Origin of the sequence: Pseudarthrobacter sp. NPDC092424, from assembly GCF_044754925.1 — a bacterium.
Classification (GTDB): domain Bacteria; phylum Actinomycetota; class Actinomycetes; order Actinomycetales; family Micrococcaceae; genus Arthrobacter.
The window spans coordinates 35,555-255,886 of the sequence record NZ_JBIVQC010000005.1; the positions used below are offsets into that span (position 1 = coordinate 35,555).

Sequence of the window (220,332 nt, forward strand, 5' to 3'; positions counted from 1 at the left end):
CAAGCTCGGCCAGGGAACCCGGCGGGCGTGGGCCGACGCCACCCGCACCCTAACCTCGCAAGCTCGGCCAGGGAACCCGGCGGGCGTGGGCCGACGCCACCCGCACCCTAACCTCGCAAGCTCGGCCAGGGAACCCGGCGGGCGTGGGCCGACGTAGCTATCGTTTTCAGCGGCCCAGCAGCGCGCCGCGTTCCAGCTCCATCTGTTCCCGCAGGGCATGGACCACGGCGGCCACGGCCGGGCGCCGTAGCGAATCCCGCCGCAGTACCATCCAATACGGCAGCAGCTCGCCGATCCGGTCCGGCAGCAGGCGGACCAGGTCCCCGTGCCGGTCGCCCATGAAGCACGGCAGGAACCCCACGCCCGCGCCTGCCCGGGTCGCCTCCACGTGGACGAACACGTTGGTGGAGGTCAGGGCGTCGCGCATCGCCGGGACCAGGCGCCGCGGGGCGTCGAGGTCGTCCACCTGCAGCATCGAGTCCACGAAATAGACCAGCGGATGCGCCTGGAGCTCGGCCACGGTGGCCGGCGTTCCGTGTTCGGCCAGGTAGGCGCGCGAGGCGTACATGCCCAGCCGGTAGTCGCCCAGCCGGACGGCCTCGGCGCGGTGCACCTGCGGCTCGCCTACCACCACCTCGATGTCCAGTCCCGACCGCTGCTGCAGCGCCCTGCGCGTCATGGTGATGATTTCCACGGTCAGGCCGGGGTGCTCGCGCCGCAGCGCGGCCACTGCAGGTGCCGCGATATAGGCGCTGAAGCCGTCCGTCGCGGTCATGCGCACGACGCCCGTAATCGGGTCGGGCGCCTTGCCCGCCGGTCCCAGCGTGCCCATCACCGTCTCCACCTGCTCCGCGGCCCGGACCGCCCGGGCGCCCAGCTCGGTCAGCTCCCACCCGCCGGCCGCCTTCGCCAGGACCCGCCCGCCGAGCGCTTTCTCAAGCGCGGCGATCCTGCGCGACACCGTGGTGTGGTTCAAACCCAAGGTTTGCGCCGCCGTCGTAAATTTTGCCGAGCGGGCCACCGCGAGCAGCACCAGGAGATCATCCGGATTGACGTTCATATCTGCAATTCTGCACACAACTCGTGCCTCTTTGGCCATTGAAGCTCCGTGCTTGTGCAGCAATACTCAGGGAAAGCGGTCAGTAGCGCAGGTCACACGCCCGCGCGCTGGGAAGGAACGGATGGGCATGGAAAACACTTTGAACGGCCGCAAGGCGCTGGTAACCGGCGGTGCCGGCGGAATCGGTGCCGCCTGCGTGCGGGAGCTCGCCGCCCGGGGAGCCAAAGTGGTGGTGGCGGATATGGATGCCGCCGGAGCCGAGGCACTCGCGGACGAGGTGGGCGGCACCGCGTGGGCCGTGGACCTGATGGATGTGGATGCGCTGACCACCCTGAACCTGGACTGCGACATCCTGGTCAACAACGCCGGAATCCAGCGCATCAGCCCTATCGAGGAATTCGATCCCGCCGATTTCCGCCGGCTCGTCACCCTGATGCTCGAGGCCCCGTTCCTGCTCATCCGGGCGGCCCTGCCGGCCATGTACGCCAATGGGTACGGCCGGATCATCAACATTTCCTCCGTGCACGGCATCCGCGCCTCTCCTTTCAAGAGCGCCTACGTTTCTGCCAAGCACGGCCTGGAGGGGCTGAGCAAGGTGACCGCGCTGGAAGGCGGCGACCACGGCGTGACCTCCAACTGCATCAACCCCGGCTACGTCCGCACGCCGCTCGTGGAGAAGCAGTTGGCCGACCAGGCGGAGGTGCACGGCATCCCCGAGTCCGAAGTGCTGGCCAAGGTGATGCTCACCGAGGCGGCCATCAAGCGGCTGGTGGAGCCGGAAGAGGTTGCTTCGCTGGTGGGCTGGCTCGCCTCGGACCAGGCCGCGATGGTCACCGGTGCCAGCTACACGATGGACGGCGGCTGGTCGGCCCGCTGAGGTTCACCGCCGCTAGTCCAGCGTTTTGAGCTGCCGGTGGTCGTAGAAATACAGGCCGTGCGGAGTTTTCACGCCCACCGCCCTGCCCTGGCGGGAAACCACCACGCCCTCACGCCTGCCGTTGAAAGGGTCGTCCCCCACCACGGCGTCGCCGATCCGGTAGGGGGACCGCGGGCCCGGATGTTTTTGCACCCTGCCCCATGCCCGGGCCACCGCGGTGGCGAGGCTGATGGGACGGCCCAATGGGGACGGGTCCTCGACATAGCCCTTGACCATGCGTACCAACTCCTGGGGCGGCGGGCAGCCGCGTCCTCGCGGTGCTGATGGCCGGAACGCTCCAGCAGAGGAGGGCCCTCCTATCCCGGCCGGCACCGTACCCCCAACGTTAGCCGCAGTTCACATTTGTCACACCCGTAACAGGTACTCGGTTTTTTGTCGGCCCGCTACTGGCCGCTCCGCACTGTCAGCGGGCGCCGTTGATGATTTCTTCGGCGTTGTCGAAGGCCCAGCCCACCAGGGGAACGAGCAGTGCGGTGAGGTCGTAGCCCTTGGCGGTGAGGCTGTAGTCCACGCGTGGCGGAATGACCGGCTGGGCATGCCTGCTCACCAGGCCGTCGCGTTCGAGCGTCCTGAGCGTCTGGGCGAGCATCTTTTCGCTGATGCCCTCCGCCCGCCGCCGCAATTCGCTCCACCGCTGTTCACCTTCGGAAAGGGAGAGCAGGATCAGCACACCCCACTTGCTGGTGATGTGGTCCAGCAGCGTCCGGCTGGGGCACCCGGCCGGGAAGACGCCGTCGGCAAAGGACGCGGGGAGGGCAGAAGGGCGCGCGGGTGCTTCCATGCCTCCAGCTTACCGTCGGGTTAGTACCTTACCTGAAAGTGCGTACTCTCTTTTGGGAAGTAATCGGGCGCCCGGCCGGTTGTGTCCTTTTGACAATCCTGTACGTCCTGAAAGGAACCACCATGAGCATCGTCGTCACCGGCGCCACCGGCCAGCTTGGCCAACACGTAATCGAGGCCCTGCTGGAGCGCAACGTTCCGGCCGCGGAAATCGTCGCCGCAGGCCGTGCCACGGAGAAGCTGGCGGCCTTTGCGGCCCGGGGCGTCCAGGTGCGGTCCATGGACTATTCCGACGCCGGATCGGTCGCCGGCGCGCTCCGGGGCGCCACCCGGGTCCTCCTCATTTCCGGCAGCGAGGTGGGCCGGCGGGTGGAACAGCACCGCACCGTGATTGAGGCGGCCAAGGCGGAGGGCGTGCAGCTCCTGGCCTACACGAGCATCGCGAATGCGGAGACCACGGGCATGAAGCTCGCGGGCGAACACCAGGCCACCGAGGCCATGCTTCGCGAGTCCGGCCTGCCCTTCACCCTGCTGCGGAACGGGTGGTACCTCGAAAATTACACAGACCAGCTCGCAGGGGCCGTCGCGCAGGGTGCCCTTGCCGGCAGCGCGGGCGACGGCAAGGTCAGTGCCGCCTCCCGGGCCGACTATGCCCAGGCGGCCGCGGCGGTCCTTACCGCCGAGGGCCAGGCCGGCAAGGTATATGAGCTGGGCGGCGATGAGCCCTTCACCATGGCCGAGCTCGCCGCGGAAATCAGCGCAGCAACCGGTCAGGACATCACCTACACCAACCTTCCGGCAGGGGATTATGCCGGACTCCTCTCCGGAGCGGGCGTGCCGGAGGCCTTCGCCGCGATCCTGGCAGATTCGGACCTTGGCATCGCCCGGGGCGACCTCGTGGTCAGCAGCGGCGATCTCCGCCGGCTCATTGGGCGCCCGACGACGTCGCTCACCGACGCGATAAGGTCCGCCGCAGCTTCCGCATAAGCGCCAGGCCCAACCGGCCGGCGCGCCGGTCACCCGCCCCACCCCCACCCCGGACTTTCCCCGGTAGGGGTGGGCTTAGGCGGGTCTGGTATTTCAGACAGCTGTTGCGCCCAAGCGGCCTGGATCTCCACGCTCCGCAGTGCATGCTGGAGTACGGGATACCGGACACGAGGGATGAAGAGGGCAGAAACCATGGGCACCGAAGCCGCCGCCGCGCAGACAGCGGTCAAAACCGCGTCCAAGGTCCCCGCCGCGGAAAACACCCTCCGGATCCTGAAGCTGCTGGCATCGCGCCGGGGTCCCATGGCGGCGTCGCAGATTGCCTCCACTCTCGGGCTGCCCCGCTCCAGCGTCTACCACCTGCTCGGCGTCATGGAGGCCAACGGCTTCGTGCTGCACCTGCACGAGGAACAGCGGTACGGCCTGGGGATCGGCGCGTTCGAACTCAGTTCCGCCTACTCCCGGCAGGAACCGCTTTCCAGGCTGGGCCGGCCGCTCCTGGCCTCACTGGTGGACGCGCTGGGGGAGAGCGCACACCTCGCGGTCCTGCACGGCCGGGACGTGCTCTACATTGTTGAGGAGCGCGCCAAGAACCGGCCGTCCCTGGTGACCGACGTCGGCGTGCGGCTTCCCAGCCACCTCACCGCCAGCGGCAGGGCCATCCTTGCGGCGCTTCCCAAGTCGCAGGTCCGCGCCCTGTACCCCAATGCCGCGGCCTTCTCCGCCCGCCACGAGGTGGAGGGCGCCATCATGAAATACTCCGCGCTGTCCTCGCACCTGGACCAGGTCCGCCAGCGCGGGTACGCCACAGAACATGGCGAGGTCACCCCCGGCTTCGGCTCCATCGCTGCGGCGGTCACTGACCACACCGGCTGGCCCACCGCCGCCATCGCCGTGACGTTCCTGGAAGACAAGCTGCCCCAGCCGGAATGGCCGGCCCTGGCAGCCCGGATCCAGAAGGCCGCGGACGAGCTTTCCCTGCGCCTGCACGGACGTCCCGCGCATTAGTCCGGCCTGCAACCCGCGCGCGTCTGGAATTCCGGACAGTACCACCTGAAAACCCCTGCTGCAGGCCGCACTTTGGGGCTTTAGTAGATACAGAACTTCTTCCACGCGGCGCTGCCGAGCAACGCGTCAATATCTACCCGAACCACAAAGGAGCCATCATGGCACCCGCCGATTTCACCACCGGTGCCCGCCCGGTCAAAGCAGCCCGCGGCACCGGGCTTACCGCCAAGTCCTGGCAGACCGAAGCGCCGCTGCGCATGCTGATGAACAACCTGGACCCGGAGGTCGCCGAGCGTCCGGATGACCTGGTGGTCTACGGCGGCACCGGCCGTGCTGTCCGTTCCTGGGCCGCGTTCGACGCCATCACCCGGACCCTGGAAACCATGGAACAGGACGAAACCCTGCTGGTCCAGTCCGGCAAGCCTGTGGGCGTCTTCCGCACCAACGAGTGGGCCCCGCGCGTGCTCCTGGCCAACTCGAACCTCGTCGGTGACTGGGCCAACTGGCCCGAATTCCGAAGGCTCGAAGCCGAGGGCCTGATGATGTACGGCCAGATGACCGCCGGGTCCTGGATCTACATCGGCACGCAGGGAATCCTGCAGGGAACCTTCGAGACCTTCGCCGCGATTGCCCGCAAGCTCACCGGGGACGAGAACGGCACCCTCGCCGGCACCCTCACCCTCACCGGCGGCTGCGGCGGCATGGGCGGCGCCCAGCCGCTGGCCGTCACGCTGAACGAAGGCGCGTGCCTGATTGTCGACGTCGACGAGACCCGGCTGCGCCGCCGCGCCGGCAAGCGCTACCTCGACGAAGTGGAAACCGACCTCGACGCCGCCATCGCCAAGGTGCTCAAGGCCAAGGAAGAGCGCCGCGGCTGGTCCGTCGGCTATGTGGGCAATGCCGCCGAGGTCTTCCCCGAGATCCTCCGCCGCCACCGGGCCGGCGAACTGACCGTCGATATCGTCACCGACCAGACCTCCGCCCACGACCCGCTGAGCTACCTGCCCGAGGGCATTTCCGTGGCCGAGTGGCACCGCGAGGCCGAGGCGGATCCGGAAGGCTTCACCAAGAAGGCCCAGGCCTCGATGGCCCGGCACGTCCAGGCCATGGTGGAGTTCCAGGATGCCGGCGCCGAGGTCTTCGACTACGGCAACTCGATCCGCGACGAGGCCCGGAAGGGCGGCTATGAACGCGCCTTCGAGTTCCCCGGCTTCGTCCCGGCGTACATCCGTCCGCTGTTCTGCGAGGGCCTGGGCCCGTTCCGCTGGGTGGCGCTGTCCGGTGATCCCGAGGACATCGCCGTCACGGACAAGGCCATCAAGGAGCTGTTCCCCGAGAACAAGCACCTGCACCGCTGGATTGACGCCGCCGGAGAGCGCGTTGAGTTCGAAGGCCTCCCCGCCCGCATCTGCTGGCTGGGCTACGGCGAGCGCGCCAAGGCAGGACTGCTGTTCAACCAGCTGGTCAAGGAAGGCAAGGTCAAGGCCCCCATCGTGATCGGCCGCGACCACCTCGATTCCGGCTCCGTTGCCTCCCCGTACCGTGAAACCGAGGCCATGGCCGACGGCTCCGACGCGATCGCCGACTGGCCACTGCTGAACGCGCTGCTGAACACCGCATCCGGTGCCACCTGGGTGTCCCTGCACCACGGTGGCGGCGTCGGCATCGGCCGCTCAATCCACGCCGGACAGGTCTCCGTGGCCGACGGCACCGACCTCGCTGCCCGGAAGCTCGAACGGCTCCTCACCAACGACCCCGGCATGGGCGTCATCCGGCACGCAGACGCCGGCTACGACCGCGCCCTCGAGGTCGCCAGGGAACGCGGCGTCCGCATCCCAATGTCGGAAACCCGCTAACCGAGCCCCAATTCCACATCGGTTGCTCCGTAGGTGCCGTTATGAGTTCCCAAAAGGGCACTTACGGAGCAACCGACGAGATGTAAGTAGGAACCACGATGACCATCACCACCCACGAACCGCTGACCGTCACGCTCGGCTCCAGCGGCGTCACGCCCGAGGATGTGCTCGCCGTCGCGCGCCACAACGCCAAGGTGGCCATTGCCCCTGAGGCCCTCGACGCCGTCGCCAAAGTCCGCGCGCACATCGACAGCCTCGCCGCCAGCGACACCCCCGCCTACGGCATCTCCACCGGCTTCGGCGCCCTCGCCAACCGGCACATCCCCAGCGAACTGCGCACCCAGCTGCAGAAGAGCCTGATCCGCAGCCACGCCGCAGGGATGGGGCCGGCGGTGGAACGCGAGGTGGTGCGCGGCATCATGTTCCTGCGGGCCAAGACGCTCGCATCGGGCCGTACCGGTGTCCGTCCCGTGGTCCTGCAGACCATGGTGGACGTGCTCAACGCCGGTATCACCCCGGTGGTCCGGGAGTTCGGGTCGCTCGGCTGCTCCGGTGACCTCGCCCCGCTCTCGCACTGCGCCCTGGTGCTGATGGGCGAAGGCGAAGCGGAAGGGCCCGACGGCGTTACCTACGGTGCGCGGGGAGAGCGGACGGTCGCTGAGCTGCTTGCAGCGCACGGGATCGAGCCTGTCATCCTCGCGGAGAAGGAAGGTCTCGCGCTGGTCAACGGGACCGAGGGCATGCTGGGCATGCTGCTGATGGCCATCGCTGACCTGCGCAAACTGCTGACGACGGCGGACATCACCGCGGCGCTCAGCGTGGAGGCCCTGCTGGGCACCGACCAGGTGTTCCTGCCGGAGCTGCACGCAGCCCTGCGCCCGCACCCGGGCCAGGCCGCATCAGCGGAGAACATGCTTCGCGTGCTGTCCGGATCGCCCATCGTCGCCTCGCACCGGGTGGGTGACTCAAAGGTCCAGGACGCCTACTCGCTCCGCTGCGCGCCGCAGGTCGCCGGTGCGGTCAGGGACACCCTGGACCACGCAGCCCTCGTGGCTTCCCGCGAGCTGGACGCCGCCATCGATAACCCGGTGGTGCTCCCGGACGGCCGGGTCAGCTCCAACGGCAACTTCCACGGGGCACCCGTGGCGTACGTGCTGGACTTCCTGGCTATTGCCGTGGCGGACCTGAGCTCCATTGCCGAACGGCGTACGGACCGCATGCTGGATCCGGCGCGCTCCCACGGACTCCCGGCCTTCCTGGCATCGGACCCGGGCGTGGATTCGGGGCTGATGATTGCGCAGTACACCCAGGCCGGGCTCGTCTCGGACAACAAGCGGCTGGCCGTGCCGGCATCGGTGGACTCCATTCCGAGCTCCGCCATGCAGGAGGACCATGTGTCCATGGGCTGGCACGCCGCCAGGAAGCTGCGGAAGGCGGTGCAGAACCTGCGCCGGGTCCTGGCCATCGAACTGGTGACGTCCGCACGCGCCCTGGACATCCGCACCCAGCTCTCCGGCGGTGTCCTCACCCCGGGTCCTGCGGGCGCCGCCGTCGTGGCGGCTCTGCGGAACGTGGTGGAAGGACCCGGCACGGACCGGTTCCTTTCCCCGGAACTGGAAGCGGCCGACCTGTTGGTTGGCTCCGGCGAGGTGCTCCGGGCGGCCGAATCCGCCGTCGGAAGCCTCGCCTGAGAACGAAGGATCTTCGGTTCTCCACGGCTCCTGTCCAAAGGGCGGAATTAACACCGCGTTGGTCATTCGGCGGCCTGGAATTGTAGTAGAACTGAAGGTGTAGTGAAAGTCACATCAAAGAAGCTGTGGCACGGACGTATACAAAGGGGTAGAAGTTCAAATGAAAGCACGTGGGGCAGTCCTGTCGAGGCGCCATGCCCACTCCGCCACGGTATCCGACTGGAAGACCTTCCAGCCCGGGGACCGCGTCGAGATCATCAAGCATGCGCATGTGGTGGCAGCCGGGGAGGTGGAGGAGGTCTCGCAGAGCGGAAACGTGCTGTGGCTCGTCCCTGCCGGTCCGGCTGAAAAGCAGCTCTTCCTTAAATCTGACGGCGTGCAGGTGCGCCGCAGCTAGCAAAACCCCTTGAAACCCAAAATCCCCGTCAGCTGCAGCAGCGGACGGGGATTTTGTGTTCGGCCGGGGACGCAGACCGGTGGCAGCCAGTCAGGCCTTCACGGCCAGCACCGGGCAGTCGGCTTCGAGGAGGATCCGCTGGGAGACACTGCCCAGGATCAGTTTCCCCACGGGGGTCCGGCGGCGCAGCCCGATCACGATGAGCTGCGCGTCATGTTCCTCCGCGGCGTCCAGGACCTCGGCGGCGGCATCGTGGCCGCGCACCGGCTGCCGGATGACATGGTCCACGCCCTGGATGGCCAGCCGGTCCTCGATGGACTGGATCTCCGGCTCCTGTGCGTAGCGGTTGTCCACCAGGGCGTCTCCCTTGGAGGAATTGATCACCAGGAGGGTGGCGCTGTTCCTCTTGGCTTCTGCGATGGCCTGGGTGAGGGCGGCTTCGCCTTCCGGGGTCGGGACGTATCCCACCACGATGGTCATGATGTCTCCTTTGGTGTGGGGTGGGGTTGCTTAGTCGCTGTAGTCAGCTGCGCCGGAATTGGCGGGCACCAGGGATTCCTTCGCCGGCCGCTTCCGCCGTACCAGCCGGAAGAGCAGCGGCCAGAGCAGAATGAGCCCCACGAGGATATAAACCACGACGGCGATCGGCTCACTGAACAGCCCTGCCGGGTCTCCGGCGCTGAGCTGGAGGGTCTTCCGCAGCTGCCCTTCGATGCGCGGGCCAAGGATGACGCCCAGGACCAGCGGCAGGACCGGCAGGCCGAACCGCCGCATCATGAAGCCCAGCGCGCCGAGCAGCAGGAGGATCACCAGGTCGAACGCCTGCAGGTTCACTGAGTAGGCGCCCAAGGTGGCGAAGAACAGGATGCCCGCGTAAAGGTAGGGCCGGGGCAGCTGCAGGAGCTTGGCCCACAGCGGCGCCATGGGAAGGTTGATCAGCAGGAGCAGCAGGTTGCCGATGAAGAGGCTGGCGATGAGCGCCCACACAAGCGGTCCCTGGCTGGAGAACAGCTGGGGTCCGGGCTGGATGCCGTAGGTGGTGAACGCGGCAAGCATGACGGCGGCCGTCGCATTGGTGGGCAGGCCCAGGGCCAGCATGGGGGTCAGTGTTCCGGCGGCTGCGGCGTTGTTGGCCGCTTCCGGACCGGCCACGCCTTCGATGGCGCCCTTGCCAAACTCCTCGGGATGCTTGCTCAGCCGCTTCTCGGTCACGTAGGACAGGAATGTGGGGATCTCCGCGCCGCCGGCCGGCAGGGCGCCGAAGGGGAAGCCGAAGGCGGTACCGCGCAGCCACGGCTTCCACGACCGGCCCCAGTCCTTCCTGCCCATCCAGGGCCGGCCTACGGGAATGACATGGAGGGGCGTGCGGCGCAGGTGCGCTGCCACCCAGAGGGCTTCGCCCACCGCGAAGATGGCCACGGCCACCACCACGATGTCCAGCCCGTCGGCCAGCAGGGGCTGGCCGAACGTGAGGCGCCGCTGGCCGGTGACCGAGTCCATTCCCACCAGGCCGATGGCAAGGCCCAGCGACAGGGACGCGAAACCGCGGAGCCGCGAGTTCCCCAGCACGGCGGTGACGGCGAGAAGTGCCAGGATCATGATCGCGAAGTAACTGGGGGCGCCCAGGCTCACGGCGAACTTGACCACCACGGGCGCGAACACGGCAAGAAGCGCCGTGCCGATGGTGCCGGCGACGAACGAGCCGATGGCCGCCGTCGCCAGCGCCTGTGCCGCACGGCCTGCCTTGGCCATCTTGTTGCCCTCAATGGCGGTGACGACGGAGGATGATTCGCCCGGCGTGTTCAGCAGGATCGAGGTGGTGGAACCGCCGTACATGCCGCCGTAGTAGATGCCGGCGAACATGATGAACGCGCTGGTGGGTTCCAGTGCGTACGTCACCGGGAGCAGGAGCGCAACGGTCATGGCGGGGCCAAGCCCCGGAAGGACGCCGACGGCGGTTCCGAGGATTACGCCGATCATCGCGTACAGGAGGTTCATGGGGGTCAGGGCGGTGGCGAAGCCGTCCATCAGGGAGGACCAGATGTCCATTAGAGGACTCCTTCCAGGAGTCCGGCCGGGAGCGCGATGCCCAGGCCGAGGTAGAAGCCGTAGAAGGTCAGGAGCGACAGTGCCAGGGAGATGAGCCCGTCGCGGACGTAGCGGCGGCTCCCCAGGGCCAGCACGCTGCCCCAGAACAGCACGGTTCCGGAAATCACCCAGCCGGCCCAGTCGATCATCAGGATGTTAAGGATGAACGCGCCGGCCAGCGGCAGAACGGTCTTCCAGTCCGCTGGGTGGGTAAGGTCCACGTCCTCACCGCCTTCAGCCTCGCCCTGGCCGCCGCGGAGGACGTTGATGGCCAGGAGGACGGCGCACGCGACCAGCATGCCGGCCACGATGAAGGGAACGGTCTTGGGCCCCACCGGGTCAGACTGGGAGTACGGGGCGACCAGTCCGTTTGCGTCCAGGAAGACCAGGACGCCGGCAGCGCCGAGCAGGAGGGCTACCCCCAGCTCGGCGCGGCCTTTAAGGCTGGCAGCCAAAGAGCTCACGCCAGGCCCAGTTTCGTCAGGACGTCCTCCACCCGCTGGTCCTGCTCGGAGAGGAAGGTCTCGAACTCGTCGCCGGTGATGAAGGCATCAGTCCAGCTGTGGGTCTTCAGGGTTTCCTTCCATGCCTCCGTGCCGTGCATCTTCTCCAGGGCGGCGATCAGGGACGCCTTGTCCTCCTCGCTGATGCCCGGAGGGGCCACGACGCCACGCCAGTTGGTGAACACCAGATCGATGTTGGATTCCTTCAGCGTGGGGGCGTCAACGCCTTCCAGCCGCTCTTCGCCGCTGGTGGCAAGGACGCGGACTTCGCCGGACTTGATCTGCTGCAGGTACTCGCCCGCGCCGGAAGCGGCGAACCCGAGCTTGTTGCCGAGGATTGCGGGCAGGAGGTCTCCGCCGCCGTCGTAGGACACAAAGTTGACCTTGGTGGCGTCGATGCCCACAGCGCCGGCCAGCTGCATGGGCAGCAGGTGGTCCGGGCCGCCGGGGGAGGAGCCGCCGCCAACGGAGATGGAGCCGGGATCGGCCTTCCAGGCCTTCACCAGGTCATCGATGGTCTTGAACGGCGAATCCTTGCCGACCATGATGGCGCCGGGCTCTTCGATGAGGCGGGCCAGCGGGGTGGTCTCGGTCAGCTTGGATTCGGACTTGTTGGTGTAGCTTGCGCCCACCACGCCCAGGCCCATGAGCATGGCAAGGTCGCCGTTGCCCTTCTCGTTGACCACACGGGCCAGGCCAACGGTGCCGCCGGCGCCGGCGAGGTTGAAGACCTCGGTGTTGGTTGCGATCTTCTCGTCGTCGAGGACCTTCGCGGCTGCCCGGGCGGTGGTGTCGTAACCGCCTCCGGGGGTGTTGGGAACCATGATCTGAAGCTTGGTGATCGGCCCGGCTGCGCCGGTACTTTCCGAACCCGAGGTCTTGCCGGTGGCACCGCAGCCGGTAGCCATCAGGGCGATGCCGGCGGCGACGGCGGCAACTCTCAATGCGCGGATCTGGCGCATGGTATTTCCTCTTCTCGTAAAACTGGTCAGCACTGCTGAACGGGTATGTCCGATGCTAGGTTCGGCCGTGATGCCGGTCACTCTTGTGTACGCAGAGAAACTTAAGTTCATTGCGTTCACGCAGGACGGCGCCTGCGGGGGCCGCGCGGCAGCCCTGCGGTATAGTTCCGGTACCCGCGCCGGAGGCCGGGGAACCTGTGATCCACCCTAAGGAAACCAACACCAGTGACTCGACGAAGAGGAATGTCCCTGGCGGGACAGTACCTGGTGCTGCAGCTGCTGATCGTCCTCGCCGTGCTGGTGGGCGTGGTGGCCATCTCCCTGGCCCAGTCCGCCGCCACCTTTGAACGCGTGGAGGGGCGCCGGGCGCTTTCCGCCGCGGAAGCGCTGGGCAACAACCCGACGGTCCGTGCGCTGTTGCCCGATGCCGAACCGCGCACCGGGTCGGCGCTGCCGGCCGTGGCGGAGTCCGTCCGGACAGTCTCCGGGTCCGCGCAGGTGACGCTCGCACGCGTGGACCGCACCGTCGTCGCGTCTTCCGATCCGAACCTGCTGGGGCGCCAGCTGGAGCTTGGCCCCAGCCGCGTCATGGAAGGCCGGGCCTGGACCGGAGTGGTGGGCGGGACCCGCACCGACATCCTCTCCGCGCACGTGCCTGTGCTCAACGACGCCGGAGAGATGATCGGCATCGCCTCCATCAGCCGAAATTTTCCCACCGTCCTGGAGCGGCTGGGCGGGGCTGTTCCCAACCTCCTCACCTACCTGGGCGTGGCCAGCGTTCTCGGCGTTGCGGGCTCGCTGCTGCTGTCGCGGCGGGTCAAGCGGCAGACGCTGGGCATGGAACCGAGCGAGATCACGGGCCTGGTGGAAAACCGCGAAGCCATGCTTCGCGGCCTGAAGGAAGGCGTGGTGGCGCTGGACCTGAACGAACGCATCACGGTGGCCAACGACAGCGCCCGTGACCTGCTCGGCCTGCCGGCGGACTGCGTGGGAAAGAACCTGGGCTCGCTTCCGGTGGACCCGGCCCTGAAGACGGTCCTCACCCGCGACCAGCCGGACCCGGACCGGCTTGTCCTGGTGGGGGAGCGGCTGGTGGTGCTGAACCGGGTGCCGATCAGTTCGCGCGGCCGGCAGATAGGCTCGGTTACCACGCTGCGTGACCGGACGGAGCTGTCCTCCCTGGAGCAGGAGCTCGGGGCCACCCGCACCGCGACGGACACGCTCAGGGCCCAGGCGCATGAGTTCGCCAACCAGCTGCACGTGATCTCCGGGCTGATCCAGATCGGAGACTACGAGTCGGTGGTCCAGTTCGTCAACGGCGCCACGGTGGACCGCACCAGGCTCAATGACGAGGTCACCAGCCGGATCCAGGATCCCGCCCTGGCCGCCCTGCTGATTGCCAAGTCCAGCCTCGCCACGGAGCGGGGGGTCCAGCTGCAGCTCCTCCCGGACTCCCTGCTGCGCCCGGTCAGCGATGAGCTGTCCCGGGACCTCGCCACAGTGGTGGGCAACCTGGTGGACAACGCGTTCGACGCCGTCACGGGACTTCCGCAGGCTGCCGTCAGGGTGCTGGTGGCGGACAACGGGAAGCAGGTGACCGTGACAGTGCGGGACACCGGACCGGGCGTGCCGGCCGGAGCGGAGGAGGACATCTTCCGGCAGGGGTTCACCACCAAGGATTCCGGGCGCGACGGCGGCCGCGGCTTTGGCCTGGCCCTGTCCCGGGTGGTGTGCCGGCGTTCCGGCGGGGACCTGACCGTGGCCAACGACAACGGGGCGGTATTCACTGCCCGTTTCACCAGGAAGACAGCAGGATGATCAAGGTACTGATCGTTGACGACGATTTCATGGTGGCCAAGGTGCATGCCGGCTTCATCCAGCGGACCCCGGGGTTCACGGTGGTGGGAGCCGCGCACACCGGGGCCCAGGCCATAGCCGAGACGGGACGGCTGCGCCCGGACCTGGTGCTGCTGGACATCCACCTGCCGGACATCAACGGACTGGACCTCATGCACCGGCTTCGGGAGGTCGCCCCGGAGCTGGACGTGCTGGTGATCAGCGCCGCCCGTGAGGTGGAGACAGTGCGGAAAGCCCTGCGCGGCGGCATCGTCCATTACCTGATCAAGCCGTTCTCACAGGCGGACCTGCAGGAGCGGCTGGAGCATTACCGCAGCGCCTACCATGGCCTGGATTCGGCCAAGGATGTCGCGGAGCAGTCCGATGTTAACCGCGTTTTCGGCCTGGACCGCGTCCTGGGGCTGGACCGGCCGCAGCGGCCGCTGCCGAAGGGCTGCAGCGCGGAAACCCTGAAGCTGGTGGAGTCGGCACTGGCCGGCGCCGCCGGGGACCTGTCAGCGGCCGAGGTCGCCGAGCAACTGGGAACGTCCCGGGTGAGCGCCCGCCGCTACCTCGAATACCTGTATGACGAGGGGGCGCTGGAGGTGCGGCTGAAATATGGGGTGGGCCGCCCGGAGCGCCGCTACGTGGTCAAGGGACGCTAACCGGGGTCAAGGGGCAGCGACCGGGCACCCGTCATCAGCACCCCCGCGGTCAGCGCAGCAGTGTGTTCAGCAGCCGCGCGGCCACCCTGGCGGTCCGGCCGTCGATGTCGAATTCCGGGTTCAGCTCTGCCACGTCCAGGTGCAGCAGCTTGCCGCTCGCAGCCACCTGCCGGCACACCGCGCTGATCACCGGCAGCGGCACGCCGTAGGCGGCTGGTGCGCTGACGCCGGGCGCCACCGGCGCGGGCAGCACGTCCAGGTCGATGGTCAGGTACAGCACGTCGATGTCCGCCAGGAAGCCGGCCACAAAGGCCTCGGTGCGCTCCGCGGTGCAGTCCTCGTCCAGGAGGTACTGCACGCCGAGTTCGCCTGCCGTGTCGAAGAGTGCGCGGGTGTTGTTGGGTTCGGAGATCCCGACGACGGCGTACCGGAAATCGCGGCCGGCGGCGGCTTCGGCGCGGGCCATCTGGAGGAACGGAGTGCCGGAGCTTGCGACCGGTTCGTCGCGCAGGTCGAAGTGCGCGTCAAGGTTCAGGACGCCCAGCCGCCGGCCGCCCTTGACATCGGCCGAGGCGGCGACGCCGAGGTAGCTGGCATACGCGGTTTCGTGGCCGCCGCCGAGCACCACGGTGAGGTGGCCGGCGTCGAGCATGGCAGCGACGGCGCGGCCCGCGCGCTCCTGGCCGTCCTCCAGGGACCCGTCGGTGACGGCGACGTCGCCGGCGTCGGACACGGTCCTGCCCAGGTGGAAGGCGAGGGGGCCCAATGCCGCTCGGATCGCGGCCGGCGCAGCTGCCGCACCCTGCCGGCCCTTGTTCCGCCGCACGCCCTCATCGCTCGAGAAGCCCAGCAGGGCAGCCGGCCTGCTGGCCTGTGCCGCAGCGGATTCCGCCGGTCCGGAGTATGGCTGCACCGCCTGCCACCAGCGGCGGTGGGCGGCAGCGTCGCCGTCGTTCCTTCCGGTCCATGGCTGGGGCGGGGTGTCGACGGCAGGGCTCACGGCTGGCATGGTCCAAGCTCATCAAACGGGCCCGGCAAAAACCAGCAGCGCCGCGGCCGGCCTGTCCGGAATCCAAGAACCTCAGGGCTTGCCATGGCACGGGCTATGGTGGAGCAACCCGACGCCGGAGGACGCCCCCGTGTTTGAAGCCCCCAGTATTGTCTTTGCCGCAGCAGGCCTGGCCGTGTTTATCGCCGCAGTACTGCCCAAGTTGCTGCGCAACATGCCGTTTTCCATGCCGATGGTGTTCCTGGGCGCCGGGATGGCGGCGTTCGCCCTGATTCCTTCGCTGCCCGATCCCGATCCGCTGGCCCACCAGGACTTCGTGGTGCACCTCTCCGAAGTGTGCGTCATCATTTCCCTGATGGGTGCCGGCCTTGCCCTGGACCGGCCCTTGGGACGGAAACGCTGGGCCACCACATGGCGCCTGTTGGGTGTGGCGATGCCGCTGTGCATCATTGCCCTCACCCTGATGGGCCTGTGGTTCCTGGGCCTGGGCCTGGGCGCCGCCCTGCTGGTTGCCGCCAGCCTGGCCCCCACAGACCCCGTCCTCGCTTCCGAAGTCCAGGTGGGGGAGCCGGCGGATGAGGAGGAAGGCTCGGACAAGGAGGACGAGGTCCGGTTCGGACTGACCTCCGAGGCCGGCCTGAACGACGGCCTGGCTTTCCCGTTCGTCTACCTGGCCATTGCAATCAGCATCGTGGGGTCGTCACCGGCGGCATGGTTCCCGCAGTGGTTCGGTGTGGACGTGCTTTGGCGGCTGGCCATCGGGCTGCTGCTGGGATTCCTCACCGGAAGGCTGCTGGCAAGGATGTTCTTCTCCGCCAGGAAGGAGAGCCTCCGGCTGTCCAACCATTCGGAAGGGTTCGTTGCGCTGGCAGCCACGTTCCTGGCCTACGGGCTGGCTGAAATGGTGGAGGGGTACGGCTTCATTGCGGTGTTCGTCTGTGCAGTCACCGTCAGGGCCGCCGAGCACACGCACGGCTACCACCGGGTGCTGCACTCCTACGTGGAGCAGCTGGAGCGGCTGATGACGGTAGTGATCCTGGTCCTGCTGGGCGGAGCTATCGCACGCGGGATGCTGGCCGGGATCGGCTGGACTGAACTGCTGGTGGCCTTTGCGTTCCTGCTGCTGGTGCGCCCGCTGGCCGGCTGGCTGGGACTGCTCGGCGGCAAGACAGGGCCGCGGGAACGGATTGCGCTGTCCTTCTTCGGCATCCGCGGCATCGGCTCGCTTTACTACCTCTCCTATGCGTTGGGCAAAGGGGAGTTCGGCGGCCAGGAGGAGTGGCTGTGGTCATTCGTGGGGCTGGTGGTGGCACTGTCGATCGTGATCCACGGCGCCACCACCTCGCCCCTGATGAACCGGCTGGACCGGCTGCGGGCCAAGAAGGCCCGCGCGGTCGCCGGGGATGAGGGTCTAGCGCCCAACACCCCGGTCTAACCGGCCGCCGGGCTACATGCCCAGGGCGGCCTCGATGGGACCCACGGCAAAGAACAGCAGGAAGGCGCCGGCAACGGCCCACATCAGCGGGTGGATGTCCTTGGCGCGGCCCTGCACCGTGCGGATCAGCACGTAGGCGATGAAGCCTGCGCCGAGTCCATTGGCGATGGAGTAGGTGAACGGCATCAGCGTGAACGTCAGGAACGCCGGGATGGCGATGCCCCAGTCCTGCCAGTCGATCTTGCCCACCTGGGACACCATCATGAAGCCCACCACCACCAAGGCCGGGGCTACGGCCTCGAACGGCACCAGGTTGATCAGCGGGGTGAAGAACATGGCCACGAGGAACAGCACGCCGGTGACGATCGAGGCCACGCCGGTGCGGGCACCTTCGCCAATGCCGGCGCCGGCTTCCACGTAAATCTGGTTGGAGGAAATGGAGGCCCCGCCGCCGGCGATCGCACCCAGGGCGTCCACCTGGAGCACCCGGTCCACGTTGGGGATGTTGCCGTGCTCGTCCACGGTCCCGGCCTCGTTGGCCAGGCCCACCATGGTGCCCATGGCGTCGAAGAAGATGCTGAGCAGGATCACGAACGCCAGCAGGGTGGCGGCCACGAAGCCCAGGTGCTCAAACGCGCCGAACGGGTTGGCCTTGCCAATTAGCGACAGGTCCGGAGCGGCCCATCCGCTGAACGCGGGGGCCACCAGGGACCAGCCCTCGGGGTTGTAGGTCTTGCCGTCGAAGCTGGGACCGATCTTCAGCGTTAGTTCCAGGATCACGGAGATCACGGTGGAGGTGATGATGCCGATCAGGATGGCGCCCTTGACCTTGCGCACCACCAGGGCGATGGTGAGGACCAGGCCGAACACGAACACAGCGGTGGGCCAGCCCAGCAGCTTTCCGTCAAAGCCCAGCCCGACAGGGACGGTGGTGCCGGCAACGTCGGGGATGCGGCGGACGAACCCGGCGTTCACCAGGCCGATCAGCGCGATGAACAGGCCGATGCCCACCACGATCGCCGTCTTGAGCCCGTCCGGCACGGCCTTGAATACGGCGGTCCGGAACCCGGTGAGGACCAGGATCAGCATGGTCACGCCGGAGAGCACCACCAGGCCCATCATGTCAGGCCAGGTCAGTCCGGGATTGGTGGCCACGGTGACGGCTACAAAGGCGTTGACGCCCAGCCCTGTGGCCAGCGCGAACGGGTGTTTGGCCCACGCCCCCATCAGGATGGTCAGGATGCCCGCCACGAAGGCGGTGACGGCGGCAACGGCGGTGAAGCCCAGCGTGTTTCCGGCAGAGTCCGGGCCGGACAGGATTAGCGGGTTCAGTACCACTATGTAGCTCATGGCGAAGAAGGTGGCGAAACCGCCGCGGATCTCGCGGGAGAGGTTGGAGCCGCGTTCCGTGATCATGAAATACCGGTCCAGGGCAGAGCCTTGCTTAAGCATTAGTCCTCCGGGGAATTGTGTGGGGATACCAGAATCCTAAGGGCGCAGCGGCCGGGCGCCCCGCAAATGCGCCTAGTCTGTTAGGAAGCCAACACAGTCTGTTGGAACGCCGATACAGAAGGTACACGCCACCTATGGGTTCTTTCCGCCGCCGCCTGCCGGGCTTCCTGCTCGGCCTGGCCGTCTTCGCCGCCGCAACGCTGGGCCTGGCAGGGCCTGCGGCCGCGCACGACGCCGCCGAGTCCACCAGCCCCGCGCAGGGCGCCGCAGTGGCAGCTCCGCCGGCCGGGGTGTCGGTGACGTTCAGCCAAAAACCGCTGGGCATCGGCGCCTCCTTCTCCGTCAGGGACGCCTCAGGCGCCGAATGGGCTGACGGTCCGGTGGAGATCGTGGACAACGTGGCCACGCAGAAGCTGAGGGATGGCGGGCCGGCCGGTGAATACACCGTGGCGTGGCGGGTGGTCAGTTCGGATTCGCATCCCATCGAGGGAACGTTCAGCTTCACCGCTGCCGCCGCGGCACCGTCCGGAAGTACCGCACCGTCCGGAAGTACGACGGCGGCCGCTTCGGTCCCCGCCATCAGCACACCGCAGCCGGGGGTCACTTCAGAGCCTGAACCTGCCGGCGACGGGCAGCCGTTCCAGTGGAGCATCGTCATCTTCGCCGCGGTGGCCGTAGGGCTCCTGGCCACCCTCGCGTTCCTGGCCAGGCGCCGCCTTGGAGCCGGCGGCGAGGACGGATAGCCGTTTCCCTAGCAGGGCAGCATGGCCAGGCTGGCCGTTGCCGGATAAGCGTCGCTGCCCGGGTTGACCAGGGCGGAGATGGCCTGCCCCACCGTCTTGGCCTGGCGGAGGACCTCCTTCGGTGACGGAGTGATGAGCTCGCCCACTCCCACCAGGTGGATGCCCAGGGCCCTCATGGCGGCAGCCGGGTTGGGCCCCGCGCTGATGTCCAGTTCGCTCACCATCCGCCGGAGCTGGCTTTGAGCGCAGCGGGTCAGCACCACATGCGGCGTCAACAGGATGCCCGCAGAGGTGTGCACCTCCCATCCGGCAGTTCCGGCGCCCGGCGCGGCCGCTGCCCGGGCAAGCTGTACGGCCCGGATGCTGCGGATATCCACGTGGTGGCTGGACGCGTAGTTGCGCAGGTGCCGCAGGATCTCGTTGCGCTCGCGAAGGTTCCCCGAATCCGGCGCATCGCAACGCTGCTGGGAGCCCGAGACAGGGTGCCGGGCCGCGCTGTGCGGGTCCAGTCCGTCCACCACGATGGTGGCCACGCCGCGGCGGCGGAGTTCTGCCGCCACGGCAAGGCCGGGGAGGCCCGCGCCAACAATCACGGTGGTGGTCTGTTCGGTACCGGCATCCGCAGGCGTGCTTGACACTACAGGTTCGCTCCTTCGACGATTCGGCAGGTGCCGGCTTGCCGGCGCGCGTTCCGTCACCCCAAAGTCCGGCCGCAGCACGTTGTCCGGAAGCCCGGAAACACGGTGTGGACGGGCGCCCGGATCAACAATGTCCAGAAGACTACAGAACATTTTGCATGCTGGATAGTCCCCTCTCAGAAAAGATCTTTCCGCAGGTGAATGCCTCGGCGGCGGGTGGCCGCGGTGCTGCTGACGGCCGCGGCAGCCCCGTTCCGCCGCGGCTTGCTATGCCCCCGGGGACGGAGAATAGTGGGACGTGGAAGCAGTTCCGCCCCAAGCAGCCGGGGAGCGTTGTCCGGTGCGCGGGAGAGGGGCCGGTTTCTGGCAGAATAGCCGCAACATCAGGCACAGCAAGGAGGCGGCCATGGGCGCAGGAGAAATGCAGCCGGACCCCCGGTGGGAGGACGTCGCCGTTCCCGTAGCTCCGCGGGGTGTCGTGGTCGGTGTGGACGGCTCCGAACATGGCCAGTGCGCCTTGGTATGGGCCGCCCGCGAAGCCCGGCGCCGCCGTCGTCCGCTGCACATCGTCACTGCCTATTCCGTTCCCATCTTCGCCGCGTCCGGCCTGGACGGCGGTTACGCCACCGTTGACGACTCGGTGATCCGCGAAGGCGCCGAGGCCATCGTCCGGCAGGCCGCGGAGAAAGTCTCCGGTTATGACATCGACGTCACGTCGTCCGTGGAAAACGGCGACGCGTCAGGGGTCCTGCTGGAGATGTCCGAAACCGCGGAGCTGCTGGTTTTCGGCACACGGGGCCGTGGCGGGTTCGTGGGTCGGCTTCTTGGCTCCGTAAGCAGCGCCCTGCCGGCGCACGCGAAGTGCCCCACGGTCACGGTGCCGCTGATCTGTTCGGACCGGCTGGGTGAAACCACCGAGGACCGCCGCATCCGAGCCGAGCAGGCCAAGGCAGGCCACCAGCTGGTGGAGAACGTCGTAGTGGCGGGCGTGGACGGTTCGGAGCAGGCGCGCGTTGCCCTGCTTGAGGCCGCGGAGCAGGCTGAACGGCTCGGCGCATCGCTGCGGGTGGTCTGTGCCGTTCCGCAGTACAGCGGGTCGCTGGCCTGGGTGCCTGCCCCCATGGACCGCAAGGCCCTGTTCGATGACATTCAGGTCACACTGGACGCCGGGATGGCGTGGCTGCGCAGCCACTTCCCCAACCTCCGCATTGAGGGGCAGCTGAGGGACGGATCACCCGTGGAGGTGCTGGTCGAAGCCAGCAGGCATGTCGAGCTGGTGGTGCTGGGTACCCGCGGGCGCGGCGGCTTCACCGGGATGCTCCTGGGTTCGACGTCGGACGGCGTCCTGCACCACGCAAAAGGCCCAGTAATGGTGGTTCCGGACCGGGAGGATCCGCGCCTGGCGGACCGCACGCGGTTCGGTCCCGTGCTGGGCAACGACTGACGTCAGGCGTGCTGGTCTGATTCGTGCTCGGAATGGCTGGCCGGCTCCAGCTGGAACGTGCAGTGGTCCGTATCGAAGTGGGTGCCCAGGCACACGGCCAGCTTGTCCAGCAATTGGTCTGCGCCACGGGCGTTGAGCACCCCGTCCTCCACCACCACGTGCGCGGAGAAGACCGGGACGCCTGAGGTGATGGTCCAGATGTGGATGTCGTGCACGTCCGTGACACCGTCCACGGAGAGGATATGCTCGCGGATCATCTGCACTTCCACGCCCCTGGGGCTGGCTTCGAGCAGCACATCCACCACGTCGCGCAACAGGTGCCAGGCGCGGGGCAGGATCATCCCCGCGATCAGCACGGAGGCGATCGTGTCTGCCGCATGGAACCCGGTGAGCATGATGACCACGGCAGCAGCGACGACCGCCAGCGAGCCCAGGAGGTCGCCCAACACCTCCAGGTAGGCTCCGCGGACGTTCAGGCTTTCCCGGTGGGGCCCGCGCAGGATCAGCAGCGAGGCGATGTTGGCGGCTGCGCCCAGGATGCCTGCGAAAAGCATGATGTCCGTCTGGACTTCCGGCGCGGAACCGACGCGGCGGACGGCTTCGGTGAAGATCACCACGGAAATCGTGATCAGAACCAGGGCGTTGGCCAGCGCTGCCAGGACTTCGGCGCGCTGGTAGCCGTACGTGCGCTGGTCGCTGGCCGGCCGACCCGCGATCCACGCAGCGAACAGCGCGATGGTCACACCTGCGGCGTCGGAGAGCATGTGGCCTGCATCGGCCAGCAGGGACAGGGAACCGGACAGGGCGGCGCCGACTGCCTGGACCAGGACCACCGCGAGCGTGATCGCCAGGACGGCCAACAGCCGCTTCCGGTGCCGGCCGGTGGCGGTCAATCCGGGTGTGTGGCCGTGGTCGCGTCCCATGCCTACAGGCTAGCCCCAGCCCAGCTCGTGCAGCCGTTCGTCGTCGATGCCAAAGTGGTGGGCAACTTCGTGGACCACGGTCACGGCCACCTCGTGGATGACTTCTTCCCGGGAGTCGCAGATGTCCAGGATGGCCTCCCGGTAAATGGTGATCCGGTCCGGCAACGACCCTGCACCCCACCAGGAGTCACGTTCGGTCAGCGGAACCCCCTCGTAGAGCCCCAGCAGCACGGTCTCCGGGTCCTCGTCCGCGTGCGGCACGTAGCGGTCCTCGATAAAGACGGCCACGTTGTCCATCGTGCGGGCAAGCCGGGGCGGAATGGAGTCCAGGGCATCGCTGACGGCCGCTTCGAAATCATCCGCCGACATGCTGAACCCGGCGTTGCGGCCGGGCTCCCACGGTTCGTGCGGACCGCCGGGAACGCTGGGCAGACCGGGAGGCAGGCTTGTTGGCATACCCCGACTCTAGCGCCGTACGGCAATTCCGCTCCGACGGCGGGTCAGCGCCACCCCCACCAGGCACACGGCGCCGCCCACCAGCGCCCACACACCTGGAACTTCGGCCAGCAGGAGCCACGAAATCAGAATGGTGGTTCCGGGTACCAGATAGGTGGTTGCGGCCAGTTTGCCGGCGTCCACCAGGGAGAGGGCGTACGCCCAGGTGGTGAACGCGATGGCGGTGGGGAAGATGCCCAGGTACACCAGCCCTCCGGTGGCCGCCGGCGGAGCGGCCGCCACCTCCGCCACCAGTTGTCCGGCGAACGGCAGGCAGCACAGCGCGCCCACCAGGATGCCAAACCACGTGGCCTGCGCCGCCGGGCACTTCCGCAGCACCGGTTTCTGGACGATCACGCTGACGGCGGCGAGCACGGCGGCAAGGAGGCAGAGCGCTACACCCGCCACGTCCGCCGTCGCGCTTTCCCCGTCAGCGGCCGGCCGCGTTGAGCCCAGCGCGATCACCGCGACCCCCGCGAACGCCACGGTGCTGCCGATCAGCAGCCAGCGGGGGAAGCCTTCCTTGAGGAAGATGCCCGCCATGATGGCTACCAGGATGGGATTGACGTTGATCAGGAGGGCGCTGGTGCCGGCGTCCAGGACGTGTTCGGCAGCGTTCAGCGCCACGTTGTACCCGCCGAACCACATCACGCCGTACGCCAGGATGGGCAGCCACTCCCGCCCTTGCGGCAGCAGGCGGCTCTTGAGCAGTTGGGGCACCACCAGTACAGCGAGTACGACGGCGGCAATCGCGAGCCTGCCCAGCGTGAGGGAGCCGGGGGAAAAGTGCGGGCCCACAGCACGGATACCCACGAAAGCGGAGGCCCAAAGCACCACGGTCACCACCATCGCGGCGACGCCGAGGGCTTTGGCGCGGGCGGGCGGGGAAAAGGCAGCGGCGGGGCGGGCAGCATGCGTGATCGGGGGCATGAAGCCAATCTAGCTGTGGCCGGGGACATCGGTCTGGCGAAAATCGGCCATGTCACGGCAAGTTCCTGCCAAAGTGCCGTTGCGGACGGTTTGCTGCCGCAGGGCGGCCTCAGCGCTTGGTGGCGGTCCACTCCAGGAGGCGGTCAACCGGCCACGTGGTCACGATCCGTTCGGCCGGCACACCGTTCCGTTCGGCCCGTTCCGCCCCGTACTGGAGGAAGCCCAGCTGGCCGGGCGCGTGGGCGTCGCTGTCGATCGAGAACAGGCAACCGGCCTCGAGGGCCAGCTGGATCAGCGGATCCGGCGGATCCTGGCGTTCCGGCCGGGAATTGATCTCCACCGCCACGTTGTGTTCGGCGCAGGCGGCGAACACCTCCCGGGCGTCAAAGTCCGACGGCGGGCGAGTGCCCCGGGAACCTTCCACGAGGCGGCCCGTGCAGTGGCCCAGCACGTTGGTATGCGGGGCGCGGATGCCGCCCAGCATCCGCCGGGTCATGGTTTTGCTGTCCGCCCGGAGCTTGGAATGGACGCTGGCCACCACGACGTCCAGCCGGTCCAGCAGCGCAGGGTCCTGGTCCAGTTCACCGGATTCCAGGATGTCCACCTCGATGCCGCTCAGCAGCCTTGGCCCGGCGCCGCCGCCACGGTTGAGTTCCGCCACCACGTCCAGCTGTTCCTTGAGCCGTTCGGCGGACAGTCCGTTGGCGATGGTCAGGTTGGGCGAGTGGTCCGTCAGCGCCACGTATTCCCGTCCCAGCACCCCGGCGGCGGCGAGCATGAGCTCGATCGGGGATCCGCCGTCGGACCATTCACTGTGGCTGTGCAGGTCGCCCCGCAGCTGACGGGCCAGCTCCGTGCCCCCGCCGGCCAGGGGCTTTGCGCCCTTTTCCCGCAGGTCCGCCAGGTATTCCGGGACTTCGCCCTCCACGGCCTGCCGGATCACCTGGAAAGTCCGGTCCCCGATCCCCTTCATGGATTTCAGCCGGCCGGACACCGCCCGCGCGCGGACTTCTTCCTGTGGCAGCGTGCCGATCACCGCGGCCGCCTTGCGGAAAGCCTGGACCTTGAAGGTGGCGGCGCGTCCGCGCTCCAGCCAGAAAGCAATCTCGTTGAGCGCAGCAACGGCATCCATGAGTCCATCTTCACCCGCAAACGGCGCATGCGGACGGCATTTGCTCCCGATTTTGGTTAATGCGCGCCAAGGCCCTATAGTTTTAGAGTCCAGTTCGGAGAAACGCGAAGGACAAAGACGGAAAGCCCCGGCTGGAAGCCTTTTTCTTTGTTCCGGACAGGTTCTGGCCCCCATCGTCTAGCGGCCTAGGACACCGCCCTTTCACGGCGGCGGCACGGGTTCGAATCCCGTTGGGGGTACGCAAGGAACTGGTCAGGCAGGCTAAAAAAGTCTGGTAGGCTGGAAGCCTTGAAAAACGCGGTAGAGATACCGCAAAGCAAGAAACGCAAGGCCCTGTAGCGCAGTTGGTTAGCGCGCCGCCCTGTCACGGCGGAGGTCGCGGGTTCAAGTCCCGTCAGGGTCGCTCTGATTGTTGGAAGCAATTCCGGCCATCACGGTGACTAGTCACCTAGGCTCTGTAGCTCAGTTGGTAGAGCGTTCGACTGAAAATCGAAAGGTCACCGGATCGACGCCGGTCGGAGCCACCACTGGGAAGCACCAGTTCTTCGGAACTGGTGCTTTTCTTCGTTTAAGCCGGGATGTCGAATCCCGTGGTTCGCCTGACCCCGGCGGTGGCGGAGGGATAGGGTGGAACCAACAGAAGGGGAGTGCCTGATGGAATACCAGAACCCACAACCCGCGACCGGGGACATCCGTGAAGCTGCCGCGCCGCTGCCGCAGCAGATACCCGGCCTGGGCCGGACCGTTATTTCTGAAGCCGCTGTAGCAAAAGTCGCGGGCATCGCCGCACGCTCGGTGCCGGGCGTCCATTCACTGGGCTCGGGCCCCTCCCGCGCGCTGGGCGCCATCCGGGATGCGGTGGGCAGTTCCGACCACGCGGCCGGCGTCAACGCCGAGGTCGGCGAAACACAGGTGGCCGTGGACATTGAGCTGGTGGCCAGTTACGGCACGCCACTGCATTCGCTTGCGGACCATGTGCGGGCCGCCGTCTACCGGGCGGTGGAGGAACTGGTGGGCCTTCAGGTCATCGAGGTGAACGTGGAAATTACGGATGTCTATGTGCCGCCGCCGGTCAAACCGGTCACTGCGGCATCAGGAGAGCGGGAGGCGCTGCTGTGAACCTCACCATTGCGGGCGCGGCCATCGGGGCCTTCGTCGCGTTCATGTCGTTGGAATTCGGGCTGTGGGGCTTCCTGGTGTCGCTCCTCTTCATGGCCATCGGTGCGCTGCTGGGTCGCGCCGCCGAGGGGAAGCTGGACCTCCGCGGCGTCGTGGACGCAATCATCGGCCGCCGCTCATCGTCATGACGGCACCTGCGCCCCTCGCGCCGGCGCAGCGGCTGAGCGGCCACAACCGGATCAGCACGCAGGCGCTGACAAGCCTTGCCCGTACGGCCGCCGCCTTGGCGCTGGGGGTGGACGCGCATGACGTCCGGGTCCAATGGACGGACGACGACGGCCTGCTGGCGCTGTCCCTCGTCTCGCCTATCGGGGTCCCGCCTTTGCGGTCCGTCGCCCGGGACCCGGGGCGGGTCGCGGCTTTCGGCGGCTCCATCCGGGACCGTGCCGTGGCGGCAAAAGCGCAGATCATGTCCACCGTCACCGAGCTCAGCGGGGCGCAGCTGAGCAGGGTGGACATCAGGATCAGCGGGGCAAGGATCAGCGAAGGAGGTCGGGTGCAGTGAACGGCGAAGCAGCCCGCGGCAAGGCGTCCGGCCCGGACATGGGAAGGATAATCCACCGGGAAACCCGCTCTTCACGTGCAGTGGCGGCAACGGCCGCTGCCCTCCTGGTGCTGGTCGTTGCCGGATACGGGCTGCTGGAAGCCGGGGTGCATGCCATCGGGCAGCCGGCATGGCTGGTAGATCCACGCGTCGCGGGGGACCGGTTGGTGCGGCTCCCGGCCGGCGTTCCCGTGGGGCTATTGGCTGCCCTTGGCGCTGTCCTTGCCATGCTGGGACTGCTTTTCTTCCTGACCGGAATCCTCCCGGGACGGCGGGCCCGGCATGTCCTGCGCGGAGCCGGGTCAGGGCCCGCCGTCGTGGTTGACGACGAAGTGATCGCCTCGGCCCTTGCGCGGCGGGCCCGGTTGGCTGCCAACGTAACCCCGGACCAGGTAATGGTGGTGGTGTCGCAGCGGCAGGTGCTGGTCAATGTCCGTCCCACCTCAGGGGTTCCGGTCGACCAGGAGGCGGTGCTTGCCGCGGTGCAGGACGAGCTGGACCAAATGGGGCTTGAACCTGCGCCGGCAGCCCGCATCAATGTGGCAGCCTCGGGGGTGATCGGGGCATGAACAGCACGCCAAGCATCCTCAACCGGATCCTGGTGTCCGTCATTGGCCTGAAGCTGCTGGCGATCGGCGTCCTGCTGATCCTGCTGGCCTACGTCCCCGGCGTGGCCGCCTGGTGGCACGGCTGGTCCGCCGGGGTCCGGACGGCAGTGGAAAGTGCCTTCGACTCAACCAGGTTCCCGGGCGGGGGCGAAAGCTGGCTGTGGATCCTCGTGGTGGCCGGCCTGCTGGTGGCCATCGGGCTCATGGTGGCATGGATCGCCCAGCAAGGTAAGGGCCGTGCCAACCTGCTGGCGGAAGAATACGATCCCGGTGAGGTTCCCGGCGACGTACGGATCGGCGCCGGGGTAGCGGAGCAGGCGCTCAAACACGCATTGGCAGGCCGGCCGGACCTGGCCGGTGCCGCGGTGACAGCGTATGACGTCAAGGGTTCTCCGGCGCTGAAGGTCCGGCTCCTGCCGCGTCAGGGGGTGGCCCCGCACCTGCTCGCTGCTGAGGTGACCGAACTCGTGGCCGCCCTGGACGAGGTTGCGGGAACCAGCACGCCGGTGCTCATCCACATCGGCGCCGGCGCGCGGACGCGGTTCGGCCGGGCCGAACGCGTCCGCTGACGCGGCACGATGGTTCAGTTCTTAACGAGGTACCTCAGCTCTTGACGAGGTATACGGTGCAGTCCACGGGGACCTCCTGCATGCCGGTCCACTCGGAATCAGGTTCGAGTCCGCTGGACAGCGCCACCGTGTAGCCCTCCGGGACGGGCGCGGAGGCGAATCCCGTATTGCCGATGACCATGACGTCCCCATTGTGGAAGGCCAGGACACCGCTTTCGGGGGCGTGGCTGTCTGCCCAGGCGAAGCTCCCCCGTCCGAGCCGCCGTTCAGCGCGGAACGCCAGGGCAGCTCGGTACAGCTCCAGCGTGGAACCGGGATCGCCGTCCTGCTGGTCCGCGGCGTGCGGGCCGAAACTCTCGGGCTGCGGAAGCCATGGCGCCGCCGCGGTCAGGGAGTGGCTCCCGGAGAATCCGTAGCCGGGCTGTTCCGCTGCCCAGGGCAGCGGAACACGGCAGCCGTCCCGGCCGGTTTCGGCGCCCCGTGTCCGGAAGAAGGTCGGGTCCTGCCGTGCTTCGGCCGGGAGCGTGGTGTATTCGGGCAGGCCAAGCTCTTCGCCCTGGTACAGGTAGGCCGAACCCGGAAGTGCAAGCGAGATCAGTGTGGCCGCCCGCGCCCGGGCCAGGCCCAGCGCGGCGTCAGGCTGTTCGTCGGTGGCCGCGATGCCCTTGGGGAACGTGGTGGGGTCCTTGAGGCCGAAACGGGTGGAGTGCCGGACGGTGTCGTGGTTGCTGAGCACCCAGGTGCAGGGGGCACCTACGGAGGCGGCCGCCGCCAGGGAGGCATCGATGGATTCCGACATCCGCTCTGCGTCCCAGCCGGCCAGCAGGAAATCGAAATTGAATGCCTGCTGCATCTCGTCCTGGCGGACGTAGCGGGCCAGCCGTTCGGCGGGTTCCACCCAGGCCTCGGCCACCATCATGCGGTCGCTGCCGTACTCTTCCAGCACGCGGTGCCAGTCCCGGTAGATGTCATGGACGCCGTCCTGGTCGAAGAACGGTGACGGTGGGTACGTGGGGGAGACGGCACGGTGGGGCTCTTCTTGGTCGGTGTGCGCGCCGGGCGCATCCCCCGGCTGCATGGGTTCGCGGTGCACCTCGGTGCCCTCGACCATCGCGGCAGCACCCTCCCAGTCCGGCAGGCCGGCCTCCTTGACCATCCCGTGGGCCACATCCACCCGGAAGCCGTCCACGCCGCGGTCCAGCCAGAAGCGGAGCACTGACCGCATTTCCTCCTGGACCTCGGGGTTCTCCCAGTTCAGGTCGGGCTGCTTGGTATCGAAGAGGTGGAGGTACCACTCTCCGGGCGATCCGTCCGCCTCGGTAATCCGCGTCCACGCGGGGCCGCCGAAAATCGATTTCCAGTTGTTCGGTGCGCGGTTTCCGTCACCGGAGCCCGCGACCTCGTCCTTGCCCGGCCGGAACATGTAGCGGTTCCTTTGCCGGGATCCGGGCGGGGACGCCAGCGCTTCCTGGAACCAGACGTGCTCGTCCGAGGTGTGGTTGGGAACCAGGTCCACGATGACCTTCAGACCACGCTGGTGGGCGTCCGCCAGCATCGCATCGAAGTCCTCAAGGGTGCCGAACAGTGGGTCCACCTGCCGATAGTCCGCCACGTCGTACCCGGCGTCTGCCTGCGGCGACTTGTAGAAGGGCGAGAGCCAGATGGCGTCCACGCCGAGCTTCGCCAGATACGGAAGACGTTCGACGACGCCACGCAGGTCCCCCATGCCGTCACCGTTTCCGTCGGCAAAGGAACGGGGGTAGATCTGATAGACCACCGCATCCGCCCACCATTCCGTGGGGGTGGGTCCGGAGCTGTGGACGGGAGGGTTGGACATTTCGTTCCTCTCGGATAACTTTTTGATGTAAACGCTTGCATAACCTGCGGCAACCTTACTAGTGTGACTGTCACCACATCAACCTGCCTAGCAAGCGCACTGTCGACTTACTTGTCACTCAGCGAGGAGCTTCAAGCCAATGAAAACCCCTAAATTCCTACTGCCGGCGGCTACAGCCGGAATCCTGGCCCTCACGCTTTCAGCCTGTGGCGGCGGTGGAGGCGGCGGAACCACGGGCGGTGGAGGCGGTGACGCCGAAGCCAACCTCGACGGCCGCGGTCCCATCACGTACGTGCAGGGCAAGGACAACAGCAACGTGGTCCGCCCGCTGATCGAAAAGTGGAACAAGGCGCACCCGGACGAGAAGGTCACCTTCAAGGAACAGACTGACGAGGCGGACCAGCAGCACGACGACCTGGTGCAGAACTACCAGGCCAAGAACCCCAACTACGACGTTGCCAGCGTCGACGTTGTATGGACCGCGGAGTTTGCGGCCAAGGGCTGGCTGCAGCCACTGAAGGATAAGATGGCCGTCGACACCAACGGCATGCTTGAGCCCACGATTGAAGCGGGTTCCTACAACGGCACCCTCTACGCGGCGCCGGTCTCTTCCGATGGCGCCATCCTGTATTACCGCAAGGACTTGGTCCCCAACGCTCCAAAGACCTGGGACGAAATGATGGAGATGTGCTCCATCGCCGAGAAGAACAAGATGGCCTGCTACTCCGGTCAGTTCAAGCAGTATGAAGGCCTGACGGTGAACGCCTCCGAAGCGATCAACTCCGCCGGCGGTTCCGTCCTGAATGACGAAGGCAAGCCGAACCTGAACACCCCTGAGGCCAAGGAAGGCATGGAGAACCTGGTTGAGGCCTTCAAGAACGGCAACATTCCGGCCGAGGCCATTACGTACCAGGAAGAGGAAAGCCGCCGTGCGTTCCAGGAGGGCAAGCTGCTGTTCCTGCGCAACTGGCCCTACGTCTACAACCTGGCCACCACTGAGGGTTCCTCGAAGGTGAAGGATGTGCTGGGTATGACGGCCCTTCCGGGCAAGGACGGTCCGGGCGCTTCCAGCCTGGGCGGCCACAGCGCAGCCATCAGCGTGTACTCCAAGCACAAGGCAACTGCCCTCGACTTCGTGAAGTTCCTGGTTGAAGAAGAGCAGCAGAAGTTCTTCGCTACCCAGGGTTCGCTCGCTCCTGTTCTGGGCTCGCTGTACGAGGATGAGGAACTTGTCTCCAAGCTCCCGTTCCTGCCGGTCCTGAAGACCTCGATCGAGAACGCAGTTCCGCGTCCCGTGACCCCGTTCTACCCTGCAGTTACCAAGGCGATCCAGGAGAACTCCTACGCCGCGCTGAAGGGTGAGAAGTCTGCTGAGCAGGCCCTGGCCGACATGCAGAAGTCCATCGAATCCGCCACCGCAGGATCGTAGCCTGAAGATGGCAACCGAATTGGGCCCGACGCCGGCGACCAAGCCGGCGTCGGGCGCGCCCCCCGTCCATCACGGCCCCAAGGGTGTAGGCGAGGATAATAAGATCCTCAGCCAGGGCAAGTGGGCCTCCTGGCTCCTCGCCCCCACCATCATCGCGCTGGCCATCGTCATCGTCTACCCGATCATCAGTGCCATCGTCATGTCCTTCCAGAAGGATGCGGGCCTGGATCCGGCCACAGGCCTGTTCACCGCCGGCGGCCCCGCCGGCATACAGAACTATGTGAACTGGCTTGGCCAGCAGTGTGCCGCACCCGGCGGCGGCACCATCGCCTGCCCCCCCGGTACGCTGGGCGGGCAGTTCTGGACCGCCACCGGCACCACGTTCTTCTTCACGGTGGTCACGGTAGCCCTGGAAACGGTGCTCGGTTTTTGGATGGCCATGATCATGGCCCGTACGTTCAAGGGCCGCAGCCTGGTCCGGGCCGCCGTCCTGGTTCCGTGGGCCATTCCCACGGCCGTGACCGCCCAGCTCTGGCTGTTCATGTTCGACTTCAACGGCATCATCAACAAACTGTTCAACGCCTCCATCTTGTGGACAGGCAGCGAGTGGCCCGCGAAGTGGGCCGTGATCATCGCAGACACCTGGAAGACCACGCCCTTCATGGCGCTGCTGATCCTGGCAGGACTGCAGATGATTCCGGCAGAGGTCTACGAGGCCGCCAAGGTTGACGGCGCCAGCTCCTGGCAGCGCTTCAAGCTGATCACGCTCCCCCTGGTGAAGCCGGCACTCATGGTGGCCGTCCTGTTCAGGACGCTGGACGCCCTGCGCATGTTCGACCTTCCATACATCCTCACCGGCGGCGCGAACAACACCACAACGCTGTCCATCCTGGTGATCAACCAGATCAGGCAAGGGTTCAACTCGGCCGCTGCACTGTCCACCATCACGTTCCTCATCATCTTCCTGGTCGCGTTCATTTTCGTCCGCTTCCTGGGTGCGAACGTCGTGGAACAAAGCGGTGCCACCGGTAAGGGGAAGAAATGACAACCTCAACTGCCTCCGCCGAGCTGCGGGCCGAGCAGGACAAGGGCCGCAAGGTCGCCCAGAACCGCGAAAAGTGGGCACAGGCGCGGACCTATATCAGTGCCGCCGTCATCCTTATCTGGTGCCTGGCACCGGCTTACTGGATGGTGGTCACCGCGTTCCGGGAAGTCGGATTCACCTACGACACCACGCCCTGGCCCACGCACGTCACCCTGGACAACTTCCTCACCGCCTTCGATACCTCGTTCGGCAACAGGTTTGGCCAGGCGCTGCTTAACAGCATCATCATCGGTGTCACCGTCACCGTGATCTCGCTGGTGATCGGTGTCTTCGCTGCCTACGCCCTGGCCCGCCTGAATTTCCGGTTCAAGTACCTGGTGCTGGGCTTCATCCTGGGAGCGTCCATGTTCCCCGGCGTTGCCCTGATCACCCCGCTGTTCCAGCTGTTCACCAACATTGGCTGGATGGGCACCTACCAGGCGCTGATCATTCCGAACATCTCGTTCGTGCTGCCGCTGACCGTCTACACCCTGACCTCCTTCTTCCGGGAAATGCCCTGGGAGCTGGAGGAGTCGGCCCGCGTGGACGGCTGCACGCAGGGGCAGGCGTTCCGGAGGGTCATCATGCCGCTGGCGGCTCCGGCGATCTTCACCACGGCGATCCTCGCGTTCATCTCCTCCTGGAATGAATTCCTGATCGCCAGCCAGCTGTCCAATGAGGCCACCCAGCCCGTGACGGTCGCTATTGCGAACTTTGCCGGAGCCCAGCCCCAGCAGATTCCTTATACGGCGATCATGGCCGCAGGCACCATCGTCACCATTCCCTTGGTGATCCTGGTCCTGGTGTTCCAGCGCAAGATTGTGGCCGGCCTGACGGCCGGTGCGGTCAAGTGACGGACGGCGCCTCCCGCTCCCGGCCTTCCGGCGGGGCGGGAGGCCGCAGCCGGTTGGTCCGGTCGGGCGAAGATTTTGACATAATTATCGGGTTCCTGGGCTTCTGGGCTTTGATTCTGCTGGTGGTCACCGTGTGGATGGAGATCACCGGCCAGCCCGCGCTGTGGTGGGCCCTGGGCCTGCTGGCAATTCTCCTGGCCATGTATGGAATGCTCCGGCTCCGGCGGAAGCTCCCTGCCCGCCGGTAGCAGCGTTTCCAGCGGGGCAGCGATGCCTTCGCGGGACAGGATCTTTGGCGTTGGGGGGTCAGTCGGGCGGTTGCCCGCGCCTGCAGGGAGTTATCGAGGGGAATCGTGGCACGAATGTCAGAGCGGTCGCAGCGAGGTGGCCACGCGGGGATCAGCATCGAGGACGTGGCCGCCGCCGCGGGGGTTTCCACCGCTACGGTGTCCCGGGCAGTCCGCGGGCTCCCCAGGGTTTCGCCCGCGACGCGCGAGAAGATCCTCGAAATCGCCGCAAACCTCGGCTATGTGGCTTCTTCCTCCGCATCCGGCCTCGCCACGGGGCGGACCCGCACCATCGGCGTGCTGGCACCGTTCGTGAGCCGCTGGTTCTTCTCCAAGGCCATCGAAGGCGCAGACCGCGAGCTGCATGCCCGGCAATACAACCTCTCGCTGTTCAACCTGGGCGGCCACGGCAGCAACAGGGAACGCCTCTTCAGCAAGACCATGGTTTACAAGCAGATCGATGCCCTGCTGGTGCTGTGTATGGCGCTGACTCCGGAAGAGCTGGACCACCTGCAGAAAATCGACATCCCCCTGGTGGTGGTGGGCGGCCACGTGGAGGAATGCGCGTACATCGGCATCGATGACTACGCCGCGGCATCCACTGCGGTCCGCCACCTCATCGACCTGGGCCATCGGGACATCGCCCTGCTGCACGGCGACGATGAGACGGACCTGAACTTCGACGTTCCCCGGGTCCGAATCCTGGCGTTCAAGGACGTCATGACGGCGGCGAACCTGCCCACCCGGCCGGAATGGGATGAGTGGGGCGACTTCACGGTCAAGAGCGGCCAGGAAGCGTTCCGCCGGCTCTGGGCACTCCCCGGCGCCAAGCCCACCGCCGTCTTCTGCGCGTCCGATGAAATGGCGATGGGCGTGATCTTCGAGGCGGCGCGGATGGGCGTCAAGGTGCCGGAACAGCTCTCCGTGGTGGGCATCGACAACCACGACTTCGCCGAACCGATGGGCCTGACCACCGTGGGCCAGCGGCCGGACGAGCAGGCCGAGCTCGCCACCAAGATGCTCCTGGATGAGCTGGACGGGGCCGCAGGCTCCGTCCGCTCCGCCGTCGCTCCGCACCAGCTCATAGTCCGGACCACCACGGCCCCGCCACAGGCCTGACGCGGAGCGATGGTCCACGGCTGCGGCCGTCAGGACGCGCGGGCAAGCTGCCTGATGGGAATCCAGCGGGAGGCCAGCCGGCGGTAAGCCGCCGCGGCGCCGGTCATGTCGCCCTCGGCCAGGCACTCGATCCCCAGCCGGATATCCATGGGCGACTCGTCCGGATAGACCTTGTCCGCCACCGCGCCGTAATCCAGTTCCACCATCGATTCGACGTGGAACTGCTCCAGCCATTCGGTCAACTGCGCCAGGTCATCCAGCATGTCCAGGTCCGGTGCGGCCAGTGCCAGGTTGGCCACCGCATAGCGTGCGCGCTCCAGGGCATCGGTGATGGGTGCCCACACCCGGACGGTGACGATCCGGCCGGCGGCTTCCACCACGTCCTTGTGGTCCGATTCCATGAAAAGCGAAAACCAGCTGAAGGGGATGCCCCAGGTTGAGGCGCGGGTGTGGACTCGGATGGATCCATCCCTGGCCTTGACCGCATCGATCCGCTCCTGGTGCCGGTCGCGCTGCGCTTCCGGAATGAGGAGCTCGGCGAGGGGACCGTGGATGCCCTCCATCAGGGCGTTGGCCGCCAGGCCGGCGCGCAGCACCAGCTGGCTGGGACAGTACAGCAGCACTTCGCCGGCGGCAGCACCGCCGTCGTCCGCGTCCTTGCCCGGAGCCGGGACCGAGGTGACGCGCACCAGGTCCGTGCGCCCCGTGGGGAAGGGATCCCCGCCGGAGCGGGTGATGCGCCCCAGGGAGGCGAGCAGCTCGGCATTTTCGACGGCGGCCCGCGAAGCGGCGCGTTCGCCTGCCGCCCGGATGGCTTCCCGCTGCTCCTCGGGGAAGGCCTCCAAGGGCTCGTAGACCCGGAGGGCGGAGGAGAACGGCAGGCCTGCCTGGCCCCGGTAGAGGTTTCCGGTCATCGCGGCGTCCTCCTTCGTTGAGTCCGGGGCGCTGCCATCAGTCTGCCAGTTCCACCAGGACCGGCGCGTGGTCCGAGGCGCCCTTGCCCTTGCGCTCCTCGCGGTCGATCGACGCGCCGGTGACCCGTGCCGCGAGGGCGGGCGAGGCCAGGACGAAGTCAATGCGCATGCCCTGGCGCTTGGGGAACCGGAGCTGCGTGTAGTCCCAGTAGGTGTAGACGCCGGGTCCGGGAGTATAAGGACGGACTACGTCGGTGAAGCCGGCCGATTCGAATGCGTGGAAGGCTGCGCGCTCCGGCGGGCTGACGTGCGTGTAGCGGTTCCGAACAAAGAGGTCGATGTCCCACACGTCCTCGTCGAACGGGGCGATGTTCCAGTCGCCCATGAGCGCGACCTGGGCCTGCGGGTCCGCTTCGACCAGGCCCTGGGCGTGGGTTTTGAGGCTCTCCAGCCACTTGAGCTTGTAGGGCATGTGCTCGTCATCGAGCGAGCGGCCGTTGGGGATGTACAGGCTCCACACCCGGACGCCGCCGCAGGTCGCGGCCATGGCGCGTGCTTCCTGCACGGGATCCTTGCCGGCCTTACCAAAGGACGGCTGGTCCAGGAAGGTCCGCTCCACGTCTTCCAGGCCCACCCGGGATGCGATCGCGACGCCGTTCCACTGGTTCACGCCGAAGTGCGCGACCTCATAGCCCATCCGTTCGAACAGTTCCCACGGAAAGTTCTCGTCCTTGCACTTGGTTTCCTGGATGGCCAGGACATCGCAGTCGCTGCGCTGCAGCCAGGCCTCGACGCGGTCGGCACGGGCACGGAGCGAGTTCACATTCCAGGTAGCTATCTTCACAGTCCTAACTTACCGAACTTGCCTTGGGGCCGGGCCCGGCTGCCCAAAATGCCGCTCTGGAATTTAGTAGGAAGTCCGAGTATATTCAGGAAGGAGAGATGATGTGGGTCACATGCCGCCCATTCGGCCGCGCAACCCCACCGGTGCAAAGGAGCAATCCATCATGGTTCGGGAGCTTTCCCATTACGTTGGCGGGCAGCATGTTGAGGGCACGTCCGGCCGGTTCGCCGACGTCTACGATCCGTGCGCCGGCCAGGTCCAGGCGCGCGTCCCCCTGGCCTCGGCCGATGAGGTCCGGAACGTGGTGGCCACCGCGGAAAAGGCCCAGGAGGAGTGGGCGGCCATGAATCCACAGCGCCGCGGCCGCATCCTGCTGAAGTTCGTCGACCTGGTCAACCGGGACCTGGACGAACTCGCGGCCCTGTTGTCCTCGGAGCACGGCAAGACCCTCCCGGACGCCCGCGGTGACATCCAGCGGGGCATCGAAGTGGTGGAGTTCGCCGCGGGAGCTCCGCACCTTCTTAAGGGTGAGTTCTCGGACAGCGCCGGCGCCGGGATCGACGTGCATTCAATGCGCCAACCGCTGGGCGTGGTTGCCGGCATCACGCCGTTCAACTTCCCGGCCATGATTCCGCTGTGGAAGGCCGGCCCCGCGCTGGCCGCCGGAAACTCCTTCATCCTCAAGCCCTCGGAGCGCGACCCCTCCGTGCCTCTGCGCCTTGCGGAGCTCTTCACCGAGGCGGGACTGCCGGACGGCGTGTTCAATGTGGTCAACGGCGACAAGGAAGCTGTGGACGCCCTGCTGGAAGATCCGCGGGTCCAGGCCGTGGGCTTTGTCGGTTCCACGCCCATCGCCCAGTACATCTACGCCACCGCGGCGGCCCACGGCAAGCGGGCCCAGTGCTTCGGCGGCGCCAAGAACCACATGGTGATCATGCCGGACGCAGACCTGGACATGGCGGCCGACGCGCTCATCGGTGCCGGTTACGGTTCCGCCGGCGAGCGCTGCATGGCCATCTCCGTAGCGGTGCCGGTGGGCAAAGCCACCGGGGACGCCCTGGTTGCCAGGCTCCGGGAGCGCATCGCCGGGCTGAAGGTGGGCCACAGCCTGGACAAGGACTCGGATTTCGGTCCGGTGGTGGCGGCATCCGCCAAGGAGCGGATCGAAGGCTATATCCAGTCCGGCGTGGACGCCGGCGCCACCTTGGTGGCGGACGGCCGGGGCCTCACGGTGGACGGCTGCGAAGGCGGGTTCTGGGTGGGCCCCACGCTCTTCGACAACGTCACCAAGGACATGGATATCTATAAGGAAGAGATCTTCGGCCCGGTGCTCAGCGTGCTCCGCGCCGAAGACTACGACGAAGCCCTGCGCCTGTGCAGCGAGCACGAGTTCGGCAACGGCGTGGCCATCTTCACGCGCGACGGCGACTCCGCCCGCGACTTCGCCAGCCGCGTCCAGGTGGGAATGGTGGGCATCAACGTCCCCATCCCGGTTCCGATCGCCTACTACACCTTCGGCGGGTGGAAGGCATCCGGCTTTGGCGACCTGAACCAGCACGGCGCTGACGCCTTCCGCTTCTACACCAAGACCAAGACGGTCACCACCCGGTGGCCCTCCGGCATCCGCACCGGGGCCAGTTTCACCATGCCGGAAGGCAGCTGATGGCGGGCATGGAGGCCTTGGAGCCGGAGCCTGCGGAAGTACTCTTCGAGCGGCGCGGGCGGCTGGGTGTCATCACCCTCAACCGGCCCCGCGCCGTGAATGCGCTCACGGCCAACATGGCGGCGGCGATGCTGGACCAGCTCACCGCATGGGCGGATGACGACGGCGTTGCCGCCGTCCTGGTGCAGGGTGCCGGCGGCCGCGGCCTGTGCGCAGGCGGCGACATTGTGGCCATCTACCGCGATATTCCCGACGGCGGCGGAGCCACTGCGGATTTCTGGGCGGTGGAATACCGGCTTAACGCCCTTATCGCGTCCTACCCCAAGCCCTACGTGGCGTTCATGGACGGGCTGGTGCTGGGCGGCGGGGTGGGAATCTCGGCGCACGGATCCGTCCGTGTGGTCACCGAGCGCACACGGACCGGCATGCCGGAAACCACCATTGGATTCGCGCCCGACGTCGGCGGAACCCTTCTGCTGTCCCGGTCGCCGGGGGAGACGGGCACCCACGCCGCCCTCACCGGCGAACACCTCAGCGGAGCGGACGCGGTGTACCTGGGGCTCGCTGACCACTTCGTGCCCTCGGGCCGGATGGCGGCCCTCGCCGCGGCGCTGGAAACCGAGGAGCCGGGAACCGCCGTCGAACGCTTTGCGGACGCCGCGCCGCCCTCGGTGCTGGCCGCCCGGAGGGAATGGATTGACGCCTGCTACTCCAGCGACGATGCGGAGGAAATCGTGGGCCGCCTGCACCTGGCCGGCGGTGAAGCCGGGGACGCCGCACGCACCATCCAAACCAAGTCGCCCACCGCGGTGAAGGTCACGCTCGCTTCGCTGCGGCGCGCACGGGACCTCAGCCTGGAGGAAACCCTGGAACAGGAATACCGCGTAGGGCTGCGGTTCCTGGCCGGACACGATTTCCGCGAGGGGATCCGTGCCCAGGTGGTGGACAAGGACCGCAACCCGCACTGGCGTCCCGCCAGCCTGGCGGAGGTGGGCCCTGGGGATGTTGCGGCATTCTTTGCCCCGCTGGGCGAGCGGGAACTGAAACTGGCAAAGGAGCAGGACCATGTCTGAGGCACGTGCGGAGGCCGGCGGAACAGCGACCGTCGGGACGATTGCATTCCTGGGCCTGGGCCACATGGGTGGGCCGATGGCCATCAACCTGGTTAGGGCCGGGCATACCGTGGCCGGGTTCGACGTGGTGCCGCAAGCCCTCGAAACGGCCCGGGCGCACGGCGTTGCCACGGCGGAAACGGCTGCTGAAGCGGTGGCGGATGCCGGCGTCGTGCTCACCATGCTGCCCAGTGGCAGGCATGTGCTGGACGCCTACCGCGGCACCGGGGGCGGGCCCGGACTGCTGGAAGCGGCCCCGGCCGGCACCTTGTTCCTGGACTGTTCCACCATCAACGTGGACGAGGCGCGGGAAGCGGCGGAGCTGGCCGTTGCGGCTGGCCACCGTTCCGTGGACGCGCCCGTATCCGGAGGCGTGGTGGGTGCGGAGGCAGGCACCCTGACCTTCATGGTGGGTGCGCTGGCCGATGACTTCGAGTACGTGCGGCCACTGTTGGAAGTGATGGGCAAGCGCGTGGTGCACTGCGGCGGGCACGGTGCCGGACAGGCTGCCAAGATCTGCAACAACCTGATCCTTGGTGTTTCCATGATCGCCGTCAGCGAGGCCTTCGTGCTGGGCGAGAAACTGGGGCTGACGCATCAGGCGCTGTTCGACGTCGCGTCCGCGGCTTCCGGGCAGTGCTGGGCGCTGACTACGAACTGCCCGGTGCCGGGGCCCGTTCCCACCAGCCCGGCCAACCGCGACTACCAGCCGGGCTTCGCCGGCGCCCTGATGGCCAAGGACCTCAACCTCGCCCTCAACGCCCTGCGCAGTACCGGGGTGGCGGGGCGGATGGGACCGCTGGCCGCGGAAATCTACGATACGTTTGCGGCGGAAGGCGGGGCCGGGCAGGACTTCTCCGCCATCATCAACGACATCCGGGACAGGTCCGCTGCGGCCGCCGGCCAAACCTCAGACCACCTGCCCGCGGCGCAGGATGATGGGAGCCCTGAATGACGGAATACCGGAACATCGTGGTGGAACAGCGCGGCCGGGTGGGGCTGGTAACCCTGAACCGGCCGCAGGCGCTGAACGCGCTGAACCACGCCACCATGGAAGAACTCGTGGCCGCAGTGACCGCCATGGACGCCGACCCCGGCCTTGGCGCGGTGGTGATCACCGGCTCCGCCAAGGCCTTCGCGGCCGGTGCGGACATCAAGGAGATGGCCTCGCAGGGGTACATGGACATGTACCGGGCGGACTGGTTCCGGGGCTGGGAGGACTTCACCCGGCTGCGGATTCCCACCGTCGCGGCGGTCTCCGGCTTCGCACTGGGCGGCGGCTGTGAACTGGCCATGATGTGCGACCTCCTGATCGCCGGGGACAACGCCAAGTTCGGCCAGCCGGAAATCAACCTGGGCGTGCTTCCGGGCATGGGCGGCTCCCAGCGGCTCACGCGTGCCGTGGGCAAAGCCAAAGCGATGGACCTGATTCTCACCGGCCGCTTCATCGGGGCCGAGGAAGCTGAACGCTGCGGCCTGGTGTCCCGGGTGGTCCCCGCCGAGGATGTGGTGGAGGAAGCCCTGAACGCAGCCGAAACCATTGCAGCGAAATCCAAGCCGGTGGCCATGGCCGCCAAAGAAGCAGTCAACGCGGCCTTTGAGACCGGACTGGCGCAAGGCGTGCTGTTCGAGCGGCGCCTCTTCCATTCACTTTTCGCCACCGAAGACCAGAAGGAAGGCATGGCCGCGTTCATGGAAAAGCGGCAGCCGGACTTCAGGCACCGGTAGGGCGGAGCTGCGGCAAGGCGTCGGGCCTACTCGCTGAAGTCACCGGCGTTACGGCGGAACGTGCCGAGGATGCGGATCAGTTGGTCCACGTCCCGGTCCCCGAAGCCGGACTGGGCGAACACGTCGGCGTTGAGCGCCGCCGTCGCGCTTTTAGCCAGCCTGCGGCCTTCGGTGGTGAGCTCGATCAGGGTGGTGCGGCCGTCCGTGGGGTGCGGCGAACGGTGCACCAGCCCCGCCTGCTCCAGGCGGTCGACGGCGTTGGTCACCGATGTGGGATGCACCTGCAGGAGCGCGCTCGCCTTGTTCATGGGCAGTGCGCCGCTGCGGGCGAAGCTCAGCAGCGCCAGGAGTTCATAGCGGGCGAACGTCAGCCCGAAGGGCTTCAGCACCGCCTCGATGCGTGCCAGCAGGATCTGCTGGGTACGCATGATCGCGGTGATGGCGGCCATCGGTGCCGCGACGTCGGACCAGCCGTGCCGCTCCCAGTTCAGCCGGGCGTCCGCGATCGGGTCACGCGGCAGCGGCGTGGCCATGGCACCTCCAGCGGGTCGTCCTGCAATCCATGGGCATCAGCCTAGCTTTTCAGTGCGGGGAAGTCGGCTCAGAGCACCGGACGCTGCCCTTGCCAAGCGGACTTCCTCAGTGGCGGTCATGGTGCACCTTTCGCCGGATGGCCGGAGCACCTAGTGATACACATCACTGTGCAATATACTAGGACATCCAAGGGTTTGGAAGCTCCGGCCGGTCCGGAACAGTCTCACGAAAGGGATGGGCGCCTGTGCGGCCACACGCAGTAGGACCATCAGCAGTTCAGCCGCAGCCGGCACCGCCGTTTCCGGACGCGGATCTCATGCACATAGTGGAGCTGCTGCCCCAGGCGGAACAGGGCCGGTATCACGAGGTCCGCGATTTCCTGCAGAGCCGGATCCGCGCTGCATCCATCGACTACTGGAACCGCGAGGAGTTTCCCTTCGGCCTGGTGTCGGAACTGGGGAAGTACGGGCTGGGCGGCCTGCAGACCGACGGCACCTCAACGCTCTTCAAGGGGCTCATGTATACCGAGGTGGCCAGGGCCGACGTGTCGCTGTCCGCGCTGGTGGGGATCCATAACGAACTCATCGTGGGGATGATCCACCAGTTGGGGTCGGAGGAGCAAAAGACCCGCTGGCTGCCCGGACTCACTGCCCTGCAGCAGATCGGTGCGTTCGCGCTGACCGAGCCGGACCACGGCTCGGATATCGCCGGCGGCCTGGCCACGACCGCCCGGCGCGACGGCGCAGAGTGGGTTCTCAGCGGGGCCAAGCGCTGGATCGGCGCCGGAACCATCGCGGACTTCGCCCTGGTGTGGGCCAGGGACGCCGCGGACCAGCAGATCAAGGGCTTCATCGTGGAGACTGACCGGCCGGGCTACAGCGCCACCAAGATCGCCAATAAGATCGGCCTGCGGATCATGCAAAACGCGGACATCGTGCTGGACGAGGTCCGCATCCCGGCGGGCAACCTCCTGCCGGGGGCAACGGACTTTTCCCGCGCCAACGAGCTGCTGCGGGATTCCCGCGCCTGGGTGGGCTGGCAGGCCGCGGGCATTCAGTTGGCCGCCTTTGACGTGGCACGGTCCTATGCCCTGCAGCGGAAGCAGTTCGGCAAGGAACTCGCCCGGTTCCAGCTCATCCAGCAGCAGCTCGCCGAGATCCTGGGCAACGCCACGGCCTCCCTCGCGCTGATGGTCCAGCTCGCGCAGATCCAGGCTGACGGCAGGCTGGAGATGGCGCAGGCCGCCATGGCCAAGGCCACCACCACCCGGCTGGCCCGCGCCTCCGTGGCGATGGGCCGGTCCCTGATGGGCGGAAATGGCATAAGCACGGACTATGAGATGGGCAAACTCTTCGGCGACGCCGAGATCCTCTACACCTACGAGGGCACCTATGAGATCAATTCGCTCATCGTGGCCAGGGCCGTGACCGGGAAGTCCGCTTTCGTGTAGACCGGTTGCGCGCCTGTGCCACCAGGCGGCTGAAGGCGTAAACGAACATGGCCTCGGTGACCAGCATCAGGCAAACCAGCAGCCAGTGCCCCTGTGCAGCGAAGACGATGCCGCCGGTCACCGCCAGGACGGTACCTAGCGCCAGGGCGTAGACCGCGAATCCGACCGCGACGCGCGCGCTGCGGACGCCTGTCCGGAACCCGAAGCCCAGTGGCTCACCGCCGGGGTGTCCTGGAACGCGGTCGGGTGCGCCCGGCCCCAACTGGTCGAACTCCTCCCAGGGATCCTGCTCCTGTCCCTTCACCCTCCCATTGTCCCAGCCCGACGTCAGGCAAAAACAGCGGCCCGTCCAGCAAAATGCTGGACGGGCCGCTGCGTGGTACCGGATTCTGCCGGCCGGGCCGGCGGTCACCTAAACCTTAGAGGGGGCGGATGTTTTCTGCCTGCGGACCCTTGGGGCCCTGGGTCACGTCGAATTCGACCTTCTGGTTCTCGTCCAGGGAGCGGTATCCGCTGGTGGCGATTGCCGAGTAGTGGGCGAAAACGTCAGCGGACCCGTCATCGGGGGCAATGAAGCCAAAACCCTTTTCGGCGTTGAACCATTTAACTGTGCCTGTTGCCATGGCTGCATTCCTTCATGTGACTCTGATTCTATCCCCGGGTTATCCGCCCAGAGTGTGCGGAGAACGTCCCCCGCAGTCCCCAACGTACGGTGCGCGCGCCCGGCACGCAAGGGTTCGGCACTGTTGCGTCGCTGCCGGCGCCGAATTTGCCCACCTTTCCGGGGAAATCACGGCGGCGCGCCGCACCGAGAGGGCGACACGCCGCCGTCGTGGGTCAAGGATGGGAAGCCCGGCGGGCCGGCCCGTCCCGCCGGAAGCTACAGGGCCTCGAGGATGCTCACGTAGTTGGCGATCCCCACGCCGCCCATGTTCTGGACGGCTGCGCGGCGCGGACCGGCCAGCTGCATGTCACCTGCGGTTCCGGTCAGCTGCATGGCCGCCAGCACGTGCTGCGAAACACCGGTGGCACCCACCGGATGGCCCTTGGCCTTGAGGCCGCCGGAGACGTTGACCGGCAGCTTTCCGTCCTTGAAGACCCAGCCTTCTTCCACGGCGCGGCTGCCGTGGCCGGGTTCGGTCAAGCCCATCGCCTCGTACATAAGGAGCTCGGCGATGGTGAAGCAGTCGTGGACCTCGGCGAAGTCAAGATCTTCAAGCCCGACGCCGGCCATCGCCAGCGCACGCTGCCAGGACACGCGCGTGGCCTCGAAAGCAGTGGGGTCCCGGCGCTCGGCGGGGAAGAAATCGTTGGCCTGGCCGAATCCGGCAAGGCGCACGGGCGTTGCAGTCCCGCCCGTCGGCGCGGTGGAGAGGACTACTGCCGCGGCGCCGTCGGACACGGGGGAGCAGTCGGTGCGGCGCAGCGGATCGGCGACCATCGGGTTCTTGTCCGAGATGGTGCGGCAGAACTCCTCGCCCAGGTCCTTCCGGAGTTGCGCGTACGGGTTGTCCACGCCGTTGCGGTGGTTCTTGGCGGCGATGGTGCCCAGGACGTCGGACACACTGCCGTAGCGCTTCTGGTAGTGCTTGGCCACTTCGGCGAAGAGCCCGGTGAAGCCGGTGGTGGACGGCTTTCCGGCCATGTCGTAGTCAGCGCCCAGCAGCCCGGCGCCCACCACATCGGCCCCGGCGTGGGTCATCTTCTCGGCGCCGATCACCAGGACGGTCTTCGCGGTTCCGGCGAGCAGGGCTTTGGTGCCCTGCTGGAACGCGGCGGAGCCGGAGGCGCACGCATTTTCGACGCGGGTGGACGGGACATTGGCCAGTTCCGGCGAAACCTGCAGGGCCAGGGAGGACGGGAACGCCAGGGGCATCATCCCGGAGTTGAACTGGCCAACGTAGATTTCATCGATCCGGCCGGGCTCGATGCCGGCGGTGCTGATGGCATCCGAGGCCACCTGGACGATCAGGGACTCCAGGGTCTCGTCGGTGAGCTTGCCGAAGCGGCTGTGCCCCCAGCCGGTGATCAGGACATCCTTGCCAAACTGTTCCCGCAGGCTCATGCCGGTGCTCCTTCCAGGGCCGGTTCACCAAGGGCGACGCTGAACTGGGCCTCTGTCTTCTCCCGGATCTCCTCTTCGGTCACGCCCGGGGCCAGGCGGGTCAGGGTAAGCTGCCGTCCGCCGTCGTCCGTTTTCGCCAGATCGAAGACGGCAAGGTCGCTGATGATCCGGTCCACGCAGCTGAGGCCGGTCAGCGGAAGGGTGCACTCGCGCACGATCTTGGCGGTGCCGTCCTTGGCGTTGTGCTCGGTCAGGACAACCACGCGGGGGGTCCCGGCCACCAGGTCCATGGCGCCGCCCATGCCCTTGACCATTTTTCCGGGAATGGTCCAGTTGGCCAGGTCGCCGTTGCCGGACACCTGCATGGCGCCGAGGATCGCCACCTTGACGTGGCCGCCGCGGATCATGCCGAAGGACGCGGCGGAATCGAAAATGCTGCCGCCGGGCAGGACCGTCACGGTCTGCTTGCCGGCATTGATCAGGTCGGCGTCCTCGTCGCCCTCATACGGGAACGGGCCCATGCCCAGCAGTCCGTTCTCGCTCTGCAGCACCACCCGCACGCCCTCGGGCAGGTTGTTGGCCACGAGCGTGGGGATGCCGATCCCCAGGTTCACGTAGTCGCCGTCGTTCAGTTCCTCGGCCGCGATAGCGGCCATTTCATCCCTGGTCCAGGCCATGGGGTTCTCCTTTGTCGGTTCAGTTGCTTAGGCGGACAGCGCGGCGGTGTCCGCGGAAACGCTGCGCGGGCGGACGGTGCGCTGCTCGATGTCCTTGACGCGGTCCGTGGCCTGTACCAGCCGCTGGACGAACACGCCCGGGGTCACGATGTGGTTGGGGTCCAGTTCCCCGGGGCGCAGGATGACTTCGGCTTCGGCGACCGTCAGCTCCGCCGCTGTGGCCACCACCGGGTTGAAGTTGCGGGCGGTGTAGCGGTAGATGAGGTTGCCGTCCGTGTCCGCGGTGTGTGCGTGGACCAGCGCGACGTCGGCCCGGATCGCGCGCTCGCGGACGTACGTCACGCCGTCGAATTCCTCGTGCGGCTTGCCCTCGGCCACCATGGTGCCCACGCCGGTCCTGGTGTAGAAGGCCGGGATCCCGGCGCCGCTGGCGCGGAGCCGTTCGGCGAGGGTGCCCTGCGGCGTGAACTCCACCTCGAGGTTGCCCGCGAGGTACTGCTCGGCGAAGAGTTTGTTCTCGCCCACATAGGAGGCGATCACCTTGCGGACCTGGCCGGCCTCGATCAGGATGCCCAGGCCCTTGCCGTCCACGCCCATGTTGTTGGAAACCACAGTGAGTTCCTTGACGCCGGAGTCCCGGACGGCTTCGATGAGGTCCGCCGGGATTCCGCTGAGCCCGAAGCCGCCCACGGCCAGGGTCATGCCGTCCCGGAGCGACCCCTGCAGGGCCTCGGTGGCGGATGGTTGGAGTTTGGTCATGGCGTCTCCTCATTGAGCGGCGCGGATGCGCGGGCTGTCCGTCCACTTTGTGGACAGGCGTTCTGCCTTAGGAGATTACGGGCCGCTGAAAGGTGGCGTCAAGGCAATCTTTCCCATAAATGCACGATGTTTTACACTGTGGACGAGCAAATGAACGCTATCCACAATATGGACATTTAGGGCGGGTCAATGAGTAATGTTCCGGTTCAGGGAGCCCAGGTGGTCAGCCGCATCGCCGGCCTGCTTCGACTGGTGGGCCGGAGCGCCGAGGGGATCCCGCTCGCCACGCTGGTGCGCGAGTCAGGTTTGACCCGGCCCACGGCGCACCGGCTCCTGTCCTCCCTGGCGGCCGAAGGGCTGCTGGACCACGATGCCGTCACCGGCAACTGGGTGCTGGGCCCGGAGATGCTGCTGATGGGATCCGTCGCCTCGGCCCGCTTCCCCCTGGAGGACATTGCGCGGCCAAGCCTCCGCCGCCTGGCCGAAGCCACGGGCGAGAGCGCTTTCTTCTCGATCCGCCGCGGCGCCGAGACCGTGTGCCTGCTGCGGGAGGAAGGCAGCTTCCCCGTCCGATCCTTTGTGCTGCATGAGGGTGTGCGGTTTCCGCTGGGGGTTGCCTCCGCCGGAACCGCGATCATGGCGTTCCTGTCCGAGGCCGAACAGGAGGAAATCTTCGCAAACTGGCTGGCGCATGCCAAGGCCTTCGCTGCGGCGCATACACCTGACGTGGTGCGGGCCAACCTCGCCAGGACGCGCCTGAAAGGGTACTCCGTCAACCCCGGCCTGGTCCTGGAGGGCAGTTGGGGGATGGGAGCCGCGGTCTTCGATGCGTCCGGCCGCCCTGCCTGGGCCCTGTCGCTCACAGGGATCGAGCCACGATTCAAGCCGGAGCGGCAGGCCGAGCTGGGGTCCCTCCTCATGGCCGAGGCGCACCGCATCACCCAGCAGTTGGGCGGCAGGGGAGAGAAGGGGCGCCTGCCCCGCTGAATCTCCCCACTCTTGGTGCTGGACGACGACGGGGCGCCGCCGGGCGGGGGGCGGCGCGCCGTCGGGCGTTCGCGAAGGTGGGGAACGTGGCGGAAGGCGTCCGGCTAGAGGCCGGGCCGCGCCTCTTCGGGGCCCCCGTGTTTCCACCAGGTGTCAAAGATGCTGACCGGAACCGTGCGCTTATGCCGGGTCCGCAGGTACTTCTGCTCGATCAGGTCCGCCACGTGGTCCGGAACCTCCCGGCCTTCCAGGTAATCGTCAATCTGGTCGTAGGTCAGGCCCAGCTCGTCCTCGTCGGTGCGGCCGGGCTTGTCGTCCAGCAAGTCGGCCGTGGGCACCTTCTCCCAGACCCGCGCGGGCGCACCGAGTTCGGCCAGGAGGGCCCGGTTCTGCCGCTTGTTCAAGCCGAAGAGGGGCAGGATGTCCGCGCCGCCGTCGCCGTACTTGGTGAAGAACCCGGTGACGGACTCCGCACCGTGGTCCGTGCCGATGACCAGGTAGTTGTGCTCGCCCGCCAGCGCGTACTGGGCGATCATCCGGGTGCGCGCCTTGGTGTTTCCCTTGTGGAAGTCGGAAATTTCGTTGCCCACGGTTTTTTCGAACTCGTCCTCGAAACCGTCAACCGCAGCGGAGATGTTGAAGGTCCACTCCGTCTTGGGCTGGATGAAGTCCAGTGCAGCCTGGGCGTCCGCCTCGTCGTGCTGGACGCCGTAAGGCAGGCGCACGGCGACGAAATTCGCTTCCACTCCCTCTGCCTCGAGCTCCTCCACCGCCATCTGGGCGAGTTTTCCGGCGAGGGAGGAATCCAGCCCGCCGGAGATGCCCAGCACGAAGCCCTTGGTGCCCGTGGCCTTGAGGTAATCCTTGAGGAAATCGACGCGTTTGCGCACCTCCCCTGCGGGATCAATGCGGGGCTGGACGCCCATTTCTTCGATGATCTTGGCCTGGAGTTCGCGCATGTGGTCCAGCCTAGCCAGAGGTGTCAATAACCCTCAAGCAAAGGCACGGCACCTCCCCACTAAACTGGGAACCATGACTTCCCCCACTGAAACCGCGGCAGATACTGCCCCCGCCCGCGCCCGCCTGCTGGAACTGATCAAGGAACTGGCCGTGGTCCGCGGCAAGGTCATCCTCTCCAGCGGAGCCGAGGCCGACTACTACATCGACCTGCGCCGCATCACCCTGCATCACGAGGCGTCCAGGCTGGTGGGCCAGGTCATGCTGGCGCTCGCCGACGAGGCGGGCATCAACTTCGAATGCGCAGGCGGACTGACAATGGGCGCGGACCCGGTGGGAACCGCCGTCATGCACGCAGCGGTTGATGCCGGGCGCCCGGTCGACGCCTTCGTGGTCCGCAAGGCCCAGAAGTCCTACGGCATGGGGCGGCAGGTTGAGGGTCCGTCTGTTGAGGGCCGTAACGTCCTGGTCCTGGAGGATACCTCCACCACCGGCGGCTCCGCCCTGACGGCAGTTGAAGGCGTCCGCAAGGCAGGCGGAAACGTGGTGGCCGTCGCCGTCATCGTGGACCGCGACACCGGCGCCAAGGAAAAGATCGAAGCCGAAACCGGCGTTCCCTACCTGTTTGCCTTTGGCAAGGATGAGCTGGGCCTTTCCTGACCCGGCTTCCAGCCCTGCCCGGTCGCCGGGCAGGGCTCCGGAGCGTCGCCGGAACGCTGTTGGAGCCCCGGCAGGTGGCGTATCATGTGCCTACCCCTTCGAATGACCTTGGAGAACCGCGCACCATGCTCCCCGCAGAACAGCCGCTTAGCACTACCGAGCAGGTCCAGAACCTCATCCTGGAAAGTGCCGACTTCGAAGAGTTCCTGAACGAGCTGGCCCGGTTCTCCGCACACCAGGTGGCGGGCGGGGGCGACGACGCCCTGTGCGGCATCACCCTGCTTCGCGACCGCAAGGCGGTCACTATCGGCTGGAGCAGCGACTCCGCGCGCGAGGTGGACGAAATCCAGTATTCACTGTCCCAGGGCCCCTGCCTTACCGCGGCGGAGGAAGAACGGGAAGTCCACGTCCCGGACCTCCTCCAGGAAACCCGTTGGGGGCCCGACTATGCCGAAGCCGTAGCTTCCCACGGCCTGCGGTCGGTGCTGTCCCTGCCGTTCCACCTCCAAGGGGATGCCAAGGCTGCACTTAACCTCTACTCTGACGTGGCTCACAAGTTCGATGAGCGCGCGGCCGCCAAGGCCCGAGGGTTCACCCGCGAGATATCGCAGGCCCTGCGGCTGGCTGTCCGGTTCTCGCTGCACACAGACAGCGCCGCCAACCTCCGCGCCACCCTTGAGCACCGCACCATCATCGACATCGCCATCGGCATCGTCATGGCGCAGAACCGCTGCAGCCAGGAAGCAGCTGTTGGGATCCTCACCGAGGCCGCGAGCAACAGCAACACCAAATTACGGGAGATCGCGCGTTCTTTGGTGGACTCCGTGGGCGGCGCCGGCACGCGCACGCATTACCAGGAGCCGGGGAAGGTGCAGCCCGGCCGGACAGCGTGACCGGCGGCGCATATTCCTGCTGGGTGCAGCTTGTGCGTAAATGGCACGGGGGATACGCTAGCCGAGGTTGAGCCGTCGGCCATAGAACCTCTTTTGGAGTACCTATGGACCACACCTTAAACGCCCGGATCAGCATCGATGTCCCTGCCGACGTTGTCCGCATCGACATTCTCGGCAGCCTGGACCAGCAGTCCCGCCCCGTCCTGATCCACATCATCGGCCGCATCCGGCGCATGGGCATCCGTTCACACATCCGCGTTGACCTTTCGCAGGCCGAGCTGGTCGCCTCCGCAGCCCTGGCCGGGCTCCGCAGCGACCTGAACGCCATGGACGCCCTCACCCTGCCGGGGATCTACGGCGCCGGAGTGTCCATTGCGGTCACCCCGGCCCAGGACGCGCCTGCCCCGGGGCAGCCATTAACGCTCGGCGGCGGCGCGCCCGGCGCGGAGAACCTGCCTGCGGGGTTGCCTCCCGCCCCGGCAGCGTACCTGGATGAACTTTGCGGCCGCCCCCTCGCTGAGTACGCGGACCACGAACTGCTGGCCGCGAGCGACGCCCTCTTCTCGCTGCTGGACAACCCCGGCACGTTGGCCGGCGCGGACCTGCTGGGCCGTTACAACGATGTGGGACAGGAGATCATTCGCCGGCAGCAGGCCGTCGGCGGGGCCTGGCCGGCAGGCTCTCCCGCGTCCCTTCCCGCAACCGGGAACCAGGCCGCCAGCTGAGTTCGGGCCGAACGGTTACGTCCGCCGTCTTGCGGGGCGCTCTTCCCGTATGCCTACGGTAGGGGAGTGCCACACGAGGGGGAGCCATCAACCCAGGACCGGCCCCGGACTCCCGAAGCCCGGCTGCTGGGTGAAGCTGCTGCCCTGAAACGGTTCTCCCGCCGAAGCTTCCTGGCCGGTGCCGGGGCGTCCGGGATCCTCGCGGCGGACATGCTGGTGACCCGGCACGTGCAGTCCCGGCGCCGGACCAACCGGATCCTGGCCGTGACCGACGACTTCGCCGATGAATACCACCCGGATGCCAGCTGGTTCCTGTTTCCCGGCTACAAGACGAGCTGGGAGGAAGCGCAATGGATCCTCAGCTCCCTCCGTGGGGCGCTGAACAAGCGCGCCCGCCTGGCCGCCGTCGGGTATTCCAACCTTGGCCTGGACATCGACGAGGTGGTGATCGCCGTCATCGAGCACGTCCGGGCCCAAAAGCTCACCAAACTCTATTTCTATGGCCACAGCTTTGGCGGCATGGTGGCCACGCAGGTTGCCGCCCGGCTGCTGGAGATCCACGGCGTGGAAGTGGAGTTCATCGTGCTGGACTCCAGCCCCTACAGCAAGCATGACGTGCTGGACCAGAGCTGGTTCGACGGCGTGGTGTTCCTTTATGAGCGCGGGTTCCGGTTTCCGTCCGCCCTGCGCGGCGGGTACGAACTGGGAGAGCGGGTCACCCACAAGGACGAACGGACCTGGCGGCAGATCCTGGACCAGACCCTGGAACAGCTCTCGCCCATCGCCCCCTCCAGCGTGCTTATCCAGTCCGAGTCCGCCTACATCTACCACTTCGACGGGCTGCGGTTCGTGGGCAAGCTCGGCAACGCGAAGATGGCCTACATAGGGAACCGGAAGGACCGGACCGTCCGCTACCAGACGGCGGTGGAGGCGTGGGCGGTTGCCTTCAAGGACAACATGGTCTCCTGGGACCTGCAGACCCAAGGCGCGCAGCCGGCCCATGCCAGCCCCGGCTGGAACCCGCACATCTACCGGCCCGTCCTGGCGGACCTGCTGGACAGCTACTTCCCGCTGCCGCGGGGCGGTTCCCGCGTGAGTATCTTCTAGACGCAGGTATCTATCAGATCTGCTTCTTCAGGTCCGCCACGGAGTCCAGCACCTGGTTGGGCCGGAACGGGAAGGACCCGATGTCCTCGCGCCGGGTGATGCCGGTGAGCACCAGCACCGTGTGCAGGCCTGCTTCCATGCCGGCCACGATGTCCGTATCCATCCGGTCGCCGATCATGGCCGTGGTCTCCGAGTGGGCGTCGATCTGGTTCATCGCAGACCGGAACATCATGGGGTTGGGCTTGCCCACGATGTACGGCTCGCGCCCAGTGGCCTTGGTGATGAGGGCCGCGATGGCCCCGGTGGCCGGCAGCGGCCCGTCCTTGGACGGCCCCGTGGCATCCGGGTTGGTGGCGATGAACCGCGCCCCCGCCAGGATCAGCCGGATGGCGGTGGTGATGGCCTCGAAGGAATAGGTCCGCGTCTCCCCAAGCACCACGAAGTCGGGGTCCTGGTCGGTGAGGATGAAGCCGGCCTCGTGCAGCGCCGTCGTCAATCCCGCCTCACCGATGGTGTAGGCACGGTTCCCGGATCCGGACCCCTGCACCTGGTCCTTGAGGAACTGGGCGGTGGCCAGTGCCGAGGTCCAGATGTTCTCCTCCGGTACTTCCAGTCCCGACGCGCGCAGCCGGGCGGCCAGGTCGCGGGGAGTGAAGATGGAGTTGTTGGTGAGTACCAGGAAGCGCTTGGACGTATCCACCCAGCGTTGGATGAGCTCAGCGGCGCCGGGAACGGCCTGGTTCTCGTGGACCAGGACGCCGTCCATGTCCGTTAGCCAGCACTCGATTTCCTGGCCACTGCGGTAAACCGCCGGGTTGCCCTTGACCACGTCCGCCTCTGCCATGCCTAACCTCCGCCGGTGATGAAAGCCTGAAAGGTCCAGTCTAGTGTTGAGGGGTGAGCCAAACGCCCGGTATGACAGACGAACCCGACCACGCGCCCGGGGAGGCTGAACCGCCCAGGGCCGAGGTCGGCGTCGGGCCCTGGGAAGGCGAACTGCCGGAAGGCGACCACTGGGACCCGGATCTGCTGGCCGACGGCGACCGCCGCAACGTGCTGGACAAGTACCGCTACTGGAAGCACGAGGAGATTGTGGCGGAACTGGATTCCCGCCGGCACAACTTCCACGTGGCCATCGAAAACTGGCAGCACGACCTCAACATCGGCACCGTGGTGCGCACCGCCAATGCGTTCCTGGCCAAGGAAGTGCACATCATCGGACGACGGCGGTGGAACCGGCGCGGCGCGATGGTCACCGACCGCTACCAGCACGTCCGCCACCACCCCACCGTGGAGGATTTCGTCGCGTGGGCGCAGGGCGAGGGGTTGGCGATCATCGGCGTGGACATCTTCCCGGACTCCGTGCCGCTGGAAACCTACGACCTGCCGCGGGACTGCGTGCTGGTGTTCGGCCAGGAGGGGCCGGGGCTGACGCCCGAGGTTCACGAAGCGGCCCTGGCAACCCTGTCCATCGAGCAGTTCGGGTCCACGCGGTCCATCAATGCCGCCTCGGCGGCGGCAATCGCCATGCACGCCTGGATCCGCCGGCACGTGTTCAACCAGCACGTCTAACCCGGCCCCCACCCCCACCCCGCCCTCCAACCACGCCCCTCGCCCACCCCACACCTTCCCCCACGCCCCTCGCCCACCCCACACCTTCCCCCACGCCTCAACCCGCGAGATGGCATTTAACGGCAGTGCCAGGGTCCAGGATTGCGGTTAAATGCCATCTCGCGGAGGGTGGGGAAAGTTGTCCTGTGGATAACTCAATCCGGGCATGGCCAGCGGGTCAGAATGGGGCATGCGCAGGGCCAAACTTCCCGGCCACCTGATCACGGGATCGTTCTCCGTGCGGGCCTCCGACAAGGCCGGTATATCCCGTACGCGGACCGCCGCCAAGGACTTGGTCACCGTCTCGCGGGGAATTCGGGTGCCGGTCCACTCCGGCGCCTCGGGTGCAGCGGCCTTGCGGGCATACACGGACCAGGACGACAACTCCGTGCTGGCTTCGCTCTCTGCGCTCCAGGCCTGGCGCGGGCCCGTGCCCGCCCGATTGAGCGGCGACTGGCGGATCCATGTGGCCCGCCGCAGGGGTTTCAGCCTGCCGCGGCGGGTCAACGTGGTGGGCCACCTCCTGACCTTCCTTCCCGGGGAAACAACCGAGTACGACGGCGTCCGCCTCACCTCGCCGGCGCGCACCTGGCTTGACCTCGCGTCACTTCTCTCCCTTGACGAGTTGGTCGCTGTGGGGGACTTCCTGGTATGCGCCCACGGGCCCGACTTCCCGAGGCCCAGGGAACCCCTATGCAGCATCGAGGAGCTGCGCGAGGCAATTATTCGGCATCGGGGAATGCGCGGCATGAAGACGGCGCGGGCCGCGCTGGAGCTGGTGCGGGTGGGCTGCGATTCAGCCCCGGAAACATGCATGCGGCTCGCCCTCATGGAGGCCGGACTGCCCGAGCCGGAGCTGAACCACGTTCTGTTCAGCTCCGAAGGGCAGCCGGTCCTGTGGCCAGATGCCGCCTACCCTCACTGGCGGATTGCCCTGCAGTACGACGGGCGCCACCATGCCGGCGAAGAACAGTACTTGCGCGATATCGAGCGCCAGCACACCACAGCACTCCAGGGGTGGCTGGAGGTGCGCGTTGGCAAGCGCGACCTCGAAGGCGATCGCCCCGCCGTCGTCCGTAAAGTCAGGGCGGCCCTCCAGAGCCGGGGATGGACGCGAAATGGCATTTAACCGCAGTCCCGGCGGCGGCGATTGCCGTTAAATGCCATCTCGCGGGGGAGTGTTACCGCGCTGCGTGACCCGAAACACTCGCGGGGTACAGGAATCGCTAGGATGGTGCCTAGCCAAAGAGGTCTACTCCAGCGACATATCCCTCAGACGAAAACCCCAGCAAGCATAGGAGTCAGCATGCCCATTGCAACCCCAGAGATCTATTCCGAGATGATCGATCGCGCCAAGGCGGGCGGCTTTGCGTTCCCGGCCGTGAACGTGACCTCTTCCCAGACGCTGAACGCAGCGCTGCGCGGCTTCGCCGAAGCTGAGTCCGACGGGATCGTCCAGGTCTCCACCGGCGGTGCCGCCTACTGGTCCGGCGCGTCCACGAAGGACATGGTTGCCGGTTCGCTGGGCTTCGCGGCGTTCGCCCGCGAGGTAGCCAAGAACTACAACGTCAACATCGCCCTGCACACGGACCACTGCCCCAAGGACAAGCTGGACGGCTTCGTACTGCCCCTGCTCGCCGCGTCCGAGGCCGAGGTCAAGGCCGGCCGCAACCCGCTGTTCAACTCCCACATGTGGGACGGTTCCGCCGAAACACTGGAGGACAACCTGCGGATCGCCCGTGAGCTGCTGGAGCGCACCGCTGCCGCCAAGATGATCCTCGAGGTGGAAATCGGTACCGTCGGCGGCGAAGAGGACGGCGTTGAGAACGAAATCAACGAAAAGCTCTACACCACGGTCGAGGACGCCCTGGCAACGGTTGAGGCCCTTGGCGCCGGTGAGCGCGGCCGCTACATCACCGCCCTGACCTTCGGTAACGTCCACGGCGTGTACAAGCCCGGCGGAGTGAAGCTGCGCCCGGAGATCCTCAAGGACATCCAGGCCCAGGTGGGCGCCAGGATCGGCAAGGAAAACCCGTTCGACCTCGTGTTCCACGGCGGCTCCGGCTCCTCGGACCAGGAGATCGCGGACGCCGTCTCCTACGGCACCATCAAGATGAACATCGACACCGACACCCAGTACGCCTACACGCGCCCGGTTGCGGACCACATGTTCCGCAACTACGACGGTGTATTGAAGGTGGACGGCGAGGTGGGCAACAAGAAGACCTACGACCCCCGCGTTTGGGGCGCAGCCGCCGAAGCCGGCCTCGCCGCACGCGTAGTGGAAGCCACCAAGCAGCTCGGCTCCGCCGGAAAGACCTTCTAGATGTCGGACGAGTTCCGCCGGAACCTGATGGGCCCCGAGCCCACGCTCCTGCCTGCCGAGCCTGAGGTGTACCAGCAGCTCGAATCGGGCCAGGAAGCGCTGGACCTGGTGGCGAAATACCCGACGTCGTCGCTGCTCTGGGCCGTCCTGGCGGAGGAAGCGTGGGCGGAAGGCCGCACCATCGACTCCTATGCATACTCGCGGGTGGGTTACCACCGCGGCCTGGATTCACTCCGCCGCAGCGGCTGGCGCGGCGTCGGGCCCATCCCGTGGGAGCACGGGCCCAACCGCGGCTTCCTCCGCGCGCTGTACTCGCTGGGCCGTGCATCGGCGGCCATTGGCGAGGCGGAAGAACCCGAACGCATCGAGAAGTTCCTCAAGGACTCCGACCCCACGGCCAAGGCCGCGATCGAAGCCTCCTAGCAGCCCCGTTTTAAAGTCCGACGGCGGCTGGCCCTTCGTGGAAGGCCAGCCGCCGTCGTCCGTCCGGGAGTTTTGGACGACAACCCGAAAGGGTCAGGAGGCTTTTTGGAGGCCTGTCCGGGCCATCGCGTCGGCGTATGCCACGCGCATGTCCTGGAGGTATTCCTCCTGGCGGGCGGGCGAGCCGGCAAACGCGCGGCCGCTGAGGGACCGTACCTTGTAGGTCTTCAGCCCACGGCGCCACAGCAGTGGAACCTCGGTCTTCAGCAGCAGGTTGGCCAGGCGGTTAGCCTCGGTCCCGTGGGCAACGATCACCGATGCGCGCGGTACCAGGGCCAGGAACTTCAGCAGCGGCTTGAGTCCGGACTGGATCTGGTCGGGCGTGAACTTGCCGTTCGGCTCGCCCGGAACGTGCCACGGGTGGACGTTCCACGGCATGACGAACTCAGGGCGCAGGCCCAGCTTCCACTGGATCCCCAGCATGCGCGTGGCGGCGTCGTGGTCCCCGGCGGTGATAAAGCCGGACGGATCCGCCTCCCCGATGTTGGAAAACAGGCTGATGATGCGGCATTCATCCACGTCGTGCATGGGATCGACGTACGGCACCACCGTGCCCGGCTTGGCTTCCTGCAGGGAATCGCAGAGCTCGTTGACGGCTGCAACGTTGGGTTCGTAGCGGCGGCTCAGGAGCTGCTCATGGACGGATTCGGGGGCCAGTGCTGTCATGAAGGGCGGGATCTCCTGCGGATATGGCGTTGCTGACACACCGGAAAAGGGCGCACGACGGCGCAGCCGGTCCGGGGCGGTGGAAAAGGGGTGGGCCGGTTCCTGACCGGTCTTGACCAGTTTAGCAAGCCGCAGGTGCGCGAAATGCCGGGACGGGACGCCTAACGAGTGGACAAATCCGCTGATCCGCTAAACTTGGGTGGTAAGGGCCCCGGAACTCTTGCATTGCTGCGCCGCCATGCGGAACAGCGACCGCCGGTACGTTTGGGGCATTCTCATGAACGGTGCCGCAGGGGCCTGCCATCTTCCGGCCGGACCAGGTGGCCCGAACGAATGGGGGAGGATCCCATGCCAGCAATTGTGATCGTAGGAGCCCAGTGGGGCGACGAAGGAAAAGGCAAAGCGACTGACCTCCTGGGCGGCCGCGTTGACTACGTCGTCAAGCCCAACGGCGGCAACAACGCCGGGCACACCGTCGTCGTAGGCGGTGAAAAGTACGAACTCAAGCTGCTGCCGGCAGGCATCCTCAGCCCCAACGCGGTTCCCATCATCGGCAACGGCTGCGTGGTGAACCTCGAGGCCCTGTTCCAGGAGATTGACGGCCTGCAGGCGCGGGGCGCGGACACCTCCAAGCTGCGTGTGTCCGCCAATGCCCACCTTGTGGCGCCCTACCACCAGGTGCTGGACAAGGTCACCGAACGCTTCCTTGGCAAGCGCGCCATCGGCACCACCGGCCGCGGCATAGGTCCCGCCTACATGGACAAGGTAGCCAGGCTGGGCATCCGCGTCCAGGACGTCTTCGACGAATCCATCCTCCGCCAGAAGGTGGAAGGCTCGCTGCACCAGAAGAACGAGGTCCTGGTCAAGATCTACAACCGCCGGAGCGTGGTGGTGGACGAGATCGTGGAGTACTTCCTGTCCTTCGCTGAGCGCCTGCGCCCGCTGGTGATCGACAGCACCCTGGTCCTGAATAGCGCCTTGGATGAGGGCAAGGTGGTCCTGATGGAGGGCGGCCAGGCGACCTTCCTGGACGTTGACCACGGCACCTACCCGTTCGTCACCTCCTCGAACCCGACGGCCGGCGGAGCTTCGGTGGGCTCGGGCATCGGCCCCACCCGGATTTCCCGCTCGATCGGCATCATCAAGGCCTACACCACCCGCGTTGGTGCCGGCCCGTTCCCCACGGAACTCTTCGACGAGATGGGCGTCTACCTGCAGAAGACCGGTGGCGAGTTCGGCGTGAACACCGGCCGTCCCCGCCGCTGCGGCTGGTACGACGCCGTCCTGGCCCGCCACGCCTCCCGCGTCAACGGCTTCACGGACTACTTCGTCACCAAGCTGGACGTACTCACCGGCATCGAGCAGATCCCCGTCTGCGTGGCCTACGACGTTGATGGCGTGCGCCATGACGAAATGCCGATGACCCAGACCGAGTTCCACCACGCCAAGCCCATCTTCGAGTACTTCGAGGGCTGGACCGAGGACATCACCGGTGCCCGCACCCTTGCGGACCTGCCGGAGAACGCGCGGAACTACGTCCTCGCCCTTGAGAAGCTCTCCGGCACGCGTTTCTCCGCCATCGGCGTAGGACCGGACCGGGACCAGACCATCGTGGTGAACGACCTCATCAACGATTAAGGCTTTACGCATACGACGACGGCGGGCGCCCCCGGTGGGGTGGCCCGCCGTTCGCTTTCCCGGCGCAGCTACGGCCGGGTCCGGGGGCAAACGGACTGTTTAAAAGTTTTCTCAAAACCGCGTAACCCTTTCGGATACCCGGGCGATTACCTATATGAAGCGCCGAGCTGGAACCTGTCCCCCATCACGTTCCAGCCCGGCTCTTTTTATGTATGAGCACTTGGTTGTAGAGGGCAAGTTTCGTGGAGGCGCTGCCGGGCCTAGACTTAGCAAGCAAAGTTCCCTCCATTGAAAGCCGTACGTCCGTGACCGATGCGCTGATCGATGACGCAATACGTGACGGCGCCGGCGACCCGGAAATCTTCAACCTGGTGTACCGAACGTACGCATCACAGGTGTTGGGCTATCTCACGGCCCGCGGAGTAGAGGACCCGGAGGCCGTCATGCAGGATGTCTTCCTCGCAGTGCTGCCCCGCCTGGATACCATCAGCGGCGGAATGGCCGGCCTGCGCACCTTTATCTTTTCCGTAGCCCACGCCCGCATGGTGGATGACCACCGCCGGCAGAACCGCGCGCCGGCCAGGCTTCCCTTCGAACCGGAGCTGGACCAGCGCGAAGATACCTCTGCGGAAACCGAAGTCCTGGGGCTCATCGCTCCCCAGGAAGTCCAGCGCCTGTTCAGCGGCCTGCTCGACGACCAGCGCGAGGTTTTGACCCTGCGCATCGTTGCCGGTCTCACTGTGGAACAGGTCGCCGAGGTGATGGACAAAAGTCCGGGTGCTGTTAAGCAGCTTCAGCGCCGGGCACTGAACAGGCTCCGGGAGGAGCCCGCTGTAAAGGAATATGTGAGGCCATGAATCCCCACGCTGCCAGGGTCCTGGACACAGTGGACCAGATCCTGCTCGAGTCCGGCCAGCAGGACGCAACCGACCTGCGCGCCGCCCTGCTTTCCATGGGCACGCTCGCTGAACTGCCCGTCCCCGCGCCGGGTCCTAAACTTGCAGCGATGCTGTCCGGCACCCCCGCCCATACCACCCGGCGCGAAGCCATGGCGAGGGAAGCCGCTGCCCGCCAGGAAGTTGCCCGAAAGAGCGCGCGATTCCGCAGCGATGAGCTGGCCCGCCGGCGGGCATTGCGCCGCAACCGCTCGGCTGTGGTCGGGCTCACCGTGATGGCCGGGATGGGCCTGGGCGTCACCAGTGTGGCCGCCAGCCTGCCGGAGGCTACGGACAACCACGCTTCGGTCCAGCAGCTCCTCGAGAACTGGGCTCCGCGGTGGACCATCGCGGTTCCCAACGCTGCAGCGGACAGCGTGCCCACGGAGAAGCCGGTACCGGGCGCCGTGGAGCCGGAGGCTGTCGACGCCGCTGAAGGACAGGACGTGGCCGCGCTGACGGGGTCCGGCCAGTCCGGAACGGCTGGCAACGGCAAGCCGCGGGCCACGGAAAGCCCAGACGCCGCCGCAGGTGCCGGAAACGGCGGCCGGGCGGCGGACACTGGCACCAAGCCGGCGGGAGCCGGTAAGGACCGGGAACAGCGGGCCCCCGAAATTGAGGCGCTGGCGGAGCGTCAGGCCGCGAAGGCGGGCAACTCCGGGACCGGCCATAAGGCCAGCCCCGGAGCCAGGTGGCTGAAGAAGTTCAACCAGTAGCGCGTCCTGGCCGGACCTAGGCCAGGACCTGCCGCCTGGAGGAGATCACGCCGGTATCGAAGCCGGCCAGGTGCAGCCCGCCGTGGAAACGGGCGTGCTCGATCTTCACGCAGCGGTCCATCACCACGTTGAGCCCGGCCGCCTCGGCGTCCGCGGCCACGCCCTCGTGCCACGAGCCCAGCTGCAGCCAGAGGGTCTTGGCCCCGGCCGCAACGGCTTCCTCCAGGACGCCCGGAAGGTCGTCATGCTTGCGGAACACATCCACGATGTCCGGGCTTTCGGGAAGGTCCGCGAGGGAGGCGTACGTTGGCTGGCCAAGGATCTCCTTCACCACGGGATTGACGAAATACACCTTGTACCGCGTGGAGGACTGCAGGTAAGTGGCCACGAAGTAGCTGGCCCGCGACGGTTTGTCGGAGGCCCCCACGATGGCGACCGACTTGGCCGCCCGCAAGAGCGACAGGCGCTCGGGGGCGGCGGGGCCTTCCCAGGTCCGTTCAGCAGTGCTCATGCGCGTACTCCGATCGTGCAGGCGTCAGCCGCCTCCTCAGGGCGGACGACGGCGCCATCCGCAGTTGCGTCCTGGGCCTCCGTAAGGGCCTGGTCCAGGTCCCACAGGATGTCCTCGATGTCCTCCAGGCCCACCGAAATGCGGACCAGGTCCTCCGGCACGCCGGCCGACTCGAGCTGTTCGGCGCTCAGCTGCTGGTGCGTGGTGGATCCTGGGTGGATCACCAGGGTGCGGGAGTCACCCACATTGGCCAGGTGCGAGGCCAGCTGGAGCGACTCGATGAACTTCTGCCCCGCAGCGCGTCCGCCGGCAACACCGAACGAGAACACCGAACCCGGTCCCTGCGGCAGGTACTTCCTAGCCCGCTCGAAGTGGGGGTGGGAGGGCAGGCCGGAGTAGTTAACGTAGGCCACGCGCGGATCTGCGTCCAGCCATTCGGCCACGGCCTGCGCGTTCTTCAGGTGCTCGTCCAGGCGCTGCGGGAGCGTTTCCACGCCCTGCAGCAGCTGGAATGCGGACTGCGGCGAGAGGGCAGGCCCGATGTCGCGCAGTTGTTCACAGCGGAGCTTGGTCAGGAAGCCGTACTCGCCGAAGTTGCCCCACCAGGAGACGTTGCCGTAGGAGGCCACGGGCTCGGTCATGGTGGGGAACTTGCCGTTGCCCCAGTCGAAGCGGCCGCTCTCGACGATCACGCCGCCCAGGGTGGTGCCGTGTCCGCCGAGGAACTTGGTGGCGGAGTGGATAACGATGTCCGCTCCGTGCTCGATCGGGCGCACGAGGTACGGCGTGCTCAAGGTGGCATCCACCACCAGGGGGACGCCGGCGTCGCGCGCCACCTTCGCCAGCCCCGCCAGGTCCTGGACTTCCGAGGACGGGTTGGCCACCACCTCGACGAAGATCGCCTTGGTGTTGTCCCGGACCGCGGCTGCGTAGTCCGCCGGGTCCGTGCCGGGCACGAACGTGGTGTCCACGCCGAAGCGGCGCAGGGTGACGTCCAGCTGGGTGACGGTGCCGCCGTAGAGCTGGGATGCGGCTACGATGTGGTCGCCCGCCTGGGTCAGCGCGGCGAAGGTGAGGAACTCCGCTGCCATGCCCGACGACGTCGCAACAGCACCGATGCCGCCCTCCAATGAGGCAATGCGCTCTTCGAAGGCTGCCACCGTGGGGTTTCCGATGCGGGAGTAGATGTTGCCGTACTTCTGCAGGGCGAAGAGGTTGGCTGCGTCCTGGGTGTCCTTGAACACGAAAGAGGTGGTCTGGTAGATGGGCACCGCGCGGGCACCGTGCTCGGCGTCCGGCGTGCCGCCGGCGTGCAGGGCGCGGGTGCGGAAACCGAACTTGCGGTCAGCCATCAGGCGGCCACCGTTTCAGCGACAGGTGCCTGGGAGAGGTCCAGCTCGGTGCCGTTCTTCCGGGCGAGGTCAGCCTCGAGTTCACGGACGATCGGCAGGATGTCCTGGCCGAACGCGGCGATCTCTTCCTGGAAGTGCAGGTAGCCGGTGAGGAACAGGTTCACGCCGATCTTCTTGTACTCCACGATGCGCTCGGCGATCTGCTCCGGGGTGCCGATCAGCTGGGTCTTGAAGCCGTCGTTGTACTGGACCAGGTCCTCGAACGTGGAGTCGGCCCACATGCCCTTGCCGTCCTTGGTGGAGGGCCCGGCCTCCTGCACGGCGTCCCGGAAACCCTGAACGGCCGGCTTGTGTGCCTTCTCCACGATCTCGCGCAGGGTGTCGCGGGCCTCCTTCTCGGAGTCGCGGGCAATGACGAAGCCGTTGAGGCCAAAGCGCGGGGCGGCGAGGGCACCCTCGGTGCCGCGCTTGGTTTCACCGGAAGCGGCAACCACGCCGGCGATGTTTTCCTTGAAACCTTCCAGGTCCTTGCCGTTGGAGAAGTACCAGTCCGCTACGCGGCCCGCGGTGGCCTGGGCCGCCGTAGAGTTTCCGCCGAAGAAGATCTCCGGGTGGGCGCGGCCGGGAACGTTGACAGGGGCCGGGTTCAGGGTGAAGTCCGTGATGTTGTAGTACTTGCCGGACTGGCTGTACTCCTGCTGGGTCCACAGGCCGCGGAGGACGCGGATGAACTCCTCTGTGCGGACGTAGCGCTCATCGTGCTCCAGCCATTCGAGGCCGAAGTTTTCGAACTCCGCCTTCAGCCAGCCGGAGACGATGTTGACGGCGGCGCGGCCGTTGGAGATGTGGTCGGCAGTGATGATGTACTTGGCCAGCACGCCCGGGTGCCACATGCCCGGGTGGACCGCGGCGATGACCTTGAGCCGTTCCGTGGCGGCCAGCAGCGCCAGGCTGAACGAGGTGGCCTCGTGCTGCTTGTCCGCGCCGTAGGAAGCCGCGTAGCGGGTCTGGGACAGGGCGTATTCGAAGCCGGAGTTCTCGGCGATGCGCGCCAGCTTCTTGTTGTACTCGAAGTCCCAGCTGGTGCGCTGTTCGATGGTGGATACCACCAGGCCGCCGGAGACGTTGGGAACCCAGTATGCGAACTTGAGCGGTTCGGAGAGCCGGGCGACGTTGCTGATCTCGGTCATGAATTTTCCTTTGCTTGGGTCCGCTCGCGCAGGACGTCCTGGATGCCGGCAACCGCCGGCTCATTCTGGAGTGAGGTGGTATCGCCAAGGGCGGTCCCCTCGAACAATTGGGTGAGCAGTCGGCGCATGATCTTGCCGCTGCGGGTCTTGGGAACATCGGGAACCACGACGACGTCGCGCGGCTTGGCGATGGGGCCGATCGCCTTCGCGACGTGCTGCCGGAGTTCGTGCGCGGTTGGGCCTGCCGCGCCTGGCGCCGCCTCCCGAAGGACTACGAACGCCACGATGGCGTGGCCGGTCTTCGGATCCGCCACCGGACAGACACCCGCTTCCACCACGTCCGGGTGGGACACCAGGGCGGACTCGATCTCGATGGTGGAGAGCAGGTGGCCGGAGACGTTCAGAGTGTCGTCCACCCGGCCCAGGATCCAGATGTCGCCGTCCTCGTCGTACTTGGCGCCGTCCCCGGCCAGGAACCAGCCCTGGTCCGAGTACTTGCTCCAGTACGAATCGAAGTAGCGCCGCGGGTTGCCCCAGACGGTCCGCGCAATGGCCGGACCGGGGGAGTCGACCACAATGAATCCCTGGACGCCCGGCGGCACTGCGGCGCCGCCGTCGTCCACCACCCTGGTGCTGACGCCGGGAAGGGGCCGGGCCGCGCAACCGGGCTTGAAATCCGTGTCCGTCTGCGCGGGGGAGAGAATGGCGGCACCCGTTTCCGACTGCCACCAGGTGTCCACCACCGGTGCGGTGCCGCCCCCGACGTTGGCGCGCAGCCAGCGCCACGCCTCCGGGTTCACCGCCTCGCCCACGGTGCCCAGCATCCGGATGGAGGAGAGGTCGTATGACTCCGGCACGCCGTCCGGGAACCAGCCCATGAGCGAGCGGACCAGGGTTGGCGCCGTGTAGTACTGCGTGACGCCATAGCGCTCGATGATTTCGAAATGCCGGCCCGGGTGCGGGGTGTTGGGGGTGCCTTCGAAGATCACCTGGGTCACGCCGTTGGACAGCGGTCCGTAGATCTCGTAGGTGTGGGCGGTGACCCAGGCCAGGTCCGCTGTACACCAGTGCACGTCCTGGTCGCGGAACGCCGGGTCCGGGTTGCTGAACAGGTGCTCGAAGCTCCAGGACGCCTGCGTGAGGTAGCCGCCGGAGGAGTGCACCAGGCCCTTCGGTTTTCCGGTGGTGCCGGAGGTGTACATGATGAACAGTGGGGTTTCGGCGTCGAACGCCTCGGGTTGATGGACATCCGGCGCATTCCCGACGACGTCGTGCCACCACACGTCGCGGCCTTCGGTCATGTTCACCGTGTGGAGGTCCTCAGCGGGCGTCGTGCGGTTCACCACCAGGACGTGTTCGACGGCGTTGTTCCCGGCCACCGCTGCATCGGCGTTGTCCTTGACCGGAACTGCCACCCCGCGGCGGTACTGGCCGTCCGTGGTGACCAGCAGCTTGGCGCCGGTGTCCTCCACGCGGAACCGCAGGGCCTCGGCGGAGAAACCGCCGAACACCAGGGAGTGGATGGCCCCGATCCTGGCCACGGCAAGGGTGATGATGACGGTTTCCGGGATGACCGGCAGGTAGATGACCACGCGGTCGCCCTTGGCGATGCCCAGCGCCAGGAGGGCGTTGGCTGCCTTGGCCACCTCGCGCTGGAGTTCGGCGTAGGTTATGGTGCGGCGGTCGCCGGGTTCGCCCTCGAAGTACAGGGCCACCTTGCTGCCCAGGCCGTTGGCCACGTGGCGGTCCACGCAGTTGTAGGCCACATTGAGCCTGCCGCCGTCGAACCAGCTGATCTGCGGGCCGGTGCCGGCCGCCGCGTCAGCCGGTACCCAGCGGTGGGCGGTGTGCCAGGGGGATTCCCAGTCCAGGCGCAGGGCCTGCTGCTCCCAGAAGGCGACATTCTCCGGGGACACGATGGTGCTGCTGTGACGCGCCGGGCCGCCGGACGGTACGCCGTGCACGGCATCGTCTTCCGGCCCGGTCGAGGACCATCCCGAAGAGCCGGAGGCGGGGCCTGGCGCGTCACGCAGCCCTGCTTCGACCGCCGTCGCGTTCGAAGTGGCGTTGGGGGAACCTGCGCCGGGCACGCCGTTGGCGGCCATGGCAGTGTTCCAGGTGGAAACAGGCGCAGCAGTATCAATTTCAGGGGTCATGGTGCTCCATCGATCCTGGCAGTAGCACCCTTCACCGCCCGCCGGGGATGGTCGCCTCGGCACGTGCTGCTTTTCAGGCGGCAAGCCGCCCTAGGGATGCTGCGGCTTCATTGATCCAGGTCTCTCGGCCGCTCGGGATGGTCACTACCCACTACAGCGGAACCGCACGGCATTGGCCAAATCGCCGCATCCGGCGCCGTAATATTCGTTCACAGGCGCCAGCGCCGCACTCATTCAGTCACTTATTCGGCAGAAAGGATGTGCGCCGACGGCGTAGGCTTGGCATATGGCCCACACCAACGATCCTGAAGTCATCGAGCGCCTCATGCGGAACAAAGGGCGGTGGGCCATCGTGGGCCTGACCACCAACGAGTGGCGCGCTGCCTACGACACGTCGCTGTTTATTCGGGACCGGCTGGGCATGGAAATCATCCCCGTGAACCTGCCCGGCGATCCCGTCCACGGCGAAACCGGGTACCGCACGCTCGCTGGGATACCGGCGGAAAAGCACCCTCTCGACGTCGTCGATTGCTTTGTGAATTCGCAGAAGGTGGGCGCCGTGGTGGACCAGGCGATCGCCGTGGGCGCCAAAGCTGTCTGGCTGCAGCTGGGCGTGGTGGACGAGGCCGCCGCGGAGCGCGCCAAGGCTGCCGGGCTGGACGTGGTCATGAACCTCTGCCCCGCCCAGGTGGCCTGGCAGTACAACCTCTAAGGGCCGGCGAACGCTCAGTCGACGGCGAGGGCCCGCTCGCAGGACCGGATGGCGTCCCTGGCCTCCTGCTGCTGGTCCGGAGTTCCGGCGCGTTCGGCCCATTGCTCGGCCAGCTGGAATTCCACAATTGCCTCGGGGTAGCGCCCGGCTTCCTGCAGCGTGCCGCCCAGCGCGGCGTGCAGCGCCGGCAGCCAGCGGCGGGCGCGGGAGTCATGGGCGGTGGCAGCGTATTCGATGGCGCTGCGGGCCCACGGTTCGGCGTGGGCCGGGTCCGCCGCGGCCAGCATGGCCAGGGCGTCCACGGCGAGCAGTTCCTCGCCGAGATGGTCGCCCAGCTCCGCCGCCTGCTCAAAGAGGGGCACCGCCATGGCGGAATGGCCACCTGCGTGCAGCAGCCTGCCCCGCTCCAGCAGGACGCGGACCGCGACGGTGGGCTCCTCGCCGTCGATCCCGTCCAGCAGCGCATCCGCCTCCTCGAAGCGGCCCTGCATGCCCATGGCCCGCCCCAGCTGCGTGGCGAGCTCCGCTTTCTCGTCGGCGTCGTACTCCTGGCCTGCCATGGCTTCCTGGAACCGCTGCCCGGACAGCCCGGGATCGGCGTAGTTCCACAATCGGTCAAGGGTCTTCTGGTCCAGCATGTACCTTCTCCTGATCAGCTTTCACCTGCGGCGAGTGTGCGTGCCCCTTCAATGTACCGGGAGGTCACGTACCGCTGCGCCGCCCGGGTGGCCAGCGCTCCCGCAGCGTAGAACCAGTTGGCCGGCCTGCTGAAGGCGGTGATCCTCAGGACCACCCTTCCGGCGGCGTCGATTGCCACCTCGAATGATTCCTCGCCCCGGGCGGGGTGGCCGGGCAACGTGCCATATCCGAAACCCGCCGACTGCGCCCCCGCTGCGACGGTTGGGCGGCGCACCCACACCACTTCACAGGGCGCGTCCAGCCGGAAAGGGCCGGCGCCGAACCCACTCACCACGCGTGCACCGGGGTGGGCGACGGCGGCATCCGCACGAACGCGCAGCCCCGCCAGCCGCTGCAGCTGCCAGCCGAGGATGCCGTGGGCAACGCGGAGATACACGTCCCTGCCCTCACCGAGATACTCCTCCCGGACCACGGAGCGATAGCCCTCCGGAACGCGTCCGTCCTCGGTAAAACCGATACCCGGGTAGTTGAGCTGCATGTGCTTGGTCTTCCTTCCGGGCTGCCGCATTCTGCGAGCCTACAAAGGCACCCTGCTCGATGCTAGTCTGCCAAGATGCCACACGATCAGGGGACCATACCTGTCCTGGACCTTAGTACAGCACGCCGGGCCGACGGGTCCTTCAATCCAGAGTTCATCGAGCAACTTCGCTACGCCACGCACAACGTGGGTTTCTTCCAGGTGACGGGCTACGGCGCCGCGCCCGGACAGGCCGAACACCTCCTGGAGGTGATCCGCCGTTTCTTCGCGCTGCCCCTGGAGCAGCGGATGAAGCTTGACAACCGCCTCTCGCCACACTTCCGCGGCTACACCCGAATGGGCACGGAAGTCACCCAGGGCCGGGCGGACGCACGGGAACAGATTGACTATTCGCCGGAGCGCGAACCCGTTCCGGACTACCCTGCGGGCCAGCCCTTCTGGCTGCTCCAGGGCCCCAACCTCTGGCCGGACGAGTTCTTCCCCGAACTCAAGCCCGCCGCCATGGAGTGGGCGGAGCTGATGTCTTCCGTAGGCATGGAACTGATGCGGGCCATCGCGGTGACGCTGCGGCTGCCCGAGGACTACTTCGACGAGCCGTTCCAGGGCACCCCGGCCTGGATGGGCAAGCTGGTGCACTACGTGGGAGGCGTGGTGGAGGCGGCCGGTGACCAGGGCGTGGGCTCGCACGCGGACTACGGTTTCGTGACCCTGCTGCTGCAGGACGACGTCGGAGGCCTCGAGGTCCTGCCCCCGGGCGCCACCGGGTGGGCTCCCGTGGAACCCATCCCGGGCGCGCTGGTGGTGAACCTGGGCGAAATGCTGGAGGTAGCCACGGAGGGCTACCTGGCCGCCACCATCCACAGGGTGCAGGCTCCGCCGCCGGGCGTGGACCGCTATTCGGTGCCGTTCTTCTGGTCGCCGCGGCTCGATGCGGTGATCGGGCCAGTTCCGCTGGATCCCGAGCTCAAGGCTGCGGCGCGGGGCATCACCGACGATCCGGCCAATCCGCTTCTGTCCTCCTTTGGCATGAACATGCTCAAGGGCAGGATGCGCGCCCACCCGGACGTGACCGAGCGGCACTATCCCGGCCTGGTGCTGCCGGGGCGGTAGGCAGCTCGGGATGTGGATCGGCTGGATCGAGTTCGACATCCTCCTCGGGGATGTGCACAGCCTGAAGGAGAAGCGGTCGGTGGTGCGCCCCCTGCTGGCTGAGGTGAAACGCCGGTTCGAGGTCTCGGTGGCCGAGGTAGGGGACCAGGAACAGTATCGGAGGGCCAGGCTGGGCGTTGGCCTGGTGGCAGCGGACCGGGCGCACCTCGCGGAGGTGCTGGCCGGCGTCGAACGCTTTGTGGCTGCCCGCCCCGAAGTCGACCTGTTGAGCGCCCGCCAGCGTGAGCTCCACAGCGAGGACTGAACCGGCTGGACGCGTCAACAAAAGTCCGCGCCGGTTCCGGACATCCGCGCCCCGGGTCAGGGGTGCGTTTGTCCGGAACCGGCGCGGATTCCTTGTGGAGCGTTAGCCGAAGTACTTCGGCAGGGTACCTTCGTGGGCCTCGCGGAGGGCGTCCAGGGACAGGCCTTCCACGCCGTTGATCTCCAGCTTGCCGCTAGCCGCGTCCACCACGCCGATGCGGGTGTGGGCGAAGCCGCGGGCGGTGCACATGTCCGTGAAGCGGACTTCTTCGGAGCGGGGCACGCCAACGATCGCGCGGCCCTGCGACTCGGAGAAGAGCGCGGTGAACAGGTCCACGCCGTCGCGGTCCATGACGTCCTGCAGCGCGATCCTGGCACCGACGCCGTAGCGCAGCGACGACTCCACCAGGGCAGCCGCGAGGCCGCCTTCGGAGAGGTCGTGAGCGGAGTCGATCATGCCGTCACGGGACGCATTGATCAGGATCCCGCCCAGGGCGCGTTCGGCCTCGAGGTCCACCTTGGGGGGCTGCCCGCCCAGGTGGCCGCGCATGTTGGCCCATTCGGAACCGTCCAGCTCGGCAGCCGTGGTGCCGAGCAGGTAGATCGCCTGGCCGTCCTCGCGCCAGCCTGACGGCGTGCGGCGGGCGACGTCGTCGAGCTTGCCCAGCACCGCCACCACGGGGGAGGGGTGGATGGGGGTGCTGCCCGTCTGGTTGTACAGCGAGACGTTGCCGCCCGTGACCGGAATGCCCAGCACCATGCACGCGTCGGACAGGCCGCGGATGGCCTCGGCCAGCTGCCACATGACATCCGGGTCCTCGGGTGAGCCGAAGTTCAGGCAGTCGCTGACGGCCATCGGGATGGCACCCGAAGTGGCCACGTTGCGGTAGGCCTCGGCCAGTGCCAGCTGTGCGCCGTGGTACGGGTCCAGGTAGGTGTAGCGGCCGTTGGCGTCGGTGGCCAGGGCAACGCCCAGGCCCGTTTCCTCGTCCACGCGCACCACACCGGCGTCGTCCGGGAACGCCATGGCGGTGTTGCCGCCCACGTACCGGTCGTACTGGTTGGTGATCCAGGATTTGGAGCACATGTTCGGCGATGCCACGAGTTCAGTTACGGCGGCAGCCAGGGAAGCCGGGGAAGACGGGCGGCCGGCGTCCTGCACGGAACCGGTGAAGGTGTCGGCCTGGACGGAGTCCTGCCACTCGGGGCGGGCGTACGGGCGGTCGTAGACCGGTCCGTCGTGCGCGACGGTGCGGGGATCGACGTCGACAATCACCTCGCCTTCCCAGGTGATGATCAGGCGGCCGGTGTCGGTCACCTCGCCCAGCCAGGAGTGCTCCACGGCCCACTTGTCCATCACGGCCTCGAACGCTTCCACGTTCTCCGGGGTTACCACGGCCATCATGCGTTCCTGCGACTCGGACATCAGGATTTCGCCCGGGGTCAGCGTGGGGTCGCGCAGCAGGACGGAGGTCAGCTCAACCTGCATGCCGCCGTCGCCGTTGGAGGCCAGTTCGGACGTGGCGCAGGAGATGCCTGCCGCGCCGAGGTCCTGGATGCCCTCCACCAGGGAGCCCTTGAACAGTTCAAGGCAGCACTCGATGAGGACCTTCTCGGCGAAGGGGTCGCCCACCTGGACGGCGGGACGCTTGGACGGCTTGGTGTCGTCAAAGGACTCGGAGGCCAGCACTGAAGCGCCACCGATGCCGTCGCCGCCGGTGCGTGCACCGAACAGGACCACCTTGTTGCCCTTGCCGGAGGCGTTGGCGAGGCGGATGTCCTCGTGGCGCATGACGCCTACCGCGAGGGCGTTGACCAGCGGGTTGCCCTGGTACACGGAGTCGAAGACCATCTCGCCGCCGATGTTTGGCAGGCCCAGCGAGTTGCCGTAGCCGCCGATGCCGGCAACGGCACCGTGCATCACGCGTGCCGTGTCCGGGTGGTCGATGGCGCCGAAGCGCAACGGGTCCATGACGGCCACCGGGCGGGCGCCCATGGAGATGATGTCGCGGACAATGCCGCCGATGCCGGTCGCGGCGCCCTGGTAGGGCTCAACGAACGACGGCGAGTTGTGCGATTCGATCTTGAAGGTCACGGCCCAGCCGTCCCCCAGGTTGGTGACGCCGGCGTTCTCGCCGATGCCCACCAGCATGTCCTTCTTCATTTCCTCGGTGACCTTCTGGCCGAACTGGCGCAGGTGGTTCTTGGAGGACTTGTAGGAGCAGTGCTCGCTCCACATGACGGAGTACATGGCCAGTTCCGCGCCGGTGGGGCGGCGGCCCAGGACCTTGACGATCTCGTCGAATTCGTTCTGCTTGAGGCCAAGCTCGGCCCAGGGCAGTTCGGTGTCCGGGGTCTTGGCGGCGTTCTCGACGGTGTCGATGTTGAACTTCTTGGTGGTTTCGGTGGTCACTTGTCGCCTCCCACAATCTTGGTCAGTACGGAGGTGAAGAAGCCCAGCCCGTCGGTGTCGGAGCCGCCGATGCCATCAAGCGACTCAGGACCGAATCCAACTTCCACGGCGTGCTCCGGATGCGGCATGAGGCCCACCACGTTGCCGGCGGCGTTGGAGATGCCGGCGATGTCACGGCGGGAGCCGTTCGGGTTGAAGCCCACGTAGCGGAACACGACGCGGCCCTCGGCCTCAAGCGCGTCCAGCGTCTTTTCGTCCGCGATGTACTGGCCGTCCTGGTTCTTCAGCGGGATGGTGATCTCCTGGCCTGCTTCGTAGTCCAGGGTCCAGGCGGTGTTGCTGTTCTCCACCCGCAGAACCTGGTCGCGGCACAGGAACTTCAGGTGGTCGTTCTTGATCATGGAACCGGGCAGCAGGTGCGACTCGGTGAGGATCTGGAAGCCGTTGCAGATGCCGAGGACCGGCAGCTTCGCTTCGCTGTTGGCGGCGTCGATGATGCGGGACATCAGCGGAGCGAACCGGGCGATCGCGCCGGCGCGCAGGTAGTCGCCGTACGAGAAACCACCGGGGATGATGACGGCGTCCACGTCACCGAGTCCGCTGTCGCCGTGCCAGAGTTCGACGGCGGTGCCGCCGGCCAGACGGACGGCACGGGCTGCGTCGCGGTCGTCAAGGGTTCCGGGGAAGGTGACGACGCCGATCCGGGCGCCGGCAAGGCGGGGTTCCGCCGCAACGGCGACGGCCTCGCCGATCAGGGGAAGTTCAGTCATGTCAGGCCTCGACGACCTCGACGTTGACGACGTCCTCGATCACGGGGTTGGAGAGGAGGGTCTCTGCGGCGTTGCGGGCCTGGGCCAGGATCTCCTCGGTCACCTCGCCGTCAACGGTCAGTTCGAAGCGCTTGCCCTGGCGGACAGAGCTGAAGCTGGTGAAGCCCAGCCGGGGGAGGGCCCCGACGATCGCCTTCCCCTGCGGGTCCAGAATTTCGGGCTTGGGCATGACGTCAACAACGATCCGGGGCATCCGGTAACTCCTGTGCGTGAGCTTGGGTAAGGGCGCAGCGGAGTGGTGCCGTCTTACGCCGTACCGTCTGTTGGGGACCTTCAGGGTGAACAGTGTGGACGGGCGCTCCGCGAGCTTGCTCCTCTATTCTAGCGGCCGCGGCACCCTCCCTGAATCAGGGGCCGGGGCAGCCTGCTCTGGAGATGTTGGGGGCCGCTCACTAGGATTGGCGAATGGCTGAGAATTCCAAATCCGTGCTGTTGCCCGTGGTTGCCGCGGCTGTTTTCGCCGGCTTGGGGCGGATGGTTCTGCAGAAGATCAAGGCGGACAGGCAGGCGCGAAACATCCGTACCGCCGGGCCGGTGGACGAGAAAACCCGGAAATGGATCAGCGAGGTGGTCCGGACGCCACGGGAGTAGCCTTCCCCGGAATCCGCAAGCACGGCAGGGCGCCTTTCGGGGCGCCCTTTTTTGCGGCCGGACCGGGCCTCAGTGCGGTTACCAAGCGGGATGTGACAAGCCAAAAATTCCATAATGTGCCCTATGTCATATTTGGCTCTCACTATGTACTGTGTGAATCGTCTGGTCGTATGGCATTACAAAATTTGTAATGCATGATTCGTGCCAGTCGTTTTCCGGCCCCCGTCTCTGGCCGGGCCGGGTACATCGTGAAAGGGTTGCACGTGAAATCAAGTGGAAAGAGCCCCGCCCGGGGCGGGGGACTCCGGAAGGCGGCCGCGCTTGCCGTCGGGCTACCGCTTCTCCTCTCGTCACTGTCCATGGGGCCTGCCACCGCGGCGCCGGACGGACCTGATGGAGGAGCCGCGGCATCCGGCCCGGAAACACCCCGATACGGGGATGGTCGCTACATCGTCGTCCTGACGGGCCCCGCAGCCGCGGCCTACGAGGGGCAGACGGCGGGCCTGGGCGCAACGAAGCCCCGGGCAGGCCGCAAGCTGGACGCGGGAAGCGCCAACTACAAGGCGTACGACGCGCACCTGCGCCGGCAGCAGCAGGCCGTGGCCGCGGACCAGGGGGTGACCGTGCGGAAACAGTTCACCGCAGCACTGAACGGGTTCAGCGCAGAACTCACAGCCAGCCAGGCAGCAGCGCTCGCAAAGGACAGCCGGGTGCTGGCCGTGGAGAAGGACGTGGAGAACGCTCCGGACTACACCGCCACCGACTTCCTCAGGCTCACCGGCCCGCAGGGTGTCTGGGCCACGCAGTTCGGCGGAGAAGCCAACGCGGGCAAGGGCACGGTGGTCGGCGTCATCGACACCGGCTATGCGCCGGACAACCCGTTCCTCCAGGGCGGGCCCGTCAAGCCGCTCGAAGGCGCCCCGCAGGTGGGCGTTCCCTACCTGGCCGGTGAGGGCCGGATCGCCATGCTTAAAGCGGACGGCACCACGTTCGAAGGCGAGTGCCAGCCGGGCCAGGGTACCGGCGCAGACTTCGACGGTTCTGAGTGCAACTCCAAGGTGATCGGCGCCCGCTATTTCGCGGACACGTTCCTCCAGTATGTGCCGGAAGCGAACCGCGCTCCGGAGGAGCTCATCTCCCCGGTGGACGTGGGCAGCCACGGCACCCACACCGCCAGCACCGCGGCAGGCAACGCCAATGTCCGGCAGGTCATTGATGGCGTGGACTTCGGCAAGAGCTCCGGCGTTGCCCCGGCAGCCAAGGTCTCCGTGTACAAGATCTGCTGGGAGGACAACAATCCCAACACCGGCGGCTGCTACACCTCGGCATCCCTGGAAGCCATCGAAGCCGCCCTCAAGGACGGCGTGGATGTTCTGAATTACTCCATCTCCGGGAACAACAGCAGCACCACCGATCCCGTGGCCCTCGCCTTCCTGAATGCCGCGTCTGCCGGAGTCTTCGTCTCGGCCTCGGCAGGCAACTCCGGCCCCGCCGCTTCCACGGTGAACCACGCTTCGCCGTGGCTCGCCTCCGTGGCGGCGTCCACGTTCCCCAGTGACCTGCTGGGAACCGTAAAGGTGTCCGACGGATCCCTGTACCGGGGTGCGTCCATCATGAAGGCAGGGGTGGCCGACGCCCCCGTTGTAATCGCCGCTGACGTTGCAGCCGCGGGCGCAGTGGACGCCAACCTCTGCGTATCCGGTTCCCTGGACGCCGAAAAGGTGGCGGGCAAGGTTGTGGTCTGCGACCGCGGCGTGGTTGCCCGGACGGAAAAGAGCCAGGAAGTCCTGGACAAGGGTGGCGTGGGCATGGTCCTGCTGAACCTCACCAGCAGTTCCGAGGACGCGGACAACCATGCGGTGCCCACGGTCCACGTCAACGCCCCCAAGAGCATCGACCTGAAATCCAAGCTGCAGGCCAACCCTGCCCTGACGGTGAGCCTGCTCAAGGGCGACCTGACCGGTGACGCGCCGGCCCCTGCCCCGCAGATCGCCGGATTCTCCTCGCGCGGACCCACCCTTGCTGCAGGCGGCGACCTGCTCAAGCCGGACATCGCCGCACCGGGCGTCAACGTCCTGGCCGGCGTCTCCACCATCGGGAACGCGGGCGAACAGTTCGGCTTCATGTCAGGCACCTCCATGGCGGCGCCGCAGATCGCCGGTTTTGGTGCACTGGCTTTGGCCAAGCAGCCCACGTGGAGTCCGGCGATGGTCAAATCGGCCATGATGACCACCGCCTACCCCCTGGTGAACGCGGACGGTGCGCCCAACACGGATCCGTTCCAGGGTGGAGCCGGGCACATCGACTCCACCCGGTTCACCGACCCCGGCCTGGTGTATAACTCGGGCGTCAAGGACTGGCTGGCCTACCTCAACGGCCAGGGTGTGGAAACCGGAGCTCCGCAGGCCGGTAGCATCGCAGCACGCGACCTGAACCTGCCGTCCATTGCCCTCGGCAGCCTGGTGGGAGAGGTCCAGGTGAAGCGCCGGCTGACCGCTCTGGTCCCGGGCCTCTACCGTGCCGAAGCCAGGATCCCCGGCGTGAGCGTCGATGTTGAACCCAAGTCGCTGAACTTCTCCAAGGCGGGCCAGACGCGCGATGTCACCCTGACCATCCGCAACATCAGCGCTCCCCTGGGCAAGTTTGCCGCCGGAACCGTGACCTGGAAGGGCCCCAGGACCGTGACTTCGCCCATCGCGGTCCGCCCGGTCGATGCGCAGATCGCGCCGTCCTTCTCCTTCACCTCTGACGCCGGGGCCGGCAGCGGAACCATGCCGCTGGTTTCCGGTTCAGACGGCCCCGTCGGCGTTGCCGTAGAAGGGCTTGCCCCGTTGAACCAGACCGCGATCAGCAAGACGCCGGGCCCGTACGCGCCGGCCAACGATGCCCACAACGCGCTGCTGCGGGTCACCGTGCCGGAAGGCGCCACGTTCGCCCGGATGGGGGTCCAGGCGGAGTCCGGAGACGTGGACTGGGACATGGTGGTGTATGTGCCCAATGGCTCCGGCGGGCTGACCGCCGTCCAGCGTGCCACGGCCGCGGCCAGCGAGTTCCTGGACCTGGAGTCGCCCCGCGCCGGAACGTACTACGTGGTGGTCAACCTCTACTCCACACCGGACAACGGTGCGGCTAACGCTGCGGTCCAGGCGGTGACGTTCAACGGTGACGCCGGAAACCTCGTGGTCGATCCGAACCCCATCGTGGCACCCAACGGCTCGGCCACCTCGGCCACGCTGAACTGGTCCGGCCTGTCTGAAGGTGCTTACCTGTCCCGCCTGAGCCTGGGTGAGAACGGGATCAGGACCTGGGTCAACGTCCGCGTGGGTGGCGGAACGGCCGCTCCCGCCGGCGCGCCTGAGCTGGCACCGGCACAGGCGGTCCCCGCAGGCTGACGCCGGTTGTCAGCCGAAACAGGATCCCCGGTCGGCCAGGGCTGCCCGGGGATCCTGCACGTGTCCGCCCGGTTCAGTCGTCCAGTCCTCCGCGGGCGGCGTCCAGCGCCGCCGCCAGCTTCTTCCGCAGGGCCGCGGCCTCAGCGGCGAACGCCCTTTGATGCTCCACATAGGCGGCTTTGCCTTGCGCGGTTTCAATCTGAATGGGCGGGTAACCCCACTCTTCCAGGTCGTAAGGGGAGGCCTGCATGTCCATGGCACGGATCCGCCAGGACAGTTCGAAGCAGTCCATCACCAGCCCGCTGGGGAGCGCCGGCAGCAGCTTGTACGCCCACTTGTAAAGGTCCATGTTGGCATGCAGGCAGCCGGGCTGTTCCATGGTCCGCTGCAGTTCCCGGGTGGGCTGGTGTTCGTTCAGCGGGAGGGCATCGGGCGTATAGAAACGGAACGCATCGAAGTGTGTGCACCGGATCCGGTTGTCCTTCACAACCCGGTCCGTGCCGGCTGCTCCCAAACGCAGCTGCAGGTACTCGTGGCGCAGGTCGAACCGGTCCTGTCGGTAGACCATGGCCCACTCGTGCAGGCCAAAGCAGCCGAACTGGGCCGGACGTGCTGCGGTGCCGCGGAGGATGATTTCGGCAAAGTCCACCGCATCCCGGCGGTCGGCCAGGAAGGCGGCCCGGTCGAAGGTGACCGCGGCGCTTCCCGCCGGCAGCCCCAGTGCGGTGAGTTCGCCGTCGTCCAGCGCCCTGTAGTGCTTCCATCCCAGGCGGTCCGCCGCCTCCCGCCCGGCCAGGACGGTGCCCGCTCCAGGATGCCAGCGGCGCAACTGCCCGGGTTTCTGCGTGTAGTAGGTGAAAAGGAAGTCTTCCACCGGATGCTTCCGGCCGGCGGCGCGGCGGGCAAGGTAAGGATCGGCGTAGCGGCTGACGCGCTGGTGGTGGGCAGCTTCCAGGGCCAGCCAGTCCTCGGCCGCCAGGAGCTTAAACTGCTCCACCGGCGGGGCCAAGGACGGCCTTCGCGGCGTCCCAGGCAGAGATTTCGCAGCCATCGGTGCGGCTGAAGGCGGCCTCCACCGGCACGCCGTCCACCACGCCGGAAACGGTTGCCTTTTGGGGCCCGCCGTACTGCTGCGTGCAGGCACGGTCGGGGCTCTTGGGCGGCGGGTTCAGCAGGGAGGCGTTGGCTTTGAGAGCGGCGCAGGCGGCGGCAGCGGAGGGGTGCTGGCTTTCGGCCGCGGGGACGCCGTTCTGGCAGACCAGCGTGTAATTCACTGCCGGCTTGCCTTCGTCCGGGATCACGGAGATGGCCAGTTCGGCGTTGCCCTTGCCCGGGCCGGAAGGAACTGCGGAAGGAGCCTCGGGCGAGGGAGCCGGGACGGTGGTCTCGGAGTCGGGAGCGGGCTCGGTGGGGGACGCCGGCGTGGTGCCGGGCGAGGAGGAGGCGCCCGACGGCGGCGTGGCGGACGTGCCGCCACCATCGCCGGGGGTACCGGTACAGGAAGTCATGAGCAGCGCGGCAAGTGCCGCGAACGCCAGGTGCAGCCGCATTGTACGCATCACGCCGATGCCTCCTTCGTTTCTTCGATTCTAGCCCCGGGACTCGGATCCTACTCAGTGGTGGCGGCGATCAGGCCCATCATGGACGCATGCAGTTCGGTGACCTGGCTGCGGGTCAGGCCCAGGCGCTCCATCATGGTTCCCGGCACTTTCAGGGCCTCCTGGCGCAGGGCTGCACCGGCCGGTGTGAGTTCGACTGCGAGTGCGCGCTCATTTCCGTCGGCCCGCCGCCGAGTGAGGTAGCCGGCCGTTTCGAGGCGCCGCAGCAGCGGGGAGATGGTGGCGGGCTCCAGGGCAAGCGCCTGGCTGATGTTGCGGACGGTCCGGGGGCTTTCCTCCCACAGGCACAGCATGACCAGGTACTGCGGATGTGTGAGGTTGAGCCGCTCAAGCACCGGCTTGTACGCGCCCACCACGCTGCGTGCAGCGACGGTAAGGGCGAAACAGAGCTGGTGCTCCAGGAGGAGATCGTCCTCCCGGGTTTCACTGGATGTGGCAGTCATGAAACCTCCAATTGTTAGTGCACTAATGATTAGCGTACACTCCAAGCAGGAAACCAAGCGGAAGGAACAGGTTCATGGGCAAGGCTGGCCCGGAGGGCAAGGAAAACGCAGCGCAACGCTTCATGCGGGCCACCGGCCGGCTTCGCGCGGTTTTTGGACCGGCCAGCAGTTCCGCACTCGGTCATGACATGACCGAAGAAAACCGCAGGCTCCTGGAACAGCGGCAGGCCGAAACCCGCCAGTGGGAAACCGTGACCCGGCCGGACGGCAGCACTTACGTGGTCCCGCGGAACCCCGGGGACAAGTCCCTGCGCTGAGTTCCTCCCGGGCCGGATCCTTTCGCTGCCCCCGGGCGTAAAATGGCCTCACTGGCCGCCTGCGGAGGCGGCCGCACTTTCCCGATACCCGGGAAGGAGGTGGAAACAGTGGCACATGTACTCAGCGGCTTCATGAGCCTTACGGACAAGCTCCGGTTCCTGTTCGGACCTGCCACCCGGCTGGACGCCGATACGCCTGTAGTGCACAAACACGATGAGTTTGAACGCGCCTCCGAAGAGGACCTCGCGCACTTCATCGTGGAAAGCGATTCCTCCGGCCACCATTACGCGGTGCGCCGCGAGGACCTTGAGAAACTGGCCTAGGAGCCGTAGACACGCCAAAGGCGCCCGGGAGCCCCGGGCGCCTTTGGCTGTGGCATGTGGTGCCGCGGTATCGCCAGCCTGGTCTACCGGCCTGTGCCGCCGTAGACGGTGGCTTCCGCATCGCCGTCCAGATCGAACGCCTTGTGGATCACACGGACGGCCTCGTCCAGCAGGTCTGCATGCGTCACCACTGAGATGCGGATCTCGGAGGTGGAGATCATGTTGATGTTGATGCCGGCGTCGGACAGGGCCTTGAAGAACGTGGCGGAAACGCCGGGGTGCGAACGCATGCCGGCGCCCACCAGCGAGAGCTTGCCGATCTTCTCGTTGTATTCGATGCTCTCGAAGCCGATCTGGTCCTGGGCGGCGTGCAGGGCTGCCAGGGCGTCAGCGCCTTCCACAATGGGCAGGGTGAACGAGATGTCCGTCCGGCCGGTGCCGTGGGTGGACACGTTCTGCACGATCATGTCGATGTTCGAGTGTGCGTCCGCGATGACCTGGAAGATCGCGGCAGCCTTGCCGGGAATGTCCGGGACGCCCACCACGGTGACCTTGGCTTCGGAACGGTCATGTGCAACGCCGGAGATGATTGGCTGCTCCAAGGCGACTCCCTCTTGTGTGGTGATTTTGTCTTCGGCGCTGGGGATGACCCAGGTGCCTTCGTGGTGGCTGAAAGAGGACCGGACGTGCAGCGGGACCCCAAAGCGGCGGGCGTACTCGACGCAGCGCAGGTGCAGGATCTTGGCGCCCGAAGCGGCGAGCTCCAGCATCTCCTCGCTGGAGATCCTGGAGACCTTCTGCGCGGACGGAACCACGCGCGGGTCTGCCGTGTAAATGCCGTCCACGTCCGTGTAGATTTCGCACACGTCCGCCTCGAGGGCCGCGGCCAGCGCCACGGCGGTGGTGTCCGAACCGCCTCGGCCCAGCGTGGTGATCTCGTTCGTGGAGCGGCTCATGCCCTGGAAGCCTGCCACGATGGCGATGTTGCCCTTGTCCAGGGCCGTGCGGATCCGGTGCGGGTCGACGTCGATAATCCGTGCCTTGCCGTGGATGCCGTCGGTGATCATGCCGGCCTGCGAGCCGGTGAACGATTGGGCGCTGGCGCCGAGCTTGTTGATGGCCATGGCCAGCAGTGCCATGGAGATGCGTTCGCCGGCCGAGAGCAGCATGTCCATCTCGCGGGCGGGGGCCGAATCGGTGACCTGCGCGGCGAGGTCCAGCAGTTCGTCCGTGGTGTCGCCCATGGCGGAAACCACCACCACTACCTCGTTGCCGGACCGCTGGGCTGCCACCACCCGGGCCGCAACGCGCTTGATGCCGTCCGCGTCGGCCACAGACGAGCCGCCGAACTTCTGGACGATGAGCTGTTTGGTTACCGCATGGCCCGCGGGCAGCTCCTGCGTTGCGTTGTGCACTTCGGTAGTGGGCGTACTCATGCGCGTACCTTCACTGGGTCATTGGGGGTTCTGGCGGCCAGGCAGCCTGACGCCTAAGGCGGCGGGACTTCTCCGGACAGTTTATCGCTGCCCGCAGCGCGGGTGGAATTGTGTCATGCCGTCGTCCAGCTCCTCCGGCAGGCAGGCATCGCAGTAGGGTTGATGGGCTGGCCACATGGCGTGGCCCGAGGGCCCTCAGGAAAACACGAAGCCGGATCAGCTGAGGGCGTTGCGCCGGCCCTCGAAGGCACGCCCCAGCGTGACTTCGTCGGCGTATTCGAGGTCGCCGCCCACGGGGAGGCCCGAGGCGAGGCGTGTCACCGTGATGCCGATGGTCTTGAGCATGCGTGCCAGGTAGGTTGCTGTCGCTTCGCCTTCGAGGTTCGGGTCCGTGGCGATGATGACTTCCTGGATGGCGCCGTCATTCAGCCTGGTCAGCAGTTCCCGGATGCGGAGCTGTTCCGGGCCCACGCCCGCAATGGGATTAATGGCGCCGCCCAGCACGTGGTACCGGCCGCGGAAGCTCCGGGTGCGCTCTACCGCAAGCACGTCCTTGGATTCCTCGACCACGCAGATCACTGCCGGATCGCGGCGCGGGTCCCGGCAAATGTTGCAAAGTTCCTGTTCCGTGACGTTGCCGCAGACCGTGCAGAACTTCACCCGGTCCTTGACGGTGGTGATCGCGTCCACCAGGCGCTTCATGTCCTGCGGATCCGCTTCGAGGATGTGAAACGCCAGCCGCTGGGCGGATTTCGGCCCGACGCCAGGAAGGCGTCCGAGCTCGTCGATCAGCTCCTGGACAGCACCTTCGTACACAATTTCCTCTTTAGCTTGGTGTGGATGGAGGCTGGCCGATCAGTAGCGGCGTGCGACGGGGCTGCCGTCGGCGGACCGTTCCTCAATCAGTTTCCCGCCCAGAATACGCTCCACCGCCGCACGGCCGAACACGCCGGACTCCTCAATGGTTTCGTCATCCGCGCTCGGGATGTCCTGGACGTACGTGGCGGCCGCGGCGACCGCCTTGGCCGGAGCCTTGGCCCGGCCGGCCTCGGCTTCGGGGCTGTTGGACAGCCGCTGGTACAGGCTTTGCCGGGTCCCGGCCCCGGACGGCGGGGCGGCGACGGCGGCTGTTGCCGTGACCGTCGCGGCTGAGGCGGCAGTTGCCGCCGCGCCGGTTGCCGACGCCATGGCGTATTCCCGGGCAGGTTCAGCCGGAGGGTTCACCGGAATGGACGGCGGCACCTGGGCCATGGCCGGCTCATAGTGAGGTGCCGGTGCTGCTGCCGGTTCTTTGGCTGCAGGAACGTTCGACGGCGGCTGCCTGCCGACGTTGGTGGCCTCGCCAACCACCCACACGCCCGGCGCCTGTTCCACGGCACGCGCCCAGGGATCGGCGTCCGGATCGTTGCCGCCGGGGGTGGCTTGCCGGGAAGGGGTGGTTGAGGCGGCGGGTGCCTCCTCGATCACGGCAGCGCCGGCCACCGCGGCGCCGGTCCGGGCAGAGGTGGGCTGGGGGCGCTGCCGCGAGGACGGCTCCCAGTCCAGAGGGGGCTCTTCCTCAAGCGGTGGCGCGTCCTCGTCGCGGGGTGGACCCCAGTCGTCATCCGAGTACGAGTAATCACCGGCCGGAGGTGCCGGCTGGGCGGCAGGAGTCGACCGTGACGCGGGCGACTCGGCCGTTGCCGCCTGGGGTGCCGGTGACGGTGCCGGGTTCTGCACAGGAGCAGGTGCGGATGGCTGCGTGGCAGGACCGGGAGCGGTGCTGAGGGCAGGGCTGTCAAGCGGCGTTGATGCACCGGCAGGTGCCTGGGCAGGGACGGCGGCAGGAGCAGGAGCCAGGCCCCATGCCACGTCAGCCGAAGTAGGCGCCGCCGCCGGACCGGCGGACGCCGCCGGTCTGGCCGGCGCTTTTGGGTTTGGCTCAGAGCTCGCCTTGCTCGTATTGCCCACAGCAGCGTTCCCTGCCGCCGCATTGATCTGGCAGTCGATTCCCGTCGTCTTATGGATCGCCTGCCTGAGGTTCTCCGAATGGTCGGCCCGGCCGAATGCGCCGGCCAGTCCCGGCGTCGCGAAAGCGAGGGTAAGGACCTGGCCGTCGAAGGCGCTGACCTGGGCATTCGGTTCCACCAATGCCCAGGTGCTGCGCTTAATTCCGGCAAGTGTCTGCAGCACATTGGGCCACGCCCGGCGCAGCACCTCAACGTCACCTGACGGTCCGGCTGGCGCTGGCGGGGCAGGCGGCCCGGCCTGTTCAGGCTGCACAGCCGCAGCGATGGACGGTGCCGCGGAGGGCGCAGCCTGTGGTTCGGTAGTCCGGACCGGCGCCTGGGATGAGGCGGACGGCTGCGCGGTCCGTTTCTCAGCAGGCTGTTGACCGGCCGGCTGTTGCCCGTCTGGGTACTCCCGGCCGGCCGGCACGTTTCCGGGACCCGTTTCCGGGTCGGAGGCGCGGGCCGCCGAGGGCTGGTCCACAGGCCAGTCGTTCGTGCTCACGCGAGGAGGAGTGAGGGAAGCCCGTTGCGGTGCCGTTTCCGCGGCTGACTGTCCCGCGGGCTTGGCCGCAGGGGTAGTCTTCGGTGCAGGTGCAGGTGCAGGTGCAGGTGCAGGTGCAGGTGCAGGTGCAGGTGCAGGTGCAGGTGCAGGTGCAGGTGCAGGTGCAGGTGCAGGTGCTTCCGGCGCGGGCGCCTGTAGTGCCGGCGCAGGCGGCGCCTGGGCAGTCCGCTGGTGCGGGGTACCCGCCTCGACACTGGCACTTTGGGTGGCGGGAGCGCCGACGTCGTTCCCTTCATAGCTCAACCGGCGTTCGACGCGGTCAATCCGCGCGGCAATTCCGCGCTCATTCTGGTCCGAACTGGGCAGGAGGATGCGCGCACACAGCAGCTCCAGGTGCAGCCGAGGCGAGGTGGCTCCGGTCATCTCCGTCAGCGCCGTGTTGGTCACGTCCGCGGCGCGGGAAAGCTCGGCGGATCCCAGGTTGTGGGCCTGATTCTGCAGCCGGGCGATCTGGTCGGCCGGCATTCCGCGCAGGATGGTCTGCGCGCTCTCCGGCATGGCCTTGACGATGATCAGGTCCCGGAAGCGTTCCAGGAGGTCTTCCACGAAGCGGCGCGGGTCGTGCCCGGTCTGGATGACCCGGTCCACCGCCCGGAAGACGGTGGCAGCGTCCGAAGCGGCCACGGCCTCGACGACATCATCCAGCAGCGAGGCATGGGTGTAGCCCAGGAGTGCGACGGCGAGCTCATAGTCCAGGCCGGTTGGGCCGGCGCCGGCCATGAGCTGGTCCAGGACGGACAGTGAATCACGGACAGAGCCGCCGCCCGCGCGGATGACCAGGGACAGGACTCCGGGCGCAACAGGCACGTTCTCCTGGTTGCAAAGCTGTTCCAGGTACGCCATTAGCGGTTCGGGCGGCACCAGCCGGAACGGGTAATGGTGCGTGCGGGAGCGGATGGTCCCGATGACCTTGTCCGGTTCCGTCGTGGCAAAGATGAACTTGATGTGTTCCGGCGGCTCTTCGACGATCTTCAGCAGGGCGTTAAACCCCGCCGACGTCACCATGTGGGCTTCGTCGATGATGAAGATCTTGTAGCGGTCCCGGACGGGGGCATAGGTGGCGCGCTCGCGGAGGTCGCGGGCATCATCCACGCCGCCGTGGCTCGCGGCATCGATCTCGATGACGTCCAGGGAACCCGATCCGCCCCGGGCCAGTTCCACGCAGCTGGGGCAGGTACCGCAGGGGGTGTCCGTGGGGCCTTCGGCGCAGTTCAGGCAGCGCGCCAGGATGCGTGCCGAGGTGGTCTTGCCGCAACCCCGGGGGCCCGAGAAAAGGTAGGCGTGGTTAACGCGGTTCTTCCGGAGGGCCGTCATCAGCGGCTCCGTGACGTGTTCCTGCCCGATAACGTCAGCAAAGGAATCAGGACGGTATCTGCGGTAGAGGGCGGTAGTAACTGTCACAGAGGAAACCCTACCAATCCGGGCTGACAAGCCGCCGCCCTGTGGAGGAATAGTAAAGACCCCCCATGCACCCGCCAGAGCCCATTTACCCTTGCTACCTTCCGGTCCTGGGGGAGTTCAACAGGATGACGCCACATGAGGGGCCGTCAGATACTTTACCCGAGATCGGGGTGTGACTCGAATCGGCGGGGCGCCGGATGTCTTGTCGCTCTTCAGTGACGCCAGCCGTCCACCGGCCAGGTCATGAACGCCGGTTCTTCGTAGGGGTGGGCTGCGCGCAGGGCGGCCACTACGGCTGCGAGGTTGGGCTTCTCCACTACGCACTCCACCCTGTCCTCGGATACCGCTTCGGGCTTCCCGATGCTGCCGAGGTATGGCCTTGCCCCGTCCAGCGGAGTAAACCGGCCTGACCCTGGAGTGACGAAGGAGCAGTGCGAGTAGTCACCGATCCGTCCGGCTCCGGCGTCGCCGATTGCGGCCAGGATCCGGTCGGTGTGGGACGCAGGGACGTAAATTATCATTGCGTGCAGCTCGGTCATGGGTCCCATGGTGCAGCATCGAACTCCGTGAATCACCCTCAATCCGGACCGAACCGTTGATTATCCAGCGCGCACCCCTGATCATGGGTATGTACACCGATTGGGGCAATCTCCAGATTGTGAGCTGCGGGGCCTGGCAGGCGGGGGCGGACCCGGCAGCTCAATGGTGTACCACGAAGTGGGCGCATTGGGGGCGTCCATTTTCGCGTTAACAACGGCGCCCCCACGCGCTGACGTCCCTCAATTGGGCGATGCGGAAATCTTCAGGTACTCTAGTATCTGCTTTTGATTCAGAAGCAGCTGGAGAATTCGCCTAGCGGCCTATGGCGCACGCCTGGAACGCGTGTTGGGTTAACGCCCTCGGGGGTTCAAATCCCCCATTCTCCGCCGAGCTGATGTCTTACAACATCAGGCTGCACCCCCGGTCTTCGGACCGGGGGTGTTTTCGTATTCGTGGTGTACCTCATTTCGGGCCGCGCCGGCGCTGACGCGTCGACCACCATTTTGGGCGCCAAGACGGGGCCGGCCTTTTTCCCGGCCTGCGCGCTCCGTACACTGGGCCCATGTCATGCCGAATCAGCGAACTTGTCCTTGACTGCTCCGACCCCGAGACGCTCGCCCGCTTCTGGAGCGAGGTCCTCGGCTATGTGGAGCTTGACCGTGAGGACGGCGCCATCGAGATCGGTCCGCCCAAGGGGTTCGGCGGCCTGCAGCCCACCATCATCCTGAGCCCCAGCACCGATCCTCGGACCGGGAAGCTGCCGCTGCACATTGACGTCAGCCCGGTGGACCGCGACCAGGACGCGGAGCTGGAGCGGCTGCTTGCCCTGGGCGCCCGGCCGGCCGACGTGGGGCAGACCGGCAACGAGCCGTGGCACGTCCTGGCCGACCCGGAGGGCAACGAGTTCTGCCTCCTCCGCAAGCGCCTGGACGCCTGAGCCCCCGGCCGCCTGACCCCGGAGCTCGGCGCCGTGTCATTCATGCACGCGGCGCGGCCACGCCCAGGCGGCGGAGCCGTTCCCGGGCTGCCAGTTCGCTGGGGCCCTTGCGTCCCAGCATGAGATGGACGACGCCGAGGACCGCCCGGGTGCCCAGCCGCACCGGAAGCGGGAAGGGTCCAAGCCGGGGAACAGTGAGCCCCAGCATTCGCCGGTACCGCGGCTCCAGGCTGTACACCGCGCCGGCGAACAGGATCCGGTAGCCGGGCCGCAGCAGGGGATGCAGCGGCGGGTTCCGGATGAACTCCACGGTTTCGGCCACCCGGGCGTCCGCCCTGAGTTCGCCGCGGCGGTACCAGTCATCCAGCTGCCGCCGCAGATCCACCTCGCTCATCGGCGGATCGGCCACGCCCATGAGTCTGCCTGCCTGCGCCCATTCCCGGACGTAAGCATCGGGTCCGCCGGGAATTGGCTTGCCCCAGATCAGGTGCGCGGCAAGGAATCCGTCCGTGAATGCGAGGTGGATCCAGGCCCCGAGCTCGGGGTCGTTGGCGCTGTACTCCCGCAGTGATCCATCGTTGCCGCGGTAGGTGCCCTGCACCGGCCCGTGCAGCACGCGCACCCTGCGTGAGGCTTCTTCCGCGGCAGCCCTGGAGCCGTAGGTCACAGTGAAAATCCAGCGGATGGTGGCCGCCAGCCGCGCCAGCGGATCAGCCTGGAAGTCCGAATGCTCGTGCACTCCCGCCAGCGCCCCGGGGTGCAGCGACTGCATGAGGAGTGTGCGTATGCCGCCCACGATCGGGGACATGGAACCATGCACGGCCCACACTGCCGACCCGGGCAGGTGGTAGCCGGCGTCATCCCCGTCGGCCAACCGCAGCGTCCACTCCGGCGGCGTGTCCGACTTGCCCGTGAACGTTTTCCTCAGTTCGTCCCGCCAGATCCGGAAAAGCCCTCGCATACCCCATTGTGGGCAGGCCGGAGCGGGGATATCCACATAATTCCCGAAGGGGTTCCCACAGCGCCGAAGCGTATGGTCCCATGGAAATTACCGTCGAGACAGCGAGCGGTCCGCGACGTCCTGGAGCAGTCGATTGGGCAAGGTACGGGGACACAACAGGGGCAACAGCCGGCAGGGACCGGGGAGTGCCGTGCGCCTGTTCGCCGTTTCCCGCGCCGCCGCCGCTGGCGCGCTTTCCCTGGTCCTGGGCACCTTGCTCCTGCCGGGCGGCAGCGGAAACAGCTTGCCGCTTCACCCCGGTGGCCCGGCCGCTGTGGTGGGGGCGGCCAGCCGGCAGGCAGCGGGCGTGGTGGGCGCAGGGATGCTGGCCCCCGCCCTGACCGCGAACATCCGCGCGGCGGTGGACTTCCCGCGCACGGCGGTGGCTGCCCACGCACTCCCGCCAGGGGGCGGAGATGCCCGCGGCATTACCTCGTGGAACCAGGCCGCGCGGGCCTTCAAAGTGCTCACGGCCGGCGCAGTGAGGCTGCCCGCAGGCTACCTGATAGCCCCTCTGCAGGTTCTGGTGCCGACGTCGCCGTTCGGCCCGCGGGCCAGCCCTATCAGCGGACTGCCAGGGGATTTCCACCTGGGCCAGGACTACGCGGCCGCGTGCGGCACGCTGGTATATGCGGCCGATTCCGGCGTGGTGCGCGCCGCCGGCTGGCACCCCTGGGGTGGCGGGAACCGCGTGGAGGTGGACCATGGCAACGGGCTGGTCACCACCTACAACCATCTGGAATCCATTGCCGTGCGCCCCGGCGACGCGGTGGCAGCCGGCGGGACCATTGCCCGCGTCGGCAGCACCGGGTGGTCCACCGGCTGCCACTTACATTTCGAGGTCATCCTCAACGGCCGCCACATCAACCCGCTCACCTGGACCCTCCTGCCGCTTTCCGCGCTCGCCGACCTCCCGCCTGCGCGTCCGGACGCCCCGGCGTTGTCCTTCCTTCCCGGAACAGGCAACTCCGAGGGTGGCGAACCCTCGCGTTGGCCGCCCTTCTCGGGAAGTACGACGACGGCGCCCGCTCCTCCTGCGACACCGGCGTCCTCGGCGGTGCCTCCGCCCGCACCCACGCCGTCCGCAGTTGCTCCGCCGGCCGCCCCGCCGCCGACAGAGCAGGCGTCCCCGCCACCGCCGACAGAGCAGACGTCCCCGCCACCGCCTCCACCCTCGCCGGTCACCCTCGAACCAGCAGTGCCCGTTCCCGTCCCCACGGACCCAGCCGCACCGACAGAACAGGAGCCGGCCCCTGCAGCGCCCACGCCCACGGCGCCCACGCCCATAGAACCCATGCCCACCGAAACGGTTCCAGCGAAAGCTGCGCCGGCAAAACCGGCCTCCAATAGTCCGTTGCCCCCGGAACCACCGGCCGGGCCGGCCCTCCCGGGGGAGGAGGCACCGCCGTCGTCCGCTGCCCGGGCGACACCCGGCAAGGACAAATGCGGTCAGGAAATTCCCAGCAGGGACCAGTACGCTGGACTGCCTGAAACGAACCATCAGTATGGACACCTTCGTGAGGACGCAGCCTGTGGCATCCCTGTACCAAATTCCCCTGATCCTGAATGACGGAACGGCTACGGATTTCGGCCGGTTCCGGGGAAAAGTGGTGATGGTGGTGAACGTCGCCTCGCAATGCGGGTTCACGCCGCAGTACGCGGGCCTTGAAGCGCTCTACGGAAAGTTCAGGGACCGCGGATTCGAGATCCTGGGCGTGCCGTGCAACCAGTTCGCGGGGCAGGAGCCCGGCAGCGACAGCGAAATCGCGGAGTTCTGCCAGCGCAACTTCGGTGTCACCTTTCCGCTGACGGCCAAGGCGGACGTCCGCGGGAAGTCCCGGCACCCGCTCTACACGGAACTGACCAGGTTCAAGAACGGCCCGCTGCCGGGGCTGGTGAAGTGGAACTTCGAAAAGTTCCTGGTGGGCAGGGACGGTGTGGTGGCTGCCCGGTTCGCCCCCACTGTCGAGCCGGACTCGGCCCAGGTCATCGACGCCGTTGAGGCACTGCTTTAACTTTTTTCCACATAGGCGGCCGCAATTCGTCCAAAATTCACCAAATGTCTGATTGGATAAACCTTACTGAAGGGTACAAGGGAAGAGCGGCTTCCCACCGACCACAGAGGTAGCAATGGAGCACATCGAGGCCGAACATCCCCGGCCACGCCACTTCCTACTCCACCTGAGCGATCCCCATCTGGTAGGCGGGCCAGAGCCCCTCTACGGCGCCGTTGACAGCGAAGCCCGGCTGATCCAGCTCTTCGAAGAAGTCAAAGAGTCCGGCGCGCGGCCCGAGGCCGTCATCTTCACCGGCGACCTCGCGGACAAGGGCGATCCGGAAGCCTACGCCAAGCTGCGCGCCATCGTGGAACCCGCCTGCACCGAGATGGGCGCCGACGTCATCTGGGCCATGGGCAACCACGACAACCGGGCCAACTTCCGCAAGGGCCTGCTTGACCAGCCCGGAACCGATGCTCCCGTGGACCATAGCTACTTCATCAACGGCCTGCGCATCATCACCATGGACACCTCGGTCCCGGGGTTCCATCACGGCGAACTCAGCGCCACGCAGCTCGAATGGCTCGCCGCGGAGCTGGCAACCCCCGCCCCGGACGGCACCATCCTGGCCCTGCACCATCCGCCGGTTCCGTCGGTGCTGGATCTGTCGGTCCTGGTGGAGCTCCGGGACCAGAGCTCCCTGGCCGCCGTGGTGCGCGATTCCGACGTCCGCACCATCCTGGCCGGCCACCTGCACTACTCCACCACAGCCACGTTCGCCGGAATCCCGGTCTCCGTCGCTTCGGCCAGCTGTTACACCCAGGACCTCAACGTACCGGTGGGCGGGACCCGCGGCCGGGACGGCGGACAGGCGTTCAACCTGGTCCACGTCTACGAACACACCATTGTCCATTCGGTCGTGCCGTTGGGCGGCTCGGCCACGGTGGGGGAGTACGTGACTCCGGCGGAGACGGCGCGTCGGCTCGAGGCTGCCGGCATCCGCATCCCTGAGACCGCCAAGCGCGGCACCGTCAGACAACCCTCGTCGCGCTAGGCGGCGCGGGGCTACTTTTCCCAGGGCGCCTTGATGGGGTAGTACTTCTCGAGGAAGTCGGTCACGAGCGCGGCGCGTTCGTTGGCGTCCACCTCGGGAAAGCTTCCGTCATTGAGGCAAAACATGTCCATGTTCCGCTTGGCCAGCAGCTTGGCCAGGTATTTCAGCCCGGACCGCATGGTGGTGTCCACGTAGCGGACTTTCGCGGCCGTCTGTGTGACGGCCCGGCCGGTCAACAGCGCGTAGTAGTGGTAGAAGGAATTGGTCACGGAGATGTTGTCCGCGGCCCGGAACCGGCTGGCCGCGGTCTTGCGGAACTCGTCGGGGAACTCCAGCTCCATGGTCTCCACCACGCTGCGCCTCAGCGGGGCGGCGGTGTGTTCCAGGTGCCGGGTGGTGATCCGGCCGAACCGGTTCCACAGCAGCTTGCGGTTCACCCGTGCCGCGTTCTCGAAGCCGCTGCGTTCGGCCGCGTTCTCGCCGAGCCCGATCCTGGTTTCGGCCTCGATGAACTTGGTGATTCCGCCCGGGGTGAAGAACAGGTCCGGGCTGACGGGACGGCCGAAGAACATGTCGTCGTTCGAGTAGAGGAAGTGTTCGGACAGGCCCTCGATGTGGTGCAGCTGGCACTCGACCGCCTGGGAGTTGTGCGTGGGCAGCACGGAGGGGTCGGCAAAGAACTCCTCGCTGCGCACGATCGTGACCGCCGGGTGGTCAGCCAGCCACTCCGGGGCCGGCGAATCCGTCGCAATGAAGATGCGCCGGATCCAGGGCGCGAACATGTAGACGGACCGGAGCGCGTACTTGAGCTCGTTGATCTGCCGGAACCGGGCTTCATGGTCGTCGCCTTCGCCCAGGACCACGTCCTTCTGCTGGGCGCGGCGGGCCGCGATGTACTCCGGCGAGCTGCCATCCACCCAGGAGAACACCAGGTCGATGTCGAAGCTGATGTCGCTGGCGTGGTCCGCGAACATGTTCTCGATGGTGGGCCACGTGTGTCCGTACCGGTCCACGGTGCCGCGGACAGCGTCCTGCCGCAGCAGGGTGCGGCGGGTCAGGGAGTTCTCGATCGGCAGGATGATCTCGTCGCCCTTGAAGGACCACAGCTCGATCTGGACACCTGCCGACGCGCCGAATTCGAAACCGCCCACCGGCTCGACACGCGGGCGGTAGATCCGGAAGATGCGCGCCTGGCGGTTGGATGACAGTTCGCCGTCGGCCACCAGGATGGAGGTTTTCTTCTTGGCGTCCACGGTCATGGAGTAGACAGGCTCGTCCCGGCACGCTTCCACCATCGCGGCCCGCAGTTTCTTCCGGTCCTTCCAGTCCAGGGCAATGACGGGCCTGTCATTGTTGCCGCGGACCAGCAGGTATGCCAGCCCGGCGTTGTCCAGGACGTTGCGCAGGAACAGCAGGTCCTCCACCATCGCCTGGTAGGGCGTGCGGTTGTGGTTGATCAGGGCATAGCGTCCCTTGTGCCGGATGACGTCAGGGCGGTGTTTGAGGCGCTGCTCGGCCGCAGCCGACGTGATCTCGGCAGGAAATTGTTCCTCCACGGACGCCTGGGCGCCGTAGTAGACCTCGTCCTGGACCGGTGCTTCTGTAATGGTGGTCTCCATGCTGTGAAAAGTAAGTATTCCTTCTTGGATGATAGCCCTGTCCGGGAAGGGCTCAGACGCCCAGCGCCTCACGCCAGCTGCGCAGGAAGGCCGCGCCGGCGCCGTCGTGGATCACCGTCTCCGGCAGTCCCAGGTCCGCGGCGGTGAGGACGGGGTAGGGCTTGTCCGGAACCCCGTCGGCGGGCCGGACGTCCACGTGCTTGACCTGGTGGTCGTTGTGGTGGAGCCAGTCCGCCATGGCGTAGTCCGTGCGTGAATCGCCCACCGTGCGCCACGCCTGCGGGGTGATGTGCTGCGCGGCGAGCAGCTCCACTGCCCGGCTGGCGCCGAGATCCTTGCCCAGCCGCACCGATTCGATGTCCGTGGAAATGATGGTGGGATCCACACGGTAGTCCACCTCGTCGTCGGAATTGGGCGCATGGTGGTCCAGCCGCACCACCCCGAGCCCGTGGCGGGCCATCAGTTCCATCGCCTCGGCGTCGAACAATGCCTGCTCGGCCAGGTAGTCGGCGTTGGGGACCTCGATGTGCTGCTCCACGGAGACCATGGCCCGCTTGGTCTCGTCAAAGAACATGTGCGCCGCGTAGTCCTCGGCCACCAGCCGCCGAACGTCATCGCCGTAGGCGGCGGGGACGGCCAGGTCGTGGTCAACGTGGACAGGGCCGGGACCGGCGGAGGTGAAGCTGAACCACACCGCGCCCTTCTCGCACACGGCGTGGACGACGGTGCCCGAGGGAATTCCCGCTTCGATCATGGGCTCCATGACCTGCTGGCGGATGAACGCATCGGACCGGCCGGTGTTAAAGACCACGGGGATGCCGGCGGCGGCCAGCGCCACCAGGTCACGGATGATCCCGTCAGTAACCTCCCGGGTGACGGGGCTGGCGATGGGGCCATCCACGTCCAGCAGCAACGCCAGCGGCGGGGCGGACGGCACGGCGGTGCCGGGCGCGGGAACAGCAGGAAAATCAGAGGTCATGCACCCATTCTGTCAGCCGCCGCCCGTGCCGGACGGCTCCGACGACGAACATCACCGCGTGTGACATGGTTACCGTTTGGCTACAACCTGGCGCCAGGCCGGGGACGCTACTTTCCCCGGGCCTGCCGCTTGCCTAGGGTGGCAGAGTGATCTTTAAAGCTGTGGGCGAGGGACGCCCGTACCCCGACCATGGTTACAACACGCCCAAGGACTGGGCGGCCCTCCCGCCGCGACCGGTGCGCCTCGATGAACTGGTCACCACCAAGCGCACGCTGGACCTCGAAGCGCTCCTGGCCGAGGATTCAACGTTCTTCGGCGACCTCTTTCCGCATGTTGTGCAGTACCAGGGAACGCTCTACCTGGAGGACGGCCTGCACCGCGCTGTCCGCACCGCGCTGCACCAGCGCACCGCGATCCACGCCCGGGTCCTGGTGCTGGATGGCTAGGAAGATCCAGGATCCCAGCATCCTCCATGGCCACCATGTGGTCACCGGCTCCGAACTGCGCGCCACGTTCGAGGCAGCCCGTGCGGACCAGACCGCCCGGGTCCGGCGCCAGGCCCTGCATGGAATTGTCCTGGTCCTGCTGCTGGGGATCATCGCGGCCGGCGTCATCACCGCGCTCGCCGTGCTGGACGAACGGCTCAAGATCCCGGCGTTGGGTCCTGCGGAAGAGACTGTTTCCACCTGCCCGGACGCCACGTTCAACTACGTGTCCCCGGACAAGGTCAATGTGAACGTGTTCAACTCCACCAGCCGGCCGGGCCTGGCCCGGACCGTTGGCAAGGAGCTGCTGGCCCGCAAGTTCGTGGTGGGAGCGGCGGCCAACACCGACGCCAATTACCGGGGAACGGCGGCGGTGGTTTCCGGCGCTGCCGGACAGTCCGCGGCGTTTACCGTGCAGCGGCACCTGCCCGGCTCGGACTATTTCCAGGACAGCCGGACGGACGGGAGCGTGGATGTGATCCTGGCGCAGCAGTACAGTGCGCTCACGCCCCCGGACCTGGTGGACCAGACGCCGGGCGCGCTGAGCTGTCCGCGCGACAGCCGGAGGATCGCCGACGATGACAAATGGCCGGTGGTCCCGTCCGCGGCACCCACACCCTGACGGACCTACCCGGCCAGGGCGGAAGGCGGGCCGAGCCGCACGGGCCTGCCGGCGCCGTCGAACCTTGCCCCGGCGCCCTGCTGGATGAACCGCACCGTGCGCGCCACGCGCGCTTCCAGTTCGGCAGGCTCATCGCTGCCGCGGGCGGCGCTGGAGGACAGCGTCCCGAGGATCAGCTGCGCCTGCTGCCCCACGTCCGCCACGGGCAGGTAGCCCTGCTCCATGCCGTCCCGCAGGATGCCCTGCAGCAGGACGCTCAGCTCACCCACGTGGTCCGCGAGTTTGGCAAAGGACGACGGCGAGAGTACAGCCCCCATGGCAGGTCCCGGCGGGAGGTGGCGGCGGCTGAGGTCCACCACCTGGGCGCGCACGTACAGGGCGAGCCGCTCCACCGGGTTCTCGAGCCGGGCGAGGGAATCGCGGAGCTCGGCCAGGAACTTTTCGGTCTCGTCCAGGGCGTAGGCGATGAGCAGCTCTTCGATGTCCGCGTAGTAGTTGTATACGGCGGTGCGGCCGATCCCGGCGTGGCGGGCGACGTCCGTCATGGTCAGGCCCGGAAGGCCGTGCGAAAAGAGGAGCTCGCCAAAGGCCGTGAGGATGCGGCGCTGGGTATCTGCGCGTTGCTCCGCGTTGCTCGCCGCTGAAATCCTTGGCATACGGACACTTTACCCCGATGTGTCACCAAAAGTTTTGTCCGCTTGGAAGGGCCAAAAACGCGCCTCAAAGCCTCTAAGTGCACAGGAACTCATGCACGTTGGGGAGGGCGTTAAGGGGTGCAGGCCTCCGGGCCGCAGGCGTCCCCGGCGCCTATCATCGCCAGCGGACGGGCCTCGTTCCAGGCCTGGTTCAAGGCTGCCGTGAAAGTTTCCTTGGGTTGCGCGCCGGAGAGTCCGAACTTCCGGTCCAGCACAAAGAACGGGACGCCGCTGATGCCCAGGGCGCGGGCCTCGTCGAAGTCCGCCCGGACCTCGTCGGCGTACTTGTCGGTGCTGAACAGCTCTTCGACTTCCGCGGGATCCAGGCCCAGGCCGGTGCCCAATTCGGTGAGGTAGTCGCGGCTGCCGATGTCCCTGCCGTGTTCAAAGTGGTCGCTGAGCAGGCGTTCCTTGGCGGCGTCCTGCAGGCCATGGACAGCGGCAAGGTGCAGCAGCCGGTGCGCGGTGAAGCTGTTGGCCACTACCACCTTGTCGAACCGGTAGTGGAGGCCGACTCCTGCGGCCTGCTCCGCCACGTGTTCGAACATCTGCGTGACCTGCTGCGGAGCCAGGCCCTTCCGGGTGCTCAGGTACTGCAGTTCGCTGCCGTCGTAATGCTCCGGGAGGGTCGGATCGAGCTGGAAACTACGCCACGTGACCTCCACGGAATCGCGGTGGGGGAACTCTGCCAAGGCTGCTTCGAACCGGCGCTTGCCGATGTAGCACCACGGGCACGCAACGTCTGACCAGATCTCGATCTCCATGGTTAGGGTAACTGTTCCGCGCCGGCGGCCATTCCGGCGTCGTTCTGTTAGTTCCACCACAGGCAGGACGGTCGGCAGGAGAGCCTGGGAACGCGGGTCTTGCGGCGCGCAGGATCGTGGGCAATAGTCGGATGTAGGTCAAGCAGTGGCCCCACGGCACAGATGCCCGGCAGCTGGGGGCCGGCCAGTCATGATCCTGGGAGGCCTGGGATGCGGATTGGATTGGTTGCAGGACCATGGATTCCTGTCCCACCGCGTACGTACGGTGGCATTGAACGAGTAGTGGACAGCCTGGCGCGCGGGTTCTCCGCCGCAGGCCACGAGGTGGTGCTGGCGGCCCCGTCGGACAGCACCTGTCCGGTCCGGCCAGCCCCCGGGATGCGCCCTGCCTCGGGAGAGGACCTGGGCTATACGATTTCGGAGCTCAGCCACGTGGTCCGGGCCTATCAGGGGCTGCGCGGCGTGGACATTATCCATGACCACACCCTGGCCGGGCCGCTGTATCTGAACCGGCCGCGGCAGGTTCCCGTGGCCACCACCATCCATGGCCCGCTGCACCCGCAGGCAGTGGACATCTACCGGGCCATGGCAAGGGATTCAGCGATCATCGCGATCTCCCGGGACCAGGCCTCGCACGCTCCGGATGTCCCGGTGTCCCGGGTGATCCACCACGGCATGGACGTGCAGGCGGTGCCGGTGGGGTCCGGCCGCGGGGGTTACCTGTGCTTCGTGGGCCGGTCCTGTCCGGACAAGGGGCTGCCGGAAGCCATCATGCTGGCCCGGCGCGCCGGCATGCCGCTGAGGATCGCCGTCAAGATGCGCCAGCCGGATGAGCTGCGCTACTTTCGCGAGGTGATCGAGCCCATGCTGGGTCCCAATGAGGACTTCGTCGGCGAGGTTGACGACGGCGGGAAGTTCGCGCTGATGGGCGAAGCCCTGGCCTTCCTCAACCCGATCCAGTGGTCCGAACCCTTCGGGCTGGTGATGATCGAGGCGCTGGCCACGGGCACCCCGGTGATCGGCACAAGCATCGGGTCAGCGCCGGAAATCGTGGAGCACGGGCGGACCGGTTTCCTGGGTGAGACGGAGAACCTGGCGGAGTTCGTGCCGGCGGCGGCAGGGCTCAGCCGGGAACTGTGCCGCAGGACAGCCGAACAGCGCTTCAGCGAGGAGCGCATGGTCAGCGAGCACCTGGAGCTTTTCAGCGAACTTCTTGAGGGGAAGGGCCCGGGAGGGGTTCCGGATGCTGTTGGCGTGCACCAGAATCTTTAAGGGTGCACGCGCTGGTCCGCCTGTACTTACCCGACTCTGAGGAGGAATACCGTTCATGACCGCATGGAACGCAGATACCGAGGCCGCCGCATCCGAGACCGGTTCCGTCACGGTGGTGGAGGGCTCCTCGTTCTGCATCTCGTCCGGAAGCGGAGACATCAATTCCGACGGCGGCACGAACGGAGCGTTTTTCCAGGACACCAGGATTATTTCCCGCTGGGTCCTGCGAATCAACGGCTCGCTGCGCGAACCGCTGGTGGCCCAGCGGCCCCATCCGTTCGGGGCCACGTTCGTGGGCCGCGCCAAATGGCCGGACGGCCGGTTTGACAGCCCGCTGGTGGTGCGCCAGGTGCGGCATATCGGCCCCGGCCTCCAGGACGACATCACCCTTGAGAACTACTCGGGTGAGCCGGTGGACTGCGAGATCGAGCTGCTGGTGGATGCGGACCAGGCAGACCTCTTCGACGTCAAGGGCGGCCGCACATCCGGCGGCGCCCGGGCATCCCGCACGGTGCAGGACGGCCAGTTGGTCATCGAAACCAGCCACAACGGACAGCGCCGCGGCACCGCCGTGCGGGCCAGGGGAGCAGACGTCACCATGGACGGGCTGCGCTTCCGTGCCACGGTCCCGGCGCGCGGCAAGTGGGCCACCAGCGTCATCGTGGTGCCGCTCATCAACGGTGAGGCGCCGGCGGAGGCGTTCACTGAAGCCGGGCAGCCGCACCACCGCCAGGGAGTGCGGCGGCACCGGGACTGGGAGCAAAACGTCCCCCGCGTCACGGTTGCGGACAGCAACCTGCAGGCCGTCCTGAACCGGAGCCAAAGCGATCTCGGCTCGCTGCGGATCTTCGATCCCCACCACCCGGAGCGCGCGGCGGTGGCAGCAGGCGCCCCGTGGTTCATGGCGCTGTTCGGCCGCGACTCGCTGCTGGCGTCCTACATGTCCCTGATGGTTGATCCCAAACTTGCCGCCGGGACCCTGCAGACCCTGGCCGGCCTCCAGGGCACCAAGGTGGACAACGACTCGGAGGAAGAGCCGGGCCGCATTCCGCATGAGGTCCGACTGGGCATCACCGCGGGCCTGTCGCTGGGCGGCACAGCCTACTACGGCACTGCCGACGCTACCCCGCTCTTCGTCGGCCTCCTGGGTGAACTGAGCCGGTGGGGCCTCTCGGCCGACATCATCGAGTCTCTGCTGCCGCATGCCGACCGGGCGCTCGAGTGGATCGACAACTACGGTGACCGTGACGGCGACGGATTCGTGGAGTACCTGCGCCCCAACGACCATGGCCTGATCAACCAGGGCTGGAAGGACTCCTGGGACGGCATCAACTTTGCAGACGGCACCATGGCCGAGGCGCCTATCGCCCTCTGCGAGGTGCAGGCCTATGTGTACTCGGCCTACGTGGGCCGCGCGCAGCTGGCCCGCTGGAGCGGCGACCACGACCTGGAAAAGCACTGGACGGGGCGTGCCAATGAGCTTAAGAAGGCCTTCAACGAGAAGTTCTGGCTGCCGGAGAAGGGCTACTTCGCCGAAGCACTGGATAAGGACAAGCGACCGGTCGATGCCCTGACCTCCAACATCGGGCACTGCCTCTGGGTGGGCATCGTGGACGAGGACAAGGCGGCGCAGGTGGTGGAACACCTGATGTCCCCGCAGATGTTCACTGGCTGGGGAATCCGGACGCTCGCCTCGGACATGGGGGCCTACAACCCGGTGAGCTACCACAACGGCTCCGTATGGCCCCACGACAGCGCGTTGGTGGCCACCGGGATGATGCGCTACGGCTTCGTGGAGGAAGCCCGCCGCGTGGCGCAGGCGATCTTCGACGCCGCCGAGCATTTCGATGGCCGCCTGCCCGAGCTGTTCTGCGGCTTTGACCGCGGCGAATACCCGGGCCCCGTGCCCTACCCTACGGCGTGCTCGCCGCAGGCCTGGGCTGCGGCCGCCCCTGTGCAGCTTGCCCGCATCCTCCTCCGTTTCGACCCCGACTTCACCCGGGGCGTGGTGCACCTGGCCCCCATCCTTAACCGGGAGATCGGGGAGTTCCGGGCAGCAAACGTGCTGCTGGACACCAGCCGGGTGACCATTAGCGCCCGGGGCAACGAAGGCAGCATCGAGGGACTTCCACCAGGTCTCCGGTTCAGCAAGGATCCGCGCCCTCCGTTGGAGGCGCTCCTGGGCGAAGCCGGCACAGGCCACAGCACCGGCATCAACGCTCGCCGGTAACGGGTCAGGGCAGGGGCCGCTCCATCACAAAATCATGTTCGACGGCGGTCCCCAGCCTGAACGTCTTGGTTCCCACCTTCCGGAAACCGGACTTTTCATAGAACCGGATGGCGCGGGCGTTCTGGCTGTTGACTCCCAGCCAGGCGCCCGCCGCGCCTGCAGCCGACGCGGCGTGCAGGCTTGCACGCATGAGTTCCGCGGCGGCGCCCAGGCCATGGTGTTCCGGGTGGACGTAACACTTGCTCAGTTCCACCGACGGCAGCAGCGTTAGGGCTGCCGCCACGTCGGGATCGGCCGCCGGGCGGTTGACCAGCAGGCTGTACCCGTGCAGCGTCCCCTCGTCGTCCAGTACCAGGATGGTGATGTCAGGGTCGGCGAGATAGCTCTCGAAGTGCGTTTCGCCCAGTGTCCCGGCAAGGTGCGCCGCAATGTCTTCAGGCGACGACGACGGAGGGCAGGCCAGCGGAAAGGTGACGGCTGCCAGCGCTGCCAGAGCGCCGGCGTCGTCCGCTGTTGCCCTGCGGATGGTGTGGCTCATGCAGGGATTCTACGTGCGGGTCCGGACGGGTTACTGCTTGAATGCTGCGTCGAAGCTGGTTTGGGAGGCGGGGAAGTCGAACTTCTTCAGCGCTGCGAGGGCTTCGGGGGCGCCGTGCAGGCGGTCCATCCCGGCATCTTCCCATTCGACTGAGATGGGACCGTCATAGCCGATTGCGGCGAGCGCCCGGAAGGAGGCTTCCCATGGCACGTCACCGCGGCCGGCGGAGACGAAGTCCCAGCCGCGGCGGGGGTCGCCCCAAGGCAGGTGCGAGCCCATGACGGTGTTGCGGCCGGTCTGGCGGATCTTGGTGTCCTTGCAGTCCACGTGGTAGATCCGGTCCTTGAAGTCCCAGATGAAGGAGACGGGATCGATGCCCTGCCACATCATGTGGGACGGGTCCCAGTTCAGCCCGAACGCTTCCCGGTGGCCAATCGCCTCGAGGGTGCGGACGGTGGTCCAGTAGTCGTAGGCGATTTCCGAGGGGTGGACTTCATGCGCGAACCGGACTCCGCATTCGTCGAAGACGTCCAGGATGGGGTTCCAGCGGTCCGCGAAGTCCTGGTAGCCGGCGTCAATGACCTTTTCCGGGACGGGCGGGAACATGGCCACGTACTGCCAGATGGAGGACCCGGTGAAGCCGACGACGGTATCCACTCCGAGTGCCCTGGCGAGCCTTGCGGTGTGCTTCATTTCCTCGGCGGCGCGGGTGCGGACGCCTTCCGGGTCGCCGTCGCCCCAGACCTTCGTCCCGACGATCGCTTCGTGGCGGAAGTCGATGGGGTCATCGCAGACGGCCTGGCCCTTGAGATGGTTGGAGATGGCCCAGACCTTCAGGTTGTACTTCTCCAGGACGGCGAGCTTGGACTCGACATAGCCGGGTTCGTCCCAGCGCCAGGCGTCCAGATGGTCGCCGGAGACGGCGATTTCCAGGCCGTCATAGCCCCAGCCTGAGGCGAGCTTGGCTACTTCCTCGAAGGGAAGGTCGGCCCACTGGCCGGTGAACAGGGTGAACGGGCGGGGCATGTCAGGCTCCTTCGGTTTCGGCGGCGGCAGGCGCCAGTTGGATGAGGGCGCTTTTCGCGGCGGCGGATTCCGCGACGGCGTTCAGGATTCGCTGGACCTCCAGTCCTTCCTCGAACGACGGCGAGGGCCGGGTTCCGTCGCGGATGGCCAGCAGGAAGTCCCGGACCTGGTGCGTGAACGTGTGTTCCCAGCCGATGATATGTCCCTGCGGCCACCACGCGGCAAGGTAAGGGTGGTCGGGTTCGTTGACCAGGATCCGCCGGAAGCCCTGCTCCCTGACGGGCTCGGTGGCGTCCAGGAAGCCGAGCTCATTGAGGTTTTCCAGATCGAACAGGATGGTGCCCTTGTCCCCGTAGATTTCCACGGTGAGGGAGTTCTTCCGGCCGGTTGCCACCCGGGACACCTCAACGGAGGCGATCCCCCCGGAGCCGAGGGAAAGCGTGGCCCAAGCGGCGTCGTCGACCGTTACCTCCTCCAGGCCGGCGGCGCCGGGGCGCCGGTCCACGAAGGTGTGCAGCCGCCCAGTGACCTCGGTGACCTGCTCGCCGAGCAGGAACAGGACCTGGTCGATGGCATGCGAGGCGATGTCACCCAGCGCGCCCGACCCGGCGGTTTCCGCCCGGAGCCGCCAGGTCATGGGTGCCTGTGCGTCGGCGAGCCAGTCCTGGAGATAGGCGGCACGGACGTGCCGGACCGTGCCGACCCGCCCCTCGGCGATCAATTCCCTGGCCAGGGCCAGGGCGGGGACGCGGCGGTAGTTGAAGCCGATCATGGACTGGACGCCCCGTCCCCGGGCCTTCGCCGCAGCCGCGGTCATGGCCTCGGCCTCGGCCAGGCTGTTGGCCAGCGGCTTTTCCACCAGCACGTGCTTGCCTGCTTCCAAGGCGGCGATGGCGATTTCGGCGTGCATCCAGCCGGGCGCACAGATGTCGACGACGTCGATATCGTCCCGCGCAATCACCCCACGCCAGTCGGTGGCTGACTCAGCCCAGCCGTATTTTGCCGCCGCGTCGGCCACGGCTGCGGCGTCCCGGCCCACGAGGACCTTCTGTTCGAAGGCCGGGACGTCGAAGAAAGCGGCAACGTTGCGCCAGGCGTTGGAGTGGGCCTTGCCCATGAACGCATAGCCGATGGCGGCCACGCCCAGTGTTTTGGGGCCCGGCCGGCGGGAGGGATCTTCGAGGGTGCTCATGGTTGTTCCTGCTTTTCAGAGGGTGGCGGTTTCCGGCGCCCAGTCCTCGGGGAGGGCCGGGGATGCCGGAGCGGAGCTGTCGACGTCCACGAAGGTGCCGGATTCCATGGATTCGGTGATCGAGACCATGCTGTCCAGCACGTGGTAGGCGAGGTCGCCGGTGGCGCGGTGCCGGACTCCGGCGCGGAGGGAGCGGGCCATGTCCAGCACGCCCATGCCCCGGCCGTGCGCCGGTCCGGTGGCGGGAATGGCGGTCCACTCCTCGTCACCGGCATGCCAAAGCCTGATGTCGCCGTCGAAATAGTTAGGGTCCGGCAGGGACAAGGTGGCCTCGGTGCCGGTGATTTCCACGAAGCCCATGCGGACACGGGGGGATTCGAAGGAGAAGACGCTGTGGGATGAGGCGCCGGACTCGAACTGGGCCATGGCGGAGACGTGGGTGGGCACCTCCACGGTGAATTCCTCTCCTGCCTTGGGCCCGGAGCCGATGACGCGGACATCCTTGGCCTTGGATCCGAGGGCGGCAACCTTGCGGACGGAGCCGAACGCCTGGACCAGCGTGGTGAGGTAGTACGGGCCCATGTCGAACAGCGGGCCGGCGCCCTGCTGGAAGAGGAAGGCCGGGTTGGGGTGCCAGGATTCCGGGCCCGGGGTCTGGAACGTGGTCATGGCGGTCAGCGGGGTGCCGATGTCGCCGCGCTGGATCAGCCGCAGCGCGGTCTGCAGGCCGGCCCCGAGGAACGTGTCCGGCGCGGTGCCCAGCCTTATCCCGGCGGCGTGCGCGGCCTTGAGCAGGCCCAGGCCGGACTCGCGGTCCAGGGAGAAGGGCTTCTCGGTCCAGACGTGCTTGCCCGCGTTGACGGCGGCGGTGGCCACCTCGACGTGCGCCGCGGGGATGGTGAGGTTGACGATGATTTCGACCTCGGGGTGGTTCAGCGCCTTCTCCGGCCCGCCCCACTCGGGGATCCCGTATTCGGCGGCGCGGACTTCTGCTGCCTCCTCGAACAGGTCCGCGATGACGTGGACTTTCAGGTCGGGGAAAACCGTGAGGTTGTCCAGGTACTGCCTGCTGATGTTGCCGGCGCCAATAATGCCGACGCCGACCGGACCCTTGCGGGCCGGTTCGGCAGTGGCGGGGGTGTTCATGCCTTGATTCCCTCGCCGGAGGCCAGCAGGAACGAGAGGCTCTCGGTGATGCCGTCGAAGATGTCGCCGGCGTAGTCGTCGAACTCCACGACGCCCACCTCCACGGACTTCGCAGCGGCGATGACCTCCAGTACGGGCAGTTTGCCCTGACCCGCCGGCAACTGTGCCTTAGTCTCGGCAGTGAGCGGGCCGTCTTTTAGGTGGAGGTATTTCACCCGTTCGCCCAGCCTGGCGAGCAGCTCCACCGGGTCACGGCCTCCGACGGCGGCCCAATAGGTGTCCACCTCCAGGACCGGCTCCGGATCCAGCAGCTCCGCGAAGTACTCCAGGGCAGGGCGGCCGTCGATGGTGGACTCCAGTTCCCATGCGTGGTTGTGGTAACCCACGCGGAGGCCGTACGCGGCCGCCTTCCTGGCCGCCGCGTTGAGCTTGGCTGCCGTGGCCTGGATGTCAGCGGCGTCCTGCCAGTCTTCTGCGGGAACGTGAGGATCTATGACCGTGCCGATGCCAAGCTCGCCCGCAGCGGCAAAAATTTCATCCTGGTTCCCGGTCAGCAACGGCGCGTGTCCGGAGGGGGCGGTGAGTCCGTTTTCCTTCAAGGCTGCGCCGAGTTCCTTCGCCGTGGCCACGAAGTTGTAGGGCTCCACCCGGGTGAAACCGATCTCTGCAACCCGGCGGATGGTGCCGGCGAGGTCCTGTTCCAGCGGCCGCCGAAGAGTGTAAAGCTGAAGCGAGTAGTCCATGGCTTGCGCGTCCTTGCTGCTCGGAGCTGCGTGTGCGTGTGTGCCGCAGCGCACTTCGCGGGATTTTCTTCAACGTACGGCGACTTTTGACGCAAGTCAATCAAAAGTCGTAGATTTCTCGCGACTAAGGCCCCGCGATGTGCTATTCCTTAACGCATGGCGATCGTTCCCAGGCACCAGCAGTTCCCGCCCCAGGAAGCCGGACTGCTTTCACGCACCGGCGACCTCTTTCAGTTGCTGCGGGACGGCAAAGCCCGGACACGGTCCGAACTCGCCGAAGTCACCGGCCTTGCCCGGACCACCGTCGCCGCCCGTATTGATGCCCTCCTGGCCATGGGGCTGGTGGGCCCTGCCGGCGAGGCTGCCTCCTCAGGCGGGAGGCCGCCGTCGAAATTTGCCTTCAACGCCGGCATCAAGGTGGTCCTGGCGGCAGATGTGGGCGCCACCCATGCGTCCGTGGCGGCCACCGACCTCAACGCGACCATTCTTGCCCGCCACTCCGAAGCCATCGACATCGCCGAGGGCCCGGAACCAGTCCTGAACCGGGTAATCGAGATCGGCCAGAAGCTCCTCGAAGACGTGGGGCGCGGCCTCGGCGACCTCGCCGGGGTGGGAATCGGGCTGCCCGGCCCGGTGGAGCACAGCTCCGGCCGTCCGGTGAAGCCCCCCATCATGCCGGGGTGGGACGGTTTCGATGTGGCCGGATTCGTAGGGGAGCGGCTTGCGACCGACGTCCTGGTCGATAACGACGTGAATATCATGGCGGTCGGCGAGCGCTACGCCCACTGGCAGGACTTCCAAAACGTGCTGCTGGTCAAGGTGGCCACGGGTATCGGCGCCGGCATCATCAGCAACGGTGAAATCCAGCGCGGTGCGGACGGCACCTCCGGCGATCTGGGCCACGTGCGGGTGCCCGATGGTGAGGACGTGCAGTGCCGTTGCGGCAACACCGGTTGCCTTGAGGCGCTGGCGTCCGGCCCCGCCCTCGCGGCCAAGCTCCGTGCCGAAGGGATCGAGGCCGCCACCAGCACGGATGTGGTGGAGCTGGCAGCGAAAGGGAATGTTCAGGCGATCCATGCCCTGCGCCAGGCGGGGCGGGACCTGGGGGAGGTCCTGGCATTCTGCGTCAACCTGCTCAACCCGTCCGTCATCGTGGTGGGCGGAAGCCTGTCCCGCGCAGGTGACCAACTGCTGGCGGGCGTCCGCGAGGCGGTCTACCGCAGGTCGCTGCCGCTGGCCACGTCAAGGCTGCGCATCGAGCAGGCGAAAGCACCGGGAGACGCCGCAATCCTGGGCGCGAGCCGTATGGTTATCGATCACGTACTCTCTCCCGAAGTGCTGGAAGCCGCTATCCGCAACGCCTCCCAGCCCGGCTAGCAGCCTCTCTCGATGCCCCGGAAGGCCTTCCAGCCGGGGACGCTTTCGCGTGCCACGGGGCCGTTTTGGCGTAAACGCAGGACCCGAAAATTCACTCCGGATTTTGTTGACATAGATCACACTCCGTGGAAATCTGCTTACAGCGTTGGACTTACATACTTTTGAGTTAGTTCAGTCGAAAGTGTCGGGCCATCGCCAACTCTTCCCGCAAAACCGGCGACCGAACGCACCGAATGTTCGGACGCGGCCGGCGGCGCGGACCATGCCACCCGAAAGGAAATCCGTGAAGGCACCCATGCCAGCCAGACGCCGTCGTCTCGCCCAGAGTGTTGCAGCAACCGTAGTGGCGGGCGTCATGCTCGCCGGCTGTGGAAACCAGCCGGCATCCGACTCAGCGGCGGCCCCGGCTGCCGCCGTTGCCGATCCCAAGAGCGCGGAGGGCGCAAAGGGAAACGTCAATCTGTGCGGCGGCAAAGATGCCAGCGGCATCCACAAGAACACCACCGCCGCTTTCAACAAGGCAAACCCTGGAATGACGGCGAAGTACACCGAGATCGGTTCCACCACGGACGAAGCCCGCACCCAGGCAGTCCAGCGCCTGGAAGGCAAGTCCACTGAGTGCGACATCTTCATGACGGATGTCATCTGGACCGCGGAGTTCGCCTCGCAGGGCTGGCTGCTTGACCAGACGGAACTGATGGACGGGATCAAGGACCGGCTCATCCCGTCCACCACGGAGTCGGCGAAGTACGAGGGCAAGTACTGGGCCACGCCGTTCTATACGAACGCCGGCCTTATCTACTACCAGAAGGACAAGGTGGCCAAGCCGGAAACCTGGCAGCAGCTTTACCAGGAGGCGGCCAAGGCTCCCGGCAACGGACTGGTCTACCAGGGCAAGCAGTACGAAGGCCTGACCGTGAACTTCCTGGAACTGCTCTACAGCGCCGGCGGAGAAGTGCTGGATGATGCCGGTGAAGTCGTGGTGGATAACGAGACCACCCGGAAGGTCCTGGAATTCATGGCCGGCGGCATCAAGAACGGATCTGCCGACCGCGCCGTGCTGACCTACAGCGAGGACCCCACCCGCCTGGCCTACGAGTCCGGTGACTTCGGGTACCAGCGCAACTGGCCGCATGTCTACCGCCTGCTGAACGCCACTAAGATGGCGGGCACGTTCGGGGTGGCTCCGCTGCCGTCCTTCGACGGTTCCAGCAAGGCAAGCGGCGTGCTGGGCGGCTGGAACTTCTCCATCTCCGCCCACTCCACCAACCCTGGAGCGGCCGTCGCGTACATCAACTTTGCCACCTCCCCGGACTGGCAGAAGCATGTGGCCATGGACAACTCCCAGGCGCCGGTAAACGAGGCCGCCTACTCGGACCCTGATGTGCTGGCAAAGATGCCGTTCGCGGCGGAACTGCTCGGCTCGGTGAAGGGAGCCAAGCCGCGGCCGGTTTCCCCCGTGTACCCGCAGATCTCCCAGGCCATCAACAAGAACGTCTACGCAGTCCTCTCCGGCGAAGCCACCGCCGACGAGGCCACCAAGCGGATGGCCGAAGAGATCAAGACCGCCAAGGCGACCTTCTGACCATGGCGCCCCAAGTCCTGACCCCGGGTCGTGGCCGCACCAGCGGCCACGACCGGGCAGAACGCCGCCTGGCCATCAGGATGACGGCACCGTCGCTCATCCTGATGGCCCTGGTGGCCGCTGTCCCTATCGGCTACGCCATCTGGCTGTCGCTGAACCAATACAGCGTCCGCCAGGCCGGCCTCTCCCGCTTCGTGGGCCTCGACAACTACATCGCGGCCCTGAGCAGCCGGGAGTGGTGGGCCGCGTTCGGGCAAACCTTCCTGTTCTCCGGGCTGTCCGTCTCCCTGGAACTCATCCTGGGAACTGCCATGGCGCTCCTCCTGAACCTGGCTTTCCGCGGGCGGGCGCTGCTGCGCACTGTCGTGCTGCTGCCCTATGCGATCGTCACCGTAGTCAGCGCCATCACCTGGGAGACCATGTTCGAACCCAACCTCGGCCTGGTCACTACGGTGCTGTCCGGTCTGGGGTTGCCCGGCGGCGACATCGTCTGGCTTGGTGAACCCGGGTACGCCATGGCCGTGGTGGTCCTGGCCGACGTCTGGAAGACAACGCCTTTCGCGGCGCTCATCATCCTGGCAGGCCTGCAGGTCATCCCCGATGAAACCTATGAGGCCGCGGAACTGGATGGGGCCAGCAAGTGGCAGACGTTCCGGGATGTCACGCTCCCGCTGCTCAAACCCGCCATCGCGTTGGCTGCAATCTTCCGGACCATGGATTCCCTGCGCGTCTTTGACCTTCCCTTCGTCCTGACCCGAGGTGCCAACGGTACGGAGTCGATGTCCATGCTGGCGTATAACGAGCTGCGCGAAAACCGGATGGTGGGTGAGGGCTCGGCCCTGTCCATCCTGACGTTCCTGACGGTCATGGCGGTTTCCATGGTCTACATCCGTTTCGCGGGCAGCAATATCCGCGCCGTCGCCAAGGAGAACTGATGACCACTCTGCTCGCGGAACGTCCGGCCGGCCCTGCTCCCGCCAAGTCCAGGGCGCCGCGCCGCCGGCTGCGCGGGGAAGCGAAACTGCACCCGCTGACCTGGCTGTTCGTCGTGGCCGTCATGGGCTTTTCGCTCGTGCCGTTCTATTGGCTGGTGAACACCTCCCTGAAGAAGGGCGCCAGCCTGGGCCAGGGCGAAATCTTTCCCGGTGAGCCCACGCTGGAAAATTATCTGAGCGTGCTCCAGAATGCCGAATTCCTGCTGGCGCTCCGGAACTCGGTGATTATCGCCGTCGTCACCACCACCCTGGCCCTGGTGTTCGCGTCATTCGCCGCATATGCCCTGGCGCGGCTCAGGATGCGTCGGAAGGCGCTGATCCTCACGCTGGTCCTGTCCGTGACCACATTTCCCGCCATCGCCATCGCGGCGCCGATGTTCGCCATTTGGCGGGACATCGGCCTGTACGACACGCTCCTTGGCCTCATCATTCCCAAGATGACGTTTGCCCTGCCGCTGGCGATTTACACGCTGACCTCCTTTTTCAAGGAGATCCCGCGCGAACTGGAGGAATCGGCGTACATGGACGGAGCCTCGCCGTTCCAGGCCTTCCATAAGGTCATCCTCCCGCTGGCCGTACCGGGGCTGGCCACTACCGCAATCCTGGTGTTCATTTCAGTCTGGAACGAGTTCCTCCTGGCCGTCACGCTCACCACGTCCCCCGAGGCTAGGCCCGTTCCCGTGGCCATTGCCTTCTTCAGCGGGGCCAGCGAGTTCGACCAGCCGCTCGGCACTATCAGCGCTGCGTCCGTCCTCATCACATTGCCCCTTGTCATCCTGGTCCTGGTCTGCCAGAAAAGGATCGTGTCCGGCATGACCGCCGGAGCCGTCAAGGGCTGACCTCCGCAGTGCGCCTCCACAACGCCTGTTATCAAACGTCCGCCAAACAAAAAGAGAAGGATCTACCCGTGAGCAACCAGCAGACGGAAACCCTGAAAGTGGGGGTTGTCGGCATCGGATGGGCCGGCCAGCAGCACATCAAGGCCTACAAGGACATTGAAGGCGTGGAACTCGTGGCCATCGCCGGCATGGAGCCGGAACTCCTTGCCGGTCTGAAGGACAAGCACGCCGTCCCGAACGCGTTCGCCCGCTGGGAGGACCTTCTTGAACTGGAGGGGCTGGACGCCGTCAGCGTGGCCGTTCCGACGTTCCTGCACGCCCCGATCGCCATTGCGGCGCTGGAGAAGGGCCTGCACGTCCTGAGCGAAAAGCCCCTGGCGCGCAACGGCGTCGAAGGCCAGGCAATGGTGGACGCCGCGCGCAAGGCGGGCAGGGTGCTGGACGTCGCCTTTAACCACCGGCGGCGAGGCGACATCCAGAAGCTGAAGGGCATCATAGACGACGGCGAACTGGGCCGGCCCTACTACGCCAAGGCTTCGTGGCTGCGCCGGTCCGGGATTCCGATGCTGGGCAGCTGGTTCACCAACCCGGAACTGGCCGGCGGCGGCCCGCTCGCGGACATCGGCGTGCACGTGCTGGACTACTCGCTGCACCTGCTGGGCGAACCGAAGGTCCTGTCCGTATCGGCCGCCACGCACTCGGAGCTGGGGCCGCGCGGACTCGGCGGCAACGCCCGTTACACCGCCATGAAATCCAGCCACAAGTTCGAGGTGGAGGACTTCGCCACGGCGTTCATCCGGCTCGAGGGCGGCGGCACGCTCATCCTCGAAGCGGGCTGGGCGGCCTACCGCGAAGAGGCTGACCTGCTGGACTTTACGGTCTACGGGACGGATGGCGGAGCGGAGCTGCGCGCCGTCGGCGCGTCCCTGACTCCGGTTGCCGACCTGCGGATCTTCAAGGAGAAAGACGGCGAAAATGCCGACTACGCGGTGGTGGCGGAGCCGGGCCGCGCGCATGACGCCGTGGTGGAGGACTTCATCGAAGCTGTCCGCGGCGGGGAACAGGTGTGGGGCCAGCACGACGGGTCCGTGGCCCTGAGCCGCGCCCTGGTCCTGGACGCCTGCTACCGGTCCGCACTGGAACACCGGGAAGTGGCACTCTGACATGACTGAAAACCTGAGCATCCTGGTCTGGAACGAAGGCGTCCACGAGGCGAACAACGAGCCCGCCACGATGAAGGAGATGTACCCGGAAGGCATTCACGGCGCCATTGCCGAGGGGCTCCGCGTGCACCTGCCGGAGGCGTACATCAGCACCGCCACGCTGGCGGATCCGGAGCACGGCCTCACCGAGGAAGCGCTTGAGGCCACGGACGTCCTCCTTTGGTGGGGCCACAAAGCCCACGCCGAGGTCAGCGACGAAGTGGTGGACCGGGTGCAGCGGCACGTCCTGGGCGGTATGGGCCTGCTGGTGCTGCACTCGGGCCACTTCGCCCGGATCTTCACCCGGCTGCTCGGCACCACCTGCTCGCTCAAGTGGCGCAACGAGGGCGAACGCGAGCTGGTGTGGACCGTCAAGCCGTCCCACCCCATTGCGCAGGGAGTGCCGAGCCCGCTGGTCATTCCCCAGCAGGAGATGTACGGCGAGCTTTTCGACATTCCGGACCCGGACGACCTCATTTTCATCAGCTCGTTCGAAGGCGGGGAGGTGTTTCGCTCCGGCGTCACGTTCACCCGCGGCAAGGGCAGGATCTTCTACTTCAGCCCGGGGGACCAGGACTATCCGGTCTACCACCAGGCGGAGATCCGGCAGGTGCTGGCCAACGCCGTCCGTTGGGCCGCCCAGCCGGAAATCTCCCGAGGGCAGCCGGCCGTGAGCAACCATGCACGCGGGTGGTATATGCAGTAATCCTGAACCGCCCCAACGAGTTTTTGGTCACTTACAGGGCCTAAAACCGGTTCATGAGTCCTGTAACTGGACGAAAACTCCGGAGGCGGGGGAGGGAGGCAACGGCGTGCCGTGATAGCAATGGGGGTGATGAACATGCTGCACCTCCGGCCCCGCCCATGAGCGGCCGGCTCCTCGCCCGGGTCCCCAACAGCTGGGTCCTGCTGGCCTGCATCGGGCTGCTCGCGCTGAACCTGCGCGGTCCGTTCGTGGCCGTCGCGCCCGTGGTGGGGATGATGCAGGCGGACTTGGGGTTCTCGCCGGCGACGCTGGGTGTCCTTACCAGCATCCCCGTCCTTTGCTTTTCGCTCGCCGCGCCGCTTGCCTCCCTTGCGGCGCGCAGATTCGGCGCGGAGTTCGCCGTCACGCTGACCATCCTGGGTGTCCTGGCCGGAGTGCTCCTGCGCTCCGCCGGCGGCCCGGCAATGGTCATGCTTGGCACCGTGGTGATCGGCCTGGCCATCACCATCGGCAATATCGCGGTTCCCCTGATCATCCGGCGCGACTTCGCTCCCGCCCGCCAGGGAACCGCGATGGGCATCTACACGGCCGCACTGAATATCGGCTCGTTCCTTACCTCCATGACCACCGCTCCGCTCGCGGCCATCGCGGGCTGGCAGGTGGCCCTGGCATCGGTGGCGCTGCTTGCGGTTGCGGCGATCGTCTTTTGGACGCTCGCCGTAGGTGCGCGGCGGGCCTTCCTGATAGCGCCCGACGACGGTTCGGGCACCCGGCTGCCACCGGTCGCCGGGGCGCGGTGGACCACGGCGGGCCTGACGGCAGGCTTTGCGGGACAGGCATTCTCCTACTACGGGGTCACGGCCTGGCTGCCCACGTTCCTCTCGGATGAACTCGGCATGGCACCCTCGGCTGCCGGGGCGGGGTCGTCGCTGTTCCAGATCCTGGCCATCGCGGGCGGGCTGGGGGTGCCGCTGGTGGCACGGCTCGCGAGTACGACGACGGTTGCCGTCACCCTGGGCGCAATGTGGCTGACCGTCCCTCTGGGCCTGCTCCTGGCGCCGCAGTGGTGGTGGTTGTGGTCCTCCGTAGGCGGTGTGGCACAAGGCGGCGGCATCACGCTCATCTTCATCGCCATCATCAAGATCGCCCGCGATCAGGCCTCTGCCGGGCGGATGTCCGCGGTGGTGCAAGGCGTGGGCTACTCCATCGGTGCCGCAGCCCCGCCGGTTTTGGGCTACGTCCACGGGCTGACGGGCTCCTGGACGCTTCCGATGCTGCTGATCCTGGGGTCGGTGCTCACCTTCGTCGCCAGCACCACCCTGTCCGTGCGGCGGGTGCCCAAGGGCCGGTAAGCCGGGCCGCTGACCCAAGGGACGCCCAAGGGGACCAAAGACGCCAAACTGGACTGCCGCCGTCGTACGTTCCATCCCGCCCACCCACCCCCGGACGCTCTCTCACTTAACGCGGCTGAAACGCGAACGCTCTCTCACTTTCTCGTGGAAAGTGAGAGAGCGTTCCGGGTTTTTCCGCATTAAGTGAGAGAGCGTCCTGAAGGGTGGGCCATCTGGTGGGTCCGTCGCCGGTCCGGCCCCCGGATTTCGGGGTGCCTGTTGCGGAGGGCGTGCCGGCCCGGCGGACGGAAGTGGGTGCTGCAGCCTGCCGGTCAGGCCGCGGCGAGCTCCTCCAGTGTGGCCCTTTCACGGGCCTCGGTGAGGTAGCGGGCATAGGCGGGCAGGGTGAGGAAGGTCGGAAACTCCCGGGCCATGGTGACTTCCTCGAAGATGTCGCGGGCGTCTTCGAACCGGTCGCCGTCGAAGCGTTCCAGCCGCGCGAACTCCTCGTCCAGCAGCTCCTCCACCCAGTGGTGCGTGATGATTTCGCCCTGGTCCGTGATGGCTGAGGCGTACATCCACTGCCACAGCTGGGATCGTGAGATCTCGGCGGTGGCGGCGTCCTCCATGAGGTTGTGGATGGCAACGGCGCCGTTGCCGCGCAGCCAGGATTCGATGTAGCGGATGCCCACCTCGATGTTGTTCCGGATGCCCTGCTCGGTGATGGTGCCGGTGGTGGCGGCAACGTTGATGAGGGCCCGGTCGTCAGGGGTGACATCCTCGCGCAGCCGGTCCAGCTGGTTGCTCCGCCCGCCGAGCGCGGCGTCGAACACCTCGCGGGCAACCGGCACCAGGTCCGGGTGCGCCACCCAGGAGCCGTCAAAGCCGTCGCTGGCTTCGCGGGCCTTGTCGGCACGGACCTTCTCGAACGCGATGGCGTTGGCTTCGTGGTCCTTGCGGTTGGGGACAGCGGCCGCCATGCCGCCGATGGCCATGGCCCCGCGCTTGTGGCAGGCCCGGACCAGCTGCTCGGTGTAGGCGCGCATGAATGGCTGGGTCATGGTCACCTGGCCGCGGTCCGGCAGGACGAACCGGGGGCCGCGGGTACGGAAGTTCTTGATCAGGGAGAAGATGTAGTCCCAGCGGCCGGCGTTCAGGCCGGCGGCGTGGTCGCGCAGTTCGTAGAGGATCTCCTCCATTTCGAAGGCTGCGGTGATGGTCTCGATCAGCACCGTGGCGCGGATGGTCCCCTGCGGGATGCCCAGCAGGTCCTGGGCGATGATGAAGATGTCGTTCCACAGGCGTGCCTCGAGGTGGTTTTCGATCTTGGGCAGGTAGAAGTAGGGGCCCTTGCCCTGGGCGAGCAGGCGGCGGGCGTTGTGGAAGAAGTAGAGGCCGAAGTCCACGATGCCGCCGGCAACGGGGGCGCCGTCGATCAGCATGTGCTTTTCCGGCAAGTGCCAGCCGCGGGGCCGGACCACGATGGTGGGCAGTTCAGCGGACGGGCGCAGCCTGTACTCCTTGCCCTCCTCGGTGGTGAAGTCGATCCGGCGCTCCAGGGCATCCGTGAGGTTCAGCTGGCCCTTGATGACATTCCGCCACGTGGGCGTCAGGGAGTCCTCCATGTCCGCGAGCCAGACCTTGGCGCCGGAGTTCAGGGCGTTGACGGTCATCTTCTTGTCCACCGGGCCGGTGATTTCCACGCGGCGGTCCTCCAGCCCCGGGGCCGGGGGAGCGACGCGCCAGGACGGATCGTTGCGGATGTGCTCGGTCTCCCGGAGGAAGCGGGGGTCCGTGCCGGCAGCGATCCCGGCCCGCCGGGCCCGGCGCGCCTGCAGGAGCTCCTGCCGCCGCTCGGCAGTGGCCCGGTGAAGCTTCGCGACGAAGGCCAGTGCATCCGGAGTCAGCACCTCATCCTGCCGGCACACAGGCTGGGCGGTCAGGGTGATGCCATTGATGGTGAAAGAGTCGGTGAAGCTGTTCATTTCAAGTCTCCTTAAAGACGAAAAGGAAGTTCGACGGCGGGTGGCGGCTGGGTGGGCGAGGAACGCGCAAAGCCGAAGGAGCGGTGATGCGGCAGCCTGCGTAAAGGGGCCCTATGCCCGCCCCCGACCGAGTTCTACGAGGTCTTGGGGCGGGCATGGGGATAGCAGGCAGAGCATTGCCGCTCCGAAGGCGGGGGTGACCGGTCCGAAGGCCGGAGGCAAGCGCCGTCGAGGGTTGAAAGTTAGTGGAACTGGCCTTCTTCGGTGGATCCCACCAGGGCCAGGGTGGATGCGTTCGGGTTGAGCGCAGTGGCGATGTCATCGAAGTAACCGGTGCCGACTTCGCGCTGGTGCTTGGTTGCGGTGTAGCCGCGTGACTCGGAAGCGAATTCCTTTTCCTGCAGCTCGACGTAGGCGCTCATGCCTTCCCGGGCGTAACCGTGGGCGAGGTCGAACATCGAGTAGTTCAGGGCGTGGAAGCCGGCCAGGGTGATGAACTGGAAGGTGAAGCCCATGGCGCCGAGCTCACGCTGGAACTTGGCGATGGTGGCGTCGTCCAGGTGCTTCTTCCAGTTGAAGGACGGCGAGCAGTTGTAGGAAAGCATCTGGTCCGGGAACTCGGATTTGACGGCTTCGGCGAACTTGCGGGCGAGCTCCAGGTCCGGGGTGCCCGTTTCCATCCAGATGAGGTCGGAGTAGGGGGCGTAAGCCTTGGCGCGGGCGATGCAGGGTTCGATGCCGTTGCGGACCTTGTAGAAACCCTCGGCCGTTCGTTCGCCGGTGATGAACTCGCGGTCGCGCTCGTCGACGTCGGAGGTGATGAGGGTTGCTGCCTCGGCGTCGGTACGGGCGATGATGACCGACGGCGTCCCGGCGACGTCAGCGGCCAGGCGGGCTGCATTGAGGGTACGGACGTGCTGCTGGGTGGGGATCAGTACCTTGCCGCCGAGGTGTCCGCACTTCTTCTCGGAAGCGAGCTGGTCTTCCCAGTGCACGCCGGAGGCGCCTGCCTGGATCATGGACTTCATCAGCTCGTAGGCGTTCAGCGGGCCGCCGAAACCGGCCTCGGCGTCAGCGACGATCGGGACCAGCCAGTCTTCAACGGTCTGGACGCCTTCGGAGTACTCGATCTGGTCTGCGCGAAGCAGGGCGTTGTTGATCCGCCGGACAACCGTGGGAACAGAGTTCGCCGGGTACAGGGACTGGTCCGGGTAGGTGTGGCCGGAGTTGTTGGCGTCCGCGGCAACCTGCCAGCCGGAGAGGTAGATGGCGCGCAGGCCCGCCTTGACCTGCTGGACTGCCTGGTTGCCGGTCAGGGCGCCGAGGGCGTTGGTGTACTTTCCGGTGGCGTGCTCTTCGGTGAGCTGCTTCCAGAGCTTCTCGGACCCCCGGCGGGCCAGGGTGTGTTCCTCGGAGACGCGGCCGCGGAGGCGGACGACGTCCGAGGCTGAGTAGTCACGGGTCACACCTTCCCAGCGGGGGTTGGCGGCCCACTCGAGCTCCAAGGCGGCGGCCTGTTCTTCGGGCGTCTGCTGGGTGGGCTCAAATGCTGCAGTCATCCTTGATCTCCTTGATTGAGCTCCGGAGTCGGTGGGTGGGAACCGCGTCATTGGGGTTCCCGCCGGCTTATCCGGTGCGGTGTTTCTTTCCGTGGAAACTACTTTTCTGCACTTTCAGGCCCCTTTCTAGACTAAAAGTCTGGAAAGAAACGCACTTCTTCGCGTATTCTTCAGAAATGTCGCCTTCAAGCTGGAACCGGGAAGTTTTACAGCCGTCGTCCGTCCCCGCCACCCCGGAACTGGACGTCATCTCGCTGGGCCGCCGCGTTCGCCACCTGCGCAAGCAGGCCGGGCTCACCCTCGATGGCCTGAGCGCCGCCGTCGGCACCGCGCCCAGCCAGCTGAGCCTGATTGAGAACGGCAAGCGCGAACCCAAACTGGGCCTCCTCCAGCAGCTCGCGGGCGCGCTCAATGTGGGCATAGACCAGTTGCTCGGGGCCGAGCCGCCCAGCCGCCGGGCGGCCCTGGAAATCGAACTGGAACGGTACCAGCGTGGACCGTTGTACGAGTCGTTGAACCTGCCGAAAATCCGCGTCAGCTCGCGGCTTCCGCTGGATGTGCTGGAAGCGCAGGTGGGCCTGCTCCACGAACTCGAACGGAAGATGAACGAGCAGGTGGCCACCCCGGAGGAGGCCCGCCGCGCCAACGGCGAACTCCGGGCCATGATGCGTGAGCGGGGCAACTACTTTCCGGAGTACGAGGCCGAGGCGCAAAAGGTTCTCAAGGAGGTTGGATACACCACCGGCCCGCTCAGCCAGCACGTCATCGCGGACATCGCAGCGCACCTCGGATTCAGCCTCCACCACGTGGGCGACCTGCCGCACTCCACCCGCTCAGTGACCGATTTGAAGAACCGCAGAATTTACCTGACTCAGAGCCAGCGGCAGGACCACGACCCCCGCTCGGTGCTGCTCCAGGCCCTGGGCCATTACGTCCTGGGCCATGAAACGCCCAAGAACTACGGCGACTTCCTGGCCCAGCGCGTGGCCACCAACTACTTCGCTGCCGCTCTGCTCCTGCCCGAGCAGGCCACGGTGGAATTTTTGCAAAAGGCCAAGGCGGCCAAGGAAATCGCCGTCGAGGACATCCGGGACGCGTTCGCCGTGTCCTACGAGACCGCGGCCCACCGGTTCACCAACCTGGCCACAAAGCATCTGGGCATCACCACGCACTTCCAGAAGACGCACCAGAGCGGCATCATCTACAAGGCCTATGAGAACGACGGCGTGAACTTCCCGCAGGACCACACCGGGGCCATCGAGGGGCAACCGTCGTGCAAGGCATGGACGTCGCGGGCCGTGTTCGACGTACCGGACAAGTTCAGCGCCTACAGCCAGTACACGGATACTCCTTCCGGAACCTATTGGTGCACTGCCCGCACCGAGCGCTCCGCCACCGGACAGTTTTCGCTGAGCATAGGGGTGCCTTACCAGCACGTTAAGTGGTTCCGCGGACGGGAGACGACGGCGCGCGCCACCTCCAATTGCCCGGACCCCACCTGCTGCAAGCGGCCGCCGGAGGCCCTGACGTCCGAGTGGGCCGGCAACGCCTGGCCGTCGGCGCGGGCGCACTCGCACCTCCTGGCCGCGATGCCGCCGGGCGCTTTCCCGGGTGTGGACGAAACCGAGGTGTACACGTTCCTTCAGGCACACTCCGGGATCTGACCCCAGGACGCTCTCTCACTTAATGCGGGTTGTTTTAGGACGCTCTCTCACCTCGTTGCGGAAGGTGAGAGAGCGTGCGGGTTTTTCCTGCGGTAAGTGAGAGAGCGTGCGGGTTTTTCCTGCGGTAAGTGAGAGAGCGTCCGGGGGGGCAGTGCCGCAGGTCGCAGGGAAACCTACCTGTAGTACCGCCCCAGCGTCTCGGCTTTGAAGTCGAAGAAGGTGCCGGACTCGATGGCCAGCCGGGCGTCATCCACCATCTTCACCACGAAGCGCTCGTTGTGAATCGAGATCAGGGTGGCGGACAGCATCTCCTTGGCTTTGAACAGGTGGTGGATGTACGCCCGGGAGTAATGGGTACACGCATAGCAGTCGCAGCCCTCCTGGAGTGGCCCGAAGTCGCGCTTGTACTTGGCCCCTGACAGGTTGAACCGCCCGTTCGGGGTGTAGAAGGCCGAGTTGCGGGCCACGCGGGTGGGGGAGACGCAGTCGAAGGTGTCGGCACCGTTTTCGATGGCGGTGAAGATGTCGTCCGGCTCGGAGATGCCCAGCAGGTGGCGCGGCTTGTCCTCGGGCAACTCCTCATTGCACCAGCGGACAATCGTGCCGAGGTTCTCCTTCTCCAGGGCGCCGCCGATCCCGAACCCGTCGAACGGCATGGCGCCAAGGTCCCGGCAGGCCTTCCGGCGCAGGTCCTCGTACTGCGCGCCCTGGATGACGCCGAACAGCGCCTGGTATGGCTTGCCGGCGCGCTCAGCGGTCAGTCGGAAGTGCTCATTGATGCACCGCTCAGCCCACAGCCGGGTCCGTTCCAGGGACTCCTCCTGGTAGCCTCGCGAGTTCTGCAGCGTGGTGAGCTCATCGAACGCGAACATGATATCCGCGCCGATCTTGTGCTGGACCTGCATGGAGATTTCGGGGGAAAAGCGGTGCCGGTCCCCGTTCAGGTGGGATTTGAACCAGACCCCGTCGTCGTCGATATGGGCCAGCCGTTCCTTGCCGGGCGCCACGGCGTCGTCGGGCCCGGAGGCGTCCACGGACTTCATGTCGATGACCTTCTTGAACCCCGAGCCGAGGCTCATCACCTGGAACCCGCCCGAATCAGTGAAGGTGGGGCCTGGCCAGTTCATGAACGCGCCCAGGCCGCCGGCTTCGTCCAGGATTTCGGCGCCGGGCTGCAGGTACAGGTGGTAGGCGTTGGCAAGTACAGCCTGCGCCCCGAGGTCCGCTACCGCTTCGGGCAGCACCGCCTTGACCGTGGCTTTGGTTCCGACGGCGATGAACGCCGGCGTCTGGATCTCGCCGTGCGGGGTGGTGATGGTGCCGGTGCGGCCCAGGAATTCGCCGCCGTTGCGTTCGATCCGGGCGGACGACGGCGGGCACGATTCAGCCAGGCGGGTACCCACCTCAAACGAAAACTGTGACTGGACAGCAGGGACGGACGGGGCGGGGTTGGCTGGCACCGTACCAGTGTGCCAGCAAAATCGGCAGTCAGCTCACGGGCCCGGAGGACGGGTAGTTCTCGGCACGCCATGAGTCCCATGAAGACCGGATGGAGTCCAGCCTGGCTGCGCCCAGGTCGTACGTGGACGCCACCACAATGGATCCGTTGTCGGGCTGCACGTCCTTGATCTCCGGATGATCAGCCACGATCAGCAGCCCTTCGCCGTGCCCGGCATAGTCGTGCACGGTAAGCCCCACCTGGTGGCCGGTCCGGAACCATACCTTGCCGGAAATCTCCTCACCCGTGCCCAAGGTGAGCCGATAGTCCTCGCCGGGAGCCGGGAGATCCGTCAGGCCAAGCTTCTGGATGGCCCCGGTACCGGAACCGGACCCGGAATCCCCGCCGGGCAGCTGCAGCGTCAACGTGTGGCGTTTGCCGTGCGGATGCCGTTCCAGCGCGAACCGCAGCTGCTGCAGGAACATGAGCCAGCCCTGCGTGATGTCCTCGTCCCAGGCAGCCCATTCGGAGTTGTGGTCCAGCGCCCCGCGGGTCACGCTGACCCGGGTGCCGCCAGGAGCGGGGTGCAGCTCGAACGTATCCCCGCCGTGGACGGTCAGGCTGGTATGGTCCGCGGATTCCTCCACGTCGCCGGAAAAGTAGATCTCCCTGATCTCGGCATCCAGGTTTTCGGCCTGCCAGCCGTGCCATTGGGCTACTTTTGACGGTTCACGCAGCATGGTCCAGACCTGCGGCGCGTCAGCGTTGATCAGTACGCTCAGATTGTTCGTCATAGCCCCGAATGTACAACTCCCGCCGGGCCGCGGGTAGGGGCGATTTGCTCAGGCGCGGACCGCGTCCAGCTCGTTGCCGATCCGGCGTTCCAGCTCCGAAGCTCCGATGGTCTCCGATCCGCCGTGCGCCCGCAGGAACAGCAGCGATTCGAGCCGCAGCAGCCGCCACTCGCGCTCGGCATCGTGGTTGGAGTTGTCGATGGAGCGGAAGATTTCCTTGTCGTACAGGTTTGGCTCGTTCAGCGACCGCTGCCGCACCTTGGCCGCCATCCGTGCCTTGAACGGGTCAGTTTCCTGGTTTTCCGGCGTGCGCAGCAGCTTCTCATACACCGCGGCGCGCTCGTCCTGCCCCTCCTGGCGGCAGATGTAGCTGGCCAGCGCCAGCGCGGCCTCCACCGAGGACCACCGCCCGGGGTTCCCGTCGTACGGCAGCACGGTGATCAGGTCCGCAACCGACAGGGCCGACTCGGGATCCTTGAGCGTGATGAACAGTTCGTGCGCCAGGTCGCTGAGGTCCTTTAGGCAGCTTCCCGACTTCACGTTCACGCCCTTGGCCAGCCGGTCCGCCAGCAGCAGGACGCCCTCGGAATCCGGGTGCGCCTCGGCAGCGGCCTCCACCACGGATTCGGGCGTGCCCTGCGGCACCGGGATCAGCGCCAGGTCCTCCTCGCTCGGTCCGGGCAGTGCCGGCGGCGCCGGGGGCAGCGGGGGTACGACGACGGCGGGAGCCTCCGCGCCGGGGGCCGCCGTGGCGCCGGACTGCTCGAGCCCGGGCCCCGCCGGGGTGTCCGCGCCGGCTTCCCCGGCGTCCGTCTCCGCGGAGCCCCGGGTTCCGGCCGGTTCCCCGGCCACTGCGCCGGCCGTGCCGGCGAACGGAAGCCGCGTGACGACGTCGTTATCCCGCTCCAGCACCGTTACGGCGGTGCCAACGGCGATGCGCAGGGTGCCGCCGCCGGCCAGGCTGGCGAGCACGAGTGCGGGCGCGCCAAAGTCATCGGGTTCCAGGTCGACGCGGTGGATTTCCGCCGTCCGTTCACCGTCCGGCAGGACGATGGTGCTGCCGGCGGCCAGGGCCCCTGCCTGCTGTTCACTGCGGCGCCTGGCGGCTGGTGATTCGGTCATGGGAGTCCTTACGTTCTCTTGCGGTCCGCCCTACAGTCTACAAAGACGGCGGCCCGGACGTGGGGACGCGCGGCTCCGCCCGGTGGCCTAGAAACCCACGCCGGCGAACGCCAGGGCCTGCCGGATCAGCCCACCACGGCCACCGCTGAATTCCATTTGAACGCCGGGGCTGAGGACTTCCTCCGGGGTCATCCATGTCAGTTCCAGCGCGTCCTGCCGGGGTTCACATTCGCCGGTGACGGGGATGATGTAGGCCAGGGACACGGCGTGTTGCCGGTCGTCCGTGAAGCCGGTTTGCGAGGGTGCGGGGAAGTATTCGGCCACCGTAAACGGCACCGGGCTGATGGGCAACTGCGGAAACGCCAGCGGGCCCAGGTCCTTTTCCATGTGGCGGAGCAGTGCGGCGCGGATCGTTTCGCGATAGATCACACGGCCTGACACCAGGGACCGGACCATGGTCCCGTCCTCGTCCGCCTGCAGCAGCGTGCCCACCTCGTTGACGAACCCGAGCGGATCAAGCCTGACCGGGACAGCCTCCACATAGACCATGGGCAGCCGGCCGCGCGCCTCAAAAAGGTCCTCTTCGGAGAGCCAGCCGGGATTCGGGTCAGGGGTGCGCAGGTTCATGGTTAAGTTCTACCGCATGGGGTGGCGCAGCGAGATCCATACCGACTCCGGCGCATGTGCCGCGGCTCCGGCATCGGGGCTGGCCACGTGAAGGGTGCTGCCGAACGCCTCCTCGGTGACGGTGGGACTGAACCCCGCGGTGACGAGCCGTTCCCGCAGGTGTTCCAGGCAGCCGTCGTACTCGAAGCCGAAGCCGCCGCGGGGATGGCCGGACGCCGGGCGGACCAGGAGGACGCCGCCGTTCTTGGCGGTGAAGTCTGCGGTTTCGTCGTTGTCCGGGACCGGGCGCGGGCGGGCGCCGATATGCAGCAGGGTGGCGGCTGCCGTGCTTGGATCCGGCGTGAACCAGACGCCGACGACGGCGAGCGCCGGGTCGGTGCCGTCCAGCGGGACGGTGCGGGGTGCTTTTTCCGCCGTGAAACTCAAGCCGTCCGGCGCGGTAATCCGGCACGAGTCACCGTCCGCCTGTGCGATGTCTGTCCGCGTGGTGCCCGCCTGGGCGGCGAGGTTGGTGCGGCGGGCAAACTCTGCCGGGTCGCCCACCTCCACGGAGAATGCGGTGGTGCCGTCCTCGGCGGACCCGGCCGCGACCTGCCGCAGCACCAGCCTGCCGGAGCCGGCGGTGAAGACCCGGCGGCCGCCGTCGTCCTCTCCGCCGGTCATCCCGAGTGCGGTCAGGAGCCGTTCCCAGCTCCGGGCGCTGGAGGTGGAATGAATGGGTCGGACACGCAGCATGGGGTACTCCTCGAATCCGGAACAGCGAAGATACCGCCATCATGCCACCTCCCGAAGTCTCCGGCACCGTGCAAAATAGGGCCATGGCCATTGAACTTGAGGAGCTGCTGGTGGCAGATGCCGCTGCGTGGCGGGCCTGGCTGGAAACGAATCACCGGGACAGTCCGGGCGTGTGGCTGGTTCTCCATAAGAAGGGCGGGAACGTCACCCGGCTGGATTACGATGCGGCGCTGGACGAGGCGCTGTGCTTTGGATGGATTGACGGCCAGGTCAGGAAGCGCGATGCCGGGAGCTACCTCCAGCGGATGACGCGCCGCGCCCCCAAGAGCCCGTGGTCAGCCAGGAACGTGGGGCGCGCGGGACGGCTCGAAGCCGCCGGCCGGATGGACGACGCGGGCCGCGCCGCCGTCGAAAGTGCGCAGGCTGACGGGCGGTGGGAGGCGGCGTATGCCGGGCAGGCGGCGGCGGTAGTCCCGGACGACCTCGCCGCAGCGATCGCCGCCGTTCCGGAAGCGCAGGCGATGTTCGATGTCCTGACATCGGTGAATCGGTTCGCGCTGATCTACCGGACGGACTCGGTGAAGCAGGCGGCAACGCGGGAACGCAGGATTGCCGCTTTTGTAGAGATGCTGGCGCGCGGGGAGACGCCGTACCCGCAGAAGAGGAAGCCCGCCTGAGTACCCGGTCCTGCGAACACGGCGCCCGGCCCGGTCAGGCCGCGGCGGCTGCATCCCATCGGTCTGCGATGGCCGCGGCCGCCTCTAGCGCCATCCATGCCTGCAGCTGGGTGGAAAGTTCGACGGCGGCCCCGGGCGGATACGTTTCCCCCGCCCGCCGTGCGGCGTGCAGGGAGAAGATCGAAGCGTTGCGGCCTGCGGGTGACAGGCCCGCCGACTCCTCCGGGGCCAGCGGGCGCCGGCCCGCCCAAAAAGCCTCGGCGGTGTCCAGCACCAGGCGGGCGGCCGTTTCCCGCGTAGCCTCGGGCAGCTTCTGCTCTGTAGCGGCCAGTGCCAGGTAGCGGCAGAGGATCCCGGTGAACAGACCGCCGTCGCCGTTTCCATCACAGCGCAGGATCCTGCGGGGCTCAGGGGACTCAGCGGACTCCGGGGACTCAGCGGACTCGGGGGAGCCAGGCGCTGCAGGGGTGGCTACGGTCAGGTGCCGGTCAACCGCAGCCACCACGGCAGCCACGCGGGCCAGGTTTTCCTCGCCGCCAAGCTCAAGGAGTGCCCCCAGCACCGGCCCCTGGTTGTACGTGTACACGGTGCGTTCCAGGACCACTTCGTCGGCGGGGTTCAGCCGGACGCCGTCCAGGTAGAGGCCGCGATCGGCGTCGAAGAGCGTCGCGTCCAGCCAGTCCAGCAGCGCCTGGGCCTTGGCCTGCCGGCCGGTCCGGGCGTAGAAGAGTGCAATGGGCGCAGTGGCGGGCGTGTTTTTGAAGTCCCGCGCCTTGCTCCAGAAGACGCCGCCGCCCAGGTCCGTGGTGGCGGCGGAATCGAACTGCAGCGCCAGCGACTTCCGCACCGCTGCGTTGCGCCGGCGGCCCGGCCTGCGGGTTTCCCCGGCCAGCCGGTCCAGCCGTTCGGTGGCAAGGGCCAGCCAGGCCATGTCGTCGTAGTAGTTGTTGACGAAGGTGAAGGCGTTGCGGAGCCGGATGCCGGTCACCAGCCGCGAGGCAAGCCGCCCGGCGCTGGGCCGGTCCGGACCGTTGAACCGGGCCGCAGGCGTGGCGCCGCCGCCGAGTTCCCGCCGGCCGGTGTCCACCAGGCAGTCCACGTAATGAGCCTGCCACCAGTAGTGCCACGGCTGGAACAGCGCCCGGATGGCATTTCCCTGGATGAGCCCCTCCAGCCACCCCGCGGCCCGCCCGGACCCCGAGCGTCCTGACGGGGAGCGCCCGGACCAGGAAACGGCGCCCAGGTGCGTTCCCGGAAGCAGCAGCAGCTTCCTGCCGAAAAGCGCGGTGACGGAGCGGGCGGCATGGTTGGCGCGGTCATGCCACTGCGGGCGGGCTGCATCCGGAAGCGTCATGCGTTCCACCCTAGCCAAGCCCGCCGAAGGGCCAAAAGGGTGCAGCCACGGCGCATTTCAGTTAACATTCACTAACTAACTTTCCTGTCCGCCCGGCGGCCGGGGACCGCATCAAGGAGGATGTATGGACGTTGCAGGCAGCGTTGCGCTGATTACCGGAGGCGCCTCGGGGCTGGGTGCCGCCACGGCCCGGAGGATGTTCGACGACGGCGCCTCCGTGGTGCTCGTGGACCTCCCGTCGTCGGCCGGGGAGGCTTTTGCCGCGGAACTGAACGCTGCCGGGGATGGCCGGCGCGCCGTCTTTGTCCCCGCGGACGTGACCAACGAGGCGCAGGTGCAGGCCGCCGTCGACACCGCCATGGGCCTGGGCCCGCTCCGCGTGGTGGTGAACTGCGCCGGCATCGCCACGCCGGGGAAAGTGCTGGGGCGCGACGGCGTGCTGCCGCTGGACTCCTTCAGCCGCGTGGTCCAGGTGAACCTGATCGGGACGTTCAACGTGCTGCGGCTGGCCGCGGCGGCGATGGTCACCACCGAACCTGCCGCCACCGAACTCGGCGGTCCGGAACGCGGCGTCATCATCAACACGGCCTCCGTGGCGGCGTTTGACGGGCAGATCGGGCAGCCCGCGTACGCGGCCTCCAAGGGTGCCGTAGCCGCGATGACGCTGCCCATCGCCCGCGAACTGGCGCGCTCGCTGGTCCGCGTTGTCACCATCGCGCCGGGCATTTTCGAGACCCCAATGATGGCCGGGCTGCCGCAGGAGGCGCAGGATTCCCTGGGGGCGCAGGTGCCGCACCCGTCGCGGCTGGGCCGGCCCGCCGAGTACGCCAGCCTGGTGGCGCACATTGTGGACAACGCCATGCTCAACGGCGAAACCATCCGCCTCGACGGCGCCATCCGGATGGGACCCAAGTGAGTCCCGCGGCCACGGCGGTCCTGCCGGAAGCGGACTTCTTCGCCTACGAGTCCCTGCTCAGCCAGGGCGAACGGGACAAGCTCGCCGAGCTGCGCGCCTTCCTCGCAGTTGAAATCGCGCCGTATGCGGGGGATTGGTGGAACAAGGCCGAATTTCCCGCGCATATCCTGCCCAAGCTCGCCGCCCTGGAGCTGAGCACGCCGGCCCAGCGCGGGTACAGCAACCTCTTCGCCGGTCTGGTCATTGCGGAGATGACCCGCGTGGACACGTCGATCGCCACGTTTTTCATGGTCCACCATGACCTCTTCGTCGAGTCCCTCTACGCGTTCGGCACCCCGGACCAGCGCCGGCGGCTCCTCTCGGACGCGGCAAACCTGCGGATCACGGGCGCCTTCGCGCTGACCGAACCCGACCACGGCTCGGACGTGGCCGGCGGCATGGAGACCCGCGCCCGCCGCATTTCTTCCATCACGGGAAAGCCCGACGACGGCGGGGATGCCTGGGTGCTCAACGGTGCCAAGCGATGGATCGGCAACGGGACATTCTGCGACTACATGCTGGTGTGGGCGAAGGACGAGGCGGACGGCGCCGTCCGCGGATTCATCGTGGACGCGACCCTGCCCGGCGTGACCCGGAGCCGGATTGAAAACAAGATCGCCCTGCGGACGGTACAGAACGCCGACATCGCGTTCCAGGACGTCCGGGTGGCGGAAGCAGACCGGTTCGCAGCCATCAGCAGCTTCGAGGACACCAACGAACTCCTGCGCGGCTCCCGGATCATGGTGGCCTGGCAGGCGGTGGGCCAACAGCTCGCCGCCTTCGACGTTGCCCGCCAATATGCCGTGGAGCGCCATCAGTTCGGCCGCCCGCTCGCCAAATTCCAGCTCATCCAGCAGCAGCTGGTGACCATGCTGGGCAACGCCGTGGCCAGCATGGGGATGATGGCCGGGCTGGCCCGGCTGCAGGACGAAGGCGCCGCGGACATGGCGCAGGTTGCCCTGGCCAAGTCCTTCATCAGCGCCCGCATGCGCGAAACCGTGGCGCTCGGCCGGTCCATCCTCGGCGGCAATGGAATCGTCACCGACTACCGCATGGCCAAGATTTTCGCCGACGCCGAGGCCATCTACACCTACGAGGGCTCGTACGAGATCAACAGCCTGATCGTGGGGCGGTCCGTCACGGGAATGTCCGCGATCGTCTAGGCGGCCCGGGGGAGGGGTGGCTTCATTCCTCCGGGAACGGCCGCTTCTCCCCGGCCTCCACGCGCGCGTCCAGGCTGTTGTTCCGCACCGGCATCGGGCACGTGCCGTAAGGCGTGAAGGCGCTTGGGTAGTTGATGGCCCGGTTGAAGTCCAGGACCACGCTGAACGTCCCGTCCGGATTGGGGCGGGGCCGTGGCATGGACAGCTTGCGCCAGTCGTCGGTCGTGTCGCCGTTGGTCTCGTCGTGGAAGGTCACGGTGAGGGCACCCAGCTTTTCCTCTTCCGCCTGCAGCCGGAATTCATGGCTGCCGCCGGGCAACCGGAACAGAACTTCGCCCACCGTCCGGTGCACGCCGTCAACCAGCGGATTGGCGGTGCCTATAGGCACGGCCACCGGTTCAGGGTAGGGCTCGAAGCGGCCAGTGACCTCCCAGGCCGGGTCGTACGGGAAAGTGGGAACGCCGGCGAACGCGGTCAGCACCGGCGAGGCGGAATCCCTGGTCCGAAGGGCGTACCGGCCACCGCGCATGGCCAGCTCCACCATCACCCGGTCCCCGTTCGGCCCTCCGAACCGGACCCACATCAGCGATTCCCCGTCGGCAAGCGCCGCCGTGACGGTTCCGTCCACCGGCCCGCCTGTCTCCACCAGCGAAAGCCCGTCGGCTGGCACTGCGGTAAGCGCCGCCGTCGTGCCGTCCGTGGACCAGAGCCCCGGGACGCCCTCGACGGCGGCAGGAGAGTCCGCGAGCCAGGCGAACGAGGTGAGGCTGAGCCAGCCGTCGCGGGCTGCGAGGGCGTTGTTGCGGTTGGCGCGGAAACGCTGCCAGCGCTCGAATCCGGCGTCCGGGGCCCCGGTCATGGTTCCTCCCGGGAAGTGCGGACGGGGGCTCTTCCTATGGCGGCGGCCACCAGCTCAGCCGCGGCTGAGCGGGCGGCGTCTGCCGCGGCGGGGTCCGCGTCCAGCGCGCCGCCGGCCAGGCCGCCGTCGAGCAGCAGCGAAAGGCTGCGGGCCAGATGGGCCGGATCGCCGGCTCCAGCCTGGTCCGCCAGGGTCTCCAGCCAATGTAGGATCTGCTGTTTGTGGGCCACGGTCCGCTGGTGCACCCTGGTTCCGGCGGCGGACTCGGCGGCCGCGTTGATAAAGGCGCAGCCACGGTACCCGTCGCGGCGGCAGGCGGTGCCGAGGGCGTCAAAGAGTCCCACCAGCTGGCCCGCGGGCTCCGGTCCGGCGGCTTCCGCGGCAGCCTTCAACTGCCCGGTCCAGACGGCGTCCACTTTCTCCAGGTAGGCGAGGATCAGGTCATCCTTGGCCGGGAAGTATTTGTAGAACGTGGCTTTGGCCACCCCGGATTCGGCGATGATCGTATCGATTCCCGCGGCCCGCAGTCCGTGGGCATAGAAGAGCCGAAAAGCGGTGGTAAGGATTTTTTCCCTTGCCTGCCCGGCGGGTGTCCTGGTGCCCGGGGCCGGTGTCGGCGTCATGAGTCCATCGTACACAGACCGGTCTGTCTTGGGCGTGTTCCTTGCAGTAGACAGGTCTGTCTGATAGCGTCACGGCGAGCAGGGCAGACAAGTCTGTCTGCCGAGGCAATGAACGGAAAGAGGGCGGGACATGAAGATTGCGGTTTTTGGAACCGGCATGGTGGGAACGGCCGTAGCCGGGGCACTCGCGGCCAACGGCCATGACGTCACGGTGGGAACGCGGGACCCCGAGGCCACGCTGGCCCGGACCGCAGCGGGACCCATGGGCGGCACACCCTTCGCCGAGTGGCATGCGGAACACCGGGAGATTCCGGTGGCCGGCTACGCCGAAGCGGCAGAGGGCAGCGACCTCATCGTTAATGCGACCAACGGCAGCGGTTCCCTGGCCGCCCTGGAGGCCGCGGGAGCGCGCAACCTGGCCGGCAGGATCGTCGTCGACATCGCCAACCCGCTCGACTTCTCGGCGGGATTCCCGCCGTCGCTGAACCCGGTCAACACGGACAGTCTGGGTGAACAGCTCCAGCGCGCCTTCCCTGACGCGCGCGTGGTGAAGACGCTCAACACCATGAACGCCGCCATCATGGTGGACCCTGGAAGCGTCGCCGGAGGTGACCATTCCGTGTTCCTCTCGGGAAATGACGATGACGCCAAGGGCTTGGTGCGCGGTCTCCTGGGCGAGTTCGGCCACCGGGACATCATCGACCTGGGTGACATCACCACCGCCCGCGGCACCGAAATGGTGCTTCCCCTGTGGCTTCGGCTGTGGGGTGCGCTGGGCCACGCCGACTTCAATTTCAAGGTGGCGCGCGCGGCCGGTTAGGCGAGGACGGTTGACGCACGTTACCGGGGCCGATGACATTATCTGAGATGGATTCCCACGCGGCGCCGGCCTGCGGGTAGCATCTTTAGCTAGTAACGCGGCTCACAGTATCCAGCGCAGTGTACGAGCCAAGTCCCGAACCCTCGAAAGATTAGTTTCCATGGCTCACACTGCAATGAATTCCGAATCCGATCTCGCTTCCGAGCTCCGGGCTGACGTCCGGCGGGTTTCCACGCTGCTCGGCGAATCCCTGGTCCGGCAGCACGGCCCCGAGCTCCTGGACCTGGTGGAGCAGGTGCGGCTCCTCACCAAGGAGTCCAAGGAAGCGGCGCGTGGGGGTGCGGACGCCACGGGCCCGTGGAGCGCGCACGACGTCGTTGCCCAGGTCCGCGAGCTCCTCGGTTCCCTGCCGATCGAGCAGGCGACCGACCTGGTGCGCGCTTTTGCCTTCTACTTCCACCTCGCCAACGCTGCCGAGCAGGTCCACCGGGTGCGCGGGCTGCGCACCCGCGCCGAAAAGGACGGCTGGCTTGCCAAGGCCGTGGCGGACATCGCGGACAAGGCCGGCGCCGGAGTGCTCCAGGAAGTGGTGGACGGGCTGGACGTCCGCCCCATCTTCACCGCCCACCCTACCGAGGCGTCCCGACGCTCGGTGCTGGACAAGATCCGCAAGCTCTCGGATGTTCTGGCGCAGCCCACGGCCGAGGGAACCACGGCCCGCCGCCGCCAGGACCGTCAGCTGGCCGAGATCATCGACCAAATGTGGCAGACGGACGAACTCCGGCAGGTCCGCCCCACGCCCGTGGACGAGGCCCGCAACGCCATCTACTACCTCAGCGGCATCCTCACCGACACCATGCCGGAGATCCTGACGGACTTCTCCGGGCTCCTGGGCGAACACGGCGTCAGCCTGCCCTCCCATGACGCGCCCATCCGGTTCGGGTCCTGGATCGGCGGGGACCGCGACGGCAACCCGAATGTCACCGCGGCGGTCACCCGGGAAATCCTGCAGATCCAAAACCAGAACGCGGTGCGGATCAGCATCGGCATGATCGATGAACTGATCTCCATCCTGTCCAACTCCACGGCCCTGGCCGGCGCAGACCAGCAGCTCCTGGACTCGATCGAGGAGGACCTGAAGAAGCTGCCGGGCCTGGACAAGCGCGTTCTTGAGCTCAACGCGCAGGAGCCCTACCGGCTGAAGCTCACCTGTATCAAAGCCAAGCTGATCAACACCGGCAAACGGGTGGCTGCAGACTCCAACCACCAGCACGGCCGGGACTACAGCGGCACGGACGAGCTCCTGGCCGATCTCGACCTGCTGGAACTGTCCCTCCGCAACCACTCGGCCACCCTCGCGGCGGACGGTGCCCTGGCCCGCGCCCGCCGCGCCATCGCCTCCTTCGGCCTGCACCTGGCCACGCTGGACATCCGCGAACACGCGGACCACCACCACGACGCCGTTGGGCAGCTGATGGACCGCCTCGGCGGCCCCGGCCTGCGCTACGCCGAGCTGAGCCGGGAGGAGCGTTTCGAGGTGCTCGGCTCCGAGCTCGCCTCCCGCCGTCCCCTCTCCGGCCACCCGATCAAGCTCGACGGCGCCGCCGACGGCACGTACGACGTCTTCCGCGAGATCCGCCGCGCCCTGCGCGCCTACGGCCCCGATGTCATAGAGACCTACATCATCTCGATGACCCGCGGTGCGGACGACGTCCTGGCCGCAGCCGTCCTGGCGCGCGAGGCAGGCCTGGTCAATTTGTTCGGTGAGAAGCCGTACGCCAAGATCGGCTTCGCGCCGCTGCTGGAAACCGTTGAGGAACTGCGCGCTTCCGCCGAAATCATCGACCAGCTGCTGTCCGACCCGTCCTACCGCGACCTCGTCCGGCTGCGCGGGGACATCCAGGAAATCATGCTGGGGTACTCGGATTCCAACAAGGAGTCCGGCGTGATGACCAGCCAGTGGGAGATCCACAAGACTCAGCGTAAGCTGCGGGACGTGGCCGCCAAGCATGGCGTGCGGGTTCGCCTCTTCCACGGCCGCGGCGGTTCCGTGGGCCGCGGCGGCGGCCCCACGTACGACGCCATCATGGCCCAGCCCAACGGCGTCCTTGAGGGCGAAATCAAGTTCACCGAACAGGGCGAGGTCATCTCGGACAAGTACTCCCTGCCGGAGCTGGCCCGCGAAAACCTGGAACTTTCCTTGGCCGCAGTCCTGCAGGGGTCTGCCCTGCACCGGGACCCGCGCACCTCGGAGGACCAGCGCGAACGCTACGGGCACGTCATGGAGGTCATCTCCGATGCCGCGTTCGACCGCTACCGCCAGCTGATCGACCACCCGGACCTGCCTGCCTACTTCCTGGCGTCCACCCCTGTTGAGCAGCTGGGTTCGCTGAACATCGGCTCACGGCCATCCAAGCGACCCGACTCCGGTGCCGGGCTGGGCGGGCTGCGGGCCATTCCGTGGGTCTTCGGCTGGACTCAGTCCCGGCAGATCGTGCCGGGCTGGTTCGGTGTGGGGTCGGGGCTCAAGGCCGCACGCGAGGCCGGGAACTCCGGGCAACTGGCCGAGATGATGGAGAACTGGCACTTCTTCCGCTCGGTGCTCTCCAATGTGGAGATGACCCTGGCCAAGACGGACATGGACATCGCCGGTTACTACGTGGCCACCCTGGTCCCGGAAGAACTGCACCACCTCTTCCGCACCATCCGCGAGGAGTACGAGCTCACGGTCAGCGAGATCCAGAAGCTCACCGGCGAAAACCTGCTCCTGGACGCGCAGCCCACCCTCAAGCGTTCCCTCGAAATCCGCGACCAGTACCTGGACCCGATCAGCTACCTGCAGGTTGAACTGCTCCGCCGCGTCCGGGCGAATGATGCCGAAGCCGCGGGAACCGTCAGCACCGGCGAGATTGATGAGCGCCTGCAGCGGGCCATGCTGATCACCGTGAACGGGGTGGCAGCCGGCCTGCGCAACACCGGCTAACCCGACGCTCTCTCACTTAACGTCGCTCTTCCTGTGACGCTCTCTCACCTAATGCCGGTTTTACCCAAACCCTCTCTCACCCCTCGGCGCTATCGCCCGGGAGGTGAGAGAGGGTTTGGGGATTTTGGGCAACAAATGAGAGAGCGTCTTGGCGCAGCCTCTCGGCTAAGCACCCGGGGCCCGGCTTAGGCTGCTAAGGGCAAGCGACGTTCCAATTAAAAGTCGCCAGGACTCCGTCAGGATTCCCCTGCCACAGGTAAGCATGGAGGTCGTAGTGAATAGGCATGCCGGGAGCATGTCCTGGCATGGGACCATCGAACGCCGTCCCGAACATACTTGGCCGGTCATTGTCGGTAGCCAGGTCCTGGTCCGCATCCACCTTGAACCATTCCGCAGCGACCAGCCGGAGTTCTCCTGCCTCGTCAACCGCATACGTGAAGGCATCCGGCACCAACGGGTTCAACTGGCCGAACTGCTGGAAATTAACGTAGTGGTAACCCATACCTGGAACACAGTCACCTACGGGTACGTAGCCTGCTGCAATGGCGACGTTGACATCGTGGTACTGGGCGGTAGCCTGCCGAACCTGTGCAAGGTCCTTCTGGCCTGCGGCTGACGCGCCGCTGATGGTGAGCATTGATACCAGCAGACCTGCAGATAATGCAGCCAACAGGCGAATTAGCGTCCGTCTCATGTTCGTTCTTCTTTCTTGAAAGTGGGTAGAAACGATGAGACCGCGGCCATATTCTAGACCCGTGCTCCCGGTAAAACCATGCCCTGTGCACTTATTTGAGAGAGCGTTTGGGAACCTAGTGCATTAAGTGGGAGAGCGTTTGGGAGTTAAGGGCATTAGGTGAGAGAGGGTTGGGGGATCTTGGGTATTAAGTGGGAGAGGGTTTGGGCGGGCTAGGGTGGAGGGCATGCCTTCGTTCCAAGCCCGCCTGAAGATCACCGGCTTGCGGCCCGGCAATCCGCCCGAGGCCGTCATGGACGCCGCCGTCGAAGCGCTCGGAACCCGCCATCACGTTGAAGCCCACCAGCTCCAGATCGCCGGAGGCGTGCCGCAGCTGAACCTGCGGTTCCTCGTGGAGGCGACCGGGTACAGCGGTGAGAACCGCCAGGCGGTGGAGTCGGGCGCCATGATGCGCGACGCCGTCGAACGTGTTGCCTTGACCGGCTCGCTCACCGTGCTCCGCCGCAGCCGGGGCCGCTGGCTGCCGGTGTGAGGTCAGGCGCAGTGTGAGGTCAGGCGGGCGGTTCATCCACGGGGGAACGGTTGCCGCGCCGCCTGGTCGCGATGACTCCGACCGCCGCGCCCACCACGAGCCCCAGCGCGACGCCGATGAGCGAACTCGCCCAAAACGGCAGCCCGGTGGCCGATCCCGTGAAGTAGCCGAGTCCCACCAGCCAGCAGGCCCACAGCACTGCTCCAAGCCCGGCGCAGAGGCTGAAACCGCGAACTGAAACGCTGGCGATACCGGCCGCCGCCGAGGTGGCCAGCCGGCCGCCGGGGATGAACCGCGCCCCGATGATGGTGCCGTAGGTGGACGTGCGGCCGGCTTTCGCGATGGCTTCGCGGATGCCGCGGTGGACCCGGCGGCCCCAGCGCCAGCGGTCCAGGACATGGCTGAGGCGGCGGCGGAAGAGCTGGAACACCACCATGTCGCCGACCCAGGATGCCAGCGCGGCAAGCAGGAGCACCAGGAAAACGTTGGCCCGGCCATCCGCGGAGAGCGCGCCGCCGGTGATGACCACCATCTCGGACGGGACTGGCGGGAAAATGGCATCACCGAGCACAACGGGGATGATCCAGAAATAGATCGCCGCGCCCCAGCTGTCCGCGCTGCCGAAGTCCATGCGGACAAGCTATCAGGCGCCGGCCCGGGCTGCTTCGCTCAGTTCCAGCCGGCTCCGGTACTCCACGGGCCGGCCCGAGATCGGGTCCACGAAACGGATGCCGCGCGCCAAGAGCTGGAGCGGTTTGGAGTAGTCGTCCGGGGCCTTGTCCAGCAGGTCCGGGTAGAACGCGTCGTTCACGATGCCCAGCCCCAGCGATGCCATATGCACCCGGAGTTGGTGGGTTTTGCCGGTGTGCGGCTCCAGCCGGTACCTGGCGAGGCGGGCTGCGACGCCCGCGGGGGAACCGGCGGGTGAAGTGTCCGCCGGGGCGCCGGCGTCGAACGTTTCAAGCTGCTCGATCCTGGTCTCCGCATTGGGCTCGCCGTCCACCACCTCGGCCAGGAGGTAGCTGCGGGACTTGGTCATGCGGTTGCGGACTACCACTGGAAAGTCGACGGCGGGGTACCCGGGCGCGGGTATGGCGGCGGACACGCACTCGTATTCCTTCTGCACCTGCCGCTTCTCGAAGAGCACCTGGTACTTGCCGCGCGTCCTCGGGTTGGTGGAGAAGAGAAGGACGCCGGCGGTCATCCGGTCCAGCCGGTGCATGGGGATAAGATCCGGCAGATCAAGCTGGTTCCGCAGCCGCACCAGCGCCGACTCCTGGATGTACGTACCGCCGGGTGTGGTGGGAAGGAAGTGCGGCTTGTCCGCGACGAGGAGGTGGTCGTCCTGGTGCAGGATGTGGATCTCCACGGGAATCCGGGTTTCCGGCGGCAGCGTGCGGTAGTACCAGATGAAGGTGTGGTCCTGGAGCCTGGTGGTCCGGTCCAGCGGGACGCCGCCCTCGCCAACAATCTCGCCGGCATCGAACCGGTCCTCGATGCCTCGCGGATCGATGTGCCCCCACCGGTGCATCATGTAGTCCATGGCGGTGTCCCACGGCCCGTCCTCCGGAAGGCGCAGGCGTGTGGCGTTGACGCCGTCGCGCACGGGAAGGGGGGACTGCATCACCGGCCCAGTCTACCGGGCGGGAGTCTGGTGGGCTTCAGGGTGACCCGGCCGATCATAAAAAAGTTATTGACAATAAAAGTTGTCGGTCGGCATGCTTAAGCCATGTTGGACATCGCAGTGATCGAAGACCCCGCCGCCGCGGAGGTCTCGCTGGACCCCATCCGGACCAGGATCCTGCACGAACTGGGCGAGCCGGGCTCGGCCACGCAGCTCGCGGTAAGGACCGGACTGCCCCGGCAGAAGGTCAACTACCACCTCAGAGCCCTGGAACGGCATGGCCTGGTGGAGCTGGTGGAAGAGCGGCGCAAGGGCAACGTCACGGAGCGGGTGCTGCAGGCGACTGCTGCGTCATACCTGATCTCGCCCCAGGCGCTGGCCGAGGTCTCGCCGGACCCGCACCGCTTTTCGGACCGCTTCTCCGCCTTCTGGCTGCTGGCACTCGCCGGGCGGATGGTGCAGGAAGTAGGCAAGCTGATCGCCGGAGCGGCCGCAGCCAGGCAGAAGCTGGCGACATTCGCGATCGACGGCGAAATCACCTTCCGCACGGCCGCCGACCGGGCCGCCTTCGCCGAGGAGCTTGGCGTGGCGGTCACGCAGCTGGTGGACAAGTACCACGCCGGCGGACCCAACACACCCAAAGGGAGGCGGCACCGGCTGGTGGTCGCGCTGCACCCCGCGCTCAAGTCAACCGACCACGAAACAGGCAAGGAACAGGACAATGACTGACAACCGCGGCTTCGAGATCGTCCAGGACACCGAAGTTCCCGCCACCCCGGAACGGGTGTGGGAGGCTGTAACCAACGGAACCCCGGCCTGGATGTTCCCCACCGATCAGTGGCCGGACGTGAAGACAGTCCAGGAGCATCCCACCCATCTGGTCTCCCGGATGGAGGGCCCGGACGGCTGGTTCAACCAGTTGGAGCACGTGCTCGAGCCGCTTGACGGCGGCCGAGCCCGCCTGCACTACGTCCATAGCGGCATCTTCGCGGACAACTGGGATGAACAGTACGACGGCGCCTCCCGCCACACCGCGTTCTACCTCCACACGCTGGGGCAGTACCTGGCGCATTTCGACGGCCGGCCCGTGGTTTTCACGGACATCCAGGCTCCCGCCGCGTCCCAGGCGCCGGACGGTTTCGAGCGGCTCCGCGGGGCGCTGGGCCTTGGGTCGGCGCAGCAGGGCTCAACGGTGGAGGTGGAGGTGGACGGCGTGGGCCGGCTTTCGGCGGAGGTGGACTTCTCCAACGAGCACTTTCTGGGCCTCCGCACCAAGGGCGCCATGTACCGCTTCTTCGGACGCAACGCGTGGGGCGCCCCGGTGGGAATGACCGTGCACGACTTCAGCGGTTCCGGTGACCCGGACACCACGGCCAAGGCATGGGGCCGGTTCCTGGAGCAGGTCTACGCTTAATCTCCGCAGCGGAGCCGGGACGAAGCCGCGGAGGCCGGGACGATTCCGTGGCAAGGTGGTGTGATGACCCGCAGACTCGTCCAGCTCCTCATCGGCCTCGCCCTGTACGGGGTGTCCCTGGCGATGCTGATCCGCGCAGGACTCGGCCTGGACCCGTGGGACGTCTTCCACCAGGGCGTAGCCAACCGGACAGTGCTGAGCATCGGCACCGTAGTGGTCATTACCAGTTTCGTCGTGCTGCTGCTCTGGATTCCGCTCCGGCAGCGGCCGGGCTTCGGGACCCTCTGCAACGCGGTCCTGGTAGGGCTCTTCGCAGATCTGGGCCTGGCGGTGATTCCGGACGTGACGCACGTCGCTGGCCAGTTCGCGATGATGGGCGGTGCCGTGCTGCTGAACGGCGTGGCCTCCGCGTGCTACATCGGCGCCCGCTTCGGCCCGGGGCCCCGCGACGGACTCATGACCGGTCTGGCCCAGCGCACCGGGCGGTCCATCCGGCTGTGCCGTACCCTGATCGAGGTCACTGTCCTGGCCATCGGCTGGGTACTGGGCGGTTCGGTGGGTGTGGGCACCGTGGTTTATGCACTTGCCATCGGCCCCCTGGTCCAACTCCTTCTGCCCCGGTTTATGGTGCCCGGGGCGGCAGCGGTTCCAGGCAGTCCCGCCAGCGAAGAACCCACGACGGCGGCCCGCTGGTTCGGCCGGCAGGACGCGTCGGGGGCCAAATCCAGGTGAGCAGGGCGTGGCTTCAGGCGGGGGCGGGCTGGCAATGCGGGCAGAAGTAGATGTCGCGTTCCTCGTCGCCGTTGGGCTTTCCCAGCAGCCCGCGGCGGATGGGCGATCCGCACTTGAGGCAGGGCCGGTGTTCGCGGCCGTAGACCCAGTAGCCGGGCCGTCCGGCCATTCGGCCCACAGGCAGCCCGCGGGCGTTGAGCACGGTGACGCGCCGGCCAGGCCCGAGGTTCACCTCCAGGAGCTGCTTGGCATCCGTCATGATGGTCCGCAGATCGGCGACCGCCGAGACGGGAACAGCGGGATGGACTCCGGACAGGAAACACGCTTCGCACCGGTAGATGTTTCCGATGCCGGCCAGGTTCCGCTGATCAAGCAGGGCCACGCCCACGGGAACGTCCGGCGCGGCACGGATCCGGCGTTCGGCCTCGTCCACGTCCCAGTCCGGGCCCAGCAGGTCCGGCCCCAGGAACCCCACCACCGCGTCCTCCTGGTCCGTGGCCACCACCTCCAGCAGCCCCAGGGAAAATCCGACGGCGTCCGCAGCCGCCGTTCGCAGCACGCACCGGGCCGTGTGGCCGGGTTTGCGCCACCGGCCGCGGGGCGGATAGACCTGCCAGGTCCCTTCCATCTTCAGGTGGGAATGGATGGTGAGCCGTTTGCCGCCCGGACCCGCGACGCGCATGAGCAGGTGCTTGCCGCGAGGCACCACCTCGGCCACGGTCCAGCCGGCCAGGTTCAGTGTGGCGAACCGCGGCACCCGGAAATCCGAGGCCAGGAGCGTCTGCCCGGCCAGGGCTTCGTGCAGCTGCCGGGCCGCGCGCCAGACGGAATCGCCTTCAGGCACGGATCCTCAGCCCCTTCGGCGTGGAGTAGGCGCCGGCCGCAGTGAGCGCCGCCGCGACCGGGGTATCAAGGATCCCGTGGCCGTTGACCTTCTCCATGATCAGCTTGTCCACGGCACCCCGGGTCACGACTCCGGCCAGGGCCGCGGCCGCGGCGGCCAGGACGGCGTCGTCATCGCTGAAGGCCAGTAGGGTCTTGCCGCCGCGCTCCACGTACAGCGACAGGGCACCGTCCACCAGGACCACCAGCGCTCCTGCCTTCCGTCCGGGCCGGTGTCCGGTGCCGGCGTCGTCATGCAACGCAGGCCAGGGGAGCGCTGCGCCGTAGGGGTTGGCGGGGTCCGTCGCGGCCAGTGCCAGTGCAACCGGCTCCGCCTTGGCCAGCTGGGTGTCCTCGGAGTAGGAGCGCAGCCGGTCCACCGTGGCGGGCACGGCGAACTGGGCTGCCCCCAGGTGTTCGATGAAGTAGCCGCGGCGGCACCGCCCGGCCTCCTCGAGCCGCGCCAGCACTTTATACATGAGGCCGAAGCCGCCCAGGATCTGCTCCGCCATGACAGAGCCCCGGGTGACCACTCCATAGCGGTCCAGGAGCAGTTCCGCCGTACCGCGCGCATGGATCGTGGCGTCCAGTTCCGGCTGCGGCAGCGCCGACCAGCGGCCCGCCGCCATGGACGGCACCGCTCCGGCGCCGCCCAACCGGGAAGAGCCCAGCCCTGAAGAACCCAATCCCGCAGCCCCGCTCAGCCCTGGGGACCCCAGCAGACCTGTGCCGTGCGAACGGCCAAGCCTGCTGAGCCGCGGCGCCCTTGCCCGCGGCGCCCGGGCCACCTGCCGGTGTGCGGTGTGCCCGCCGGCGATCAGTGCCCGGACCGGGGCGAACGTATCGCCGGTGATCCGCCCGGCCCAGGCCAGGTCCCACAGCGCCGCAACCACTTCCTGGTCGCCCGGCACAGCGTCCATGCCGCCGGCCACGTCGGTCAGCTGCCGGAAGAAGTAGCCGCCGCCGTTGTTCCGCAGATGGTCCAGGATCCGCTGCTGGGCGTCGCCGGGTTCGTAGTCGGGCGACGGGTTCAGGGTCAGTTCCGCCGAATCTGCCAGGTGGAGGCTGATCCAGCCGTCGTTGCCTGGCAGCGGGCCTGCCCCCGACCACACCACCTCGCCCGCCGCCATGAGCTCATCCAGCATGGCCGGCTGGTAGTTGGACACCCGGCTGGCCAGCACGAGCGGCTCCCATGCGGACGCCGGGATGGGCACGCCGGACAGCTGGTCGATGGCGGTGACGATCCCGTCCAGCCCCCGCAGGGACGGCTGTCCGCGGCCGCTGCCGGGTGTGCGGACGTGCTGCCACGCGGGCAGGAACCGGCCGTATGCGGACGCATCCACAGGCTCAACCTCGGCACGCAGCGCAGCAAGCGAACGACGCCGGAGCTTGCGGAGGACCTCGGCATCACACCATTCGCTGCCGGCCGGGTGGGCCGTCGGCTGCGGAGCAGCTTCATGTGCGTCCGCGGATGCGGTGTCGGGCGGCGTGGCGTGGGGGCGGAACTCGCCCTCCACCACGCGGCCGTCCGCCGCGAGGCGTTTGAGCGCGGTTTCCACGACGGCGACACCAAGCCCCAGCCTGTCCGCGGCCTCGGCGGCCGTGAAAGGCCCGTGCGTGCGGGCGTAGCGGGACACGAGGTCGCCGAGCGGATCGGCCACGGGCTCGATGAACGCCAAGGGAACGCCCATGGGCAGCGGCACGCCTATAGCGTCACGCAGCCGGGCGGCATCCTCCACAGCGGCGAACCGCTCCACGCCGCCGATCGTCACCCGGATGGCCCGGTTGGCCCGCTGCAGCGCCACCAGGTGCGCGGCGGCCTCGGCTGCTGAGGCGCCCGGCGCGCCCACCGCGTTGCCGGCATCGGCGTCGTCGGCAGGCAACCCAGTTTCGGCGCCGGCGTCGGAGGCCCCGTCAGCAGCCGAAACCCCGTCCGGCCCCTGCAGCCGCTCCGCCGTTTCTTGCGGTGTCAACGGCCCCAGCAGCCGCAGCAGGTCAGCTACGCCTTCCAGCCCCCGGGCGCGGCGGTCCGGGACCAGCCGCTGCAGCTCGCGCTCGGTAGCCTCGATGACCTTCTCATCAAGCAGTTCGCGCAGCTCAACCCGGCCCAGCAACTCGTTGAGCAACGTCGAATCCAGGGCGAGGGCGGCAGCCCGGCGCTCGGCGAGCGGGGAATCGCCCTCATAGAGGAACTGGGCCACGTACCCGAACAGCAGGGACTTGGCGAAGGGCGAGGGCTGCTGCGTCGTGGTCTCCAGGATGCGCAGCTCCCGGCGCTCCACCGACGCGGCAATGTCCTTCAGCGCCGGGAGGTCGTACACATCCTGAAGGCACTCGCGCACCGTCTCCAGCACGATGGGGAACGTGGGGTATTTCCGGGCCACGTCCAGCAACTGTGCGGAACGCTGCCTTTGCTGCCACAGCGGCTGCCGTTTTCCGGGGGTCTGCCTGGGCAGCAGCAGGGCGCGCGCGGCGCATTCCCGGAAGCGGGACGCGAACAGGGCGCTGCCGCCCACCTCGGCTGTGACTATCTGCTCCAGCTCCTCCGGATCGAACAGGAACAGCTCCGCACCGGGCGGTTCGTCCTCCATCATGGGAACGCGAAGAACGATGCCGTCGTCCGCGGCCATGGCGGAGCCGTCCAGCCCGTACCGCTGGTGCAGCCGCTGCCCCACAGCCAACGCCCACGGCGCGTGCACCGGCATGCCGAAGGGGCTGTGCAGGATCACGCGCCAGTCGCCGAGTTCGTCATGGAAGCGCTCCACCACCAGCGTGGTGTCACTGGGGACCACCTCGGTGGCTTGCTTCTGCTCGGTGAGGTACTGGATGAGGTTGTTCGCGGCGAAGCCGTCCAGCCCGCTGGCCTTGCAGCGTTCGGCGGCAGGGCCGGCGTCGGACGCTGAAAGCTCCCGCACGAACGCTCCCAGGGCGCGTCCCAGGTCCACCGGCCGCCCCAGTGAGTCGCCCTTCCAGAACGGCAGCTTGCCAGGCTGACCGAACGCGGGGGAGACCAGGACCCGGTCATGGGTGATGTCCTCGATCTTCCAGCTCGTGGCGCCCAGCGCGAAGACATCGCCCACACGCGATTCGTAGACCATCTCCTCGTCCAGCTCGCCCACGCGCCGGCCGCCCTTGGGTGCGCGGGCCGGCTTGCCGTCCTCCGCAGGTGCTGCGGAGCCCTCCACTTCGGTGCCGATGATGTACACCCCAAAGAGCCCGCGGTCCGGGATTGTTCCGCCTGAGGTGACGGCCAACCGCTGAGCCCCCGGCCGGCCCTCGATGGTGCCGGCGTTGCGGTCCCAGATGATCCGCGGCCGCAGCTCGGCGAATTCGTCTGACGGGTACCGCCCCGCCAGCAGGTCAAGGGTGGCCTCGAACGCCGAACGGGGGAGTGAAGCGAAGGGGGCGGAGCGGCGGACCGTGCTGAACCATTCCTCCACATCGATGCTGCCAAGCGCGGTGGCGGCCACGGTCTGCTGGGCCAGGATGTCCAGCGGATTGGCCGGGATGCTGAGCCGCTCGATCTTTCCGTCCAGCATCCGCTCCACCGTGATGGCGGTGTGCACCAGATCCGCTCGGTGCTTGGGAAACAGGACGCCCTGGGACACTTCGCCCACCTGGTGGCCGGCACGGCCCACCCGCTGCAGCCCGCTGGCCACCGACGGCGGTGATTCCACCTGCACCACCAGGTCCACCGCGCCCATGTCGATGCCCAGTTCCAGGGATGAGGTGGCCACCACGCAGCGCAGCCGGCCCGACTTCAGGTCGTCCTCGATCAGCGCCCGCTGGTCCTTGGATACGGAGCCGTGGTGGGCGCGGGCCAGTACCGGGTCCGCCCCGGCGGAGCTTCCGGCCTGGGCCATCATGTGCGCGGGGGTGGCGGTTGAGGCAGGAATGCCCGACGGCGGCGCCCCCGGCGGCGCGTCTCCCCAGGCCGCGGCCGTCCCAGGCGCAGCTGCGTCCGTACCCAGCCCAGGTGTGTCCCAGCCGCCGCCCGCGGCGACGAGCTGGCGTTCGGCGTAGATCTCATTCAGCCGCGCCGTGAGCCGTTCGGACAGGCGGCGGGAGTTGGCGAAGACGATGGTGGACTGGTTGGCCAGCACCAGGTCCACGATCTTTTCCTCCACATGCGGCCAGATGGACGCCTGCGGCTGGAGCCCGGACGCGGGGCCGGAGTCGAACGCGCCCGCCGCGCCCTGCAGGTCCGTCATGTCCTCCACCGGCACGGACACCGTAAGGTCCCAGTTCTTTTTGGCCGGAGGCGCCACGATCTCCACGGGCGCAGTCCCGGCCAGGAACTGCGCCACGAGGTCCCGCGGCTCCACGGTGGCCGAAAGCCCGATCCGCTGCGCCGGTTTGGGCAGCAGCGCGTCCAGCCGCTCAAGCGACACGGCCAGGTGCGCCCCGCGCTTGGTCCCGGCCACGGCGTGGACTTCGTCGATGATCACCGTGTCCACCTCGGTGAGGGTGTCGCGCGCCCTGGAGGTAAGCATGAGGAACAGCGACTCGGGCGTGGTGATCAGGATGTCCGGCGGGTTGCTCAACAGCGCCCGCCGGTCCGCCGTAGTGGTATCCCCGGACCGCACCCCGACGCTGACCAGCGGCGCCGGCAGGTCCAGCCGCTTGGCCGTCTGGGTGATGCCGATCAGCGGGGAGCGAAGGTTTCGCTCCACGTCCACGCCCAGCGCCTTCAGCGGGGAGATGTAGAGGACGCGGGTCTTTCGCTTGGGAGCGCGGGCGCGTTTGCCTTTGGGTACTTCAGCGGGGACAGGGGCGGGTGCGGCGGAACTGATCAGCTGGTCCAGCGCCCACAGGAACGCGGCCAGCGTCTTGCCCGACCCCGTCGGGGCAACCACCAGCGCGTGCGAACCGGACGAAATGGCGTTCCATGCCCCGGCCTGCGCGGGCGTGGGCCCACTGAACGCACCCAGGAACCACTCCCTCGTGGGGCGGCTGAACTGCCCCATGGGAGCATCAGCGCCGGGAGCAGGCGGCCGTTCCGGGTTCATGCCTCCATCATGCCCCACCCCGCCGACAGCCAGGCCTCACCCCTTGTCGGCTCCCGGCAGGTTCCGGGTAGCCGGTCCTTCGAGGAGCGTTCCGTCGCTGCTGAACCGGGAGCCGTGCAACGGGCAGTCCCAGGTCTTCTCGCTGTCGTTCCAGTGCACGATCCCGCCCAGGTGTGTGCACACTGCGGAGAGCCGGCAGGTGGTCCCGTCCACGGTGGAGACGGCCACGGGACGTCCGCTTCCGCCGTCGACCGTTCCCGTCCCCTCCGCAGGGACAGCCGGTGCCGCCGCCGGCGGCGCTTCCCTGCGCAGCTTCCGGCCAGCCGCCTTGCCCCAGTCCGTGGCCAGCCGGGCGGCCACGCCGGCGTTCAGGCCAACGGCGGACAGCGCCCCGGACGGCGACGTGACCCGGTGGTGGATGGTGTCCGCCCACGGGACCTGGCCGCCCAGGATGTCCGCCGAAATTCCCAGGGCTGCGGCAACGGCGTTGGTCATGCCCCACTTGTTGTAGCCGGTGCCGAAGTACACGTGGCCGCGGCCTCGGGGGAGCTTGCCGAAGAACGGCATGAGGTTGGTGGGCTGGTAATCCTGCGCCGACCAGGTGTGCGTTGGCACGGCGCCGGGATAGTGCTGGCCGGCCCACGCGAGTAGACCTTCCAGATGCGCTTTTTCGGACGGGGTCCGGCCCACGGGATGCCCGTGGCCGCCCACCAGGAGGAGGCGCCCGCCGTCGGACCCGTAGTCCCGGAGTGAATGGGTGGGCTGTTCCACGGAAATGTACATCCCCGGAGGCGGCTCCTGGCCGTCGGGGAGCTGGAGGGCCGCCGCGTAGGAGCGGTGCGGCTTCAGCTTGGCGAAGTACAGTCCCCGGTCCAGCACGGGCGTGCCGGTGGCCAGCACCACCTGGTCCGCGGTGACGCTGCCCCGGTCCGTCTCCACCGTGCACGGCCCGCTGCCGGTGACGTCCCGCAGCCGGACACCCGTTGCGATCGAGCCGCCGCGGCTGCGGAGGTCCGCAATCAGCGCGTCCAGGACCTCCATCGGGTGGATCTGCGCCTGTCCGGAAAGGCGTGCGGCGCCGTGGACCGGGAAGGGCAGGCCGGCGTCACGCACGTATTCGACGTCCAGGCCCGCGGTGGTGGCCGCGCTGACCTCTTCGCGGAGCTTTTCCGTGGCAGCCGGCGTGGTGGCGTAGGTGTAGGCGTCCCGGCGCTGGAACGGAACGTTGTGCTCCTCCAGGTAGCGCAGCAGCCATGCCTGCCCCTCGCGGTTGGCGTCAACGTACGCCTGGACCTGGTGCCGGGGATACTGCCGTGCCAGCTGCGCCAGGACCGTGCCCTGCAGCAGGGTGACCTTGGCGGTGGTGTTTCCCGTGGTCACCGCGCCAGGGTGCCGCGCCTCCACCACCAGCACATCCTGCCCCGACCGTGCCAGCAGGAGCGCGGTGACCAGGCCGGTGAGCCCAGCGCCGGCCACGACGGTGTGGTACCGGGAGCCCGGCTTGAACGGATCAGGAACAAAGGTATCGGGACGGTCCAACCAAAGTGATGTCATGTCAGCTGCCTGCCTCCGTGGTGAAGGCCCTGGCCGGGGCCGGTTTTGTGATGGGTCCGTTATGGAGCCATCCTTATCCGCGCGGGATTTACTAAGTATACTTAGGGTGTCCGGGTTTAAGTCTATGGCCAGGCCCAGCCCGGCCGGCATCTTGTGTACGTTTCGACAGACACCAGGAGAAGTCATGACAAGCATCAGCTCGGACGGCAGCACCGTGGGCCGGACCACCATCCAAAAAGCAGCGCTCGCCGTGGGGGCGGTTTTCCTCCTGGTGGGCGTCCTGGGGTTCATCCCGGGAATCACCACCAACTACAGCGCACTCGGCTTCGCCGGCCACGGCTCGGAGGCGCTGCTGCTGGGCATCTTCCAGGTTTCCGTGCTGCATAACATCGTGCACCTGCTGTTCGGCGCAGCCGGGATCGGAATGGCACGCACCGCGGCACAGTCCCGGAACTACCTGGTGTGGGGCGGAGCCATCTACCTGGTCCTGTGGCTCTACGGGCTGCTGATCGGGCACGACACCGCCGCCAACTTCGTCCCCGTCAACACGGCGGACAACTGGCTGCACTTCGTCCTGGGCGTCGCCATGATCGGACTGGGTGTGGCCCTGTCCCGCGGCACCGCCCACACCCGCCGCACCACCACGGCCCACTAACGGCAGACACCATAAACCAGGGCGGCCCGGCATTCAGCCGGGCCGCCTTTGTTGTGCGGTGGAACGGTTGTGCGGTGGAACGATCCCTGCGGTAGCGAGCGTGCCGTCAGCTGGGCTGGAACGCCCCCACGCTCAGCAGCGTGATGTCGGTGTTGGTGCACGCCTTAGTGGGCTGGGCAAGGAACAGGGAGCCCTTGTCCTCCGGGGGGTAGATTCGGTAGCCCGCGGCGTCCGCCAGCTTGCATTCCATGTAGTTCCGGGCCTGCGTATAGCGGAGCACCGCCGTGCCGCTCTTGCCCGGGGCCAGGAGCACATCCACGGGGGCCGCGGTGTTGTCGCGGCTGGCCGGAGCGCCGATGGGTGCGCCGGTGGCGTCGGCCACGAGGGACACTCCCGGGAAGCCGCGCAGGAGGCACGGTTCGGTGCCCTTGTTGGTGAGCATCAGTTTCATGTAAACGCTGCCGGCAGCTCCGCCGCCGGTGGCGTCCGTAGCAGCGGAAAGTCCCTCCGCCTTGCACAGGGCAGGCGAACCCGCCGCGGTCGACGACGGTGCCCCCGACGCGTCCGGCGTGGCACTGCCGCTGGGACTGGCTGAGTCCGTGCCGTTCGGCGCGGGGCTGGCGGAGCCGGTGCCCGGGCTGGTGGCGGACTGCTGTGGCTGGCTGGGCCCGCACCCGGCCAATACCAGAGCCGCCGCTGCAACCGCCGTAGCCATGACTAAACGGGATGAATTTCGCTGAGACCTCATGGCACCACCTTTGCGCCACCCGTTGCCCGCGTCAACGACGCCGCGTGGCGGAGGCCCATTTGATGCCCGGATCGTGATGAACCGGGCCTCGCCCGGGACCTCCGCCAGCGGTCACCAATCCCGGTTACTTATCCGTAGCGCGGTTCCGGGTGCGCAGCAGCGCCGCGCCGCCGAGCGCCAGCCCGCCCGCACCTGCGGCGAGTCCCGCCCAGCTGCGCGCAGAGGCCCCGCTGTCCGCCGCCGTCGTCCGCTGTTCTTCCGGTGCCACGCCGTGTTCGACCGCGTTGTGCGCGACGGAGGCCGTAAGGGTGACCGCAGGCGCCGGGGCAGCGAGCGAGTGGGGGTCCTCGCCGTCCTTGGCGATCTGCGACCAGTCGGTCTGGCCTGTTTCGCAGGTCTGGAGCGTGGGGAAATACAGCGTCATCCCGGCCCTCTCGGGGAGCTTGACGGACAGCACCAGCGCGTCGCGGAGCTCGTGCGGTAGCGGGGTCTTGGCGGTGTAGACAATCTGGCTGGTGCGCTGCGTGATGGACGAGCCGTCCGCGAGTTTCCGCGGTTCCGCCAACTGTTCCGTCACCTTCTCGACGGTCCAGTTGGGGTTAACGGTGGGCTGGGCGTCGTTCAGCTCCTGCGGCAGAGTGATGGCCATTTTAGTGGTGGCCGATCCGTCGCAGCCGTGCGGAATGCCGAAGGTGAGCAGGGCGTAGGAACCGGCGTCGGTTTTGTCGGGAGTGACGCCTACGTGGGCGGAGGCGCCGGCCGCGGAAGCGAAGAGAAGCAGTGCGGCGCCGCCGGTTGCTGCAGCGGCGGACAGGGTACGGCGAAGGAAGGTGTTATGCATGGGTTTGCCTTTCGGGTGCGCGCCGCATCGGGGCGCGCAAAAGTAAAGGGTGTTCGGACCGGCACGAAAGCAGTGCGGGTCAGGCGGAAAGCACGGCGGCGGAAGGCGGGCCGCGCCGGCTGTCCTGCCGAAGGTTCCGCCAGGGGCGCAGGGGGCCCGCAGCGGACGGGAATACGGCGGGAGCCTTTGGGCCGGGGCGCACGACGGCGGCCCTCGGCAGTTCCGCGAGCGGCCGCAGCCACGCGGCCAGGTGCCAGAGGGCGTTCTCACCCTGGGCGAGCAGAAGCGCGCAGCCGAGGGTGGCCAGAGCGTGGGCGGCCAGCATGACCGGGGCAGCCGCGGGATCGGCGGGGCTCACATGGGAGGCCACGTGGGCCAATGCGGCGATGGGCACGTCCAGGGTGCCGGTATCGTGGGCGTGCGCCCCCGCCGGCGGTGGCGCCACGGCAGGCGCGGAGGGTGTAGCGCTGAAGAGGGTGAGTGCCTCGTGCAGGGCAAGCTGCCCGCCGGTCAGGAGGGCTCCGATGGCGGGCAGGCCCAGCCGAAGGCGCGTGGCGACGGTGCAGGAAAGGACTGTCAGGGCAAGGATGGCCAGCAGGATTCCAGCCGGGGGAAGGCCGCCGCCGCCGGCCAGGTGCGCCCCGGCTGCCAGGGTGACTGTGGCGGTGTTGAACGACGCAGCGCGCAGGGCGTGGAACGGGGTCCGCGGCGACGTGCGCATGGCGGCTCCTTCCACGGGGTGTGCTGCTGGGGTCCGCCCTGAATCTTACCGGCGGATGTGCTCGGGGAGCCCCGCCACGAGTTCGGCCAGCACGTCGGCGGCGCTCCGGTACCGGACAAGGGGCGCGGCCTGGCCCGCCCACAGGGACATCAGGTCCGTGTTCCCCTGGGCGGCCGCCTCGGGCCGGAACCGTCCGGTGAGCCAGTTCTGAACCGGGAACGGGGCGATCTGGTCCCCGGCGATGCTGCGGGTCACGCGGTTGGGAATGCCGCGCGCCAGCCGTCCGCTGAGGGCACGCGTGAGGACCGTGTGCGCGGCGGCGGGGCTGTGCAGCATGTCGCGGTAGGCGGGAACAGCAGCCGACTCCGAAGTGGCCAGGAAAGCGGTACCCACCTGCACGCCGTCGGCCCCTAATGCCAAAGCGGCGGCCACACCCCGGCGGTCCCCGACGCCTCCGGCCGCGATCACCGGAATGCGGATGGCGTCCGCGATCTGCGGCACCAGCGCGAAGGTGCCCACCAGCGACTCCTCGGCCGGGGCCAGGAAGGAGACCCGGTGCCCGCCGGATTCCGCCCCGCTGGCCACCACTGCGTCCACGCCGCCGGCCTCCAGCGCTACCGCTTCGGCCACGGTGGTGGCTGTGCCTACAATCCTGGTTCCCTGCCGGTGGGCGGCCTCCACCACCTCGGCGGAGGGGACGCCAAAAACAAAGCTGACGACGGCGGGACGGGCTTCCAGCGTGGCCTCCACCTGTTCGGCGTAGTCGGCCATGAAGCGGGCCGGCGGCTGCGGCAACGGGAGGCCAAGCTCATCAAAAAACGGCTTCAGCGCGGCGGCGTAGCGGTCGAAGCCCGCCCGGGGCAGGGACGTGGTTTCGGAGCCTGTGGGGATCCACAGGTTCAGCGCGAACGGCCGGCCGGTGGCTGCCCGAAGTTCGGCTGCCGTGCGACGGATGGCATCCCCGTCATACCCGTAGAGGCCAAAGGAGCCCAGCCCGCCGCCGTCGCTCACGGCAGCGGTGAGGCGGACGGAGGAGACGCCGCCGAACGGCCCCAGCACCACTGGAAGCCCGATGCCCAGGACGCCGGCGAGCCGGTTGGGCTGTGCTGCGGGGAAGCGCTCGGCAGTCATCGGTGCTCCTGTATCGGCGTCGGCGTTAGACTGCCACGGTAACTGCCAGGCGATCGCAAGGAGAAGTTCATGAACTACACCGGAAGCCAGTCAGAACGGGCCGTGGCCGCAGGGGAGCTGGACCGCAGCCACATCGGCCAGACGGTCAGTTTCCAGCCGAACGAGTTCACAGTCGTTTTTGGCCGGATCGCAGGAATCGCACGGACCGAGGCCATGGTGTACCTGTCCCTGGACGGGGTGGCCGGCGGCACGCACCTGAAGGATGAATATGACCTCCCCGTAGGCCACGACGTGTACCTGCAGGTGGACGTGATAACCAATGCCGAATCGACCATCAAGGATCTGTTCGGCAAGGTTCAGGAAAATCTGCGCGGTGCAACCCACAAGCCTGGGGACCACCCGGGCGGCTCTCCTTCGTAGCCCGGGCCTCCGCCGCATCCGGCGCAGACCGGGCAGCCGCCCGGCCTGCGCCGGATGGCGGATTATGCGGGGCCCGAAGCGTGACTGGACAAAATAGTTGTTGAACAATATCTTGCGCAGATTGTTCAACAACCTGTATCGTCTCTCAAGACGACCATTGTGACACCAGTCACCCAAAGTAACGGACGGACCCATGGCAGACACCGGCACAAAACTGAACCTGAGCTCCTCAGCCCGGCGAACGGCTCTCCTCGGGGCCATGTTCCTCATGGCCACCAGCGCCATCGGGCCGGGCTTCATCACGCAGACCACGGTCTTCACGGCACAGATCGGCGCGGCCTTCGCGTTCGCGATCCTGGCCTCGATCCTCATTGACATCGCCGTCCAGATGAACGTCTGGCGCGTCATCGGTGTCACAGGCCTCCGGGCGCAGGAGCTCGGCAACAAGGTCATTCCCGGCGTCGGCTGGTTCCTCGCCGGCCTCGTCTTCCTGGGCGGCGTGGTCTTCAACATCGGCAACATCGCCGGTACGGGTCTGGGCGTCAATGCGATGATGGGCGTGGACCCCAAGGTAGGCGGCATCGCCTCCGCGCTGGTGGCCATCCTGATCTTCCTCAGCAAGAAGGCGGGCATGGCCCTGGACCGCGTTGTGGTGATGCTGGGCGCGCTCATGATCCTGCTGATGATCTACGTGGCCATCGTTGCCGCGCCTCCTGTGGGCGAAGCCCTGAAGAACACGTTCCTTCCCGAAACCGTTGACTTCCTGATCATCACCACGCTGGTGGGCGGCACCGTAGGCGGCTACATCACTTACGCGGGCGCGCACCGCATGCTGGACTCCGGCGCCACCGGCATCGAGCACGTCAAGGAAATCACCCGCAGCTCCGTACTGGGCATTCTGGTCACCGGCCTCATGCGCGTCCTGCTCTTCCTTGCCATTCTGGGCGTGGTGGCCGGCGGTACCGTGCTTTCCAGCAACAACATGGCGGCGGAAGCCTTCGGCGCAGCCGCTGGTGAGATCGGAATGAGGATGTTCGGAGTGGTCCTCTGGGCCGCCGCCATCACCTCCGTCATCGGCGCTGCGTTCACTTCCGTTTCATTCATCACCTCCTCCAGGACCCCGGAGCGCAAGCGCAACCTCATCACGGTCGCATTCATTGCCGGCTGCGCCATCATTTACATGTTCCTTGGCCAGGCCCCGCAGCAGCTGCTGATCTTCGCCGGCGCCTTCAACGGCCTGATCCTCCCGGTGGGCTTCGCCGTCCTGCTCTGGGTGGCCTGGCGCCGCCGCGACCTCATGCACGGCTATGCCTACCCCAAGTGGCTGCTCATCGTCGGCGTCCTGACCTGGCTGCTGACCCTGTTTCTCGGCTGGAACTCGGTCATGGGCCTCGCCAAGCTGTGGGCATGATGCACCGCGCAACAGCACAACCCGCCGCGGCGCGCGAAGCGTTCCGCGGCGGGCTGGTTGAACCCACCGCCGGCTGGTCCCGGGGGTTTGCCCAGGCGAACGTCCTGGCCCTCCCGCGTGAACATGCCTTCGACTTCCTGCTTTTCGCCCAGCGCAACCCCAAGCCCTGCCCCATCCTGGGGGTGCTCGAACCCGGGCAAACCAGCGGGCCGCTCCTGGCCGGAGGGGACATCCGTACGGACGTGCCCAAGTACACGGTGTACCGGGACGGCGAAAAGGTGGACGAACCCACAGACATCCTGGAGCACTGGCGCGATGACCTGGTGACCTTCCTGATCGGATGCTCGTTCACCTTCGAAGCCGCCCTGCAGGACGGCGGGATCTCCATTGCGCACATCGACCAGGGTGTTAACGTGCCTATGTACCGCACCAACCGGGAGTGCGCCCCGGCCGGTTCGATGTCCGGGCCAATGGTGGTCTCCATGCGTCCGGTCCCCGCTGCCCAGGTGGCGGATGCGGTCCGGATCACCTCACGCTACCCGGCGGTCCACGGCGCGCCGGTGCATGTGGGAAACCCCGAGGAGCTGGGCATTACGGACCTGTCCCGCCCCCACTTTGGCGACGCAGTGCAGATTCCCGCCGGACACATTCCCGTGTTCTGGGCATGCGGTGTGACGCCCCAGGCCGCGGTGATGCAGTCGCGGCCGCCGCTGGCCATCGGCCACGCCCCGGGGCACATGCTCATCACGGACGCCCGGGACAGCGAGTACCTGATCCCCTGAAGGCGCGCGGACCGGCGTCCGTGCTGCATAATCGGGGGCGTGACTATCGCTTCCCTGATTGCCTTCGCGGGGCTGTGCCTCGTTCTGTCCCTGACGCCCGGGCCGGACACGTTCCTGGTGCTGCGAATTGCATTGAACCGGCCCAGTGCCGGCGTTGCGGCAGCGGCCGGCTCGGCGGGTGCCGCGATTGTCTGGGCCGCCCTGGTTGGCGTGGGCCTGGCTGCGCTCCTGGAGCAGTCCGCGGAACTCTTCCGCTGGCTCAAGATCGCGGGCGGTCTCTACCTGGTGTACCTCGGGGTTTCCTCCTTCATCAAGTCCCGGCGGGCCGCTAAGGCCGCCAAGACCGGACTTGCCGGAGAAGGAGGGGACACCCCGCTTCCTTACAGCAGGCTCTCCGCACTGGGGGCGGGGGCATTGTCAACACTGCTCAACCCCAAGGTCGGCCTGTTCTACCTCGCCGTGGTGCCCCAGTTCATCCCGCACGGCGGCGACACGATGGGCACGTCCCTGATCCTCGGCGTCGTCGTGGCGCTGATTGCCTTTGCCTATCTGTCGGTTGTTGCCGTGGTGGCGTTCAAGGCGATGCGGTGGCTGAAGCGCCCCAAGGTCAGCACCATCGTGGAACGGGCCAGCAGCGGGATCATCGCCGCGCTCGGCCTTGGCGTGGTGGCATCCGGCGCCACCAGCTAGGACGCCTCTCCCCGGAACCCTCTCTCACTTAATGCCGCTTTTATCAAAACCCTCTCTCACCCGGGGACTTGGACTTCCGGCTTTCCGCCGGTAAGTGAGAGAGGGTGCGGGATTTTGCCGCCTTAAGTGAGAGAGGGTCCTAGGCTTTTGCGCTGGAGAGCAGGTGCCCCAGCAGCTCGGCCTCGGCCGTGTCCAGGTACTCCCGAAGCTCCTGGGCGGCCTTCTCGTTCTCGCCGGCCCGCAGCCGCGTGACCAGCTGCACGTTGCGGTCCACGTAGTGGCTGTGGAAGTCCGGTGCGGAGGACATGGCATGGAAAACCAGGCGCATCTCGGCGAGCACCCGGTCCATCAGGGACTGCAACGTGTGGCTTCCGGTCAGTCCCACCACTTCGCGGTGGAAGGCCTGGTTGGCATCGGCCATCTCCGCCACCGACCCGGCGTCACGGGCTGCCTGCGCGCGCTGCACCACGGCCTCCATGGTGGCAAGGGTGGCGGGCGTGGGTGAGCTCCACATCACCGCTGCCGGCTCGATGGCGCGGCGGACGCGGTAGATTTCTCGGACTTCGTCCACTCCCGGGGATGACACGAACACTCCCCGGTTCGGGATGCGGTGCACGATCGACTCGCTCGCCAGCGTAGTGAAGGCCTGCCGCAGGGTGTTCCGGGAGACTCCAAGGGCAGTAGAGAGCGACTGCTCGGAGAGCTTGGACCCGGGCGTCAGTTCACCGGCCGCGATCCGGTTGCGCAGCACGGATGCCACCCACGCCGTGGTGTGCGCGTGCTCGGCCATGCCGTCCAACCTGGTACCGTCCAACACCGTATCCATAGCCTTTCCCCCAATATCTCCGACCCTAAATCTTAACCGACCGTTCCGAGGACCTCTCCGCGCGCCACGGCAGCGCCGGGCTCCTGCGGTCCGCGGCTGAACGTGCCGGCCCCGGCGGCGGGAACCACCGTTTCCATCTTCATCGCCTCAAGCACAGCGACCGGTTGTCCGGCACCCACTTCGGCGCCGTCGTCGGCCAGCCACTTCACCAGGTTCCCGCCCATCGGGGCGGTCACCACACCGTCCGCGGCCGCCGTCCCGGGAGCAGCGGAATGGTCGACGGCGGCGCCACCACCGTGCATGAGCGCGTTGAAGACCTTCGCGGGGAGGCCCAGCTGCACGGCCTTCCCGTCCAGCTCCACCGTGAGTGTCTCGCGCTTGGCCAGGGGGCCTTCCACGCCGCTTTCGAGGGCGGCGGCCAGGCGCGTGGCGAAGGCGGACTCGATCCACGTGGTGTAGACGCCCAGGCGGTCCGCGGCGGTGAAATCGGCGTCGCGGACCACGGCCCGGTGGAACGGGACCACGGTGGGGACGCCTTCGATGCGGAGCTCGTCCAGGGCGGCGCGGGCCCGGCGCAGGGCCTGGGCGCGGTCGGCGCCGTGGACGATCAGCTTGGCCATCAGGGAGTCGTATTCGGACGGGATTACGGAGCCGGAGCGGACACCCGAGTCCACGCGGATGCCGGCGCCGGTTGGCGCCTCGAACACGTCCACGGGGCCGGGGGAGGGCAGAAAGCCGCGGCCGGCGTCCTCGGCGTTGAGCCGGAACTCGAAGGCGTGGCCCGCGGGCACCGGATCCTCAGTGATGGACACCGGCAGGCCAGCCGCGATCCGGAACTGCTCACGGACCAGGTCGATTCCGGAGGTTTCCTCCGTGACCGGGTGCTCCACCTGGAGCCGGGTGTTGACCTCCAGGAACGAGATCACGCCGTCCGGCGCCACCAGGTACTCCACGGTGCCGGCGCCGGTGTAGCCGGCTTCGCGGCAGATGGCGCGGGCGGATTCGTGGATGCGGCGTCGCTGCTCGTCCGTCAGGAACGGTGCGGGTGCCTCTTCAACGAGCTTCTGGTTGCGGCGCTGCAGCGAGCAGTCGCGCGTGCCCACCACCACCACGTTGCCGTGCGTGTCTGCCAGGACCTGTGCCTCCACGTGCCGGGGCTTGTCCAGGAACCGTTCCACGAAGCACTCGCCGCGGCCGAACGCCACGGTTGCCTCACGGACGGCTGAATCGAACGCGTCCTCGATGTCCTCGAGCCGGTAGGCGATCTTGAGGCCACGGCCGCCGCCGCCGAAGGCCGCCTTGATGGCCACCGGCACACCGAACTCCTCGGCGAAGGCGCGCACCTCGGACGCGTCTGCCACGGGTCCGTCCGAGCCGGGCACCAGCGGAGCGCCGGCGCGGACCGCGATTTCGCGGGCGGTGACCTTGTTGCCCAGGCTCCGGATGGCCTGCGGCGACGGGCCCACCCAGGTCAGTCCGGCGTCGAGCACCGCCTGCGCAAAGTCAGCGTTCTCCGAGAGGAAGCCGTACCCCGGGTGCACGGCGTCGGCGCCCGCCCGCGTGGCCACGGCCAGCAGTTTTTCAATGTTCAGGTAAGTGTCGGAGCTGGCTGAGCCCTCCAGCGCGTAGGCCTCGTCACTGAGCCGCACGTGCAGCGCGTCGGCGTCCGGGTCCGAGTAGACAGCGACGGAGGCCAGCTCTGCATCGGCGCAGGCGCGGGCGATCCGGACAGCAATTTCACCACGGTTGGCGATAAGTACTTTTTTCATGGTGGCTTCTTTCACAGGCTCGGAGCGGAGGTCAGGGGCTGCAGCGTTTCGGGGTCCACGGCAACAAACCGGAGGGAAGTGCCGGGCGGAAGCTGCGCCGCTGCGGGCAGGTCCTCCGGGATGACGGCGCCGATCACCGGGTAGCCGCCGGTCACCGGGTGGTCCGCAAGGAACAGGACAGGAAGGCCCGACGGCGGCACCTGCAGTGAGCCGGCCACCACGCCTTCGCTGGGCAGTTCCTCGGTCCGCGACCGTTCCAGCGCGGCTCCCGCTCCGGTGGTGCCCAGGCGGACGCCGATCCGGTTGGACTCCGGGGTCACGGACCAGGTCTGGGCCGTGAGGGCTTCGCGGGACCCGGGGGTGAACCAATCGTCGCGGGGGCCGGTGGTGATCCGCAGGACCACGGGCCGGTCCATGGCCCCGGCGGCAATGTCGTCGGGGAGGGTGGACGGTTCCGGATCGCCAACGATCCGGCCGCGGGCCACCTCGCCCACCGGGAGTACGGTCCCGTCGGCCAGGGGCTCCGGCCCGATGCCGGACATGAGGTCCGTGGACCGGCTGCCCAGTGCCGCCGGGACGTTGATTCCGCCACGGACGGCCAGGTAGGTGCGCAGTCCGGCGGTGGGCCGGTCCAGGCGCAGGAACTCGCCGTCGTGCAGGGCGAAGGGTGCGTACATGGGGGCGGGACGGGAGCCGTGCGGTCCCTCGATCTCCGCCGGGGCGGGTGCTCCGCTCAAGGCTGCGGTGAGCTCGCCGCGGGCCTTGACGGTGAGGCCGCCGAAGACGTTTTCAATCACGGCATCGCCGGGCGGGTTTCCGGCCAGCCGGTTGGCCTGCCGGGCACTGGCCGTGTCCGCGGCGCCGGCGGCGGAGACGCCCAGGTCGCGGTAGCCGGCCCGGCCCAAGTCCTGGATCAGGGACTGCGGGCCGGGGATGACGATCTCGAGGGCCGGGCCGGCGCCGGTTGCAGCTTTTGCGGGTGCGTTTGCCTGCGGGGCGGCCGGGGCCCCGCCGGCCGGTTCGGAGACCTCCACGAGTTCGCGGACGGCCACGTACTGGACGGTGCAGCCGGGGCGGATCAGCGCGGGCTGGTCCCGGTCCAGGTCCCACATCCGCGCCGCGGTGCGCCCGATAAGCTGCCAGCCGCCGGGGGAACTGCGCGGGTAGACGGCGGAGAAGTTGCCGGCCAGCGCCACTGATCCGGCGGGAACGGAGGTCCTCGGGGTGCTCCGGCGCGGGACGTTCAGGGACTGGTTCTCGCCCACCAGGTAGGCGAAGCCCGGCGCGAAGCCACCGAACGCGGCGGTCCACAGCTGGCCGGTGTGGGCTGCCACCACACCATCGGCACCCAGGCCGGTGAGGCGGCCCACCTCGGCGAGGTCCTCGCCGTCGTACACCACTTCGATCCGCACCGGATCAGCGGAGGAGGCCGCATCGGCGGAGGGGCTGCTGTCCAAAAGCGCGACGGCGGCGCGCGCCGCCTGCGCGTTGGCGCGGGAATCGAACACGGCCAGGACGGTCCGCGCAGCCGCGAGGACGTCCACCTGGCCGGCCGGCGGGTGTTCCAGCAGCTGGGCATGGAGGGCCAGCACGTGTTCCAGGGAGCCGAGCTCGATGAGCAGTGCGCGGGGTCCGGCCCAGCGGATGTCCGGGGAACTCACACGAAGCTCCGGATGGTGACGCCGGCGGCCTCGAGTTCGCGCCGGACGGCGGCGGACATGGAGACCGCGCCGGCGGTGTCGCCGTGCAGGCAAATGCTTTCGGCGGAGGTGCGGATCACGGAGCCGTCGCGGGCCACAATGGTGCCCTCGGTGGCCAGACGGACCATGTTGGCCGCCACCGCGTCCTCGTCGTGGAGCACGGCGTCCGGTTCCCTGCGGGACACCAAGGTGCCGTCCGGGTTGTAGGCGCGGTCCGCGAAGGCCTCCGCGACACCGCGCAGGCCGGCTGCCTCGGCGGCAGTGAGCGCGACGGAGCCCGGCAGGAGCAGCAGCGGGAGGTCCCCGCCGAAAGCCTTGACGGCGTCGACCACGGCCTGGGCGTGCACCTGATGGGTGACGATGGTGTTGTAGAGGGCGCCGTGGGGCTTGACGTAGCGGATCCGGCCGCCCGCCGCCCTGGCCAGCGCGTCCAGGGCCCCGAGCTGGTACAGGACATCATCGGCGAGTTCGGTGGGGGAGCAGTCCAGGAAGCGGCGGCCGAAGCCGGCAAGGTCCCGGTAGCCCACGTGCGCTCCAATGGTGATGCCGGCCGCTACGGCGTCGCGGCAGGTCTGGGCGATGGTGGAGGGGTCCCCGGCGTGGAAGCCGCAGGCCACATTGGCGCTCGAGACCGAGCGGAACATCGCGGCGTCGTCACCCATCGTCCAGTTGCCGAACGATTCCCCGACGTCGCTGTTGAGGTCAATGAAGGCCATGGTGATTCCCGTCTCCTTTTAAGTGGTCTCCCTAGGATGCACGAGAATCACAGATTGTTCAACAATTTATCCGTGTCCACCTGCCCACCCCTCGCGAGGTGGCAGTTCGCGGCAGTGTTTCCCGCAAGCACTGCCGCGAAATGCCACCTCGCGGGGGAAGAGGGCGGGGAAACGCGCAGTCAAAGGCGTTGCCGGCGGGGGACCACTCTGCCATCCTGTGGGTAAGGGAGAGCCCGGCGTCCAAAGCGACAGGACAGGACCATGCCTCTTTATCTTTCAAAGTTCAGTTACACGCCGGAGACGTGGTCGCGGCTGATCGACCATCCCGAGGACAGGCGAATGGCAGCGCAGGCCTATATCGAGTCGGTGGGCGGAAAGCTCCATGGATTCTGGTACGGATTTGGCGCCCATGACGGCTACAACCTGTGGGAGGCGCCCGACAACGTCTCCATGGCAGCCGTTGCCCTGGCGATCAGCGGGGGAGGAGCGTTAAGCTCCTTCGACACCACCGTGCTGCTGACCGTCGAGGAGACGATGGAGGCGCTCCGGACGGCCGGCGGCATCAGATACCGGCCGCCGGGTTCGGCGTAAGGGTGGACGGAGTCCCGGTGGGGGGCTAGAAGACGGACCAGCCTGTCTGTTCGGAGAGGTCGGCCAGGGCCGCCGTGCCCGCGAGTGAATTTCCCTTGGCGTCAAGCCGGGGGCTCCAGACGCAAATAGTGCAGATGCCGGGAACCACCACCAGGATTCCGCCGCCCACTCCGCTCTTGCCGGGCAGGCCCACGCGGTAGGCGAACTCGCCGGCCGCGTCGTACATACCGCAGGTGAGCATGATGGAGCCGATCCTCTTGGCCTGGCTTCGGGACAGCACGGTCCCCCGCCTGCCCTGGCCGTCCCGGGCGAGGAACAGGGCTGCCTTGGCAAGTCCGGTGCAGGTCATCATGATTGAGCACTGCCGCACGTAGTTTTCCACCACGGCTTCCGCCGGCGCCACGAGGTTGCCGAAGTCCTTGAGGAAATGGGCCAGCGCGAGGTTGCGGCTGCTGCGGGCAAGCTCGCCCGCAGCAGCGGCCTCGTCAATGTACGGTGTGCCGCCCACACTCCCGGGCCCTGTGCCTCCCGCCTGTTCGGTGAGGAACCGCACGAGCTGCGCGGCGGCGTCGGACGTTTCTTGCATCAGGTGGTCCGTCACCACCAGGGCGCCCGCATTGATAAACGGATTCCGGGGGATGCCGAGCTCCGCCTCCAGTTGCACGAGCGAGTTGAAGGACGTGCCCGATGGCTCGCGAAGGACCCGGGACCACAGCGTTTCGGTATTGCTGCTTTGGAGGGCAAGGGCCAAGGTGAACACCTTGGAGATGCTTTGGATGGAGAAGGGCACGCCTGCGTCACCGGAACTGAATACGTCGCCGGACGTGGTGGCCACGGCGATTCCGAACCTGTCGTAGGGGACGGTGGACAGGAACGGGATGTTCGCGGGGGTGCGGCCACCCTCCTGGCGCGGCCTGTGCCTGCGCACTATATCCGCAAGCAGCGGGGCCAGTGGCGGGGCATCGAGTGCAGTGGTCATGAGGGGCTTTCGTTCTTGGGGTGCTTAGCTGCCCATTCCTGCAGGTGCAGCAGGGTCACCAGGGCGTCACGCGGGTTGCCGAAGGCCAGGCCGGTGGAGCGGGCCGCCTTGCTGACGCGGTAGTAAACGGTGTTTTTATGGAGGACCAGGCGTCGCGCTGCTTCCGCCACGTCCAGGCACGCGTCAAAGTAGGCCTGCAGGGTCAGCGCGAGTTCGCGGTCAGTCGCCAGCAGCGCCGCTAGTTTGCGGTGCCGGAACGGCGAGGAGGTGAAGTTCTCCACGGCCTCGCGGAAGAGGACTTCTCCTTCGAAGCCGTCCAGCGTGGCTACCCGGGTGTCGTCGGCGGTAGCCGCACAGGCCAGCAGCGCCTCGGCTGTGAGCGTAACCGAATGGAGGGCGGCCAGCTCCGGGACCAGGGGGCTGATTGCGGCAAAGGGGTGGATGCCCAGGTGCTTTCCCGCGTCGCGGATGATCGCTTCGGCCAGCGAGCGCAGCCCGGCCTCGGCTCCGGCGGTTTGCAGGCCCGGAACGACCACGGCCGGCTGGCCCTTGTACTGGCCGACCACCGCCGAGGTTTTGTACGCGGCGGCGTGGATGGAAGCGAGGTTGGCGAGCTCGCCCTGTTTGAGTGCGGCGTCATCGGCCTGTGATTCGGTTGCCGGCAGGCCGAGAAGGATGAGGGCAGCGGGACGGTCTTCCGGAATTTTTTCGCTGCGTGCGCTTGCGGCGGCCTCGTCCGGACCCGAGAGAAGCCGTGCAATGCGGTCCTCCTGCATATGCACCGACTGCTGGTTGCGGTAGCGGATGAGCTCGGCCGAGGCCCTGGCAGCCGCGCCGCTGAGGACGTAGTCGATGTCCGGCCCGAACCCCTCGCCGGTTTCCTGCAGCCAGATGTACCCCATGATGCGCTTGCCGGCGAACAGCGCCACCGCGACACGTTCGCGGAGTCCGTCCTGCGGCCTTGCCGGGACCCGCACCGGGAGCCGGGTGCGGTGGAGTTCGCGGTAGGCGCCAAGGTCCTTGAGCAGCAGTTCATACTTGCGCGGACCCCGCCGGGCCAGGATGGAGGCCTTGCGGAGCTCGTCGATGTCATTCGAGACGGTGGAATAGGCAAGGAGCTTGTTGGCTGCGTCCTCGATGACCACATGGCTGGAGGTAAGCCGGGCGGTCGTCTGCGCAATGGCGAACAGGTCCTCTTCGAGGAGGGTCAGGACTTCGCTCTGGTAGCTGCGGGGCTGGGTCCGGTCCTTGGCGATCGACAGCAGCCGGTCCCAGTCCGCGCCGGGATCCACCAGGAGCAGGCCGGTCCCGGCAACGCGGAGCAGTTCCTCGGCGTCCGCCAGGTCCTCGCGGGTTCCCTTCACCGCCACCACCGGCGGCGGGGTGGCCAGGAGCCGCCGCAGGGCGGGCAGGGCGGCGCGGCCGCGTACTCCGATGAGCAGGACGAAGGCCGAGGCCGAGTCCGCCGGCCCGTCATCGGCGTCGAGGATCATGAACCGCTCGATCGCAGACTCCGGCACTGCCGGCCGCAGGATCAGGCTGGCGAAACCTACAGGGAGGTCCGAGAGGATATCGTCCACCGTCAGCGCGGCCATGGGCTCCCTTTAGAGTCGATCCACCGGACGCCTCTGTCCGGTCACCACATGGTATCGAGCGCACCGGGCCCTAAACATGGAACCTGGCCCAACCGGTACGGACTTTCTTTGGTCCCCGTTCCGAACCGCCGGCTCCCAGACGATGCCAAACAACGGAAGTCCCGTGTTACGTTTCCGTAAACTGGGAGGAAGAACGGTCCCGCGGGAAACGCGGTCTAAGGAGATGACGTGGCAACAGCGCCGGCAGCGGTTTCGCCTGCAGGGTTTGGTGCGCGAATCCGTTCCGAGGCGCTCCAATCGCGGATCATGGACCTCATCCTGGAACGCGGCCTGGATGTCGGTGATGCGCTGCCCACGGAGAATGAGCTCTCCTCCGAGCTGGGCGTAGGCCGCAACACCGTCCGCGAGTCCCTCAAGGTCCTTCAGGCACTCGGAGTGATCGAGATCCGCCACGGCTTCGGCATGTTCGTTGCCCCCAACAACCTCAGCGCGCTTGCGTCCGGACTGGCGTTCCGCGGCCGCCTCTCCCTGCGCCACAACGGCGAAGAAGTCATGGAGCTCATCGACGTCCGGCAGGCCCTCGAATCCGGCCTGATCGGCCCAGCTATCGAACTTCTCACCGAAGAACACCTGGCCGGCCTTAAAGAGGTCATGGAAGCCATGCGGGAAGCCGCGTTGGAGGGCAGGCCATTGACCGGGCACGACGCCGAATTCCACCGTTGCCTCTACGCTCCCCTTGGAAATCAGGTGCTGAACAGCCTCATGGACGTCCTCTGGCAGGTGCACCGGCAGATTCACCAGGCGCTGGGTTCCGGCCGCGGCAACCCCGAGGAGCAGGCGCAGGCTTACCGGGACATCTACGAAGCGGTGGCCAACCGGGACAAGGCGCTCGCCTCCGAGCGGCTGCAGCGGCACTTCGACGGCATCCGCCGCGAGCTCCGGGACGTTGCCCGCCAGGGCGTTTAGCTATCAAGGGTTCATGGCCAGGGGTGCTTCATGTGGCCGAACGGCATGGCCGGCGGCGGGTGGGCGCAGCCTCTCTTGCCACTGCAGTATGCCCCGCTCCCGCACGTTCCTAATGGGGTCCCGAGCCTGGCATCGTTTGGACAAACGGGAGGGTGACGCGGCTGTCCGAGGTGACCCGGGAACGGGAATCTCCACTGCTACACTCTGCTCATGACCGGGCTTCCCTTCGCGGGAGACGGGCTGGTGCACGCCGGCTTGTTGGGGCTGGGAATCCTCGCAGCCCTCCTGTTCTATGCCTATGAGAAGCGGCGCAGGGGCCTAACCGATCCCCGGCTGTGGCCGATCGCGGGTTTCGCCATCGCCTTTGGGGCTCTCGGATCGAGACTGCTGACGTGGGACTTTTCCCGGCAGATATCCCTCGCTGACTGGTGGGGCAACGGCGACCGAAGCATCCTCGCGGGCCTGGTGGGCGCCTGGCTCGGTGTCCACGTGGGTAAACGGCTGACAGGTTACCGTGAATCGACCGGTGACCTGCTGGCCCCAGCGGTTGCCCTGGCCCTGATCATCGGGCGCATCGGGTGTCTCCTTACCGAACTGCCCGGCACCCCCACCGGGGGAACATGGGGGATTATGCTGACGCCGTCCCAGGCGGCAATGCTGGGTGGAGTCCCCGGCGTAGGGCTCCACCCCTCCTTTGCCTATGAAATCGTGTTCCATATGGCCGCGTTCGCGCTCATGTGGCGGTATCGGGACCGCCTTCACCGGGCCGGCGACCTGTTCGTCTCCTATGTCACCGCCTACGCCTTGTTCCGCTTCGGCGTCGAGTTCGTCCGCGGCAACGAAATCATTTGGCTGGGGATGAGCCGTCCCCAGTGGTTCCTCATCGTGATCCTCCCCCTGCTGCTCTGGCGGATGCTGCGGGTATTGGGGAAACCTCTCCGCCCGAAATTGGAGGAAAGACCAGCATGAGCGAGGACAATTCCGACGTTCCGCAGGACCCGCCGCCGCATCGGAAGGAGCCCCAGCCCATTCGCGGCTTGATGGCGCTCGGGATCCTGGTGGGGGCAGTTGCCCTCTACGCCCTCTATTTCGGGACAACTGCGGGTATTGCTCCGGACCAGGGCTATAGAACCTTCCTCGCCGGGCCCGCGGTGTTCATACCCATTGCGGTCTATCTGGCCGTCGCGGGCATTCTGACGGTCCGGCCGCGCACTTCGCAGTTGGGCGCGGGACTGTTGATTGGCCTTGGTGTCTTCACTTTGCTCGGCGGCGGCGTCTGCGTCATGGCACTGTCGCAGATGAGGGCTTGAGATGAGCGGGCTCTCTTCCCGGCAGGCGCTGCCGGGTCCCGGACAGCCGCTGCGCGGTGACCGCATCCACCGGTACGTCACGGCGTTCTGTCCCCAGTGCCACGAAGCGAATCTCCCGCTTGAAGAGGTTCGGCGGCTCTCCGGTGCGCTGCTGATCCGCGATGACCGGGTCTGGCTTGAACGCGGCTGTCCGGATCACGGGCTTGTCAGGACGTTATACGACGAGTCCCCGGAAATTCTGCGCTATCTGGAGAGGTGGCAGGCGCCCACGAAGCAACACATCCCGGACCAGGACGGCAACTATCGTCCGGTCCCCGCGGCCTATGCCTACGGGCTGCCCGCCATGCAGACGCAGCATACGTGCATACTCCTGCAGGACATCATTGAGCACTGCAATCTGCGCTGTCCAACGTGCTTCACCGCCTCGGGACCTCAGCTGCAGGGAGTCGCGCCGCTCAGCGAAGTCCTCACCAATATCGACACCCGGCTTGCCCGCGAAAACGGGCGGCTGGACGTGCTGATGCTCTCCGGCGGCGAACCGACGCTGTATCCCTATCTGTCCGAACTTCTGGACGAGCTCGTTGCCCGGCCGATCGTCCGGATTATGGTGAACAGCAACGGCATGCTGATAGCCACCGACGACGAACTGCTGGCACTGCTGGCCAGTCACCGGGACCGTGTCGAGGTCTACCTCCAATACGACGGCCCGTCCAGGGAAGCATCCATCCACCACCGGGGCGGGGACCTGACCCGGTTCAAAGACCTGGCCATCGAGCGGCTGTCCGAGGCAGGTATCTTCACCACCCTAACGATGACGGCGGCCCTCGGCGTCAACGACGGCGAGGTGGGCGCCGTCGTTATGAGGGCTTTGGAAACCCCGTTCGTGGGTGGTGTCGCGCTGCAGCCGGTGTTCGGTTCCGGGCGCGGCCACGGCATCGACCCGATGGACAGGCTTACTCATACGGGCGTGCTGGAACGGCTCGAAGAGCAAACCGGTGGGGTGGTCTCATGGCACGACCTGACAGCCCTTCCGTGCTCACATCCGCATTGTGCATCCGTGGGCTACATGCTGAAGGACGACGCAGGGGTTTGGCGCTCACTGACAGCGCTCATCGGGCACGACCAATTGCTCGCCTGGTTGGAACTCAACCCCGACACCATCGCCAACCGCATCGCCGACAGCGCCATTCCACTCGAGCTGCGCAACCTCATGAAGACGTCACTGCTGGACCTGCTCAGTGAGCAGTCCTCGCTGTCCCACCCGCGGACATTGGATCTTTGGAAGAACGTCTGCACCCAGTGCGACCTCGGCATCGGTACCCTGACCACCCTGGCTGCCGGCAAGCTTCCAGGGCAGCAGCAGCGCCTGCGCCGGCTCCTCGGCGAACGGATCACCCGGATAATGGTCAAGCCCTTCATGGACATCTCGACCATGATCGAGGAACGGCTCACGCAGTGCTGCGTGCACGTGGGCACAAAGAGCGACGCCGGCGATCACCAGTGTGCCCCGTTCTGCGCTGTCCAGGCCTGGCCCGCCCTGGCCAGGCAGCGGATGAGCACAGCCACGGGCACCCGGCTCCTCCCGGTCCGGCAGGTCTGAGCAGCGGATAAGGAGGGATGATGAGTTCCGCTTCCGACGCCCGGCGGATAGCCGCCGGGCCGACACCGTCGCACCTGGTGCGCTACAAGCATGCAGCCCGGCATGGGCACCTGCCTGATCCCGACGCCGATCCGCAGTCACCGCCGCCCTTCGATCCGCTGCGGCTTTGCATCTTCGCGACCATTGCACTGCTGGGCTGGGCCGCCGGCCCGGTGGCACTGGCTGTGTTCGCCGCCATCGGATTCGCAGGTTATTGGAAGGCCCGACGGCGGGGCCTGACGAAGTCCAAGTGCTACCTCCGTGACACCAGGCTTGTTCTGGCTTACCTGGGCATCCTTTTTGCCGCGGGATCATGGGGCATATATGCGCTAACCGCACGATGGCTCGGATTCTGAGCCGGCAGCCGCGAGGGACGTCTTGCGGCAAAGCGAAGGCCCCCGCTCTCCTTGATGCACAAGGGGCGCGGGGGCCTATCTATTGGCGGTGACGGTGGGATTTGAACCCACGTTGGCTTTTACACCAAACAACATTTCGAGTGTTGCACCTTCGGCCGCTCGGACACGTCACCAACCTGAATAGGGTACCGGAGCATGGCGCCCATCCCCAAAACGGGGCTTGTTCAAGAGGTCCGGGACGCTGACCCATGCTTTAGGACGATCCGCGCACAATGCCAGTGCTGCCGGGGCGGATGCTGCGGCTCAAATTGTCGGACCCGGGTTGGATGATGTGGGTATGGGTTTTGGTGGGGGTATCGGGGTGGCGGTGGAGGCTGTTGGGGGCTCCGCCGCGCGGTTGGATGCGCTGGTGCGGCAGGCTGCTGCCGGCCAGGGTTCCGCCAGTGCTGCCGGCCCGGGTTTTGCCAGTGGCGCTGTTCCGGGGACCATGGCTGCCCGCCCGAATTCCGGCGCCGTCGCCGGCAAGGTTTCGCGGCCTTCGGGCAATGCGGGTGCGGCGGAGACTGCCGGTGTCCCTGGTGGTGGGGTGCGGGATTGGTGGGCTGATCCGATGCGGGTCGAGGCCGATGCCCTCCTGGAGGTGATGGCCGAAGCGGCCCGGTGTGAGGCGAAGGCCGCGGCGTTGAAGGCCCGGGCTGCTGCCCGGTTCGTCGAGCTCGAAACGGTCCTCGCTCCGCCGGCGGTGAAGGCCGCGGGGATGCTGGAGGTGTCGATCCGGGCCGAGGTCGGCTGTCTCCTGCGGATCAGTGACGGCGCCGCGGCCTTGTTCCTGTCCCAGGCCCGGGCCCTGTGCACGGACCTGCCCGTAACGTTGGGTGCGTTGCAGGCGGGGGCGATCTCCTGGCGCCACGCGGTCATCGCGTGTGATGAAACCACCGGCCTCACCACCGCCGGGACCACAGCCCTGGAAACACACTTCCTCACCCCACAACCGTCCCTTCCCGACCCCGATGCGCCGGACCCGGCCGGCCCTGGTGTGGCTGATCCTGATGCGGCTGGCGCTGGTGGTCTGGCTGGCGGGGTGTGGGGGTGTGTGGCGGGGGATCTGACGCCGGGGAGGTTCCGGTCCCGGGTGCGGGCCTGGCGCGAACGGCACCACCCCGAGAGCCTGGAGAAGCGGCATGTGCGGGGTGTCGCGGACCGCAGGATCGAGTGTTCGGCGGACCGGGACGGGATGTCCTGGTTCAGCGCGTACCTTCCCGCGCACCAGGCCGAGGCGATCTGGAACCGCACCACCGCGATCGCCCGCGCCCTCCAGGGCCCCACCGAGTCACGGACCCTCACCCAGCTCCGCGCCGACATCTTCGCCACCGCCCTCCTCACCAACAACACAGCCCCCAACCACGCCACAGCCCGCGGCAACGGTTCAGGGCGCGACCCCGACACCCACACCCACACCCACACCCACACCCACACCCACACCCACACCGAGAATGCCGCCGCCCGTGGCGCCGCCGATACCGCCGCTGATGCCGGTGCTGACTCCGCCGGGCCGGCCGAGGAGGGGCGGACCGGTAACGGTGCCCTTGCGCGGGTTCCGGTCCCCAAAGCGCAGGTCCTGGTCACCGTTCCGGTGTTCGCGCTGCTGGGGCTCACGGACGAACCGGCAGAGCTGGACGGGTACGGCCCCGTCCCGGCCTCCATCGCCCGCCAGATCCTGGCCGACGGGGCCGGCTCGTTCTACCGGGTCCTTGTTGACCCCCGCGACGGGGCACCGCTGGAGATCGGCCGGACCAGCTACCGCATCCCGCAGGCCATGCGGAACTGGCTCCGGCTCCGCGACACGAAATGCCCGTTCCCGGGCTGCACCAACCACTCCCTGGACAACGAAGCCGACCACCTCACCGCCTGGCGCCACGGCGGCACCACCGGCGTCAGCAACCTCGCCCAGCCCTGCCCCAAACACCACCGGCTCAAACACGCCAGCACCTGGACCCCCACCCCGGCCACCAAAACCACACCACCAGGCTGGACCTCACCGACCGGACGCCACTACAACACCGAACCCCACCCCTGGCACCCACCCCAACTGCCCGCCACCACGCTCAACATCGACCGCGTGCCCGAGCACCCGCACGGCTGCATGCTGCCCGAACACCTCCCGAACCCTACGGACCCGGAGCACTCCTGCCCGAACACCGAATACCCGCCGGATGAGGCACCGCATGACCCAACCGGCTTCCGCTACATCGATGCCCGCGACCTCCACCCGGCGCACCCCGCCTGGGACACCTACCCCTGCCCCGACACCCTCCCCGAAGACCCCCTGGGCGACGCCTGGGAGGCATTCCTCGAAACGATCCACACCACCGGACTGCTGCAGACCCAAGGCGGATGAAGTGGCGGGCTTTTGCGGTACGCACCATGGCGGATAGATTCATCAGCAAGATGACTGATTCGAATCCCACCATCGACGCTACCGCCTACTGGACCACCGCCAAGGAGCAGGGCGAGCTTCGTTCCGAGAAAATCCAGGCGCCGGGCCGGGGTGAAGCCCTCGTCCGTGCCCTGTACTCGGGCATCAGCAAGGGCACGGAAATGGTGGTTCACCACGCCGCCGTTCCGCCGCGGGTCGCCAGCGAAATGCGCGCACCGCACCAGGAGGGCGAGTTCCCAGGCCCGGTGAAGTTCGGCTATCTGTCCGTTGGCATCGTGGAGGCGGGCCCCGAGGAGTGGAAGGGGCAGCGCGTTTTCTGCCTCAACCCGCACCAGGACCGGTATGTCGTCCCCGTGGACTCGCTGACCAGGATCCCGGACAACGTGCCCTCGCGCCGGGCGGTCCTCACCGGAACAGTGGAAACGGCCATCAACGCACTCTGGGAAGCGGGACCGCGGCTGGGGGACAGGGTTGCAGTGGTCGGCGCTGGCCTGGTGGGCGGGATGGTGGCAAAACTCCTGCGGTCCTTCCCGCTGGAACGCCTGCAGCTCGTGGACCTCGACCCCGCCAAACAGGGGCTGGCGAACGCCCTGGGAGTGGATTTCGTCCACCCCGATGAAGCCGCGGCTGACTGCGACATTGTCTTCCACTGTTCAGCCTCCCAGCAGGGCCTGGAGCGCAGCCTGCAGCTGGCCGGTGACGAGGGCGACATTATCGAAATGTCCTGGTACGCCAACCGGGACGTGACCGTGCCGCTCGGAGAGGACTTCCACGCCCGGCGCCTCTCCATCAGGGCGAGCCAGGTGGGCGTGGTTGCCCGCGCACGCCGGCATCGCCGCACCAACGCGGACCGCCTCGATTTGGCCGCTTCCCTTCTGGCCGACCCTGTTTTTGACGCGTTCCTTACCGGCTCGTCCTCGTTCGCCGAGCTCCCCGCAGTGGTCAAGGAACTTGCGAGCGGCAGGCGCGACGCGCTTTGCCACGTGATCGAATATCCCACCGACTCCAGCAACAGAACCTGAGGTAATCCATGTTCAGCCTGACCGTCCGACGCCACTTCATGATCGCGCACAGCCTCCCGCGGGAGGTATTTGGCCCTGCCCAGGGGCTGCATGGGGCAACCTTCGTCGCGGAGGTGACCTTCCGCCGCCGGGCGTTGAACGCGGACGCGATCGTCCTGGATATCGGCGCTGCCGGCACCATTATCGAGGAGGTCCTCGCGGACCTGAACTACCGGAACCTGGACGATCACCCGGATTTCGCGGGCAAACTCAGCACCACCGAGGCCCTCGCCGAGTACGTCGCCCGGCGCGTGGCCCGGGAGGTTGAAAAGTCCGACGACGGCGCGCAGCTCGCTGGGATCGACGTCACCCTCCGCGAAAATCCGGATGCCTGGGCGACCTTTTCGCTGGATCTCGCCGACTGACCCGGCACCAGTGTGAACCCGCCCTCCATCCGGCTGCTGGTCCCGGGCAACATCCGGCACCATTCCGGCGGGAACGTCTATAACTCCCGGCTGGTTGAGAGTCTTCGCATGCTCGCCGCCGAGGTTGAGGTAGTTCCCGTCGAAGGGTCCTGGCCGGCCGCCTCTCCCCGCGAACGACGCCGGTTCGCGGGCCTTTTGGAACCGAAACAGGAGTACGGTCCCGGCGGAGCCGTGGTCATGGTGGATGGGCTGGTGGCGGTGGGCGCGCCGGACGAACTGGAGTTCGCCGCCAAAGCAGGGCGGCCGCCCTGGGTCCTGGTCCACATGACGGTTCCCGACACCGGGGAAACGGCGGCGAAAACCACCGGCAACCCCACCCTGGCCAGCGAGGCGCGCGCCTTGAAAGCGGCAGCAGGGGTAGTCTCCACCAGCAATACCGCGGCACGGACCCTCCAGGCGAGGCACGGCCTCAACATCCATGTGGCCTTGCCCGGAACGGATGCGGCGCCGCCGGCGCCGGGATCGGCCCCTCCCCACATCGTGATCGTGGCGGCGCTTCTCCCGAACAAGGACCAGTTGCTCGTGGTGGAGGCGCTGGCCAAGCTCCAGAACCTGAACTGGACCGCAGCGCTGGTCGGCTCTGATCAGGCGGATCCCGGATATGCCGCGCAGGTGAGGGAAGCATTGGTGCGCTTTGGTTTGACGGACCGATTGCGGCTCACCGGAGAACTTTCCGGTGCTGCACTCGAGGGGGAGTGGGCGCTGTCCAACCTAAGTCTCCTGGTCTCGCGGGAGGAGGCCTTTGGCATGTCAGTCACAGAGTCCCTGGCCCGCGGCATTCCGGTGGTAGTGCGGGACGGGACCGGTGCGGTGGAAGCCCTCGGCCAACGAATTTCCGGGTCCGGCGGCTCCGAACACCCCGCTCACATCCTGCCCGGTGCCGCGGTTCCCCTGACACCCGGCGGGCAGGAAAGCCCGGCGGAACTGGCTGCCGTCGTCCGCCGCTGGCTGGAGGATCCGCAGCTGCGGGCCACGTGGCGCACGGCCGCGCTTGATGCCCGTTCCAGGCTGCCGGACTGGCAGCACACCGCGCGCACGGTCCTGGAGGCGCTGCGCGGCTAAAGACCAGGCGCGCGGAAAACGCGCGCCAGGCCTGCAGCCCTATATCCGGTGGGTCGCGAAAAACTCCCGCAACAGGGCGGCGCATTCGGCCTCACGGACGCCCGGGTAGACCTCCACCCAATGGTTGAGGCGGCGCTCGCGCAGAACGTCGAACACTGAGCCTGCCGCCCCGGCCTTCTCGTCCCACGCGCCGAAGACCACCCGGGGGATCCGCGACAACACAACCGCTCCCGCGCACATGGCGCACGGTTCAAGGGTGACCACCAGAGTGCAGTCGGCCAGCCGCCATCCGTCGTCCGCGCCGCCGCCGAGCCTTGCCCGTTCACGGAGCCGGGCCGCCGCCTCGCGGATCGCCACCACCTCGGCATGGGCGGTCGGGTCTCCGAGCTCCTCCCGCTGGTTGCGACCGGAACCCAGCAGGCCGCCGTCGGGCCCTATGACCACGGCGCCGATCGGCACATCCGCCGTGGCAAGGGCACGACGGGCCTCCGCGAGGGCGAGGCCCATCCATTCGTGGTGTGATTTTCCTGCGGAGACCATGGCTCAATGATAGTTTCGAAGGATACCCAGAGCCCGTGACGACCATCCGCCGGGAGGCACAGTGAGTACTGTCAAAGACCGCATGGACAAATGGATCAAGCCGTACGCCGCCCTCTGGCTGACATTGATCGTAGGCGGCAGCCTTGTGGTGGCACTCGCGCTCCTCGGCGCGGAGGTCTACTCGAATGTGGTGGATGACGAAGGGCTCACCAACCTCGACATTCCGGCGCTGGAGTACTCGCAGACCCTCCGGAACCCGGAGCTGGACGCCTTCGTCACGGGCTTCACCAATATTGGCGGCGGGGTGGGGATGCCCATCCTGGCCAGCATCCTCACTGCCTGGTTAACCTTCCTGAGCAGGACATGGCGGCCGATTATCCTGGTGGGCGGTGCCGCGGCCGTCTCCATCTACGCCACCACCGTCGGCAAGCGCCTGGTAGGCCGGACGCGGCCCGACCACTCGGAAGCCGTCCCCCCGTTCGAGCACTCGCCGTCCTTCCCGAGCGGCCACACGTTAAACACGACGGTGGTCATCGGTGTGCTGCTGTACGTCCTGTGCCTGCAGTTCCATCAGCTCTGGGTGCGCGTTATGGCCATCACCGCGGGAGTGATTTTCATCATCGCCATGGGCCTGAGCCGGGTCTTCCTTGGCCACCACTGGCTCACGGACGTCACTGCCGGCTGGCTGCTGGGCGGTGCCTGGGTGGGCCTGGTGATCCTGGCCCACAGGCTCTTCCATCTGACAAGGCGCAAGGAACACGTGGGTCCCGCACCCACGTTCGACCACCCCGTGGTGCGGGACGTCGTGGCGGAGAAAATCCACGACCACATGCCCGAGCACCAGGGGGAGCGCGGAGCGGATGCGGGCCGGGGCCGCGGCCCGGGGGACCATCGTGCCGGGTGATAGTTTGGACCCATGCGCACTCTCGTTGTTGACCACCCCTTGGTCGCCCACAAGCTCACCGTCCTGAGGGACAAAAACACCCCCTCGCCGGTCTTCCGGCAGTTGACGGAGGAGCTGGTCACGCTGCTGGCGTACGAGGCCACCCGCGAGGTCCGCACCGAAGAAGTCACTATCGAGACCCCTGTCAGCACCACCGTGGGTACGGCTTTCACCAAGCCCACGCCGCTGGTGGTTCCGATCCTCCGCGCCGGCCTGGGGATGCTTGAGGGCATGACCAAACTGGTCCCCACGGCGGAGGTTGGCTTCCTGGGCATGGCCCGCGACGAGGAAACCTTGGACATCATCACCTACGCCGAGCGCCTGCCTGAGGACCTGACGGACCGCCAGATCTTCGTGCTGGACCCGATGCTTGCCACCGGCGGAACCCTCCGCGAGGCCATCAAGTTCCTGTTCAAGCGGGGCGCCTCTGACGTCACCTGCATCTGCCTGCTGGCCGCCCCGGAAGGCCTGGCCAAGCTCGAAGAGGAACTCTCCGGCGCTAACGTGACCATCGTGCTGGCCTCCATCGACGAGAAACTCAACGAAAAGTCCTACATCGTTCCGGGCCTGGGCGACGCCGGCGACCGCCTGTACGGCATCGCAGGTTAGCCGGCAGGACGGGTAACAGACCCCGCCCTGCCGGTCCCGGCCGGCGGGCCGGTCCTGCCTAGTACCAGTTGTTGGCGTAGTGGAAGTTCAGCGCGCCGCACGGTGACTGGTAGCGCTCCTTGATGTAGTCCAGGCCCCAGTTGATCTGCGTGCGGTAGTTGGTGAGGTAATCGGCTCCCGCGCTTGCCATCTTCTCGGCAGGCAGGGACTGCACGATGCCGTATGCGCCACTGCTGGAGTTGGTGGCCGTGGTCTTCCAGTCGGATTCCTTGGTCCACAGCGTCTTCAGGCACTGCATCTGGTCCGGCGCCCAGCCGTACGCCGCCAGCTGGCTGGCGGCGTAGGCCTGCGCGCCAGCGGGGTCGTTCACGGCGGCCGGCTTCGCAGCCTTGGCCTTCGCGGCAGCAGCCTTTTCGGCCGCGGCTTTGTCTGCGGCAGCCTTCGCAGCTGCAGCCTTCTCGGCGGCCGTCTTCGCGGCAGCAGCCTTCGTGGCGGCAGCCTTCTCAGCAGCGGCCGTCTTGGCGGCGGCTGCCTTGGCGGCGGCGGCTTCTGCCGCGGCGGACTGGAGCTCGCTCTTTTCGAGGGCCAGCTGCGCCTGCTGCTCAGCGGGGGAGAGCTGCGTGGCCGCGGGTTCCGTGGATGCAGCGCGGGTCATCGACTCCGTGGCCTGGCCCGCAGCGCCAACGCCCACCAGCAGCGCGCAGGATGCCGCCAGCACGGCAGCCCGGCGCCCCAATGCGGGGAAGGTGCCACGGCGGGAGCGCTTGGCCGCGCGGGCGGCTGCGCGGGTGGGAACGCCAGAATTTGGGCGCGGTTCTACCTGGAATTCAGACATGATGGATCGCCTCTCACACCTGCGGAGTTAGCTGTCGGGTTCGGATGAGGGCATCCGGCCGCACGGAACATTCACGTGCTGGCTTAACCCCAAGGGCCTGATAGCGTGCCCGGGACGGTGGGTCCCCCGCCTCTGCCATCGGTCTATCGGAGTCCGGGAAGCGGCAGAGCTCGGCGTCATCCGGACATGCGCCACGAACGGAAGCGCACCATTCGACGGTACAGGAGTTTCAGGCCGAAGTCACATTTTGGTAACAGAGATCACGACGGCGGCGCGTCGCCATTGCCTGCCGCCTCACCCGGACGTAATGGGCAGTCTGACTATGAAGCTCGTCCGGCCGGGCCGTGACTCGACGCTGACGGTGCCGCCGTGCGCTTCCACAATGGACTGTACGATCGACAGCCCCAGGCCGCTGGTCCCTTCGGCCGCCGCAGGGCCGCTTCGGTCGGAGGCGCCCTTCCGCGCCGCGTCTGCGCGGGCAAACCGGGCAAAGACCTTGTCCACGAACTCCGGGGGAATCCCGCCGCCGTCGTCCGTTACCGCAACCTCCGCGGCGCCGCCGGGAACCACCCTGACCCTCGTCTCCACGGTGGTGCCGGCAGGCGTGTGCTTGCGCGCGTTGGATAACAGGTTCATCAGCACCTGGCGAAGCTGTGCAGCATCGCCGGCAACGACCACGGGCTCCTCGGGCAGTTCCAGCCGCCAGTTGTGCCCCGGCGCCATGACCTTCTCGTCGCTGACACCTTCAATCACCAGCTGGGTCAGGTCCACGTCCGCCAGCTTCAGCGGCTGCCCCTCGTCCAGCCGGGCGAGCAGCAGCAGGTCCTCCACCAGCGCCGTCATGCGCTCGGACTGGCTTTGCACGCGGGCCAGTGACCGTTCGCCCTCAGGCGTGAAGTGCTCGGTCATGCGGAGCAGTTCGGTGTAGCCCCGGATCGCAGTCAGGGGAGTGCGCAGCTCGTGCGATGCGTCAGCTACGAACTGCCGCACCTTGGTTTCGCTGCGCTGCCGGGCCTGCAGCGCGTTGGCCACGTGGTCCAGCATGAGGTTCAGCGCGTGTCCCACGCTGCCTACTTCTGTTCCCGGATTGGCGTTCGACGGCGGCACCCGCACTGCCAGCGCGACCTCGCCCGCGTCCAGCGGGAGGCGGGAAACCCTGGTGGCCACCCCGGAAAGCTGCTCCAGCGGTTTCATCGTGCGGCGGATCAGCACCGTTCCGGCGAATCCCACGAGCAGCAGCCCGCCGAGCGACACGAAGAGGAAGGTCCATACGAGGGAGGCCAGCGTGCTTTCCTTGGCAGCGAGCGGCAGCCCGGTCACCAGGACGTCGTCAAACGATGTCTGCACGGCGACCAGCCGGTAGTTGCCGGTGGACAGCTTCCTGTCCACCGGTGCGGAGCCGGCCGCCAGCGCCTGGAGCGTCTCCTTGTCTTTCGCCGAAAGCGCTGACCGTGTGGTGTCCGGGGCCAGAAATCCTGCACTGCTGACCTGGCCGTCAACGATGCGCGCGTTCAGCGTCCCGACGCTCTGCCCCCGGGCATCCAGCGGGTCGCGCCCGTTGAAGCCACCCATGGGTGGCCGTCCCGGATCGTTGGACCGCTCCGCGGCCTGGGTCAGCTGGTCGTCAAGCTGGCGGGTCAGGAAGGTGTCCATGGAGGCGTAGCTGACTACCCCGACCGCGCCGCAGATCGTGATGAGCAGGGCCATGGCCAAAGCGGTGAGCCGGGTCCGGAGGTGCCAGGTGGCCGGCTTCAGCCAGTTCCGCGGCGCTCCGCTGGAGCCGGCAGGCCGTGAGGTGGCCGGCGGAGTTGGACCGGAGAATGCCATCTAGTCCGCCGGCTTGATGACGTAACCTGCACCCCGGACGGTGTGGATCATGGGCGGGTGCGCGGCATCGATCTTCTTGCGCAGGTACGAAATGTACAGCTCCACGATGTTGGCCTGGCCGCCGAAGTCGTAATTCCATACGCGGTCCAGGATCTGGGCTTTGCTGACCACGCGTCTCGGGTTCTCCATGAGGTACCGGAGCAGCTCGAACTGGGTTGCGGTGAGCTGGACGTCATCTCCGGCCCGGGTTACTTCGCGGGTATCGATGTTGAGGACCAGGTCTCCCACCACCAGCTCGGCCGTGTCCATGGCGGCCACTCCGGAGCGCTGCACCAGGCGGTGCAGGCGGAGCAGGACCTCCTCCATGCTGAACGGCTTGGTGACGTAGTCGTCGCCTCCGGCCGCGAGCCCAAGGATCCGGTCCTGGACGGCGTCCTTGGCGGTGAGGAACAGGGCCGGCACCTCAGGCGCGAAGGTACGGATCCTGCCCAGGAGCTCAACGCCGTCGAACCCTGGGAGCATGACGTCCAGCACCAGGACGTCGGGCCGGAACTCCTTGGCCAGTTTCACCGCCTGCGGACCGTCGGCAGCAACCGCCACGGACCAGCCGGCCATGCGCAGTCCCATGCTCATCAGCTCGGAAAGGCTGGGCTCGTCATCGACCACCAGGGCGCGGATCGGAGAGCCGTCCGGGTGGGAGAGTTGCGGAAGGTTGTTGGTCATGGAGTGCGAAGTGGCCATGGAGCAACTCTCCGATCTCTCGTTGTAGCCGGGCTTAGGGCAGCCTGTGCACCCGCTGTGAAGTTCAGCCTAACGACCTGAACGCCGTGTCCGGAGGTCGTCCGCACACTGTCGGCCTGGTGTCCGAATGCCGGTCCGGGTGGACAGCGAACCCGTGCAGGCAGGGCGATTTCACGCCCGTGCGGGAAAATGCATTAAAGACATCGTTTGTGGCAACCATCCGAATAAAGCGCTGGTATTGCGCGGGTTACGGACTGGTATTGGCATTTTGGTTGCTGTTACCGCCGAGTAACTGAATCGTGATTTGCGGCACATTAGTCCATTTCGTCTCATAATGCGGACGGTTTGGTCCATTGTTACTTGCAAGTTCGCATTGTTACGCGTCACACTTCCAATGTGAACAAGAACTCAACAGCACCTGCAGCCGCAGATTACTGGCACAGCGCACCTGCTGCCGCCGGGATGCGCTGTTGCCGAATGCACGCCTGACCTTCCCACCCTTTGAAGTTCTTAGGCATTCGCCCCACTAGCCCAGCGTCGGGCGCCCCTCCCCAGCATTGCGGGGACCTAGCATTCGAGCCGCGATGACGGCCATTCACATTGAGGTAAGCATTCATGTCAGTTGCATCCGGATACGTCCATATCTCCGTCCGTAACGCCGCCAAGGCTGCCCAGTCCACCGGATTCCGCCCCGGTCCCGGTTTCGGGCAGCGGACGCCTGCCGCTCCCGTCGGCGCCGGAAGCAGCTTCCCGGCCACGGGCTACGTACCCCAGGGCTACAACCCCAACTCATACGGCCAGCTCCGCGCAGTCCCGCAGGCAGAATCCGCGCCCATGACCGCCCCCACTCCCGTAGTGGCCGGGCCCAACGCAGTGCGCCCAGTGGCCAACGACAACGTAGCCCGCGGCTTCGTCCTGTACATGGGCATCGATGAGGAAACCGCTGCAGCAGCCGGTACCTCCATTGCCAAGCTCGCCCAGGAAATCCGTGCCTACGCCCAGTCGCTGGTGGCCGGTGCCGAAAGCTACGCAGCAGTTGCCATAGCCCCCGCCGGCACCCCGGGTTCCGCGCTCGACGTCGTACGCTCAACGTTTGGTGACCCCACCGTCAACGCCCGGCAGCGCACCGAAACCCCGCGCCCGGCGCAGCAGGAGCCCCGCCCCTCCGGTGTCCTGATCGACCTGGCTCGCCGCGAGGTACACCTGGACGGCGAATCCCTGAACCTGACGTTCAAGGAATTCGAGCTGCTGAACTACCTCGTGGAGAACGGAACGCGCACCGTGGGCCGCGACGAACTGCTCGAGGGCCTGTGGCGCAATGCCGAGGAAGTGCCCAATGAGCGCACTATCGACGTCCATATCCGCCGCCTCCGCTCCAAGCTGGGCCGTCTGGCCAACACCGTGCGTACCGTACGCGGCCAGGGCTACCGGTTCTACGAGCACCCCGAGGTTGTTGTCTGGGCCGCTCCGGAATACTCCATCTAGCTGGGCTCTCCCGGCATTGGGCCCCGCGGCTTGGGACTAGGCTTGGGCCATGAGTGGGCACCATCTTCGACGGCTTGTGTTGATGCGGCACGCCAAGGCCGACTGGCCTGGCGGCGTGGCGGACCACGAGCGTCCCCTCGAGGAGCGGGGACACCGTGAAGCGCCGCTGGCCGGGCGGTGGCTGCTCAAGCACAACATCGTGCCGGACTTCATCCTGTGTTCCAGCGCGTTGCGCACCCGGCAGACCTGCACTTGGGTGTGCTCGGAGCTCGGCGACAAGGCGCCGACGCCCAAGCTGGAGGACGGGCTGTACGAAGCGTCGGCCCTCGGGATTCTCGCCGTGGTGAACCATGTGCCGGACACCGTGACCACGCTGATGCTGATCACTCATCTGCCCGGCGTCCAGGACCTCGCCATGCACCTGGCTTCCCGCGATTCGGACCACGACGCCTATATGGACGCCGCCACCCGCTACCCCACCAATGCGCTGACCGTCCTGGAGACGGAGAAGCCGTGGGCCGAACTGGACGGCCAGGACGCCCGCATTACCCGGTTCAAGGTTCCGCGCGCGCACTGAAAGGCGCTGGTTCCGGTGCCCGTCCACCTGTCTGACGCCGCCGGGACGGGCGCGTCAGCGGCGCGGCGCCGGCTTTCGGGCAGGCTGCCTGGGCGGGGCTTGCTTTGCCGTCCCTCTAGCCGCGGCGCCTGGCTTTGCCGCGCCTTTTGCAGCGGACCCCTGCCGTTGCGCGGACGACGGCGCCTGCCGCAGCGGGGCGCGGCCGCCCGCCGTCGTGCGTGGTTGCGCAGGCTGCGGCCTTGCAGTCCGCGGCTGGGTGGCGCGCTGCACCGCAGGCCGTGTTGCGCCCCTTGCCGCCGCCCGCCGGACCGGCGGTTTCCGCGCTGCCCTCCCTGCCGGTGCGCGGCCGGGCCAGACAGCGCCGATGAACAGGACGGCGAAGGCGGCGACGAGCGAGCCGGCGGACAGGACGAAGTACGTGTCCGGATCGTCGGTGGGCAGCGGCGTGCCGATGAGGGACGACTGGCCGTCGAAGGAGAGCTCCCAGGTGCCCAGGAAGGCCAAGGCCCCGGCCACTGCGAGGCTGGTGCACAGGCCCCCGAGCACCAGCATTACGTGGCGGCGACGAAGGATGAGTTCCAGGATGCAGGCCAGGTAGGCGAGCCCGAGGACGCCGGCGAAAGCCACGAACACCGGCAGCGCCAGCGTCATCCCGGTGAGAACCAGGAGTCCGGCCGCGACAATGCCGGTGATGACCGCAAATTTTCCGCTGTTCCCCATCTGGCGCATGTGATCAATCATCCCCTGAAAACCCTGGGGAACCGGGCTCCTCCCCTACGTGCCCGCCGGCGGATTCTCCTACAGCCCGTATTTTTCCAGGAGCCGGAGCCACACTTCGCTGAGGGTGGGGTAGGACGGGACGGCATGCCGGAGCCGGTCCAGCGGAACTTCGCCCACCACGGCGATCGTGGCAGCATGCAGGAGTTCTGCCACATCCGGACCGGCGAAGGTCGCGCCCAGGAGGACTTTTCTGTCCTCGTCGATCACCAGCTGCGCCCAGCCCTGATAGTTTTCGGCGTGCAGGGACGAACCGGCCACCTCGATGGGAAGCTCCACCGTGGAAGCGTTGTAGCCACCGTCCCGTGCCTGCTTCAGGTTTCTGCCCACAGCCGCGATTTCCGGATCCGTGAACACGATGCCGGGGACGGCGTGGTCATTGGCAGTTTGGGCGTAGCGGCTCCAGGCCCGGGGTGTGCCGTCCAGTTCGCCCTTCGCCCTGGCGGCAATGGCGTCGCCGGTGGCGCGGGCCTCGTATTTCCCCTGGTGGGTGAAGAGATGTTTACCCGCGGCGTCGCCTACCGCATAGAGCCAGGATCCTTCGCCGGGGGCGCCCCCGACCAGGCCTGTCGTGTCGGTGGAGAGCGTCAGGTTCCCCTGTTCGTCGGCTTCGAAGCCGAGGCTTTCAAGGCCCAGGCCCTGGAGCGCGGGCTGCCGGCCGGTGGACACCAGCACTTTGTCGGCCACGACTGTGGTGCGGCCTCCGGAGCCGTCATCGACCAGGAGGCACAGCGCGCCGTCGTCGTCCGTCGTGATGCTGTGGGTTGCCGTGTCGGTGCGAATATCCACTCCGTCGGCGCGCAACCCGGCGGCAACTAACTGTGCGGCTTCCTCGGGGAAGTTGCCCAGGAGCCGGCCGCGCGCCACGAGGGTGACGGCGGAACCCAGCCGCGCGAAGGCCTGCGCAAGTTCAGTCCCCGCCACGCCGCCACCCAGGACTGCCAGGCGCTCAGGGATCTCCTTGGCGGACGTCGCCTCGCGCGTGCCCCAGACTTCAACCTCATCCAGTCCCTCGATAGGGGGAGTGGTGGGCATGGACCCCGTGGCCAGGACCACTGCGCAGCGGGCGGCCAGCAGGTGCGAGGTGCCGTCAGTACCGGCCACCTCTACTGTCCTGGGCCCCGTCAGCCGGGCGTGGCCACGGATCAACTCGATCCCCGCCTCCTCGACCCACTGCACCTGGCTGACGTCCTCCCAGTTGGAAGTAAACCTGTCCCGGTTCTCGAGTACCGCGGCCGCGTGAAGTGTTCCGGTCACTGCTTCCTTGGCTCCGGGCATCGTCTGCGCGCCATGCAGTGCGGTGCCGGGCCGCAGCAGGGCTTTGGACGGCATGCATGCCCAGTACGAGCACTCACCGCCGACCAGTTCTGCCTCCACCAGCGCCGCAGTGAGGCCACCCTGGACAACCCGCTCTGCAACGTTTTCCCCCACGGCTCCTGCGCCGATCACGACTACGTCATATTCACGGTTCTGGGGATCAGGCGTCATGGGGACAGCGTACGCCCGGTCGGGGAGCCGGGCTGTGGCGCGGGGCTTCCTGTGAGGGCTGCGCAGTGGGCCTGGTGGGCCCGGGTATTCGACGCGCGAGGTGGTTTCCGACGCGCCTGGCGTTTTCGACGCGCATAGCTGGTTTCGACGCGACTGAGTGATTTCGACGCGACTGCGCGCCGGCGCTCTTCATATCTGGGGTGCGTCAATGAGGCTGCGCAGCGGGAACGGAGTTCAGCGTCGAAAACGTCCGGCCGGGCAACAAAAAACACCCCGGTCCGAAGACCGGGGTGTTTCATTTTGTGCGCCCAAAGGGATTCGAACCCCTGACCTTCTGTTCCGTAGACAGACGCTCTATCCAGCTGAGCTATGGGCGCATCTCGTGTTCTTGGAGAAGAACCGCTCTCCCCGAACCTCGAATTACTTTACGCGAGGGTGGCCCTTCGTGCCAAATCCAAACACGTGTAATCTGCATGACTAGACCGGTATAGGTGACCTTGATCACTTAACCCGCCGATTTGAGGGAAAAATTTGTTGAATCGGCGCGGTTTTTGGATTTTCGGCGGCCTGAGGCCCGGCGGCGGACCGAAAATGGCCGGTGGTACGGACCATAGCATTTAGGACACACCGATGAACCCGAGGAAGGGAACCGAAATGGGCGATCTGGCGCAGAAGCCGCTGCTTGAGAAAGCACCCACTACACATGCCGGTCTGCTGGCATGGGTTGAAGAGGTTGCTGAACTGACGCAGCCCGACCGTGTCTACTGGGTGGATGGTTCCGAGTCGGAGAACACCCGCCTGACGGACGAGCTCGTCCAGGCCGGAACCCTGACCCGCCTGAACCAGGACCTGTTCCCCAACTCCTTCGCCGCTTTCTCGGACCCCGCGGACGTGGCCCGCGTCGAAGAGCAGACCTTCATCTGCTCGGAGAACAAGCGGGATGCCGGCTTCACCAACAACTGGATGGCCCCGGCCGAGATGAAGGAAAAGCTGCGCGGCCTGTTCGCAGGCTCCATGCGCGGCCGCACCATGTACGTCATTCCGTTCGTCATGGGCCACCTGGATGCCGAGGACCCGAAGTTCGGTGTCGAGATCACGGACAGCGCCTACGTGGTTGCCTCCATGCGGATCATGGCGCGCATCGGCACCGATGTCCTGGACAGGATCACCGAGACCAACGCGTTCTTCGTGCCGGCCCTGCACTCCGTGGGCGCCCCGCTGGAGCCCGGCCAGGAAGACGTTCCGTGGCCCTGCAACCCGGACAAGTGGATCGTGCACTTCCCCGAAGAGCGCTCCATCTGGTCCTTCGGTTCCGGCTACGGCGGAAACGCGCTGCTCGGCAAGAAGTGCTATGCCCTGCGCATCGCCTCCGTCATGGCGCGCGACGAGGGCTGGCTGGCCGAGCACATGCTCATCCTGAAGCTCACCTCACCCGAGCAGAAGACCTACTACGTATCCGCTGCTTTCCCCTCTGCCTGCGGCAAGACCAACCTCGCCCTCCTCGACCCCACCATCGAAGGCTGGAAGGTGGAAACCCTGGGTGACGACATCACCTGGATGCGCTTCGGCAAGGAAGGCGAGCTGCGTGCGGTGAACCCCGAGGCGGGTCTCTTCGGCGTCGCTCCCGGAACCGGCTGGGGCACCAACCCCAACGCCATGCGTGCCATCGCCAAGGGCAACAGCATCTTCACCAACGTTGCACTGACGGATGACGGCGGCGTGTGGTGGGAGGGGATGACGGACGAAGTGCCCGCCCACCTGACTGACTGGCAGGGCAATTCCTGGACGCCGGATTCGGACAATCCGGCCGCGCACCCCAACTCGCGCTTCTGCACCCCGATCGACCAGATCGACATGCTGGCGCAGGAATACTACAGCCCCGAAGGCGTGGAGCTCTCCGCCATCCTCTTCGGTGGCCGCCGCAAGACCACCATCCCGCTGGTCACGGAGGCGCGCAGCTGGTCCAACGGCATCTTCATGGGATCCACGCTGTCTTCAGAAACCACCGCAGCAGCAGCCGGTGCGGTCGGCGTAGTCCGCCGCGACCCCATGGCGATGCTGCCCTTCATGGGCTACGACGCAGGGGACTACCTGAACCACTGGGTCAACCTGTCCGCCAAGGCTAACCCGGAGCGCCTGCCCAGGATTTTCCTGGTCAACTGGTTCCGCCGGAACTCCGAGGGCGGCTTCGCCTGGCCCGGCTTCGGCGACAACGCACGCGTGCTCAAATGGGCCATCGAGCGGCTCGAGGGCAAGGCCGACGCCGTCGAAACCCCTATTGGCTTCGTCCCCACCGGGGACGCCATCGACCTGGAGGGCCTGGACATGACCCCGGCGCAGGTCGAGGAAGCGGTGAAGGTCGATCCCGCCGAGTGGGCAGCCGAGCTCGCGTCCATCGAGGAATGGTTCGCCAACTTCGGCGAGTCCCTTCCGCAAGCGCTCCGCTCCGAGCTTGAAGGGCTCAAGTCCCGCCTCGGCTGATCTTCATGGCGCAGAACCCTTAAAGTACGACGGCGGCCCCGCACCTTTCGTGAAAGGTGCGGGGCCGCCGTCGTCCACCCACCCATGGATTGCTCCGCTTTGGTCGTTTTGAGGCGTGAAAACGGCCGGTACGGAGCAATCGATGTGGAAGGGAGTCAGCTGGCCAGCCAGATGTCGGGTCCGAAAACCTCGTAGTGGATGCGCGTGGCGGGGATGCCGGCGTTGATGGCCTGGTTGCGGATGTTCTTCATGAACGGAAGCGGGCCGCAGAGGTACAGCGACGCGTCAGCGGGAAGGTCCACTTCACGCAGGGACATGAAGCCCTCCTTGGCGCCTTCGACAGGCTTTTCGAGCCAGAGCTGCAGTTCGGCACCGTTCAGGCGTTCGACGTCGTCAGTCATCTGGCCGCGCAGCGCCCAGCTTTCGAGCGTGCTTTCCGCGTGCAGGACCAGGACCTGGCGGTCTGAACCGGACTCGGCGAGGGAGCGGAGGATGGACGCGGTGGGTGTGCAGCCGATCCCGGCGGACGCGAGGATAACGGGACCTTCATTGTCCTTGAGCGTGATTTCGCCGTAGGGGTTTGAGATTTCGAGGATATCGCCCACCCGTACGTCGCGGTGCAGCACGGGGGAGACCTCGCCGCCGTCGTCCAGCTTGGTGGTGAAGGTGCGGCTAGTGCCGGCGTCGTCGGAAAGGGAGTACTGACGGACCTGGCGGAGACCGTCCGGCAGCGTGACCTTGACGCTGACGTACTGGCCGGGAAGTGCCTCGGTGATGGGCGTGTCGTCCGCGGACTCCAAGGTGAAGGTCATGGCGCCGGTGCCGGCTGGAGTCTTGGCGGCCACGCGCCACGGAGCCCACATCCTGCTGTTGGCCTGGCGGGCGTACAGGGCCTTTTCGATCTTGATGAGGGCGTCCGCCATGAGCCAGTAGACCTCGGTCCAGGCCTCGGCGATTTCCGGGGTGATCACCTCGGACAGGTCATCGGCAATGGCTGCGAACAGGTGCTCGTAGACCACCTGGTACTGGGGTTCGGTAATGCCCAGCGATGCGTGTTTGTGGGCGATCCGGGACAGAACGGTTTCCGGCAGGGTGCCCGGGTTATTCACCAAGTGGGTCGCGAAAGCGGCGATGCTTCCGGCGAGGGCCTGCTGCTGGTTGCCCGAGCGCTGGTTGGAGCGGCTGAACAGGCCGTCCAGCAGTTCCGGATGTGCGGCGAAAAGGCGGGAGTAAAACTTGGGGGTGATTTCCCCGATGCGGGAGCCCACCAAAGGCAGGGTTGCTTCGATGATGGGGCGGGATTTGTCCGAGAGCACGGGAACTCCTGAGGTAGCGGCCGGGGCCTTCGTCCGGCCTTCGCGAATACTGGCATTTGGCATGCAAGTATTCATGGCTCAATTTCTACATGTCGTAGAAAGAGGATGCAAATTGGGCCGCACCGGCCCTAGCGCCAGCGCTCCAGGCCGGGGCGAAGCCCGATCATTTCGAAGACAGGGGCCATCTGCCGGGACACGGGAAGGTCCGCAATCCGAACCGAATCGAGTTCGCTGTAGAAGGCTTCCCGGGCGCGGGCGAGGGCCGCACGGAGGCGGCATTCGTTGATGAGGGGGCAGTTGCCGCTGGGCGCCACGCAGTCGGCAGGGTCGCTCCGGGTGTCGAGCCCGCGCAGAATCGCACCCACAGTGGCGGTCCGGCCGGCATGGCTGAGCGTCGCTCCGCCGGCCCTGCCACGGACCACTTCGATCAGGCCCATGCTGCGCAGCTTGGCCATCGCCTTGCTCACGTGGTTGTAGGGCGTGGCCACCGAGTCCGCCACGTTCTGCGTGGTCAGCAGAGTTCCCTCCGGGGCGGCGGCCAACACCATGAGTGCCCTCAGGCTCACATCTGCGAAGGCGTTGATTTTCATGGCAGCTGCCGGTCTAGTCCACCCAGATGGCGGGCTGGCTGGAATCCGCACCGAGCTCGCCGAACTCCAGGGTTCGGGTCTCGGCGTTGGCGACGTACGGCAGCACGGCTGCGAACACCGAACCGTCGCTGTGCTCGGTGGCAACGTGGATGGCGTCCGAATCGTCCTCCACCAGTTGGACGTCGCAAACCACGGCGGCCGCACGGAAACCGCTGCGGTTCTGCCGCAGCACGGCCTGCAGGTCGCTGATCATCACATCGGCGTCGAAGTCTGCGTCCGTCCCCTCCGGCGCGTCAGCCGGTGACACGGCAACCAGCCGCACCTCGCCGTCGTTCTGGACCGTCAGGGCGAAGGGCAGGAAGCCGCCGTTGCGCTGGAGTTGTTCCTGGGCGGCACTGATGCCGGTTCCCAGGAGGTTTTCCAGATCGGTGGCCGAATCCTCCGGAACGGACTCACGCCAGGAGGATTCGGGTTCGAAGGGCACATGTCCTGCGGTTTCGGCCATGCTCAGGCCCGGACCAATGCCAGCACCCGGTCGCGGATGCGTTCCATGGTGGCGCGGTCCGTCGCCTCGGCGTTGAGCCGGAGGAAGGGCTCCGTGTTGGACGGGCGCAGGTTGAACCAGTAGCTGCCGTCATTGGCGGTGAAGGTGCTGCCGTCCATGGAATCGATGGTGATGTCCTCGCCTGCGAAGTCCGCCCGGACCCGTTCCACCGCTGCGGGCTTGTCCTCGACTTCGGAGTTGATTTCACCGGAGCTGATGTAGGGCTCGTATTCCCGGCCCAGTTCGGACAGGGGTCCGTCCTGCTCGCCGAGGGCCGCAAGGACGTGCATTGCTGCCAGCATTCCGGTGTCCGCGTTCCAAAAGTCGCGGAAGTAGAAGTGCGCGGAATGCTCGCCGCCGAACACGGCGCCTTCCTCAGCCATGACTGCCTTGATGAACGAGTGGCCCACCCGCGTGCGGACGGCTCGGCCGCCGTCGTGCGCCACCAGTTCGGGGACCGCGCGCGAGGTGAGGAGGTTGTGGATGATCGTGGGGACGGCCTCGCCCTGCGCCTTGGCGCGGGCAATTTCGCGGCGCGCCACCATTCCGGTGATGGCCGACGGCGACACGGGCTCGCCCTTTTCGTCCACGACGAAGCACCGGTCGGCATCGCCGTCGAACGCCAGGCCGATGTCCGCACCGTGCTCGATGACGGCGGCCTGCAGGTCTCGGAGGTTCTCCGGTTCCAGCGGGTTGGCGGGGTGGTTCGGGAAGGATCCGTCCAGCTCGAAGTAGAGGGGGACGATGTCGAACGGGAGCTTGGGCAGCAGTGCGTCGCCGAGCACCGCAGGGGTGGTCAGGCCGGCCATGCCGTTACCCGCGTCCACCACGACCTTCAGTGGACGGGAACCGGAGAGGTCCACCAACTGGCGGAGGTATTCGGCGTAGTCCTTCAGGACGTCCCGGACACTGATTTGCCCCCGGCTTTCCGCGGCCGGAATGGTGCCCTCGTTGAGGTACTGCTCGGCGAGCGTCTGGATGTCCTTGAGGCCGGTTTCGGAGGAGATGGGCACAGCGCCGGCCTTTGCCATCTTGATGCCGTTGTAGCCGGCAGGGTTGTGACTGGCGGTGAAGGTGGCTCCTGCCCGGTTGAGGAAGCCGCAGGCGAAATACAGCTCGTCCGTGGAGATCAGGTCGAGGAGTTCCACGCTGGCGCCGCGGGTGGCTGCACCATTGGCGAAGGCTTTGCTGAAGTCGGGAGAGGAGGGCCGCATGTCGCCGCCCACCAGGATGGTCTGTCCTTCGAGCTGCAGGACGTCAACGAACGCTGCCCCCACGGCTTCGACGATTTCGGCGGTGATGGTCTCGCCCACGATGCCCCGGACGTCGTAGGCCTTGAAGGATGCCGAGAGGTCAAAAGTCGTTGCTTGTTCGCTAGTCACGCGCCTTATCTTACGTGGACAGGCCGGAATCCGGCTCCCTGTGGAGGAGCAGTGGGACGACCGGCCCGCTGTTTTCCACACAGCTGCCGGCGGTGTGCCCGCTGTCGGGGGTGGCTGGGATACTGAACCAATGGTCGATAACCAGCACGCCACCGTACTTTCCGATTCCACCGCATCCTTGTCCGCTGCCACTGCGCCGTCTCCGACCCGGGGGCAGGCGCTTGAAATACTTCGCGGCCTGGTGGGCAATCCGGAGGCGGATTTCCACGACGGGCAGTTTGAGGCCATCGAGGCACTGGTCGACGGCGGTCGGCGGGCTTTGGTGGTCCAGCGCACCGGCTGGGGCAAATCGGCGGTGTACTTCGTGGCATCCCTGCTGCTCCGGCGCCGGGGTGCCGGGCCCACGCTCATCGTCTCGCCCCTGTTGGCCCTGATGCGGGACCAGGTGGCCGCGGCAGCCCGGGCGGGGGTGCGCGCGGTCGCCATCAACTCGGCCAATCAGCTCGAGTGGGACACCGTCCGGGAACAGCTGGCCGCGGACGAGGTGGATGTCCTGCTGGTCTCGCCGGAGCGGCTGACAAACCCGGCGTTCCGGGAGACCCAGCTGCCGGAGCTGATGCGGCGTACGGGGCTGCTGGTGATCGATGAGGCGCACTGTATCTCGGACTGGGGGCACGATTTCCGTCCGGACTACCGGCGCATCGCAGACCTGATCAGGCAGCTCCCTGAGACGGTCCCGGTGCTGGCCACCACCGCCACGGCCAACTCCCGCGTCGTGCACGACATCGAAGAACAGCTGGGGTCCGGCGTCCTCACCATCCGCGGCTCGCTGGGCAGGGAGTCCCTGCGCCTGGGCGTCCTTGCGTTGCCGGATCCCCGCCAGCGGCTTGGCTGGCTTCTGACGCACCTGGCGGACCTGCCCGGCAGCGGCATCATTTACACGTTGACGGTCTCCGCCGCCGAGGACACCGCCCGGCTTCTGGCCGAGGCCGGCCACAAAGTGCTGGCCTACACGGGCCGGACCGACCCGGCTGACCGGGAAAACGCCGAGCAACTTCTGAAGGACAACCACGTCAAGGCGCTAGTGGCCACGTCCGCGCTGGGCATGGGTTTCGACAAACCGGACCTTGGGTTCGTGGTCCACCTTGGCGCGCCCTCTTCGCCCGTTGCTTATTACCAGCAGGTGGGCAGGGCCGGTCGTGGAGCGGCCAACGCGGATGTCCTGCTGCTGCCCGGCTCGGAGGACCGGGACATCTGGCAGTATTTTGCCACCGCCTCCATGCCCTCGGAAGAAAAAGCGGCGGCGGTCCTAAACGTTCTCGGCGATGCGGGAACTGCACTGTCCACTGTGGCGCTCGAAGCACGGGTGGACCTGCGCCGCACGCCGCTTGAACTGCTGCTGAAGGTGCTCTCCGTGGATGGCGCCGTGGAGCGGGTGGGAGGCGGCTGGCGGTCCACCGGGCAGCCCTGGATCTATGACGCGGACCGGTACCGGCGGATCGCCCAGGCCCGCGTTGACGAGCAGGACTCCATGGTGGTTTACCAGGACACCGCCGGCTGCCGGATGGAATACATCACTTCAGTCCTGGACGATGAAACGGCGCGGGCATGCGGAAGATGCGATAACTGCGCCGGGCGGTGGTTCCCCGCCGACATTGCCGCCGATGCAACCGATGCAGCCGGCCAGACGCTCAGCAGGGCGGGCGGTGTCCTGGAACCGCGGCTGCAGTGGCCGAGCGGAATGGACCGGCTGGGCGTTCCCGTCAAGGGAAAGCTGAAGGCGGGGGAAAGCCTGTCCGAAGGGCGTATCCTTGCCCGGCTCACAGACTTGGGTTGGGGCGGCGCGCTCCGCGGGGTGTTCGCGGCCGGTGCCGGTGACCGGCCCGTCGATCCGGCCATGCTGCAGGCATGTGTCCAGGTGCTGCGCGAGTGGGGCGCCGGCGACGGGCGCACACCGGGTTGGAGCGGTGCCGGCAGGCCCGCGGCGATCGTGAGCGTACCCTCGCGGAGCAAGCCCGAACTTGTGGGTTCCCTGGCCAAGGGCATTTCGGAGATCGGCCGCATCCCCTATCTGGGTGAGCTGGAGCTGGCCCACGGCGGGCCCACAGGAGGCCGCGGCGGCAACAGCGCTTACCGGTTGGCGGGTGTCTGGGACCGGATCGTAGTGGGCGCCGAGCTGGAACAGGCGCTCGCGTCCCTTCGGGGCCAGCCGGTGATGCTCATAGATGACCTTGTGGACAGCCGGTGGACGGTCACTGTCGCTGGCCGTGCCCTGCAGCAGGCAGGCGCGGGGCCGGTCCTGCCACTGGTGCTGGCCCAGGCCGGCTGACCCCAGAGGCGCCGCCAAGCTGGCCGACCAGTCGAGGCACCGTGCCGGCGCTCCCGCAGATCCCGGCACCAGGCGTAGTGCCAGTGACGGAACCGGCGGGGACACGTCCGGATACGAAAACACCCCCGGTCCGAAGACCGGGGGTGTTACCGATGACCCGGCTCATCCGTGAAGGATGTCTCGACTCATCAAAAACGCGGAGACGGGGGGATTTGAACCCCCGGTCGAGTTTAACCCCGACCCTTCATTAGCAGTGAAGTCCATTCGGCCGCTCTGGCACGTCTCCGAGTGCTATTACTAGCCCACCAAGGATACGCAGATCCGGCCATGCAGTGCAAAACGGGGCGGTTTCACCGAAAAAGGCCCAAAAGGTTCAGGGCGCTGGCCCCACAAGCCCCCCATGGAGGGCTCCGGAGGCGCCAGGCAGGAAGCCACCCGGGGTCCCCGAACAAGTAGACCAGCCATCAGGATCGCCCGCCTGCCAGGGCCTTCCACAGGAAATGCTGGCTGCGCGCCTGCAGGGCGGCGGCCTGCCGGTTGTCCGATGCCCCGGCGTGGCCGCCCTCGAGGGCCTCGTGGAACCAGACGTTGGGGATGCCCATTGCCTGCATGCGGGCCGCCATCTTGCGCGCCTGCACGGGTCCCACCCGGTCGTCGGAGGTGGCCGTCCAGATGAACGTCTCCGGGTATTCCACCCCGTCGCGCAGGAGGTGGTACGGCGAGAAGGTCTTGATGAACTCCCACTGTCCGGGGACGTCAGGGTCACCGTATTCGGCGATCCAGGAGTGGCCGGCGGAGAGCCGGGTGTAGCGGCGCATGTCCAGCAGCGGCACCCCGCAGGAGACCGCTCCGAACAGTTCGGGGTACCGGGTAAGCATGTTGCCCACCAGCAGCCCGCCGTTGGATCCGCCCACGCAGCCCAGCCGCTCGCGTGACGTCACCCCACGGGAAATCAGGTCACGGGCAACCGCTGCGAAGTCCTGGTACGCCTTGTGGCGGTTTTCCTTCAGTGCGGCGCGGTGCCACGCGGGCCCGTATTCACCGCCGCCGCGGATGTTCGCCACCACGTAGACACCGCCGCGGGAATGCGGGGCTTCACCGTCTGCACCGGGCAGGCCGGTGGTGCGCCGTTCCAGCCAGGCCCTGCCCACCGCCCCGCTGTACGCCGGGGTGCGCGAAATCTCGAACCCGCCGTACCCGGACAGCTGTGTGGGGTTCTGCCCGTCCAGCGGCAGGTCCCGGGCGGCAACCTGGAAGTACGGAACCCGGGTCCCGTCGTCGGACACGGCGAAGTGCTGTTCCACCTCGTAGTCACCATCGGCAAAGAACGACGGCGACGCCTTCACCACCGCATGCCGGCTCACTACGCCCGGGACCCCGCCGTCGCTGTGGTTGCGATCCAGCGTGCCGCGCATCAGGGTACTGGGGGTGGTAAACCCGGTGGCGACGAGCCAGAAATCGTCGCCCGCACCGCCGTCGGCAGCTGCCTGGTCCTCGTCGTCCACGGCGTAGGCGTTGACATCGTGCAGCGGCGGGCAGGCGTCCAGCGGCGAAGCCGCCCAGCCGGAAGTCCCGGATCCGGCAGACCCGGCCTGCGACGGATCCAGCACCCGGATCTCGGAGGAGACGTCCTTCAGGAGGTTCAGCAGCAGGAAGTTCCGGGTCCAGCTCCAGGACTGCAGGGAGGTGTGGGCGTCCGGGGCGAACAGGACGATGAGGTCGCGGCCGCCGGCCAGGTAGCCGTCAAAGGACGCCGCCAGCAGTGAACCGGCCGGGTAGGTGGTCCCGTTGAGCAGCCAGTCCTGCTGCGGCCGAAACAGCAGCCACTCCCGGTGCGCGCTGATATTCACGTCGCTGGGAACGTCAATGACCACCCACCCGCCGTCCCGCCACACCAGGTTGGTCCGGTTGAAGAAGTCGATGCAGTCAATGGCGAAGGTCCGTTCGAAGCCCGGAGTCGAATCGTGTGCAACCACGGCCATCATGTGGTCCTCGGGCACCTCGAAAAGCCGGGGAGCGGCCGCAAGGCCGGTACCGCGCCGCAGGGTCACCGCGGTCCGGGCGTAGGAGGACGCCGTCGCCGGCAGTCCGCCGGCAGTGGAGGCGACCAGCAGCGTGTCCGCATCCAGCCACGACACGTTGCCCTTCGCCGTCGGGAGGTCAAAACCGCCGGACGCCGGGTCCACGAACGCCCGGGCCTCGACGTCGAACTCGCGGTAGCGGTTCGCGTCGCCGCCGTCGGGGGAGAGGGCCAGGAGTGCCAGCCGGTAGGGTTCTCCCGCGGGAGGCCGCAGGAAGGTGGCCCCGTGGAATACCCATTCCTCGCCCTCCGCAGCGGCCAGGGCGTCCACGTCCAGCAGGACATCCCACTCGGGGGAGTCCGTGCAGTAGCTCTCCCAGGTGGTGCGCCGCCACAGGCCTTTGGGGTTCTCCCGGTCCTTCCAGAAGTTGTAGTACCAGTCGCCGCGCTTGCCCACCATGGGGATGCGGTCGGTGGAATCGAGCACCTCCAGGATGCTGCCTTCGAGTTCGGCATACTCCGCGTCCTGCAGGAGGTCCTCGGTGCGGGAGTTCTGTTCGCGGACCCAGGCCAGCTGTTCCTCACCGTAGATCTCCTCCAGCCAGACGTTCTCGTCGGTAGGTTCGGGGGAGGTGGCGGGGCCGGACACGGGCGCAGGATCAGCAGCAGTGGTGGTCATGCGCCCCATCCAAACAACATCCCCTGGGGCTGGCAAGTCAAGCGATGGGCCCACGCCCTGCTTTCAGCCCGTACTCTGGATGCCGTGGAATTAACGCAGAGCACCCGGGCCGTCATCATTGGCGCCGGCCCGCGGGGCACCAGCGTCCTGGAGCGCCTGCTCGCGCACGCAGCCGCCGCCGGGTCCCGGATGCGCGTCCACATCGACGTCGTCGATCCCTTCCCGGCGGGGCCCGGGCACGTGTGGCAGCCGGGCCAGTCCCGCCTTTACCTCATGAACACGCAGTCCTTCTATCCAACGGTGATTCCGCAGGATCCTGCGCTGCCCGCCCCGCTTGCCGGCACCACGTTCGACCAATGGCGGATCCGCCAGCAACGGGACCCGTTGCCCGGCCTTACCGGGGATGAACGCGCCGAGCTGGCCGTCCTGGGCGCCAGCGATTTCCCCAGCCGCGCCCTGTACGGCCGCTACCTTCGCAGCACCCTGGAGGAGCTGGTGGCGAAAGCGCCGGCCAGCGTCACCATCGAGTTCCACGAGACAGAGGCGGTGTCGGTGCATCCGGCCGGCGGGGGGATGTACGACGTCGGCCTGGCCGCCGGAGGGACGCTCCGCACCAACGCGGTGGTACTGGCGCTCGGGCACGTGCCGTCGCGGCTGAACCACGAACAGCGGGCGCTGCAGGCCGCGGCGGAGCAGATTGGCCTGCGCTACCTGCCGCCGGCGGTGCCCGCGGACGTGGACTGGGACCGGATCCCTGCCGGCGAAACGGTCCTGGTGCGCGGCATGGGGCTGAACTTCTTCGACACGATGGGCCAGCTCACCGAAGGCCGCGGCGGGAAGTTCGTCGGCAACGGGGGGCGCCTGCGGTACGAACCGTCCGGCCAGGAGCCCGTCATCATCGCCGCTTCCCGGCGCGGCACCCCGTACCGGGCCAAAGCCGCGCTGGAAGGCTACTACCCGGCGTCGGTCACGCTGCGCTACCTCACTGAGGCGGCGCTGGAGCGGTTCCGGACAGCCGGCATCACTCCGGGCTTCGACCACGACCTTTGGCCGCTGCTCCACCGCGACGCCCTCTGGGCGTATTACTCCACCCTCGTGCGCTCGCATCCCGCCGCCGTCGCTGATTCCGCGGCGTTTCTCGCCGCACTCGAGGAGGCGCTGCACCCGCACGCGCACAGCGCAGCCAACTGGGAAGACGGGGTGGAAAGCGTGCTGGCGGTCCACGTCGGGCCCCGCCACCGGCTGGACCTGCACGGCCTGGCCGCCCCGCTCGCGGGCCGTTCCTTTCCTTCGCGCGCTGCGCACGACGCAGCCGTGGTGGAGTACCTGCTGGATGACGCCCGCCGCTCCGCCCTTGGCGAGGATGACCCCGTCAAGATGGCCATCGGCGCGCTCCATCACGGGCGCGCGGTGCTCAAGACGGCAGTGGCCGACGGCGGCATCACCGATGCCTCGTGGGTTGCCGGGCTCCGTGGCTGGTTCGAGTCGTTCGTGGAGGGCCTGGCAAGCGGCCCGCCGGCCATGCGTGCCGAGCAGTTGGCCGCGCTTGCGCGGGCCGGGGTGGTGGGCTTCGTGGGCCCGGACCCGAAGTTCGACGTGGACCGCAGGGAGCGGATGTTCACGGCGTCCTCCCCGTGGGTGGACGGTGGCCCCGTGCGGGCCCGGACGATGGTGGAAGCGCTGGCGCCAGGCAACCGGGTGTCCGCGAACCGGTCACCGCTCCTTGAGCAGCTGCTGGCGGACGGGCTGGTCCGGCCCCGGCTGATGATGACCCCGGAGGGGGCTCCGGTGCAGTCCACCGGCCTCGATGTGCTTCCGCACCCCTACCGCGCCCTGGCAGCCAACGGTTCGGTGACGGAGGCCCTGTACGTGCTCGGGCTGCAGCTGTCGTCCTCGCAGTGGGGCACCGCCATCGCGGCGGAGGCACTGCAGGACGGCAGCCCGGCGTACCGCAGCGGCCAGCGGACCCTGCGCGACGCCGACGAGATCGCCGCAGCCATCGTGGACAGCAGCGCTCCGACGTCCTAAAAGTTTCCCTAGACAGTGGAATAACCCGGGTCTAGGCTGGGCGGCATTGGGGGAATCCACAGGTAACTTACAGCCGGAGACAAGCTATGCCACAAAGCAGGAGATTGGTTGTTTTTGCAGCACTAAGTACCCTCGCCCTGTCAGCATTGGGGCTGACATCCGCCGTCGCACACCCGGACGGTCAGCATGGGATGGACGAGGGCCATCTGAAAGGAACGGGGGCCACCGGAAACATCGAACTGGTGGACAAGGTCAAGCTGACAGACACGCAGGACCTGATCGCCGATGTCACTGTCTCACCCGACGGGAACACTGCATTCCTGGCCAACTGGGGGGAACCGGACTGCGCCGGTCCGGAGACCGGCGGACAGACCAGCCCCGACGCCGGTGTCTACATCGTGGATATTTCCACGGTGGACCAGGCGAATCCCGCGCCGGGCACGGAGCCGGAGCGCATCGGGTTCATCCCGGCGCACCAGGACAGCCGGCCGGGCGAAGGCCTGCAGGTTCTGAACATCACCACGCCCGGCTTCACCGGGGACGTGCTGGTGGTCAACAACGAACAGTGCGGAAAGAACGGCAAGGGCGGTGTATCGCTCTTTGACGTGTCCGACCCGCGCAACCCCAAGAAACTGTCCGAGAACTTCGGCGACCGGGAACCCGGCAGCCGGGACAGCAACCAGATCCACAGTGTTTTCGCCTGGGACGCAGGAGACAAGGCGTACGTCGTGGTCTCGGACAACGAAGAACTCACCGACGTTGACATTTTCGACATCAGCAAGCCGCAGCGCCCGCGCCTCGTCGCTGAATACGACCTCAATGCCTTCAAAGTGGACCAGCCGAAAATCGGGCTGACGGACTCGTTCCTCCACGACATGGTGGTCAAGCAGATCAACGGCGACTTCATCATGCTGCTGTCCTACTGGGACGGCGGCTATGTCCTGATGAACGTGAACAACCCCGCCGATGCCAAGTTCCTCGGGGACACCGAATTCGCTGATGTTGATCCGGAACTCCTGGAGTCCCTGGGTACCTCGCTGACCCCGGAGGGCAATGCCCACCAGGCGGAGTTCACCCAGGACAACCGGTTCTTCATCGGCACGGACGAGGACTTCGCCCCGTACCGCACCGACGAATTCAAGATCACCAGCGGCGCCAACGCGGGCACGTACCCGTCCGTGATGGTGGGCGGCGGGCAGGCTCCGGCTATCCTCGATGACCTGACCCTGAACGGTCCCGTCGTCTACGGCGGCTACGGATGCCCCGACTCGGCGCCGATCCCTACCCCCGAGAGCATTCCGGGGTACCTGGAGTCACTGGAGCCGGGCGAGGAATCCATCATCGTGCTCCAGCGCGGCCCGGTGGGGGACCCGAGCGCTCCTGAAGGTGCCTGCTTCCCGGGTGAAAAGGCCCACGAAGCCGTGTTGGCCGGCTGGGAGTCCGTCCTGTTCGTGAACCACCACAACGGCGACGCCGCCGGCGGGGAACCGTTCTGTGGATCGGGCGCATTCGTCGACAACGTGGTGGCCGTCTGCACCACCCACGCAGCCTTCCACCGCCTCTTCGACGCCGCACCGCTGAACGCTCCTTGGAGCTACCCGGAAAACCCGGCCGTGGGCACCATCGGCGCGGAGATCGAGGTCGGCTCCATTTTCGACGGCTGGGGCTACGTGCACCTGTTCGATGCTGCAACCCTGCAGGACCTGGACACCTACGCCATTCCGCAGGCCCATGATCCGAAGTTCGCCCTGAACTCCGGCGACCTGAGCGTCCACGAAGTAGCGGTGGACCCGCAGGATCCGTCCATGGCTTACCTGTCGTACTACTCCGGTGGCCTGCGGGCGGTGCAGATCCAGTGCACCGACCCCGCCAAGACCGCCACGTGCGACCTGGTGGAGGTAGGCAGCTACCTGGACCAAGCCGGAAACGACTTCTGGGGCGTGGAAACCTTCATTGGCGAGGATGGCAACACCTACATTCTCGGCAGTGACCGGGACAACGGACTCTGGATCTTCACTACCAAGTAGGTCCTGTCCTTAAAGCAAGGGACCCCTGCCTGCCAGCATCGCTGGCGGACAGGGGTTCTTTTGCGGAAGGTAAGAGATTCGAACTCTTGGTACGGGGTTACCGCACACTAGTTTTCAAGACTAGCTCCTTCGGCCGCTCGGACAACCTTCCTCACCCAGTAGTGTTTCATAGGGCATTGCCTGCAACAAAACACAGCCGCGGAACGCTTCCGGGGCATGCTGGCGGGCAGAGGCCAAATGAGCCAGGGAACGGGAGTGGTGCATGAAAGCGGTCTACATTTCGGAACCGGGCGGCCCCGAGGTGCTGGAACTGCGTGACGTGCCGGTTCCGGTGCCGGGCCCCGGGGAGGTGCTCATCGATGTCGTTGCCGCCGGCCTGAACCGGGCGGATGTCCAGCAGCGGCGCGGTTTCTATCCGCCGCCGCCGGGCGCATCCGAGATCCCGGGCCTGGAGGTTTCCGGCCGGATCGCAGGATTCGGCCCGGACGTTGCCAAGCCCTTCTCCATCGGGGACAAGGTGGTGGCGCTGCTGGCAGGCGGCGGTTACGCCCAGCAGGTGGCAGTCCCGGCCGGGCAGGTCCTGCGCGTGCCGGACGGCGTGGATCTTGTCACCGCGGCCTCCCTGCCGGAAACCGCAGCCACCGTCTATTCGAACCTGGTGATGACGGCCCAGCTTCAGCAGGGCGAGACGGTCCTCATCCACGGCGCCACCGGCGGCATCGGCACCATGGCCATCCAGCTTGCCAGGGCACTGGGCGCCCGGGTGGCCGCCACTGCCGGTACGGCCGAGAAGGTCAGTACGGCCACGGCGTTCCTCGGTGCCCACATCGGCATCAACTATGCCGAAGAGGACTTCCCGGAGAGCCTGCGCCGGCAGAACGGCGGCAAGGGCGCGGACGTGATCCTCGACGTCGTGGGGGCCAAGTACCTGCCGCAGAACGTCGATGCGCTCGCCGACTACGGCCGCCTCGTGGTCATCGGGCTCCAGGGCGGCACCAAGGGGGCACTTGACCTTGGACTGCTGCTGCGCAAGCGGGCCGCCGTCGTCGCCACTGCGCTGCGGCCCCGCCCGGTGGCGGAAAAGGGTGCCATCATGGACGCTGTGCGGGAAGCCGTCTGGCCGCTGGTCACCGACGGCAGCATCCGCCCGCTGGTGGCCCGGACGTTCCCGCTGGACCAGGTCCAGGACGCGCACCGCTACTTCGATTCCGGTGAGCACGTGGGCAAGATCCTGCTGGTGATGTAGGCCGGCCGAATCCCGAGGAGCCGCATGTCCGTCCGCCACAGCCTTCTTGCCCTGCTGCACCAGCCGCGGTACGGGTACCAGCTGCGCGCGGAGTTCCAGAACCGCACGGGCGGCACCTGGCCGCTCAATATAGGGCAGGTGTACACCACCCTGGAACGGCTGGAACGGGACGGCCTTGTCTCCAAGGCAGCCGACGGCGGCGGGCACGTGGTCTACAGCCTTACTGCAGCGGGGGAAGCCGAAGTCCGCGGCTGGTTCGCTGCTCCGGTGGAGCGGAGCAATCCGCCGCGGAACGAGCTCGCCATCAAGCTGGCGCTCGCCGTCACCCTCCCCGGGGTGGACGTGCCGGCGGTGATCCAGGCCCAGCGTGCCGCATCCATGAAGGCTTTGCAGGACTACACCAAAGCCCGGCGCGAGGGTGCCCCGGCCCAGCGGGCGGGGGACACAGCGGGGCTGCTGGTCCTGGACTCGCTGATTTTCCAGACCGAAGCCGAAATCCGTTGGCTTGACCTGTGCGAAGCCCGGCTGGTGCAGCACGCCCAGCTGAACGGGCAGGCCTAAGCCGGGGAACGCCGCCGTCGTTCGGCGCCGTCGTTCGCCGCCGCGCGGCCGCCACTCGCCGCACCACGGTGCAGGGTATCCGAAAACCCTGCCCAATCGGCCTCTGCCGTTGGTAGGGTTCCTCCCGGAACACGTGTACGAATTCTCAAGGAGGAGACATGGCCGAAACCCCAGATCCACGGAAGAATCCGCCCGGGGAGGGCGGCGCCGTGGCCACGGAACTGCCGCCGGCGGGCGTGGACCCGGCGGTCCGCGAAGCCGAGGACAGGAAATGGACGCCGGGCAAGATCGCGCTCTGGGCGGCTATTGCATTGCTGGGCGGCGTCGCCTGGTTCATGCTGGCGATCATCCGCGGCGAGACCGTCAACGCGATCTGGTTCGTGTTCGCCTCGGTGTGCACCTACCTGATCGCCTACCGCTTCTACTCCAAGGTGATCGAACGCTTCATCACCAGGCCGGACGACCTTCGCGCCACCCCGGCCGAATACAAGGCGGACGGCAAGGACTATGTCCGGACGGACCGCAACGTCCTGTTCGGCCACCACTTCGCCGCCATCGCCGGCGCTGGCCCGCTGGTGGGCCCGGTCATCGCCGCGCAGATGGGCTACCTGCCCGGCACCATCTGGATCATCATCGGCGTGGTGCTGGCCGGCGCGGTGCAGGACTACCTGGTGATGTTCTTCTCCATGCGGCGCGGCGGCCGGTCGCTGGGCCAGATGGCGCGTGAGGAACTCGGCGTCATCGGCGGTACTGCGGCCCTCATTGCCACCCTGCTGATCATGGTGATCATCGTTGCGATCCTGGCGCTCGTCGTCGTCAATGCCCTGGGTGAGAGCCCGTGGGGTGTGTTCTCGGTGGGCCTGACCATCCCCATCGCCCTGTTCATGGGTGTCTACCTGCGCTACCTGCGGCCCGGCAAGATCATGGAGGTTTCCGTGATCGGGTTCGTGCTGCTGATGGCCGCCATCATCGGCGGCGGCATCGTGGCCGAGACGCCGTGGGGTGCCGAGATCTTCAGCCTGGACAAGGTGACCATCGCCTGGGGCCTGATCATCTACGGTTTTGTCGCCGCGATCCTGCCGGTCTGGCTGCTGCTTGCCCCCCGCGACTACCTCTCCACCTTCATGAAGATCGGCGTGATCGTGATGCTGGCGCTGGCCATCATCGTGGTCCGCCCGGAAATCAATGTCCCGGCGTTCAGCGAGTTCGCGAGCCGCGACAACGGTCCGGTTTTCCCGGGTGCGCTTTTCCCGTTCCTGTTCGTCACCATCGCCTGCGGCGCCCTGTCCGGCTTCCACGCACTGATCTCCTCCGGCACCACACCCAAGCTCGTGGAGAAGGAGCGGCAGACCCGCTTCATCGGGTACGGCGGCATGCTGATGGAGTCCTTCGTGGCCATCATGGCCCTGGTGGCGGCGATTTCGATCGACCGCGGCCTGTACTTCGCCATGAACTCGCCCGCGGCCCTGACCGGCGGCACCGTGGAGACGGCGGCAACATGGGTGAACAGCCTCGGCCTGGCGGGCGTGAACCTCACGCCGGACATGCTGGCTGAAACCGCCCGGAACGTGGGCGAGGAAAGCATCGTGTCCCGCACCGGCGGCGCCCCCACCCTGGCTGTTGGCCTGGCACACATCATGCAGCAGTTCATCGGCGGCACGGCGATGATGGCCTTCTGGTACCACTTCGCCATCATGTTCGAGGCCCTGTTCATCCTCACCGCAGTGGACGCCGGCACCCGCGTTGCCCGGTTCATGCTGCAGGATTCGATCGGCAACTTCGTACCGAAGTTCAAGGAGCACTCGTGGCGGCCAGGTGCGTGGCTCTGCACGGCCATCATGGTGGGCGCCTGGGGCGCGGTGCTGCTCATGGGCGTCACCGACCCGCTGGGCGGCATCAACACGCTGTTCCCGCTGTTCGGCATCGCCAACCAGCTGCTTGCCGCGATTGCCCTGTCCGTGTGCCTGGCCATCGTGGCCAAGCAGGGGACCTTCAAGTACCTGTGGATCGTGGCACTTCCGCTGACCTTCGCTGCCGTGGTCACCATCACCGCGAGCTACCAGAAGATCTTCTCGTCCACCCCGGCCGTGGGCTACTTTGCCAACAACGCGGCATTCAGCAAGGCACTGGCGGACGGCAAGACCGAGTTCGGCACCGCCAAGTCCGTGGCCGCGATGGAAGCCGTGGTGCGCAACACCGCCATCCAGGGCTGGTTGTCCGTGATCTTCGTGGTGCTGAGCATCATCGTGATCACGACGGCGGTACTCGCCACGGTCAAGGCGTTCCGGTCCCATGCGGCGGGACGGGCCGTGACCACCAATGAAGAGCCCGCCCTTCCGTCGCGGGTCTTCGCCCCGGCCGGCCTGGTGCCCACTCCGGCGGAACGGGAGCTTCTGGCCGAGTGGGAGAAGGTTCCTGCCGAACTGCGCTTCGAAAGGGCCGGACACCACTAATGATCGAGGGACTGGTCCGCGGGCTCCGGGGGATGGCCGGGTACCTGCGCGGGGTGCTGGGAGCAGACGCCTACGCCAAGTACCTGGAACACCACCGGGCCTGCGGCCACCCGTCGGCGCCACTGACGGAACGGGAATTCTGGCGCGACAGGACGGACCGCCAGGACTCCAACCCGCAGGGACGGTGCTGCTGATTGAGCCCGCAGCGGACAAGGATGCCGGCCAGCTTCATGGAGTGGACCGCGGCCCGATTGCTCGTGAGAGTATGAACGCATGAGCGATCCGAACGACACTCAGGCACCCGGGCACTTTCCGGTGGAAGGCGCGCCCGAGGACACCCCCTTGGAAGGCACGCCTGTCAACGGTGGACCTCCGATCGAGGGCAGGCCGGTGCCCAATGGCCAGCCGCTGCCGGAGCAGTCTGTTCCAGGCCAGCCGGTTCCCGGCCAGCCCGCGGGAGCCGGCAAACCCCGGCGCAGCAACCTCCAGGACCTGGTGGACGAACCCGCCAAGGTAATGCGGATCGGCACCATGATCAGGCAGTTGCTTGAAGAGGTAAAGTCCGCCCCGCTCGATGATGCCGCCCGCGGCAGGCTCGCCGAAATCCACGAACGTTCCATCAAGGAGCTCGAGGAAGGGCTGGCGCCGGAGCTGGTGGAGGAGCTGGAGCGCATCAGCCTGCCCTTCACCGACGACGGCACACCCTCCGATGCCGAACTCAGGATCGCGCAGGCACAGCTGGTGGGATGGCTCGAAGGTCTTTTCCATGGCATCCAGACGGCCCTCGCCGCCCAGCATGCAGCCCGTGAACACGCTGCTGCCCAGCTCCAGCTGCGCCAGCTTCCCCCGGGAACGGTCATCGCACCCGGCGTCATCATCGGCGAGAACGGCGAACCCCAGCGTGCCCCCGCAGGCCAGCACCAGCAGCCCCAGGCCCGGCCGGGCCAGCGCGAAGACCCGGACCACGGCCCGGGCCAGTACCTCTAAGGCCGCGGTTGGGCTTTTTCAGCGCCGCCCGGCAGGGGCGAAAGGATGATGCGGAACTCGGGAGGGGCCTGTGGCGCCGTGCCCATGACCGCTTCCAGCGCGGCCTGGACAGATTCCACCAGGTCCTGGAGGGTGTTGACGACGACCAGCTTTACGACGAGCTGGTGGAAATAGCCAACAGCCTTGCAGCTCTCCTGATCCGGGTCCGGGCCATCTGCATGGAGGCACAGCGGCGTTCACCGAGTGAGGCGCTGGACATCCCCGACTCACTCTCCGCCGTCCACCGTGCGCTGTCCAAAGCAGGGAACTCGCTCGCCACCACGGCGGAAGCCGCCGCGATGCTGCGCCTGGCCGTGGGGCCGGTCCCGGTGGGAGCGGCCTCCGTGCGGAGGCGCGCGGAAGCGGTCTTCCGGCAGATTGACGATGCGGAGGCGGCCCTGGGCGCCTCAGGCGCAGCGCCGGGGGAACCGACGGAAATTCCCGGTTAAGCGCCTGGCTTAGTTGTCCTCATTCGGCTGCTCCCTGCGGCTTGGATTTGGCAGGATGGGCCCATGACACTTTCACCGACTCTGACTTTCAACGACGGAAACACCATCCCCCAGCTCGGCTATGGCGTGTGGCAGGTTGAGGACGACGTAGCGGAGAAGGTGGTCCGCCAGGCCTTCGAGGCCGGCTTCCGCCACATCGACACCGCGAAGATCTACGGCAACGAGGCAGGCGTGGGCCGTGCCATTGCTTCGTCGGGGCTGTCGCCGGCAGAACTGTTCATCACCACCAAGCTGTGGAACTCGGACCAGGGCTACGAGTCCACGCTGGCAGCGTTCGAGAACTCCATGGACCGGCTGGGCCTGGAAACGCTGGACCTGTATCTCATCCACTGGATGCAGCCCAAGCAGGATAAGTACGTGGATACCTGGAAGGCCCTGGTCGAGCTGCAGAAGCGCGGCCGCGTCAAGTCCATCGGCGTCTCCAACTTCACGGTGGAGGGCCTGCAGCGGCTGATCGACGGGACCGGTGTGGTCCCTGCGATCCACCAGATTGAGCTGCACCCGTACTTCAGCCAGCGGGAGCTGCGCGAGTTCGGTGCGGCCAAGGGGATCCTGACCCAGGCGTGGTCACCGCTCGGCCAGGGCGGGGAACTGCTCGAGGACGCCACCGTGGCGGACATCGCCGCCAAGCACCGGGCCACTCCGGCGCAGGTCGTCATCGCGTGGCACCTCGCCATCGGCAACGTGGTGATCCCCAAGTCCGTGACGGAATCCCGGATCCGGGAAAACTTTGCTGCGCTGGACGTCGCTCTGGACGCCGGCGACATTGAAGCAATCAACAAGCTGGACCGCACGGCTGCCGGCGAAGGCAGGATCGGCCCGGACCCGGCGGTCTCCGACTTCGCCTAGGTTTCTGACCTAGGCCGCGACGCGCCCCCGCTCCACCGGAACGGCGTCGATCACGGCCCAGCCGTCCTGGCCGCGGCAGTTCCGGCTGGCGAAGCATTCGGCCTCGGCCAAGGTGTCAAAAACCTCGGAGCGGGCGCGGCCACAGTCGGCGTCGAAGTACGTGACGTGAAATTCCTGTACGGATTGGTTCTCCATAAATCCAGTGTGCAACCAGGGTCTGACATTCCGAGGAATCAGTCCCGCGTGTTGCCCAACCGGAGCACCCGCTCCTGCGCAAGCATGGCGGCACGTGCGGCTTTATCCGCCGCACGTGCCGCCTGTTTTGCTTCTGCGGCGGCGTCGCCCAGCATGCGGCGTGAGTGCTCGAGTTCCTCGTCGGCTGCCTTGAGTCGCTTTCGGAGTGACGCCGTCTCCTCCTGCAGGGCCGCCACACGGTCCCGCGTCTCCTCAACATTGCTCCGCCGTTCCGCCGCGCGGCCAGCCGCATCCTCTTCGGCTGCTCGGGCTTCCGCCAGCGCGGCCCGGGCTTTCTCAAGGGCACTGGGCGACGGCGGCCGCGGCGCCTGCCGGACTGCCTCCAGCCGCGGCTTGGCGGGCCTGCCGCTCGTGGTGGGGGCCGCCGTCGGACTCTCCTGAAGCCGTGGCTTGGCGGGCTTGTCGCGCCTGGTGGGTGACGGCGTCGGATGTTCCTTCGCAGGCACGCGGCGGCTGTCCGCCGACGGCAGGACGGAGGGGACCGCCACCGACCCCTCGATATCAACGGCGTTCACGCCGTCGGCCGTAAGCGTCTTCAACAGCCTGCCGCTCCGGACCGCAACGGCAGCGCCCGGGTCCGCCGTTAGTGCGCGGAGCGTTTCCTCGACATCGGCGGCCATGGCATCGCTGACGGCGCGGCCGTGCTCCTCGGCCACCTTCCGTGCGGTATCCGCCGCAGCGGAAAGCCGTGACCGGCGCTCCCGGGCCAATCCGCGGAGGGTGGCGGCGTCCAGGGACGCCTGGGCCGCCTGCATCCGGTCGCCCACTTCAGCCAGGTCATCCAACACCACGGGCTCGTGGCGCGCCAGCATGTTTACCGCCCACGCGGCCACAGATGGTTTTGGCAGCGCACGGACCGCCGCGGCAAGCGGCTTGTCCTTTCCGGCAGTTTCCTTCGCCGCGGCCGCCCGGGCGGTGATGAAGTCATCCAGCGGCAGGGCATACAGCCTATTGGCGATCTCCGCCAGCGCCGCATCATCCATGAACGCCATCATAGGCCCCGGCCGTGCACCCTCCGTGGCGGATACCGGCAGGGCCCCTGCTCCGGTCTGCGGAACAGGGGCCCTGCGGCGCTCTGGGGGTGCTACAGCGAGTACTGCTTTGGCAGTTTCAGCCCGCGCTCGGCGACGACCTCGCGGAGGCGGTCGGGGTAATCGGTGATGATGCCGTCCACGCCGGCGTCCATCAGCGCGCGCATGGTCGGCTGGTCGTTGATGGTCCAGGGGACCACCTGCATGCCCTTGGCGTGGGCCCGCTCCACCATGTCAGCCGTGACGTAGGGGACGTAGCCTTCGTCAGTGACCTTGCCGTTCTGGGGCGTTCCGTGGACCGGGGAGATAGCGTCGAAACCGAGGTAGGACGCGGCCTCGACCAGGTCACCGCCGAAGTCGTCGGAATCGATGCCGCCGAGCCAGGGTGATGCTCCGGGCTTGCCCGCCTGCAGGAAGTCCTTGTTGGTCAGGGCGACGGTACGGATGTTGGGATTGCGTTCCTGCACCAGGCGCAGTGCGCCCCAGTCGAAGCTCTGGATGGAGACACGGTGCTCCATGTGGGCTGCCTTGATTTCACGCAATGCTACGTCGACGAACTGTTCACGGGGAGCGGTCTGCTCGGGGGCGCCGGCTTCGACCTTGGTCTCGATGTTGAACTTCACCTGGCTGGCGCGGTAGCTGTTCACCAGATCAAAGACCTCGGCAAGGGTGGGCATCTTCGCGCCGGCCGAAGCCTGCTGGCCCGGGTAGTTGGCGAGCGTCTGTGAGCCGCAGTCCAACGTGCGGACCTGGGCGAAGGTCAGGTCCTTAATGTACTTGCCGACGTAGGGAAAGTCGGGGTCCCCGGCAGTGACGGGTGCCGTGTCCTTGCACTTCAGGCCGCTGATTTTGCGGTCGTGGGTGACTACCTCGCGGCCGTCCTTGGTGATCTGCAGGTCAAGCTCGAGCGTGCTCACGCCCACCTCAAGGCCCTTGGCGAAGGAAGCGAGGGTTGATTCAACCGTAAGGCCAAGCCCGCCGCGGTGGGCCTGGAGGTCAAAGTGGTTCGCGGTACCGTGGGGGTTGAGGTCCGCGGCGTGGGCCGGGAGGGATGTTCCCATTGCCAGGCCGGCGGTGAGGGCGGCTGCGGTCAGCAGCTTGGTGTACTTCATGGTTGGGTTCTCCAGCGTGATGTCTTGGGGATGGACCTGCCCATCCTGTGCCCGTCCCCTGTATCGCAGGGGACGGGCAGGTGGATCGTGCCTGACGCGAGGGTGAACGTGAGGTGCTGCGACGCCACTGCAGTTACGGATGAGCCAAGCGGAATTGGGGTGAAACGGGTCCAGCCGGCGCCGTTTAGGTTCTTCTTCCTACCTTCAGCGGGAGTGGGCGCGGGTGCGGAAGCCGTTGAACCGGCTTCCGAACACGCGCCCGGATGTGCTTCGCCTCAGGGGCGGGCTTCAAATACGAAGAGCTCAGTTCCAGCGACTTCTTCGCCGTCGTCCGGTGCGGCGAACATGCGCAGGACGTCGCCGTCGGACTCCAGGGCCACCGGATTGCGGGTCATCGAGTGCCCGGCCGTGGAGAACAGCTGGGAAGGCACCTCGTGGACGATGTCTGCGGTTGCGAGGTCGGTCAGGGCGAGGCCGCCCAACTGGAACGGTTTCCCGTCAGCAGTCTTGAGGTTGGTGACACCCGAGCAGAGCTGGTGACCGACCCCGGCGTACTCGCAGTCCTGGTAGTCGATGAAGTGGCTGGGGTTGGCCTGGGTGCCCAGGAGCCTGCCCTCGCCGTTCCAGGTGAAGAGCTTGCGCGAACCCCAGCTGACGCCGCTGATCCGGTTGGTTTTGCGGTCCGCCACGACCCCGCCGACGTGGTCTGACTGGCGGAACTCTTCCTTGACCTCATACGTGTCCGGGTCAACGGTATAGACGATGGAGCGGCTGTTGGGGCGGTATTCGGCTACGGGCACCCAGAGCTTGGAGCCGTCGAAGTCCGTGCCGCCGGGGTGGTAGACGGTGTCCTCGCCCACGACGATGTCCTTGAGCAGTTTCCCCTGGCGGTCAATGACGAAGACGTGTCCGCGGCCCTTGCCCGTGCTGCGGTCGTAGCCGTCGACGGGGGAGGGATAGCGCACGGTCGGTTCGATGATCTCGACACTGCTCAGGAAGATCTTGTCGCCGACGAGGGACATGCCCTGCGGGTGGAAGGTGGGGAAGTCCAGCTTGAGCTTTTGGACCTGCTGCCACTGCGTGTTGCGGTCCACTTTGCTAAAGGCTTCCGCTTCCGGCGTGAGACCTTTGAGCGTTTGCCCGCTGGTGGCCACAGCAGACGTTCCGGCCGTGAGGGTGGCGACGGCGATTGCGGTAACCGCCAGGATGCGTTTCATCTTCATGTCACTCCAGGTGCTTGATCGGGAGCCCGGTGAGGGTGCGATCCAACATAGGTGCCTGGAGTGGCAAGAGGGACAACTGGAGGTGTCCAGGGGGTGAAACTCTCCATGGGGCATTGGGGTCGCCCGTAATTGCAGTTTAACCAGCGAAAAACCCCGGAAGCCCCTGGAGCTAGGGGCTGTCCGGGGTTTATCCCGAGCTTCCTATCAGAATCGAACTGATGACCTTTTCATTACGAGTGAAACGCTCTACCGACTGAGCTAAGGAAGCACCGCGTGAATTTGCCGGCGGAACCGGGCCGTTCATGCAAGAGACAACTGTAATAGAGTCCCGGCGCCCGGGTCAAAATGGGGCCCTGTCCCGGCCCGGAAGGCTTAGCAGACCGTGTTGTCCGCAGGCACCTTTCCATTGACCAGGTAGTTGTCGACGGGGTCCTCGATGCAGGTATTGGACCGGCCGTAGGCGGTATGGCCCTCGCCCTTCCATGTCATCAGCACCGCGTTCCCCAGCTGCTTGCGCAGGGATGCCGCCCACTCCACCGGGGTGGCCGGGTCGCCCGTCGTGCCAATGACAACGATCGGGGAATCGCCCGTGTACTCCACCGGGGCCGGCGTCCGGACGTTCTCGTACGGCCAGTCGGCGCAGTTGGCACCGCCGTACGCGAAGAAGTAGCCCAGCGTGGGTGAGTCCTGCATGAGGCGCCGCTGCTCGGCACGCATGGCCCCGGCGTCGGCCTCCATGGGATAGTCCAGGCAGTTGATGGCATTGAAGGCAAACGTGGAGTTGGAGGTGTAGGTGCCGTTGGAGGACCGGTCGGCCCCGATGTCTGCCAGCCGCAGCATGAGGCTGACATCCCCGTCCAGCGCAGCCTCGATCGCCTGGGTCAGGGCGGGCCAGCTTTCGTCATTGTAGAGCGGCGTGATCAGGCCGCTGACGAACGTCGTGGCATTGACCAGCCTGCCATCCTTGGCCTTTTGCGGGTTCTGCTGGATGCCGTTGATCAGGTCCCGGATCAACTGGACGCCGGAATCCACGTCACCGCCCAGCGGGCAGCCGTCCTGCCGCTGGCAATCGGCCACGTAGGACCGGATGGCCTTTTCAAACGCCCGGGCCTGTCCGCGGGTCAGTTCCTCGTTGCTGATGGAGGGGTCCAATGCGCCGTCCAGCACCATCCGGCCCACCTGGTCCGGGAACAGTGACGCGTACGTGGAACCCAGGAACGTCCCGTAGGAGTAGCCCAGGTAGTTCAGCTTGGCATCGTTCACCACGGCACGCAGGATGTCCAGGTCCCGGGCCGAGCTCTCCGTATCGATGTGCGCCAGCGACGGGCCCGTCTGCTCCCTGCACTGCGCGGCGATCGCCTTATTGTCGGCCAGCGCGGCCGCAAGCCCGGCCTCAGTGTCGAGGTCGTAGATCTTGGCCCGCGCTGCATCGCGTTCGGCATCGGTCATGCACTTGACGGGCGCCGACCGCTTCACGCCGCGGGGGTCGAACCCCACCAGGTCGTACGCGTCGCGCACAGGCTGGGAAAAGTGCGTCAGCGTTGCGTCTTTGACGAAGTCGTATCCGGAGGCTCCCGGACCGCCCGGGTTGACCAGAAGGCTTCCCTTTTTCTTTCCCGTGCTGGGGGCCCGCAGTGCGGCGATCTGGATGGTCTCGCCGTCGGGGTTGCCGTAATCCATGGGAACGGTCACCTGGGTGCACTGGAAGTCTTCCTCACAGGGCTCCCATACCACCTCCTGGGAGTAGAACTCCTCCAGGCCTTCGGGGGCGCCCGCCACGATCGACGGGTCGGCCTTGGCCGTGGCCGGTTCCGCCCGGTCCTCCCCGCCGCCCAGCAGGCTGCACGACGCCAGCACCAGGGTCAGCGCCAGGACCCCCGCGGCACGCAGGGGGCGGCCCGCCCGGGCGCGGCCGTTGGCGCCGCCGGCAGGAAATCGGTGCCGTGCGGCGGATGGACGGGCAGTCATCGGGTCTCCTTGGAAGGTCAGATCAGGCTGGCTGCCATGGACTCTATGGTCAACAGCGGTGCAACGTTGGTGGTGGTGATGCGTTCGCGGGCTTTGTTGATGGCGTCCATCCGGGCGAGCGTGGCTTCGGGCGTGGAGCGTCCGGCGAACTCTTCGAGTTCACTCCTCAGCTCAACGTTCACCAGTTCAACGGCGTTCCCGAGCTGGATGACCAGCACATCGCGGTAAAAAGACAGCAGATCCGTCAGGGTGCGGTCCAGTGAGTCGGTGATGGACCGTTTGGCGCGCCGCTTCTGGTCTTCCTCCAACTGCTTTACCTGGCTGCGCATGGCCGGCGGCAGGGTGCCGGTTTCCGGTGCGCCAAGGGTGGCCAGGAGCGCCGCCTTCTCCGCTGCGTCCCGTTCCTCGTTGGAGCTGGTGGCCTCCGCGGTGGCGATCCTGACCAGCTTCTCGGCCATCATCACGGCCGCGGTGACCCCGCGCAGTCCCAGCGGGAAGCGGACGGTCTCCAGGCGCCGGGCCCTGGCGTCGGGGTCGCGCGCCAGGCGCCGGGCAATTCCAACATGGCTCTGCGCCGCGCGCGCCGCGCGTTCAGCAAGAGCGGGCTCCACGCCGTCGCGCTTAACCAGGAGGGCAGCCACGTCCGACGCCGGCGGCAACCGGAGCGCCACGCTGCGGCAGCGCGACCGGATGGTCACCAGGACGTCCGCCGGGGACGGCGCGCACAGCATCCACACCGTCCGCGGCGTGGGCTCCTCGATGGCCTTGAGCAGCACGTTGGTGGTCCGCTCTGCCATCCTGTCCGCGTCCTCGACCACGATGATGCGCCAGCGGCCGGACGAGGGCCGGTTGCCGGCAGTGGCCACGAGTTCACGGGCCTCGTCGATGGTGATGGTGACCTTCTCCGTGCGGACGAAGGTCACGTCCGAGTGTGTTTCGCCCAGGATCGTCAGGCAGGCGGCACAGGTTCCGCAGCCGCGGCGGGTGACGTCCTCCTGGTCGCAGTTCAGCGCCGCAGCGAACGCCTTTGCAGCGTTCGAACGGCCGGATCCGGGCGGGCCGGTGAACAGCCAGGCGTGCGTCAGCCCTTCGCCGCTGGACGCCTGGCGCAACTGGCCGACGACGGCGGGCTGGCCCTGCAGGTCATCCCATACGGTCACGCGCTGCCTCCCCGGTCCGGGTCAAGGAGGGCGTCCACCCGCGCCAGGATTCGCCCGGCCAGCTCCTCGACGGGAAGACGGGCGGGCAGCACCAGATAGGCCTCCGGGCGGTCCTCGGCAAGCTTCAGGAAGGCGGCCCGGATCTGCGCGTGGAAGTCGTCGGCCTCGGACTCCATCCGGTCCTCGGCGGCGTCCCCGGCGGTGCGGCGGCTGCGGCCTACCCCGGGCTCCACATCCAACAGGACCGTCAGCTGTGGTTCCAGGCCCGAGGTCGCCCACTCGTTCAGGGAACGGACGGCCCCGGTCCCCAGGCCGCGGCCGGCTCCCTGGTAAGCCACGGAGGAATCGATGTAACGGTCCGTCAGCACGATTCCGCCACGTTCCAGCGCCGGCCGGATGACCTGCTCGGCATGCGCAGCCCGCGACGCGGCGAAAATCAGGGCCTCGGTGCGGGCGTCAATGTGGCCATGGCCGTGGTCCAGCACCAGCGAGCGGAGCTTCTCACCGATGGGGGTGCCGCCCGGCTCGCGGGTTCGGAGGACGGAAAGGCCCCGGGATTCCAGCGTTTCAGCAAGCCGGGCAGCCTGGGTGGACTTGCCTGCGCCGTCGCCGCCTTCAAACGCGATGAAGAGTCCGGCCCTTGATGTGCTCACTTCTAAAGCCTACCGATCCGGACCGACTTTCCGGGACCCGCTGTGGGTAAGTGCCGCGGCCTGTCATCGCTTTCCGGCCTGCCGGGACCGGACAGTACTCTGTCAGCATGAGTCTTTCCGAACAGCATGCCGCCGCCCTGTCCGCGGAGACGGTGGTGGTTGCCGCGGGTCGTCCCGCCCGCGGGCGGGACCAGCCGGTAAACCCGCCGATCGTCCTGTCCTCCACATACTTCGGCACCGGACCGCTGGCCGACGGCGACCGCGGCTATGGGCGATACTCCAACCCCACGTGGGACCCGTTCGAGGAGGCGCTCGGCCAGTTGGAGGGTGCCGAACTGCCCGCGCTTCTGTACGCCTCCGGCCTGGCCGCCGTCAGTTCGGCCCTGTCCCTGATCCCTGCCGGGGGAGTGCTGGTCATGCCCACGCACAGCTACGCCGGCTCCCTGGTGATGGCCACCGAACTGGCGCAAAAGGGCGCCCTGGAACTGCGCACCGTTGATATTTCGGACACCGCCGCTGTAAAGGCGGCGCTGGCGCCTGCCGGTCCGGACTCGCGGGCTGCAGCCATGCTCTGGCTGGAAAGCCCCACCAACCCGATGCTGGGAATCGCCGACATCGCCGCACTCACTGAAGCCGCCCACGCCGCCGGCGCCATCGTGGTCACGGACAATACCTTTTCCACCCCTTTGGTGCAGCAGCCGCTCAAGCTTGGATCCGACGTCGTCCTCCACTCGGTGACCAAGTACCTGGCCGGCCATTCCGACGTCGTCCTCGGTGCCCTGGTGACGAGCAACCCGGACATCCGCTCGGCATTGCTGCACCACCGCACCATCCACGGCGCCATCGCCGGTCCCTTCGAAGCATGGCTGGCGCTCCGGGGCCTGCGGACCTTGGCCCTGCGCGTGGAGCGTTCCCAGGCGTCCGCCATGGTCCTCGCCGAGCGGCTGAGCCGGGAAGAGCGGATCGAGTCCGTGCGCTTCCCCGGGCTGCCCGGGGACCCGGGCCACGAGCGCGCGAAGGCACAAATGACCGGCTTCGGTTCCATCGTGTGCATCCAACTTGCTCCGGCAGGCGGAGAAAGCGGGGCCGAAGCGGCGGACCGGCTGGTCCGGGCGGTGGACCTGTGGCTCCCGGCCACCTCCCTGGGCGGAGTGGAGTCCCTCATTGAACGCCGGCGCCGCCACACCGCGGAGCCGCAAAGCGTCCCGGAGAACCTGGTCCGGCTGAGCGTAGGCATCGAAAACGTCGAGGACCTGTGGGCGGACCTGAAGCAGGCGCTGGACCGGCTGGACGGCTAGGCTTGTCCCGTGGACGTTGATTCGATGATTGGGTTTGTTGAGCGGACGATTTTCCTGGTCCTTGCCGTGGTTGCGGTGGGGCTGGAACTCTGGGCGCTGGTTGACTGCGCCCGGCACCGGGCCAACGCGTTCGAGGCCACGGGCAAGCGGACCAAGGGATTCTGGCTGGCGCTGACCGGTGGTGCCGCGCTGATCGGCGTCATTTCGCTGCTCAGCAGCAGCTCAGGCATCTTTGGCACGCTGGGGCTGTTCGGCCTGGCCGCCGTCGTCGCCGCCTCGGTTTACCTCGCCGATGTTCGCCCGGCCGTCAAGGACGCGGGCCGCGGAGGCAGCCGGAACATGGGGCCGTACGGCCCCTGGTAGGGGCCACCGGCTCCCTGGGCTCCACGCCCGCCCAAGGAACCCCTGCCCGCCCGTGCCTGCTAACCCCGCGGCGCCACGGCCTCCCAGGCCACCGTCAGTTCCCCGAGCCGCCAGCGCGCCGGTCCATCCTGGACCGGCCAGCCCGCGTCCCGAAGGGACCGGCACATTCCCTGCCAGCGCTGCCGGTTGCCGAAGGCGCCCAGCGGGGCGCACTCCAGCCACGCACGGTCCATGGCCTGCAGGAACGTGTGGACCGGTTCCCCCGGAACGTTCCGATGGATGAGCGCTTTCGGCAGCCGCTCCGCAACCTCTGACGGCAGGCCGAAACTTCCGAACCGGACGGAGACGCTCAGCGAAAGCGGCCGTTCGGAGTCCAGCGCCACCCACGCCACGCGGCGGCCGATCTCGTCGCAGGTTCCGTCGACAAACAACCCCTGCGGCGCGAGCCGTCCCTGCACCAGTTGCCAGATCCCGGCGACGTCCGCCTCCTCATACTGCCGCAGCACGTTGAACGCGCGCACCAGGACCGGCCGTCCGGCGACGGGAAGCTCGAAACCACCCACCCGGAAGCTCAGGCCCGGGCGTTCGAGCGGACGCGCGGCCCGGACCCGCTCTGGTTCAATTTCGATGCCGTACACTCGCACGTCGGGCCGCGCTGCGGCCAGCCGGGTATACAGTTCGACGGCGGTGGCCGGCGTCGCGCCGTAGCCCAGGTCCACTACCAGCGGGTCAGCCGCTGTACGAAGGCGCCAGGCCTGCGGTCCCGTCACCCAGCGGTCCACCCGCCGCATGCGGTTGGGATTGGTGGTGCCGCGGGTAACATTCCCCACCGGTCGGCCATGGCCGCCCTGCACCCGTTCAGCCTTCTGCACCACCGTGCCACCTTATCGCGGGGCCCCGCCGCAGCGGCGTAACGCCCGGCAACGCCCGTAACTGCTCGGCTAGGATGAAAATCATGACTTACAAGCTGATTCTGCTGCGCCACGGCCACAGCGAATGGAACGCCAAGAACCTGTTCACCGGCTGGGTGGATGTCGACCTGAACGACCAGGGCCGCGAGGAAGCAGCACGCGGCGGTGAGCTGCTGGTGGAGAACAACGTTCTGCCGGACGTGCTCTACACCTCGCTGCTCAAGCGCGCCATCAACACCGCCAACATAGCCCTGGACAAGGCTGACCGCGGCTGGATCCCGGTGAAGCGGGACTGGCGCCTGAACGAACGCCACTACGGCGCATTGCAGGGCAAGGACAAGGCACAGACGCTCGCTGAATACGGTGAGGAGCAGTTCATGGAGTGGCGCCGGTCCTACGACACCCCGCCGCCGCCCCTGGACGACAGCTCCGAGTTCTCCCAGGCCCACGATCCCCGCTACGCGGATCTCGGCGACGCCCTCCCGCGCACCGAGTGCCTCAAGGATGTGCTGGTCCGGCTCCTGCCGTACTGGGAGTCGGACATCAAGGAAGACCTGAAGGCCGGAAAAACCGTCCTGGTCACCGCGCACGGCAATTCGCTGCGTGCCCTGGTCAAGCACCTGGACGGCATCAGCGACGAAGCCATCGCCGGCCTGAATATCCCCACCGGTATCCCGCTGGTGTACGACCTCGACGAAAACTTCCAGCCCGTCAACCCCGGCGGAACCTACCTGGACCCTGAAGCCGCGGAACAGGCCATCCTGGCCGTAGCCAACCAGGGCAAGAAATAAGGCGCTAACGCAGACGACGGCGGGCTGGCCACCTGAGGTGGCCAGCCCGCCGTCGTCTGTCCCCGAGGGGCTAGCTGTGTTCGGTGCCGTTCGGCTGCCATGCGCCGGTGACCAGGTAGGTCACCTTCTGGGCGACGGAGACGCCGTGGTCCGCGAAGCGTTCGAAGTACCGGCTGGCGAGGGCAACATCCACGGTGGTGGCGGGCGACTCGTTCCACTCGGGAGCTGCAATGGCCTTGAAAACGCTCAGGTGCAGGTCGTTGATGGCGGTGTTGGCCTTGAGGACGTCCCGGGCCACCTCCAGGTCGCGGGTCTCCAGCAGCACGGTGAGCTTGTCGGCGATTTCCTGGTCCAGTTCAGCCATGCGGTTGAACGTCTCTGTCATGGAGGCGGGAATCACCGTTGAGGGGTAGCGGAGGCGGGCCAGCTGGGCGATGTGCCGGGCGAGGTCACCCATGCGTTCCAGGGAGGCGCTCATGCGGAGCGATCCAACGAGCATCCGGAGGTCGCTGGCCACGGGGCCCTGCAGCGCGAGGATGTCGATGGCGCGCTCGTCCAGGCTGTTCTGGAGGAAATCGATCCGCGCATCGGCAGCAATGACGTCCTGGGCAAGATCCACATCCGCTACCTGGAACGAGGTGGTCGCCTTCTCCATTGCTTCGCTGACCAGGCGGGAGATTTCCACCAGCTGGTCACCGACTTGGGTGAGCTCTTCCTGAAAAACCTTACGCACGTGGGCGTCCTTTCTTCGGAACTCCCACCGGCCGTGACCACGGCGGCAGGAATCGTATCGCCGTTAGGCACTCCAACTCGTTACCCTGCCAGTATGCGGTAAACGGTTAAGTCCTTGCAGATGAACGTTAGTTGAACCGTCGGCCCGGGCGGGCCTGACTCGCCGGTAAGGCAAATTTCAGCGCATAAGGTGGACCTGTGGATCCTATGCTAATCGGCTTGGTGGCCGGCCTGGTTGGCCTGGCGCTTGGCACCTTCGGCGTGCTGGCCTACCGGGTCAGTGAAAAACAGCGCCAAATCCTCGACGCCGGCTCCGACGAGCTCTCGCTGCCCGCCGGGGCCGCCGAGGTGCTTGCCGTCGTCGGGCGTGCTTTCGTGGTTGTTGACGCGGTAGACGGCGTGGTCCGGGCGAGCCCGGCGGCGTACGCTTACGGGCTGGTCCGCGGGCACACCGTCGTGCACAAGGAACTGCTGGACATGACAGCGGGCGTCCGGCGGGACGGCGTGATCCTGGAGAAACAGCTCGAACTGCCGCGCGGTCCGCTGGGCCAGGGGACCATCGTCGTCCAGGTCCGGGCCGCGGTGCTGGGAGAGGAATACATCCTGCTGTTGGCCGACGACCGTACCGAGATCACCCGCACCGAAGAAATCCGGAATGACTTCGTGGCCAACGTGTCCCACGAGCTCAAAACCCCTGTGGGGGCCATTTCGCTGCTGGCCGAGGCGCTCGAATCGTCCGCCGATGACGAACTGGCCGTCCGCCGCTTCGCCAAGCGCATGCACAAGGAGTCCGGCCGGCTCGCTGCTCTGGTGCAGGACATCATCGAACTGTCCCGCCTTCAGGGCGCCAGCGTGACGCAGCAGGGCGGTCCCGTGGATGTGAACGCCGTGATCGCCGAGGCGGTGGACCGCTCCCAGCTGCCGGCGGAGAGCAAGAACATCAGCATCGTGGTCGGTGGCCGTGCCGAAGGCACGGTGTTCGGGGACCAGGACCTGCTGGTCACAGCCCTGCGGAACCTCATCGACAACGCCATCCGTTACTCGCCGCCCAACACCCGGGTAGGCATCGGCGTCCGGACCAGGGACGGGCTGGTATCCATCTCGGTCACTGACCAGGGGGAGGGCCTCAGCGCCGAGGACCAGGAACGCGTCTTTGAACGGTTCTACCGGGTGGACTCGGCCCGGTCGCGGCACACCGGCGGCACCGGGCTGGGCCTGAGCATCGTCAAGCACGTGGCCTCCAACCACGGCGGGGAAGTGACCCTTTGGTCCCAGCCGGGCCAGGGCTCTACGTTCACCCTCCGCCTGCCGGAGATGGAAGGGCAGGAAGCGGCCGAACTCCTGCCGCCGGCACCGGAAGCCGTAGCCGGTCCCCCCGAGCAGGCCAATGCCGGACCCATCAAAACCCAAGTATCCAGCGCCGCCGGCGCGAAAAAACGAGGAGCCAGCGCTTGAGCAGGATTTTGATTGTCGAGGACGAGGAATCGTTCAGCGATCCCTTGTCCTATTTGCTGGGCAAAGAGGGATTCGAGGTGCAGGTGGTGGACAACGGGCTGGAAGCCATCACCGAGTTTGACCGGAACGGCGCGGACCTGGTGCTCCTGGACCTGCAGCTGCCCGGCCTGTCCGGGACTGAGGTGTGCCGCCAGCTCCGGCAGCGTTCTTCCGTGCCGGTGATCATGCTGACCGCCAAGGATTCGGAGATCGACAAGGTGGTGGGGCTGGAACTGGGGGCCGACGACTACGTCACCAAGCCCTATTCCTCCCGGGAACTCGTGGCAAGGGTGCGGGCGGTGCTGCGCCGGCAGGGCGAGCCCGAGGAGCTGGTCTCCGCCACGGTCCAGGCCGGCCCGGTCCGGATGGACATCGAGCGCCACGTGGTCAGCGTGGACGGGGAGCAGGTGCTGCTTCCGCTCAAGGAGTTCGAACTGCTGGAGATGCTGCTGCGCAACTCCGGGCGGGTCCTCACGCGCGGGCAGCTGATCGACCGCGTGTGGGGCTCGGACTACGTGGGGGATACAAAGACGCTGGATGTCCATGTGAAGCGGCTGCGCGGCAAGATCGAGCCGGATCCTTCGGCGCCGCGGTACCTGGTGACGGTGCGCGGGCTGGGTTATAAGTTCGAGCCGTAGCAACGGGGCCGGCAGCAGTGACTGCACAGGCATAGGGAAAGGGAGGGGCCGCCGGCCCCTCCCCTTCCCTATGCAGGCGTCTCTCCGCCCGGTGTGTCCTAGTGGCCCGCAGCAGCGCTCTCGGAGGGCGCCGCGGTCGGCGCAGCCGGCTCGGTGGGCTCGCTGCCGGCCGGCAGGTACTCCTTGTACTCCTCCAGCGTGGCGTCCAGCACCGGCACCTTAACCGTGTTGCTGACGTTGGTGCCGTCCTCGCTGACTTCCATGTCCACCAGGGATCCCGGGATGCCGCCGGTGGTGTCCAGGATGACTTCCTCGGCGGTGTCGTTCAGGAGCGTGTAGGAGTTGGCCCTGACCGGAACCTCGGCCTCCGAACCCTCCGCACCGCTGATCTTCAGCGTGACATCCTTGGAGGATTCGTTGTAAACGGCGCCGATCAGGCGGCCGGGCTGGTCCTCACCGGCGGAAACGACCAGGATGTTCCGCAGCTTCAGGGGGCCCAGGTCAGCACGGATGCCGTCCGAGGAGGAGTACTGGTGCGTGGTCTGCTGGGGCGTGATGTAACTGCAGCCTGCCGTCAGCAGGCCCATGCCGATAGCGGCAGCCGTCAATGCCAGTTTGCCGCGCTGGGCCCGGGTCGTCGCAGTGAAACGCACGTCACGTACTCCTTGAGAGGGTTGGAACATTAATCACGCATAGCCTATCGGCAAACCAGGCCAATCAAGGATTCCGGGCCGTCACATCCTCCTTGGCAGCACCCGTCGCATGCACTATTATCCGCGTTCGTCAAGGGGGTGGAGGGTGCCAATTGTGCCCATTTTCCGCGTATTTTCGCGGTTCCAGGGCCTTCACCCGGCCGGGCATATGCCTGAATCGTGATAAACTGGTCTGCGGGAAAGGGGAAATGTCCACATGGTATTTGAGGTCGGCGAGACAGTAGTTTACCCTCACCACGGTGCTGCGAAGATTGAAGAAATCAAGATGCGCACCATCAAGGGCGAAGAGAAAATGTATCTCAAGCTCAAGGTGGCCCAGGGTGATCTGACCATTGAAGTTCCAGCAGAAAACGTTGACCTTGTTGGGGTCCGGGACGTAGTGGGCAAGGAAGGCCTGGAGCACGTATTTGACGTTCTCCGTGCCGAGTTCACCGAAGAACCCACCAACTGGTCGCGCCGGTACAAGGCAAACCTGGAGAAGCTTGCTTCCGGTGACGTCATTAAGGTGGCCGAGGTTGTCCGCGACCTGTGGCGCCGGGATCACGACCGGGGCCTTTCCGCAGGCGAGAAGCGAATGCTGGCCAAGGCACGGCAGATTCTGATTTCAGAACTGGCGCTGGCCGAGAAGACCGACGAGGAGAAGGCTGCAAGCGTTCTCGACGAGGTCCTGGCTTCCTAAGAATTGAACCCCGGTGGCACACACAGTGCCGCCGGGGCTTCTTTTTGCCCAATTGCGGCCGGCGGGGCCGGCTACCTCCCGGGGACGTAGGCTTGTGCCCATGACTGAAACACCCAACCGCCTGGTCACAGCGGTGATTCTCGTAGCAGCAGGTTCCGGGCAACGGCTGGGCTACGGCATGCCCAAGGCCGCCGTGCCGCTGGGCGGAGAGCCCATCCTGATGCATGCCCTGCGCGGCATTGTTTCGTCCGGGACGGCCAGCCAGGTCTGCGTGGTGCTTCCTGCCGGGGACGATGCGCTGCGGAAGCTTTGCGCGGACTTCCAGGAGGAATTGGCCGACGGCGGCCCGCTGCTGAGCGTTGTTGACGGCGGCGCCACCCGGGCCGACTCCGTCCGGGCCGGCTTTGAGGCCCTGATGGACGGGATCGAAGCCGTCCTGGTCCATGACGCGGCGCGCGCGCTGACGCCCGAAGCGGTCTTCCACCGCGTCGCTGATGCCCTGGCCGCCGGCGCCGCAGCAGTGATCCCCGCCGTCGCCGTGGTGGATACGGTCAAGACTGTGGCTCCCACGCAGGGGCCGGACGCTGCGGTAGCACCCGAAGTGGTTACCGGCACTGCACCCCGCGAAGAGCTGCGCGCCGTCCAGACGCCGCAGGGGTTCCGGGTGGAAACCCTCCGGCACGCGCACCACGCGGCCCAGGACCTGGAACCGGGGCAGGCAGCAGCAGTGACGGACGACGCCATGCTCGTGGAGATGCTCGGCACTCCCGTCTACACGGTCCGCGGCTCCATCCAGTCCTTGAAGATCACCACCCCGCTGGACCTGATCTTTGCCGAAGGCCTGCTCGAGGGGCCGCTCGGCGCACGCTGGGTGGAGGGTTAGCGGTGGCGGTGTTGCCGCGCACCGGCATTGGGATCGACGTCCATGCCTTCGCCCCGGACGGCGACCCCCGTCCGTTGTGGCTTGCAGGACTGCACTGGGAAGGGGAGCGTGGCCTGGCCGGGCACTCGGACGGGGACGCCGTGGCGCACGCTGCGGCCGACGCCCTCTTTTCGGCCGCGGGGGTCGGGGACCTGGGCACGCACTTCGGCACGGACCGGCCGGAGTTCGCGGGGGCGTCCGGCACCGCGCTCCTGGCAGAGGCCGCGCGGATTGTGCGGGCCGCCGGCTTCGAGATAGGCAACGTGTCCGTGCAGCTGGTGGCCAACCGGCCCAAGTTCGGGCCCCGCCGGGAGGAGGCCCGCCGGATCCTCAGCGAAGCCGCAGGCGCCGACGTCAGTGTTACAGCCACCACCAGCGACGGTTTGGGCTTCACCGGCAGGGGAGAAGGGATCTCTGCCATAGCCACCGCGCTCGTGTATCCGGCGGCAACGGCAGAACCCGCAGGCCAGCAGGCACCCCGCAGTGCGCCCGGCACCATCGGCTAATCTGGAGCGGTGACCCTGCGCTTCTATGACACCGCCTCCGCCGAAGTCCGGAACTTCGTCCCCCTCGTCCCCGGCAAGGCCAGCCTGTACTACTGCGGGGCCACGGTGCAGGGGATGCCGCACGTTGGCCATATCCGCTCCGCCATTGCCTTCGACCAGCTCACCCGCTGGCTGCAGTACCGGGGCCTTCGGGTCACGGTGGTCCGGAACGTCACGGACATTGACGACAAGATCCTGGCCAAGTCAGCCGAATCCTTCAGCCCCGGCTTCGAAGCGGGCCAGGACGCCGTCCGCGAGGAGGAGTGGTGGGCGCTGGCGTACCGCTACGAACAGGAATTCCTGAAGGCCTACGACACCCTGGGCGTCTCCCGGCCCACCTATGAGCCCCGGGCTACCGGCCACATCCCGGAAATGCACGCCCTCATCCGGCAGTTGATCGACCGCGGCCACGCCTACGCCGCGACGGACGGCTCCGGGGACGTGTACTTCGACGTCCGCTCCTGGGCCAAATACGGCTCGCTCACGCGCCAGAACATTGATGACATGCAGGCGGCCCCGGACGCTGACCCCCGGGGCAAGAAGGACCCGCGCGACTTCGCCCTTTGGAAGGGCCACAAGGAGGGGGAGCCGACGACGGCGGGCTGGGACTCCCCGTGGGGCACCGGCCGCCCGGGCTGGCACCTGGAATGCTCCGCCATGGTCACCAAATACCTCGGCGCCGAGTTCGACATCCACGGCGGCGGACTGGACCTGCGGTTCCCGCATCATGAGAACGAGATGGCCCAGTCCCAGGCGGCCGGGCACCCGTTCGCCGGCTTCTGGATGCATAACGGCATGGTGACCTATCAGGGCGAGAAGATGTCCAAGTCCATCGGAAACACCATCAGCCCTGCGGAAATGCTCCAGCTCGCATCGCCCCGGGTGGTGCGGTACTACCTCGGGCAGGCGCACTACCGCTCGGTGCTGGACTACCGCCCCACGTCCCTGCAGGAGGCCGCAGCCGCCGTCGAACGCATTGACGGCTTCATCAGCCGCGCCGTCCGTGCGCTGCCGGACGGTACGTCGGACGCCTCCGGCCAGGTCCCCGAACCGTTCGAACGCGCCATGGATGACGACCTGAATGTGCCCCAGGCGCTGGCCGTCCTCCATGACACCGTCCGGTCCGGCAATACCGCCCTGACCGAGGGCAGCCTGGAGGCCGCCAGTGATGCGCTCCGCCAGGTACAGGCCATGACCCGCGTCCTTGGCCTCGACGCTGCAGCCGCCGGCCCGGCCGGCGGCGGCCCCGAAACTGCCGCGCTGGATGTCCTGGTGGAAGCCCAGCTGGCCGCCCGCGCCCAGGCCCGCGCCACCAAGGACTGGGCCGCCTCCGACGCCATCCGCGACACACTCAAGCAGGCCGGCGTCGTGGTTGAGGACGGTCCGGACGGTGCAACGTGGAGCCTGAAGCGGGACTGAGGCCAGTTTCAGGCCGGGTCCGGCGATTTCATCGGGTTGCGTAGACTTGTAGCCAGACTCAGTCATCACAATCAAGGGTGGAACACATGGCCAACAATGGTCGCCGATCGGTCAAAGCGAAGAAGGGCCCAACCATCGGAACCGGTGGCCATGGCCGCAAGGCCCTGGAAGGCAAGGGCCCCACGCCCAAGGCGGAGGACCGCCCGTACCACAAGGCACACAAGGCCAAGCAGCTCGCGGAACGCTCGGCCGCCAAACGCGGCACCGGTGCACGCAGCGCGGGCGCCTCGAAGTCCGGCCCCAAGGGCCGCGCCACCGAGGAAATGGTCACGGGCCGCAACTCCGTCGTGGAGGCGCTGCGCGCCGGCATCCCCGCCAAGGCGCTCCACGTGGCCATCCGGATCGAAATGGACGACCGCGTCAAGGAATCCCTGAAGCTCGCGGCCGAACGCGGCATCCCGCTCCTGGAAACGGGCAAACCGGAGCTGGACCGGATGACCGAGGACGCCGTCCACCAGGGCCTGGTCCTGCAGATTCCGCCGTACGACTACCAGGACGCCTACGAGCTCGCCGAGGAAACGGTGGAGAAGTGGAAAAAGGGGCACATCGCCAACGCGCCGCTCTTCGTGGCCCTTGACGGCATCACGGATCCACGCAACCTCGGCGCCATCATCCGCTCGGTTTCCGCCTTCAGCGGGCACGGCGTGATCGTTCCGGAGCGCCGCTCCGTGGGCGTCACCGCATCCGCCTGGAAGACCAGCGCCGGTGCGGCGGTCCGCGTTCCGGTGGCACGCGCGTCCAACCTCAACAACGCCCTGAAGCAGTTCAAGGGGATGGGCATCTACGTCCTGGGCCTCGACGGCGACGGCGACGTTTCGCTGCCCGACCTCACCCTGGCCACGGAGCCGGTGTGCATTGTGGTTGGCTCCGAAGGCAAGGGCCTCAGCCGGCTGGTGCGGGAGAACTGCGACCAGATCGTATCGATCCCCATCGATTCCGCCATGGAGTCCCTGAACGCGTCGATGGCGGTGGGCATCTCGCTGTACGAGGTTTCCCGCCAGCGCGCCACCACATAGCTGCGCCCATGGTCATGCCGCTCTTCGACACCGCTTCCACCATCGATTCCTCCACGGCCCAGCCCCTCGGGGTGACGGTGCCGCGCGGGGATTCGGGTGGGACCCGGCACCACGCGGGCGGCCGGGCAAACGTGGCCTGCTACGCGCCGGGCCTTGAGAGCCTGGAGATCGTCTACATCGCCCCGGGCGGAGACTGGCGGGTCCAGGCCCTGCCCAATGTCACGCACGGGGTCCACCACGGGATCGTGGAGGACCTGCCGTACGGCTCCCGCTACGGGTTCCGGAAGGCTGCGGCGAAGGAGTCCCTCCCGGTCGCCGTTCCCACCCGGGACATTGACGACGACGGCGGGCAGCCCCTGCTGCTGGACCCTTACGGCCGGGCGGTGGACCAGCGCGAGGGGTTCCTGACCAGCGTGCGGATGGCCAGCGCCTTCGACTGGGGCGGCGACGAACGGCCGCGCGTGAAATGGCGGAACACCATCATTTACGAAGCGCACGTCCGCGGCCAAAGCATGCTCCACCCGGACGTTCCCGAGGAGCTGCGCGGTACGTATGCCGGCATGGCACACCCTGCCATCGTGGAGCACCTCAAGGGGCTCGGCATCACCTCGGTGCAGCTGCTCCCGGTGCACTTCCACCTGGACGAACCGCACCTGCAGGACCTGGGCCTGACCAACTACTGGGGCTACAACACGGCTGCCTTCTTCGCCCCGCATCCTGGCTATGCCACGCAGGCGGCACAGGATGGCGGCCCCCAGGCTGTGCAGGACGAGTTCAAGGGCATGGTCAAGCTGCTGCATGCGGCCGGCATCGAAGTGATCCTGGACGTGGTCTACAACCACACGGCCGAGGGCGGCCCGGACGGGCCCACCATGAGCTTCCGCGGGCTGGGCGAGGACAAGTACTACCGTACCGACGGGCACGGCAGGTACGTAGACACCACCGGCTGCGGCAACAGCCTGAACTTCGGCGAACCGCGGGTTGTCCAGCTGGTGCTGGATTCGCTGCGCTACTGGGTGGATGAGTTCCACATCGACGGCTTCCGCTTCGACCTGGCGGTCACACTGTGCCGCAACGCCGCGAACGACTTTGATCCGCGGCACCCCTTCCTGGTGGCCGTCGCCGCCGATCCGGTCCTCTCCGACGTCAAGCTGATCGCAGAGCCGTGGGACGTGGGCTACGGCGGCTGGCAGACGGGCAGGTTCCCGGGCGGTTGGGTGGACTGGAACGACCACTTCAGGGATTCCGTCCGTTCCTTCTGGCTCGCTGACCGCGCCGCCCTGGAATCCGGCGGGCAGGGCGGCTCCATTGCCCGGCTGGCCGATTCGCTCTCCGGTTCCGCTGCGCTGTTCCAGCCCTCGGGAAGGTCGCGGCTGGCGTCCGTCAATTTCATCACGGCCCACGATGGCTTCACCCTGAACGACCTGGTCTCCTTTGACCGGAAGCACAACGAGGACAACGGCGAGCAGAACCGGGACGGGCACGGGGACAACCGCAGCTACAACCACGGCGTGGAAGGCCCCACAGAGGGCGGTGACATCCTGGCCAGGCGTGCCCAGTCCCGCCGCAACCTGATGGCCACGCTGCTGATCTCCCTGGGCGTGCCCATGATCACCGCCGGGGACGAACTTGCCCGCACCCAGCAGGGGAACAACAACGCGTACTGCCAGGACAACCCGATCGCCTGGCTCGACTGGACCCGCACCCCGGAATCCCACGAGATGCTGCGCAGCACCAAGCGGTATATCCGGCTGCGGAAGGAATTCCTGGCCGCCCAGCCGCACGACTTCCCGGTCCGGGATGAGCAGTCCTACCTGCATTGGTTCGGCCAGGACGGGAAGCCCATGTCCATGGAACGCTGGAATGACCCGGCCAACCGCGTAGTACAGCTTCTGCTGGGTTCGGACGACGGAGGCCTCGCTGGGCTCGTGGTGGTCAACGGGGGCACCGAGGATGTCCAGTTCACGCTTCCGGCGGTTCCCGGCGACGCTGCATCCCGCCGGATGTTTGAACTCCGGCTCACCACCTCCCCGCTGCATGAGATGCGGCAGGGGAGCAGGGTTGCCTCAGGCGAGCGGGACCTGCTCGAGGCGTTCGCCATCAACATTTACCGCACGTAGGCCGGCGTTACCGTGCGCAACCGTTCCATCGTCCCGTTGCTGGTGACCGCCGTCGTCGTGGCGTTCCTTGCCCTGGGCGGCACAGGATTACCGGGGTTGCCG

Annotated in this window: 211 protein-coding genes, 9 tRNA genes, 1 other RNA gene and 1 riboswitch (1 of these 222 running past the window's edge); of the genes, 116 read left to right on the top strand and 105 right to left on the bottom strand. The window is 67.2% G+C overall.

The features are described from left to right. Nucleotides 1–166: 166 nt before the first annotated feature. On the bottom strand, nucleotides 167–1,060 hold the full coding sequence (locus ACIQCN_RS09235; protein ID WP_400606480.1) for a LysR family transcriptional regulator: 894 nt from the start codon (nucleotides 1,058–1,060) through the stop codon (nucleotides 167–169). A 127-nt stretch (nucleotides 1,061–1,187) separates the two neighbouring features. Here ACIQCN_RS09235 and ACIQCN_RS09240 point away from each other — a divergent pair, with 127 nt between their 5' ends. Further along, nucleotides 1,188–1,937, top strand: a complete 750-nt coding sequence (locus ACIQCN_RS09240) for a 3-hydroxybutyrate dehydrogenase (protein ID WP_400606482.1) — start codon at nucleotides 1,188–1,190, stop codon at nucleotides 1,935–1,937. Between the two features lie 12 nt (nucleotides 1,938–1,949). Here the strand turns inward: ACIQCN_RS09240 and ACIQCN_RS09245 are convergent, their stop codons facing one another. Then, entirely contained in the window at nucleotides 1,950–2,213 is a 264-nt protein-coding gene (locus ACIQCN_RS09245; protein WP_400606484.1) for a hypothetical protein, read from the bottom strand. A 187-nt stretch (nucleotides 2,214–2,400) separates the two neighbouring features. Beyond that, nucleotides 2,401–2,778 (bottom strand): winged helix-turn-helix transcriptional regulator, encoded by a 378-nt coding sequence (locus tag ACIQCN_RS09250; RefSeq protein WP_400606485.1) that lies wholly within the window; start codon nucleotides 2,776–2,778, stop codon nucleotides 2,401–2,403. 122 nt (nucleotides 2,779–2,900) lie between these two features. Here ACIQCN_RS09250 and ACIQCN_RS09255 point away from each other — a divergent pair, with 122 nt between their 5' ends. The 5 genes from ACIQCN_RS09255 to ACIQCN_RS09275 all read left to right on the top strand — a co-directional run bounded on the left by ACIQCN_RS09255 (nucleotide 2,901) and on the right by ACIQCN_RS09275 (nucleotide 8,716). Beyond that, nucleotides 2,901–3,764 carry an SDR family oxidoreductase gene (locus ACIQCN_RS09255; protein ID WP_400606487.1) on the top strand — a complete coding sequence of 288 codons (864 nt, stop codon included), beginning with the start codon at nucleotides 2,901–2,903 and terminating at the stop codon, nucleotides 3,762–3,764. A 174-nt stretch (nucleotides 3,765–3,938) separates the two neighbouring features. Then, complete coding sequence (locus ACIQCN_RS09260; RefSeq protein WP_400606489.1) at nucleotides 3,939–4,772, top strand: IclR family transcriptional regulator; 834 nt, start codon at nucleotides 3,939–3,941, stop codon at nucleotides 4,770–4,772. A 158-nt stretch (nucleotides 4,773–4,930) separates the two neighbouring features. Beyond that, nucleotides 4,931–6,628, top strand: coding sequence for a urocanate hydratase (locus ACIQCN_RS09265; RefSeq protein WP_400606492.1), 1,698 nt, complete (start codon nucleotides 4,931–4,933; stop codon nucleotides 6,626–6,628). A 98-nt stretch (nucleotides 6,629–6,726) separates the two neighbouring features. Then, entirely contained in the window at nucleotides 6,727–8,319 is a 1,593-nt protein-coding gene (hutH, locus tag ACIQCN_RS09270; protein ID WP_400610574.1) for a histidine ammonia-lyase, read from the top strand. A gap of 160 nt (nucleotides 8,320–8,479) precedes the next feature. Further along, nucleotides 8,480–8,716, top strand: a complete 237-nt coding sequence (locus tag ACIQCN_RS09275) for a hypothetical protein (RefSeq protein ID WP_377216796.1) — start codon at nucleotides 8,480–8,482, stop codon at nucleotides 8,714–8,716. A 90-nt stretch (nucleotides 8,717–8,806) separates the two neighbouring features. Here ACIQCN_RS09275 and ACIQCN_RS09280 read toward each other — a convergent pair whose 3' ends face one another. Genes ACIQCN_RS09280 through ACIQCN_RS09295 form a run of 4 tightly spaced genes read right to left on the bottom strand, consistent with a single transcriptional unit; the run spans nucleotide 8,807 to nucleotide 12,269 of the window. Beyond that, entirely contained in the window at nucleotides 8,807–9,196 is a 390-nt protein-coding gene (locus tag ACIQCN_RS09280; RefSeq protein WP_400610576.1) for a universal stress protein, read from the bottom strand. A 30-nt stretch (nucleotides 9,197–9,226) separates the two neighbouring features. Continuing rightward, a complete protein-coding gene (locus ACIQCN_RS09285; protein ID WP_400610578.1) occupies nucleotides 9,227–10,765 on the bottom strand; it encodes a tripartite tricarboxylate transporter permease in 1,539 nt (512 codons plus the stop codon). Continuing rightward, nucleotides 10,765–11,268 (bottom strand): tripartite tricarboxylate transporter TctB family protein, encoded by a 504-nt coding sequence (locus tag ACIQCN_RS09290; RefSeq protein WP_400606500.1) that lies wholly within the window; start codon nucleotides 11,266–11,268, stop codon nucleotides 10,765–10,767. Before ACIQCN_RS09290 ends, ACIQCN_RS09285 begins: the two co-directional genes overlap by 1 nt. Then, on the bottom strand, nucleotides 11,265–12,269 hold the full coding sequence (locus ACIQCN_RS09295; protein ID WP_400606502.1) for a Bug family tripartite tricarboxylate transporter substrate binding protein: 1,005 nt from the start codon (nucleotides 12,267–12,269) through the stop codon (nucleotides 11,265–11,267). The genes ACIQCN_RS09290 and ACIQCN_RS09295 overlap by 4 nt, the downstream gene beginning before the upstream one ends. Nucleotides 12,270–12,512: 243 nt before the next feature. Between ACIQCN_RS09295 and ACIQCN_RS09300 the strand changes: the two genes are divergently transcribed. Together ACIQCN_RS09300 and ACIQCN_RS09305 are read left to right on the top strand one after the other, a co-directional pair. Further along, the gene (locus ACIQCN_RS09300) at nucleotides 12,513–14,087 is read left to right on the top strand and encodes an ATP-binding protein (protein ID WP_400606979.1); all 1,575 of its coding nucleotides are present in this window, start codon (nucleotides 12,513–12,515) and stop codon (nucleotides 14,085–14,087) included. After that, nucleotides 14,084–14,770, top strand: a complete 687-nt coding sequence (locus ACIQCN_RS09305) for a response regulator (RefSeq protein WP_400610579.1) — start codon at nucleotides 14,084–14,086, stop codon at nucleotides 14,768–14,770. The genes ACIQCN_RS09300 and ACIQCN_RS09305 overlap by 4 nt, the downstream gene beginning before the upstream one ends. 49 nt (nucleotides 14,771–14,819) lie before the next feature. On the opposite strand, the gene hutG is transcribed toward ACIQCN_RS09305, so the two are convergent. After that, the gene (gene hutG / locus ACIQCN_RS09310; RefSeq protein ID WP_400610580.1) at nucleotides 14,820–15,779 is read right to left on the bottom strand and encodes a formimidoylglutamase; all 960 of its coding nucleotides are present in this window, start codon (nucleotides 15,777–15,779) and stop codon (nucleotides 14,820–14,822) included. A gap of 130 nt (nucleotides 15,780–15,909) precedes the next feature. On the opposite strand from hutG, the gene ACIQCN_RS09315 reads away from it, so the two are divergent. Next, complete coding sequence (locus ACIQCN_RS09315; protein ID WP_400610582.1) at nucleotides 15,910–17,214, top strand: cation:proton antiporter; 1,305 nt, start codon at nucleotides 15,910–15,912, stop codon at nucleotides 17,212–17,214. 12 nt (nucleotides 17,215–17,226) lie between these two features. Here ACIQCN_RS09315 and ACIQCN_RS09320 read toward each other — a convergent pair whose 3' ends face one another. Beyond that, complete coding sequence (locus ACIQCN_RS09320) at nucleotides 17,227–18,666, bottom strand: NCS2 family permease (RefSeq protein WP_400606510.1); 1,440 nt, start codon at nucleotides 18,664–18,666, stop codon at nucleotides 17,227–17,229. 134 nt (nucleotides 18,667–18,800) lie between these two features. Between ACIQCN_RS09320 and ACIQCN_RS09325 the strand changes: the two genes are divergently transcribed. Next, nucleotides 18,801–19,409 (top strand): copper resistance protein CopC, encoded by a 609-nt coding sequence (locus tag ACIQCN_RS09325; protein ID WP_400606511.1) that lies wholly within the window; start codon nucleotides 18,801–18,803, stop codon nucleotides 19,407–19,409. Between the two features lie 8 nt (nucleotides 19,410–19,417). Here ACIQCN_RS09325 and ACIQCN_RS09330 read toward each other — a convergent pair whose 3' ends face one another. Continuing rightward, nucleotides 19,418–20,047: an FAD-dependent monooxygenase gene (locus ACIQCN_RS09330; RefSeq protein WP_400606513.1), complete on the bottom strand. Its 630-nt coding sequence runs from the start codon at nucleotides 20,045–20,047 to the stop codon at nucleotides 19,418–19,420. A 406-nt stretch (nucleotides 20,048–20,453) separates the two neighbouring features. Between ACIQCN_RS09330 and ACIQCN_RS09335 the strand changes: the two genes are divergently transcribed. Beyond that, the gene (locus tag ACIQCN_RS09335) at nucleotides 20,454–21,491 is read left to right on the top strand and encodes a universal stress protein (protein ID WP_400606516.1); all 1,038 of its coding nucleotides are present in this window, start codon (nucleotides 20,454–20,456) and stop codon (nucleotides 21,489–21,491) included. A 2-nt stretch (nucleotides 21,492–21,493) separates the two neighbouring features. Here ACIQCN_RS09335 and ACIQCN_RS09340 read toward each other — a convergent pair whose 3' ends face one another. From ACIQCN_RS09340 to ACIQCN_RS09355, 4 genes are all read right to left on the bottom strand, one after another. Next, the gene (locus ACIQCN_RS09340; protein ID WP_400610584.1) at nucleotides 21,494–22,414 is read right to left on the bottom strand and encodes a cation diffusion facilitator family transporter; all 921 of its coding nucleotides are present in this window, start codon (nucleotides 22,412–22,414) and stop codon (nucleotides 21,494–21,496) included. A 9-nt stretch (nucleotides 22,415–22,423) separates the two neighbouring features. Next, nucleotides 22,424–22,870 (bottom strand): metallopeptidase family protein, encoded by a 447-nt coding sequence (locus ACIQCN_RS09345; RefSeq protein ID WP_400606520.1) that lies wholly within the window; start codon nucleotides 22,868–22,870, stop codon nucleotides 22,424–22,426. A gap of 9 nt (nucleotides 22,871–22,879) precedes the next feature. Beyond that, nucleotides 22,880–23,839: a DMT family transporter gene (locus ACIQCN_RS09350; RefSeq protein WP_400610586.1), complete on the bottom strand. Its 960-nt coding sequence runs from the start codon at nucleotides 23,837–23,839 to the stop codon at nucleotides 22,880–22,882. A 109-nt stretch (nucleotides 23,840–23,948) separates the two neighbouring features. Next, a complete protein-coding gene (locus tag ACIQCN_RS09355; protein WP_400610588.1) occupies nucleotides 23,949–24,971 on the bottom strand; it encodes a PHP domain-containing protein in 1,023 nt (340 codons plus the stop codon). 166 nt (nucleotides 24,972–25,137) lie between these two features. Here ACIQCN_RS09355 and ACIQCN_RS09360 point away from each other — a divergent pair. The 8 genes from ACIQCN_RS09360 to ACIQCN_RS09395 all read left to right on the top strand — a co-directional run bounded on the left by ACIQCN_RS09360 (nucleotide 25,138) and on the right by ACIQCN_RS09395 (nucleotide 27,871). Further along, nucleotides 25,138–25,210: transfer RNA gene (locus ACIQCN_RS09360), tRNA-Glu, on the top strand. A gap of 90 nt (nucleotides 25,211–25,300) precedes the next feature. Continuing rightward, nucleotides 25,301–25,374, top strand: a tRNA-Asp gene (locus ACIQCN_RS09365). 48 nt (nucleotides 25,375–25,422) lie between these two features. Beyond that, nucleotides 25,423–25,498, top strand: a tRNA-Phe gene (locus tag ACIQCN_RS09370). A gap of 127 nt (nucleotides 25,499–25,625) precedes the next feature. Then, the gene (locus ACIQCN_RS09375; RefSeq protein WP_400606526.1) at nucleotides 25,626–26,090 is read left to right on the top strand and encodes an Asp23/Gls24 family envelope stress response protein; all 465 of its coding nucleotides are present in this window, start codon (nucleotides 25,626–25,628) and stop codon (nucleotides 26,088–26,090) included. Continuing rightward, nucleotides 26,087–26,278, top strand: a complete 192-nt coding sequence (locus tag ACIQCN_RS09380) for a hypothetical protein (protein WP_400606528.1) — start codon at nucleotides 26,087–26,089, stop codon at nucleotides 26,276–26,278. The genes ACIQCN_RS09375 and ACIQCN_RS09380 overlap by 4 nt, the downstream gene beginning before the upstream one ends. Beyond that, nucleotides 26,275–26,655 carry a hypothetical protein gene (locus ACIQCN_RS09385; RefSeq protein ID WP_400606530.1) on the top strand — a complete coding sequence of 127 codons (381 nt, stop codon included), beginning with the start codon at nucleotides 26,275–26,277 and terminating at the stop codon, nucleotides 26,653–26,655. The genes ACIQCN_RS09380 and ACIQCN_RS09385 overlap by 4 nt, the downstream gene beginning before the upstream one ends. Nucleotides 26,656–26,693: 38 nt before the next feature. Further along, complete coding sequence (locus tag ACIQCN_RS09390) at nucleotides 26,694–27,263, top strand: DUF6286 domain-containing protein (protein ID WP_400606980.1); 570 nt, start codon at nucleotides 26,694–26,696, stop codon at nucleotides 27,261–27,263. Continuing rightward, the gene (locus ACIQCN_RS09395; RefSeq protein ID WP_400610590.1) at nucleotides 27,260–27,871 is read left to right on the top strand and encodes a hypothetical protein; all 612 of its coding nucleotides are present in this window, start codon (nucleotides 27,260–27,262) and stop codon (nucleotides 27,869–27,871) included. The genes ACIQCN_RS09390 and ACIQCN_RS09395 overlap by 4 nt, the downstream gene beginning before the upstream one ends. Nucleotides 27,872–27,905: 34 nt before the next feature. On the opposite strand, the gene ACIQCN_RS09400 is transcribed toward ACIQCN_RS09395, so the two are convergent. Next, nucleotides 27,906–29,708: a glycoside hydrolase family 13 protein gene (locus ACIQCN_RS09400; RefSeq protein ID WP_400610592.1), complete on the bottom strand. Its 1,803-nt coding sequence runs from the start codon at nucleotides 29,706–29,708 to the stop codon at nucleotides 27,906–27,908. Nucleotides 29,709–29,847: 139 nt separating this feature from the next. Between ACIQCN_RS09400 and ACIQCN_RS09405 the strand changes: the two genes are divergently transcribed. From ACIQCN_RS09405 to ACIQCN_RS09425, 5 genes are all read left to right on the top strand, one after another. After that, nucleotides 29,848–31,137 (top strand): ABC transporter substrate-binding protein, encoded by a 1,290-nt coding sequence (locus ACIQCN_RS09405; RefSeq protein WP_400606538.1) that lies wholly within the window; start codon nucleotides 29,848–29,850, stop codon nucleotides 31,135–31,137. 7 nt (nucleotides 31,138–31,144) lie between these two features. Then, a complete protein-coding gene (locus ACIQCN_RS09410) occupies nucleotides 31,145–32,182 on the top strand; it encodes a carbohydrate ABC transporter permease (protein WP_400606540.1) in 1,038 nt (345 codons plus the stop codon). Beyond that, nucleotides 32,179–33,075 carry a carbohydrate ABC transporter permease gene (locus ACIQCN_RS09415; protein WP_400606542.1) on the top strand — a complete coding sequence of 299 codons (897 nt, stop codon included), beginning with the start codon at nucleotides 32,179–32,181 and terminating at the stop codon, nucleotides 33,073–33,075. The genes ACIQCN_RS09410 and ACIQCN_RS09415 overlap by 4 nt, the downstream gene beginning before the upstream one ends. Further along, complete coding sequence (locus ACIQCN_RS09420; protein WP_400606544.1) at nucleotides 33,072–33,323, top strand: hypothetical protein; 252 nt, start codon at nucleotides 33,072–33,074, stop codon at nucleotides 33,321–33,323. The genes ACIQCN_RS09415 and ACIQCN_RS09420 overlap by 4 nt, the downstream gene beginning before the upstream one ends. Before the next feature lie 105 nt (nucleotides 33,324–33,428). Beyond that, nucleotides 33,429–34,481 carry a LacI family DNA-binding transcriptional regulator gene (locus tag ACIQCN_RS09425; protein ID WP_400606547.1) on the top strand — a complete coding sequence of 351 codons (1,053 nt, stop codon included), beginning with the start codon at nucleotides 33,429–33,431 and terminating at the stop codon, nucleotides 34,479–34,481. 29 nt (nucleotides 34,482–34,510) lie between these two features. Here ACIQCN_RS09425 and ACIQCN_RS09430 read toward each other — a convergent pair whose 3' ends face one another. Next, nucleotides 34,511–35,395 (bottom strand): hypothetical protein, encoded by an 885-nt coding sequence (locus ACIQCN_RS09430; RefSeq protein ID WP_400606549.1) that lies wholly within the window; start codon nucleotides 35,393–35,395, stop codon nucleotides 34,511–34,513. A 37-nt stretch (nucleotides 35,396–35,432) separates the two neighbouring features. Then, complete coding sequence (locus ACIQCN_RS09435; RefSeq protein ID WP_400610593.1) at nucleotides 35,433–36,239, bottom strand: exodeoxyribonuclease III; 807 nt, start codon at nucleotides 36,237–36,239, stop codon at nucleotides 35,433–35,435. Nucleotides 36,240–36,402: 163 nt separating this feature from the next. On the opposite strand from ACIQCN_RS09435, the gene ACIQCN_RS09440 reads away from it, so the two are divergent. Genes ACIQCN_RS09440 through ACIQCN_RS09455 form a run of 4 tightly spaced genes read left to right on the top strand, consistent with a single transcriptional unit; the run spans nucleotide 36,403 to nucleotide 40,742 of the window. Then, nucleotides 36,403–37,902 (top strand): CoA-acylating methylmalonate-semialdehyde dehydrogenase, encoded by a 1,500-nt coding sequence (locus ACIQCN_RS09440; protein WP_400606553.1) that lies wholly within the window; start codon nucleotides 36,403–36,405, stop codon nucleotides 37,900–37,902. A gap of 8 nt (nucleotides 37,903–37,910) precedes the next feature. Beyond that, nucleotides 37,911–38,975: an enoyl-CoA hydratase/isomerase family protein gene (locus ACIQCN_RS09445; RefSeq protein ID WP_400610769.1), complete on the top strand. Its 1,065-nt coding sequence runs from the start codon at nucleotides 37,911–37,913 to the stop codon at nucleotides 38,973–38,975. Further along, on the top strand, nucleotides 38,968–39,969 hold the full coding sequence (gene mmsB / locus ACIQCN_RS09450) for a 3-hydroxyisobutyrate dehydrogenase (RefSeq protein ID WP_400610595.1): 1,002 nt from the start codon (nucleotides 38,968–38,970) through the stop codon (nucleotides 39,967–39,969). Before ACIQCN_RS09445 ends, mmsB begins: the two co-directional genes overlap by 8 nt. Beyond that, nucleotides 39,966–40,742 (top strand): enoyl-CoA hydratase, encoded by a 777-nt coding sequence (locus ACIQCN_RS09455; protein ID WP_400606558.1) that lies wholly within the window; start codon nucleotides 39,966–39,968, stop codon nucleotides 40,740–40,742. The genes mmsB and ACIQCN_RS09455 overlap by 4 nt, the downstream gene beginning before the upstream one ends. 26 nt (nucleotides 40,743–40,768) lie before the next feature. On the opposite strand, the gene ACIQCN_RS09460 is transcribed toward ACIQCN_RS09455, so the two are convergent. Further along, the gene (locus tag ACIQCN_RS09460; protein WP_400606561.1) at nucleotides 40,769–41,275 is read right to left on the bottom strand and encodes a MarR family winged helix-turn-helix transcriptional regulator; all 507 of its coding nucleotides are present in this window, start codon (nucleotides 41,273–41,275) and stop codon (nucleotides 40,769–40,771) included. 317 nt (nucleotides 41,276–41,592) lie between these two features. Between ACIQCN_RS09460 and ACIQCN_RS09465 the strand changes: the two genes are divergently transcribed. Next, nucleotides 41,593–42,726: an acyl-CoA dehydrogenase family protein gene (locus tag ACIQCN_RS09465; protein ID WP_400610597.1), complete on the top strand. Its 1,134-nt coding sequence runs from the start codon at nucleotides 41,593–41,595 to the stop codon at nucleotides 42,724–42,726. Here ACIQCN_RS09465 and ACIQCN_RS09470 read toward each other — a convergent pair. The 5 genes from ACIQCN_RS09470 to ACIQCN_RS09490 form a co-directional block, all read right to left on the bottom strand. Further along, nucleotides 42,683–43,030 (bottom strand): hypothetical protein, encoded by a 348-nt coding sequence (locus ACIQCN_RS09470; protein ID WP_400610599.1) that lies wholly within the window; start codon nucleotides 43,028–43,030, stop codon nucleotides 42,683–42,685. The two genes, ACIQCN_RS09465 and ACIQCN_RS09470, sit on opposite strands and share 44 nt — an antisense overlap. Nucleotides 43,031–43,145: 115 nt before the next feature. Then, the gene (locus ACIQCN_RS09475) at nucleotides 43,146–43,349 is read right to left on the bottom strand and encodes a cold-shock protein (protein ID WP_009357211.1); all 204 of its coding nucleotides are present in this window, start codon (nucleotides 43,347–43,349) and stop codon (nucleotides 43,146–43,148) included. Between the two features lie 257 nt (nucleotides 43,350–43,606). Next, nucleotides 43,607–44,791 (bottom strand): acetyl-CoA acetyltransferase, encoded by a 1,185-nt coding sequence (locus tag ACIQCN_RS09480; RefSeq protein WP_400610601.1) that lies wholly within the window; start codon nucleotides 44,789–44,791, stop codon nucleotides 43,607–43,609. Next, nucleotides 44,788–45,468: a CoA transferase subunit B gene (locus ACIQCN_RS09485; RefSeq protein WP_400606569.1), complete on the bottom strand. Its 681-nt coding sequence runs from the start codon at nucleotides 45,466–45,468 to the stop codon at nucleotides 44,788–44,790. The genes ACIQCN_RS09480 and ACIQCN_RS09485 overlap by 4 nt, the downstream gene beginning before the upstream one ends. Before the next feature lie 27 nt (nucleotides 45,469–45,495). After that, nucleotides 45,496–46,227, bottom strand: a complete 732-nt coding sequence (locus tag ACIQCN_RS09490) for a CoA transferase subunit A (protein ID WP_400610603.1) — start codon at nucleotides 46,225–46,227, stop codon at nucleotides 45,496–45,498. Nucleotides 46,228–46,416: 189 nt separating this feature from the next. Between ACIQCN_RS09490 and ACIQCN_RS09495 the strand changes: the two genes are divergently transcribed. Beyond that, nucleotides 46,417–47,214 (top strand): IclR family transcriptional regulator, encoded by a 798-nt coding sequence (locus ACIQCN_RS09495; protein WP_400610605.1) that lies wholly within the window; start codon nucleotides 46,417–46,419, stop codon nucleotides 47,212–47,214. A 104-nt stretch (nucleotides 47,215–47,318) separates the two neighbouring features. Here ACIQCN_RS09495 and nadE read toward each other — a convergent pair whose 3' ends face one another. Beyond that, nucleotides 47,319–48,173, bottom strand: a complete 855-nt coding sequence (nadE, locus tag ACIQCN_RS09500) for an ammonia-dependent NAD(+) synthetase (protein ID WP_400606575.1) — start codon at nucleotides 48,171–48,173, stop codon at nucleotides 47,319–47,321. Between the two features lie 73 nt (nucleotides 48,174–48,246). Between nadE and pyrE the strand changes: the two genes are divergently transcribed. From pyrE to ACIQCN_RS09520, 4 genes are all read left to right on the top strand, one after another. Further along, complete coding sequence (gene pyrE, locus ACIQCN_RS09505) at nucleotides 48,247–48,831, top strand: orotate phosphoribosyltransferase (RefSeq protein ID WP_400606577.1); 585 nt, start codon at nucleotides 48,247–48,249, stop codon at nucleotides 48,829–48,831. Nucleotides 48,832–48,956: 125 nt separating this feature from the next. Next, on the top strand, nucleotides 48,957–49,724 hold the full coding sequence (locus ACIQCN_RS09510) for a GAF and ANTAR domain-containing protein (RefSeq protein ID WP_400610607.1): 768 nt from the start codon (nucleotides 48,957–48,959) through the stop codon (nucleotides 49,722–49,724). A gap of 104 nt (nucleotides 49,725–49,828) precedes the next feature. Continuing rightward, nucleotides 49,829–50,449, top strand: coding sequence for a hypothetical protein (locus ACIQCN_RS09515; RefSeq protein ID WP_400610609.1), 621 nt, complete (start codon nucleotides 49,829–49,831; stop codon nucleotides 50,447–50,449). Between the two features lie 66 nt (nucleotides 50,450–50,515). Beyond that, nucleotides 50,516–51,556, top strand: a complete 1,041-nt coding sequence (locus tag ACIQCN_RS09520; protein ID WP_400610611.1) for an alpha/beta fold hydrolase — start codon at nucleotides 50,516–50,518, stop codon at nucleotides 51,554–51,556. Between the two features lie 13 nt (nucleotides 51,557–51,569). Here ACIQCN_RS09520 and ACIQCN_RS09525 read toward each other — a convergent pair whose 3' ends face one another. Then, the gene (locus ACIQCN_RS09525; protein WP_400606584.1) at nucleotides 51,570–52,400 is read right to left on the bottom strand and encodes an HAD-IIA family hydrolase; all 831 of its coding nucleotides are present in this window, start codon (nucleotides 52,398–52,400) and stop codon (nucleotides 51,570–51,572) included. Nucleotides 52,401–52,471: 71 nt separating this feature from the next. Here ACIQCN_RS09525 and ACIQCN_RS09530 point away from each other — a divergent pair, with 71 nt between their 5' ends. From ACIQCN_RS09530 to ACIQCN_RS09545, 4 genes are all read left to right on the top strand, one after another. Further along, nucleotides 52,472–53,128 (top strand): TrmH family RNA methyltransferase, encoded by a 657-nt coding sequence (locus ACIQCN_RS09530; RefSeq protein ID WP_400606586.1) that lies wholly within the window; start codon nucleotides 52,472–52,474, stop codon nucleotides 53,126–53,128. Between the two features lie 205 nt (nucleotides 53,129–53,333). Next, entirely contained in the window at nucleotides 53,334–54,296 is a 963-nt protein-coding gene (locus ACIQCN_RS09535; protein ID WP_400610613.1) for a hypothetical protein, read from the top strand. Between the two features lie 177 nt (nucleotides 54,297–54,473). Beyond that, the gene (gene fbaA / locus ACIQCN_RS09540; protein ID WP_400606590.1) at nucleotides 54,474–55,493 is read left to right on the top strand and encodes a class II fructose-bisphosphate aldolase; all 1,020 of its coding nucleotides are present in this window, start codon (nucleotides 54,474–54,476) and stop codon (nucleotides 55,491–55,493) included. Continuing rightward, nucleotides 55,494–55,916, top strand: coding sequence for a DUF3151 domain-containing protein (locus tag ACIQCN_RS09545; protein ID WP_400610615.1), 423 nt, complete (start codon nucleotides 55,494–55,496; stop codon nucleotides 55,914–55,916). 93 nt (nucleotides 55,917–56,009) lie between these two features. On the opposite strand, the gene ACIQCN_RS09550 is transcribed toward ACIQCN_RS09545, so the two are convergent. Further along, complete coding sequence (locus ACIQCN_RS09550; RefSeq protein ID WP_400610617.1) at nucleotides 56,010–56,642, bottom strand: uracil-DNA glycosylase; 633 nt, start codon at nucleotides 56,640–56,642, stop codon at nucleotides 56,010–56,012. 348 nt (nucleotides 56,643–56,990) lie between these two features. Between ACIQCN_RS09550 and ACIQCN_RS09555 the strand changes: the two genes are divergently transcribed. The 3 genes from ACIQCN_RS09555 (at nucleotide 56,991) to ACIQCN_RS09565 (ending at nucleotide 59,931) form a co-directional block, all read left to right on the top strand. Then, nucleotides 56,991–58,280 carry an adenylosuccinate synthase gene (locus tag ACIQCN_RS09555; protein WP_400606596.1) on the top strand — a complete coding sequence of 430 codons (1,290 nt, stop codon included), beginning with the start codon at nucleotides 56,991–56,993 and terminating at the stop codon, nucleotides 58,278–58,280. A 305-nt stretch (nucleotides 58,281–58,585) separates the two neighbouring features. Next, on the top strand, nucleotides 58,586–59,137 hold the full coding sequence (locus tag ACIQCN_RS09560; protein ID WP_400606598.1) for an RNA polymerase sigma factor: 552 nt from the start codon (nucleotides 58,586–58,588) through the stop codon (nucleotides 59,135–59,137). Beyond that, nucleotides 59,134–59,931 (top strand): hypothetical protein, encoded by a 798-nt coding sequence (locus tag ACIQCN_RS09565; RefSeq protein ID WP_400610619.1) that lies wholly within the window; start codon nucleotides 59,134–59,136, stop codon nucleotides 59,929–59,931. Before ACIQCN_RS09560 ends, ACIQCN_RS09565 begins: the two co-directional genes overlap by 4 nt. Nucleotides 59,932–59,947: 16 nt before the next feature. On the opposite strand, the gene ACIQCN_RS09570 is transcribed toward ACIQCN_RS09565, so the two are convergent. From ACIQCN_RS09570 to acs, 4 genes are read right to left on the bottom strand one after another with little or no spacing between them, the layout of a single operon-like run. Continuing rightward, the gene (locus ACIQCN_RS09570; protein ID WP_400606603.1) at nucleotides 59,948–60,442 is read right to left on the bottom strand and encodes a CoA-binding protein; all 495 of its coding nucleotides are present in this window, start codon (nucleotides 60,440–60,442) and stop codon (nucleotides 59,948–59,950) included. Then, nucleotides 60,439–61,794 (bottom strand): O-acetylhomoserine aminocarboxypropyltransferase/cysteine synthase family protein, encoded by a 1,356-nt coding sequence (locus ACIQCN_RS09575; protein WP_400610621.1) that lies wholly within the window; start codon nucleotides 61,792–61,794, stop codon nucleotides 60,439–60,441. The genes ACIQCN_RS09570 and ACIQCN_RS09575 overlap by 4 nt, the downstream gene beginning before the upstream one ends. Continuing rightward, on the bottom strand, nucleotides 61,794–62,984 hold the full coding sequence (gene sfnG / locus ACIQCN_RS09580) for a dimethylsulfone monooxygenase SfnG (protein ID WP_400606607.1): 1,191 nt from the start codon (nucleotides 62,982–62,984) through the stop codon (nucleotides 61,794–61,796). The genes ACIQCN_RS09575 and sfnG overlap by 1 nt, the downstream gene beginning before the upstream one ends. Continuing rightward, a complete protein-coding gene (gene acs / locus ACIQCN_RS09585) occupies nucleotides 62,981–65,140 on the bottom strand; it encodes an acetate--CoA ligase (protein WP_400610623.1) in 2,160 nt (719 codons plus the stop codon). The genes sfnG and acs overlap by 4 nt, the downstream gene beginning before the upstream one ends. A gap of 286 nt (nucleotides 65,141–65,426) precedes the next feature. Between acs and ACIQCN_RS09590 the strand changes: the two genes are divergently transcribed. Then, the gene (locus ACIQCN_RS09590) at nucleotides 65,427–65,852 is read left to right on the top strand and encodes a CoA-binding protein (RefSeq protein WP_400606612.1); all 426 of its coding nucleotides are present in this window, start codon (nucleotides 65,427–65,429) and stop codon (nucleotides 65,850–65,852) included. A gap of 14 nt (nucleotides 65,853–65,866) precedes the next feature. On the opposite strand, the gene ACIQCN_RS09595 is transcribed toward ACIQCN_RS09590, so the two are convergent. Beyond that, nucleotides 65,867–66,490 carry a hypothetical protein gene (locus ACIQCN_RS09595; RefSeq protein WP_400606614.1) on the bottom strand — a complete coding sequence of 208 codons (624 nt, stop codon included), beginning with the start codon at nucleotides 66,488–66,490 and terminating at the stop codon, nucleotides 65,867–65,869. Between the two features lie 14 nt (nucleotides 66,491–66,504). After that, nucleotides 66,505–67,059 carry a DUF1990 family protein gene (locus ACIQCN_RS09600; RefSeq protein WP_400610625.1) on the bottom strand — a complete coding sequence of 185 codons (555 nt, stop codon included), beginning with the start codon at nucleotides 67,057–67,059 and terminating at the stop codon, nucleotides 66,505–66,507. A gap of 45 nt (nucleotides 67,060–67,104) precedes the next feature. Between ACIQCN_RS09600 and ACIQCN_RS09605 the strand changes: the two genes are divergently transcribed. Continuing rightward, entirely contained in the window at nucleotides 67,105–68,139 is a 1,035-nt protein-coding gene (locus ACIQCN_RS09605) for an isopenicillin N synthase family dioxygenase (protein WP_400610627.1), read from the top strand. A gap of 10 nt (nucleotides 68,140–68,149) precedes the next feature. Next, nucleotides 68,150–68,443: a DUF503 domain-containing protein gene (locus tag ACIQCN_RS09610; RefSeq protein ID WP_400606621.1), complete on the top strand. Its 294-nt coding sequence runs from the start codon at nucleotides 68,150–68,152 to the stop codon at nucleotides 68,441–68,443. Between the two features lie 102 nt (nucleotides 68,444–68,545). Here ACIQCN_RS09610 and purL read toward each other — a convergent pair whose 3' ends face one another. From purL to purS, 3 genes are read right to left on the bottom strand one after another with little or no spacing between them, the layout of a single operon-like run. Then, nucleotides 68,546–70,855, bottom strand: coding sequence for a phosphoribosylformylglycinamidine synthase subunit PurL (purL, locus tag ACIQCN_RS09615; protein ID WP_400610629.1), 2,310 nt, complete (start codon nucleotides 70,853–70,855; stop codon nucleotides 68,546–68,548). Further along, the gene (gene purQ, locus ACIQCN_RS09620; RefSeq protein WP_400610631.1) at nucleotides 70,852–71,625 is read right to left on the bottom strand and encodes a phosphoribosylformylglycinamidine synthase subunit PurQ; all 774 of its coding nucleotides are present in this window, start codon (nucleotides 71,623–71,625) and stop codon (nucleotides 70,852–70,854) included. Before purQ ends, purL begins: the two co-directional genes overlap by 4 nt. Before the next feature lies 1 nt (nucleotide 71,626). Continuing rightward, the gene (gene purS, locus ACIQCN_RS09625; RefSeq protein WP_045730009.1) at nucleotides 71,627–71,878 is read right to left on the bottom strand and encodes a phosphoribosylformylglycinamidine synthase subunit PurS; all 252 of its coding nucleotides are present in this window, start codon (nucleotides 71,876–71,878) and stop codon (nucleotides 71,627–71,629) included. Between the two features lie 212 nt (nucleotides 71,879–72,090). Between purS and ACIQCN_RS09630 the strand changes: the two genes are divergently transcribed. Then, entirely contained in the window at nucleotides 72,091–72,276 is a 186-nt protein-coding gene (locus tag ACIQCN_RS09630) for a hypothetical protein (RefSeq protein WP_400610633.1), read from the top strand. 263 nt (nucleotides 72,277–72,539) lie between these two features. Next, nucleotides 72,540–75,668 (top strand): S8 family peptidase, encoded by a 3,129-nt coding sequence (locus ACIQCN_RS09635; RefSeq protein WP_400610635.1) that lies wholly within the window; start codon nucleotides 72,540–72,542, stop codon nucleotides 75,666–75,668. Nucleotides 75,669–75,741: 73 nt separating this feature from the next. Here ACIQCN_RS09635 and ACIQCN_RS09640 read toward each other — a convergent pair whose 3' ends face one another. The 3 genes from ACIQCN_RS09640 to ACIQCN_RS09650 are packed head-to-tail and all read right to left on the bottom strand — an operon-like array spanning nucleotide 75,742 to nucleotide 77,730. Next, nucleotides 75,742–76,719, bottom strand: coding sequence for a 3-methyladenine DNA glycosylase (locus ACIQCN_RS09640; RefSeq protein ID WP_400606633.1), 978 nt, complete (start codon nucleotides 76,717–76,719; stop codon nucleotides 75,742–75,744). Continuing rightward, on the bottom strand, nucleotides 76,652–77,227 hold the full coding sequence (locus ACIQCN_RS09645) for an SSI family serine proteinase inhibitor (RefSeq protein WP_400606635.1): 576 nt from the start codon (nucleotides 77,225–77,227) through the stop codon (nucleotides 76,652–76,654). Before ACIQCN_RS09645 ends, ACIQCN_RS09640 begins: the two co-directional genes overlap by 68 nt. 50 nt (nucleotides 77,228–77,277) lie before the next feature. After that, nucleotides 77,278–77,730: a MarR family winged helix-turn-helix transcriptional regulator gene (locus tag ACIQCN_RS09650; RefSeq protein ID WP_400610637.1), complete on the bottom strand. Its 453-nt coding sequence runs from the start codon at nucleotides 77,728–77,730 to the stop codon at nucleotides 77,278–77,280. 74 nt (nucleotides 77,731–77,804) lie between these two features. Between ACIQCN_RS09650 and ACIQCN_RS09655 the strand changes: the two genes are divergently transcribed. Together ACIQCN_RS09655 and ACIQCN_RS09660 are read left to right on the top strand one after the other, a co-directional pair. Further along, the gene (locus ACIQCN_RS09655; protein WP_400606638.1) at nucleotides 77,805–78,047 is read left to right on the top strand and encodes a hypothetical protein; all 243 of its coding nucleotides are present in this window, start codon (nucleotides 77,805–77,807) and stop codon (nucleotides 78,045–78,047) included. A 108-nt stretch (nucleotides 78,048–78,155) separates the two neighbouring features. After that, nucleotides 78,156–78,371, top strand: coding sequence for a hypothetical protein (locus ACIQCN_RS09660; RefSeq protein WP_400606640.1), 216 nt, complete (start codon nucleotides 78,156–78,158; stop codon nucleotides 78,369–78,371). A gap of 83 nt (nucleotides 78,372–78,454) precedes the next feature. Here ACIQCN_RS09660 and ACIQCN_RS09665 read toward each other — a convergent pair whose 3' ends face one another. From ACIQCN_RS09665 to ACIQCN_RS09685, 5 genes are all read right to left on the bottom strand, one after another. Next, complete coding sequence (locus tag ACIQCN_RS09665; protein WP_400606642.1) at nucleotides 78,455–79,807, bottom strand: aspartate kinase; 1,353 nt, start codon at nucleotides 79,805–79,807, stop codon at nucleotides 78,455–78,457. Between the two features lie 216 nt (nucleotides 79,808–80,023). Further along, entirely contained in the window at nucleotides 80,024–80,623 is a 600-nt protein-coding gene (gene recR / locus ACIQCN_RS09670; protein ID WP_400533056.1) for a recombination mediator RecR, read from the bottom strand. A gap of 39 nt (nucleotides 80,624–80,662) precedes the next feature. After that, a complete protein-coding gene (locus ACIQCN_RS09675) occupies nucleotides 80,663–83,761 on the bottom strand; it encodes a DNA polymerase III subunit gamma and tau (protein WP_400610639.1) in 3,099 nt (1,032 codons plus the stop codon). A 51-nt stretch (nucleotides 83,762–83,812) separates the two neighbouring features. Continuing rightward, nucleotides 83,813–83,909: signal recognition particle sRNA small type (gene ffs, locus ACIQCN_RS09680), an RNA gene on the bottom strand. A 64-nt stretch (nucleotides 83,910–83,973) separates the two neighbouring features. Further along, nucleotides 83,974–84,300, bottom strand: a complete 327-nt coding sequence (locus ACIQCN_RS09685) for a hypothetical protein (protein WP_400610641.1) — start codon at nucleotides 84,298–84,300, stop codon at nucleotides 83,974–83,976. 302 nt (nucleotides 84,301–84,602) lie between these two features. Between ACIQCN_RS09685 and ACIQCN_RS09690 the strand changes: the two genes are divergently transcribed. Continuing rightward, nucleotides 84,603–84,687: transfer RNA gene (locus ACIQCN_RS09690), tRNA-Ser, on the top strand. A 176-nt stretch (nucleotides 84,688–84,863) separates the two neighbouring features. Beyond that, complete coding sequence (locus tag ACIQCN_RS09695) at nucleotides 84,864–85,238, top strand: VOC family protein (RefSeq protein ID WP_400610643.1); 375 nt, start codon at nucleotides 84,864–84,866, stop codon at nucleotides 85,236–85,238. Between the two features lie 40 nt (nucleotides 85,239–85,278). Here ACIQCN_RS09695 and ACIQCN_RS09700 read toward each other — a convergent pair whose 3' ends face one another. Then, complete coding sequence (locus tag ACIQCN_RS09700) at nucleotides 85,279–86,199, bottom strand: oxygenase MpaB family protein (protein WP_400610644.1); 921 nt, start codon at nucleotides 86,197–86,199, stop codon at nucleotides 85,279–85,281. A gap of 190 nt (nucleotides 86,200–86,389) precedes the next feature. Here ACIQCN_RS09700 and ACIQCN_RS09705 point away from each other — a divergent pair, with 190 nt between their 5' ends. The 3 genes from ACIQCN_RS09705 to ACIQCN_RS09715 all read left to right on the top strand — a co-directional run bounded on the left by ACIQCN_RS09705 (nucleotide 86,390) and on the right by ACIQCN_RS09715 (nucleotide 89,289). After that, a complete protein-coding gene (locus tag ACIQCN_RS09705; RefSeq protein ID WP_400610645.1) occupies nucleotides 86,390–87,808 on the top strand; it encodes a M23 family metallopeptidase in 1,419 nt (472 codons plus the stop codon). Continuing rightward, nucleotides 87,771–88,253, top strand: coding sequence for a glutathione peroxidase (locus ACIQCN_RS09710; RefSeq protein WP_400606656.1), 483 nt, complete (start codon nucleotides 87,771–87,773; stop codon nucleotides 88,251–88,253). The genes ACIQCN_RS09705 and ACIQCN_RS09710 overlap by 38 nt, the downstream gene beginning before the upstream one ends. A 115-nt stretch (nucleotides 88,254–88,368) precedes the next feature. Next, on the top strand, nucleotides 88,369–89,289 hold the full coding sequence (locus ACIQCN_RS09715; RefSeq protein WP_400610647.1) for a phosphodiesterase: 921 nt from the start codon (nucleotides 88,369–88,371) through the stop codon (nucleotides 89,287–89,289). 11 nt (nucleotides 89,290–89,300) lie between these two features. Here ACIQCN_RS09715 and ACIQCN_RS09720 read toward each other — a convergent pair whose 3' ends face one another. Continuing rightward, nucleotides 89,301–90,908 carry a stealth family protein gene (locus ACIQCN_RS09720; RefSeq protein WP_400606660.1) on the bottom strand — a complete coding sequence of 536 codons (1,608 nt, stop codon included), beginning with the start codon at nucleotides 90,906–90,908 and terminating at the stop codon, nucleotides 89,301–89,303. 52 nt (nucleotides 90,909–90,960) lie between these two features. Next, entirely contained in the window at nucleotides 90,961–91,887 is a 927-nt protein-coding gene (locus ACIQCN_RS09725; protein WP_400606662.1) for a hypothetical protein, read from the bottom strand. Nucleotides 91,888–92,033: 146 nt separating this feature from the next. On the opposite strand from ACIQCN_RS09725, the gene ACIQCN_RS09730 reads away from it, so the two are divergent. Continuing rightward, nucleotides 92,034–92,333 (top strand): type II toxin-antitoxin system VapB family antitoxin, encoded by a 300-nt coding sequence (locus ACIQCN_RS09730; RefSeq protein WP_377216618.1) that lies wholly within the window; start codon nucleotides 92,034–92,036, stop codon nucleotides 92,331–92,333. After that, on the top strand, nucleotides 92,326–92,994 hold the full coding sequence (locus ACIQCN_RS09735; protein WP_400610649.1) for a LytR C-terminal domain-containing protein: 669 nt from the start codon (nucleotides 92,326–92,328) through the stop codon (nucleotides 92,992–92,994). The genes ACIQCN_RS09730 and ACIQCN_RS09735 overlap by 8 nt, the downstream gene beginning before the upstream one ends. 5 nt (nucleotides 92,995–92,999) lie before the next feature. Here ACIQCN_RS09735 and ACIQCN_RS09740 read toward each other — a convergent pair whose 3' ends face one another. Both ACIQCN_RS09740 and ACIQCN_RS09745 read right to left on the bottom strand, forming a co-directional pair. Next, nucleotides 93,000–93,650, bottom strand: a complete 651-nt coding sequence (locus ACIQCN_RS09740) for a TetR/AcrR family transcriptional regulator (RefSeq protein WP_400606666.1) — start codon at nucleotides 93,648–93,650, stop codon at nucleotides 93,000–93,002. Between the two features lie 110 nt (nucleotides 93,651–93,760). Beyond that, nucleotides 93,761–94,453, bottom strand: a complete 693-nt coding sequence (locus ACIQCN_RS09745; protein ID WP_400606668.1) for a DsbA family oxidoreductase — start codon at nucleotides 94,451–94,453, stop codon at nucleotides 93,761–93,763. Nucleotides 94,454–94,663: 210 nt separating this feature from the next. Between ACIQCN_RS09745 and ACIQCN_RS09750 the strand changes: the two genes are divergently transcribed. Both ACIQCN_RS09750 and ACIQCN_RS09755 read left to right on the top strand, forming a co-directional pair. Further along, complete coding sequence (locus ACIQCN_RS09750) at nucleotides 94,664–95,725, top strand: glycosyltransferase family 4 protein (protein ID WP_400610651.1); 1,062 nt, start codon at nucleotides 94,664–94,666, stop codon at nucleotides 95,723–95,725. Between the two features lie 55 nt (nucleotides 95,726–95,780). Next, complete coding sequence (locus tag ACIQCN_RS09755) at nucleotides 95,781–97,955, top strand: glycogen debranching N-terminal domain-containing protein (RefSeq protein ID WP_400606672.1); 2,175 nt, start codon at nucleotides 95,781–95,783, stop codon at nucleotides 97,953–97,955. A 4-nt stretch (nucleotides 97,956–97,959) separates the two neighbouring features. Here ACIQCN_RS09755 and ACIQCN_RS09760 read toward each other — a convergent pair whose 3' ends face one another. Genes ACIQCN_RS09760 through ACIQCN_RS09780 form a run of 5 tightly spaced genes read right to left on the bottom strand, consistent with a single transcriptional unit; the run spans nucleotide 97,960 to nucleotide 102,600 of the window. Next, complete coding sequence (locus tag ACIQCN_RS09760; RefSeq protein WP_400606675.1) at nucleotides 97,960–98,493, bottom strand: GNAT family N-acetyltransferase; 534 nt, start codon at nucleotides 98,491–98,493, stop codon at nucleotides 97,960–97,962. Nucleotides 98,494–98,523: 30 nt separating this feature from the next. Next, on the bottom strand, nucleotides 98,524–99,519 hold the full coding sequence (locus ACIQCN_RS09765; protein WP_400610653.1) for a sugar phosphate isomerase/epimerase family protein: 996 nt from the start codon (nucleotides 99,517–99,519) through the stop codon (nucleotides 98,524–98,526). A 1-nt stretch (nucleotide 99,520) separates the two neighbouring features. After that, nucleotides 99,521–100,711: a Gfo/Idh/MocA family protein gene (locus tag ACIQCN_RS09770; RefSeq protein ID WP_400610655.1), complete on the bottom strand. Its 1,191-nt coding sequence runs from the start codon at nucleotides 100,709–100,711 to the stop codon at nucleotides 99,521–99,523. 15 nt (nucleotides 100,712–100,726) lie between these two features. Next, the gene (locus ACIQCN_RS09775; RefSeq protein ID WP_400610657.1) at nucleotides 100,727–101,857 is read right to left on the bottom strand and encodes a Gfo/Idh/MocA family protein; all 1,131 of its coding nucleotides are present in this window, start codon (nucleotides 101,855–101,857) and stop codon (nucleotides 100,727–100,729) included. Further along, nucleotides 101,854–102,600 carry a sugar phosphate isomerase/epimerase family protein gene (locus tag ACIQCN_RS09780; protein WP_400610659.1) on the bottom strand — a complete coding sequence of 249 codons (747 nt, stop codon included), beginning with the start codon at nucleotides 102,598–102,600 and terminating at the stop codon, nucleotides 101,854–101,856. The genes ACIQCN_RS09775 and ACIQCN_RS09780 overlap by 4 nt, the downstream gene beginning before the upstream one ends. Before the next feature lie 156 nt (nucleotides 102,601–102,756). Between ACIQCN_RS09780 and ACIQCN_RS09785 the strand changes: the two genes are divergently transcribed. From ACIQCN_RS09785 to ACIQCN_RS09815, 7 genes are all read left to right on the top strand, one after another. After that, complete coding sequence (locus ACIQCN_RS09785; RefSeq protein ID WP_400606687.1) at nucleotides 102,757–103,977, top strand: ROK family transcriptional regulator; 1,221 nt, start codon at nucleotides 102,757–102,759, stop codon at nucleotides 103,975–103,977. A gap of 295 nt (nucleotides 103,978–104,272) precedes the next feature. Further along, the gene (locus ACIQCN_RS09790; RefSeq protein WP_400606689.1) at nucleotides 104,273–105,562 is read left to right on the top strand and encodes an ABC transporter substrate-binding protein; all 1,290 of its coding nucleotides are present in this window, start codon (nucleotides 104,273–104,275) and stop codon (nucleotides 105,560–105,562) included. A 2-nt stretch (nucleotides 105,563–105,564) separates the two neighbouring features. Then, nucleotides 105,565–106,497, top strand: a complete 933-nt coding sequence (locus tag ACIQCN_RS09795; RefSeq protein ID WP_400610661.1) for a carbohydrate ABC transporter permease — start codon at nucleotides 105,565–105,567, stop codon at nucleotides 106,495–106,497. Next, on the top strand, nucleotides 106,497–107,396 hold the full coding sequence (locus ACIQCN_RS09800; protein ID WP_400610663.1) for a carbohydrate ABC transporter permease: 900 nt from the start codon (nucleotides 106,497–106,499) through the stop codon (nucleotides 107,394–107,396). Before ACIQCN_RS09795 ends, ACIQCN_RS09800 begins: the two co-directional genes overlap by 1 nt. A 68-nt stretch (nucleotides 107,397–107,464) precedes the next feature. Next, on the top strand, nucleotides 107,465–108,559 hold the full coding sequence (locus tag ACIQCN_RS09805) for a Gfo/Idh/MocA family protein (RefSeq protein WP_400610665.1): 1,095 nt from the start codon (nucleotides 107,465–107,467) through the stop codon (nucleotides 108,557–108,559). A gap of 1 nt (nucleotide 108,560) precedes the next feature. After that, on the top strand, nucleotides 108,561–109,304 hold the full coding sequence (locus tag ACIQCN_RS09810; RefSeq protein ID WP_400610667.1) for a ThuA domain-containing protein: 744 nt from the start codon (nucleotides 108,561–108,563) through the stop codon (nucleotides 109,302–109,304). A gap of 158 nt (nucleotides 109,305–109,462) precedes the next feature. Continuing rightward, nucleotides 109,463–110,656, top strand: coding sequence for a CynX/NimT family MFS transporter (locus tag ACIQCN_RS09815; RefSeq protein ID WP_400606699.1), 1,194 nt, complete (start codon nucleotides 109,463–109,465; stop codon nucleotides 110,654–110,656). A gap of 311 nt (nucleotides 110,657–110,967) precedes the next feature. Here ACIQCN_RS09815 and aceB read toward each other — a convergent pair whose 3' ends face one another. After that, entirely contained in the window at nucleotides 110,968–112,620 is a 1,653-nt protein-coding gene (gene aceB / locus ACIQCN_RS09820) for a malate synthase A (RefSeq protein ID WP_400610668.1), read from the bottom strand. Between the two features lie 242 nt (nucleotides 112,621–112,862). Further along, nucleotides 112,863–114,179: an isocitrate lyase gene (gene aceA / locus ACIQCN_RS09825; protein WP_377216637.1), complete on the bottom strand. Its 1,317-nt coding sequence runs from the start codon at nucleotides 114,177–114,179 to the stop codon at nucleotides 112,863–112,865. A 176-nt stretch (nucleotides 114,180–114,355) separates the two neighbouring features. Here aceA and ACIQCN_RS09830 point away from each other — a divergent pair, with 176 nt between their 5' ends. Continuing rightward, nucleotides 114,356–115,843, top strand: a complete 1,488-nt coding sequence (locus ACIQCN_RS09830) for a helix-turn-helix domain-containing protein (RefSeq protein WP_400610670.1) — start codon at nucleotides 114,356–114,358, stop codon at nucleotides 115,841–115,843. Between the two features lie 173 nt (nucleotides 115,844–116,016). On the opposite strand, the gene tgt is transcribed toward ACIQCN_RS09830, so the two are convergent. From tgt to ACIQCN_RS09855, 5 genes are all read right to left on the bottom strand, one after another. Next, entirely contained in the window at nucleotides 116,017–117,303 is a 1,287-nt protein-coding gene (gene tgt, locus ACIQCN_RS09835; RefSeq protein ID WP_400610672.1) for a tRNA guanosine(34) transglycosylase Tgt, read from the bottom strand. Nucleotides 117,304–117,331: 28 nt separating this feature from the next. Further along, nucleotides 117,332–118,075 carry an SRPBCC domain-containing protein gene (locus tag ACIQCN_RS09840; protein WP_400610674.1) on the bottom strand — a complete coding sequence of 248 codons (744 nt, stop codon included), beginning with the start codon at nucleotides 118,073–118,075 and terminating at the stop codon, nucleotides 117,332–117,334. A 48-nt stretch (nucleotides 118,076–118,123) separates the two neighbouring features. Further along, nucleotides 118,124–119,197 carry a DUF6707 family protein gene (locus tag ACIQCN_RS09845; RefSeq protein WP_400610676.1) on the bottom strand — a complete coding sequence of 358 codons (1,074 nt, stop codon included), beginning with the start codon at nucleotides 119,195–119,197 and terminating at the stop codon, nucleotides 118,124–118,126. A gap of 87 nt (nucleotides 119,198–119,284) precedes the next feature. Beyond that, complete coding sequence (locus ACIQCN_RS09850; RefSeq protein WP_400610678.1) at nucleotides 119,285–119,824, bottom strand: NUDIX hydrolase family protein; 540 nt, start codon at nucleotides 119,822–119,824, stop codon at nucleotides 119,285–119,287. 9 nt (nucleotides 119,825–119,833) lie between these two features. Continuing rightward, complete coding sequence (locus ACIQCN_RS09855; RefSeq protein WP_400610680.1) at nucleotides 119,834–120,559, bottom strand: VOC family protein; 726 nt, start codon at nucleotides 120,557–120,559, stop codon at nucleotides 119,834–119,836. A gap of 83 nt (nucleotides 120,560–120,642) precedes the next feature. Here ACIQCN_RS09855 and ACIQCN_RS09860 point away from each other — a divergent pair, with 83 nt between their 5' ends. Next, complete coding sequence (locus ACIQCN_RS09860; RefSeq protein ID WP_400610682.1) at nucleotides 120,643–121,236, top strand: YdeI family protein; 594 nt, start codon at nucleotides 120,643–120,645, stop codon at nucleotides 121,234–121,236. Between the two features lie 34 nt (nucleotides 121,237–121,270). Here ACIQCN_RS09860 and ACIQCN_RS09865 read toward each other — a convergent pair whose 3' ends face one another. After that, the gene (locus ACIQCN_RS09865; RefSeq protein WP_400610684.1) at nucleotides 121,271–122,590 is read right to left on the bottom strand and encodes a glycoside hydrolase family 76 protein; all 1,320 of its coding nucleotides are present in this window, start codon (nucleotides 122,588–122,590) and stop codon (nucleotides 121,271–121,273) included. A gap of 124 nt (nucleotides 122,591–122,714) precedes the next feature. On the opposite strand from ACIQCN_RS09865, the gene ACIQCN_RS09870 reads away from it, so the two are divergent. Beyond that, nucleotides 122,715–123,506 carry an SDR family NAD(P)-dependent oxidoreductase gene (locus tag ACIQCN_RS09870; RefSeq protein WP_400610686.1) on the top strand — a complete coding sequence of 264 codons (792 nt, stop codon included), beginning with the start codon at nucleotides 122,715–122,717 and terminating at the stop codon, nucleotides 123,504–123,506. After that, nucleotides 123,503–124,708 (top strand): acyl-CoA dehydrogenase family protein, encoded by a 1,206-nt coding sequence (locus ACIQCN_RS09875; protein WP_400610688.1) that lies wholly within the window; start codon nucleotides 123,503–123,505, stop codon nucleotides 124,706–124,708. The genes ACIQCN_RS09870 and ACIQCN_RS09875 overlap by 4 nt, the downstream gene beginning before the upstream one ends. Nucleotides 124,709–124,730: 22 nt before the next feature. On the opposite strand, the gene ACIQCN_RS09880 is transcribed toward ACIQCN_RS09875, so the two are convergent. Both ACIQCN_RS09880 and ACIQCN_RS09885 read right to left on the bottom strand, forming a co-directional pair. Continuing rightward, nucleotides 124,731–125,567, bottom strand: a complete 837-nt coding sequence (locus ACIQCN_RS09880; protein WP_400610690.1) for a DUF1684 domain-containing protein — start codon at nucleotides 125,565–125,567, stop codon at nucleotides 124,731–124,733. Next, nucleotides 125,564–126,190, bottom strand: coding sequence for a TetR/AcrR family transcriptional regulator (locus ACIQCN_RS09885; protein ID WP_400610691.1), 627 nt, complete (start codon nucleotides 126,188–126,190; stop codon nucleotides 125,564–125,566). Before ACIQCN_RS09885 ends, ACIQCN_RS09880 begins: the two co-directional genes overlap by 4 nt. A 130-nt stretch (nucleotides 126,191–126,320) precedes the next feature. On the opposite strand from ACIQCN_RS09885, the gene ACIQCN_RS09890 reads away from it, so the two are divergent. Then, nucleotides 126,321–127,010 carry an NADPH-dependent F420 reductase gene (locus tag ACIQCN_RS09890; RefSeq protein ID WP_400610693.1) on the top strand — a complete coding sequence of 230 codons (690 nt, stop codon included), beginning with the start codon at nucleotides 126,321–126,323 and terminating at the stop codon, nucleotides 127,008–127,010. Between the two features lie 160 nt (nucleotides 127,011–127,170). After that, complete coding sequence (gene ppc, locus ACIQCN_RS09895; RefSeq protein ID WP_400610695.1) at nucleotides 127,171–129,993, top strand: phosphoenolpyruvate carboxylase; 2,823 nt, start codon at nucleotides 127,171–127,173, stop codon at nucleotides 129,991–129,993. A 193-nt stretch (nucleotides 129,994–130,186) separates the two neighbouring features. Here the strand turns inward: ppc and ACIQCN_RS09900 are convergent, their stop codons facing one another. Next, on the bottom strand, nucleotides 130,187–130,630 hold the full coding sequence (locus ACIQCN_RS09900; RefSeq protein ID WP_400606732.1) for a hypothetical protein: 444 nt from the start codon (nucleotides 130,628–130,630) through the stop codon (nucleotides 130,187–130,189). A gap of 283 nt (nucleotides 130,631–130,913) precedes the next feature. Here ACIQCN_RS09900 and ACIQCN_RS09905 point away from each other — a divergent pair, with 283 nt between their 5' ends. Further along, entirely contained in the window at nucleotides 130,914–131,219 is a 306-nt protein-coding gene (locus ACIQCN_RS09905) for a hypothetical protein (protein WP_400606734.1), read from the top strand. Nucleotides 131,220–131,238: 19 nt separating this feature from the next. Here the strand turns inward: ACIQCN_RS09905 and ACIQCN_RS09910 are convergent, their stop codons facing one another. Both ACIQCN_RS09910 and ACIQCN_RS09915 read right to left on the bottom strand, forming a co-directional pair. Next, entirely contained in the window at nucleotides 131,239–131,850 is a 612-nt protein-coding gene (locus ACIQCN_RS09910) for a DedA family protein (protein ID WP_400606737.1), read from the bottom strand. Between the two features lie 12 nt (nucleotides 131,851–131,862). Next, entirely contained in the window at nucleotides 131,863–132,843 is a 981-nt protein-coding gene (locus ACIQCN_RS09915; protein ID WP_400610770.1) for an RluA family pseudouridine synthase, read from the bottom strand. Between the two features lie 105 nt (nucleotides 132,844–132,948). On the opposite strand from ACIQCN_RS09915, the gene ACIQCN_RS09920 reads away from it, so the two are divergent. Genes ACIQCN_RS09920 through ACIQCN_RS09930 form a run of 3 tightly spaced genes read left to right on the top strand, consistent with a single transcriptional unit; the run spans nucleotide 132,949 to nucleotide 134,989 of the window. After that, a complete protein-coding gene (locus tag ACIQCN_RS09920; RefSeq protein WP_400606740.1) occupies nucleotides 132,949–133,572 on the top strand; it encodes a helix-turn-helix domain-containing protein in 624 nt (207 codons plus the stop codon). Then, nucleotides 133,565–134,257: an SRPBCC domain-containing protein gene (locus ACIQCN_RS09925; protein ID WP_400610697.1), complete on the top strand. Its 693-nt coding sequence runs from the start codon at nucleotides 133,565–133,567 to the stop codon at nucleotides 134,255–134,257. The genes ACIQCN_RS09920 and ACIQCN_RS09925 overlap by 8 nt, the downstream gene beginning before the upstream one ends. A 60-nt stretch (nucleotides 134,258–134,317) precedes the next feature. After that, nucleotides 134,318–134,989, top strand: a complete 672-nt coding sequence (locus ACIQCN_RS09930) for a YitT family protein (RefSeq protein ID WP_400610699.1) — start codon at nucleotides 134,318–134,320, stop codon at nucleotides 134,987–134,989. 13 nt (nucleotides 134,990–135,002) lie between these two features. On the opposite strand, the gene ACIQCN_RS09935 is transcribed toward ACIQCN_RS09930, so the two are convergent. From ACIQCN_RS09935 to ACIQCN_RS09945, 3 genes are read right to left on the bottom strand one after another with little or no spacing between them, the layout of a single operon-like run. Continuing rightward, nucleotides 135,003–135,833: an Fpg/Nei family DNA glycosylase gene (locus ACIQCN_RS09935; RefSeq protein WP_400606746.1), complete on the bottom strand. Its 831-nt coding sequence runs from the start codon at nucleotides 135,831–135,833 to the stop codon at nucleotides 135,003–135,005. Then, entirely contained in the window at nucleotides 135,826–140,880 is a 5,055-nt protein-coding gene (locus ACIQCN_RS09940; protein WP_400610700.1) for a DNA glycosylase AlkZ-like family protein, read from the bottom strand. The genes ACIQCN_RS09935 and ACIQCN_RS09940 overlap by 8 nt, the downstream gene beginning before the upstream one ends. A 36-nt stretch (nucleotides 140,881–140,916) precedes the next feature. Continuing rightward, entirely contained in the window at nucleotides 140,917–142,434 is a 1,518-nt protein-coding gene (locus ACIQCN_RS09945; RefSeq protein WP_400610702.1) for an FAD-dependent oxidoreductase, read from the bottom strand. Nucleotides 142,435–142,618: 184 nt separating this feature from the next. Between ACIQCN_RS09945 and ACIQCN_RS09950 the strand changes: the two genes are divergently transcribed. Continuing rightward, on the top strand, nucleotides 142,619–143,089 hold the full coding sequence (locus tag ACIQCN_RS09950) for a DUF4383 domain-containing protein (RefSeq protein WP_400606752.1): 471 nt from the start codon (nucleotides 142,619–142,621) through the stop codon (nucleotides 143,087–143,089). 106 nt (nucleotides 143,090–143,195) lie between these two features. Here the strand turns inward: ACIQCN_RS09950 and ACIQCN_RS09955 are convergent, their stop codons facing one another. From ACIQCN_RS09955 to ACIQCN_RS09970, 4 genes are all read right to left on the bottom strand, one after another. Beyond that, on the bottom strand, nucleotides 143,196–143,804 hold the full coding sequence (locus tag ACIQCN_RS09955; RefSeq protein ID WP_400610704.1) for a DUF4232 domain-containing protein: 609 nt from the start codon (nucleotides 143,802–143,804) through the stop codon (nucleotides 143,196–143,198). Between the two features lie 157 nt (nucleotides 143,805–143,961). Beyond that, complete coding sequence (locus ACIQCN_RS09960) at nucleotides 143,962–144,678, bottom strand: YcnI family protein (RefSeq protein WP_400610706.1); 717 nt, start codon at nucleotides 144,676–144,678, stop codon at nucleotides 143,962–143,964. 79 nt (nucleotides 144,679–144,757) lie between these two features. Next, the gene (locus tag ACIQCN_RS09965) at nucleotides 144,758–145,399 is read right to left on the bottom strand and encodes a hypothetical protein (protein ID WP_400610708.1); all 642 of its coding nucleotides are present in this window, start codon (nucleotides 145,397–145,399) and stop codon (nucleotides 144,758–144,760) included. Nucleotides 145,400–145,444: 45 nt separating this feature from the next. Further along, nucleotides 145,445–146,530, bottom strand: a complete 1,086-nt coding sequence (locus tag ACIQCN_RS09970; protein WP_400610710.1) for an NAD(P)H-dependent flavin oxidoreductase — start codon at nucleotides 146,528–146,530, stop codon at nucleotides 145,445–145,447. 69 nt (nucleotides 146,531–146,599) lie between these two features. Between ACIQCN_RS09970 and ACIQCN_RS09975 the strand changes: the two genes are divergently transcribed. From ACIQCN_RS09975 to ACIQCN_RS09990, 4 genes are all read left to right on the top strand, one after another. Further along, on the top strand, nucleotides 146,600–146,950 hold the full coding sequence (locus tag ACIQCN_RS09975; RefSeq protein WP_400606763.1) for a hypothetical protein: 351 nt from the start codon (nucleotides 146,600–146,602) through the stop codon (nucleotides 146,948–146,950). Between the two features lie 193 nt (nucleotides 146,951–147,143). Next, nucleotides 147,144–148,361 (top strand): NRAMP family divalent metal transporter, encoded by a 1,218-nt coding sequence (locus tag ACIQCN_RS09980; RefSeq protein WP_400606766.1) that lies wholly within the window; start codon nucleotides 147,144–147,146, stop codon nucleotides 148,359–148,361. Next, nucleotides 148,358–149,143 (top strand): putative hydro-lyase, encoded by a 786-nt coding sequence (locus tag ACIQCN_RS09985; protein WP_400606768.1) that lies wholly within the window; start codon nucleotides 148,358–148,360, stop codon nucleotides 149,141–149,143. Before ACIQCN_RS09980 ends, ACIQCN_RS09985 begins: the two co-directional genes overlap by 4 nt. A 39-nt stretch (nucleotides 149,144–149,182) precedes the next feature. Beyond that, nucleotides 149,183–149,833: a LysE family translocator gene (locus ACIQCN_RS09990; RefSeq protein WP_400606770.1), complete on the top strand. Its 651-nt coding sequence runs from the start codon at nucleotides 149,183–149,185 to the stop codon at nucleotides 149,831–149,833. 139 nt (nucleotides 149,834–149,972) lie between these two features. On the opposite strand, the gene ACIQCN_RS09995 is transcribed toward ACIQCN_RS09990, so the two are convergent. From ACIQCN_RS09995 to ACIQCN_RS10010, 4 genes are read right to left on the bottom strand one after another with little or no spacing between them, the layout of a single operon-like run. Then, the gene (locus ACIQCN_RS09995; RefSeq protein WP_400610711.1) at nucleotides 149,973–150,659 is read right to left on the bottom strand and encodes a GntR family transcriptional regulator; all 687 of its coding nucleotides are present in this window, start codon (nucleotides 150,657–150,659) and stop codon (nucleotides 149,973–149,975) included. A 32-nt stretch (nucleotides 150,660–150,691) separates the two neighbouring features. Continuing rightward, on the bottom strand, nucleotides 150,692–152,428 hold the full coding sequence (locus ACIQCN_RS10000; RefSeq protein WP_400610713.1) for an acetyl/propionyl/methylcrotonyl-CoA carboxylase subunit alpha: 1,737 nt from the start codon (nucleotides 152,426–152,428) through the stop codon (nucleotides 150,692–150,694). 11 nt (nucleotides 152,429–152,439) lie between these two features. Beyond that, nucleotides 152,440–154,089, bottom strand: coding sequence for a 5-oxoprolinase/urea amidolyase family protein (locus tag ACIQCN_RS10005; RefSeq protein WP_400610715.1), 1,650 nt, complete (start codon nucleotides 154,087–154,089; stop codon nucleotides 152,440–152,442). Further along, nucleotides 154,086–154,844 (bottom strand): LamB/YcsF family protein, encoded by a 759-nt coding sequence (locus tag ACIQCN_RS10010; RefSeq protein ID WP_400606780.1) that lies wholly within the window; start codon nucleotides 154,842–154,844, stop codon nucleotides 154,086–154,088. Before ACIQCN_RS10010 ends, ACIQCN_RS10005 begins: the two co-directional genes overlap by 4 nt. Before the next feature lie 261 nt (nucleotides 154,845–155,105). Here ACIQCN_RS10010 and ACIQCN_RS10015 point away from each other — a divergent pair, with 261 nt between their 5' ends. Continuing rightward, entirely contained in the window at nucleotides 155,106–155,435 is a 330-nt protein-coding gene (locus tag ACIQCN_RS10015) for a GYD domain-containing protein (protein ID WP_400606782.1), read from the top strand. A gap of 25 nt (nucleotides 155,436–155,460) precedes the next feature. Here the strand turns inward: ACIQCN_RS10015 and ACIQCN_RS10020 are convergent, their stop codons facing one another. Both ACIQCN_RS10020 and ACIQCN_RS10025 read right to left on the bottom strand, forming a co-directional pair. After that, nucleotides 155,461–156,414, bottom strand: coding sequence for a glutaminase (locus ACIQCN_RS10020; RefSeq protein WP_400610717.1), 954 nt, complete (start codon nucleotides 156,412–156,414; stop codon nucleotides 155,461–155,463). Beyond that, on the bottom strand, nucleotides 156,411–158,009 hold the full coding sequence (locus tag ACIQCN_RS10025) for a PucR family transcriptional regulator (RefSeq protein ID WP_400610719.1): 1,599 nt from the start codon (nucleotides 158,007–158,009) through the stop codon (nucleotides 156,411–156,413). Before ACIQCN_RS10025 ends, ACIQCN_RS10020 begins: the two co-directional genes overlap by 4 nt. A gap of 228 nt (nucleotides 158,010–158,237) precedes the next feature. On the opposite strand from ACIQCN_RS10025, the gene ACIQCN_RS10030 reads away from it, so the two are divergent. The 5 genes from ACIQCN_RS10030 (at nucleotide 158,238) to ACIQCN_RS10050 (ending at nucleotide 162,280) form a co-directional block, all read left to right on the top strand. Next, entirely contained in the window at nucleotides 158,238–158,975 is a 738-nt protein-coding gene (locus ACIQCN_RS10030) for a FadR/GntR family transcriptional regulator (protein WP_400610721.1), read from the top strand. Between the two features lie 210 nt (nucleotides 158,976–159,185). Beyond that, complete coding sequence (locus ACIQCN_RS10035; protein ID WP_400610723.1) at nucleotides 159,186–159,944, top strand: prolipoprotein diacylglyceryl transferase; 759 nt, start codon at nucleotides 159,186–159,188, stop codon at nucleotides 159,942–159,944. Beyond that, nucleotides 159,941–160,285 (top strand): hypothetical protein, encoded by a 345-nt coding sequence (locus ACIQCN_RS10040; RefSeq protein WP_400610725.1) that lies wholly within the window; start codon nucleotides 159,941–159,943, stop codon nucleotides 160,283–160,285. The genes ACIQCN_RS10035 and ACIQCN_RS10040 overlap by 4 nt, the downstream gene beginning before the upstream one ends. 1 nt (nucleotide 160,286) lies before the next feature. Then, the gene (locus ACIQCN_RS10045; RefSeq protein ID WP_400610727.1) at nucleotides 160,287–161,885 is read left to right on the top strand and encodes a radical SAM protein; all 1,599 of its coding nucleotides are present in this window, start codon (nucleotides 160,287–160,289) and stop codon (nucleotides 161,883–161,885) included. A 20-nt stretch (nucleotides 161,886–161,905) separates the two neighbouring features. Continuing rightward, nucleotides 161,906–162,280 (top strand): hypothetical protein, encoded by a 375-nt coding sequence (locus tag ACIQCN_RS10050; RefSeq protein ID WP_400606796.1) that lies wholly within the window; start codon nucleotides 161,906–161,908, stop codon nucleotides 162,278–162,280. Between the two features lie 83 nt (nucleotides 162,281–162,363). On the opposite strand, the gene ACIQCN_RS10055 is transcribed toward ACIQCN_RS10050, so the two are convergent. Next, nucleotides 162,364–162,453, bottom strand: a tRNA-Ser gene (locus ACIQCN_RS10055). A gap of 164 nt (nucleotides 162,454–162,617) precedes the next feature. On the opposite strand from ACIQCN_RS10055, the gene ACIQCN_RS10060 reads away from it, so the two are divergent. From ACIQCN_RS10060 to ACIQCN_RS10075, 4 genes are read left to right on the top strand one after another with little or no spacing between them, the layout of a single operon-like run. Next, entirely contained in the window at nucleotides 162,618–164,678 is a 2,061-nt protein-coding gene (locus tag ACIQCN_RS10060; RefSeq protein WP_400610729.1) for a DUF222 domain-containing protein, read from the top strand. A 50-nt stretch (nucleotides 164,679–164,728) separates the two neighbouring features. After that, on the top strand, nucleotides 164,729–165,739 hold the full coding sequence (locus ACIQCN_RS10065) for a zinc-binding alcohol dehydrogenase (protein WP_400610731.1): 1,011 nt from the start codon (nucleotides 164,729–164,731) through the stop codon (nucleotides 165,737–165,739). An 8-nt stretch (nucleotides 165,740–165,747) separates the two neighbouring features. Further along, the gene (locus ACIQCN_RS10070) at nucleotides 165,748–166,143 is read left to right on the top strand and encodes a 6-pyruvoyl trahydropterin synthase family protein (protein ID WP_400610733.1); all 396 of its coding nucleotides are present in this window, start codon (nucleotides 165,748–165,750) and stop codon (nucleotides 166,141–166,143) included. A 12-nt stretch (nucleotides 166,144–166,155) separates the two neighbouring features. After that, nucleotides 166,156–167,265, top strand: a complete 1,110-nt coding sequence (locus tag ACIQCN_RS10075) for a glycosyltransferase family 4 protein (protein WP_400610735.1) — start codon at nucleotides 166,156–166,158, stop codon at nucleotides 167,263–167,265. Between the two features lie 39 nt (nucleotides 167,266–167,304). Here the strand turns inward: ACIQCN_RS10075 and ACIQCN_RS10080 are convergent, their stop codons facing one another. Next, nucleotides 167,305–167,805, bottom strand: coding sequence for a nucleoside deaminase (locus tag ACIQCN_RS10080; protein ID WP_400606867.1), 501 nt, complete (start codon nucleotides 167,803–167,805; stop codon nucleotides 167,305–167,307). A 61-nt stretch (nucleotides 167,806–167,866) separates the two neighbouring features. Between ACIQCN_RS10080 and ACIQCN_RS10085 the strand changes: the two genes are divergently transcribed. Both ACIQCN_RS10085 and upp read left to right on the top strand, forming a co-directional pair. Further along, nucleotides 167,867–168,709 (top strand): phosphatase PAP2 family protein, encoded by an 843-nt coding sequence (locus tag ACIQCN_RS10085; protein ID WP_400610737.1) that lies wholly within the window; start codon nucleotides 167,867–167,869, stop codon nucleotides 168,707–168,709. 12 nt (nucleotides 168,710–168,721) lie between these two features. Then, a complete protein-coding gene (gene upp, locus ACIQCN_RS10090) occupies nucleotides 168,722–169,357 on the top strand; it encodes a uracil phosphoribosyltransferase (protein WP_377216696.1) in 636 nt (211 codons plus the stop codon). Nucleotides 169,358–169,415: 58 nt separating this feature from the next. Here upp and ACIQCN_RS10095 read toward each other — a convergent pair whose 3' ends face one another. The 3 genes from ACIQCN_RS10095 to ACIQCN_RS10105 form a co-directional block, all read right to left on the bottom strand. After that, nucleotides 169,416–170,192: a hypothetical protein gene (locus ACIQCN_RS10095; RefSeq protein ID WP_400606872.1), complete on the bottom strand. Its 777-nt coding sequence runs from the start codon at nucleotides 170,190–170,192 to the stop codon at nucleotides 169,416–169,418. 5 nt (nucleotides 170,193–170,197) lie between these two features. Further along, a riboswitch (cyclic di-AMP (ydaO/yuaA leader) is annotated at nucleotides 170,198–170,378 on the bottom strand. A 108-nt stretch (nucleotides 170,379–170,486) separates the two neighbouring features. Continuing rightward, the gene (locus ACIQCN_RS10100) at nucleotides 170,487–172,019 is read right to left on the bottom strand and encodes a sensor histidine kinase (protein ID WP_400610739.1); all 1,533 of its coding nucleotides are present in this window, start codon (nucleotides 172,017–172,019) and stop codon (nucleotides 170,487–170,489) included. Further along, complete coding sequence (locus ACIQCN_RS10105; RefSeq protein WP_400606875.1) at nucleotides 172,020–172,760, bottom strand: response regulator transcription factor; 741 nt, start codon at nucleotides 172,758–172,760, stop codon at nucleotides 172,020–172,022. 615 nt (nucleotides 172,761–173,375) lie between these two features. Between ACIQCN_RS10105 and ACIQCN_RS10110 the strand changes: the two genes are divergently transcribed. Beyond that, on the top strand, nucleotides 173,376–174,245 hold the full coding sequence (locus ACIQCN_RS10110) for a winged helix-turn-helix domain-containing protein (RefSeq protein ID WP_400606878.1): 870 nt from the start codon (nucleotides 173,376–173,378) through the stop codon (nucleotides 174,243–174,245). A gap of 49 nt (nucleotides 174,246–174,294) precedes the next feature. Beyond that, the gene (locus ACIQCN_RS10115) at nucleotides 174,295–174,822 is read left to right on the top strand and encodes a SixA phosphatase family protein (RefSeq protein WP_400606881.1); all 528 of its coding nucleotides are present in this window, start codon (nucleotides 174,295–174,297) and stop codon (nucleotides 174,820–174,822) included. 54 nt (nucleotides 174,823–174,876) lie between these two features. Here ACIQCN_RS10115 and ACIQCN_RS10120 read toward each other — a convergent pair whose 3' ends face one another. From ACIQCN_RS10120 to ACIQCN_RS10130, 3 genes are all read right to left on the bottom strand, one after another. Next, entirely contained in the window at nucleotides 174,877–175,551 is a 675-nt protein-coding gene (locus ACIQCN_RS10120; RefSeq protein ID WP_400606884.1) for a hypothetical protein, read from the bottom strand. Between the two features lie 69 nt (nucleotides 175,552–175,620). Next, nucleotides 175,621–177,087: a dihydrolipoyl dehydrogenase family protein gene (locus ACIQCN_RS10125; protein WP_400610740.1), complete on the bottom strand. Its 1,467-nt coding sequence runs from the start codon at nucleotides 177,085–177,087 to the stop codon at nucleotides 175,621–175,623. Between the two features lie 303 nt (nucleotides 177,088–177,390). Further along, a tRNA-Arg gene (locus tag ACIQCN_RS10130) sits at nucleotides 177,391–177,464 on the bottom strand. Between the two features lie 277 nt (nucleotides 177,465–177,741). Here ACIQCN_RS10130 and ACIQCN_RS10135 point away from each other — a divergent pair. Further along, nucleotides 177,742–179,568, top strand: coding sequence for a phosphoenolpyruvate carboxykinase (GTP) (locus ACIQCN_RS10135; RefSeq protein ID WP_400610772.1), 1,827 nt, complete (start codon nucleotides 177,742–177,744; stop codon nucleotides 179,566–179,568). A 155-nt stretch (nucleotides 179,569–179,723) separates the two neighbouring features. On the opposite strand, the gene ACIQCN_RS10140 is transcribed toward ACIQCN_RS10135, so the two are convergent. From ACIQCN_RS10140 to ACIQCN_RS10155, 4 genes are all read right to left on the bottom strand, one after another. Next, nucleotides 179,724–180,884 (bottom strand): globin domain-containing protein, encoded by a 1,161-nt coding sequence (locus ACIQCN_RS10140; protein WP_400606890.1) that lies wholly within the window; start codon nucleotides 180,882–180,884, stop codon nucleotides 179,724–179,726. Nucleotides 180,885–181,012: 128 nt separating this feature from the next. Continuing rightward, nucleotides 181,013–181,474: an RrF2 family transcriptional regulator gene (locus tag ACIQCN_RS10145; RefSeq protein ID WP_400606893.1), complete on the bottom strand. Its 462-nt coding sequence runs from the start codon at nucleotides 181,472–181,474 to the stop codon at nucleotides 181,013–181,015. 13 nt (nucleotides 181,475–181,487) lie between these two features. After that, a complete protein-coding gene (locus tag ACIQCN_RS10150) occupies nucleotides 181,488–181,979 on the bottom strand; it encodes a hypothetical protein (RefSeq protein ID WP_400610742.1) in 492 nt (163 codons plus the stop codon). A gap of 2 nt (nucleotides 181,980–181,981) precedes the next feature. Then, on the bottom strand, nucleotides 181,982–183,400 hold the full coding sequence (locus ACIQCN_RS10155) for a phosphomannomutase/phosphoglucomutase (protein ID WP_400610743.1): 1,419 nt from the start codon (nucleotides 183,398–183,400) through the stop codon (nucleotides 181,982–181,984). A 130-nt stretch (nucleotides 183,401–183,530) separates the two neighbouring features. Here ACIQCN_RS10155 and ACIQCN_RS10160 point away from each other — a divergent pair, with 130 nt between their 5' ends. Next, nucleotides 183,531–185,729, top strand: coding sequence for a RecQ family ATP-dependent DNA helicase (locus tag ACIQCN_RS10160; protein ID WP_400610744.1), 2,199 nt, complete (start codon nucleotides 183,531–183,533; stop codon nucleotides 185,727–185,729). Nucleotides 185,730–185,926: 197 nt separating this feature from the next. Here ACIQCN_RS10160 and ACIQCN_RS10165 read toward each other — a convergent pair. Next, nucleotides 185,927–186,015 (bottom strand) — tRNA-Ser (locus ACIQCN_RS10165). Nucleotides 186,016–186,193: 178 nt separating this feature from the next. Next, nucleotides 186,194–188,428, bottom strand: coding sequence for a prolyl oligopeptidase family protein (locus ACIQCN_RS10170; protein ID WP_400610745.1), 2,235 nt, complete (start codon nucleotides 188,426–188,428; stop codon nucleotides 186,194–186,196). A gap of 84 nt (nucleotides 188,429–188,512) precedes the next feature. Between ACIQCN_RS10170 and ACIQCN_RS10175 the strand changes: the two genes are divergently transcribed. Next, nucleotides 188,513–190,456, top strand: coding sequence for an FAD/NAD(P)-binding protein (locus tag ACIQCN_RS10175; protein ID WP_400606906.1), 1,944 nt, complete (start codon nucleotides 188,513–188,515; stop codon nucleotides 190,454–190,456). Nucleotides 190,457–190,647: 191 nt separating this feature from the next. After that, nucleotides 190,648–192,483 (top strand): LVIVD repeat-containing protein, encoded by a 1,836-nt coding sequence (locus ACIQCN_RS10180; RefSeq protein ID WP_400606909.1) that lies wholly within the window; start codon nucleotides 190,648–190,650, stop codon nucleotides 192,481–192,483. Nucleotides 192,484–192,546: 63 nt separating this feature from the next. On the opposite strand, the gene ACIQCN_RS10185 is transcribed toward ACIQCN_RS10180, so the two are convergent. Next, nucleotides 192,547–192,634, bottom strand: a tRNA-Ser gene (locus ACIQCN_RS10185). A gap of 111 nt (nucleotides 192,635–192,745) precedes the next feature. On the opposite strand from ACIQCN_RS10185, the gene ACIQCN_RS10190 reads away from it, so the two are divergent. The 7 genes from ACIQCN_RS10190 (at nucleotide 192,746) to ACIQCN_RS10220 (ending at nucleotide 199,127) form a co-directional block, all read left to right on the top strand. After that, nucleotides 192,746–193,729, top strand: a complete 984-nt coding sequence (locus ACIQCN_RS10190) for an NAD(P)H-quinone oxidoreductase (RefSeq protein WP_400610747.1) — start codon at nucleotides 192,746–192,748, stop codon at nucleotides 193,727–193,729. A 24-nt stretch (nucleotides 193,730–193,753) separates the two neighbouring features. Further along, on the top strand, nucleotides 193,754–194,290 hold the full coding sequence (locus ACIQCN_RS10195) for a PadR family transcriptional regulator (protein ID WP_400606914.1): 537 nt from the start codon (nucleotides 193,754–193,756) through the stop codon (nucleotides 194,288–194,290). A 158-nt stretch (nucleotides 194,291–194,448) separates the two neighbouring features. Continuing rightward, complete coding sequence (locus ACIQCN_RS10200) at nucleotides 194,449–196,743, top strand: carbon starvation CstA family protein (protein ID WP_400610749.1); 2,295 nt, start codon at nucleotides 194,449–194,451, stop codon at nucleotides 196,741–196,743. Next, on the top strand, nucleotides 196,743–196,937 hold the full coding sequence (locus ACIQCN_RS10205) for a YbdD/YjiX family protein (RefSeq protein ID WP_400606918.1): 195 nt from the start codon (nucleotides 196,743–196,745) through the stop codon (nucleotides 196,935–196,937). Before ACIQCN_RS10200 ends, ACIQCN_RS10205 begins: the two co-directional genes overlap by 1 nt. 79 nt (nucleotides 196,938–197,016) lie before the next feature. After that, nucleotides 197,017–197,730: a bacterial proteasome activator family protein gene (locus ACIQCN_RS10210; RefSeq protein ID WP_400606921.1), complete on the top strand. Its 714-nt coding sequence runs from the start codon at nucleotides 197,017–197,019 to the stop codon at nucleotides 197,728–197,730. Between the two features lie 8 nt (nucleotides 197,731–197,738). Beyond that, the gene (locus ACIQCN_RS10215) at nucleotides 197,739–198,218 is read left to right on the top strand and encodes a hypothetical protein (RefSeq protein WP_400610751.1); all 480 of its coding nucleotides are present in this window, start codon (nucleotides 197,739–197,741) and stop codon (nucleotides 198,216–198,218) included. Nucleotides 198,219–198,281: 63 nt separating this feature from the next. Then, nucleotides 198,282–199,127, top strand: a complete 846-nt coding sequence (locus ACIQCN_RS10220; protein ID WP_400610752.1) for an aldo/keto reductase — start codon at nucleotides 198,282–198,284, stop codon at nucleotides 199,125–199,127. Between the two features lie 9 nt (nucleotides 199,128–199,136). Here ACIQCN_RS10220 and ACIQCN_RS10225 read toward each other — a convergent pair whose 3' ends face one another. The 8 genes from ACIQCN_RS10225 to tmk all read right to left on the bottom strand — a co-directional run bounded on the left by ACIQCN_RS10225 (nucleotide 199,137) and on the right by tmk (nucleotide 206,529). Next, nucleotides 199,137–199,322 (bottom strand): hypothetical protein, encoded by a 186-nt coding sequence (locus tag ACIQCN_RS10225; protein WP_400606927.1) that lies wholly within the window; start codon nucleotides 199,320–199,322, stop codon nucleotides 199,137–199,139. Nucleotides 199,323–199,360: 38 nt separating this feature from the next. Beyond that, complete coding sequence (locus ACIQCN_RS10230) at nucleotides 199,361–200,365, bottom strand: hypothetical protein (RefSeq protein WP_400610754.1); 1,005 nt, start codon at nucleotides 200,363–200,365, stop codon at nucleotides 199,361–199,363. A 101-nt stretch (nucleotides 200,366–200,466) separates the two neighbouring features. Further along, complete coding sequence (locus tag ACIQCN_RS10235; RefSeq protein WP_400606933.1) at nucleotides 200,467–201,525, bottom strand: glycerophosphodiester phosphodiesterase; 1,059 nt, start codon at nucleotides 201,523–201,525, stop codon at nucleotides 200,467–200,469. Nucleotides 201,526–201,800: 275 nt separating this feature from the next. Next, the gene (locus ACIQCN_RS10240) at nucleotides 201,801–202,748 is read right to left on the bottom strand and encodes a DUF6454 family protein (protein WP_400610756.1); all 948 of its coding nucleotides are present in this window, start codon (nucleotides 202,746–202,748) and stop codon (nucleotides 201,801–201,803) included. 195 nt (nucleotides 202,749–202,943) lie between these two features. Beyond that, a tRNA-Thr gene (locus ACIQCN_RS10245) sits at nucleotides 202,944–203,016 on the bottom strand. A gap of 104 nt (nucleotides 203,017–203,120) precedes the next feature. Then, nucleotides 203,121–204,716, bottom strand: coding sequence for an alpha/beta hydrolase (locus ACIQCN_RS10250; RefSeq protein ID WP_400610758.1), 1,596 nt, complete (start codon nucleotides 204,714–204,716; stop codon nucleotides 203,121–203,123). Between the two features lie 17 nt (nucleotides 204,717–204,733). Then, nucleotides 204,734–205,876, bottom strand: a complete 1,143-nt coding sequence (locus ACIQCN_RS10255; RefSeq protein ID WP_400606940.1) for a DNA polymerase III subunit delta' — start codon at nucleotides 205,874–205,876, stop codon at nucleotides 204,734–204,736. Continuing rightward, nucleotides 205,873–206,529, bottom strand: a complete 657-nt coding sequence (gene tmk, locus ACIQCN_RS10260) for a dTMP kinase (RefSeq protein ID WP_400606943.1) — start codon at nucleotides 206,527–206,529, stop codon at nucleotides 205,873–205,875. The genes ACIQCN_RS10255 and tmk overlap by 4 nt, the downstream gene beginning before the upstream one ends. A 107-nt stretch (nucleotides 206,530–206,636) precedes the next feature. On the opposite strand from tmk, the gene ACIQCN_RS10265 reads away from it, so the two are divergent. Together ACIQCN_RS10265 and ACIQCN_RS10270 are read left to right on the top strand one after the other, a co-directional pair. Beyond that, nucleotides 206,637–207,827: a trans-sulfuration enzyme family protein gene (locus ACIQCN_RS10265; protein WP_400606944.1), complete on the top strand. Its 1,191-nt coding sequence runs from the start codon at nucleotides 206,637–206,639 to the stop codon at nucleotides 207,825–207,827. A 24-nt stretch (nucleotides 207,828–207,851) separates the two neighbouring features. Continuing rightward, entirely contained in the window at nucleotides 207,852–208,190 is a 339-nt protein-coding gene (locus ACIQCN_RS10270) for a DUF2516 family protein (protein WP_400606989.1), read from the top strand. Between the two features lie 59 nt (nucleotides 208,191–208,249). Here ACIQCN_RS10270 and ACIQCN_RS10275 read toward each other — a convergent pair whose 3' ends face one another. After that, nucleotides 208,250–209,065 (bottom strand): class I SAM-dependent methyltransferase, encoded by an 816-nt coding sequence (locus ACIQCN_RS10275; RefSeq protein WP_400606946.1) that lies wholly within the window; start codon nucleotides 209,063–209,065, stop codon nucleotides 208,250–208,252. A gap of 80 nt (nucleotides 209,066–209,145) precedes the next feature. Between ACIQCN_RS10275 and ACIQCN_RS10280 the strand changes: the two genes are divergently transcribed. Further along, nucleotides 209,146–209,892, top strand: coding sequence for a phosphoglyceromutase (locus ACIQCN_RS10280; protein WP_400606949.1), 747 nt, complete (start codon nucleotides 209,146–209,148; stop codon nucleotides 209,890–209,892). A gap of 70 nt (nucleotides 209,893–209,962) precedes the next feature. On the opposite strand, the gene phoU is transcribed toward ACIQCN_RS10280, so the two are convergent. Then, nucleotides 209,963–210,625, bottom strand: a complete 663-nt coding sequence (phoU, locus tag ACIQCN_RS10285; RefSeq protein ID WP_400606951.1) for a phosphate signaling complex protein PhoU — start codon at nucleotides 210,623–210,625, stop codon at nucleotides 209,963–209,965. Between the two features lie 206 nt (nucleotides 210,626–210,831). On the opposite strand from phoU, the gene ACIQCN_RS10290 reads away from it, so the two are divergent. Then, entirely contained in the window at nucleotides 210,832–212,079 is a 1,248-nt protein-coding gene (locus ACIQCN_RS10290; protein WP_400606991.1) for a sensor histidine kinase, read from the top strand. Further along, entirely contained in the window at nucleotides 212,076–212,756 is a 681-nt protein-coding gene (locus tag ACIQCN_RS10295; RefSeq protein WP_400606954.1) for a response regulator, read from the top strand. The genes ACIQCN_RS10290 and ACIQCN_RS10295 overlap by 4 nt, the downstream gene beginning before the upstream one ends. 98 nt (nucleotides 212,757–212,854) lie before the next feature. Here ACIQCN_RS10295 and ACIQCN_RS10300 read toward each other — a convergent pair whose 3' ends face one another. Then, the gene (locus ACIQCN_RS10300) at nucleotides 212,855–213,409 is read right to left on the bottom strand and encodes a hypothetical protein (RefSeq protein ID WP_400610760.1); all 555 of its coding nucleotides are present in this window, start codon (nucleotides 213,407–213,409) and stop codon (nucleotides 212,855–212,857) included. A gap of 256 nt (nucleotides 213,410–213,665) precedes the next feature. Between ACIQCN_RS10300 and ACIQCN_RS10305 the strand changes: the two genes are divergently transcribed. From ACIQCN_RS10305 to ACIQCN_RS10335, 7 genes are all read left to right on the top strand, one after another. Further along, a complete protein-coding gene (locus tag ACIQCN_RS10305; protein WP_011690592.1) occupies nucleotides 213,666–214,148 on the top strand; it encodes a CarD family transcriptional regulator in 483 nt (160 codons plus the stop codon). 100 nt (nucleotides 214,149–214,248) lie between these two features. Next, nucleotides 214,249–215,031 carry a 2-C-methyl-D-erythritol 4-phosphate cytidylyltransferase gene (gene ispD, locus ACIQCN_RS10310; protein ID WP_400606959.1) on the top strand — a complete coding sequence of 261 codons (783 nt, stop codon included), beginning with the start codon at nucleotides 214,249–214,251 and terminating at the stop codon, nucleotides 215,029–215,031. Between the two features lie 2 nt (nucleotides 215,032–215,033). Beyond that, nucleotides 215,034–215,576 carry a 2-C-methyl-D-erythritol 2,4-cyclodiphosphate synthase gene (gene ispF / locus ACIQCN_RS10315; protein ID WP_400606962.1) on the top strand — a complete coding sequence of 181 codons (543 nt, stop codon included), beginning with the start codon at nucleotides 215,034–215,036 and terminating at the stop codon, nucleotides 215,574–215,576. Nucleotides 215,577–215,585: 9 nt separating this feature from the next. After that, a complete protein-coding gene (cysS, locus tag ACIQCN_RS10320) occupies nucleotides 215,586–217,034 on the top strand; it encodes a cysteine--tRNA ligase (RefSeq protein ID WP_400610762.1) in 1,449 nt (482 codons plus the stop codon). 86 nt (nucleotides 217,035–217,120) lie between these two features. Continuing rightward, complete coding sequence (gene rlmB / locus ACIQCN_RS10325) at nucleotides 217,121–218,110, top strand: 23S rRNA (guanosine(2251)-2'-O)-methyltransferase RlmB (protein WP_400606965.1); 990 nt, start codon at nucleotides 217,121–217,123, stop codon at nucleotides 218,108–218,110. 8 nt (nucleotides 218,111–218,118) lie between these two features. Beyond that, on the top strand, nucleotides 218,119–220,230 hold the full coding sequence (glgX, locus tag ACIQCN_RS10330) for a glycogen debranching protein GlgX (RefSeq protein WP_400606967.1): 2,112 nt from the start codon (nucleotides 218,119–218,121) through the stop codon (nucleotides 220,228–220,230). A gap of 12 nt (nucleotides 220,231–220,242) precedes the next feature. Beyond that, nucleotides 220,243–220,332 carry the start of a ribonuclease domain-containing protein gene (locus tag ACIQCN_RS10335; protein WP_400610763.1) on the top strand. 360 nt of this gene lie beyond the right edge of the window, so only the first 90 of its 450 coding nucleotides appear in the window; the start codon lies at nucleotides 220,243–220,245; its stop codon lies off the right edge, out of view.

What these genes read in the sequence shown, in the direction of transcription:
- ACIQCN_RS09235 (WP_400606480.1), bottom strand. Translation starts at nt 1,060, where the DNA reads ATGAACGTCAATCCGGATGATCTCCTGGTGCTGCTCGCGGTGGCCCGC.
- ACIQCN_RS09240 (WP_400606482.1), top strand. Translation starts at nt 1,188, where the DNA reads ATGGAAAACACTTTGAACGGCCGCAAGGCGCTGGTAACCGGCGGTGCC.
- ACIQCN_RS09245 (WP_400606484.1), bottom strand. Translation starts at nt 2,213, where the DNA reads ATGGTCAAGGGCTATGTCGAGGACCCGTCCCCATTGGGCCGTCCCATC.
- ACIQCN_RS09250 (WP_400606485.1), bottom strand. Translation starts at nt 2,778, where the DNA reads ATGGAAGCACCCGCGCGCCCTTCTGCCCTCCCCGCGTCCTTTGCCGAC.
- ACIQCN_RS09255 (WP_400606487.1), top strand. Translation starts at nt 2,901, where the DNA reads ATGAGCATCGTCGTCACCGGCGCCACCGGCCAGCTTGGCCAACACGTA.
- ACIQCN_RS09260 (WP_400606489.1), top strand. Translation starts at nt 3,939, where the DNA reads ATGAAGAGGGCAGAAACCATGGGCACCGAAGCCGCCGCCGCGCAGACA.
- ACIQCN_RS09265 (WP_400606492.1), top strand. Translation starts at nt 4,931, where the DNA reads ATGGCACCCGCCGATTTCACCACCGGTGCCCGCCCGGTCAAAGCAGCC.
- hutH (WP_400610574.1), top strand. Translation starts at nt 6,727, where the DNA reads ATGACCATCACCACCCACGAACCGCTGACCGTCACGCTCGGCTCCAGC.
- ACIQCN_RS09275 (WP_377216796.1), top strand. Translation starts at nt 8,480, where the DNA reads ATGAAAGCACGTGGGGCAGTCCTGTCGAGGCGCCATGCCCACTCCGCC.
- ACIQCN_RS09280 (WP_400610576.1), bottom strand. Translation starts at nt 9,196, where the DNA reads ATGACCATCGTGGTGGGATACGTCCCGACCCCGGAAGGCGAAGCCGCC.
- ACIQCN_RS09285 (WP_400610578.1), bottom strand. Translation starts at nt 10,765, where the DNA reads ATGGACATCTGGTCCTCCCTGATGGACGGCTTCGCCACCGCCCTGACC.
- ACIQCN_RS09295 (WP_400606502.1), bottom strand. Translation starts at nt 12,269, where the DNA reads ATGCGCCAGATCCGCGCATTGAGAGTTGCCGCCGTCGCCGCCGGCATC.
- ACIQCN_RS09300 (WP_400606979.1), top strand. Translation starts at nt 12,513, where the DNA reads ATGTCCCTGGCGGGACAGTACCTGGTGCTGCAGCTGCTGATCGTCCTC.
- ACIQCN_RS09305 (WP_400610579.1), top strand. Translation starts at nt 14,084, where the DNA reads ATGATCAAGGTACTGATCGTTGACGACGATTTCATGGTGGCCAAGGTG.
- hutG (WP_400610580.1), bottom strand. Translation starts at nt 15,779, where the DNA reads ATGCCAGCCGTGAGCCCTGCCGTCGACACCCCGCCCCAGCCATGGACC.
- ACIQCN_RS09320 (WP_400606510.1), bottom strand. Translation starts at nt 18,666, where the DNA reads ATGCTTAAGCAAGGCTCTGCCCTGGACCGGTATTTCATGATCACGGAA.
- ACIQCN_RS09325 (WP_400606511.1), top strand. Translation starts at nt 18,801, where the DNA reads ATGGGTTCTTTCCGCCGCCGCCTGCCGGGCTTCCTGCTCGGCCTGGCC.
- ACIQCN_RS09335 (WP_400606516.1), top strand. Translation starts at nt 20,454, where the DNA reads ATGGGCGCAGGAGAAATGCAGCCGGACCCCCGGTGGGAGGACGTCGCC.
- ACIQCN_RS09340 (WP_400610584.1), bottom strand. Translation starts at nt 22,414, where the DNA reads ATGGGACGCGACCACGGCCACACACCCGGATTGACCGCCACCGGCCGG.
- ACIQCN_RS09345 (WP_400606520.1), bottom strand. Translation starts at nt 22,870, where the DNA reads ATGCCAACAAGCCTGCCTCCCGGTCTGCCCAGCGTTCCCGGCGGTCCG.
- ACIQCN_RS09350 (WP_400610586.1), bottom strand. Translation starts at nt 23,839, where the DNA reads ATGCCCCCGATCACGCATGCTGCCCGCCCCGCCGCTGCCTTTTCCCCG.
- ACIQCN_RS09355 (WP_400610588.1), bottom strand. Translation starts at nt 24,971, where the DNA reads ATGGATGCCGTTGCTGCGCTCAACGAGATTGCTTTCTGGCTGGAGCGC.
- ACIQCN_RS09375 (WP_400606526.1), top strand. Translation starts at nt 25,626, where the DNA reads ATGGAATACCAGAACCCACAACCCGCGACCGGGGACATCCGTGAAGCT.
- ACIQCN_RS09385 (WP_400606530.1), top strand. Translation starts at nt 26,275, where the DNA reads ATGACGGCACCTGCGCCCCTCGCGCCGGCGCAGCGGCTGAGCGGCCAC.
- ACIQCN_RS09390 (WP_400606980.1), top strand. Translation starts at nt 26,694, where the DNA reads ATGGGAAGGATAATCCACCGGGAAACCCGCTCTTCACGTGCAGTGGCG.
- ACIQCN_RS09395 (WP_400610590.1), top strand. Translation starts at nt 27,260, where the DNA reads ATGAACAGCACGCCAAGCATCCTCAACCGGATCCTGGTGTCCGTCATT.
- ACIQCN_RS09400 (WP_400610592.1), bottom strand. Translation starts at nt 29,708, where the DNA reads ATGTCCAACCCTCCCGTCCACAGCTCCGGACCCACCCCCACGGAATGG.
- ACIQCN_RS09405 (WP_400606538.1), top strand. Translation starts at nt 29,848, where the DNA reads ATGAAAACCCCTAAATTCCTACTGCCGGCGGCTACAGCCGGAATCCTG.
- ACIQCN_RS09410 (WP_400606540.1), top strand. Translation starts at nt 31,145, where the DNA reads ATGGCAACCGAATTGGGCCCGACGCCGGCGACCAAGCCGGCGTCGGGC.
- ACIQCN_RS09415 (WP_400606542.1), top strand. Translation starts at nt 32,179, where the DNA reads ATGACAACCTCAACTGCCTCCGCCGAGCTGCGGGCCGAGCAGGACAAG.
- ACIQCN_RS09430 (WP_400606549.1), bottom strand. Translation starts at nt 35,395, where the DNA reads ATGACCGGAAACCTCTACCGGGGCCAGGCAGGCCTGCCGTTCTCCTCC.
- ACIQCN_RS09440 (WP_400606553.1), top strand. Translation starts at nt 36,403, where the DNA reads ATGGTTCGGGAGCTTTCCCATTACGTTGGCGGGCAGCATGTTGAGGGC.
- ACIQCN_RS09445 (WP_400610769.1), top strand. Translation starts at nt 37,911, where the DNA reads ATGGAGGCCTTGGAGCCGGAGCCTGCGGAAGTACTCTTCGAGCGGCGC.
- mmsB (WP_400610595.1), top strand. Translation starts at nt 38,968, where the DNA reads ATGTCTGAGGCACGTGCGGAGGCCGGCGGAACAGCGACCGTCGGGACG.
- ACIQCN_RS09455 (WP_400606558.1), top strand. Translation starts at nt 39,966, where the DNA reads ATGACGGAATACCGGAACATCGTGGTGGAACAGCGCGGCCGGGTGGGG.
- ACIQCN_RS09460 (WP_400606561.1), bottom strand. Translation starts at nt 41,275, where the DNA reads ATGGCCACGCCGCTGCCGCGTGACCCGATCGCGGACGCCCGGCTGAAC.
- ACIQCN_RS09465 (WP_400610597.1), top strand. Translation starts at nt 41,593, where the DNA reads ATGCACATAGTGGAGCTGCTGCCCCAGGCGGAACAGGGCCGGTATCAC.
- ACIQCN_RS09475 (WP_009357211.1), bottom strand. Translation starts at nt 43,349, where the DNA reads ATGGCAACAGGCACAGTTAAATGGTTCAACGCCGAAAAGGGTTTTGGC.
- ACIQCN_RS09480 (WP_400610601.1), bottom strand. Translation starts at nt 44,791, where the DNA reads ATGAGCCTGCGGGAACAGTTTGGCAAGGATGTCCTGATCACCGGCTGG.
- ACIQCN_RS09485 (WP_400606569.1), bottom strand. Translation starts at nt 45,468, where the DNA reads ATGGCCTGGACCAGGGATGAAATGGCCGCTATCGCGGCCGAGGAACTG.
- ACIQCN_RS09490 (WP_400610603.1), bottom strand. Translation starts at nt 46,227, where the DNA reads ATGACCAAACTCCAACCATCCGCCACCGAGGCCCTGCAGGGGTCGCTC.
- ACIQCN_RS09495 (WP_400610605.1), top strand. Translation starts at nt 46,417, where the DNA reads ATGAGTAATGTTCCGGTTCAGGGAGCCCAGGTGGTCAGCCGCATCGCC.
- nadE (WP_400606575.1), bottom strand. Translation starts at nt 48,173, where the DNA reads ATGCGCGAACTCCAGGCCAAGATCATCGAAGAAATGGGCGTCCAGCCC.
- pyrE (WP_400606577.1), top strand. Translation starts at nt 48,247, where the DNA reads ATGACTTCCCCCACTGAAACCGCGGCAGATACTGCCCCCGCCCGCGCC.
- ACIQCN_RS09510 (WP_400610607.1), top strand. Translation starts at nt 48,957, where the DNA reads ATGCTCCCCGCAGAACAGCCGCTTAGCACTACCGAGCAGGTCCAGAAC.
- ACIQCN_RS09515 (WP_400610609.1), top strand. Translation starts at nt 49,829, where the DNA reads ATGGACCACACCTTAAACGCCCGGATCAGCATCGATGTCCCTGCCGAC.
- ACIQCN_RS09525 (WP_400606584.1), bottom strand. Translation starts at nt 52,400, where the DNA reads ATGGCAGAGGCGGACGTGGTCAAGGGCAACCCGGCGGTTTACCGCAGT.
- ACIQCN_RS09530 (WP_400606586.1), top strand. Translation starts at nt 52,472, where the DNA reads ATGACAGACGAACCCGACCACGCGCCCGGGGAGGCTGAACCGCCCAGG.
- ACIQCN_RS09535 (WP_400610613.1), top strand. Translation starts at nt 53,334, where the DNA reads ATGGCCAGCGGGTCAGAATGGGGCATGCGCAGGGCCAAACTTCCCGGC.
- fbaA (WP_400606590.1), top strand. Translation starts at nt 54,474, where the DNA reads ATGCCCATTGCAACCCCAGAGATCTATTCCGAGATGATCGATCGCGCC.
- ACIQCN_RS09545 (WP_400610615.1), top strand. Translation starts at nt 55,494, where the DNA reads ATGTCGGACGAGTTCCGCCGGAACCTGATGGGCCCCGAGCCCACGCTC.
- ACIQCN_RS09550 (WP_400610617.1), bottom strand. Translation starts at nt 56,642, where the DNA reads ATGACAGCACTGGCCCCCGAATCCGTCCATGAGCAGCTCCTGAGCCGC.
- ACIQCN_RS09555 (WP_400606596.1), top strand. Translation starts at nt 56,991, where the DNA reads ATGCCAGCAATTGTGATCGTAGGAGCCCAGTGGGGCGACGAAGGAAAA.
- ACIQCN_RS09565 (WP_400610619.1), top strand. Translation starts at nt 59,134, where the DNA reads ATGAATCCCCACGCTGCCAGGGTCCTGGACACAGTGGACCAGATCCTG.
- ACIQCN_RS09570 (WP_400606603.1), bottom strand. Translation starts at nt 60,442, where the DNA reads ATGAGCACTGCTGAACGGACCTGGGAAGGCCCCGCCGCCCCCGAGCGC.
- ACIQCN_RS09575 (WP_400610621.1), bottom strand. Translation starts at nt 61,794, where the DNA reads ATGGCTGACCGCAAGTTCGGTTTCCGCACCCGCGCCCTGCACGCCGGC.
- sfnG (WP_400606607.1), bottom strand. Translation starts at nt 62,984, where the DNA reads ATGACCGAGATCAGCAACGTCGCCCGGCTCTCCGAACCGCTCAAGTTC.
- acs (WP_400610623.1), bottom strand. Translation starts at nt 65,140, where the DNA reads ATGACCCCTGAAATTGATACTGCTGCGCCTGTTTCCACCTGGAACACT.
- ACIQCN_RS09590 (WP_400606612.1), top strand. Translation starts at nt 65,427, where the DNA reads ATGGCCCACACCAACGATCCTGAAGTCATCGAGCGCCTCATGCGGAAC.
- ACIQCN_RS09595 (WP_400606614.1), bottom strand. Translation starts at nt 66,490, where the DNA reads ATGCTGGACCAGAAGACCCTTGACCGATTGTGGAACTACGCCGATCCC.
- ACIQCN_RS09600 (WP_400610625.1), bottom strand. Translation starts at nt 67,059, where the DNA reads ATGCGGCAGCCCGGAAGGAAGACCAAGCACATGCAGCTCAACTACCCG.
- ACIQCN_RS09605 (WP_400610627.1), top strand. Translation starts at nt 67,105, where the DNA reads ATGCCACACGATCAGGGGACCATACCTGTCCTGGACCTTAGTACAGCA.
- ACIQCN_RS09610 (WP_400606621.1), top strand. Translation starts at nt 68,150, where the DNA reads ATGTGGATCGGCTGGATCGAGTTCGACATCCTCCTCGGGGATGTGCAC.
- purQ (WP_400610631.1), bottom strand. Translation starts at nt 71,625, where the DNA reads ATGACTGAACTTCCCCTGATCGGCGAGGCCGTCGCCGTTGCGGCGGAA.
- purS (WP_045730009.1), bottom strand. Translation starts at nt 71,878, where the DNA reads ATGCCCCGGATCGTTGTTGACGTCATGCCCAAGCCCGAAATTCTGGAC.
- ACIQCN_RS09630 (WP_400610633.1), top strand. Translation starts at nt 72,091, where the DNA reads ATGGCTGAGAATTCCAAATCCGTGCTGTTGCCCGTGGTTGCCGCGGCT.
- ACIQCN_RS09640 (WP_400606633.1), bottom strand. Translation starts at nt 76,719, where the DNA reads ATGGCTGCGAAATCTCTGCCTGGGACGCCGCGAAGGCCGTCCTTGGCC.
- ACIQCN_RS09645 (WP_400606635.1), bottom strand. Translation starts at nt 77,227, where the DNA reads ATGCGTACAATGCGGCTGCACCTGGCGTTCGCGGCACTTGCCGCGCTG.
- ACIQCN_RS09650 (WP_400610637.1), bottom strand. Translation starts at nt 77,730, where the DNA reads ATGACTGCCACATCCAGTGAAACCCGGGAGGACGATCTCCTCCTGGAG.
- ACIQCN_RS09655 (WP_400606638.1), top strand. Translation starts at nt 77,805, where the DNA reads ATGGGCAAGGCTGGCCCGGAGGGCAAGGAAAACGCAGCGCAACGCTTC.
- ACIQCN_RS09665 (WP_400606642.1), bottom strand. Translation starts at nt 79,807, where the DNA reads ATGAGTACGCCCACTACCGAAGTGCACAACGCAACGCAGGAGCTGCCC.
- ACIQCN_RS09685 (WP_400610641.1), bottom strand. Translation starts at nt 84,300, where the DNA reads ATGACCGAGCTGCACGCAATGATAATTTACGTCCCTGCGTCCCACACC.
- ACIQCN_RS09695 (WP_400610643.1), top strand. Translation starts at nt 84,864, where the DNA reads ATGTCATGCCGAATCAGCGAACTTGTCCTTGACTGCTCCGACCCCGAG.
- ACIQCN_RS09700 (WP_400610644.1), bottom strand. Translation starts at nt 86,199, where the DNA reads ATGCGAGGGCTTTTCCGGATCTGGCGGGACGAACTGAGGAAAACGTTC.
- ACIQCN_RS09715 (WP_400610647.1), top strand. Translation starts at nt 88,369, where the DNA reads ATGGAGCACATCGAGGCCGAACATCCCCGGCCACGCCACTTCCTACTC.
- ACIQCN_RS09720 (WP_400606660.1), bottom strand. Translation starts at nt 90,908, where the DNA reads ATGGAGACCACCATTACAGAAGCACCGGTCCAGGACGAGGTCTACTAC.
- ACIQCN_RS09725 (WP_400606662.1), bottom strand. Translation starts at nt 91,887, where the DNA reads ATGACCTCTGATTTTCCTGCTGTTCCCGCGCCCGGCACCGCCGTGCCG.
- ACIQCN_RS09735 (WP_400610649.1), top strand. Translation starts at nt 92,326, where the DNA reads ATGGCTAGGAAGATCCAGGATCCCAGCATCCTCCATGGCCACCATGTG.
- ACIQCN_RS09740 (WP_400606666.1), bottom strand. Translation starts at nt 93,650, where the DNA reads ATGCCAAGGATTTCAGCGGCGAGCAACGCGGAGCAACGCGCAGATACC.
- ACIQCN_RS09745 (WP_400606668.1), bottom strand. Translation starts at nt 94,453, where the DNA reads ATGGAGATCGAGATCTGGTCAGACGTTGCGTGCCCGTGGTGCTACATC.
- ACIQCN_RS09750 (WP_400610651.1), top strand. Translation starts at nt 94,664, where the DNA reads ATGCGGATTGGATTGGTTGCAGGACCATGGATTCCTGTCCCACCGCGT.
- ACIQCN_RS09755 (WP_400606672.1), top strand. Translation starts at nt 95,781, where the DNA reads ATGACCGCATGGAACGCAGATACCGAGGCCGCCGCATCCGAGACCGGT.
- ACIQCN_RS09760 (WP_400606675.1), bottom strand. Translation starts at nt 98,493, where the DNA reads ATGAGCCACACCATCCGCAGGGCAACAGCGGACGACGCCGGCGCTCTG.
- ACIQCN_RS09765 (WP_400610653.1), bottom strand. Translation starts at nt 99,519, where the DNA reads ATGCCCCGCCCGTTCACCCTGTTCACCGGCCAGTGGGCCGACCTTCCC.
- ACIQCN_RS09770 (WP_400610655.1), bottom strand. Translation starts at nt 100,711, where the DNA reads ATGAGCACCCTCGAAGATCCCTCCCGCCGGCCGGGCCCCAAAACACTG.
- ACIQCN_RS09775 (WP_400610657.1), bottom strand. Translation starts at nt 101,857, where the DNA reads ATGAACACCCCCGCCACTGCCGAACCGGCCCGCAAGGGTCCGGTCGGC.
- ACIQCN_RS09780 (WP_400610659.1), bottom strand. Translation starts at nt 102,600, where the DNA reads ATGGACTACTCGCTTCAGCTTTACACTCTTCGGCGGCCGCTGGAACAG.
- ACIQCN_RS09785 (WP_400606687.1), top strand. Translation starts at nt 102,757, where the DNA reads ATGGCGATCGTTCCCAGGCACCAGCAGTTCCCGCCCCAGGAAGCCGGA.
- ACIQCN_RS09790 (WP_400606689.1), top strand. Translation starts at nt 104,273, where the DNA reads ATGCCAGCCAGACGCCGTCGTCTCGCCCAGAGTGTTGCAGCAACCGTA.
- ACIQCN_RS09795 (WP_400610661.1), top strand. Translation starts at nt 105,565, where the DNA reads ATGGCGCCCCAAGTCCTGACCCCGGGTCGTGGCCGCACCAGCGGCCAC.
- ACIQCN_RS09800 (WP_400610663.1), top strand. Translation starts at nt 106,497, where the DNA reads ATGACCACTCTGCTCGCGGAACGTCCGGCCGGCCCTGCTCCCGCCAAG.
- ACIQCN_RS09810 (WP_400610667.1), top strand. Translation starts at nt 108,561, where the DNA reads ATGACTGAAAACCTGAGCATCCTGGTCTGGAACGAAGGCGTCCACGAG.
- ACIQCN_RS09815 (WP_400606699.1), top strand. Translation starts at nt 109,463, where the DNA reads ATGAGCGGCCGGCTCCTCGCCCGGGTCCCCAACAGCTGGGTCCTGCTG.
- aceB (WP_400610668.1), bottom strand. Translation starts at nt 112,620, where the DNA reads ATGAACAGCTTCACCGACTCTTTCACCATCAATGGCATCACCCTGACC.
- aceA (WP_377216637.1), bottom strand. Translation starts at nt 114,179, where the DNA reads ATGACTGCAGCATTTGAGCCCACCCAGCAGACGCCCGAAGAACAGGCC.
- ACIQCN_RS09830 (WP_400610670.1), top strand. Translation starts at nt 114,356, where the DNA reads ATGTCGCCTTCAAGCTGGAACCGGGAAGTTTTACAGCCGTCGTCCGTC.
- ACIQCN_RS09840 (WP_400610674.1), bottom strand. Translation starts at nt 118,075, where the DNA reads ATGACGAACAATCTGAGCGTACTGATCAACGCTGACGCGCCGCAGGTC.
- ACIQCN_RS09845 (WP_400610676.1), bottom strand. Translation starts at nt 119,197, where the DNA reads ATGACCGAATCACCAGCCGCCAGGCGCCGCAGTGAACAGCAGGCAGGG.
- ACIQCN_RS09850 (WP_400610678.1), bottom strand. Translation starts at nt 119,824, where the DNA reads ATGAACCTGCGCACCCCTGACCCGAATCCCGGCTGGCTCTCCGAAGAG.
- ACIQCN_RS09855 (WP_400610680.1), bottom strand. Translation starts at nt 120,559, where the DNA reads ATGCTGCGTGTCCGACCCATTCATTCCACCTCCAGCGCCCGGAGCTGG.
- ACIQCN_RS09860 (WP_400610682.1), top strand. Translation starts at nt 120,643, where the DNA reads ATGGCCATTGAACTTGAGGAGCTGCTGGTGGCAGATGCCGCTGCGTGG.
- ACIQCN_RS09865 (WP_400610684.1), bottom strand. Translation starts at nt 122,590, where the DNA reads ATGACGCTTCCGGATGCAGCCCGCCCGCAGTGGCATGACCGCGCCAAC.
- ACIQCN_RS09870 (WP_400610686.1), top strand. Translation starts at nt 122,715, where the DNA reads ATGGACGTTGCAGGCAGCGTTGCGCTGATTACCGGAGGCGCCTCGGGG.
- ACIQCN_RS09880 (WP_400610690.1), bottom strand. Translation starts at nt 125,567, where the DNA reads ATGACCGGGGCCCCGGACGCCGGATTCGAGCGCTGGCAGCGTTTCCGC.
- ACIQCN_RS09885 (WP_400610691.1), bottom strand. Translation starts at nt 126,190, where the DNA reads ATGACGCCGACACCGGCCCCGGGCACCAGGACACCCGCCGGGCAGGCA.
- ACIQCN_RS09890 (WP_400610693.1), top strand. Translation starts at nt 126,321, where the DNA reads ATGAAGATTGCGGTTTTTGGAACCGGCATGGTGGGAACGGCCGTAGCC.
- ppc (WP_400610695.1), top strand. Translation starts at nt 127,171, where the DNA reads ATGGCTCACACTGCAATGAATTCCGAATCCGATCTCGCTTCCGAGCTC.
- ACIQCN_RS09900 (WP_400606732.1), bottom strand. Translation starts at nt 130,630, where the DNA reads ATGCTCACCATCAGCGGCGCGTCAGCCGCAGGCCAGAAGGACCTTGCA.
- ACIQCN_RS09905 (WP_400606734.1), top strand. Translation starts at nt 130,914, where the DNA reads ATGCCTTCGTTCCAAGCCCGCCTGAAGATCACCGGCTTGCGGCCCGGC.
- ACIQCN_RS09910 (WP_400606737.1), bottom strand. Translation starts at nt 131,850, where the DNA reads ATGGACTTCGGCAGCGCGGACAGCTGGGGCGCGGCGATCTATTTCTGG.
- ACIQCN_RS09915 (WP_400610770.1), bottom strand. Translation starts at nt 132,843, where the DNA reads ATGCAGTCCCCCCTTCCCGTGCGCGACGGCGTCAACGCCACACGCCTG.
- ACIQCN_RS09920 (WP_400606740.1), top strand. Translation starts at nt 132,949, where the DNA reads ATGTTGGACATCGCAGTGATCGAAGACCCCGCCGCCGCGGAGGTCTCG.
- ACIQCN_RS09925 (WP_400610697.1), top strand. Translation starts at nt 133,565, where the DNA reads ATGACTGACAACCGCGGCTTCGAGATCGTCCAGGACACCGAAGTTCCC.
- ACIQCN_RS09940 (WP_400610700.1), bottom strand. Translation starts at nt 140,880, where the DNA reads ATGAACCCGGAACGGCCGCCTGCTCCCGGCGCTGATGCTCCCATGGGG.
- ACIQCN_RS09945 (WP_400610702.1), bottom strand. Translation starts at nt 142,434, where the DNA reads ATGACATCACTTTGGTTGGACCGTCCCGATACCTTTGTTCCTGATCCG.
- ACIQCN_RS09950 (WP_400606752.1), top strand. Translation starts at nt 142,619, where the DNA reads ATGACAAGCATCAGCTCGGACGGCAGCACCGTGGGCCGGACCACCATC.
- ACIQCN_RS09955 (WP_400610704.1), bottom strand. Translation starts at nt 143,804, where the DNA reads ATGGCTACGGCGGTTGCAGCGGCGGCTCTGGTATTGGCCGGGTGCGGG.
- ACIQCN_RS09960 (WP_400610706.1), bottom strand. Translation starts at nt 144,678, where the DNA reads ATGCATAACACCTTCCTTCGCCGTACCCTGTCCGCCGCTGCAGCAACC.
- ACIQCN_RS09965 (WP_400610708.1), bottom strand. Translation starts at nt 145,399, where the DNA reads ATGCGCACGTCGCCGCGGACCCCGTTCCACGCCCTGCGCGCTGCGTCG.
- ACIQCN_RS09970 (WP_400610710.1), bottom strand. Translation starts at nt 146,530, where the DNA reads ATGACTGCCGAGCGCTTCCCCGCAGCACAGCCCAACCGGCTCGCCGGC.
- ACIQCN_RS09975 (WP_400606763.1), top strand. Translation starts at nt 146,600, where the DNA reads ATGAACTACACCGGAAGCCAGTCAGAACGGGCCGTGGCCGCAGGGGAG.
- ACIQCN_RS09980 (WP_400606766.1), top strand. Translation starts at nt 147,144, where the DNA reads ATGGCAGACACCGGCACAAAACTGAACCTGAGCTCCTCAGCCCGGCGA.
- ACIQCN_RS09985 (WP_400606768.1), top strand. Translation starts at nt 148,358, where the DNA reads ATGATGCACCGCGCAACAGCACAACCCGCCGCGGCGCGCGAAGCGTTC.
- ACIQCN_RS09995 (WP_400610711.1), bottom strand. Translation starts at nt 150,659, where the DNA reads ATGGATACGGTGTTGGACGGTACCAGGTTGGACGGCATGGCCGAGCAC.
- ACIQCN_RS10000 (WP_400610713.1), bottom strand. Translation starts at nt 152,428, where the DNA reads ATGAAAAAAGTACTTATCGCCAACCGTGGTGAAATTGCTGTCCGGATC.
- ACIQCN_RS10010 (WP_400606780.1), bottom strand. Translation starts at nt 154,844, where the DNA reads ATGGCCTTCATTGACCTCAACAGCGACGTCGGGGAATCGTTCGGCAAC.
- ACIQCN_RS10015 (WP_400606782.1), top strand. Translation starts at nt 155,106, where the DNA reads ATGCCTCTTTATCTTTCAAAGTTCAGTTACACGCCGGAGACGTGGTCG.
- ACIQCN_RS10020 (WP_400610717.1), bottom strand. Translation starts at nt 156,414, where the DNA reads ATGACCACTGCACTCGATGCCCCGCCACTGGCCCCGCTGCTTGCGGAT.
- ACIQCN_RS10025 (WP_400610719.1), bottom strand. Translation starts at nt 158,009, where the DNA reads ATGGCCGCGCTGACGGTGGACGATATCCTCTCGGACCTCCCTGTAGGT.
- ACIQCN_RS10035 (WP_400610723.1), top strand. Translation starts at nt 159,186, where the DNA reads ATGACCGGGCTTCCCTTCGCGGGAGACGGGCTGGTGCACGCCGGCTTG.
- ACIQCN_RS10040 (WP_400610725.1), top strand. Translation starts at nt 159,941, where the DNA reads ATGAGCGAGGACAATTCCGACGTTCCGCAGGACCCGCCGCCGCATCGG.
- ACIQCN_RS10045 (WP_400610727.1), top strand. Translation starts at nt 160,287, where the DNA reads ATGAGCGGGCTCTCTTCCCGGCAGGCGCTGCCGGGTCCCGGACAGCCG.
- ACIQCN_RS10050 (WP_400606796.1), top strand. Translation starts at nt 161,906, where the DNA reads ATGAGTTCCGCTTCCGACGCCCGGCGGATAGCCGCCGGGCCGACACCG.
- ACIQCN_RS10060 (WP_400610729.1), top strand. Translation starts at nt 162,618, where the DNA reads ATGGGTTTTGGTGGGGGTATCGGGGTGGCGGTGGAGGCTGTTGGGGGC.
- ACIQCN_RS10065 (WP_400610731.1), top strand. Translation starts at nt 164,729, where the DNA reads ATGACTGATTCGAATCCCACCATCGACGCTACCGCCTACTGGACCACC.
- ACIQCN_RS10070 (WP_400610733.1), top strand. Translation starts at nt 165,748, where the DNA reads ATGTTCAGCCTGACCGTCCGACGCCACTTCATGATCGCGCACAGCCTC.
- ACIQCN_RS10080 (WP_400606867.1), bottom strand. Translation starts at nt 167,805, where the DNA reads ATGGTCTCCGCAGGAAAATCACACCACGAATGGATGGGCCTCGCCCTC.
- upp (WP_377216696.1), top strand. Translation starts at nt 168,722, where the DNA reads ATGCGCACTCTCGTTGTTGACCACCCCTTGGTCGCCCACAAGCTCACC.
- ACIQCN_RS10095 (WP_400606872.1), bottom strand. Translation starts at nt 170,192, where the DNA reads ATGTCTGAATTCCAGGTAGAACCGCGCCCAAATTCTGGCGTTCCCACC.
- ACIQCN_RS10100 (WP_400610739.1), bottom strand. Translation starts at nt 172,019, where the DNA reads ATGGCATTCTCCGGTCCAACTCCGCCGGCCACCTCACGGCCTGCCGGC.
- ACIQCN_RS10105 (WP_400606875.1), bottom strand. Translation starts at nt 172,760, where the DNA reads ATGGCCACTTCGCACTCCATGACCAACAACCTTCCGCAACTCTCCCAC.
- ACIQCN_RS10110 (WP_400606878.1), top strand. Translation starts at nt 173,376, where the DNA reads ATGTCAGTTGCATCCGGATACGTCCATATCTCCGTCCGTAACGCCGCC.
- ACIQCN_RS10115 (WP_400606881.1), top strand. Translation starts at nt 174,295, where the DNA reads ATGAGTGGGCACCATCTTCGACGGCTTGTGTTGATGCGGCACGCCAAG.
- ACIQCN_RS10120 (WP_400606884.1), bottom strand. Translation starts at nt 175,551, where the DNA reads ATGCGCCAGATGGGGAACAGCGGAAAATTTGCGGTCATCACCGGCATT.
- ACIQCN_RS10125 (WP_400610740.1), bottom strand. Translation starts at nt 177,087, where the DNA reads ATGACGCCTGATCCCCAGAACCGTGAATATGACGTAGTCGTGATCGGC.
- ACIQCN_RS10135 (WP_400610772.1), top strand. Translation starts at nt 177,742, where the DNA reads ATGGGCGATCTGGCGCAGAAGCCGCTGCTTGAGAAAGCACCCACTACA.
- ACIQCN_RS10145 (WP_400606893.1), bottom strand. Translation starts at nt 181,474, where the DNA reads ATGAAAATCAACGCCTTCGCAGATGTGAGCCTGAGGGCACTCATGGTG.
- ACIQCN_RS10150 (WP_400610742.1), bottom strand. Translation starts at nt 181,979, where the DNA reads ATGGCCGAAACCGCAGGACATGTGCCCTTCGAACCCGAATCCTCCTGG.
- ACIQCN_RS10160 (WP_400610744.1), top strand. Translation starts at nt 183,531, where the DNA reads ATGGTCGATAACCAGCACGCCACCGTACTTTCCGATTCCACCGCATCC.
- ACIQCN_RS10170 (WP_400610745.1), bottom strand. Translation starts at nt 188,428, where the DNA reads ATGACCACCACTGCTGCTGATCCTGCGCCCGTGTCCGGCCCCGCCACC.
- ACIQCN_RS10180 (WP_400606909.1), top strand. Translation starts at nt 190,648, where the DNA reads ATGGACGAGGGCCATCTGAAAGGAACGGGGGCCACCGGAAACATCGAA.
- ACIQCN_RS10190 (WP_400610747.1), top strand. Translation starts at nt 192,746, where the DNA reads ATGAAAGCGGTCTACATTTCGGAACCGGGCGGCCCCGAGGTGCTGGAA.
- ACIQCN_RS10195 (WP_400606914.1), top strand. Translation starts at nt 193,754, where the DNA reads ATGTCCGTCCGCCACAGCCTTCTTGCCCTGCTGCACCAGCCGCGGTAC.
- ACIQCN_RS10200 (WP_400610749.1), top strand. Translation starts at nt 194,449, where the DNA reads ATGGCCGAAACCCCAGATCCACGGAAGAATCCGCCCGGGGAGGGCGGC.
- ACIQCN_RS10205 (WP_400606918.1), top strand. Translation starts at nt 196,743, where the DNA reads ATGATCGAGGGACTGGTCCGCGGGCTCCGGGGGATGGCCGGGTACCTG.
- ACIQCN_RS10210 (WP_400606921.1), top strand. Translation starts at nt 197,017, where the DNA reads ATGAGCGATCCGAACGACACTCAGGCACCCGGGCACTTTCCGGTGGAA.
- ACIQCN_RS10220 (WP_400610752.1), top strand. Translation starts at nt 198,282, where the DNA reads ATGACACTTTCACCGACTCTGACTTTCAACGACGGAAACACCATCCCC.
- ACIQCN_RS10225 (WP_400606927.1), bottom strand. Translation starts at nt 199,322, where the DNA reads ATGGAGAACCAATCCGTACAGGAATTTCACGTCACGTACTTCGACGCC.
- ACIQCN_RS10230 (WP_400610754.1), bottom strand. Translation starts at nt 200,365, where the DNA reads ATGGATGATGCGGCGCTGGCGGAGATCGCCAATAGGCTGTATGCCCTG.
- ACIQCN_RS10235 (WP_400606933.1), bottom strand. Translation starts at nt 201,525, where the DNA reads ATGAAGTACACCAAGCTGCTGACCGCAGCCGCCCTCACCGCCGGCCTG.
- ACIQCN_RS10240 (WP_400610756.1), bottom strand. Translation starts at nt 202,748, where the DNA reads ATGAAGATGAAACGCATCCTGGCGGTTACCGCAATCGCCGTCGCCACC.
- ACIQCN_RS10250 (WP_400610758.1), bottom strand. Translation starts at nt 204,716, where the DNA reads ATGACTGCCCGTCCATCCGCCGCACGGCACCGATTTCCTGCCGGCGGC.
- ACIQCN_RS10265 (WP_400606944.1), top strand. Translation starts at nt 206,637, where the DNA reads ATGAGTCTTTCCGAACAGCATGCCGCCGCCCTGTCCGCGGAGACGGTG.
- ACIQCN_RS10270 (WP_400606989.1), top strand. Translation starts at nt 207,852, where the DNA reads ATGATTGGGTTTGTTGAGCGGACGATTTTCCTGGTCCTTGCCGTGGTT.
- ACIQCN_RS10280 (WP_400606949.1), top strand. Translation starts at nt 209,146, where the DNA reads ATGACTTACAAGCTGATTCTGCTGCGCCACGGCCACAGCGAATGGAAC.
- ACIQCN_RS10290 (WP_400606991.1), top strand. Translation starts at nt 210,832, where the DNA reads ATGCTAATCGGCTTGGTGGCCGGCCTGGTTGGCCTGGCGCTTGGCACC.
- ACIQCN_RS10305 (WP_011690592.1), top strand. Translation starts at nt 213,666, where the DNA reads ATGGTATTTGAGGTCGGCGAGACAGTAGTTTACCCTCACCACGGTGCT.
- ispD (WP_400606959.1), top strand. Translation starts at nt 214,249, where the DNA reads ATGACTGAAACACCCAACCGCCTGGTCACAGCGGTGATTCTCGTAGCA.
- rlmB (WP_400606965.1), top strand. Translation starts at nt 217,121, where the DNA reads ATGGCCAACAATGGTCGCCGATCGGTCAAAGCGAAGAAGGGCCCAACC.
- glgX (WP_400606967.1), top strand. Translation starts at nt 218,119, where the DNA reads ATGGTCATGCCGCTCTTCGACACCGCTTCCACCATCGATTCCTCCACG.